The organism is Maribellus sp. CM-23, assembly GCF_021354595.1.
Classification (GTDB): Bacteria; Bacteroidota; Bacteroidia; order Bacteroidales; family Prolixibacteraceae; genus Draconibacterium.
This window is the reverse complement of the sequence record NZ_JADWYJ010000001.1, coordinates 1,211,098-1,441,783: the sequence shown is the minus strand read 5'-3', so window position 1 is coordinate 1,441,783 and position 230,686 is coordinate 1,211,098. Positions and strand designations below refer to the sequence as shown.

Below are 230,686 nucleotides of genomic sequence, written 5' to 3'. Positions count from 1 at the left end.
ACCAAGTCGGCTTTGGCATTAAAGAAATCGCTTGTATATGTTGACGATAAAAAATTTGAAGGTGACTTATCGGAGATTGATAGCGAGAAAGTTGAATCGGTGGAGGTGTTGAAAGGAGAAGCTGCCACCAATTTGTTTGGCGAAAAAGGGAAAGACGGGGCCATTTTGATAACGACCAAAGAGAATTTGAAAACTGGTAATCCTTTGTATATTATAGATGGCAAGCTGACACAGGATGTCAAATCAATCGATGAAAATAATATTGAAAGAATAGATATTTTGAAAGGGGCATCAGCTACAGCTCTTTATGGACCGGAAGGAGGAAAGAACGGGCTGATAATTATTACCACCAAGTCGGCGGCGAAAAGCGCCGCTAAGCAGAATGCCAAAGACAGTGAACCGGCAGTATCCATTGTACCGGTAAAAGCACAGGAATCTTTTAATGGAAAGTCTCCCCTCATAATTCTTGACGGGAAAGAATACAAAGGAGAAATGAATGATATTTCGCCCGGCGATATTTTTGCCATTTCTGTCCTGAAAGATGAGTCAGCAACAGAGCTTTATGGCGACGCAGCGAAAGATGGCGTAATAATTATTCAGACAAAGTCGTATAAAATCAAATCGATGTTGGAAATGCGGAGATTTATTGCCCAAAAAATCAAATATCCGGCTGCTCCCCGGGAGTGCAATCATACCGGAGATGTGAATGTATTTGTTCATGTGGATGCAAAGGGGAGTATTGCATTTCTGGATGAAAAGCCCGAGGATGCTGTTATGCTCGACGAGGTGGTTGTTACGGGCTATGGACCCCAATCGCCAAAAGAGGGGGAATCCGATGTCTTAAACAAAGCCCTGAAAAAGGAAGCAAAGCGGGTGGTTTCGTTAATGCCTGCGATTGATATTCCGGAATTGATTGGGAGAAATGTAATAATGAATGTAAAATTTAGGTTACAGTAATACGACGAGATCTTAGTAATCTCCGGTTGTATGGATTTCACCGGGTGGCTGCAGGCTTGAAAATGCAGCTACCCGGTGATTTGTTTGAAATGCCTAAGGTGTTGATACATAGTGTTCGCCGCAGTTGAGAGTAGTCAAATCCGGCGGCCCGGAAAACGTCTCGCAGTTTGGAGAAGTAATATCCGGCGGCCCGGAAATCATTTTTCTGTAGTGAAACGTATTGTCCGGCGGCTCTGAAATGATGCCGCAGCTGAGAGAAATGAAATCCGGCAGCTCTGAAAATGTGTCGCAGTTTGGAGAAGTAATATCCGGCGGCCCGGAAATCATTTTTCTATGGTGAAACATATTATCCGGCGACTCTGAAATGATGTCGCAGTTGAGAGAAATGAAATCCGGCGGCTCTGAAAACGTCTCGCAGTTGGGAGAAGTAATATCCGGCGGCTCTGAAATCGTTTTTCTGTAGTGAAACGTATTATCCGGCGGCTCAGCAGCTATGTCGCAGCTGAGAAACTCTTGGTCAGAGCGCTCTGAAAATATGCCGCAGAAAGGAGGTGAGGGCTTAGGGAATAATATTCAATGTAGAATTCCCGGTTTTCAATTTTCTGCATTTTGTTGAATATTTTACATTCAAAGTTGAGAATAGGATATTTTTTAAAACTTACTTTCACCGAAAAAAGACACCCCTACTACAGAGTGCTGTTCTGTTTTTTTGATGAATTATGTTTCGGTGCGCTGCACCTTCATTTGCCACAATAATTTCGATCTATACATATTGCGCAGCGCTGCTGCTAAAGAAATCTCATTCATTGAAAGGTGCGCTACTCCTAAAAATATTTGTAGTCTGAATAGCCCATCACAAGAAGTGGTGCAGCGCACCGGGAATATTTGTAGTTAAACAGGAAAACACAAACCAAGGTGCAGCGCACCGCTGGCATTGTCGTTTATAAGAAGTGCCGGCGCTCTTCCTGGCTACAAACGAGGGGGATTATTCTTGTTGAGTTTGCCTTCAAAATATTTGGACATAAAAAGATGGCATCCGTATCTGAGTTGTCGCTCACGGATGCCATCTTCCTTGCTCTTAGCTCCTTGCTCTTCGCTTTTCGCTATTTCTTTTCAATGATAGCTACCCAGCCTCCACCGGGAGCCATATTTACTTTTACTGCTGAACCGGAAGTTACTTCCACGGTTTCCTGTGCGAAATCGGCCGCATGTTTGGTAGCGTTTACGCCGTCTTTCCAAACTTTCATGGTGTAAGTGCCTTCACCCAGGAAATCGAGTTTCAGCTCCAGCGTGCGCGGATCCCAGTCGGTCATGGCGCCAACGTACCAGCTATCGCCCGAACGGCGGGCAACGGCAATGTAATCGCTTACTTTGGCCTCCAGAACTTTGGTATCGTCCCACACCGACGGAACGACCGAAAGAAATTCCATGCATCCGGGCTCGCGGTAGTAGTTCGATGGGTTGTCGGCCAGCATCTGCAGCGGACTTTCATACACTACGTACATGCCCAGCTGGTGGCAACGGGTGCCCTGGCTCATGGGTTCGGTAAAAACAAAGTGGAAGTTTTGCTTTGTTTTGTTGATCATCGCACCCGGCGTGTAATCCATAGGGCCTGCTACCATGCGGATAAAGGGCAGCGTAACATCGTGTTCCGGATCGGGAAGGTTCGACCACTTGGCGTTTTCAAGCCCTTTTACGCCTTCGTAAGAAACAACGTTCGGGTAAGCGCGGTCGAGGCCGCTGGGTTTGTAAGCCCCGTGGTAGTCGACCAGCAGCTGCCGTTTGGCGCATTCCATGGCAATTTTCTCGTAGAAATTAACCATCCACTGGTCGTCGCGCTGCATAAAATCTATTTTGATTCCTTTTACACCCCATTTCTGAAACTGATCGAGGGCTTCAACAAGTTTTTCATCCAGTGTTTTCCATACCACCCACAGGATTATCTCCACATTTTTTGCCTTGCCGTAATCCACTAGTTCCTGAATGTCGATCTCATCTACGACATCCAGCACGTCACCTAAATGATACCATCCTTCATCCAGAATAATGTATTCGAGGCCGTTTGCCGAGGCAAAGTCGATGAAATACTTGTAGGTTTCGTTGTTTACTCCCGATTCAAAATCGACACCGTAAATGTTGTTGGCGTTCCACCAGTCCCAGGCTACTTTCCCGGGTTTGATCCAGTCGGTGTTTTCAATTTTCTGCTCCGGGGCCAGTTGGTAAATAAGGGGCGATTCCACCAGCGCGGCATCGTTTTCGGTAATCAGCATCACGCGCCACGGAAAAACACGCGGGCCGCTGCATTGGGCAATGTAGTCGGCATATTTCACCGGGCGTACATCGCGGTCGTTTTCCTTTTTCTCTTCCAGCACCACACCGGCAAATTTGCCTTTCAGTGCATTTTTATTCTCGTCGCAACCGCGCAGCCACATGCCCGGGTAATCCATCAGTCCCGATTCCGAAATATAGGTTTTAACACCGTTGCCGCAATCTACCAGCATCCCGGTAGAGCCAAAACGTTCGCTTCCGATATTCGAAAGTTTTTCTTTCAGGTATGCGCGTTCCTGGTGCGACATCAGGCTTTCTTCTTCCGGAAACCAGATGTTGTGGTCGGCCGGGAAAGCAAAGGTTACCTGCTCCGACATTACCTGGTAGTCGCCCTTTGTGGCCGAAACCCAACGGTAAGCCGCGCCTTCGTCGTAAGCCCTGAATTCGAGCGAATAACCACTAAAAGTAAGCGTCAGCAGGTTGTATTCATCTTTAATAACGGTGCGTTTAACTTTTACCGCAGGCCTCAACTCCTGCGAAACAGAGGTGGTTTTTGCCTTTTTTACTTTTGCTTGGGCGCCCCAAACAGTTCCGTCCGAAATTTCCATCGATATGGGCGAGGGAGCAACAATTTCCTTTCCGTTTAAAAGAACAGTGTATGAAACCTGTTCATTTACGGTCACTTTTACGGCCAGTTTCCCCGACGGCGAAGAAACCGCATAATCTTTGGCTGAAACTCCTGACACGATAAGCATCAGAAGTAGAATCATGGTTAGTTTATGCATATTACAGGATTTTGATTGTAAGCTGGTGCAAGCCCTTAATGACCCCATTAAAGCCGCTTGCCAACATTGAATATTAGATATTTTGTTAAAAGTTAAAGAGTAGGCAAGGTAGCCAAATTATAGCTAAATTAGTAGGTACTAAAGCTTAGGGTTATGAAAAAAATAATATTGATTATGACAATTATTGCTTCGGCAAGCATACCGTTAAAAGCCGCCGAATTTGAGAAGGACGTTTTTAAAACATCAGAAGGAGAGCTGGCCATTACCTTTATCGGACACGGTACGTTAATGCTGGAGTTTAACGGGAAAGTGATTCATGTGGATCCGGTGTCGCAATATGCAGATTATGAATCGATGCCCAAAGCCGACCTTGTACTTATTACGCACGAGCATGGCGATCATCTTGATCCGAAAGCAATTGATGCTGTTAAAAAGGAGTCAACCCGTATTGTGCTGACCGAAAGTTGCTCGCCGAAGTATACTGGTACCGATGTCATGAAAAACGGCGACACCAAAGTATTTGGAACGATTACCGTAGAAGCTGTGCCGGCGTACAACATCCGGAATACGAGGGCGGATGGTACACCGTTTCATCCCAAAGGACGGGGAAACGGTTATGTGATCCGTTTTGCCGATAAGAAAGTGTACATAGCCGGAGATACCGAAAATATTCCTGAGATGGCTGAGCTGGTCGATATCGACGTAGCCTTTCTACCCGTGAACCTTCCTTATACAATGACCCCGGAAATGTGCACAAATGCGGCGCGTTTGTTTCATCCCAAAGTGTTGTATCCCTATCATTTCGGCGAAACCGACACCGGCGAACTTGTTAAGTTGCTGGAAAACGACAAGGACATAGAGGTAAGGCTAAGAAAGCTGAATTGATGTTTTGCTGTACCGGGAGTTAGGTGTTTGTGAGGCTTGGTTCGTTTGTAAAGACACAATTTTCCCGCTGTACGAATGAAAGCGTATGCTCACGCTGGCGCTTCGTACCGTGTTAACCAATTGCCGCAGAGTTCGTATACTCTTGTTTTGGCGGGAACTATCTGGTTGTTTTCTTGCACCCTCTCGAAACGCAGAAAATGGTTGTAGCAAGGCCGCTTAGCGCAAAAACGATCAAAAAACTGTAAAATAATTTTTCGGATAAATTGGTGCAACATGCCAAGAAGCCTAACAGTAGAGTGGCAAAGAAACCCAGGATTCCCCAAAGGCCCAGGTTGTAGCAAATTAATACAAGAACTTTTTTCATGACTCTCTTATTTTAATGTTCGTTTGTACAACAAAGAAAAACACTATAGATAACATATGTTCGTAAATAAATATGATATATTTGTTTTATGCCCGTGATATTGAGGCGTACAATTTGTGATGGATTGCACAAAAAGATGTGATGTTGATAACATTTTACTGAGAAAACAGGATGACGATAAAAACAGATGCTTGCCTGAATTGCCAGATTAAATCGAATGTTGTTTCGATTTTAAACGATGAAGAACTTTGCGAATTGGGGAAGGGCTGTTTGCAAACCGAATTCAGAAAAGGCGAATTGATTTTTAAGGAGGGGACGCCTGCCCATCATGTGGTATACATACGCGAGGGTTTTGTTAAACTCAGCAAAAAGGGGATCGGTGAAAAGGATTACATTTTGAGTATTCATAAAAAGGGAGCTTACCTGGCCCTGAACAACCTGAATACACGAAGCCGCCAAAATAGCGTTTCTGCCACTGCGGTAACACCGGTAAAGGTCTGTTTTATTGATACCGAAGTATTTGGTTTGTTGCTGAAGAAAAACGGGCAGTTTGCTTCCGAAGTAATCCAGTACATGGTAAGCGACGAAATGAATTACTTCGATCGGCTGGTAAATAACGTGCAGCAACAGGTTCCCGGACGGCTGGCCAACTCGTTGTTTTATTTCCGGGACCAGGTGTACAACGAGAATCCCTTCAAGCTGGATATTACCAAACAGGAACTGGCCGCATTGATCGGTACTTCGCGGGAAAGTGTGGCGCGTTTGCTAAAAGAATTCCAGGAAGCCGGAATCATCCGCGTTCAGAAAAATACATTTACCATTGTTGAAGAGAAGAAACTGGAAGAAATCCAGCGAAAAGGATAGCATCGCTTGTTGCTCCCGGTAAGGTTGGAGCAAAAAAAAAGCCATCCGGAATTTCCGAATGGCCTTTATTATCGAGTAGAATGCTTATTTCAGTATTTTGTTGTTGAGATCCAGTGCTCCAAGGTCTTTCATTTGAATGTTGGAAGCATTGATCACTGAATTAATGTCACTGATATCGACGCTTTTCTGCGAAGCGAATAACGCCGGGATAATAGCTACTTTGAAAACTTGGTTGTCTGTTTCAGCCGGGCGCAACTCATTCTCAGGAATGGTAAATTCGAGGAACACCCGTACATTTTCCAGGGTATAGTCGAAATTATACTGGATTTCGCCTTTTAAATTTTCGTCATCAATAAATACAGTTTGAGGCATCAGGCGCCATACGTCCAGTCCATTGTCCTGTTCCCACAGAATGTAAACCAGTACCACGTCGTCTTCGTAGATCTCTACATTGCTGGGAAAGTTTTTGATTACACTGTACCCGTTTGATGAGGTAAAATTGATGTTTTCCATTTCAAAAACAGTTCCCAAAAAAGAATCACCGTCTTCCCCGGGAATTCCGGGAGGGCCAATCGGTCCTACGGGGCCTTCGCATGCTGCGATTAACAAGGCTGCTGCGAGTAAGAAAATGTTTGCTAGCTTTTTCATGTCTTTATGATTTTCTGATGAATAATTTGTTTTCAGGATCGTCCTAAACAAGGATGGTGCCAAAAAAAACCTCCGGAGTTGATCCGAAGGTTTTATATGTTTTTGTAAAATGAAAACTAGTCGGCAGATCCGGGGACCGGAACGCTGGCATTTTTAATGAAACCGATATCGCCCATGATGTAGGTGTCAGGTCCCAGTTTCATATCCGAGTTCATCATTTCGTCCCAGGTAACCTGTTTTCCGGTGTAAGCAGAAACACGGCCCATAATGGCTGTCATTACAGAGTTTGCTGTTTCTTCTGCTTCGTTAAACGGAGTGTTTTGACGGATACAGGTGATCAGGTTTTTGTGCTCCTGAACGTATGGACTGGTGTCGTGATCTTCAAACGCAAACAGTTCGTTGCCCTGCAGGTCGGTAATTTTTGCCGTACCACCTTGTGATGTGAACGAATGCCCTTTTGTTCCGTGGAAAAGCTCATTTACCGCATTGGAACAACCGTTGATCTGGCGACAGGTACTTAAAACGTGTCTGTCGTCGTCAAAAATGAAATCAACGGCAAAGTTATCGTACTGGTCTCCGGTGGGGCGACGTTGGCGCGAACCAAAACCGAGCGCTTTTACCGGGTGTTTGCCAAAGAACCAGTTGGCAACATCGATGTTGTGAACGTGTTGTTCCACAATGTGGTCGCCTGATAACCAGCACCAGTTAACCCAGTCGCGGATCATCCATTCCATTTCGCTCCAGTTCGGATTGTTATCGCGGTACCACAACTGGCCACCGTTCCAGGAAACCTCTCCCGAAACAAGTCTTCCGATAGAGTTATTAGCTAGTTCTTTGTAAATGCTTTGGTATTTGTGCTGGTGGCGGCGTTGTGTTCCGGTAACCACTTTCAGCCCCATGTTGTCGGCCATTTTGGCGGCTGCCAATACCTGGCGAACACCGGCTGTGTCAACAGCAATGGGTTTTTCCATGAACACATGCTTGCGTGCTTTTACAGCGGCTGCAAAATGCTCCGGACGGAATTTCGGAGGAGTAGCCAGAATTACAATGTCTACACCCGAGTCAATTACTTTTTCGAAAGCATCGAAGCCAACAAAACAGTTTTCTGCGGGAACTTCCAGGCCTTTTTCATTCTTGATTTTATCGCGGCAGCTGTCCAGTCTGTCTTTGAGAACATCTCCAAGAGCAGTGACGGTTACCGTAGATCCACCGGCTTCGAGGAAATTAATAGCGGCTCCGGTTCCCCGGCCACCACAACCAATAATACCGGCTTTAAGTTCTGTTCCTGCCGGAACTTCGTCCAGCATAGGCGGGAAATTATATTCCCTTGGTTCCCAGTCGTAAGACACACCGGCTGCCGAAGTATCTCCACCTCCTGAAGCACAGGATGAAAAAGTTCCTACTCCCATGGCACCTGCTGCTCCAACCACGGCTGCACCGGTCAAAAACCTTCTTCTTGAAAAATTATTGTCACTCATGATGTTAAAATTTTAGTTGTAATTTAGGAATATAGTATGTTTAATTCTTGCCTGTTTTGTCGTCGAATTCACACACCACTCTAAAGCTGATGTAATTACAGTCAGAAAGCCACCAGATACTCTTTGGAATCTGTGGGTCGGTTTTTAACCAGGCCTCGCTTTGTGTATGGTCGCGGGCAGCACTGCGCACTTCGCCAACCGGGCTTTTGAACGTTCCGCCCCTAATTACCCGCTCCTTGCCGCTAGCAGGGCCTTTCGGGTCGGTGGCTCCGTCCTGAAGTTTGGCATAACTGTCTTCAGCATACCAGTCGAGGCAATATTCAGCCGCATTTCCCAACATATTCTTTAGCCCAAACGGGTTGGCTTCCACCTGGTCGGGTTTGCCGGTTTTTAGCCCGCTGTTGTCTTCGTAAATCACGTATTCGTTGATGGTTTCACTGCTTTTCCCAAACAGTTTTCCGATAAATCCTTTGTCGCCAAAGTCTTTTGGGTTTCCTTCGAAGAAATAAGGAGTTTCTGTTCCTCCACGGGCTGCGTATTCCCATTCTGCTTCGGTGGGCAGGCGATAGGTTTTACCGGTTACCTGCGACAGCCATCGGCAATAGGTTTCAGCCGAATGATAACTCATGGTAATCGCTGGCCGGTCTCCCAGCCCCCAGTTTTGGTCGGGTTGCCCGTAAGGCGGTGTTGGTCCCGAAATCGCATCCACATCGGCGTTGGCACGTGTACCTTCTGTATCCGAAGTTCTTCCTTCGGTTGCCGTAGCGGTGTAGAAAGCGAGGTATTCGCTCCAGGTAACCTCCACTTCGGCCATAAAGAACGGGCTTACTTTTACCGTTTTCTGCGGACCTTCATCGGCTTTCCGAAGTTGTTCGTCTTCGGGGCTTCCTATTTTGAAGCTTCCTCCCGGAATAGCTTTCATATTAAATGAAATGGTAGTTCCCGGAATCGTTTCTGTATAATTTTCCAAAGCGGTAACCTGTGCCGGTTCGGTAAACTTCTCCAGGTTTTCGGCACCGGTGCTTCCAAATTCCACGTTTTTGGCGTGCAAAGCTTTCGGGTCGTAATGCCCTACGTTGAGGTGACAGTTGATACACCTCAGCTGTTCTTCGTTTTGAGAATAATACAAATGCGCATCCTGTCCCTTTTGCGAAAGTGTAAGCGGGAAAAGATTGGAATGGCATTTCACACAGGAAGCTTTGAAAACATGATGTTGTGCCTGCTCCAGGCTTGATTTTGCTTCCCAGTTAAAATCGGCAGAGTCTTTAAATACATAACCGTAAAGATCGCGTGCCGAAGCTTTTATTTTTTCTTTCAGATAGCCTTCTCCTTTAGGGGGTAAATGACAGTCGACACAACCAATTTGTATTCCTACGCGGGTGTCGTAATGTACCGAGAGTTTCCACGATTCAGTAACATGCGGATGGACGTGACACATTTCGCACGACTCGTTTGTTGAAGTGACTTCGATAGCTTTGTTTGCATAGACTGTGATCAAAATTCCGACCACAAAACCAAGGAAAAGAACCAGCAAAAGTTTCTTTCTGAGATAATTGCCAAATTTTCTGAACATCTGGTAATAGTTTATCAGGTAATATGTTTGATTTAAGTGGGCCTAATTTAAGGATTTTATCTTATGCAACTGTACTGGTTTCAATTATTTATAACACACCAGTTGGATTTGTTCGGCTGGTATTTAAAGAGGAAGCGGAAAAAAGAAAAGGTTGCCGGAGAGCGACAACCCGTGGATAATTCTTGATAGGAATACAAGAGAGATAAAGGGAAATAATTGTACCTGCAAGGTAGGGAATATGTTTTGGTCTGTCTGTATCAGAGTGATTACAAAAGCATTAAATGTTGATTAAGGTCTGGTAAACAACTGCCGGGAAGCTATAAAAAGGCGTAAGAATATTTCGTAACTTATGGCTATGAACAGGCTCAAACATGGCATTTCTGATCTGGTTGAATTGTTTTTTCCCTCACTGTGCGTTACCTGCGGGGAAAGACTTATTTCGCAGGAAAGGTTCCTTTGTTTAAAATGCTGGTACGATTTACCGGTAACCAATTTCCATTTGCAACCCGAAAATAAGGTAGAACAGCTTTTCTGGGGAAGGGTGAGGATTGAAAATGCCACTGCTTTTTACTCGTACCGAAAAGGGAGCAACTACCAGCAGTTGATTCACTATATTAAATACAAAGGAATGAAAGAGCTGGGCGTTGAAACCGGACGCAAGTTTGGCTACAGGTTGGCGGAATCCGAAGCATTTTTGGCAATCGATGTGTTGATTCCGGTTCCGCTGCATCCGAAAAAAGAGAAAAAACGGGGCTACAATCAGTGCCTCTACATTGCCAGAGGAATGGCTGAGGCTTTGGGAAAGCCAGTGGTGTCAGATAATCTTTACCGAAAAGTATTTACTGCAACGCAAACGCGCAAAAACCGCTTTGAACGCTGGCAAAACGTGGAAGGCATCTTTGATATTTACCGGGCCGAAGAGTTGAAAGGGAAGCACATTTTATTGGTGGACGATGTGGTAACCACCGGTTCCACACTTGAAGCCTGTGCATTTCAACTGCTGAAAATTGACGGAGTGAAAGTAAGCATTGCCACGCTGGCTTTTGCCGATTTCTGAGGTGGTAGTTCTTTACATTTTCAGACCTTAAAAAGATCGCTCAAAGATTCAAACCACAAAAAAGATAAAATGTACTTTGTTGGTAATATGTTAAACCATAAATTAGCACCAAAAACCGGAAAACAAGTTACTCGCAATGCCGGCATGGGCAGTTCGTTTCTTTTCAGTGTAAAGGATGAAGGTGTGCAGGCCGCGAAATGTAGTTAACAACAAACATTTAAACAGATGAAAACACTATTGACAGGGATCTTCCTAATCGTATTGTTTGCCGCATCGGCACAAGACAAAATCATTAAGAAAAACAGCGAAGTTATTAATTGTAAGGTAACCGAAGTAGGTACCGACGAGGTAAAGTACTATTACCAGGAGAGCCCCAAGCTAGTGTTTGGAATCGATAAGGCGCTGGTTGACCGGATCGAATTTGGAACCGGCGAAGTGATTACCATTGAAAGTAATTCCTTTAATGATCCGGAATATTACGCGAACCAGGGAAAACAGGCGCTGAAAATTAATTTCCTTTCGCCACTGTTTGGTACCACTGAATTGGTTTATGAGAAGAGTGTAAAACCCGGTAAATCGTGGGAGGTAGCTTTGGGTATTGTTGGACTTGGAAACGACATTCAGGAGATTGATCCGGCGGGGGTGTATGGTAAGTTTGCCTGGAAATTTATGCGGAACCCCGATTACTATCAATACCGCATGCATTATTCACACATTCTGAAAGGCGCCTATTTTGCTCCCGAAATTGCTTTGCGATACATGAAATACGATGAAGAGCATTACGATTACTATTACGATGGGGAAGGTAATTATCACTCCAATCATATTGACAAGAGAGAACAGAAAACCACGGTGGCACTTATGTTGAAGTTTGGAAAACAATGGGTTTTCGATAATTCATTTCTTGTAGATACTTATGTGGGTGTCGGTTATGGTTTTGGTGCCGATGATTACAGTGGATTGCCTTATGGCTTTATCGTGGCTCCCGACGAATTTCCCATTGCGTTGACTTCCGGAATCAGGATTGGATGGGTTTTTGGAAAATAAGGCCGTCGGTTCAACATCTTTAGCAAATTTTTGTTTTCAGAACAAAGAATAGAGATGGAATTCATAATCAGCAAATATTTCCCGGGCGTACGGCCCAATGTTCCCATGCCCATGCACGATATGTTTACCCTGTTGCAGGAAGAGGGGATGCGGAAAATGGTGAGCGATCACTACGATTTAGTGGTGCAAAGCCCGATCAAACATTTGTTTCCCAAAAATCCGATTGCCCTGGAAAAAGCCAAGGAGCATTCGGCCGATTTTTTTATCCAGATTTGCGGAGGCCCTGATTATTTCAATCAACACCGCGGAATGCCGCAGATGAACCGACGCCATCGTCCGTTTCAGATCACGGCCGAAGCCCGCATCGAATGGTTGAATTGTTACCGCGAAGTATTGAAAAAACTGGATTTGCCGGAGAATGTGCTGATGTCGTTCTGGAACTACCTCGATGTATTTTCGAAGTGGATGGTCAACAGCTGATTTCCCGTTTTTTCAATTAAAGCTTGTAGTACAGCGCCAGTGAAATGACGTTGTTGAACTGGTTGTTGAGCCAGTACGAAGTGGTTCCCTCGGGTTTGTTGCGCGTAGGCACCACCGATAAGGCAAAGCGCAGATCGACAGCAGCTCGTTCCAGGAAATCGAACTGAAAGCCAACAAAAGGTTGCAGGTCAAAGGTATTGAAAGGGTGTTGGTCTTCTTTGGGGAACTCGCCGTACGAGCCTATTTCTTTTGAATGGATCAGAACTCCCGGCGATATCCCGCCGACAATCACGCTTCGGTCGTTGGTGCGAAAAGACAGGAACAGCGGGATATCGATGTAGCCAAGCCGCATGATGTATTTTTCCACTTCCGGTTTTTTGGGATCGTATCTTTTGCGCGATCCTTTTTGCGAGTATTTAATTTCCATCCCGGCGGAAATGGCTGGTGCTATGTCGGTTTGTACAAAAATGCCCGCCAGCACGCCCATTTTGTTGTAGCCTTTAAACGCGTCGCCTTCCACCTGGGTGCCGTTGAACCCGACGATGAGGCCTGCATCAAAACGCTGCGCAAAAGCAATGTTGGCAAACAGCAGAAAGAATAGGATGAGTAACGTTCTGTTCATTAGTGCCAATTTACATTAATTTTTTGAGTTCTTCCAGTAGCAGCTCCACTCCCTTGCCCGCTTTTTCCTGAATGTAAAAAACATTGGGTTGGTGAACGGCTGGTTTTCCCGGGTCGACCACAAAAATGGGGGTGCCTTTTTGCACATAATTCACCAGTCCTGCCGCCGGGTAAACCGCCAGCGAGGTGCCAATAACCACCAGGATATCTGCTTGCTCAACAATGCGGACGGCCTTGGGTATTTCAGTCACCGCTTCGCCAAACCACACAATGTGCGGGCGGAGCTGACTGCCTTTTTCACACAAGTCGCCCAAATCGAGGGCCCAGTGGTCGAGCTCATAAACCAGGAAGGGATCGACGGTGCTTCGGGCTTTGATCAGTTCGCCGTGTAAATGTAAAACGTGGGAACTTCCGGCGCGTTCATGCAGGTTGTCCACATTCTGGGTTACCACGTCCACGTCAAACCGCTGTTCTAGTTCGGCAATTCCGAGGTGGCCGGCGTTGGGCTCCACTTCAAAAAGTTGCTTCCGGCGCTGGTTGTAAAAACGAAGTACAAGCGAGGGGTCGCGTTCCCAGGCTTCGGGCGAGGCCACTTCGGTAACATCGTATTGTTCCCACAATCCACCCATGTCGCGAAAGGTTTTTAACCCGCTCTCCTGGCTCATGCCCGCCCCTGAAAGTACTGTCAGTTTCTTTTTCATTTAGAGGATCGTCTTTTTCTTTTATTCAAAAATACAATTTCGCTGAAGAAAAAAATCGTGAATCATCGGTTTACTCCTGGCAAATATGTTTTTATGCCGTCGGCGATGGTTGTCCCGTGTTTTTTTGCTTTGCACTCCAGGGGGATTGAAAAATACGAAAACAGGGACATTTTTAGTCCAATGGGGTACTTCGGAAGTGGGGAGGGGTACTTCCGAAGTACCCCTCCCCACTTCAAAACATACTCGTCGGGCTTCAGAGGGTACTGTAGTCGGCAAAAAGGCGACTCGTGTTGCTTCAGAGGCGACTGCAGTCGGCTTTTTACTGACCGGAGTCGCTTCGGAGGTGACTGCAGTCGGCAAATTACCGACTCGTGTCGCCTTTTTACCCCGCGCAGTAGGTTCGGAGGCGACTCGGGCAGGCTCTGAAGTGGTAAGGGCAGATTTTTGCTTCCCGTCCTTCCCTGTGTTCATAAAATTAACCGGAATCTTAATTTGAAATCTCTACATTTGCATTCGTGATCGATCATGCTACCATAGAACGAATACTGGATGCAGCCGAGATTTCGGATGTGGTATCCGAGTTTGTAACACTTCGGAAACGGGGTGTTAACATGCTGGGATTGTGTCCGTTTCATAACGAAAAAACACCTTCGTTTACGGTTTCTCCGGCCAAGGGCATTTTTAAGTGTTTTGGCTGCGGAAAGGGCGGTAACTCCGTGAACTTCATCATGGAACACGAGAGTCTGAGTTACCCGGAAGCACTCAAATGGCTGGCCAAAAAGTACAGCATTGAGGTTGCAGAGGAGGAGGAAACCGAAGAGCAAAAACAGTTAAAAGACGAACGTGAAAGTTTGATGATCGTCTCGGGTTTTGCACAGAAGTTTTTTAGCCGTTTTTTGTGGGAAGAAAACGAAGGACGTACCATTGGGTTGAGTTATTTCAGGGAGCGCAGTTTTCGCGACGAAACAATGAAAAAGTTTGAGGTGGGTTATGCTCCCGACGGGAAGACACCGTTTACCGATGCGGCACTCAAACAAGGGTACAAGATCGATTTCCTGGAGAAGACAGGACTTACCATCAAACGCGAAGACTGGTTGCGCGACCGTTTTGCGGGAAGGGTGATCTTTCCGATTCACAACCTCGCAGGCCGGGTAATTGCTTTTGGAGGCCGTATTCTGAAAGATGATAAGAAAACGGCCAAGTACCTCAATTCGCCCGAGTCGGAAATCTACCACAAAAGCAAGGTGGTGTACGGCATTTATCAGGCGAAGCGTGAAATGACACGAACCGACAAAGCTTACCTGGTAGAAGGATACACCGATGTTTTGTCGATGCACCAGGCGGGTATTGAAAACGTGGTGGCTTCCTCTGGTACCGCACTTACTGCCGAACAAATCCGGCTCGTAAGGAGGTTTACGCCCAACATCACCATTATTTATGATGGCGATGCAGCCGGTATCAAAGCTTCGCTGCGTGGGATCGACCTGGTGCTGGAGGAGGGGATGAACGTAAAAGTGTTGCTTTTGCCCGATGGAGAAGATCCCGATTCGTTTGCCAAGAAAATGGGAGCCAGTGCTTTTCTGGAGTACATCAAGGAGCACGAAACCGATTTCATCCGCTTCAAAACGCAGCTTTTGATGAAGGACACCGAAAATGACCCGATCGCTCGTGCAAGGCTGATCAGCGATGTGATCCGTTCGGTGGCTGTTATTCCCGATTCCATTACGCGGTCGGTGTACATCAAGGATTGCAGCAACCTGCTGGGAGTGGACGAGGAGGTGTTGTACAACGAGGTACGCAAACAGAAGCAGAAGCAAAACGACGATTTTCAAAAACGGGAGACAAGGGAGCAACAGTCGCGTCCGGCTCCCAAGGTTGCCATTACGGCGACACCGGTACCTTCCGGTTTTGAAACGGAGGAACTGGAATTTTTGCGCTTTCTGTTAAAACACGCCAATGCCCTCATTTATTTCAAGGAAAAAGACAGCGACGAAAAAGTAGCGGTTTCCGTGAAAGATTTTATGGTGGCTGAAATCGAAGAAGATGAACTGGTTTCAGAAAACCCTTTGTTTCAGAAGATCTTTTACGAAATGGCCGACAATATTGAAAATGAAGCCTTCGATTCGTGGAAATACTTTATTTATCACCCCAACGGGGAGGTAAGCAAGCTGGCCACCGATTTGCTTTCAGACAAATACATTGAAAGTAAGCGCTGGACAAAGGCTGGTGCTTTCACCGAAAAAGAGGAGGATATTCTGGATTTGCTGATTCCGCGCATTGTAAATGAATACAAACTGAGCAAGGTAAAAGCCATGTTGTCGGGAATTGAAAAGGCAATTGATGAGGCAAACGCCGCCGGGGATTTTGAACGGGTAATTGAAGAGCAATCCTTGTATATGAACCTGAAGCGGGTTGAAAAGTCTCTCTCGAGCCAGTTGGGAAACCGAATAATAAACTGACCGGATAATGCGAACATATAATATTGAGAAAAAAGACGAGATTGAAGAGGTGATTCGTGCCTGCAAGACCTGCTACCTGGCCACGTCGGTGGACGATAAGCCGTATGTGTTACCCATGAATTTTGCCTTGGACGGGGAGGTGGTCATTTTGCATTCGGCGCAGGAAGGCCGCATGTGGGAAAGCATTCAGAAAAATCCGAACGTTTGCATTAATTGGACGCTGGGAGAAGAGCTGGCGTGGCAGGATGTTCAGGTGGGGTGTAGTTACCGGGTGAAATCGAAATCGGTGGTACTGGAAGGAACGGTGGAGTTTATTGACGATTTTGACGAGAAGTACCGGTGCCTCGAACTGCTGATGAAGCAATACAGCGACCGCGAATTTAAATTTGGAACACCGGCTGTAAAAAACGTTGGGATTTTCAAGGTGCACATCAGTGCTCTCGGAGCAAAGGAATTTGGAGCAAAAGCCATTACTCCGTGGAATAGCTAAAGTATTTTTCTATGATATTTGTAACAGGAGGAACCGGACTGGTAGGAGCACACCTGCTTTTGGAGCTTACCAGGCAGGGGAAAAAGGTGCGCGCACTAAAGAGGGAAACAAGCAACCTGCAACAGGTAATAAAAACATTCTCCTGTTATGTTGAAAATCCACAGCAGTTGTTTGACCGGATTGAATGGGTAAACGCGGATATTCTGGATTATTATTCGCTGGAGCCGCTTCTGGCAGGTGTTACTGAGGTTTACCATTGTGCTGCCATCGTTTCCTTTCGGAAAAAGGAGCGGCAGGAAATGATCCACTCCAATGTGGAAGGAACCGCCAATTTGGTAAATGCAGCTTTGGCAAACGGTGTAAAAAAGATTTGCCATGTGAGTTCGATTGCGGCTCTCGGAAAGGCGGAAAACGGTGAGCCGGTTACCGAGGAGACCAATTGGGTCCCTTCGAAGAAAATGTCGGCTTACTCGGATAGTAAATTTCATTCTGAAACCGAAATCTGGCGCGGAATAGAAGAAGGTATGGATGCGGTGATCGTTAACCCGTCGATTATTTTTGGCCCCGGAAACTGGGAAAGTGGCAGTGCAAAGTTTTTTAAAACCATTTGGGACGGAATGAAATTCTATACGAAAGGCACTACCGGTTTTGTGGATGTAAGAGACGTGGTGCGGGCAATGGTTTCATCGATGGCTCCCGAAAATTTTGAGAAATGTAAAAACCAGCGTTATTTGTTAAATGCAGAGAATCTGAGTTACCAAAACGTCTTTTTCCAGATTGCGGATGCACTCGATAAACCAAGGCCTTCGGTTTTTGCATCCGATTTTATGACCGGCATTGCCTGGCGTGCTGCTACCGTTGGGAGTCTTTTTACAGGAAAACCGGCTGCCATTACACGCGAAGTGGCTACCGGAAGAAACGAGCTTCATAACTACGACGGATCAAAAATAACCCGGACCTTGGATTTTGATTATACGCCGCTTTCCGACACGATCCGGTTTACTGCTTCCTGTCTTTTAAACGACTATAAATAAAAAGAGCAGGATAAACCTGCTCTTCATACATTCATTAATTTTTTATTTTCCCGATAAAAAATGCCCTCTCAGGCGGCTGAATCAGTGTTTATGCAACGCTGCTCAGATCTTTATGGTTCTCTCAATAAGTAGTCGCTTTGTAATTTCTTTTATGCAAACTCTTTCGCATATATACAAAAAGGGGGCAACTCTTGTCCAAAAAGCTGCCCATAATAAAAAACAAAAAGATAAAAAATAAGGGTTTGTGCTGGTAAAATAAAGACTCTGCGGCGAGATTTCCAAATTTTTAATCAGGGAAATTATGTAAATGAGTTGATTTTAACTTATTTATAAGCAGACTGGAAAAAGAAACGGGTGTTTTTCTGAGCGAAAATTGTTTAAAAGTCTGAGAGTATTGTTAAAAAATACCTTTGTATGCCTATCTTCGTTTGTCTATAAATTTGACAAAAAATGAAGACAGACCTCTCGAATATCCAAAACATAATCTTTGACTTGGGAAAAGTATTGCTGAACCTTGATTTTGATGCTTCGATCCGGGCATTCCACGAACTGGGTTTAAGCCGGAATGTGCTTAACCGGCAGCAGGCTTATGCCGATCCGGCGTTTTATCAATTGGAAACAGGGGAGATATCTCCCGCGGGATTTAGGGAAAAGGTCCGGGAGATTCTGAACACCCCGGATGCATCGGATCAGCAGATTGACATGGCCTGGTGTGCCATGATTGGCGATGTTCCCCGGAAGCGAGTTGAGGCGCTAAAGGAACTTCGGAAGAAATACAGGGTTTTTCTTTTCAGTAACACCAATGCCATTCATATTTCGCATATGCATGCCGATTTCGAAAAGAAATTCGGATTTGCGTTTCCCTCGTTGTTTGAAAAGGATTTTTACTCGCACGAGATTGGAAAGCGTAAGCCGGATCCGGCTTCTTTTGGAAAAGTGATAGAGTTGGCGCAAGTCAATCCGGCAGAGACATTGTTTGTTGATGACCTGGAAAAGAACATAGCTGCTGCAAAAGAGACCGGGTTAAAAGTCCTCTGGCTGGAAGACGGGATGGAAATGGCCGATTTATTTTAGTATTCGTACCTGTTTGATCCGGATGTCTTTTACCGGTCGCCAGCGCTGATCGGTCTCCACTTTGGCAATCTTGTCCACTACATCCATTCCGGAGGTGACTTTCCCGAAAACGGTGTACGAACCGTCGAGATGCGGTGCGCCTCCCACGGTTTTATACACCTGGCGCTGCTCTGCCGAGAATTGGTAATTGTTTTGCTTTTCGAGCTCGTCCAATTCATTGTCGAAATATTTTCTTCCGGAAACGATGTAAAACTGCGATCCGTCGGAACGGCGGCGTTGGTTTTGTGTATCCGGCTTTCGCGGTGACCCGATCATGCCCCGTTTGTGGTACAATCCGGGAACGATGTGCGCCGGAATCGTATAGCCCGGGCCTTTCCAGCCCACACTTTCGCCGGGTTGAGCATAGCGTGTGTCAGCGGCGCCACTTTGTATCCCGAAGTTGGAAATGACCCGGTGAATGAGTAAACTGTCGAAATAGTGTTCTTTGGCAAGACGGATAAAATTGTCGCGGTATTCAGGTGTTTCGTTAAACAGTTGAATGGTAATGTTCCCGGCATCGGTTTCAAGCACAAGCCCCTTTATTTTGGCATTTTCTGCGGCTGTTTCGGCATTGGTACTTACGCTTAGTGCCGCCAGCGACTCGGGTTGTGTTTTTTGCTTTTTCAGCATGTCGGAAATAAACATGGCAGGAATGGCGAAGCTCTGCTGTTCAAAATCAACCGTTGCAGAATAGGCCACACCAATGGCTTTTTTGCTTTCGATAAAAATAGGGGTGCCAAACTGTGATTTTCGGATCACATTGGAGAGGCGGTAAAGTTTGCTTCCTTTTACGTTGGCCAGATTCAGCACTTTTCCGGAGAAAAGCTGAATGGTTTTGCCCGTTTTGGGTGCCACATACATCGATTTTGTAAAGTTGGGAAGGCTTCCTTCAAAAAGCTGGACCGGAGTGCGTTTGATGCCTTCCACCTGCAGGATGATCAGATCATTGATGCGGTCGAAAGCCACAAATTTATCTGCCGTGTATGTTTTGTCTTCGTCGAAAGGTTTCACTTTTACGTTGCTTGCCTGGCTTACCAGCGAATACTTGGTTGCCAGCAGATTTTCGCCCACAAAAAAGCCCTGCCCGGTTTCCAGTATCCGTGTTCCGTCAAACGATTCAATGGAGGCTATCGAAGCGTGGATTGTCTCCCATTCACTGTTATCCTGCTGAGCTTCCGTTTGCGGGGTTGCTTTCTCTTGTTCAACTTCCTGCGTTTTCTTTTCTTTTCCCCCGCAGGCAGCCAGGAAAATGGCTAACACAAATATGGCAACTGTTCTATTCATCCAGAATATTTACTTTAATAACAACATCGGTGTACGGCCGGTTATTGCTGTCAGTTTTCAATGCGGCAATCTTATCGATCACATCAAATCCTGCGATGCACTCACCAAAAATCGTGTATTTCCCATCCAGTTCGGGGTAGCCGCCAACGGTAGTGTAAGCCTTACGTTGAGCATCTGAAAAAGTCAAAACATCCGGGTCGAGGGCATATTCCGTTTCAATCTGGGCCTTAAGCTGATCGGCCAGTGCCCGAAACTCGCTTACTTTCTTTTCCTCTTTTAGCTGTTTGAGTTCTTCCCGCACCTCGGGTGTCATGTATTTTTGGATGATTTTGTTTCGGATGGGACGGTTTACAGCCAGTTCCATGGTGTCGAGTGCTCCTTCGGTGATCACACTTCCTTTTACAATAAAAAATTGAGAGATGTCGGATTGTTTAAAGGGGTTTACTTCGTCGGGTTGGCGCGGGGCACAAAGCGACCCTTTTTTGTGAAAGTATTTTGACAGAATTTCGTCGTCGACAGTTTTGTCGGGATCACCGTATCCGATTCTTTTCCCGGGAGGAGCATTTCTCGAGCTTTTGGAACCTCCCTGGATCAGAAAATTCTGGATAACGCGGTAAAAGAGAGTTCCGTCGTAATAACCTTCTTGGGCCAACTCAATAAAAGCATTCTTGTGTTTGGGCGTGTCGTCGTACAACCTGAATTTCATGGAACCCACATTGGTGGAAATCTCCACTACGGTTGACTGCGCCTGCGAAAACGAACTTAAAAGACAAACGAATAAAAGAATTAAACTAAATCTGATCATACCTTATTTTACTACCTCTACCTCCATTTTTATATCTGATTTGGGCCGGTTATTCGGGTCGGTTTCTACAGCGGCAATTTTATCCAGCACGTCCAGCCCTTCCACAACTTCGCCAAATACCGTGTATTCCGCGTCGAGCGAAGGATAGCCGCCAATGGTGGTATAGGCTTCGCGTTGCTCGGGTGTAAACGATTGCTTATTGTGGGTAGTCCATAAACTATCGGCCTTTGCGCGAATTTCGGCAACACAGACATTAAAACCTGCCTGGTCGTTGTTTTTCCGGAATTCATCAAGCTGTTCGCTGGATGCCTTGAACTGGTCCTGGAAAAATTGGTTTTTAGTCCGGCTGTTCATCATCATTTCCATTGTGTCCAGTTTTCCGGGAGTAAAAACCTCTCCCTGAACAATGTAAAACTGCGATCCGCTGGAGCGTTTCTCCGGGTTGGAAGGACCTCCGGTACGGGCTGCAGCCAAAGCACCTTTTTTGTGAAAGTATGTGGGTACAAATTCGGCCGGAATGGTATAACCCGGGTTGCCGGCACCAAGACGGGCACCCGGAGCAGCATTTTTCGAATCCGGGTCACCGCCCTGGATCATAAAGTTTTGCATTACCCGGTGAAAGAGAAGGCCATTGTAATATCCCTCTTCGGCTAGTTTCAAAAAGTTTTTTTTGTGTTCCGGCGTTTCGTCGAAAAGCTTAACCGTGATATTGCCAAAATCAGTTTTAATCAATACACGCGTTTCTTTCGATGCCTTATTGGCATGGCTGCACGAGATGCCCAGACCGGCAAGCAAAATGAACACTAAAACGGCAAACTTCTTCATCTGAATGATAATTTGTTTAACTTGACCCACTTCTTAAAATTCCTGTAAAGATATAAAGATGACCAGAATACTCTTGCATTTGTCGATCTTGTTCCTGTTTTTTTCCGATAGGGGGTTTGCGCAGGGAAACGAGGGGACGAAGGCTGACGTTTCGTTTGTTACGGCTATTGCAAAGGTTCAGCCGTTTATTCCTGAACTGCCCGAGTCCCTTATGGAAATGTCCGGGTTGTTGGTGTACCGCGACCTGTTTTGGGGATTTAACGACAGTGGCGGCAAAAACGTTTTGTACGCCTGTGATAAAGGCGGCGGTCTGGTAATGGAAGTTGAAATAGAAAATTCCGGAAACGAAGACTGGGAATCGATTACGCAGGATGAAGAACACATTTATATCGGAGATTTTGGAAACAACCGGGGCGACAGGCAAAACCTGCGTGTTTATAAAATCAGAAAAGAAGACATTCACAACGAAAGACATCAGAAAGTTAAAGCAGAGCAAATTGCCTTTGAATACGAAAGCCAGCAATCGTTTGCTTCGCCGGTAAACGGAACCCCTTTTGATTGCGAAGCCATGGCTTTTTACGACGGAAAGTTGCAGCTTTTCAGTAAAAACTGGAAAGACCGTATTACGGAACATTACCAGCTGCCGGTTAAGAGTGGGAAATACAAACTGCAGTCCGATGAGTCGTTTAATACGCGTGGCCTGGTAACGGGTGCCGATTTTAGCCCCGACGGAAAAACACTGGCGTTGTTGCAGTACGAGAACTGGAAAACTTATTTGTGGCTGTTTACTGATTTTGAAGGCACCGCTTTTCTACAGGGAAACAGCCAATGCATTTACCTGGAGAACCTCGACAGAGCCCAGGCCGAAGGAGTTAGCTTTTTGAACAAGGATACGGTGCTGATTTCCTGCGAGGAAACAAAGTCGTTCAAACAGCAGATTTTTTTACTTGATTTACGCGAATTAGCCCATGGAACACATTCGAATTAACGACAAAATCAGGCTTGAAAAGGTAAAAACGTCCATGGCTCCGGTTATTTTTCAAACCATCGAGCGCGACCGTGAATACCTGAAAGAATGGCTGCCTTTTGTGAATTTCACAAAAAAGGTGAGGGACACTGAGTTATTTATCGAAAGTATCAGTTCGCCGGAAAATGTGAAGGACGAGATTTTTAGTATCTGGTACAACGAGGCGTTTGCCGGTCTGGTGGGTTTTAAAGATACCGATTGGATTAACAAAAAAACTGAAATCGGTTACTGGTTGGCGCAGCCCATGCAAGGGAAGGGAATTATTGGGGCCTGTGTGCAAAAACTGCTCTCGTATGCATTTCAGAAACTAAAACTAAACAGGGTCCAAATTAAGGTGGCAGAGGGCAACCTGAAAAGCGAGGCCATTCCACGCAAACTCAACTTTACATTGGAGGGGACCGAGCGTGCCGGGGAACTGCATGGTAAGAGTTATTTGAACTTGAAGATATACAGTCGTTTGGCTTCTGATCCCTTGTGATGGAGAAAATTTTTCCTCGTGTGTTTCTCGTTCCGAAGTAAAAATGAATTTATTTCGTAAAAAGTATAGAGAACTGATGGATTATTTATAATTTTGACCCGAAAATTCATTTGTTCGAATTTTAAAAAAGCAATATGAAGACAGATGTTCCGGCAGAGAAATCGATAAGAAGAAACCTCTACAGGGTTTTGCGGAAAACAGGTGTTACAAAAGAAAACATCTGCCTGACCGCTACATTTATCGACGATCTGAAGTTTGACAAAGTTGACTGGACCATTTTTACTTATTATCTGGAACGTGTATTTAATATCTCGGTGAAGGATGAGGAAATAAGCAAATTTGGAAGCGTAAACGACACTCTCCATTATTTACGGGGAGAGTTAATTTATCTGAGTAACTAGTTTAAATTTATGTGAATAGAAGGGATCTCAAGAAATTGGATCCCTTTTTTTATGAACTTTCTCTAAAAGAATTTGTAGTTTGAGTTAGTAAAAAACAGTAAAATACATTTTATGGAAAATATGGAGAACCTGGAAAACATTTCGAAACAGATTTATGATCTGATAGTGGTGTACGGCCCGAAATTGATTGGTGCCATCATAACCCTGATTGTGGGTATGTGGGTGATCTCGATCATTCGCAGTGCTTTGAGAAAGCGGTTTGAAAAAAGAAACGTCGATCCGTCGTTGCGCGGATTCCTCAACAGCATGATCGGAATTGGTTTAAAGATTATGTTGTGGGTAAGCGTAATTGGAATGATGGGAGTGCAGATGACTTCTTTTATAGCCATTTTAGGTGCAGCCGGTTTGGCGGTTGGCATGGCGCTTTCGGGCACGCTGCAAAACTTCGCCGGTGGTGTGATGATTCTGGCTTTTAAACCATTTAAAGTGGGCGACTACATTGATGCGCAGGGACATGCAGGAAGTGTGAGCGAGATTCAGATCTTCAACACCATTCTTAAAACACCGGATAATAAGACGATCATTATACCAAATGGCGGTCTTTCAACCGGATCAATGGTCAACTATTCGGCCGAAGCGAAAAGACGTGTTGATTTTGTTTTTGGGATAGCCTATGGCGACAATGTTGATAAAGCCAAAGAAGTATTGCTGAAATTGATAAAAGACGACAGCCGTATTATCAATGATCCGGCGGAGCCGTTTATTGCCGTAAGCGAATTGGCTGACAGTTCGGTAAACCTGGTGGTGCGTGTTTGGGCCGACGCTGCTAATTACTGGGGAATTTTCTTTGACATTAACGAAAAAGTTTACAAAGCCTTTGCTGAAGAAGGAATCAACATTCCTTTCCCGCAAATGGATGTACATATTCAGAAATAATCTTTATCCAGGTTAGGAGTGAAAGGCTGTCGGTTAGTATCCGGCGGCCTTTTTCTTTTGCCGCTTGAGGCCGAATGACTTAGCGCTTGTAAATAAAACAAGAACATTATCAGGGAAATAACTTTTCGCAGTAGTTGTCGGTGAAAAATCGATTACATTTGTGGGCTCAAAAATCAAAGACTTTAATCAAATCTGTTTTTGAATTGTTGTTCAAGTACAAAATTTGAAGGATTGTCATGAAAATTATACTCGGAATTCTACTGGCACTGGGGGTTTTGGTTGCCCTTGTTACCTGGCTCAGCAATAAGTTTTCAGGAAAAAACAAAGAAGAGGCTCCGGAGGAAGAAAGCGTAAACATCCCGACCGATTGTTGCGGGGCCCACGAGGTTTGCGAAGTGGAAGAGATGCTGCAAAATCCGGAAAAGATTGTGTATTTCGAAGATGAGGAGCTGGACCGTTTTCAGGGCATTGCCGCCAATGCATACAACGATGCACAGATCGATGAATTCCGCGATGTTTTGTATACCCTTAAAAACGATGAAATTAAAATGTGGCTGATAAGCATCGAACGCCGCCAGTTGGAGTTGCCCGGCATTTTACGCCAGGAAGCCCTGATGCTGGTTGCCGAGGCTTCCTGAAAAGAGTTCAGGTCACTTTAATAGTTTCTCCTGCCACCTCAATAATATCTCCTTTTACCAGTTTCGCGCGTTTCCGGTATTCGGGTTCTCCGTTACGGATTACCTCGCCTTCTTCAACGATTATTTTGGCGTGGCCACCGGTTTGAGCAATCCTGAGCAACTTCAATAGCTTCACCAGCTCAATGTAGTCTTCTGTGAGTTTAAATTCACGCATAATCAGAGTCCTAGTTTGTTTTTGATAGTCGCCGGAATGGCATCTTTGTGAAGCAGAATGGCAACGGTTTTTAAACGTACGTAATCTTCTGTCATGTGTAAATATCCGCCGTATTCATTGCTGTCGGGGCCCCACGAGTTTTTGGTGTAATAACATTTTCTGTTGTTGGAGTCTTTTGAAATACCCACCAGGTGCATTAAATGATCATCGGTGGTTGAGCGGTCGTAAAAGGTTTCCTGGCGAAGTTGCTGGTCCACTTTTCCGATTTGTTTTTCCGGAAGATCGGCTTTTCCCTTTTTGTGCTGAAAGTTTTTTTCACTGGTATCGCCGTCCCAGCAGACGCTGTAACCGTTGTTCAGGGCATGATCCATCACTTCCATCAGTTCGTCGATGGGTAAATTGTAGTACAGGTCGTGCGACCAGTTGTCGGGCACTTCCAGGGCAAACGACTGGTAAAACGGGTGATGGGTGTACGATGTCAGTTCAACGTAATCTTCCGGATTCAGTTTAAAATGATCACGTAGATCCGCTGCTGTGAGTTTTCCATCATCGGTTTTAATTTTCTCCGGCAGTTTTCCCAGTCCTTTTTTGAGAATGGGCTCCAGTGTTTTTAGGTTCGAAGCGTCAAACTCGTCGCTTTTCTTTTTGTTGAGTGCCTTTACTTCCGATTCGAGCTGAGCTGCCAGGTCGCGGTGTTTGTAGCGGCCATCCTGCATTTCGCCGGGGAAAGCATCAAATGTTAACATGCCGTATTCCCGCAGTACATTCATCACGTCGTGTGCTTGTCCGCCCTGGCTGAAATTGTTATTTCCGTGAAAAAACAGGTAATTTTTTGCTTTGTTTTCGTAGGTGTGGTACACAAAAAACATCTCCGAAAGATCGGTTTCGGGGAATCCTTTCCGCATAATTTCCGACTCCAGCAAGCTGGTGGTGGCAAAACTCCAGCATGTTCCGGTACTGCCCTGGTTTATTACGGGGGTGTGTTTTATTTCTTTTACAATCGTGAAACTTTCTTGCTCGTCCTGGGCTTTTAAAACGACGGGACTGATGAATAATAATGCAATAAGAAGGGATAGTATTTTCGACATGCTTATGAGTTTTTATATTCTTCCTGTAATTTTTTGGGTAAGCTCTTTAGTATGATTTCGTAGGATTCATCGATCAGTTCGCACAATAATTTTGTTGGTACGGTTCCGTTCAGTTCGATGGTGTTCCAAAGTTGTTTGTTTAGATGATAGCCCGGAATGATGGCCGGATAATGTGCGCGGAGTTCGATGTTTTTTTCGGCATCGTTCCGAAGACTGATCCGAATGTCGTCAAGGCTGAGCAGGCAAAAGATTTTGTTCATGACTTTGAAAACCAGCGTGGTTTCGTTGAACGGAAAACTTTCGGTTACCGCCTTTTTGGCAATGCAATATTCCCTGACTTCTTCGATGTTCATACCAAATATTTTGAAAGCCTAAATTTAGCAGAATAAGTATAACTTAAAAATGATGGAAGAAGGGCGAAGCGGCAGATTGTTAATTTGTTTACATGGTAGGATAAAAAGCATCTTTGAAATGTTCCAGCTCAAATTTTTGGTCAACAAAAATTACGGTGATAACATCAAAACGGGTATCCAACTCAATGTCATTTTGAATGATGTAGGCATCAGCGGCTTCAACAATCCGTTTTATTTTCGTATTTGTAACGGCTTCCGAAGGGTGTTCGTAGCGCAAGCCCGAGCGGGCTTTTACTTCCACAATTACGAGCTCATCGGCATCGCGGGCAATAATGTCGAGTTCGAGGTGCCCGTGGTACCAGTTGCGATCCAGTACTTGACAGCCCAGTTTTTCGAGGTGCTGTACTGCCAGGCCTTCAGCAATTTCTCCTAATTCGCGGGTGCTAACCATGTGTTGATTTTAGAGTTTAAAGTTCAGTGTTCAAAGTTGTAAAAAGGGATATGCGATTTGTAATCGCATTATATTTAATGATTTAGTGTTGTAGTTTCATGTCCTACATTCAGCTCCCATTCTTTCCCAAACATCAGTGCCAGGTTGCGTTTGTCGTGACCTGCCGGAAATCCAAAGCAAACAGGATAGGAAAAATCTTCCACCGCCTCGCAGATAATTTCCTGTACTGTTTTTCCAAAAGGCGATTCATTGTCTTTCATGTCGGTAAAATCGCCCAAAATAAGTCCGGCCAGTTTATCCAGTTTTCCGCTTAATTTTAACTGGTGAATCATCCGGTCGGTATGGTACAGAAATTCATCAATGTCTTCCAGAAAAAGTATTTTACCGTCGGTGTCCAGATCGTAACTGGTTCCCTGCAAGCTGCTGATGATCGACAGGTTGCCACCCACCAATTCGGCTTTTATTTTGCCTTTCCGGTTGGCTTCCGGTGACGGGATCGAATAGTGAGCGCCGTTTCCGGTGATCAGCTGCATCAGGCTTTGCAGGTTTTCGCCGGGCTGCCCCGATTCATCCATAAAATACCGCGGCATTACCCCGTGAATGGTGGGAACTCCGTAATTGTTAAGGCAGGAGTGAAGAATCGTAATATCACTAAAGCCAACCAGCCATTTAGGCGATTCCAGAAAACCGGTAAAATCAAGTCTATCAATAATTCGAACCGTTCCGTAACCTCCGCGCGAGCAAAGAATCACATCGCAATCAGGGGCGTTCAGGGCTTCCTGTAAGTCGTGGTAGCGCTGTGCGTCGGTACCGGCAAACTGATAGTAGCTGGAAAAAACATGCCGGCCCAGTTCCACCCGGTAGCCCTGGTCCTGCAACCATTCTGCCGCCGGCAAAACATACTGGTCACTGATCTTTCCGGCAGGAGAAACAATGCGGATCTTTGATCCCGGTTGGATGGGTGATGGCTGAATCATAGAAAGAAGTTTACTTCAAATGTACCTCAATTTGTGCAGAAAATACCTGTTCCGGATCGTTCCTTTCGGAGAGCGATTTCCAGATGGTTGCCACATTGCGGACAGGAACTGCGTCATACAAAAGCTGGCCGTTATAAAACACCTTTACTTTTTGATCGAGGTTTATCTTCGTGTCGTTTAAACGGATCAATAAAGTGTCCACCAATTCTGCTTTTTCAATGGTAATGGTTTGGTCGTTTACTGTTGTTATTACTTCGGCATCTTTTTGCGCACTTCCGGCCGGAACGGCCAGCCAGTAAAAACGATCGTGCGTTACACTGCTTTGTCTCCAGACCACTTTTTGCGGGAACGGATTGCGGGTAAACTGTGCCATCCAGTTGATGGCAACCGTATCTTTTCGATCCATCCAGTGGCCTTTACCTTCGTGAATCTGCACATCGTGAATATAGCCTTCCGGATCCTGTTTCTGCAGAGAGTCGAGTTTGATCTTCCAATCTGCGGCGATCTTGTTCCGGTTGTAGGCACCGTCTTCAGCTCCCATGTGAAGGGCAAAAGGAAGATTGCGCAGGCCAAGCGGTGAAGCATCGTTTGGATGTCCGGCCATCATGGCGGCAGCCGCCAGCTGATCGGCCATTCGGGGCGCCAGTTGGTAAGTTCCGTCTCCTCCGGCAGAATATCCGGTCAGGTAAACCCGGTTGGTATTGATGTCTTCAAAAGCATCGGCCAATTCGATGAGCTGCGAAAAAAGTACGTCGATGTGAGACTCGTGCCAAAGGTTCCAGGTGTTGGTGGGCGCCCGTGGTGCCAAATAAATTCCTTCTTTTGGGCGATACAGGTTGATCTGGTTTTCCCATTGCTGGTCGTTCATTTCAGGAGCGGTATTTCCCCCGCCATGCATCGAAATATACAAACTCCAGCCCTGTGGCGGTTTTTCACCAAACTTCCGGTATTTAAATCGTAGTTCTTTGTCGTTGTAAACCAGTTTCATGCTGTCCCATTCGGCCCGGTAAACTGTTTTTAGCTTGTTCTCAATAAACGAGTGAATTTCCTGTTCTGCTTGTTTGGCAGCTTGCGCAGAAATTTCGCTTTGCAGTTCCAAAATCTTATCCGGAGAAGCATGAAGGTATTCATTCAATGTTTTCAGGGTGTGGTCGTCTTTCTTTGCCTGATTCTCACACGAGGAAAAAAAGGCAATAATCAGTGAGAAAAGAATCAGTTTTTTCAACATTTCAAATGCTTTTTAGGATTGTTGAATCGTATTCGATACAGTTTTTATTAACGAATCAGTAAGTCATAAAGTTCTTCCACATCTTCGGCATAAAAATCGGGTTGTGCCGCTTTTAGCTCGTGCTCTTTGCCAAAACCGTAGGCAACTGCAATGGTTGACAAACCGTTTTGTTTTCCGCCTTCAATATCGAACAAAGTGTCACCCACCATAACAATCTCTTCAGACGGAGCCAGTTGCTGCATCTGTAAAAGATCTGTAATAATCTGTGTCTTGCTGGCTTTCTCTCCCTTGTAGTCGGCACCTTTTACCTGAAGTATGTATTTATCCATTTCAAAATGCTCCATAATCCGAACCGCGTATTTTTCGAATTTTGAAGTGGCAATGTACATGCGTTTTCCCTGGTTGTCGAGTTCGGCCATCATTTCCTGTATCCCGTTGTAAGGCATGTTCTGGTGCCAGCCATTTTCGCTGTAATATTCCCTGAAATATTCCACGGCCAGCCGGGTATTGCGTTCGTTTAGCCCAAACAGCTGACTGAAACCCCATTGCAGGGGTGGCCCTATAAAATCATTCAGTCTGTCTTCCGGGTAATCGTCGATTTGCAAGCGATTGAAGGCATATTTCAACGAATTAATAATCCCCTGGGTATTGTCGGTTAGGGTACCGTCGAGATCGAAAATGATGTGAGTGAATTGTATCATTGTTAAAAAAACGCGAAGGTAAGCGATCGCTGAAGAAATACCAATTGCGGAACAGTTTTTGAATTTATGTTAAGACCGTTTGACAAAAAAACGACTAGCCATGAAAAACAATTACTTACGCATTGCAGGGTTGTTGATGCTGTTGGCATTGATAGCAACTGAACGGTCAGAAGCCGGAATATTTGCAAAAAAGATCGATTCCATTCAAATTATTTTTGATAAAAATCAACTGGTACTTCCCGGAGAAACGTTTTCGGTTGGAGTGGTTGCCTATGGAAAAAAAGGCGATAAAATAAAAGCCTGGGATAGCGGCGGAGGTTTGCTTTTTGGCTGGAAATACGAAGTGGAAGTAGTAGGGGGCGAGAGCCGTTCGTTTGGAAAAGTTAAAGTGAATGCTGAGCTGGCTCCTTCCAAAGGTAAATACGTTCGATTAAAAGTATGGCCGCATAAAAAACCTCAACTGGCAAAAGAGCTCTTGGTGCCCTTGAATTATGAGGTAGCGGTTGATTTCTCACCGGTATCAGCGTTTGATAGGGCGCCCGGATGTTCTTTTTCAGGCGAAATAATCTCAACTTACAATAACGGAGTCGTTAGGAAAACAAAGGTTACGCGTTCTAATTTTGAGCGTTTCTCGTCGTACCTGGATTTCGATGGAATCTCCTTTTCTAGAGGGAAATTTAAAATTGAACCGGATTTTGAAAAGGTGATTGATCACCGGGTAGGCTTACTGGTTTGGGCAGAACAAAACCCCGAATTATACCAGGAATTTTCACTGGCATTGGATTACCGGCACGCGTATCGTCTTGGTCTCCGTGGCATGTCAGGATCAAGCGGTTTTAGTGGTTTTAGCGGAACCAGCGGAAGCTCGGGATACAACGGAGAACACGGCGGGCACGGACAGGATGGTGAACCCGGTCAGGATGGGCCGGACATTGGAGTTTGGACGGATATGTATTTTGATTCCACTTTGTTGTGCAATATGTTGTATGTATATGCGCAGAATTTTAACAGCGGAGAAGAGTACAAATACTTAATCAACCCCGATGGAGGAAGCTTTTATGTTGAATCGGCGGGCGGTAACGGCGGTGGCGGAGGAAATGGCGGTAACGGCGGCAGCGGAGGAAATGGAGCCGATGGCCGTGTGTGGTATGAAACAGTAACGAAGAAAAGAATGGTTCGTAAGCCGTTTAAGGAAACCGTGGCAAAAACCGTGGAGAAAAAGATTATCAACAGCGAAGGAAAAGAGGAAACGGTAAGAGAACAGGTTTCAGAGGAAGTAACGGTTTACCGCGATGTGGAAGAAGAATACCAGGTGCAGGAACGGCGTCAGGGGCCCGGAGAGGACGGCGGTGACGGTGGTTTCGGAGGAAGCGGCGGCTTTGGGGCGCCGGGAGGTTTTGGCGGAAATATTCACCTCTATTTTACCGATGACGCTCGTATTTACCGCGATCATATTAAAGCGGAAACAGTCGGTGGTTACGGAGGATCGGGAGGTTTAGCGGGTTCCGGAGGGCAGGGAGGCCGCGGTGGTAACGGTAATCCCAACGGATTTTCCGGAAGAAGGGGACTCGACGGTGCGCGGGGCTACAACGGACCGGACGGAGACAGTGGCTATATTTTTGAGGAAGCAACCGAAGAATTTTTCTTTTACGGGGATGAATTAACCCGGCAAAGTGAAACAAATCTGCACGATCGATTCTGAAAAAATGTCTTTGTTGACGTTCTGAAAAACAACTATCTTTGCCCCCCTGAAAAAGAAATCAAAGAATCTTCAAAATAATTCAGAATGAGTAAGTTCAAACGTACGCTGATAACCACTGCGCTACCTTATGCCAATGGCCCGATTCACATCGGTCACCTGGCCGGAGTTTATGTTCCGGCTGATATTTATGCCCGTTACCTTCGCCTAAAAAAGGAAGACGTGATTATGATTGGCGGTTCCGACGAACACGGAGTGCCGATTACGATCAAGGCTAAAAATGAAGGTGTTACGCCGCAGGATATTGTAGATAGGTACCACGAAATTATCAAGGAATCTTTTCAGAAACTGGGTATTTCGTTTGATGTGTATTCGCGTACGAGTTCGGAGATTCATCACGAAACGGCTTCTGAATTTTTCAGAAAGCTTTACGAAACGGGTAAGTTAATTGAAAAAACATCGGAACAATATTTCGACGAGGAGAACAAACAGTTTTTGGCTGACCGCTACATTATTGGCACCTGTCCGAAATGTGGTTTTGAAAAAGCTTATGGCGACCAGTGCGAAAGCTGCGGAACATCGCTTAGCCCGACTGAATTGATCAATCCAACATCGACCCTTAGCGGAAACCAGCCGGTTTTAAAGGAAACCAAACACTGGTATTTGCCGCTCGACCAATACGAGCCGTGGTTGCGCGAGTGGATACTGGAAGGCCACAAAGAGTGGAAACCGAATGTTTATGGCCAGGTGAAATCGTGGATTGACGGAGGTTTGCAGCCGCGTGCGGTTACCCGCGACCTCGAATGGGGTGTGCCGGTGCCGGTGGAAGGTATCGAAGGCAAAGTGTTGTACGTATGGTTTGATGCACCGATCGGTTATATTTCTGCTACTAAAGAACTGACACCCGAGTGGGAAACTTACTGGAAGGACCCGGAAACACGGATGTTGCATTTTATCGGGAAAGACAACATTGTTTTTCACTGTATCATTTTCCCGGCTATGCTGAAAGCAGAAGGAACCTACAACTTGCCTGAAAATGTGCCGGCGAATGAATTCCTGAACCTGGAGAACGATAAAATCTCCACTTCACGAAACTGGGCAGTTTGGTTGCATGAATACCTGGAAGAATTCCCGGGAAAAGAAGATGTGCTGAAATATGTGTTGACAGCCAATGCGCCGGAAACCAAAGACAACGATTTTACCTGGAAAGATTTTCAGGCACGTAACAATAACGAACTCGTAGCGGTGCTGGGTAACTTTGTAAACCGCGCACTGGTGCTTACGCAAAAATATTACGAGGGTGTAATTCCGGCAGCCGGGGAACTTTCGGATTTTGACAAAGAAACACTGGCTTCCATCTCCACCATAAAAGCCGATGTGGAGAAGAGCCTGGATAATTTCCGGATTCGCGAAGCGCTGAAAAATGCCATGGACCTGGCGCGTTTGGGCAATAAATACCTGGCCGACGAGGAACCTTGGAAGGTGATTAAAACTGATCCTGAGCGGGTAAAAACCATCCTGAATGTTTGTTTGCAGGTTACTGCCAATTTGACGATTTGCCTGGAGCCTTTCCTTCCGTTTAGCATGGATAAACTGCGCGGCTTCCTGAACCTGGAGAAAATGGATTGGGAAAAACTGGGCGATACCGCCTTGTTGCCGGTTGGTCATAAGGTGAACAAACCCGAGCTTCTTTTTGAAAAAATTGAAGACAGTGTGATCGAAACCCAGCTTCAGAAACTGGAAGATACCAAGAAAGCCAACGAAATGGCAACGGCTAAAGCTGCTCCGGCCAAAGAAAACATCGAGTTTGATGATTTTGCCAAAATGGATGTTCGCGCTGGAACCGTTATCGAGTGCGAAAAGGTGGCCAAAACGAAGAAGCTGCTGAAACTTACAATCGATACAGGTATTGACAAACGTACAGTGGTTTCCGGCATTGCGGAATATTACCAGCCCGAAGAACTGATTGGCAAACAGGTTTCTATTTTGGTGAACCTGGCGCCTAAAAGCCTGAAAGGAATTGAATCACAGGGAATGATTCTTTGTGCGGAGAATGCTGACGGGACTCTGTCGATTGTTTCGCCTGATAAAAAGGTGAAAAACGGCTCTGAGATTCGCTAAAAATACAAGTGCCAACTCTTGTTGGTGCTTTTCCGTAAGGGTTCTTGCCGAGTTAAATCGGGTAGGAAACTTACACTATTATATTAAACCGTTTCTGTACGCAGAGACGGTTTTTGCTTAAACGATTATCACAACTACGATCAGCAGAATCAGCAACATAAAGAGGATAAACTGGTTGCGCACAAACAGCCCCAGCAGAATGAGGATTTCCACCTCGTCGTTAATGGGGGTGGCTAGTTCGATGGTGCCTTTGTCTTTGGTAACAAATTCGTGAGAAGTGTAACTGATAATGTCGTTGCCGTTAAATTTCCACGACCACCGCGATTGCCAGAAGTTTTTTATTTCCAGTTCAAAACGTTTCCCGTTGATCAGCACATCGCTGCGGGTATTAAAGAAGTTGATCATGATGGTTCCGAGCAGCGACTGGCTGTTGGAGTCGTAAATCTCAAGTTTCGAGAGAAAAAATTCGCGGTTAAGCGTAAAAAGTTTGCCGTTAATCATGGCCTGTGCCTGCGAACTGAGCATGTTGTCCCAGTTAATGCTTCCGATTTTACTCGCCCCCTGCCTGATTTCAAGCTTCGACCCAAAAATATCCTTTGTCCAACTTAGCTTTTCCATCTTTTCGTTTCAGTTACAGGGATGCAATTTATGAAAAATAGGATGAAATTTTAGGGTAAAAAAACCGCATTATGTCCTTTTTACATTAATTAACAAAAGGGATGATATCGGAATGCTTGCTTTCCGGTGCGACACAATTCTGCACGGTCAGCCCAGGTATTTTTTGAATTCGTGGTGGTCTTTTACCGTTTTGAAGTTACGTGGCAGCGCCGGGTTGTTTTGCCGAACCTGGTGCCCGGTAATAAATACTTTTTGTTTCGGAAAACACTCTCTGAGTCGGACCAGGTAATCTTCCAGTTCATCTGGAGGAATGGAGTTGACAAAAGCAGTAAAAACGTAATCAACTTCTTTGGCGGTACTTATTTTTTCAAGGTCTTCAAACGGAACCGACTGACCCAAATAGAAAACGTTGTAGCCACTTTTTCGTGCCAGGTATGAGTAGAAAAGCAAACTCATTTCGTGTAACTCGTTTTCGGGCAGGTAAAACAAAATGGTTCGCTTTCCGGCTTCCGAACTACCAAGTTTGTCAATTTCAGCAATTAACTTTTGGCGAAACAGATGGGTGACGTAGTGCTCCTGGGCCGGAAAAATAGAACCAACCTGCCAGTAAGTTCCAACACGCTCAAACAGCTTAAAAAGAATATTGAAATGTGCATCTTCAAACGAGAATTCCGAAAGTACTTCATTTAACAGTTTCTCGAAGCCGACCGTGTCTAATTCTACCATCAGAAACATAAACCGGTCGATGTAGTCGGAGTAAGAAGTTTTTGAGGATGCCAGCTTAATAACAGTGTCTTTTATTTCGTTGTCATTCCATTGGGAGACTTTCGAAATTTTGTAGCCGTTTTTTGTCAGGAGCGAAATATTCAGCAGTCGCTTCAGATCTTCATCGTCGTAAAGGCGAATGTTGGTATCTGTGCGGTTCGGGCTTAAAAGCTCATACCTTTTCTCCCAGATCCGAATGGTGTGCATCTTAATTCCGGAGAGCACTTCGAGGTCTTTTATGGAATAACCCGCTGTTTTCATTTTTCCTGATCTTCTGATATTTTGTAAAGGTAATTGTTGCACTTTGTTTAATCAAGTTGAATTAAGATTAAACGAAAATGAGCTTGTCATAATAAGGAAGTTTCTCCTGTTTTGTTCAGTGAAAGGTGAAAAATAAAAGGATTCCGGGTGGAATCCTTTTGCAAATGTCATGGCTGTCATAATTTACTCTGGAATCAGCACTTTGTCGATCACATGTATCACCCCGTTTTTCCCTGAAATATCAGGGGTAACAACTTTACTGTCGTTGATCATTACTCCGTTCGTCAGATCGATCTTAATTTTCTTTCCGTTCAAAGTAGCAACAGAAGTATTGGAAAGATCGCCCGACATTACTTTCCCTGCTACAACATGGTAAGTAAGAATAGGTGTGAGCTGCTCAGCTGTTAAATCTTTAATTCCGTCGACGCCCAATTGCTTAAACAAGGTGGTAAAAGCTTCGTTGGTTGGAGCAAAAACGGTAAATGGTCCTTCGGCGCTAAGTGCACCTGCAAGATCTGCTTTTTTTACTGCATCCACCAAAATGGAGAAATCAGGATTTCCGGCAGCTATTTCAACGACGGTTGAGGAAGATGCTTCGCCGTCGGTTTTAGCTTTAGCACTCAGGCTAAGGGAAACAGTTAATACTGTGACCAATACAATTGATAGAAGTTGTTTTGTTGTTTTCATCGTGTTAATTTTTAATATGATTTATAAATAGCTTTTTTCTGACATTCTGTTTTTTACTCGGGGATCAATACTTTATCGATTACATGAACCACTCCGTTGCTTGCCTGTATGTCGGCGGCAATTACATTCGAATCGTTAATTTTAACTCCAGCAGTGAGATCAATAGTAAGATTGTTCTCTGTATTGAGCGTCGTTACTGTGCCATTGCTCAGGTCGGTTGAAAGTACATTGCCCGAAACAACGTGGTAGGTTAAGATTGGTGTAAGCTGTTCTGCTGTTAAATCATCTATACCAGATATTCCAAGTGTGTTGAACAGTTCAGCAAATGCATCATTGGTTGGAGCAAACACAGTAAATGGTCCTGTCCCGCTAAGAGCGTCCACTAATCCTGCCTTAACAACTGCATCAACCAGTGTGCTGAAATTGCTGTTGTCGATCGCGATGTTTACAACCGAAGGCGGAAGTATTACCTTGTTAACTACGTGAATAACCCCATTGTCTGCTTCAATATCAGGGGTGGTAACCATCGTATTTTTGTTGATGTAAACACCGTCGTCAACCTTGATGTACATCGAAATATTGTTTCCGCTATAAGTTGAAAGTGTGGGGTAATAGCCACTACTTAAATCTGTTGACATGGCTTTACTGCCAATGACATGGTACAGTAAAATGTTGGTCAGTGTTTCTACAGGAACATCATCCAATGAACTGGCTCCCAAGTCTGAAAGAAGCGCCACAAAGGCATCGTTGGTTGGAGCAAAAACGGTCAAATCTGCCCCCTTATCCGACACCGCTCCTACCAGGTCAGCTTTCATGAGCGCCTCAACCAGAATTGAAAACTCCGAATTGGCCACGGCTATATCAGCTATGGTATTCGACTTTTGAGTTGGAGGAACCAAAACAGCGTCAATAACGTGAATTACGCCATTTGTCCCCTGAATATCTGTTGCTGTAACTTTAATGTTTCCATTTAGGATAACACCGCCGTCAGTGGTTACGTCGAATGATTCACCGGACAATGCTTCAACCATTCCTGCTGATAGTTCTGTTGACAATACATTATCTCCAACAACATGGTAGGTTAAAATTGAGGTAAGATCGTTCATTGCTACTTCATCAAGACCGGTAATTCCCAAGACAGCAAAAAGCTCGGCGAAAGCATCGTTGGTGGGTGCGAAAACAGTGAACGGTCCGTCTCCGCTCAAAGCTTCAACTAAATCGGCTTTCACAACAGCACTTACCAATGATGAAAAATTACCGGAGTACGTGGCAAGGTCGACAACCGAAGGAGGAAGTAAAACCTTGTCGATTACATGAATGATTCCGTTTGATGCCATTACATCGGCAGCTGCAACTTTTGCGTTGTTAATCATCACATCGTTTCCAATGTTAACCATTAACGAGAGTGGCTTTTGATCGGGAGAATTGTTGTTTAAGCTTGGCAGAACGCCCGTTGAGAGCGTGTTGGCATAAGCCATGCCGCTGACAACATGGTAAGTTAAAATAGAAGCAAGGGTTGCATTGTCGATATCGTCAAGGCTACTTAAGCCCAGATCTCCGAGCAAAGTCGAAAAAGCAGCATCGGTTGGCGCAAAAACGGTAAGGTTTTTCTCCGTACTTAGGAAGTTGGCCAAACCTGCTTTTTGGGCAGCTTGTAACAATATTTGGAATGACCCAGCTTCTGCTGCAACATCCACAATCGTTTTTTCCATTTCGGCTTCTGGCATTGGTTCGTCATCGTCTTCGCAAGATGTTAGTGATACCACTCCAATAGCGAAGAAGAGCATCAGTAGCAAGTTGAAACCTGCTTTTGCATTCTTAAATAGATTTTTTGTTTTCATGATTCTGATTTAAAGTGATTAAAAAGTTTTCTGCTCTGCTCGTTTAAATTGTTTTGTTTAGCATTAGCTAATACAACTTTAAACAAAAAATGTTTAATTTAATTCTTAAATAAATAAACAAAAAATACTTAATGTGTATGAAAGTGTAATTTTTAAAGGGCTTACATCAAAAAGTTAATAAAAGTTAAAAATTAATATATTGTAATTTTGCTTTTAGTATTTCTTCTTGTGAAGCTCTTTCTCGCTTACTGAATTAAATCTTCTTTGGCGTTGATATTTGTCAAGTGGAGCATGTTAGTCTGAGGTAATAAAATGCTTACATTTAGATAGATACATCTTTTTAGGTGTTGAAGGTGTGCCAACATGAGTAAAATCCGGTTCTTCGGAACATGTTGGTATTACCGAAAACGAAATGGTCGTAAAACAAACCCAAAAAAGTTTTGAGTTTGTTGTTTTTGACGTTCTGGGATGTTGCGCTTATGAACGGCGCTTTTATCGGGTAAAGCTTTCTGGCGAAATTCCAAAGGAAAGAAATCAATCACAGACCAGTGGTCATGCAGGGAGAAACATCAAATTCCCCCGGATTTGAAGGTCTCAAGAAAGAACTGGATGCTTTAAACGAGCGTTTGACCAACATTGAGCGATCGCTCGAAAAGGCCGGTGTTCGGGAGTTTATCACCAGAAAAAAGGAACATCCTCCGCAAGACGATGGGATAGACATCAAGCTGCCATTTGAGAACAAAGGCTCCATTGAATTTCGTGTTGGCGAATACGGGATGGCCTGGTTGGGAAATATCGTCCTGTTTCTGGGATTAATATTTCTCGTCAATTATTTACAGAATTCGGGAAACCGGGTTGTTTCCATGTTGGTGGGTTTTGCCGCAGTAGCTTCGATTTATATTTGCGCCTATTACATCCGGGAATCGCTTTCGGTAATCTCGAAGTTACTGGTGTATAACGGGCATTTTCTGTTGTACTTTTTTACGCTTCGGCTATATTTCTTCCAGGAAAATCCGTTGGTACAAAATAAAATCCCCGCTTTTGTATTGTTGATTTTAGTGTCGTTGGTGTTTCTGTACATTGCTTTTCGTAAAAAGTCGCAGATTACGGCAGGCTTGTCTTTGATTATGCTGATGGGGGCCGGAGTGTTTTTCGATTCAGCAGCGGTAATCGCAATATTGGCAACAATTGTTGCTGTTCTTACGCTGGAACTGTATCGCCGTTTTGCCTGGTTAAAACTTACTTTGTTCTTCATTTTTCTTGTTTACCTGCTTCATTTGGTGTGGTTGCTCAATAATCCTTTTATGGGAAATAATCCGGAGTTTGTTGCTTCGGTAAGCGGCTTGTATATTTTCCCGATACTCACGGGAATTGTCTTTTCAATCGTTGCCATCCTTCCGCGAAAAGAAACGATCTCCAGCGAATTGGTCATTGTTACCATCATTTGGAACGGGCTGGGTTTTACCGTCATTCTTGCAACCATTCTTCTTACCTATTTCGAGAACAATTATGTGCCGATATCCGCGATCGTAACGGTGTTGTGTATTTTGTATGCAGCATTGCTCCGTTTAAAATCCGACATCCGGTTAATCGCTTCCATCTATGTTCTTTACGGATTTTTGACCTTAAGTGTGGTCATTTACGGAATCTTCGGATTGCCCGATTCTTACGGTCTTTTTGCACTTCAAAGTTTGTTGGTGGTGTCGTTTGCCTTGTGGTTCAGGTCGCGGTTTATGATTGTTATGAATACCATTTTATTTATGGTTTTTCTGGTATTTGCAGTGCAATCGCATGAAAATAACCACTTAACGAATTTCTCGTTCATGCTGGTTGCCTTCGTTTCTGCCCGAATCATAAACTGGCAAAAAGAACGACTGAATATTAAAACCGAACTGGTTCGAAACCTCTACTTGCTGCTGGGATTTGTAATGACACTGGTTGCTTTTTACCATGTTTCTCCTCCTTCCTACATCACTGCAACCTGGATATTCGCAGGCTTGCTTTTCTTTTTAGTCGGTTATCTATTAAAAAATATCAAATACCGTTGGCTGGCTATTTCAGCCGTGGTTGTATCTGCAGTACGCCTGATTTTTGTCGATATGTCGAGTGTAAATATTGAGTATCGGATTCTGGCTTTTCTGGGACTGGCAATTATTTCGATCACCGTTTCGATCTGGTATACAAAATACCAGGTCAGGAAAAAGGAGTAAAATTAACATGAAATTTAAGTCTATACGAATGAGGCAATTAAAAAGAAACAGGCACTTCGGCCGGTGGATTCCGGCGCTGTTTATGTTGGTCGTTTTGGGAGCTTGTTCAGCTTCCGGTTCACAGGCGGAGCAGGAAGAAGCTGATTCCAATTTGAAAGCGGGAAACGTCGTGCAATATACCAACGAGTCAACTGAGATCGCGGTAGAGCCGCCTCCGCTTACCGACGGAATTTTTCCGTGCAACGATTGTCATTCCGATATTGTCCCCAATCCGCAGCGAAGAGAGTTGGTTGATTTTCACGATGACATCAGCGCTATTTTTAATCACGACAGCGAAAACCGGTGGTGCCTCGACTGCCACGACATGAATAACCGGGATTCACTGAGACTGGCCAGCGGCAAATTGCTTTCGTTTGAAGAATCATATAAACTCTGCGGACAATGTCACGGAGAGAAACTTCGAGACTGGAAAGTGGGCGTTCATGGAAAACGAATCGGGGAGTGGAATGGCAAAAAAGAGTATTTGCTTTGCGTTCATTGCCACAATCCTCATTCCCCGAAGTTTGAATCGATGACGCCTGAGCCCCCTCCTGTAAGGCAAGAGGACATAAAAATTTACGAACCGAAAAACCAGGAGAACGATGAAGAAAAGTAATTCAAGGAGGTCCTTCCTCAAAAATATTTCACTGGCTTCAGCTTCTGCCCTTGCACTTTCGGGGTGTTCGTTAAAGGAGTTGGAGAAGTTTTTTCAAAAGAATTTCAGGACCTTGTCTGAAAAGGAGAAAAAACAGCTTATTGAAGAGTTGGAGGCCGAATACAAGGAAAAGTATCACAAGGAGTTTCATTTGTCGGATAAGCCGGCCATGGACGGAACTTTGTTTGGGTATGCCCTCGATATTTCAAGATGCATTGGTTGCAGAAAGTGTGTTTATGCCTGTGTGGAGGAAAACAACCAGTCGCGTGAGCCACAGATTCACTGGATTCAGGTGCTGCAAATGGAAAAGGAAAAAGGTATTGACTTTGTGCATTCCGATGTTCATTACAATCCGGAAACCGTTCCCGAAGAAGGGCATTTTTATTTGCCGGTTCAGTGTCAGCAATGCCGAACGCCGCAGTGCACAACGGTTTGTCCGGTAAAAGCAACCTGGCAGGAACCTGATGGAATTGTGGTGGTAGATTACAACTGGTGCATTGGCTGTCGGTATTGTATGGCTGCCTGTCCTTACGGGGCGCGGCATTTCAACTGGGGGAAACCCGAAATTCCGGAAGAGGAAATAAACACCGAAATGCATTACCTCGGAAACCGGCCAAGAATGAAAGGCGTGGTGGAGAAATGTACTTTTTGTATTCAGCGGGTGAGAGAGGGAAGGTATCCTGCCTGTGTGGAAATTTGCCCGGTGGGCGCCCGGAAATTTGGCAACCTGCTCGATCCCAATAGCGAAATCAGGTACATCCTGGAGAACAAAAGAGTTCTCGTATTAAAAGAGGAATTAAACACGCAGCCCAAGTTCTATTACTTTTTTGGTGTGTGATTTATTCAGTGGAAGCTTTAAAAATAAAATGCGTTAGATATGAATTTCATCCGTTTTGTAAAAGGTAGTGTGCAGCTGTTTTTCCGGGGAACAAAAACCTATTATGCATGGTTGCTGTTTCTTTTTGTGTTGATCGTGTGGGGAGCCGGCGGATACGCAGGGCAGCTTCGCGACGGTCTGATAACCACCAATATGCGAGATTCGGTATCGTGGGCATTTTACATCGGTAATTTTACGTTTTTGGTGGGAGTTGCCGCGGCTGCTGTGATGCTGGTAATTCCGGCTTACATTTACAACTGGAAACCCATAAAGGAGATCACAATTTTTGGCGAGTTGCTGGCCGTTTGTGCGGTAATCATGAGCATCGCATTTATTGTGGTCGACATTGGAAATCCCATGCGGTTCTGGCACATGCTGCCTATTTTGGGGACCATGAATTTCCCGTATTCCATGCTTTCGTGGGACTTCTTCTTTTTGCTGGCTTACCTGATTATCAACTTCGTGGTGGTGTCGCATCTGTTGTATTCCATCTTCTATCAAAAGGAGTATCGTAAAAAGATGGTGCTTACCATCGTTTTTCTCAGTATCCCGATGGCAGTGGGAATTCATACCGTAACAGCCTTTTTGTACAACGCACTGCCTGCCCGTCCGTTTTGGAACAGCGCTTTGCTGGCGCCACGCTTTCTTGCATCGGCCTTTTGTTCGGGACCAGCTATTTTGCTGATTCTTTTTCAGATACTCCGGAAAGTTACCAGTTTCGAAATTAAAGACGAAGCCATTTGGAGAATTGCCGAATTAATGGTTTACGCCATGTTTATCTACCTGTTTTTTACGATCGCCGAACTTTTCAAGGAGTTTTATTCCGGAACGCAGCACCTGTTGTACTGGAAATATTTGCTCTTTGGAATTGGAGACAACAAGGAACTTGTGCCGTACAGTTGGTTGTCGATCGGGATGGGTTTTGCCGCTTTTATCCTCTTCCTTATTCCCAAAACACGAAAAAACTTTGTGACATTGAACATTGGAACAGTGCTGATTTATTCCAGCGTTTACGTTGAGAAAGGTATTGCGCTGATCATCCCGGGTTTCACTCCCGACGTTTTGGGGCAAATTTATGTGTACACACCTTCGATGACCGAGATCAGAACTGCCGTTATGATCTTTTCGCTGGGATCTTTGCTTTTTACTTTTTTGGTGAAGGTGGCCATAGCGATTATTTTCGAGAATTATAACATTGGTTCTATTCGCCGCGAAGAAGAAAGTGTGAGAATTCAAGCGTAAGTCAATTTTAGTTGGCATATTAATGTTTTTTGAAGGCGTTTGTTGACAGATAGTTTATTTAGAATAGTTCTTATTAATGTGTTGATATGTAGTTTTTTGTAGTTGACTTTTATGCTTGTTTTCTTTTGGGAGGAACAAAAATTGAGGGTAAAAAATTTTCATTTTTAATTTAACCTTAAGTTTAAGTCATCGGAAATATGATTTTTGTTAACATTCCTCAAAAACAAAGTGCTTTGATTCTCTCAATCAGCTAAAACACTTAAGTTTGCCGGACGATTTTCAAAAACAACTTTCAACATGGCAGAAAAAGATAAAAAGCTTTTCACTGAATTCAATTCTGTTACCACAGAAGAGTGGGAAGCCAAAATTATTGCCGATTTAAAAGGCAAAGACTACGATCGTGCGTTGGTCTGGAAGACTTTCGAGGGCTTCAACGTTCGTCCGTATTACCGTCAGGAAAACCTTGCAGGAAAGGATTACCTGGAGTCACTTCCCGGTGAATTTCCATTTGTGCGGGGAAACAATAAAACCAATAACACCTGGTTTATCCGTCAAAACATTTTTGTAACTGATTTCGAAGAAGCCAATGCTAAAGCACTTCGGGTTTTAGGTAAAGGAGTTACTTCCTTAGGCTTTCTGTTCAGCGACTGCTGTTCGGTAACCAAAGAAAACCTGGCAATTTTGCTGAAAGACATTTGTCTGGAAGCGGCCGAGGTAAACATGGTTTGCCCCAGCGACGATTGCAACCTGGCTGAACTTTTTGTAGACTACGTTTCGGCCGGAAAATGGAACAGGGAAAATGTTGTGGCTTCAACTGCTACCGACCCAATCGGAACCTTTGTATTAAAAGGAGTTCTGGAAGAAGGAGCTGTGGCTAAGCTGAAACCGGCGATCGAAAAAGCCAAAGCGTTGCCAAAATTCAGAATGGTGGCCGTTCATGGTAAATTCTTCGCCAACAGCGGCTCATCCATTGTTCAGGAACTGGCGTTTTCATTGGCACAGGGAGCTGAGTATTTAACTCAACTTACCGAAGCCGGCGTTTCAATCGACGATGCTGCAAAAGCCATCAAATTCAATTTTGGTATCGGCAACAACTATTTCATGGAAATTGCAAAGTTGCGTGCCGGACGTCTTTTGTGGGCCAAAATTGTGGAAGCTTACGCACCTGAGTGCAAGTGTTCGGCAAAAATGATCGTTCACAGCGAAACCAACCGTTACAACAAAACGATTTACGATCCGTATGTAAACATGCTTCGTACACAAACCGAAGCCATGTCGGCTATTTTGGGTGGTGCACATTCGGTAACCGTACTTCCGTTTAACGCTATTTACGAAGATCCGACCGAATTCTCGGAAAGAATTGCCCGTAACCAGCAGATCCTGTTGCAGGAAGAATCGCATTTGAGTAAGATTGCTGACCCGTCGGCAGGTTCTTACTACATCGAAAGCCTTACCGAATCAATCGCTGATCAGGCATGGAACCTGTTCCTGACTATTCAGGAAAAAGGCGGATTCATTGCTGCTTTTAAAGAAGGATTTGTCCAGGCTGAAATTAAAAAGATGGCAGCCGAGCGCGACAAACGTTTTGCTCAACGTCGCGAAAACCTGTTGGGAACCAACCAATTCCCGAACTTCAACGAAAAACTGAAACCCGGTTTTGACGGTTCAGTATTCGAACCGGTTGATCTGACCGTTGAAGGCGCTGAAGTAGAGACGTTGAAACCATACCGCGGGGCACAGGCTTTTGAAGCATTGCGTTACTCTACCGACATGTACTCGCAGGATAATAAACGTCCGCTGGCATTTATGTTGACCATTGGTAACCTGACATTCCGTAAGGCACGTGCACAGTTTAGCTGTAACTTCTTTGCTGTAGCTGGTTTCGATGTACAGGACAATAACGGATTTGCAACCGTTGAAGAAGGTGTTGCCGCCGCCAAAGCTGCGGGTGCCGAGATTGTTGTGGTTTGTAGTTCTGATGAGGAATATGCTGAAATTGCACCAAAAGTAGCTGAATTGTTGGAGGAGGAAATTTTGGTAGTTGCAGGAGCTCCGGCTTGTATGGCTGAACTTCAGGAAAAAGGAATTACCAATTTCATCCACGTGAAAAGCAACATTCTGGAGGATCTGAAAGCGTATCAAACAAAATTGGGAATCTAAAAAGCGGAAACAATGAAACCGAATTTCAAAGACATAAACATAAAAGCAGCCGCTGCTCAAAAAGATGTGGGCGACTGGACTGCAAAAAACAATATCAAAAAAGACTGGATCACTCCTGAGCAGATTCCGGTAAAACCGGTTTATACGAAGGAAGACCTGGAAGGCATGGAACATCTGAACTATGCTGCCGGTGTTGCTCCGTATCTGCGCGGGCCTTATTCAACCATGTACGTTATGCGTCCGTGGACGATCCGCCAGTATGCAGGTTTCTCGACTGCTGAAGAATCCAATGCATTTTATCGTCGTAACCTGGCAGCCGGACAAAAAGGTTTGTCGGTTGCATTCGACTTGGCTACTCACCGTGGATACGACTCTGACCACCCGCGTGTAATTGGCGACGTTGGTAAAGCCGGTGTGGCCATCGACTCGATTCTGGATATGAAAATCCTGTTCGATCAGATTCCGCTCGATAAAATGTCAGTTTCCATGACCATGAACGGTGCCGTACTTCCGATTATGGCATTCTACATTGTAACCGGTCTGGAGCAAGGAGCGACGCTTGAGCAACTATCCGGAACCATTCAGAACGATATTCTGAAAGAATTCATGGTGCGTAACACTTACATTTACCCGCCGGAATTCTCAATGAAAATTATTGCTGATATTTTCGAGTTTACTTCGCAACACATGCCGAAGTTCAACTCTATTTCCATCTCGGGTTACCACATGCAGGAAGCTGGTGCAACTGCCGATATTGAAATGGCTTATACACTGGCCGACGGTTTGGATTACCTCCGCACGGGTGTTAAAGCCGGTTTGGATATCGATGCTTTCGCTCCGCGTTTGTCGTTCTTCTGGGCCATTGGTATGAACCACTTTATGGAGATCGCAAAAATGCGTGCGGCTCGTATGATCTGGGCAAAACTGGTAAGCCAGTTCAACCCGAAAAACCCAAAATCGATGGCTTTGCGTACACACTCGCAAACATCGGGATGGTCGCTTACTGAGCAGGATCCGTTTAACAACGTGGGTCGTACGGCTATTGAAGCGATGGCAGCAGCACTGGGTCACACCCAGAGTTTGCACACCAACGCGCTGGATGAAGCGATCGCATTGCCAACCGATTTCTCGGCTCGTATTGCACGTAACACCCAGTTGTATATTCAGCAGGAGACCGAAGTTTGTCGTTCGCTTGATCCATGGGCAGGTTCTTACTATGTTGAAAGCCTGACGCACGAACTGGCTCAGAAAGCTTGGGCGCTGATCGAAGAAGTGGAAAAACTGGGGGGTATGGCAAAAGCCATCGAAACCGGTGTTCCGAAAATGAGAATCGAAGAAGCAGCTGCACGCGCACAGGGTAAGATCGACAGCGGTACACAAACCATTGTTGGTTTGAACAAATACCGTCTTGAAAAAGAAGATCCGATCGATATTCTGGAAGTGGACAATACGGCTGTTCGTTTGTCACAGATCGAGCGTTTGAATAAGCTGCGTGCCGAGCGTAACGAAGCTGAAGTTCAGGAAGCGTTGGCAGCCATTACCAAAGCGGTGGAAACCGGAAAAGGTAACTTGCTGGCACTTTCGATTGAAGCAGCGAAAAAACGCGCATCTTTGGGTGAAATTTCAGACGCCTGCGAAAAAATTGCAGGTCGTTATAAAGCAGTAATCAGAACGATTGAAGGCGTGTACAAAGCAGAAGCAAAAGATAAGTCAGAATTCCAGGAAGCACAGGAACTGGCTAAGAAGTTCGCAGAAATGGAAGGACGTCAGCCAAGGATTATGATTGCCAAAATGGGGCAGGACGGACACGACCGCGGTGCAAAAGTAGTAGCGACCGGTTATGCCGATATCGGTTTCGACGTGGATATGGGACCGTTGTTTCAGACTCCGGAAGAAGCTGCCAAGCAAGCCGTTGAAAACGACGTGCACGTGGTAGGTGTTTCTTCACTGGCTGCAGGACACAAAACGTTGGTTCCGGCCATTATCGAGGAGCTGAAAAAACTGGGTCGCGACGACATCATGGTGATTTGTGGTGGTGTTATTCCTGCTCAGGATTACCAATACCTGTACGATGCAGGTGCAGTGGCTATTTTTGGTCCGGGTAGCAGCGTTGCAGCTGCCGGTAAAAAGATCCTTGAGATTTTGATCGAAGCTTTCAAAGAAAACTAAGCTAAATACAAGACTCAATATTTGAAGTCGCTATATACCGAAAGCCGGTTCCTAAAGGGATCGGCTTTTATTTTTTTAAATGACAATGAACAGATTATAGCAATGAATTTTTTCGATAAAAGCGTTTGTTTATAAGTTCCCCAAAGCCTCCACAACCTCTTCTACATCGGCCCTTCCTCCATGACTTGAGCTCACTTTGGCAAAAACCACTTTGCCATTTTTATCGATTACAAACGTAGAAGGGTAAGCAGTTTCTTTTGGAGCATCCCATCGAAGACCGTATTGGTTTACCATTTCGTAATCAGGGTCGATTGCAAAATAGAATCCCTCAGGAAAAGTAAAGTCGCTGGTAAATTCTTTCGCTTTTTCCTGCAATACTTCCGACGGTCCGGGATAGATCATCAAAACCTTGGCCCCGTATTTTTTTAGTTGATCTGCTTCGGCAACAAATTCGCCTACCTGGCGGGTACAGACCGGGCACTGGTACTCGGGCCAGCCCCGGAGGACAATCAATACAAGCGGCGATTGATCGTATAGTTGGTTTAGCGGTAGTTCTGTCCCATCAATTAAATGAGCTTTAAAATCGATGATTTTGTCACCGGTTTTAACTTTTGAATGAGGTTGCGAAAATGCTGTAACTGAAAAAAATGCCAGCACCAGGAGTATAATCGTTTTCATGTTAAAGTGTTTTTTATAAGAGAAGAACAGAGTGCTCATGGAAATGTTCTTGATGATCAGCTGTTTGGTATGCAGTAGAATAGCGCTCCATAAAGTAGGGCTGTTGAAATAGAGGGATAAAAAATTTCAAAAATATTTATTGGCTGTGTAACGAATCGTCTAAATTGAGGTATTGTTATTAGTTGCTTGAAATTTCAGGCATTTTCGATTGAAAATTAATGATAGAAACACTGAACGATGAAAGGTTGATGGAGCAGCTTGCCAGCGGGAAAAAGATGGCTGCCGGCATACTGTACGACAGAAACTACAAAAAAGTGTTTGGGTATTTTGTGCGGATGACAAAAGATTCGGATGTAAGCCGCGACCTCACCCAAAATGTTTTTTTGAAGATTTTGAAATACAGTCACAGCTGGAAGCCGGACAAAGTATTTGCTTACTGGCTGTTCCGGATTGCCCGAAACGAACTGGTGGACTATTACCGCGGCTCTAAAAAGTTCTTTGCAGTGGAAGAAGACCGCGAGTTGGTAATTAAAGATAGTAACGATTCGGGGAAGGAAATGGAAATCAAAGAATCGTACGATATTTTGATTGAAGCGATGGGGCAGTTGCAGCCCGGCGATCGCGAACTGATCGAATTAAACCGTTTCCAGGGATTCTCCTACAAAGAAATTGCGGGCACCATTTCATCCAACGAAAATGCCGTGAAGGTGAAAACTTTCAGGGCAATACAAAAATTGAAAGAGATTTATTCAAAAATTTTAATTGAGTAATCATGAAGTGCGAAGAAGTAAAATTAAATATTCCGGAGTTGATCGATGGAAAACTGGATGCAGTTACCGTTGCAAAGATGGAACTGCACCTGAAAAGTTGTGCCTCCTGCAGGGAAGTATTCAATGATCTGAATTCGTTCCTGAAATTCACCGACTCTTTGCCGGAGATTGAACCGCCGTCAGGAATGAAGGAAGAATTTATGATGATGTTCAATGAGCAGACTTCTTCTCAAAAAGGGAGAATGATCATCCTTCCATCATGGATAAAAGTGGCTGCTGTTGTGGTACTTGCATTGGGAACATTTGCTGCGGGTTATTTTTCAGGTTCGGGAAACGGGCAGAACGTACAGCTGGCAGCCGAAGTTCAGAGCCTCAAACAGCAGGTGGTGCTGGCCGGGTTGAAAGATTATTCGGGGCCGCAAAAAATTGAGGCAGTATATTCGGCTGCCGAGTACAGCAACAAAAACGCTGATTTGGTCGATGCCCTGATGTACACGCTTAACAGCGATAAAAATATAAATGTACGACTGGCGGCTTTGAACGTTTTGTCGGGAATGGTCAGCGACAATCAAGAGGTAAAATCGGGGCTTGTACAATCCTTGCTGGTTCAGGATAATCCACTTGTTCAGATTTCTCTGATCCAGGTGTTGACAGAATCGGGGGTAAACGAAGCCAAAGACAATATTGAGTTCATAAAGAATCAGGCAGGTACTGATCCGAACGTAAAAGATTTTGCACAGGATATGATGAAAACAATCATATAAGGAAGCAGTGTGTAATGCCGGCTCACGCGGTTTCCTTCATAAAAAGTAAAGAACATTAAATTTCAACAAAATGAAACGATTCACAATTTTATTGACCGTACTTGCATTTCCTCTCGCACTATTGAGCCAGGAAAGCAAATACGAATACACGCCCAAGGTTAAAAGCCGGATTCTGATTGCCGACTTGTTGGGAGAGATCAACGTAAAGAATAATACCGGAAATGCGATCGTGATAACTTCAGACATCGCTTTTGAAAAACCGGAAAGAGCCGAAGGGCTGCAACTGCTCGGAGCCATGGAGGACAATACTGGCTTGGGATTGAATGTTAGCGAAGCAGATGGTGTGGTAAAGATTGTCGGTACCACTAAAAAGGTGAAAGAATACGCTTATACCATTTCTGTTCCGCAGGGAATTAAACTGAGCATCGATTATCACAGTCCGTTTGCCAAAAATAACCTGAAAGTGGATTCTTATAGCGGAAGCCTGGAGATAAAAACATTGTCGTCGAACGTAACGCTAACTAATTGCACCGGTCCACTTACGGTAAGCTCAGTAAGCGGAAGCATTGAAGCTGAGTTTAATGGTCTGAACCAGGAGCAACCAACTTCTCTGGCTACCGTCAGTGGTTTGGTGGATATAACTTTGCCCGCAGCTACCAAGGCAAATATCCAGGTTTCAAATATTACCGGAGATGTGTACAACAATCTTGACCTGGTGAATGCATCTGAAAACGAAAAAGACAATCGTTCGGTAGGATTGGATGAAATCAAACACAGGAACAATACCGAGTACACCCTGAATGGCGGCGGCCAGAAGTTATTACTCAAATCAATTTCCGGAAATATTTACCTGAGGAAAAAGTAGGAGAGCCATGAAAACACTTATTCTATCAGCGTTATTTATTCTGAGTTCCGTATCGGGTGTTCTTGCGCAGAAAGTGATCAATGAGAAGATCGAAGTGGACAACAAAGAGACTTTTATGGAATTCAGTTTTGCCCGGGACATTGTTCTTGAGGCATGGGACAAGGACTATATTGAGCTTCATGTGGAGGTTAATATCGATGATAATCAGTACAACGATTTTTACAATCTTGATATTGAAAAAGGTGGTCAGAAGTTGAAACTAAAGGAGAACATTGATTTTGAGGGGATCAAGAAAGAAAGAGGAGAACGCAAGCTGAACAATTTTAATTCAGATGTGCATTATTCCCTCAAGGTGCCGGAGCAATTAAAATTTAGCCTGAAAACGATTTCGGGCGAAGTGGAACTGATTGGTTGCAAAGGAGCGATGAAAGTTCATTCCATCTCCGGGTTTATCGACTATACAATTCCGGAAACGCACCGGATGAAAATCGATTTGTCAACGGTAACCGGTGAAGTGTATTCCAATGTAGAGTTCGATGGAAAAACTCCGGAGCGAACACAGTGGGTTGGAACAAAACACCAGCTTTCATTAAATGGAGGATCAACAGAAGTCGATCTCGAGACCGTAAGCGGAGATATCTTTCTTCGAAAAAGGTAAGAGATACCTGGGTAAAATTCATACAGCCGTTTCATAAGTGGAACGGCTTTTTTATTGGCTAAACTTAGGTAAGGGACAGCGTGAAATTGTTCACTTTTTTGAATGACAGTTTTAACCGTTTATTCACTGAAAGGCTACGTTTATCAGGCGTTTCATACCGTTGATTCATATGTGCCCGGTTTTCTGTGATTAATTCTATATTTGTTGGGAAATGACATCATACAACGCCATAATAATCGACGACGAAATTAATGTTCAGCAAGCTCTTCAACTACTGGTTGGACGTTATTGCCCTGAAATTACTATTTGCGGAGCCGCAGGATCGGGGTCTGTCGGTCGCGAATTACTGAAGAAACATGATGTTCACCTGATTTTTCTGGATATCTCGATGCCCGGAGAAAATGGCTTTGAGTTTCTTTCAACCATCCCGAAAGAGAATTATGCCATCATTTTCACCACTGCCTATGAGGAATATGCCTTGCGGGCGATCAAGGCAAACGCCATCGATTACTTGCTAAAGCCCATCGATCCGATGGAGCTAAAAGAGGCCGTGGCAAAAGCTACTTCGCATCTTGATTTGCGCCGCCAGAATATGCAGGTGCAGCAAACCTATGGAGAGTCGCTCGAAAATCTGGCAGAACAAACCAGCGGAGGAGTGGAGTTTCCGAAGAAAATTACAGTGGTAGAAAAATTTGGTTTTCAGATTATTGAAGCCGAAAAAATAAAATACCTCGAAGCAGACGCCAATTATTGTATTATTCATATTTCCGGGTTGGAGAAAATCGTTTCAAGCAAGTCGTTGGGTGAGTTTGAGAAGATACTGGATCCCGATGTTTTTTTCCGGATCCACAAATCCACGATCATCAACATGAATTACCTGAAGGGATTTTCAAGTTACCAGGGGGCTTATGCCATTTTGGATGATAATACAAAGCTGGCCATATCGAGGAGAAGAGCCATTGAGTTCAAAGAAGCGGTTGGTCATTTCTCAAAATCAGTTGATTAGTGCGGAGCTACCTGGTCATACTACTTCTTTTCTTCCTCCAAATCAACGAATCCTTTTGCGAAAATCCTTTTGTAACCAACTACTCGGTAACCGACGGACTTCCTACCAGTAAGGTTTACTGTGTGGAAAAGGACAGCCGCGGATTTATGTGGTTTGGTACCGACAAGGGAGTTATTCGTTACGACGGGCATAATTTTTTGGTATTTACCGAAGATGACGGCCTAAGTTACAACATGGTGATCCGCATCAAGGAAGACATCGAAGGGCGCTTGTGGTTTCTGAACCTTGACGGCTCAGTCAATTTTTATGACCAAAATAAGATTCACAACGGAGAAACCGACCCTTTTTTGAAAGATGTCCGAACCAATTTTATGTACCATGATTTTCTTCAGACCGCCGATTCAACCCTCTATTTTTACAATGTAAATCTGGAGGTAAGTGTTGTTAAGGATCTGAAATACATTGACTTTTTTGATTTAAGCCGGATGGAAAATAGTCCGGTTAACAATCTGTACATGAATGAAACTTCTGACGGACACTTTTACATCTGGTCGTCTTCCGGTAATTACGAAATGGAAAATCTCAACGAGGTTTCAGAGTATATTGAACTGCCCATGTCGCAGGCTCGGGCATTCTCAAAAAATGATCACGAGGTTTTGTCGGTTGATCAGGGGGGTAACATTAGCTTGTTCCGAAATAATAAATTGGTCGAAAGAAGTTTTCTGAATGTTGAGAGCAGGATTGTGAATGATATTCTGGTGGACAATGAGGGCCTGATCTGGGTTTCGGTATTTGACAAAGGCGTATACTGTTACCGGGGAAAAGAGCAGGTATTGTATCTTAACATTGAGACACCACAGAATCTTGTGCTGGACAACGAAAACAACATCTGGACCGGTTCGAACAAAGGGTTGTACAAAATCAACCGGGATATTGTAAGGTATTCGTTTTTAGGGACTGCAAGTTTTGATGGTGAGGGGATCACGGCTTTCTCCAGTTCTACTCCCGAAGGGGTTTGGGCAACCAACGGAGAGAGGATCTTTTTTTTGAAAGGGAGCGATATATACAAAAGCGACAAATTGTTTCCTGATTTAAACCTGAACAAGTTACATCATCTGTCTAACGACGTACTGTTGGCACATGGACGAATGACCCATTTGTATACGCTGAAGGAGCCGACTTTTAATGAACAGGAGAAGAAAATTTATTTTAAAGATGTTCTAACGTCCAATTTTTTGGCGAGGAATTCGGTTGTCGATAAAAATAAACATGTCATCTACTCTTTTGATAATGATTATGTTATTGCCTTGGATATTGACAATGATTCGTCGGCACACTGGAGCTTAAAAGAAGGAAGGATCAGCAATGTGTTGGTAAACAACAACCAACAGCTGGTAGTTAGTGCGGCATCTAATTTTCTAATCGACGAAAACGGTTTTATCCATAAACAAAATATATACAACCGCTTTGATGGCAGGTTTATCGCAGCGCACTTAATTCTTGATCCGGAGAATGAAATCTTCAACCTGATTGGGAATGATATGTACCTGCAACACGGAAAGGAATTCTACAATGTATTAGCTGATTTGCAAGACCAGGTTGACTTCAGGATTCGGGACATGGCTTATTACGACAGTACCTTGTTCTTCTTCACCGAAAAAACCATTTATTTCATCAATAACCCGCTTAAAGTGATTGATGGGGAGAAAGTGGAGCTAAACCGTTTGGGAAACGAATTTCACAACATCAACGATATATTTTGTAAAGACGACAAATTGTTTGTGGGCTCGGACGACGGAATGACCGTTATTCCGGTAAAAGAGTGTGTAAACACAAGATACCAGCCTACCAAACCTTATTTTGTGCGGGTTTTACTCGATGATAAAGAAATTGATATCACCCGGGGAGTTGTATCCTACAAAAATAAGAATCGGCTGAATATCGAGTTTTCAAGCCTTAATTTTTCGTCGATACCTTCCAACTTTGCCTACATGCTGGAAGGGGTAAACGACGATTGGATTACAGGCACCGAGACACAGGTGGTGTACCTAAACCTGGACCCCGGAAATTATACTTTCAAGCTCAGGTCGAGGAAAAACATGGAAGACTACAGCGAGGCAATTGAGCTTCCGATAAAAGTGGTACCAACGCTGTGGCAGAGGTCAATTACAAAGATTATTGTATTCCTGTTTTTATTTCTTCTGGGATTTTTGGTAGTGCGCAGGTATTATCTGCAACAGATCAAGGCCCGCGAAAAAGATTACCAGTTGGCTACCATTGAGCACCGGGCGCTTCAGTCGATGATGAACCCGCATTTTATTTTCAACTCGCTGGGATCAATCCAGAAATTCCTTTTGGAGAATAAACCGGAGGAGGCGGGAAGTTATCTTTCTCAGTTTGCAAGACTAATCAGGCAAACCATGAATTCAATTAAATCGAATTCGGTTTTGCTGGATGATGAGGTGGAAAGGCTGCGAAACTATATTGAATTGGAGCAGTTCAGAATGGATCACAGGTTCGGGTATTCCATCGAAATAGATGAAAAACTTGAGAGTGACGATTACAACATTCCCTCCATGATTGTACAGCCGTTTGTGGAAAATGCCATATGGCACGGAATTTCCACCCTGCCGACGAAGGGTTTTATAAAGGTCGTTTTTGAGTACCTGAGTGAAAAAAGCATCCGGATACTGGTGGAAGACAACGGCATCGGCTTTGCCAAATCAAGGGCTTATTCGCAGTCGAAAAACAGTTTAAACATCTCATCGTCTTTAACTCAGAAAAGGGTGAAGCTCCTGGGGGATAAATACAAAGTTCAGGCGGGAATACAATCTGAGGAACTGTATCCCGGGGAAGAAAACCCGGGAGCACGTATTACGTTGATACTCCCAATCATTGAATAAGGGGAGACCGGGAAATACCATTTAAAAATTGGAGTCTACCGCTTATCCATTAAATCCTACCGGATATTCATCAGCGAAAAAACTAAAAATCCTTTTTTCTAATATTGTTTCGTTTTTAATAGAGTTCTTTATTTTCTGACAGATTAATAACAAAGATATTACCCTCCCACATTATTTAGCCTTGTTCGGAAGCTTTAGGATCGTCTGTCTGATCCCAATCAACTATTTGAATACACTTTAGAAACTGTCCTTCACTGTCCCTTAAAACATCGAGAATAGTTAAACAAAAAATAAAGCAGAACAAGGTGCTGAGATTAGCCGATCCGACGGGATCGGCTTTTTTTGTTTATACCCCTGCTATTTAGCTTGTCCGGTTTTGTCGTTGCTGTATTTCCCGAAAAGTCTGCTTTATTATGCGCTGACCTCCATTGGATACTTTGGAGTGGTGCCCTGAGTGGATCTTATTTTCTTTCGAAATAAGCTTTTATTGGGGGGTAAGTGTTTTTTTCCTAGAATTGAGTATTTTAGCCAAACTCAAAAAGGGAAATTTTAAGGGCATTATTTTAATATACTTACTTTATTCCCGGTTAATTGTGGATAAAAATGAAAAATCAGAACCTGGCACAGCTTTATAATGAAGCTTTTTCAAAAAACTGGGACAGCCCGGTTTTTTCTGACTACGACGGAGCAACCTATACGTTTAAACAAGTTGGTACTACTATTAAATCGTTGCATTTGTTTTACCAACTGGCCGGATTGCAGCCCGGAGATAAAATCGCGCTGTTGGGGCGAAATTCATCCAATTGGGGAGCTGTTTTTCTTTCCGCTTTATCTTCGGGGCTGGTTATTGTTCCGATACTCCCCGATTTTAACGAGAACGATACCAATCACATCATAAATCACTCGGAGTCGAAACTGGTTTTTAGCTCACGCTTGCAACTGGACAAGATCGATCTGGCGTATTCTGCTCATTTAAAAGGAGTGGTGGTGTTGGACGATTTCAGCCTGCATGTTGGCAGGGACGAGAACCTGGCCTATAAACTGGCCGATGGTTTTCAGTATTACAAGGAGAATACTGTCAGCAAATCGTCTTTTCATTTTTCTGACTGGAAAGGCGAGGACTTGTGTATGATTTCCTATACCTCGGGTACTTCAGGGTTTACGAAAGGTGTAATGATTCCTGCACGGAGTTTACATTCAAATCTGATTTATGCGCGTGAAAACATGCCGCTTCAGCCGGGAGACCGGATTGTATCATTTTTACCGATGGCGCATGTGTACGGTTTGTTGTTTGAATTTCTTTTCCCGGTAACACTGGGCTGCCATATCTCATTTTTAAGTAAGATGCCTACCCCGGCGGTTATTACAAAGGCTTTTGGCGACGTTCAGCCACACCTGATCCTTTCGGTTCCGCTGATTATTGAGAAAATATACAAGAAGAAAATTCAGCCGGCACTGGATAAACCGGTCATGAAGATTCTTTTAAATATTCCGGGCATCTCAGCGCTGATTTTGAAAAAGATCCGGAAAAAAATGCTTGAGACATTCGGAGGACGATTTTTTGAGATCGTTATTGGCGGAGCACCTTTGAATGCCGAAGTGGAGAAATTCTTCAAACGAATAAAATTTCCGTTTACGGTTGGTTACGGTATGACCGAGTGCGGACCGCTAATCAGTTATGCTGCCTGGAATAAAACGAAATCGGGATCTGCCGGAGCACTGGTAGATCGCATGGAGGTGAGAATCGATTCGGAAGACCCTTACAACGTAGTGGGAGAGATCCAGGTGAAAGGCGAGAACGTAATGCTGGGCTATTTTAAAAACGAAGAAGAAACAAAGGCTTCTTTTACTGATGATGGCTGGCTGAGAACGGGAGATTTGGGGATCATCGACCAGAACAATTTTATTTTTATTCGGGGGCGCTCGAAAAACATGATTTTGGGAGCTTCGGGGCAGAATATTTACCCGGAAGAAATTGAAGCAAAACTTGGGAATCAGAGTTATGTTGCCGAGTGCGTGGTGGTTGACAGAAAAGGAAAACTGGTGGCACTGGTTTACCCCGATTTTGAAACCATGCAGGCCGACCAGGTAAACAAGGAAGCGTTACCCGAAATTATGGAAGGGAACCGTAAAAGAACCAATGCCGAATTGCCCCGTTATGAGCAAATAAGTGCGATTGAACTGGTGGACGTAGAGTTTGAGAAGACTCCCAAAAAGAATATAAAACGCTACAAATATGTATAAGTAAGGAGAGAGTTTTTCTCTCCTTTTTTATTGCAGGGTGTTCCGCATCCTGAAAAACAGGCTTTTCAGATGTGTTTGAACGAAAATTCTGAAAGCTTGCAGTCCTGTGTTTTTGTTGCTTCTTATTTACTATTTTTACTTCCTTACCAACGAAAACCTGAAAATGGGAACTAAGACCGTTTCATCTTTCCAGACCGAACGTTTATTGTCGCTTGATTTATTTCGCGGATTGACAATGTTTCTGCTGGTTGCCGAAGGTACTGGCTTGTGGTCGGTACTGGTACGCGAACCTGTGGCCGGTACATTTTTAGAGCCGTTCTTCCGGCAGTTTCATCACCATTCGTGGAACGGCTTGCATTTCTGGGATTTGGTCCAGCCGTTTTTCATGTTTATTGTAGGAGTGGCCATGCCTTTTTCGTATGAAAAGCGATTGAAACACGGCGCTTCAAAAAGTCAAATAACCAAACACATCGTACAGCGGTCGGTAATTTTACTGGCTTTGGGAGTTGGCTTGCATTGTGTTTACAGCCGCAAACTGGTTTGGGAGTTGTGGAATGTACTTTCACAGTTGTCGGTTACTATTTTGATCGCTTATTTTTTGATGCGTTATAAATGGACCACTCAAGTGGCGGTTTCAATTGCTTTGTTGCTGCTAACCGAACTTCTGTACCGCACTTTTCCGCTTGAAGGATACAATCAGCCCTTTGTCAAGGATCATAATTTTGGAAGCTGGATGGACATGGTTTTGATGGGAAAGATCAACAACGGAGGCGGCTGGGTGACAATCAACTGTATTCCTACAGCGGCGCATACCATCTGGGGAGTGGTGGCCGGGCAAATGTTGCGATCGGATAGAACAAGTAAGGCAAAACTGAAACTACTTACTTTGATGGGAGGAGTCTTTTTGTTATCCGGATATTTGCTCGATTGGACAGCGATAACACCCATTATCAAACGCATCAGTACCTCGTCGTTTGTGTTGGCTTCGGGCGGATGGGCCTTATTGTTCCTTGCCTTTAGTTACTGGCTGGTGGATATCCGAAAACACAATGGCTGGATATTCCCGTTTGTAGTTGTAGGGATGAATCCAATCTTTATCTACATGTTTTTTAATACGGTTGGTCACCAGTGGTTTAACGGATTTGTGGCCATTTTCACACAGGGTGTTTTGAACTGGTTTAGCACACCCGAATTTGTTGTAAACTTGCTTACTTCCTTGTCAATTCTTACATTGGAGTGGGGCTTGTGCTATTATTTGTATAAAAAGAAAATCTTTTTCAGAATATAAAAGATTTCCATTTTCGGATATCTTCGTAAAACATGAATTATTAATTTAATCAAAGAGTTATGCATATTAATCGTAGAAATTTTATTCGCACCTCTGCTGCTTTTGTAGGTGCTACAGTACTTGCTACTCCTGCTATGGCAAGTGTGCTGGGGGCAAAATCACGTTACCGGATATCTTTGGCTGAGTGGTCATTTCACAAGGCTATTTTTGCCGGCGAAATGAGTAATCTTGACTTCCCAAGGGTAACCCGGGAGTTAGGAATGGAAGGCGTAGAGTATGTCAATCAGTTTTTCAAAGACAAAGCAAAAGACGAGAAATACCTGGCAGAGTTAAAGAAGATCACTAAAAATGAAGGTGTAAGCAATGTGCTTATCATGTGTGATGGTGAAGGAATGGTTGGCCATCCGGAGAAAAGCGAGCGGGAGAAAACCGTTGAGAACCACAAGAAATGGATCGATGCCGCAGCGTTTTTAGGATGCCATGCCATACGGGTGAATGCCGGTAGCCGGGGAACATTCGAAGAACAGCAAAAACTGGCTGCTGACGGGTTGCACATGCTTTGCGAGTACGGCGATACGAAAAAAATAAATGTGATTGTTGAAAACCACGGCGGATTATCCAGTAACGGAGACTGGTTGTCGGGTGTAATGAAAATGGTGGATCACAAAAGGGTAGGGACCTTACCCGATTTTGGGAATTTTACCCTCGATTGGAACACCGGCGAAAGCTACGACCGTTACAAGGGAATGGAGCAGTTGATGCCGTATGCCAAAGGTGTGAGTGCCAAGTCGAATGTGTTTAATGCCGAAGGAGACGAGGCCAACATGGATTACTACCGCCTGATGAAAATAGTTGATGATGCAGGTTACAAAGGTTTTGTAGGCGTTGAGTTCGAAGGTTCTGAACTTTCGGAAAGAGACGGTGTAATTGCTACTAAAAAACTGCTGGAAAAAGTTTTTGCAACACTTTAATCCAATAATTTGACGGGGCTTTTTATCTATACTTTTTTAAAATTCAGGGGAGATGTCATCTGCCAACTGACGGATGATTAGGAGGGGAGATAAATCTTCTCGCCGCCCGGGTGAGGAAAGAGCGCTTAAAATGTGTTAAAATAGAATCAGCCCGTAACAAACAATCAGCTTTGTTCGTAAGCCCAACTACAACTTTGCAGTAGGAATACGAACTTAAGTGGTTGATTGAAAACATTTAAGACAAAGTTTGAGAGGTCATTAGTTGTTTGTCTTTCAGGGAGAAGCGGTGAGAGCATCACCGCTTCTTTATTGTGTACTATTTGTTAAGCATCTTGCCAACTTCCAAAAGTATTTTTACCGACTCTTCAGGAACATTTCCATTTCCATCGGGGCCAATATTCAGCAAAAGGTTGCCTCCTTTTGAGTTGATATCTTTTAGCTTGTTGTAAACCGTTTCGGCATCTTTCCAGTCGGTGTCACTGGCTTTGTAACCCCACGAGTGGTTCATGGTATAGCAGGCTTCCCATTCGTGTCCGAGTGCCTGTCCGGGATGTTCCTGTTCCGGTGTTCCAAAATCTTTTTTGAAGAGGCTGCGTTTAGCCACGCGGTTGTTGATCAGGATCTCCGGTTTTAATTCACGGATATACTGGTACAGGTCTTCTCCGGATGTCATGTCCCACCAGTAAACCCAGTCGCCGTCAAACCAAAGCATGTCGGTGTCGTAATTTTCAATGAGCTCTTTCACCTGGTTTTTCATGTAGGCGATGTATTCCGGCTTTTTCCCCGACTTCATCCGAATGTTCCCCCAGCGCGAACCATCCTTGCCGTCAATGTTTCGTTCCTGCGAAGTATGATGCCAGTCGATAATGCTGTAATAGGTCCCGAATTTCAGCCCGTATTTTTTACAGGCTGCACTTAATTCAGCCAAAATATCACGCCCTGCAAAAGGAGTGCTGGCCACATCGAAGTTGGTATACTGGCTGTCCCACAGGCAAAATCCTTCGTGGTGCTTTGTCGTGATCACAATGTATTTCATCCCCGCTTTTTGGGCGGTTTCAGCAATAAAATCGGCATTGAAATCTTTTGGGTTGAAGGTGGAGATCAGTACTGCGTATTCCTGCGCAGGAATGTCGGCCTTCGACTGGATCCATTCGGCGTAACCGTCCACCTCTTTTCCATCCCAAACACCACCTAACTGGCTGTACAGCCCAAAGTGGATAAACATGCCGTATTTGGCATCCGTAAACCACTTCATTCTAGCCTGGTAGTCTGCGGTGGATTCATTTAAATAGTCGGTTTGTGCCACCAAAGTCAGCTGACTGATAAACACACACACGATGAATGAGAAAAAACTTTTTTTGATCATTTGTTTTTGTTTATTGGTTCAAGTTATATTTCCGTTCACAAGCTACAAAAATTGAATTATTTTCCCCAATTCTTATTGGGGTGTGGTCCCATTTCCAGTTCAAGTTTTCCGCCCTTTAACAATTCGCTGGCCGGAAACTTAAAATCGTTCAATTCCTTACCGTTCAACTTAGCCGATTGGACATATCTATTCCGGCGGGAAGCATTCTTGGCTTCAATCGTAAATTTCTCCCCACGTCCAAAGCGTTCTCCCAAATCAATTTCTACTTTTTCAAACAAGGGGCTTCCAATTTCATAAACCGGATCAACCCGGCAACCACCATCCATTTGGAACAGACCAATGGATACCATGATAAACCATGCACTCATTTGCCCTTGATCCTCATCACCCAAATACGCATTGGAAATGCCATAACCATAGTAGCGGTCCAAAATGGAGCGGCTCCACTTTTGGGTTAACCAAGGCTGCTGCACCCAGTTAAAAAGAAAGGCAAAGTGCATCGACTGCTGATTTCCCTGCATAACCGGGTAGTTCCAGTATTGGTCGTTTAAGCCATTGAAACGTGTTTTATAGCTTTCAGTAAATCCCCAATCCAGCCGTTCTATAAAACGGTCTTTCCCAATGGCTTCTGTTAATGCCGGCACATCCTGCGGTACGAAATAGGTTAACTGCCAGGCATTTCCTTCCACATAGTGGTGATTCGCCCCAGACTTGTACGGATCAAAATCGGGAAACCACTCCCCTTTAGCATCTTTCATCCGGGCAAAGCCGGTTTCTGTATCGATCACATTTTGCCAGTAAGCTCCGCGTTTTGAGAATGTTTGATAATCGTCTTGCTTGCCTAAAGCTTTTGCAAACTGCCCAACTGTCCAATCGTCAAAAGCATACTCCAGCGAATTGGAAAAACGCCCTTGGTCATAGGGTACATAACCATGCTCCAAATAAGTAACCAAGTCGCGATTACCTGCAAAACCTCCTCCGACTTCCTGCGCAGGGGTTGTTTGCATCTTTTTCACGGCCTCGAAAGCCTTTTCCACATCGTAATCGCGAATCCCCATTTGGTAAGCACCAACAATCAGCGGAATCTCATGCTCGGCCACCATCACCGGAATATATTCCATTCCGGCCGGTCCCTTGGCCAGCCAACCGTTGGCATCATACATGGCCAACTGCGATTTTACCCAGCGGTTGCTCCATTCCGGCGTTACCAGATTCCAAAACTGATTCAGGTTCCAGAAGGTATTCCAAAAAGCATCGCAGCCCAAAGCCGGAGACGACGGATCTTCCATTTTTCGGATTTCTTCCCCGGCATCCCGCCACTCGCCATTCACATCGCTAAAAGTATTGCGGCTGCACAAAGCACGATACATGTTGGTGTAAAAACGTGTTTTTTCATGCTTGTCGTTGCTGCCCACTTTCACACGACTAAAAAGGTCATTCCAGGTATCAACATTATTTTTTCGAACCGCCTCAAAGTCCCAGCCGAAAGGATCAATGACTTCAGTTTGAAGATTCTCTCTTGCATTTTCAAGGCTCACATAAGAAATTCCTGTACGAAGCTGAATTACATTCCTTTTTTGAGTATCGAAATCAACAATAACTCCGGCATCTTTTGCTACCTGAACATTTAAGCTTGCAGCTCCTTCTTCCACGCCATTTTCGGTCCAGGTGCTAAATCCGGCTATCGGCTGGTCAAACTCCACAACAAAGTAAATGGTGTACTCCTGCGAGATTCCACCACTCCAGGTATTTGGCGAAAGCTGATGACTAAAGCCTTCAATTGTATTCTCGCCAGTTTGTTTTACCGAAGCTTCAAGCAGGTCATACCGGTATTCCGAAGGAATCACCAAATCCATCAAAACGCGCGATCCATCGCGACCTTTCGGAAAAGTATAGCGCTGAAAACCACAACGGGTAGTTGCAGTCAATTCTGCTTGAATGTCATAATCGGTTAAATGCACTTTGTAGTAGCCCAAAGGTGCCTGTTCTGTTGATTTATCGATTCGCGAACGGTAACCACCATCCACATCTTTTTCATCGCCAACTTCTGTTTGAAGTGCGCCATTGGTGGGCATGGTTCCCAATCCGGCCATGGTCCACTCGTGAATGTGCGAGAAGCAAGCCACCGACTCAAAGGTTGGTTCATAACCAGACTGCCAACCATCGTTCTGGTTGTCGGGGCTTAATTTCACCATGCTGAATGGCATCCAGGGGCCCGGAGCAATCATCCACCGAGAATGGCCAGTGCCAATTTTGGTATCCACATAGCCTGCTGGTGAAGTTAACTCCTGCGGCTGCCTTATTACTTTCCCCGCCTGAAGCTTTTCACCATCAAGCCAAATTTCGTAGCTGCTCTTTTGCGCTTGCTGAACCGCCGGCATTGGCACTTCAAATACATACCGTCCTTCTTCCAAAGTTGATGCAAAAACTTCTTCGTTATCCAGAATCACGGTCATATCCGGTGTTCCGGACAGATGCTCAACATCAATCAATAGTGGTTGCATCTTGTTCCCGTAATGCTCTATTTCATAATCGGCAGGTTCCACTTTTCGCAAAAAGGCCTGCTTGTTTTGTGTCAGTTCCACTCCCTTAGGTCCTTCAAGTTTGATTTGATCAAAACGAAGCCAGGATCCTTCAAGGACAGTTAGAGCAATTTCATTTCCCCCGCTTGCAATTAAGCCTTTGAGAAGGGGAATTTCGATCAGATATTCCAAAGACTTGTCTGGGGCGCTTTCGATTGAACTCGCCGGGTTGATTGCCGGAATTCGGTACTTCCATGATTTTCCGTTAACCGTCACTTTGAACAGTGGCAAATCATCCGGATTGCAATCCAAAAGATCAACCACCAATTTCCAATCATTGGAGCGAGGCAATTGATCCAGCCCAAACAGAATGGTCAGGGTACTTGAGCGCCACCCGGATGTTCCCCAGGTTCCTCCCCAGGTATCACTTGTTCCGGGAATGATGTATGGCCAGTCTTTTTGATCGTTTGATGTCCCGATCAGGAAATATTTGTCTTCCCAGCCAAAGTCATTCGCAATGTAATCAGGATAGCCCTTGGGGGCCAATGCAAATTTCGCACAACTATTGTTGTTTTCACCGATTTGCCAAATCACGTTTTGATCTTTGGCATAAGCTTTCGTTCCTGCCAAACAGCACAGTAAAAGCAGGTAGTTTAAGCTTTGTTTTATTTGTTTTCTTTTGCCCATTGGTTAAATAGTTCAATTGATTTTCCAAGTACTCCGGCAGATCCTTTGAAATCGCCAGAACCTGCCGGAGTTCCATCGATTTTATACCACTCGTAAAACCCTTTGTTTTTAATGACACGGTTCATCATGGGTTGTACCAATTGGTACGCTTCGTCGACCATGTCATTCACAATAAGCTGTTGGATCATTCGTCCGCCAAACCAAGTCCAATCACCACCATTCTGATATTCATAGGGAGCAGATACATTCTTGCCCAAAACATCGCTTGGATAAGTCGGGTAAAGCGTTAAGCCGATCGACGGAGCCCCTGATTGCTCTACATTTTTCTCCATATGCTTAAGGACTGCAGCAATTTCATCTTTGGTTAAAACGCCTGCTTCAATGGCAACTGCTGTTCCCCCATGATAATGAATTTCATTTTCGTTGAAGTCGTTCGGGAAAGGAGAACCATCCAGGTAAATATGTGGAATGAATTTGCTGTTTTCAGTATCCCACAAGTACTTGCGAATATTCACCAGCAAATCTTCCTGCATCGTTTTCCAGCGCTGTTTGTCCGAGTTATCATCCGTTAATTCAGCCAGATTACCCAAAGCAATGGACAACATCGCATTATCGTACACATCAATGCTCCAATGAGTCAGGCTATCCACGTCCACCACAGCACCTCCCTCAACCTGCACATCTCCCCAATCAAAGGTTGTAGCACCGGTAATCAGGCCATATTTTGCAGCGTACCTCTCATTCAACAAGTAATTGATCGACCATTTCAACCGCTCGTAAACAGGCCTACCGGCCACTTCTTCAGCAAGGATCGACTTGTCGCCCGTCTTCGCCACATATTTATAAATAGCCTGAATCAGCGAAGTTTCCTGATCCGTTTCTACCGTATTCTTAAAACCGATGTGCCCGGGAGCTGTTTCCGATTCGTAAGTATTTGGATCTCCCCAGGTAAAAGCTTCGCGGGGAACATAACCATCCAGCAATTCCCCGTTTGCCTGCTGAAAATGAAAAAACATCAGCAGGTTTTCACGAATGACTTCTTGATCGTATTCCTCGCAGGATAGTTCAATGAAGGTGTTTAAGTCGCGCGACCAGACCATTTGGTAGCCCGATCCGGCATAAAACCCATTCTTCATCAGCTGGCGAGCCATGCTGTCTACTTCCTGCATTGTTTGATCAGCAAGTATTTGATCAGCAAGTTCTTTACGCTTCGAACTACAGGAGCTCAATAACAGCCCTGCGAGTAAAAGAATTATTGAAATCTTGTAAAGTCTCATATGTTTAGAATTATATCCAGACAAAAGAATCAAGACACAAGATTTTAGATTTTCGGATACGCAGATTTTCAGACCGGTGTCCGGCCTCCGTTTTCCTTCCTTCTTTATTGTGTCAAGAAACCTTTGTCTTGGATGTTTCACATTAATTGGGTTAGGTATTCTTTCCTGGAGATTACTTCACAAATGCCTTTACGACCAAGGCTTCGCCTTCTCCCTCGTTAGTTATTTTATAGGATCGTGCAGCAGCAGGAATCACAAATGTTTCGGCATAGTTAAAGCGCTTTTTCAGGCCATTCTCCGTCTCTACCAAAATGCTGCTTCCTTCAACTAAACTCAGCACATGACAACGGTTTTCGGTTTTCACCTCAACTTCTCCGGTCAAATGGAAGCGATGCACATCATACAAATGCTTTTCATGGGTTGGTAAATGATACAACTTCCATCCGGCACCTTCCTCCAACAAGGTCGGTTTTGCCACCAATTTCTCGGTCACATAATCGCCTTTTCGGTCGAAACAAACATTTTCCATTCCCCGCTCAATATTGATCGGACGCGGTTTTCCATCCATATCCAAACGCAGCCAGTCATACATTTTGAAGGTAAAAATGTAGGGGGTTGAGCTAATTTCCAGCACCAGGTTATTAATTCCTGAACCATGAATAGTACCCGGAGGAATCAAAAATAAATCGTGTTTGTGCGAGTCCAACACTTGTACGTGGTGGGTAATATCAATGGGTTTATTGTTCTCAAAACTGTACTTCAAATCAGCTTCAAAGGCCTTGGGATCAATATCCTCCTGAAAACCAAGATAACATTTCGCATCGGGTGCTGCATCCAGGATGTAGTAGGTTTCCTCCTGGGTCATGTTTTCACCAAAATGTTCTTTAATGTAGTCTAAATGAGGGTGACATTGAATGGACAAATTTCCTCCGTCGAAGGTATCCAAAAAGTCGAAACGAATGGGGAATTCGGCCCCAAACTGAGAATGTGCTTGCCCCAAGACATTCTCACCCTCCTGAAACATAACCGTATCGAACGACACTTCTGTAACATGACCTGAGCTTTCGAAAACCAAGCCATTTTCAGGAACAATCAACTCAAACGACCAGGCATAATTTGGCACATCTTTGTTCAAGCCTTTCACCTTTTCGCCAAGCCATTGTCCGCCCCACGCACCAGGCTCAAACCATGGGCGCACCCGGAATACATTCTGACTAATCTCTTTTAAGCCACGTCGTAAATCAGCTCCTTTCAACCAGGTAATCTCATCCAAACGCTGTTCGTCAACAAGCAAGTCAATCTTCGAAAGTAATTCCTGCTTGCGCTTGTTCAGCACCACCCAATCTACAAAGTAGAAGCGCTTGTACATGGGCTTAATCTCGTCCGGCTTCGATGCGCCGATATTGGTAATGGCCTTTGCGCGAGCCCGGAATTGCAATTCGTTTTTAGGCAGATCAACGTAAACCAACAAACCCTCGACTCCAAAAAGACTGGCTCCTACGCCATAAATTATATTCTTTCCTAAAGCAATTTTACCTTGAATTTCGCTCCATCGTGTTGTGTCAAAAAGATCAATCAGTTCAATGGTTGCCCGCTTTCCAAAAATCGGATCGTCGCCACCAAGAAATGGTTTTATTAGTGCATTGATTTCGGCCTCTGGCTTTAAGTATTCAGCAACATCAATCCAGTTTACATTAATCCCTTTTTGCTTGAACAGCGCATCCAGTTTTTCTTTCAGTTTTCCGAAAAACACGCCTTGGTAACCATCAATTATAATCGTTTCATGCTTTTCAAGCTCTTCAACCAAGCTCTCTACACCCAGATGTATTTTTCCTTCGCCCAACGAATGGGCCGGGTACAAGCCATAATCGCCTGCACTTTCCTCTTCCTTTTGAGCCGGCATCAAATACTGGCTCGTCTTTCTCCAATTCTGTGTACTCATATTTTGTTTTTATCTTTTCAATTTAGATTCAAGAAACAAGAACCTAGACACAAGACTAAATCTCACGATCTAACTTGTTCCCGTTTCCATTTTCCTCTTGGCTCTTTGCCCCATGCCCTTTGCCTATTATTTCTCTTTGGCGTATTCCTCAAACATTTGAATGGCTTTGTACAATACACCGGCTGAACCGCGGAAAGTTCCTGAACCTTCAGGTTGATTATCGACTGTGTACCATTCAAAGAAGCCATCGTTATCCTTTACCCTTTTAACCATGGGCTGCATTTGCTCATACGCTTCTTCTACAAAACCATAGTTTATCAATTGCTGAATCATACGACCACCAAACCAGGTCCAGTCTCCGCCATTTTGGTAACCATACGGATACATGCCTTTATTTTCAAAAGAACCTTCCGGATACGGAGGATACATGGTTAAGCCAATTGAACCAGCTCCGGATGCTTTGACGTTTTCAATCATTTTATTGAGCGAAACCTTAATTTGCTCTTTCGACAGCAGTCCGGCTTCAATAGCGGTAGCGGTACCTCCGTGGTAGTAGATTTGGTTTTCATCGAAGTCGGCAGGGAAAGGAGAACCATCCAAATACACGTGCGGAATGAACTTTTGATTCTGTTCGTCCCACAAGTATTTCATCGTATTCTTTGCAATTCCATCGCAAATGGGTTCCCACTTCGCCTTCGTTTCAGGAACAAGCTCCATTAGGTTGTTCAACGCAATCACCAACATCGCATTGTCATAAATGTCAAGACAAAATTTCGTGTCATCTGTAATATAAACACCCCAAGGATGGCTGTGCTGCACATCTCCCCAATCGGCAGTAGTCGCTCCGTAGATCAGGCCATACTGATCACTCCAGCGTTCATTCAACAGAAAATCCATCGACCACTCCAGACGTTGGGCTACCGTTTTATCGCCAATTTTCTCCTCCAGGAACGCGGTGTCTCCGGTTTTCTTCACATACTTGTAAACGGCTTGTACCAATGAAGTTTCATGATCGGTTTCAACCGTATTTTTATGCCCGGCATAGCTCGGCTCCAGGTCGGTAAAAATATAGTCGTAACCACCTTCCGATGCCTGTGCTTTCTCTTTCGGAATAAACCCGTCAATAATGTTTCCATCATCTCCCTGCAAACGGAAAAAAACACGCAGGTTTTCTTTCAAGGTTTCCTGAGGATAAACTTCCGCAGAAAGCTCAATAAAGGTGTTGTAATCGCGAATCCACACTTCGCCATAGCCATCGCCGGCATTAAAACCCGTTTTGACAATGTCGAGTGCTTTTGCTTTTGTAAAGGCAAAATATTCATTGTTTCGAATCTGATCTTTGAGATCCGGCTGAGTTGATTTCGACGTACAACACGTTATTCCTAGTACTAAGAAAATAGCAATAATTGCTTTCATATCTATTAAAGTTGTTGATTAATAAAGTTTTGTTTGCCACACAAGATAACGCCCAACGGGGCCGTTGCGATTATTCATTAAAAGTTTTGATGATCTGTTTTCCATTCCACGGAGCCAATTCCAGCTGAAGTTTATTGAGATCGATCTCTTTAGGCAGGTGCGATAAATCAATCGCAATTTGCTTTTGCTCACCGGGGAAAAGCGTCAGGTAGTTATCTTCAAAAAAAGCAGGCAGCATCAATTCGCCAGACTCCTTATCCGTAATTTTCAATCGAATAAAAAAGGCAGGTGACTGATCCTTATTGGAAATATCAGCCAGGTAATGCTTTCCTTCCGTTCTTTTCAAATTCACCTGAGGATTTACTGGAGCAAGATTATCAAGTTGTTGCCAATCGGAAGGTTCGCTCACCAACCAATAAAGATTTTCACCAATTAGTTCATCCTGCTTGTTTTTCAGGCTTAAACGAGCAAAATAAAATCCCTCCGGCTTTTCACGATCAAACAACCGTCCGGCATTTTTATAGGCGTTGGCTTCAACATCAAGCTTGAAGGTTCGTTCATGCAAAAGCTTTCCGTCCAGCCCGATCAACTGCACATCAACGGTAAGATCGGTCACGTCTGAAAGCGTCTGATTCATCACACAAATGGTCGAATCATTCAAATTGAGTTGAGCATGAATGGGACTTGCGCCATGTTGATAACCGTAGAAACCACCTGTCTGATCCAGGCACACATCGTAAAACTGTCCGCGCAAAGCAGTCCACGGATTTTGGTTTTTCCACACCAGCATCCCGGTATATTGATTCCACATGCCAGCATTAAAGCCTTCCTGCAACGCCCGGTATTGCTCGTAATTGACCAGTTGAGCCTTTTTACAGAAATCCTCAATTCCCTTGATTTCGCCCATTTGCTCAATGGTATTTCCGTAGCCGATGTATTTATGGTAGCGCCACACCTCGTTCGGCCGGTCATTGCGCGGAGGAACCAAATCCTTTGCATCCATCATCTTGCGCATGGCCTCAACATTAGGAACGCCCACCGAACCCAACTCCGGATTAAAGGGATACGACTCCACCACAAAAAAGCGAAGTGGATCCTGTATGCCGTAAGGGCCGTCGCCGTTTCCGCCAATCGTATTTCGAAGAATACTGTCTGAGGTTGACTCATTCACGTTGTAACGGGTACCATCAAATTCCGGGAAAATCCGTTCTTCCAATTGCTTGTTAATATCGGGTGGAGGTGGAAATTCATTGCCTCCGCACCACAGGTACAAACTCGGATGATTCCGAAGCATCTTAATCTGATCGATAGCCGAAGTCAGAAACAACGAATGATCATCAGGATACGCCTGTCTTCTGGCTTGCGACTCTTTTTTCTTTGGATCGGGCCAGCGCCCATTACAGTCGCCCGACACCCACAAATCCTGCCATACCAGGAGTCCATATTTATCGCAGGCCTCATAAAATTCAGGCCGTTCGGGCATCGCGCCTCCCCAAACCCGGATCATGTTCATGTTCATCTCCGCATGCATCCGAACCTCGGCTTCATACCTTTCAGGCGAAAGTCGCAACAGTGCATCCGAAGCGATCCAGTTTCCACCTTTTATAAATACTTTTTGACCATTCACCAGAAACACACGTCCTCCGACTTCCTGATCAAAATAAGTTCCGGTTTCGCGTATCCCAAAGCCGACTGCTTCTTTATCCGATTGCGTATTATTCTGCTGAAAGCTCAATTCCAATTGATACAAGTTTGCTTCACCCCATCCATTCGGCCACCACAGTTTCGGATTCTCCATCTTAATCTCAGGAAAGCTTAGCGTAACCGTTTCCCGAGCCTTAAGCGTAGCAGGCAAAGTCCACTTCTGATCACCTATTTTGGCAACTAAAACCCCTTTCTGATCTTCTGCTGTTGCATTAACCAATTCTGCAGAAATAGTTAAAAAGGCCGGTTGTTGCGTCTTCCCTGGAGTTCGCTTTCCGGGCACTCTTGAACGAACAAATGGATTTTGAATATCCACAGGTCCGGTAATTTCAATGGCAACCTGATCCCAAATTCCGGTATTTCGGTCGCGAATCGGGCAAATCCAGTCCCAGCCAGCGGTAAATTGCTGCGTAACCGACCGGGCAATTGTTCCATCACCTCCTTGTCCGCCATTGGCATGCCCAACCGGATTGGGCGGATGTACAATTACTGCCAGATTATTGGCAGCACCATCCTCTTGACTTAAAAAGGGAGTGATCAAGTACTTTTCCCGCAGAAACATACCATGATGAGTATCGGTATTCACACGCTGTCCGTTCAGAAAGACGTTAGCCGAATAATTAATTCCACGGAATTTCAGCCAAGCCTGCTGTCCCTCCTGCAATTCCATGTTCTGCAAACGCTTGTGAAACCAAAACGTATAGTAATCTGCTCCTGTATCGTAAATATCAGGAATCAGCTCGTTGTTCAAGCCATAAAAAGGATCTGGCACTTTGTTATTTTTCAGCATGGTGGTCAACACCGTTCCCGGCACCTGAGCATCCATCCAGTCATAAAATTCAAAGTCAGCCGAAGAAATAACAGTTCCATCCACCGGAAGCTCACTCGCCCGTTTCGCTTTCCATCCTGTGTTCAACAAAATTTCCTCTCCCTGGGCAAGCCCCACAAACACAAATGCGAACAAAAAGAACACCGTTAAAACAGAATTTTTACTCATCACTTTTGGTTTTAGCTTGACTGATTCTACAATTTTTCCATAGACGGAGGAGGCATTCCTACTCCCCAGTTTTTATTGGGGCTGCTACCCATTTCAAAAAGCAGGGTTCCCCCTTTCATCAGTTCATTTCGCGAGATCCAGCAATTTTCTACAGGCTGGCCATTCCACGTAACCGACTGTACGTATTTGTTTTCTTTGGAGTTGTTGCGGGTTTCGAGTACCAAAGTCTTTCCTTCATAATAGTTCTCATCCAGCTGAATCGTCACTTTGTCAAACAGCGGACTTCCGAACTGAAATGATGGGTTCATTGCCGCATGTCCCTGAACATCGAATAGCCCAAGTGCACCCATCACGTACCAGGCACCAAGCTGTCCCTGGTCTTCATCTTGCCCAAAACCATAGCCATGCAGTGGTTCTGTTCCATAAAATTCATCGCAAATGGTTCGTGTCCAATGCTGGGTTTGCCAAGGTTTACCCGAGTAATTGAACAACCAGGCTTGGTGCAGGCAAGGCTGATTTCCCTGATTGTACAGCTTCTCTACGCCTGAAAAACTGTGCACCTCGCGACCTCCTCCAAACAATGATTTTTGACTTTCAGCAAATGTTTTTTCCAAGCGCACGTTGAACGTATCAATTCCAATTTTCTCGATGAGGCCAGCCGGATCATGCGGTACATACCAGGTATATTGATAGGCATTCCCTTCCTGAAAACCACGCCATCCTTCCAACGGATTGAAGTTTTCAATAAAGCGGCCATCCTCGTAGCGAGGCCGGATAAAACGGGTTTCCGGGTCTAAAATATTTGCCCAGTTTCCGGCCTGAGTCATCAGTTTTTGGTAATCTGTTTCATGTCCCAATGCTTTGGCAAATTGCCCTACAGCATACGAACTAAAAGCATACTCGAGCGTATGAGACGCACCAAAGTTGAACACCCAACCATTGGCAATCACCGTATCTTTTGATGGGACATACCCATTGTTTACGAAATAATGTAAATCATATTTCCCATTTCCCAGGTCTCGACCGTGGTATTCAAGCTCATTTCTCAAGGCTGCCTCATAGCCTGTTTCTACTTCAAAATCGCGAATACCTGCATTGTAAGCCGAGGCCATTAACAAGCCCTGAAAGTTGGTTTGTACTCCGTTTGTGTAGGTTCCGGCAGCCATGCCATCGTGTAGCCATCCACTTACTTTCGAGAAGTCGATATTGGACTGGACATATTCGCTCAGATAGCGGGGATAAGCCAGCGCCCAAAGCTGCCCAAGATTCCAGAAACCGCCCCAAATACCGTCTGTGTTATACTGATGATAACGAGGTGTTCCGGATTCATCCAACGGAATCTGCCCAATTGTTTTATCGTACTGAATGTATTGGCCATTCACATCGCTCGCTATTCCGCGTCCCAAGAGGGCATGGTACAAGCCTGTATAAAATTTGATACGGTCAGCCTCAGTAGCCCCTTCCACCTGGAAACGGGAAAGTTTTTCATTCCATTTCAATGCAGCGGTTTCTTTTACCGAGTCAAACGTCTGTCCCTCAGCCTCCACATTCAAGTTATTGCGAGCATTGGCGATGCTTGTATAAGACAAGCCGACCTGCATTTCAACCAATTCATTTTCATCGGTTTGAAATGTAAGATAAAAACCATTGCCAACTCCCTTGCTTTCTGTTGCTCCGGCTTCCTGTTGCTCATTGACAAACGAGCCAAAAGCTTCCGGTTCTTTGTCCAACTGAATAACAAAGTACATTTTCACCCGGTTATCCGGATCACAAAAAGTAAGGTACACCGGATACGTTTCGATATAACCTTCAAGCTGCTTTTTCCCGTTCATTCGGATAAAAGCATCGGTTACCGTGCTACTTTCACCTTGTTTATGCCCAATGTCAATAATCAGGTTCGACTGCTCCGACTTTGGAAATGTATAACGATGAAAACCTACGCGCTCTGTCGCTGTTAGCTCAGCCCGAACGTCGTAATCCTTCAATAACACCGAATAATAACCAGGCGTTGACTCTTCGCTAGCCTTGTCGAACCGCGAGCGATAGCCCGCATCCGGATCTTCCAAGGTTCCGGGAACCGTTTTCAATGCTCCCGTTGTTGGCATGACAACCAGCCCGCCAATCTGAAATTCATGAAAATGCCCAAATCCTTCGATGGAGCGATGTCGGTCGTCATATCCTTGCGGAGACCAACTTCCTTCGCCCTCGTAAGCATTGGTGTGCGGAGCCAACTTGGCCATCCCAAAAGGCAAGGCTGCCGGCGTGTAAAAAAACCACCGTCCGTGCACCGAACCAATTTGTGGATCGACATACTGCAAGGCATCATAAGCTGTTGGATTGCTTTTGGGACTGCATGCCATTAGCAGGGCAAATACGCCTGCTGCCAACCAATGCAAGCCTTTCATTTTATTTTTTCTGGAAGCCATAAATTGATACGATTAAGATGAAAACAATTGCTGCGAGTAAGACCACAAAACTTGCGGTAATATTAAAGGCATCGGCCACCCATCCCATTACAGGAGGAAGAATAGCCCCTCCAACAATGGCCATAATCATTAAGCCTGAAATTTCATTGGCACGGGTAGGATAACGCTCTACTGTAAGTGAAAAAATGAGTGGGAAGATATTCGCAATTCCTAAGCCTACGATGAAAATAACAACCAAAGCCAGTGTCTCGGTAGGTGCAAAAATTAAAGCCAGCAGAGAAAGAACGCCGGCTATAGATGAACCGACAAAGAACTTTCGTGACGACCATTTTGCCAGCAAAATAGCTCCTCCCAAGGTACCAAGTAGTTTTCCAAAGAAATAGAAACTGCGGCCTGACTCAGCCAGGGTTTGTGCCGACGAAAATTTGTGCAATAAAAACTGTCCGGAAACCGCATTCACACCAACATCAATCCCCACAACCAAGAAAATACAGAGCACCATCAGGGCAATAAATCCATTTCCCAACAACTTAAAAGAAGAAGCAAAGGTTGCCCGGTTTTCCGTATTTCGGCTTTCCTCAACGGGTGTTAGTCCTAACCACAAAATAGCCAAAATGGAAACCACGCCGAATACCGCAAATAAAAGCTTCCAATCGCCGTACACCAGCGCCAGCCATCCAGCTAACGGAGCGGCCAACATGGATCCAATGGACTTTACAAATTGAGAGAAACTCAAGAAACTGGAGCGTTTTTGATCGGGCACCACATCTACCAGCAATGGGTTAGCTGAAACCTGCACAATGGTGTTTCCAATCCCCAGCAGGGCAAAGCCAAACAAAACCATTCCGAAGGAATAAAAGAAGAAAGGGACCAGCAGCCCTATGGCAGTCACTGCCATTCCCAGGTTTAGCACATTTCGTTTTCCAATCCGATCCTGCAAAATTCCAACGGGAACAGACAGGACGAAAAACCAGAAGAAAACGGCTAACGGAATTAATTGAGCCATGGTGTTGGACAAGCCAAACTCCAGTTTTACACGGTCAACACCGATCCCAACAAGATCGCAAAAGCTCATGACGAAAAAGCTCATCAGGACAGGGGCAACCAGTTTTAAGGAAATTTTTGATTTTGTCATATTTAGTTGGTTTAGATTCGTATTACATTTCAGCCAATAAAGGTTCTACTCTCTGAAAAAAAGAATGGTCAGCCAAAACAGCGCTACCGATAATGGCGGCCGTTTCCTTCAGGCTTGATATCTCGACACGCACGTTACTGTTCTTATCTTTTAAGGCTGCTGTTAAGGCTGGCTGAAACCAATCATAAGCATTGGCTATATTTCCTCCAATAACCAAAATTTCCACCTGAAAACGCTCCAACCAGGGCTGCAACAAATTCACCAGTTGTGATCCAAAATCATTAAAAAGCTCACGGGCGACTTCTTCAGTTGGTGCGCTCATGGCAATCTCTTTAACTCCCTTGACCGACTTCCCTGTTTTTTGCTGATAGCGGTCCACCAATCCCCGGGTTGAGAAGTAATCATCGGCTATTCCTTCTTTAAAAGGAAGGTGCCAAGTACAGCCTTGCTCGGGAACATCATCGCCCGAAGTAACCGGAAGATTGTCTTTCAGAAAAGCTGAGCCAAAGCCGGTTCCAAGTGTAATCGACAACGACCGCTTGCTGCCTTGAGCTTTCCCTGCCCAATCTTCGCCAATGGCAAATGCTGTTGCATCGTTGATGAAGCGGATTGGGAAGTCGGCCGGAAGATTCAGCGACTTTCGCAGTGCCGCCGGAACATCAATCCCGTAAATGTTTTCGTACTTATTATTTTCTCCGGTAAATAGCGGAATTCCTTTTTCATAATTGAAAGGGCCAGGCATGGCAAATCCAATTCCGGACAGATTTTCCAAACCAACTGCTTCGATGGAACAAGCAATCGTTTTGCTCCACACAGCAATAATCTCATCCGCCGGACCATGATTATCCAGGTCACTTTCTGCAAAGGTTTCCGGCAGGTATTTCTTTTCATCCAAATTGAAGGCAGCACAGCTAACGTGGCTTCCTCCTACGTCAATTCCGATAGCTAAATTCTTTTTACTCATGTTGTTATTGGTTTTATATTATTTTCAGAAAGAGTGGTTGATTTACCGTTCTCGTTTTATGTTGATGGAGTAGGTAAATTTCTCGGCGATGTAAAAACCGATGTTGTATTCCACCGGCCGGTCTCCCGGGTCGCTCACAAAGCGCTCGCGGATCAGTACGGGTTCGCCTTGTTTAATCCGAAGGCGGTCGGCAGTTATTTTGGAGGCAATCCGCGCTTTGATTTTTTCCTGTGAATTACTTACGGGAGTTTTGTACTTGGTTTCCAGCAATTCGTACAAGGGTTGAGTGAAATCTTCGGTTTCTGAAACACCAATGCGAGGATGGAGGTAACTTTCGAAATACACAAAAGGGGCTGCTTCATCGCCACGTAAACGGGTGACCAATAGTACCTTCGATTTGGGTGGGATGTTGAAAAAGGTAGCAATCTTCTCGTTGATTTCCACAAATTGGGCTTTTACGAGGTAGTTTTTAAACGAGATGCCTTTTTCGGTCATTTCCTGGGTAAACGAGTGCCAGCTGTCAAGCTGTGTTGTTACTGATTTACCAGTAACCTTTGTCCCGAACCCTTTTTTTCTGACGATCAATCCTTCGTATTCCAGTTTATTGGTGGCTTGACGGATAGTGTTTCGGCTGACGCCCAGCTGGTTGGCCAGCTCTACTTCCGGGGGGAGGAATTTTCCGTTTTGGTAGTCGGGCTGCTCAATCAATTGTCTTAACAGTTCCTCTACCTGATAATGCAGAGGCAATTTAGCTGAATGGTCTATCTTAAAATTCATTTGTTCAAATGTTCATACATTTGCAAATGTAGGCAAATTAATGAAATGACCATGGGAAAATTTTGGCGGAAGTGAATACGCTTACTGGTTAGTTTTGAGTAGGGAGTGCATGTGATTACCAATAACCGGATCACTGCAGTGTGAGGTAAATTAGAAGGGAAGACAGGTGAGTATGGAGTAAGGGGAATTGGAAGATCAATAAAATTCCCGGAGGAAAAGATTATTATCCGATCATTCTCTGATTAAACCTTATGCGAAATATTAGAACCGATTGATTCCCGCGAGGTTTAAGGAGTTTAGTATTTGCTGAATAAATGTTTGAGTTATTAGTCAAAGGAGCTTTGTGCTCCTTTGACTAATTAGTACTTCAGAACTAAATCTCTTAACAGAACATTTTGCTGAATAGCGGATGGCTCTTTTGTTTCAAGATTCAGTTTTTATGATTCAACCACTATTTTATATTGGTTTGGTAAGCTACTGCTGATCAAAACGTATGTTGTGCTCCCAACCTACTACCACGCCTTCGTCGGCAGTTCCGTCGTGACCGTTACCTGTTATGTCCACAAATGAGTTTCCGTCTCCTTCGTCCATGGGCCAGTAACCCAGCAAATCAGCATTGTTCGGATTTACAGAGAAGAACATGTTGTTCTCAATTTGCGACTGAGAGATCGCTGTTTTCCATAAACGCACCTGGCTCATCGCACACTGATCGACAAAATACGATCCGCTGGAGATCATTTTCATGTAATCAAAACGAACAGCGCCTCCTTTAGGAGCGGGTGGATTAAATTTAATGTCCTGCTGTCCATCTCTGTAGATGGTAAGACTTGTTCCGTCGTACACAAAAGTCCAGTGGTACCATTGATTTGCCTTGAGATCCGAATCTGTTTGAACCTGGCCTCCCAGCGTTTTAATCTGTAAATAATTATAAGGTCTGTTGGCATCGCCAAAGCGAATATAAATCTCATGATCTTTACTTCCGGTGCTAAAGACTGCCTGGTTATTTCTGTTGTAACCTGACATACGTGCCCAAAACTCAAGCGACCATTCTTTCGTAGTGATTCCCCAATCGGTTTCCGGTGCCATCGTAATCTTTCCACTCCTTCCGTTAAGAACAGGAACCGAAACTTTCAGGGGTTTAGACAACAGATAAATAAACCTGGATTGCGATACTGATTTAGTTACACCTCCGGCCAGTACATCCCCCAGTTCAACTCCCAGGGCATATTGCTTTCCTCCGGTATTGAAGTCTTTAACGCTAAAAGAATAAACAGAGCTTATTTCTCCTGCCGGGATAATCACTTTTGCGTTTTCAGGCAGCTGAAAATCAGGTACAGGATAATATTCCGTAGCATTCTCTTCGTTATAAGAATCGATTAATTCGGGGATTAATTTGATGGTAACCTCCACGTCGTTGGTCACTTGCTTGGCAAGGCGCACATTAACATTAATGACCACTTCTTCTTCCATGGTCAAGGTGGCAGATTTGGAAGTAACTGCATCACCTAAATAAATGCTGTTGTCGATAACTCCATATTCGGCATCGTCGCAGCCTGAGAAAAGAATGCCCAGGCATGTGATGATAAAACTTAATGCATATATCTTTTTCATTCCTTTGAATTTTTAATTTTTAGCGATCCGTCAACCGACGGATGAAACCTGCATGCCGGTCAACTGAGGGATAATTATGTTCCTGGTTGAAATATTGACATGCTTGTTTCATTTCTTTTGTTCGTGTTACAAATCAATGCTATTTCGCTGCTTCAGAACTTTGTTCCGCAACATTTTGTCTTTCGTTGAATATCCTGAATATGTTGGTAATCCCCTTGCGCAGGAAGTAGTATTCAGGCGATCCATTGTAGTCACCTTTTCCTTTTGGTGCGTAGTCAAAACCAGACCGGTACAGTCCGCATCCGCCAATTTGCTGATTTAGCTCTTCAGGCTTAAAAATAAACTCTGACATTCCAAGAAATCCGCCTCCTGAATTGGCATACGACTCAAAGTTCTCCGTAAGGATCGTTCTGCGTACCACTTCTTTTTCGGTAATTGCTCCGGACTCAATGTGTTTGGCCATATCCCTTAAAACACCACTAACGCGGTAAGTACGGTTGGCATCAGAAGTTGAACCGTAAGCCTGTAAAACAAAGTAGTCGATATATTGCGATTCCCAGTCTAGGCCCATCCCTTTTCCTACACCAACTTCTCCGTCAACAAGGAACAGCAAGCCGGGAATGGCTGGTTTTCGTCCATCACGCTCTGTTCGTTGAGAGCCCGGACCAAACCAATAGCCGAGTTCTTCGATAAAGATCCGGCTTTGTACATCGTTCAACCAAAGGTAGGCATCAAACATACCACCGTAATAGGGCTCATAGTCCCAGTCAAAACCGTCGTAACCTGCTGCAACAACTGCATCGTAAATTGCCTCGGCGTATTTACGGATCGCCGGTCTCACAACCGCTTCGTCTGAACTGTTCCCAATATTATAGATTTCATCTTCGGGCATATCGTCTCCTACCTTTGCCGAGAAAAGTGTAACAACCACCTTAGTACCCTTTACTTGCTGCACGTATTCCATGTCAGCTTTACGCTCGGGGCTAAGATCGAATTTGGGGTGTCCTCCCCAGTTGGAAGCAATGGTTACAGAGTCGGGTAATCCCCTCAGGCTGTTTTCTCCTGTGGGAGAAATGCCATTCCAGTTGTCGAACCATACAAATACCTGCGGAAGCCCCGGTGTGCTCTTCCATTCACGAAGGGCCGCATAGTATTCTTGGCTTTTAATTGTGGTATTTAAATCCGTATCATTTACAGATTCTGTTTCCAGCCAATCGTTGCATCCTGTAAACAGGGCAGCCATGAAGAAGGCCAGTAATGATATTTTTATATTTCTTGTTTTCATTTCGTATTTACTTTTTTTAGATATGAAATTCATACAGGTAAAGTTTTTTGTTTTGTAAACGTCTCACCTTGTAATTCATCGCCTTAGGGTTTTTGAGCCCACCAAATATCTGTGTTGGCAACATCATCGCCTCCCAGCATTTGCACTGCCTCCTGTACATTCGTATTATTTCCCTGGTACTGCGATTGTGGAAACGGTAAGCGTCTTACCATACGAGATGAACTGTTTGTGACATCGCCGATAAAACCACTTGAGCTAAGATTATCCTGTGCCGGGAAAAACTGGGGAAATCCGGTTCTCCGGTGATCACACCACGACTCGAAACCAAGCGGGTAATTCGCCAGCCACTTTTGAGTGATAATCTTTTCCAGTTTGGTATTTTCACTTGCCCCGGCATCATCCCATGATACGGTAACCGGAGTATTGACTGAAATCGAAATGTTGGTTGCAATGTCTTTATAAACTTCCGGAGGTGTTGTTGACTGAATGAAATCCCCGGCAGTAACACCGTGTTGCTCCATCGACAAAGTGATGCCTTCCTCGTAAAACGACCGAGCTTGTTCGTCGCCTCCGGGTATCCATCCTCTCAGCGCCGCTTCGGCTTTTAGAAAAGCAGTTTCGGCTGCACAATAAACCAGCAACGGAGAATCAGAAGCAAACGCAGGTTTTGAAAAGTATGCTGTGGCAGAATACCACGGTTTGTATATGTTTTCAATTCCCATGCGAACACCCCGGTACTTTTCACCGTAAGTGGCCAAAGTCATGTAAACCTCTCTGCGGGGATCTTCGAAACCGTTCATGTAGGCAGATAACACAGCGCTAACGGCCAGGTCGCCCCACGAATGCGAAGATTTGTAATAGGGATTATCCTGGGTTGGGATAAAAGCGTTGTCTGTGTTCACTTCAATGGGGCCGGCATCGATGGCTTGCTGCATAACGGTTTTGGCATATTCAGTGTCAACCTGGGCAATGCGAACCGCCATGCGCAGCTTTAACGAATTGGCAAACCTGATCCATTTTCCAAAATCGCCATTAAATACTACGTCGTATTCAGCCAAAGGACTTTGGGTTGGTTTTTCAGCCAAATAACTGGTTAATGAAGTGATGCTGTTGTCCAGGTCAGCAATCAAATTGTGGTATACGTCCTGAACATTGTCGTACCCGGTTGTCAAACCGCCTTCGCTTATTTTTGAATAAGGAATTGGTCCGTACATGTCGGTTACGCGGAGCATGGTTGCCACCCGAAGAATATTAGCCCAGGCATAGATGTACCCGGTGCTTTGGGTTACTTCTTTTACAAACAGGTAATTCGAGTTAAAATCCACCATGATCGTGTTAAACGGATAGTCAACCCAGTCTTTTGCAGGGTTAAAAGTGCCGAAATTGGTTCCCTGCCAGCTATTGGTAGTTACCATGTAGCCTCCGTACTGGTTTCCAACCATTTGTTCAACCATCTGGTTTCGGTTTTCCTGGGCGTAATGCATGGTCGAAATCAGCGTTGGGAACAAGGAGCCTATCCTTTCCGAATTTGTCAGGTCATTTTCTGACGGGTTGGATGGATGAAGATTCAAATCCTCAAAATTGTCGGTACAGGAAGTGATAAGCAATGCTGTAAAAAACAGCATAATTGCCTTACGTATTGTTCTTTGATTATATAGTTTCATGATTTCGTTCTTTTAGAATTGTAACTTAATGCTAAAACCAATGTTCCTCAGGCTTGGCTGCATAAAATAGTCGACTCCTGTATAGAAAGTACTTGATGCAGAAGGTACCAGTTCCGGATCGAAAGGTGCTTTGCAGTAAAGCATGGCCAGGTTGCTGCCAACCAGGGCAAGGGTAACATCTGCCACATTGTTTAGTTTCTTTTTGGGTATCATGTATTCGAGGCTAACTTCCTGTAAACGAATGTTGGTAGCATCGTACACATAGTAGTCTGCCTTACCTGTTCCTTCACCTACAATATTTAGGAAGTCTTGAGCTGATATCTCGTTTCCGTTAATGGTAACGCCACCTGCCTCGCGCAAACGGGCACTATGTTCGGAAACACCGTAGCGGTCGAGTATGGCTTGTGTGTTCGAAACTGCCAAACCACCAAAGCGTCCGCTAAGCAAAACGTTTAACCGAAGTCCTTTGTACGAGAAAGAATTTCGCCATCCCATATTGTATTTGGGAAGCAGCGAACCTAATTTTTTGTAGTCATCAGGATTCAGGCTAACCATCGACGGAAGCAGTGTAGAATGATCAAGATAGATGTAGCCATTGTTGTCGCGTTTGAAATCGGAAGTCATGTAAATGTCTCCCATGGTACCTCCTTCGGTAAGTTTTAACTGGGGAGAACCCGAACTACCTAAGGTGGCTTTGTTGATTTCAGATATTTCAATTTCCTGTCCGTCAATCTGGAAATTACTAACCAGTCGTTCAACCTTGTTTTTATTGTAGGTAAAAGTCCAGTTCGACGCCCAGCTGAAGTCTCCCCATTGCTGATCATAGCCTAAAGCCAGCTCTATACCCGAGTTTAATACATTTCCGGCCTGGATGTAAACATTGTCGTTTCTTCCGTCGGCCAATTTTGCCAGGTGGGTCTGATTACGCGTATTTGAATAGTAATACGTGGCATCCAGCGAAAGGCTGGCATCAAAGAACTTCATATTTAGCCCGGCCTCAAATGAGTTGGTAATCTCAGGTTTGAGGTTGTAGTTTGGTTTGGTACGCGACAGTTGGTACGAGTCAGTCTGGTCATCGTAAATATAAAACCTCCGTGTCAGGTAAGGATCATACGAGTTTCCTACCGATGTGAAAGCAACACGTCCTTTCAGGTAGTTGAACCAATCAGGCAGTTGGATCACTTCGCTTGCAAGGCTCGATAAACCTACCGACGGATAGAAGAATGAACGCTCTTTGGATTCGGACCAGGCCAGTGCTGAATCCCAGTCGTTACGGCCGGTAAGTGTCAGGAACAGGAAGTTGTTATAGCCAAATTCCGCGTTGGCAAATACCGATTGGGTCTGACGTTTAAGCCCGTCATCATCAAGTTTAAAAATACCCACCGATCGTCCCATGTTTTCAATGGTAAACCAGTTGGTTATTTTCTCCAGATCGCCCTCAATGGTCCGGCTGCTAACCCGGCGGTCTTTAATGGATGCACCCAGGTTTACGTTGACTGAAAAAGAGCCAACCTTTTTATTTAAACTAGCTATCACATCGGCATATGTTTGTCTTTCATCGCGGTCTTCTACCCGGAAGCGACCTTTTGCTCCAGCAAAAACTGCCAGGGTTCCGGCGTAGCGGCTATCTGTATTTTCAAGATTGGAGTTGTCAACATTTACGCGGCCGGCTACATTAAGCCAGTCTGTAATATTGTATTTCAGGCTTGTCGAAAATATATACCTTCTCCGGTTCACTTCCCGGTTCATCCGGTTCATAATCCAGTAAGGGTTTTGTAGCGATAGACCCTGGTCTCCGTACGGCCAAAACTGGACATTTACTTCCCGGGCAACATCATAACGTTCAAATAATTGTACTTCGCGAAAATCTTCACCTCTTGGGAAAAGATAAAGTGCCGGAAGCGGGTTGAAATACTGACCCTGAGAAACCATGTTCTTACTTTCCTGTACAATGTAGTTGATGCTCGCATCCATCAGAAACTTGTCGTTTAAGAAGGAACTGGTATTCCGGTAAGTGAAGTTGTAACGGTCGTACTCGTTGTTGGGAAGAATACCGTTGGCATTGTTGGCCGAAAACGAAAGGTAGCTCTGGCTCTTGTCATTCCCGGTTGAAATAGAAGCCGAATTTACCAGGTTCACCCCGGTGTTAAAAAAGTTGGCCGGATCGTACCTGTATTCGGTAGGAGCACCCCAACTAGAGGCTAAGCCATTGGTATTTCCATATTTGTTTTGGAATTCCGGCATCATCAGAGGAGATGAAAATGTAGTGCTGTTGCTGTAAGAAACAGTCGTTTTTCCAGCCCGTCCTTTTTTTGTGGTTATCAAAATTACACCGTTTGAACCTTCGTATCCGTAAAGGGCCGCTGCCGAAGGACCTGTTAACACAGACATGCTTTCAATGTCGTCGGGGTTGATGTCAGCAGCGCTTTCAGTGCCGGGTTGTGAAGAATATGCTCCTACATCGGTTTTTCCATACATGTAGTTGTTCATCGGTACACCGTCAATAACATACAAGGCATTGTTGCTAAGCGTAATCGATTTAGTTCCCCGCATTACTACTTTTACTGCAGAACCTGGGCCAGCGGCGCTGGAGTTGATTTGCACACCTGCCACTTTACCTGCAAGCGAATTCATGAAGTTGGCATTTTTTACGGTTGTCAATTCTCCACTACCCACTTTCTGCACATTATAGCTTAGCGCTTTTTCTTCGCGTTTAATACCTAGTGCAGTCACAACCACATCATCCAATCCAATTGATTCGGTAACCAGAGTAATGTCTACATGTGTCTTGTCTCCAACAACAAATTCCTGTGTTTTGTAGCCGATAAATGAAACAACGATTGTATGTGAAGGCTCAACCGTTAACTCAAAGAGCCCGTCAATGTTTGTTGTTATTCCATTGGTGGTACCTTTAACAACAATTGTAGCCCCTGCAACAGGTTCATTCGCTTCATCTGCAACTTTACCTGTTAGCTTAACTTTCTGTGTTTGATTTACGGGCTTGTCTTGTTTTTCTTCTTTTTTTACTACAGAGATAATGTTGTCTTTTACATAGATAGAACACCCCTGTCCCTCGAAAATTTGATTCAAAACCTCTGTTAATTCAACATTATCCGCCTGGAAACTGACGCGTTTATCCATTTCTATATCTTTGGTATTTATAGAAAATGAATATTGGTGTTTGGATTGTAACTCCTTGATGGCTTGCTTAATGGTAACGTTCTTGAAGTTAACGGATATAGATTGGGAGTATATAGGAGTAATACCTCCGAGTAATATAATTGCAAAGACAATTATTAATTTCCTCAGTCTGCTTCGACACAGATTGAGATTGTTTGATTTTAAATACATATATTGTTAATGTTTTTTGGTTTAATACGAGTAAACTAAAATTCTCTTAAGGGCGGGGAATGTAAGAGCCTCTCCGCCTTTTGTTTATTAACTTGAATTCATTGGCAAGGCATTGTTTTGGTTAAACTTTGTTTTGTATTTTTTATGTTTAGTATATATAAATGGAGTTTGCATTGGTGCGGATTTTCATTTTCCCGCTGGCATTCAGGGCAGATAGTATGTCATCTAAACTTTCATTGTTCACAAATACAGAATAATAGTGCTCCTTTTTTAACGACTCATTTTCGATGTTTATCCTTACGTTGAAATAGCGTTCAAGAGAAAGTGCAATTTCGTCAAGGGGTTCGTTGATAAAGAAAAAGCCATTGCCGCTGTGCCAGAGACTTTCTTCGCTCACTAAAAACTCACTTAAGGCCAGTTTACCAGTATTTTTTGAGAATTTAACGCTCTCTCCGGGCTTTAGTACCGTTGCTTCGGTTTCATTGTTGAAAGTGGTATTCATTCTAACCGCTCCTTCCAGCAACGACACGGCAATGTACGAGTCTTCGCTGTACGATTTAAGGTTGAACCGGGTCCCTAAAACTTCGACTGATACTTCGCCGGCCGACATTACAAATGGCCGGCTTTTATCTTTGGTGATCTCGGCATATGCTTCGCCGTCAACATATACCTGGCGATAGGAATTATTGAATTCTTTGGGATATATCAGTTTGGTGCCGGCATTGAGCCATATTTTTGAGCTATCCGGCAACGAAACCATTTTGCTTTGCCCATACGGAACGTATGCTTCGACCCATTCTGTTGGCTGATTTTTCTGCAGGTAGAAGAAGATGGCTGCCGTTAATATCGGTATAAAGAGCACGGCCGCCGCTGCACGATACAACCAACCCATTTTGCGAACAAAAGACCTGCTCTGAGACTTTTGTTTCTCAGTAGGTTGAACTTTGCTCAAAAACTTGTCAAAAGCCTGATTCACCAGGTGGTCGTTCTTTTCTACCTTGATCCCGGCCAATAACTCACGAAGTAACACGTCATTGGAATCGCCATCTTCGATGCTGGCCAGCCATTGTTCCACTTCTTTTGCTTGCTGCGGTGAGCAACGGTTGTAAAAATAATCTTGTAACTGCGTTTTTGTCATAACGTTCTAACTGCGTACTCTGAATAGCGAGTACACTAATAGAACGAATCAGAAAGGATGACTACGCAACCTAAAATTCACTTTTTTTAAGATTTCAAAAGAATTAAGAGCAACAGCAAATTATAACTGGCAGGTAAGCGGCGCTTTATTTCTTTCATTGCCAGAAAAATATGGCGTTCAACAGTTCGCACCGACAGGTTTAATTTATGGGCAATTTCCTTGTTCGACAGCATTTCTTTCCGGCTTAAAACAAATACTTTTTGACGCTGCTCCGGCATTTGCAATACTATTTTATCAATTTGATCACTTATTGTTTGCGCATCCATTTGCCCGGCAAAATCTTCCGAATAAACCTGGTGATTTTCCTGCACTGATTGGTGCGACATATTTGATTTAAGCCTGAAATGATCCCGAACCTCGTTTCTTGCGAGTACATACAGATAACTGTGTATTGATTGTTCTGGGTTTAGCTTTGCCCGGTTCACCCAAACCTTTAAAAAAATATTCTGCGTAATGTCTTCTGCCCACACCGAATCTTTTACCAACCCCTCTATGAAAACATAAAACAGAGAATACTTTTCATCAAAAAGTTTCCGAAATGAATCGATGTCACCTTTTCTTATTCCCTGGATTAAATTTCGGTCTGAAGAATTAGTCATTTACTGTCAGGTTTATCTGTAGTCGAATTACATGAGTCTTAAATAAAGACAATTAGGCACTGAATTCAATGTTTTTTTCAATTATAAAAATATGAGTTGACTTTGAAGGCAAATCTAACACTCTTTGCTCAGATAACTCAATTGCCACGCAGGAACTCTTTGGAAACACGGTGCAAAAATACAATACTTGTAATAACCGGAAAAAGATTGACTGCACTGCATTTGGAAAATGATGTGGTATTACCTGCCTTAAATTTTATTCAGCATAGGCAAACCGGGGTAAAAGATTGACCAGCCGTTTTAAACAGGTATAAGAAAAGAGTTTTGCTTAGTGTTTTTTCCGGTAGAAGGGGAAGTTGGGATCTATCCGGCCACCTGGGCCTTTTCCTCCAGTATTTACTTCGAATGTATAGGCGATTCCCGCGCTCACCTGGGCCGTTAGCGAAATGTGGCGGTTGTAACGCAGAATGTCTTCACCTTTTTCGCGGACATAAGTAAAGTTGGGAACCCCGTTTATAATTCCGGAATTCAGGGCCGTTACTGTTCCGTCGATTTGAAAAGCCAGGCGATCGGAGAGGTCGTAGCTAAAGCCGATTCCGCCACCAAAATGAAAAGTGGGCCACTTTTTTAAATTGCTGTTGGAAGTACCACGGGCATATAAAATATCTGATTCCAGGTTGGCCTCAGGTAACTCTTTGTAAGAAAAATCGGTTCCAACCAAGGCGACAACTCCTGTGAGTTTAACAAAAGGATGAAATACCTTTTCCCTGAAAAAGAAGTATTTATAATTCACCGCCAGGTTCAATAAAGTAGTATTGTACTTTATGGGGGCATGCACGTAGTCTACCGACTGGTATTCCTTAAAATACGAAGTGAGGTAGTAATTATACCAGGGAGGATTGTCGTTGTAACCTTTTAAGTGTGTGTAATCCAGTTCAATCCCAAAAAAAGTGCTTTCCGATATCTGAAACAAAATTTCGACTTCGGCACCCATCGCAGGCTGAGGTGTAAATGTTTCTTTGGCAGTGGCCGGTGTAAGAGCAATTGCATTTGGGTGCGGAACATCTGATTTACCAAACTCGGAGACCAAAAGCCCCGAGTTAAGTGCAAACCTGAAACCCATTAACTGGGCCGATGCATTTCCTCCGGCAAGTAACGAGAGTAAGAGAACAATAATGATTTGGATTCGGGCCATAATGCGCATAATAACAACCGTTAAATTAAGTTGTTTTTATTAAAAAGAAAAGAATAGGAGCGAATTACTACCGGCGTTCTCTTACTTCTTTAGCATCAACCACTTTAAAGAGTTTATCCGCCCTTCTCAGAATGGTATCCACCGGAACGGAGATACGCTGTCCTTTTAGGCCTTCCTGAACCGATTCCAGCTCGAAGCGTATTTCGCTGATCTCGCCCTGGTAAACTCCCGTAGTTGGCCCTGTAACAATTATTTCTTCGCCCACTTTCAGGCTGTTGGTTTCGAGTTTAAACTCGGCCACGCCAATTTTTTTGAAATAGTTGGTTACTTTCCCAATGTAAAGCTTTCGTTTGGTGGCTCGCGACCCGTAGTTGTGGCTCCATTCGCCCAAACGTTGTCCGAGGTAATAGCCATCCCAAAAACCGCGGTTAAAGACAGAAGCCAGGCGTTCGTTCCAGTTCTCTACTTTCTCGTCGGTAAACGATTCATCGAAATAGGCATCCACAGCTTCGCGGTAGCATTGCACCACCGTTTTTACATATTCGGCAGAACGGGCCCGGCCTTCAATTTTCAGTACCGAAACACCCGCATCAAGTATTTTATTCAGAAAATGGATGGTTTTCAGGTCTTTGGGCGACATGATGTACTCGTTGTCGATCTCCAGTTCAGCGCCGGTTTCCTTGTCGGTAACCGTGTAGGCACGCCGGCAGGTTTGCAGGCAGGCACCGCGGTTGGCCGAGGAGTTCATTTCGTGCAAACTCAGGTAGCACTTGCCGCTGGTAGCCATGCACAGTGCACCGTGCACAAACATTTCAATTTTTACGAGCTCGCCGTTGGGCCCTTTTATCTCTTGCTCTTTAATCTGGTTGCTTATTTCCCAAACCCGGCCCAGGTTCATTTCGCGCGCCAGTACCATCACATCGGCAAAATTGGAGTAGAATTTCACTGCCTCAACGTTGGTGATGTTTACCTGTGTGGAAACATGTACTTCAAGGTTGATAGAACGTGCATATTGAATAACGGAAATATCGGCAGCGATAACCGCCGAAACACCGGCTTCTTTGGCTGCATCCAGCACTCCGTGCATTTGTTGCATTTCGCCGTCAAAGATTTCCACATTTAATGTGAGGTAAGTTTTCACCTTGTAAACGGAGGCAATCTCCACGATTTTCCGCAGATCGTCGAGCGTAAAATTATTGGCCGACCGCGAGCGCATATTCAGGTGTTCCACTCCAAAATACACCGATCCGGCACCACCCTGTATGGCGGCCATCAGCGATTCGTACGAACCCACCGGCGCCATTATTTCCACATCTCTTCTTTCCATCGTATTCAATTTTGCGGTGCAAAGGTAAGATAATTTATTGGTGACGATGTTTGTTGTTAAGCGATCGAATTTACTGACAATTAAAATTGACTATTTTTACGTATTCAAATGAAACCTGCTTCTTAGAACTGGGGCTCTTTTCTTTAACCTAAATCTGTTTGTAAAGTCAAATTATCAAAATCATTGTAATGAATTCTACATTCAAATTAAACCTGCTGGCAATTGTTATTGCCTTTTTTACTGTCGGCTTTATCCCACAAAAAGGATATAGCAAAGAGGATAAAAAACCGGTTGACCATGTAAATCCCTACATGGGAAATATTAGTCATTTGCTGGTTCCTACCTTTCCGACCATTCATTTACCCAACAGTTTGCTGCGGGTGTACCCCGAGCGCGGCGATTATACCGGTGTTGAAATACACGCATTGCCGCTGGTGGTTACCAGTCACCGTGGGAGTTCAGCCTTTCGTTTAAGTCCGTTTCAGGGAGAAGAAAGTGATTTAAGGCCGGTAATCAATTTTCGCTACGACCAGGAGAGATTAACTCCCTATTCCTATTCTGTTTACCTGGATGAGCAGCAAATTCAGGTTGATTTTGGCCTGTCGCATCAGTCGGCTGCTTACGATATTGAGTTTGAGAACAATGCTCCGGCATACCTGGTACTGAGTTCGGGCAATGGAAGTTTAAGCTGGGATGGCAAGGCTTTAAGCGGTTATCAGACAATCGGGAGCAACACCAAAGTGTATGTTTATCTGGTTCCGGATGCAGCTCCGCAAAAGGTTTCAAAATTATTTGATCGTAAACTGGAGGAAAGCACCAGGGCCGAAGGCCGGAATGCCTGTTTGGTGCTGAATTATCCGGCGGGGACAAAAAAACTGGGAGTAAGGTACGGTATTTCATTTATTGACGAGGCACAGGCAAAAGCCAACCTGGAGCGCGAGGTGAATGGGAAATCAGTTGCAGAACTTCAGGAAATTGGCCGGGAGATATGGAACCGGGAATTGGGGAAAATTAAAATAGAAGGCGGAACCGATGACGAGAAAGCCGTGTTTTACACTTCGTTGTATCGCTGTTTCGAGCGTCCGGTTTGTATTTCGGAAGGAGACCGCTATTACAGTGCTTTTGATGGGAAAGTACACGATGATAATGGACGTCCGTTTTATACCGACGACTGGATTTGGGATTCTTATCGCGCCCATCATCCACTTCGGATTTTGATTGATCCCGCGAAGGAAGAAGACATTCTGAACTCATTTGTATTGATGTCGGAACAGATGGAACATTTCTGGTGGCCTACTTTCCCTGAGATTACGGGCGACAGCCGGCGTATGAATTCCAATCACGGAGTGGCGTCGGTAATAGACGCTCACCGAAAAGGCTTGAAAAACTTCGACCTTGAAAAAGCTTATCTGGCTTGTAAAGGTGCGATTACAGAAAAAACACTGGCACCCTGGTCGGGAAAACCCGCCGGAGAACTGGATCAGTTTTACAAGGACCACGGTTATATTCCGGCTTTGTACGATGGCGAGAAAGAAACGATACCCGAAGTGCATTCTTTTGAAAGCCGTCAGCCGGTGGCCGTAACACTTGGTACATCGTACGACGAGTGGTGCTTGTCGCAAATAGCAGAAGAGCTGGGACAAAAAGAGGATGCTGCTTATTTTAAGAAAGCTTCTTACAACTACCGGAACCTGTTCAACGAGAAAACAAAATTCTTTCACCCAAAAGACAAGGAAGGGAAATTTATCGAACCCTTCGATTATAAGTTCTCGGGTGGAATGGGAGCCCGTAATTACTACGGAGAGAACAATGCATGGATTTACCGCTGGGATGTTCAGCACAATATTCCTGACCTGATTAGTTTAATGGGAGGTAACGATGCATTTGTGAAAGACCTTGACGGCATGTTCCTGGAATCGCTGGGCAGAAGCAAGTACGCATTTTATGCGCAGTTGCCCGACCATACCGGAAACGTGGGGCAGTTTTCGATGGCCAACGAGCCTTCGTTGCATATTCCTTATTTGTATAACTATGCCGGACAGCCCTGGCGAACTCAAAAAGTAATCAGAAAGCTGCTGAAAGAATGGTTTAGAAACGATTTGATGGGTGTGCCGGGTGATGAAGACGGTGGAGGTATGTCGTCGTTTGTGGTATTTTCTGCCATGGGTTTTTATCCGGTTACCCCGGGAATGCCGGAGTACAGTATTGGAAGCCCCATGTTTACCAATGTTTCGCTTGATTTAGGCAACGGAAAAACTTTTACGATAGAGGCCCACCATGCGTCGGATGAGAACAAATACATTCAGTCGGCTACTTTGAATGGAGAAACACTGGATGCTCCGTGGATTTCGCATGAGGCCATTGAAAAAGGTGGTAAGCTGGTGTTTGAAATGGGGCCAAAAGCCAACCGTAACTGGGGGATAAAATAATTCTGAAAGAGAAATAACTGACGTTTTACTATTCGCTGGAAAATAATAGCAAGAGGGCAGACTCCGGTTGTGGGAGTCTGCCCTCTTGTTTATTGAATGGAAAAGTGTAAAAGTATGGGTTCCAAACTATACAAACCTCTCCCTCTTTTGCAGATTAAACAACCCGTAAAGGATAAATACCAGCATTCCGATCCCTAAGAAGATGCGGTTTTTGCGGATAATACCTTCCCAGATCACTTCGTTTCTGTTATTCGGAATTTCAAAAGGATTCAGAAACGGGTTCCATTGCGTGTTTTGGATGGTGTCCTGCAATATAAGTAAGGCCACACCGATAAGAACCATGGTGACAGCTGTACCGTTTCCGTTTTTGATCAGTGTGGAAAACATAAAAGCCATGGAACCCAGGAATACAATGGGATACATGAGCTGGTACGACATTTCCAGGATATTGACTTGGTACAGCAGAATCGAAGCGATTTCCGAGAACAAAACAATAATGATAAACACCAGTACATAGATCATAACCAGCCGGACCAGCCAAACTTTGTACCGGTAGTTGGGTATTCCAAACAGTATTTCGAGCATGCGTGAGTCGTCGTCGTTTTGGATGCCAAAAACCGATGGATAGAAGATCAGCAATATTCCAGGAAAGATGAGCAATTCGTAAACCGTTCCGTCGGTAATGGTATTGTTGTTGAGCACAACCTGTACCGCCACAAAAAGGAAAAAGGCCAGTGCTGCCACCAGAAACCAGATAAAACGATTGGCAAAAATGATCTTCAGGTTGTAGCGGATCATTTTGATCAGGATAAAAAGCCTGTTTTTTATGTCGAGTTTTGCAGCCATTTTAAACAAAATCTTTAAGTAAGCACAAATAAGCATCTTCGAGGTGGGGCAGAACATTTACGGCATCGGGTGTTGGTTTTTCCTTGGCCAAACAGCGGACTTTGATGTTCTCACCGTCACGCATGTGGTGCACAATGAGTTGTTTGTTGGCCATGTTGTCGAATTCCTTCGCCGGAATCGAGAACTGCCACACAAAGTTGTTCCCCATGTTTACCATGTCGGTAGGTGTCCCAAAATATTTGAGGTTACCGCGGTTAATAACGGCTACCTGGTTACACGAGCTCGAAATGTCTTCGATAATGTGGGTGGAAAAAATCACGATCCGTTCGCGGCTGAGTTCCACCAGCAGGTTTCGGAAACGGATGCGTTCGCGCGGGTCGAGACCGGCAGTAGGTTCATCCACAACCAGTATCCGCGGTAGGTTCAGTAATATTTGGGCAATCCCGATTCGTTGTTTCATACCCCCCGAGAAAGATCCGATCTTATCGTTTCGGCGTTCGTACATATGCACGTTTTTCAGTACGTATTCTAAGCGCTCGTTTCGCGTTTTGGTATCTTTAATGCCTTTCAGAATCGCCTGGTAATCGAGGAATTCCCAGGCCGACATGTTTTCGTACGTTCCGAAAGCCTGTGGCAGATAACCGATCAGGCCCTGCAGTTCTTCGCGGTATTTTTGTGTGTCGAGCCCGTTGATCCAGATCTTCCCGTAACTCTGTTCCAGAATACCGGTGATAATCCGCATCATGGTGGATTTACCGGCGCCGTTGGGCCCCAGCAAACCAAACATACCGGTTTTTATTTCAAGAGAAACTCCGTTCAATGCCCGGAAAGGCTTCTTGCGTTTACCAACAACCGGTATTTGACGAATCAAGGTGAAATAACCACGGCGCAGAACACTTAAACGGCCTTCGATACGGGCAATGTTCAGGTTCTTTTTTTGAATGTACTCGGCCGAACTGTAAATGATCAGCAGGATGTACCAAATGATGGCTACGAAAATCACCATGCCGAGGTTGTCCCAGTTCCGGTAAAAGATAAACAGGAAAACAGCCGGAACAGCCCAGTAGATCAGGTTGTAGATCCATTTATTTAATTTCAGGTAGAAGTTTTTCCCCGTTGCTTCGTGTCTGTTTATGAGTACCTGTTGAACCGGTATTCGCAGCGACAACAGGAAGAAAAATACGGCGTGGGAAAGGATCCACATCCAAAGATTACTTGCGAGGTAAAAGAACGTGAAATAGACGAGGAACCCGAACAGCGGTAACTGCCAAACCATGTCGTAGAAATCGCGCAACCTTTTGTAGTCGCGTGTTAATCCGGCACGTTCCCTGATTTTGATGCCCGATTTCCATTCGCGCACAAAACGTGAATCGCGGTCGTAGATTTTTACCAGCTTTTGGACTTTGATGCGGATTGGTTCGTTTTCGTCGATCACTTTTTCGTTGGCCTGGCGGAGGCTGGTCATTACAAAAGCAACGATGCCGGGTACCAGAATGATAAGCAACATAAAATCGAGCAACTGCCAGATAAAGCTGTCTACCTTCAGGTAGATCAATACCGAGCCAATTATGAAAATCGTGAGCATTCCGGCTTTAAGGCCCCAGTGCAGCGACTTTATCCAGTTCAGCGAGTTCTCCAGCCCGGCATAAAGCGTTGGGATGAAAACAAGCGTAAGCAATGTGCTAAGCGATAAGCCGCCGATTACGGTAATGGCAAACGGAGCGCCGATGGCACCTACGTATTCCGCCTGGCCCATTGCCAGCGGGAACAAAGCTACAATGGTAGTAATGGCAGTGATCAGGATCGGGCGAACGCGCGAAAGCCCGGCGGCCATTAACGCGCGCGACTTCCGGAAGCCCCGTTTTCGAAGAATATTGGTGTAATCGATGAGGATAATACCGTTGTTGACCACCACCCCAATCAGGATAATAAATCCCATTAAAGTATTTGCGTTAAACAAACTATTCCCGGTAAAAATCAGTGCCAGGAAGGAGCCGATTGCTGCCAGCGGAATCGAAAACATCAGCACAAACGGTGTGGAAAGCGATTCGAAAACCGAGGCCAGAATCATCAGGATCAATATAAATGCCGCCGCAATCAGGAATTTGAACTCGGCATACTGGTCTTCTTCGTGAATTACCTGTACCGCAACGCCCGAGGGCAATTTGTAGGAACTGATGATATCGTCAACCTCCAAACGGTAAGCTTCCAGCAGGTCTTTTGAATCTTCTGCCTCGTTGATAAAGCGGTAATTCAGTTCAATTTGTTTTTCCTGGTTAACACGCGTTATCCGTGCCATCCCTTGGGCGTACACCAAGTCGGCCAAATCCTGCAATTCGTAGGTTGCTCCTTGGTTATTACTGATGGAAAGACGACGCAGATCTTCCATGCCTTTTTCGGAGTTATCTTCTTCCTCTCCCTCCGGGAGTTTTTCCTTTATCACAATTTCGTATTCCTCGGTGCCTTGTTTGAAATTCACGCCCGACGTAAATTCGCGGGTAAATGTGCGCAAGTCAGAGGCAATGTTGTTCAAAGTAACACCGTACTCGGTGAGCAAAAGCTGGTTGAAATAAAGGTGTACCTCCGGCCGGTTACGCGATACACTGATACTGGCCCTGCGGATCGATTCGAGGTCTTCGATGTAATACAGCAGGTCTTCGGCCACGCCTTTCATTACCTCGAAGTTTTCACCTTTAATAACGATGCGTTCCTGGTTGCTGCCGATCCCCATAAACTGGGCAAACCCCTGCGAACCTGAACGTCCGCCGCCACCTCCGCCACCGCGGAAACTGGAGCTGGAAGCAGGTGCTTCGAGGCTGATTTCTGCCTGCGAAATATTTTTTACACGGTCTTCCACATCTTTCTTGATCTCGGCAATGGTCCGGTCGTCAATGTCTTTATAGTCGTCTGTCAAAATAAAAGTCAGAATGGCTTCCTCTTCTTCAATTTTGGAAATCAGGTCTTTCTTTTCCTTGATGTCGGTCAGACGGCTTTCCACTTCGGCCACCACTTTGTCGGTAGCTTCCAGTGTCGACCCGGTTGGCATGGTGACATACACCGAGAACTGGGTTTCTTCCACTTCACTCAGGTTGTTTACACTTATGGCCAACACAATAAACACGGTTAGGAAGAACAGAACGATCGCACCGATAATGGTTCTTGCCGGAACACGCATACTCGCTTTCAGCAGTAAAATATAGATCTGAATGATGCGGTTGTTAGTGGTTACTTTTTCGTAAAAGATGTTGTGTTTTTTCTTCCCTTTCAACAGTAAATGAGCGCCCATCGGGATGAGCAGCAAGGCGACAAACAACGAAACAATCAAGGTGGAAATAATGGAAACGCCCACGTGATTTCCGAGTAGTTTCACCATGTAGTCAGTTGAGAATACAAAGGGTAGGAACACGGTAATGGTGGTAAGCGTGGCCGCGAGAATGGAGCGCCATACTTCCTTTGTTCCCTGTGTAACCGATTGTTCGGGGCTCATTTTATTCCCCGATAAGCGGTAAATATTCTCCAGTACCACAATGCTGTTGTCGAGAAGCATCCCAATGGCCAGTACCAAACCCACCAGTGTTAAACTGTTCAGCGAAATATTAAAGGCATAGAACAGGTTGAAGGCGGTGAACACCGAAATGGGCATTGCCAGGGCGATAAACGAAACAATGCGCATGTTTTTCAGGAACATCCAGAGCACAAAAATAGCCAGCAACCCACCCACCAGCGCCAGGTTTATGATCTGGTCGATGTTGTTTTCCATGGTTTCGGCCAGGTTGGTCTGTACCACTATTTCCACATCTTTTGATGCCAGCTTCTGATTCAAAGCGGCAATTTGATCCTGCACCTTGTGCGATAAATCGATGAGGTTGGCCTGCGAATCGCTGACAAGCAGCATCGAAACAGCATCGAGCCCGTTAATGCGGCTGATGGACGTTTCCTCTTTTACGCCAAAGAACACATCGGCCACGTCCTTCAAAAAGATAGGTCCGTCGGCCACCACAATGTTCTCGATGTCCGTAACATTGTCGTATTCAGCGGTAACATGTACAAAGTATTTTTTGTCCGATTCGTGCAGATAGCCGGCAAATGTGCGGTTTTGCGAATTCCCCGAAATGGCACTGCTGATTTGCGCCGGTGTAATTCCGTAGGCTTCGCAGGCAGCGGCATCGTAGGTTACCTCAATCGAGCGTTCTTTACCACCGTAAACCGTAACCGAAGCAACGCCGTCCACGTTTTCCATTTCTGCGGTTACTTCCTGGTCAACTATGTTGCGCACCCGGTCAACGCCGCCACTTCCTCTCACTTGCAGTTCCATAAACTGGTTGGTGAGCTGTTCAATGTCGACCTTGTTCACCACCACCACAAAGTTGTCGTCGAGGCTGGCGCTTACCAGGTCAATCTTTTCCTGTAGTTTCAGGAAGGTGTATTTAAAGTTGACGTTCTGCTTAAAGTTAACCTGAATGGAAGCCGACTGGTTGTTGATGTACGACTCCATGCTTTCAATGCCTTCCATGGTACCAATGGCACCTTCGATCGGGATCACAGCCTGGTTCTCCATGTATTTGGGATCTACCTGCGTGCGCGACTGGATCTGCACAAAAAGCATGGGCAGCTCGGCATTGGGCATTAATTCCACCGGCAGCCTTTTGTAGGAGATGTACCCAAGCATGGTCAGCCCCAAAAAAAGCATGCTGATGAATATTTTTCTATGTATGATGAATTTCATTTTTCTTCTTTTTGCGGAAGTTTTTATGGAAAGACATTTTTGACGTTCCTTTCTTCCATTCATCTACCTATTCAGCAATTTCAGCTGCTGGTGTATCTTCCGATTTTACAAACAATCCCCGCACCCTGTCCAGCACATCGTAAACACAGGGGATCACCACCAGCGTGAGCAAGGTAGATGTTACCAAGCCTCCCACAACTGCCAGGGCCATCGGAGAGCGCAGCGAAGCACTTTCGCCAAAGCCTACCGTAAGCGGAAGCAAGGCCAGGATAGTGGTCAAACTGGTCATGATGATCGGGCGGATACGTTGCTGCCCCGCCTGAAGGATCGCCTGTGTGCGGTCCAGTCCGTCTTTTCGCAGCTGGTTGATCCGGTCCACCAGAATAATGGAGTCATTCACCGCAATACCCACCAGCATGATCACCCCGATAATGGCCATGATGTTGATGGTTTTTCCGAGTATGAAAAAGATGAGGATCGTTCCTACAACAGCCAGTGGTATGGTGAGCAGGATGGTAAACGGATGGATCAGCGATTCGAACTGGGAAGCCAGAACCATGTATACCAAGACGATGGAAAGCAGCAGCGCAAAGGCCAGGTTGTCGAGCGATTCCTGTCTTTTTTCCTCTTCGCCGGTTACCAGAATGCGGTAGTCGGGCTGAAGATCGATACCGGCAGTGGCTTCGCGAATTTCTTTGGAAACATGGTCGAGCGCCATGCCTTTGTCCATTTGTGCAGTTACTTTTCCAAGCCGGTTCTGGTTTCTGCGGATGATTTCTTTGGGCGAAACACCGTAAGAAATATCGGCGATTTCATTCAATCGGAATACCTGGTCGCCCGAAGTAATCAGGAAGGAACTTATTTCGTCGATGCCTTTTTCGGGCACTTTGATGGTAATGTCCTGCATTTCGCCGTTTCGTTCCAGCTCGCCCGCTTCTTTTCCTTCCAGCTGTTCCTGTATCTGGCTGATAACGGTAGCGATGTTGATGCCGTACATTCCGGCGCGCATCCTGTCAACTTTGATTTCCACTTCGGGGGCACCGTCTTCAATCGAAGTTTTGATGTTGAACAAACCGTTGATCCCCAACATTTTTTCTTTTACCTGGTTAACAACGTTCTCGATTTCATCCATTTCTGTCCCCCGAACTTCCACTACTACCGGAGCATCTTCGGTTCCCAGGATGGATTGCAGCGCGCTTTCTTCCTGCGTAAAACTAAGTTCGAGTCCTTCGATGTTGGCAGTGAGTTTATCCAGTGTTTTTACAATGCTTTCGGTGTTGATCGTAGCATCTTCTTTCAGAATGATCTTCATTTCTGCCGTGTTTTCTCCCTGGAAAACAGCGTTGGCATCGCCGGTCATTCCGCTTGACGGGCCGGCCTGCGAATAAATGGTTGCCAGGTTATCACCCAGGTAATCCATCAAAATGCTTTCGATGCTTTTTACAGTGGCTTCGGTACGTTCCAGTTTGGTGCCTTCCTGTAACTTCAGTTCAACCGTTAGTTCCCGGGTTTCGGTTTTGGGCATAAACTCTGTTCCGATAAAAGGAATCAGCAGGGCAGAGGCAGCGATCGAAACCGTTGTGAAGATGATTACCAGCCATTTGGCTTTCAGTATTTTTTGAAGAAAGCGGCCGTAGCCTCCCACTTTAATGGATTTCGCTTTTAACGGTGCTTTTTTGTTCCGGTAAAAACGATGGTACATCATCGGGATCAGGAAAATGGCCACCACCAGCGACGAAAGCAAAGAGAAAGCCACGGTCCATGCCTGGTCTTTGAACAACTCTCCGGAAGCTCCGTGCAGGTATACGATCGGCAGGAAAACAATGATGGTGGTTAGCGTTGATGCGGTAATCGCACCACCCACCTGTGCAGTTCCCAAAATGGCGGCTTCGCGCACACTCATCCCGTTTTCATGGTTTCGGAATATGTTCTCCATTACCACAATGGCATTGTCAACAAGCATACCTGCCCCCAGGGCAAGCCCTCCCAAAGTCATGATATTGATGGTGAGGTGGTTGAAGTACATCAGGTTGAAGGTGGCGATGATCGAAATGGGGATGGCCACACTCACAATCACAGTAGTTCCGATTCTTCTAAGGAAAAGGAACAGAATGAATACAGCCAGCAGAATACCGATAAGGGCTGTTTCCTGCACCTCGCCAATGGCGCTGCTGATAAAGCGGCCCTGGTTGGATACAACGGTAAGTTTGTAGCCGGGCAGCGCTTTTTCGATGGAAACCAGCGCTTCGTTGATCTGTTCCACCGATTTTACGGTATTGTATTTTGTTTCCTTGTAGATCGATAATCCAACACAACGTTCGCCGTTGATGTGCACAATGTTGGTGGGTTTTTTATTGCCGATGTGAATACTTGCCACGTCTTTCAGATAGATCGGCGCCATTTCGTTGCTGGAGCGTGTTTGCCCGGCAGTTTGGCTGTGCACGGTTTTGTAGCCTACAATCAGGTTCTGGAAATCTTCGATCGATTGCAGCATGGAAACACCTTTAACAATGTACTGTGTTCCCATGTCGGTAATGCGGCCACCCGATACGTTTCGGTTGAAATTTTGGATGCGGTTGGCTACTTCATCCATCGACAGGTTTTGTGCTTCGAGCCGGTAAACATCGGTTTCGATAATCACTTCGCTTTCTTCCTGCCCGGAAAGTTCAACTTCGGCCACACCTTCGAGACGTACCAGTTCGTTGCGGATGTAATTCTCCGCTACTTTCCGGATCTCGTTCATGTCGGTGATTTCGTTGTGTGTCAGCCCGATGGTCATAACCGGGGTGGTATTGGGATCGTGCTGAGTAATTTTCAGCTCGTCAATTTCCGAATTCTGGGTGAGTGTATTCAGTGCTTTTTGCAGGTCGAGGAAAGCCTCGTCCATGTCTTTGTTCCAGGCATATTCCACGGTAATCTGGGCCGATCCAACGCGAGAAACGGAAGTTACCTGAATAACATCGGACTGGCGGATGGCCAGCGCTTCGATGTTTTCCACAAACTGTTTCTCCATTTCTTCGGGTGGTCTTTCTCCCGAAGTCACTTCCACAAAAATGCGGGGAGAATTCAGGTCGGGAAAAAGGTCAACGCCCAGCTTGTCGTACGAAATGTAGCCCAGGAGAATTACCCCCAGCACTACCATCAGCACGGTAACCGGATAGTTGACAGAAAATTGCGTTAATTTCTTCATAATATAAAGTTAGAAGTTGGAAGCATGAAGTTGGAAGTGCTGCTGCCTCCTGTTCCCGGCTTCCGGCTTTATTATAAAATCACCTTTACTTTTGAATTGTCGCGAAGCGTTTCAAATCCTTTGATGATCAAACGATCGTTGGGTGCAAGGCCTTCCACAATCTCAATTTCATCCTGGTTCGAGATGCCGGTGGTAATGCGTCGGTCGTCGGCCGAGCTGTTACGCCCCACAACAAACACGTATTTTCCACGCGACCCCGACAGGATAATATCTTTTGGAATAACGACCACGCTGTCTTTTTGGGCGGTAATGATGTTGGCTTTGATAAACATTCCCGGGCGAAGTTTCAGCTCTGGGTTGTCGATCTGAAGTTTTCCTGCAAAAGTGCGGGTTTCGTCGCTGATCACCGGCGACAGTTCGGTCACGCGGCCCGGCAAAGTGTCCTGGGTAAGCGTGTAATTGGTAATCAGCACATTTTGCCCTACCTGTATTTCCGAAATGTTTTTTTCCGGAAGATTTATCTCCACATACATCTGGTCGTAGCTCATCAGTTTAACCATGGTTTGACCCGATGAAACACGCACTCCTTCGGTGTAGTACGGAAGCTCCACAACTACACCTGCAAAGGGTGCCACCACCTGCATTTTTGCCAGCTGAATCTGGGCCCGTTCGAATTCGTACTGGGCATTGATCGATGAAACTTCCGAATTTCTTAGTTCACGCAGGGTAACACCGCCTTTTTCGTACAGCGATTTTTGCTTTTCGTATTCCTGCTGCGAAATCTCAAGGTTCAGTTTTTTGGAGTCGATGGTCAGTCCGTTCAGGTATTCTTCGTTTTCGAATTTGATGATGGCCTGGCCTTTTTCAACACGGTCGCCCAATTTAAACTTACGGCCTGTTTTCGGGTTTACCTGAAGCTGATAATCGCCTTCAATTTCCGAGGTGAGTTCGGTCTCCGACTTTGCTTTCGCTGTTCCAGTGGTGGTTATAAATTGCTGAATGCTTTTTAACTTGACGGTTTCAACCGAAACGGGTACGGCCAGATCGCTGCTTTCTGACGACGGCTGGTTGTTACACGAAATAGCGCTTGCAACAATAATAGCTAGGTAAAGGAATTTTATATTCTTCATTTTTCTAAGTTTTTCAGTGGTTATTTTTTGTCTTGTGTAAGGTAAAGTTCATTGGGAAGGATTTTTTCTCCTCTTTCAAAATCAAACAGGGATTGAATTTTGAGGTTGAGTAATTCAATCTTGTAATTGATAAGCGCCTGGCTGTAAGAGATCTTTTTTTCCGAGAGCTGTGTCTGGTACAAGTTCAGATCCATACCGGTAAGGTCGCCGTTCTCGTAACGTTCGAGGTTAATTTCGTAGGTAAGCTGTGCATTGCGCTCGTTCTGTTTGGCAATGTCGATCTGCGTCAGTTGGTTTTGCAGGTTCCGGTACACCTGGCGAATATCCACGATGATCTGTTTTTTCTCTTCCGACAGGTTTAATTCCTGCGAGCGGATGGATGCTTCGGCGGCGGCAATCCGTGCTTTCTTTTCGCCCCAGTCGAAGATCGGGATGTTAAAGCTCACGCCTACCGACGGGCTTTTGGTCGGGTTTTCGTAAATGTTTCCAAAATCCTTGTTGTCGCCGGTAATCCCAAAACGCAGGTTCATTTCACCTTTAAATTCATTTAAGGCTTTGGTTTCAATCAGATTAAACTGGCTGTTTTCCACGTCAATTTCACGCTGGCGAAGCTCCATTCTAGAATCGAGTCCGTTTTGAATAGCGAGATCAAGGTCCACTTTCACCGGGTTGGCGCTGATGTCGGCCAGGATCATAATGTCCTGGTACAAATCCATTCCGAGGTAAAGTTTGAGCTGATCTTTGGTATTCTCGAAATTTACTTCATTGTTCTGAACTGTTGATTTGGCCGTGGAAAGGTTCAGTTCAGCCTGGTATTGTTCTTCCTTGGCGGCTAAACCTGCAGTTACCTTATTAACAATAATGTCGTAGCTTTTCTGGGTGTTGGCCAGCTCTTCCTTGGCAATACTCAGGTTCATCTGGGCCATGTAAACATTGTAGAAATACTGGGTCACATTTTTTTCCAGGTTGAGGCGCTGAATGGCATAGCTGATGTTGGCATTTTCCAGGTTCAGTTCCAGCTGCTTCAGTTCCAGTTTCAAGCGGTTGTAAGTGAAAAGTGGCTGATTTAAATTCAGGTATAAGTTGTTAAAGAAGACCTCGCTTGTGTTTTCGTCGGTTGAGAGGGTTGATTTACTGCTCGACCACCCGAATTCGTTGGTAAGAGAGATGGTTCCGTCGGTGGGTAGAATGGGTTGCGAAATGGTGAATAAAGTATTTGATTCAAAATTCTCGTTGGTATACCATTCTGAAAAACGGTTGTCGAAACGGCGTTGTTTGCTGTAATTTGCCGGGTTCACTTCCAGCGAAAACCTTGATTTCAGAGCAGCGCGCTGTGCTTCCAGGCTCTTTTGATAACGCTCCAGGTTTAGCAGTGATTGTTGCAGATCGGGGCTGCCGGTTTCGGCAATACTCAAGGCTTTTGCCAGTGTAAGTGCTTCCTGAGCCTGAGCCGTAAAAATGCCCGTTGTCAGGAAGGCTACCAGAAGAATGGTTTTCTGAAATTGTTTGAACTTGCTCTTCTTCATCTTATTAAGTTTGTTTTGTTTTCTATCTTTTAAACTGCCGCATTTTAGCGAAAGCGCCGGTAATTTTATGATCGTCAACCGGCTGATCGTCAACCGGCGGGTGTCATGGTCGCCTGATTTACAACTCAACTATTTTAACCGCATCAGCAAACACCATTCTGAGTTGCGTTTTGTTGCTTAGTTCTATTTTCGCTGTGTCGGGCGAAAAGTAGAACGATCCCAGGTGGTTCCACCCCGTTTCAGCATTTGGAATATCAAGGGCTACTTCTTCGGGGCCATCGTCTCCGTGAATGATAAAATTGTAGTTTCCTTTGTCTTCTCCACGGTCGCGGCCACGCTGGCGCATTTTATACAGGTGAAAATAAACGTCGTAGTAGCCGGCTTTTTGCACCGGAACATTCCACGTAGCTACCTGGTCGCCTTCGCCGCCTTTGATGTAATAGCCCGAACGAACGTATTCGCCGTAAAACTCATCGTTGGTAGTGGCGGTCCAGCTGGTTGGCGGCCTCCACCAGTTCACTCCCTGGTAACGGCGGGTTTGTTCTTTTTCTTTGACAATCATTTTTTCCAGTAAACTCACGTGGTGATTGCTGGTGATTTTGAATTCAGGATCTTCGTTGTCCACCACCGTTTCGTTGGGTTGTTTTAGCTGAACAGGAACATCGGTAACGATTTCTTTTTCCTCGGGTTTTCCTTTGGGATCTTCTTCAATTTCGCGGAAGCCCTCCATCATGGTTTGCGGAACGTTTTTCGAAGTCATGGTATTCAGAATAACCATTCTTGGTTCGCCATCAAAAAGATAACTTAGTTCTTTTGTCTGGTGTGCCTCCAGGAATACGAGTTTGTTGATGACATCGTCGTTTCCACCGCCGCCGCGCGGACCAAAGCCTCCTCTGCCGCCACCGCCGCCCATGCGGAACGACAGTTTTACCAGGCCTTCAACATCCGAGAAGTTGGTTATTTTGGTACTGATCATTGTTTGCATGGCATCGCCGCTTTTTACTTTCACGGCTTTTACCGGCGCAATTAGGTACCCCGGAAGTGCCCGTGCCTTGAACCAGTCGTCCATGATCGGCACCAGCTGAATGCCAAAGGCTTCATTGATCCGGCGGTCAAAGTCTTCAAAACTGATGTTTTTGAATTTATTCTCAGCAAGTACTTTACGCAGGAAATCCTCGAATTCCTGTTGTCCGGCTTTCCACTGAATCATCGAGAAGAGCACGTCGCCTTTTAGTTTGATCACATTGTCAACAATGTCTTTCTGATCGGGATCGGCCAGGATTTGCTCAAATGTTTCGTCCTGAAGTGCAATGTTGGCGAGTACGTCTTCGCTTTCGCCGTTCATGTTACTCATAAAAATCGAGCGCATGTCCAGGGTCTGGTTTTTCAGGTAAGCTTCAAATACCCGGTTGGTAATCGGCCATCTGTCAGACTGAATGTTGTTTTGGAAATTGTACAGCATCGGGAAAATAAAATACGGATTTCCAAACTGATTCATGGTCATTTGCCCGCGTCTGAAATTGCGGTTTTCTTCCGTTTCGGTAGTGAATTTCCGGAGGAATCCTTGTAGCACCCGTATTTCTTTGTCCTGGTCGGTCATGTCGCCATCACGGCCTCCCCAGCGCCCCATGTATTCTTTTTGCTTCTTAAAATCGGCTTCGCGTATCATAAAACCCTTTTCGGGTAGGAAAACCTGCCCCGGTTGAACCGCCTCCTGGATGGAGGTCCACATGCGTTCGTAGGTTTTAAACTGCGCGGGAACTTCTACAATCGACAAGCTTTTGGCGCCGAACTCCAGGTTGTAAGTGCGGATAAAATCTTCAAAACGTTCATTGATAATGGCCGGAATGGTATCTTTTGATTCGGGGAATGCCTGCGAGAAATAATCGTGCCCGTCGAAATACCAGATGCCAAATTCCACGTCTTTCCCTTCTATCTTTTTTTGCTTGTAATTTCCGATGGTGAGCGATACCTGTGTTAAAGGATTTTCGTTTTCGAAACGGAACTCTCCGGCCGATATTTCCTGGATGGTTCCCTGCGAAATAGCCTGCAAGCCGGGGATTGTTTTTACTCGCAGATCAAAGTTGGTAAACTGCGGTTGGTGCCAGCTAACGTCCTTTGAACTATAGGTAACACCGGCTTTGGGATACCAGTTGGCCTCTTTGGTGAGTAACACAAAATTGGGATCGATAAAAGCATAGCGTTTGTCGACGTTCAATACAAATTTGCCGTATTTTTCCAGCCTGGTTTCTTCGTCAATGTCAAGGTAGCAGTATGTTTCGTCAATCGATCCTGAGTAGGAAAAGCTAATGTTGGCGGTGTCTCCGGCCTGCAGGTTCACCCTGTCTGAAACGATCACGAGTTGTTTGTCGCGTAAAAAAGGTGTGGATGTTCCGTTTATTTTCAGGTCATTTATTTTCAACCCGCCGTTGAGGCTGAAAATCAGTTTCTCCATGGGTTTCCGGGTGTCGTTGGCAACCACCAGCTCAGAAGAAACATCAATCGTTTTTCCCTGGTGGGTTACATTCAGGGTGTTGGCCACAATCGAAACCATGGGTTCACTCACGTACTTATCGTTGAGCTCTACTATCTCGGCCCGTATTTTTTCGGCATTTTTGAAGTAGTTGATATGATTAAATGCCAGGTAGCCGGCTCCGCCAATAAAGACTATGCTGAAGATCAGCGAGAACCAGGTCATTCCTTCAGACTGTGGCAATCGTTTCAGTAAGAATATGGTCAGAAAAATAAACCCGGCTCCCAGTCCGAAGTAGATTCCGCGGTGTGCGAGAATTACGGGCAGGTTGCCAAAGCCCACCACATCGGAACTTAGCATCGGAATGTTGAAGGCCATGTAGTCGAATATGTAGTAAAATTTGGCCTGGATCAGGAACAGGGTTATCCCGATGTAACCGAGCACCAGAACAAAAGTGATGGCCTGGTTACGGATAACGCTCATCAGCAGGAACGAAAGACCCATAATAAAAACCAGGGTGGGGATACTGATCAGCAGCAGGTAGATCCCGTAAGAGGCCCAGTTCACAACGGTTCCTTCGCTTAGCATGTTGAAAATAAGTGCCATGATCACCACCGCAATATTGAGGGTCAGGAAAACCTGCATATTGCCCAGCGTTTTTCCGATCACGTACTCGCCGTTGGTCATCGAACGCATGTAGATAACCTCGGTGGTATCGAGTTTTTTATCGCGTTTTAGGAAATCGGAGGCCAGGAAAACCGCAATAATGGCTTGTGCCACGTTCAGGATCAACAGGTTAAAATAGGGGATCGCGCTTGGAATGGCGCGGATGGCCCAGCCATCGCTTCCGCCGCCCTCTATCACCATTCCGAAATTCATTCCAAATAAAACCAGCAAGGACAAAACGCTGAATATGCGGAAAAACCAGCTGCGGAACAGTGTTTTTCGTTCGTACTTGGCAATGGAAAATATGTTGTGTAATGAAATCATTGTTGCAGTTTTAGGCGTTTGACCATTGATCTAGTTTGTTTTCCATAAAATGAACGTAAGCGTGTTCGAGGTTGGGCGCGATTTGTTTTCCCTGGTAGCCGTTTATGTCGTTGGCCACCACCTGCACTTCCCATCCTCCGTCGATGGGGATGGTGGAAATGACCGGGTATTTTTCGTTGATCTCAAGGTACTCATGTTCGGTGGCTTCAATTTGCCAAACATTGCCTTCGGCTTGTTTGATCAGCTGCTCGGGCGAACCGGTAAAGGCCAGTTTCCCTTTGTTCAGCAGGGCCATGTTGTCGCAGGTGCTCGAAATATCGCCCACAATGTGGGTGGAAAGGATGATGATCACATCGCGCGTACTGATGGTCGAAAGCAGGTTCCGGAAACGGATGCGCTCTTCGGGGTCGAGCCCGGTGGTGGGCTCATCCACAATAATCACCTTTGGGTCGTTGATCAGAGCCTGCGCAATTCCCAGGCGTCGTTTCATACCTCCCGAAAGTTTGTTGGCATTCCGGTCGCGCGCTTCAAAAAGCCCAACTTCTTCGAGCATCTGGTCTACCGCAGCGCGGCGAACTGCCCCGTTTTTCATTCCTGAAAGCCGGGCTGTATAGTCGAGGAATTCGTAGGTTTTTAATTTTGAAAAGAAACTGAAATCCTGCGGGAGGTACCCCAGCATCGAACGTATTTGTCTTCTGTTTTTCGACAGTTCAAAATCGTTAAAATAGACTTTACCACTGGTTGGTTTCATAAGGGTAACCAGTATTCGCATAAGGGTGGATTTTCCGGCTCCGTTGGGGCCCAGTAAGCCAAACATTCCGTTGGGGATCTCCAGGTTCAGATTTTTAACCGCGTAGCTGCCTCCCTTGTAGACCTTGTTCAGATTTTCGATTCGTATATGCACAGCACAATCATATGGTTAGTGAAACAATAACTTGGACTTTGACTGTTGTCGCCCACAATCGTTTAATCTTGTTAGTCAGGAAAGCAGTCTATAATTACAATCCTGTTGCTTTTGTTTCCCATTGATATGCAGGTTTTCATTTTTATCCATAAAAAAAGGGGAGCACCCCGACAATTTGGTCCATCCCCTGTTTCCTGTAACAAAAGCTATTATAGTTTTGCGATAAACGTATGTTCTTTGTGTTTTTCACTTAAAACGATCATGTATTCTCCTTTTTTCAGGTTGCTCATATCAAGGCGTTTCTGAATGGCCAGATCACGCCCGAGCTTGACACCTTCGACAAATTTGCCGTTGCGGTATATATTCAGGTATACTTGTTTCATTCCGGAGTTCAAAAAGGAAATATCCAGTGTTTTGTCTTCGAGATGAAAGCGTGGGACATAGCAATTTTGCGACGGACCAACGGTAATGTCTTCACCGTTGATATGAATGCTACGAGTTACGCTTTGGTTCCCAAAATTTACGCTCAGGCAAAAATCTCCGTCTCCTATGCCCGACAGGTCAAATACCTTTTTGTATTCGCTGAGCTTCTCGTCGGTGCGGTTACTATACAGGATGTCGCCGTTGTGATTGGTCAGCGTAATTTCGAGTGAAGAGGCTTTTGGAGCACTATAGGCCAGCAAGGCTTTATCGGCTTCCACCTGAACAACATTCATTTTGGGTAATTCGGCAGCACTTCCTATTGCTACAATAAAAAGTGCCAGGATAGCAAGTATCCCGCTTCTTGTTTTCATGACTTGTTTTCTTTAATTGTTTATAATATGGCTAACCAAATGTATTGTATAATGTGTTGTGACACAATTATATTCGACGTACGGCACCAGAACGGCGTTGAATGGCAACCATCAGGCAGTAAACGTTATTGATCGTATTTTTTTGAAGGGATGTTTGATTTTGGGAAGTTCTTGGGGTAGATTCAGATTAGTGGCGGGTGGATTTTAAGATTGTTTTGAATAGATCTCATTGTAATTGCTTGTTCCAGGACAGAGTAACTATAGATCGCAACATATACTTTTTCAAAGTAACGATACTAAAAATGTTTTCGACAGATGTGTTGGATATGGTTGTTTTTGAGATTTGTTTCTCCTGCCGGAGGCCTTCATCTTTGTCATGAAACAAAGACGAAGCAACCCCGAGCACTCGGGGCTAGGCTGATTTTTATTTTCACCCATCATCTTCACCCCGGCTAAGTTCGGACGGGTGATCTCCTCGATTCCTCGGAGCTTCCCGCTCTCACTAACCCGGAGTTTCGATTCCGGGATCGATAAAAATAGGCCATTCCGTTTTGTGGCTGTGATCGTGTACAGTAGCCTCGGGCGGTGAGCCGAAAAACAAGTGAAGACGGCGTTAAAAGAGTCCGGCTGTTTGACCCCGAGTACTCGGGGGAGTTCCGAACTCTTAGCCGGCAGCACGTAGCTTTTTCGTGCGAAGCGGACGCAGCCTAGACTTTTGTGTTTACTATTTGTGTCATGACAAATAGTAAAATCCGGCTGATAAGCCAATGAATAATAGAGGCAGGAAATCCTAGCTGTTTGAATATTTTCTATGCCTGAGCTATTTGAATCGATGTATCTGGGGAAATACAACAAACCGGTTCCAATTTCCTTCTCGACTAAGCTATTTTAGAGGGTGAAACACTATTCACCAGGCTTAAAAATAAGTCCGGTTTAGCGCTGAAAAATAAAGAGGAATCAACAGTTTTGTGAGACGATCGGTACTACCTTTTCATAATTCCGTAGCAGATGATCTTTAGGATAATGTCAACACTTCTTTCCAGGTTCACATCACCGTAATAGCCTGCAGTTAGCGGCATCTCCAATCCTTTTATGGCGGTTGTGATACCGATGGCTGCCAGGTTAAAATCGTAAATCTCAAACTCGTTTTTACGAACGCCTTCGATCAGAATTCGTTTGATCATCCGGATTTCATCCTGCTCGTACTTTACCTTCACATCGTCAATAAAACCCACCGCGGTGATGTCGTTTTCGATGGCGTGATAAAAATTAGCCAGGTTTCGGAACGTGGCTAGTTTCGTGAGGATATAATCCCGCAATTTGTCCACCGGGTCGGTGTTGCGGTTGATAACGATTTCAAGCTCATGTGCCAGAATCTCCACTTCCTTCATGATCACTGCCTGGAATAGATCTTCCTTACTGTTGAAATAGTAGTACAGCGAACTCTTGCCTTTTCGTACGGCATTTGCAATGTCGTCGAGGGTAGTTTTTTTAAAGCCGTATTTACTGAAGATTTCGCGAGCAATTTTCAGGATGTTTTCGCGGTTTGCATCCCTTTTGTTCCCGTTTTTACCAAGATCGTGCATTGCCTGTTATTTAACGAAAAATATCAGCAAATATAGTTATTTATTTTGCCGGAGAAACTTTTTAGAATTTTAAAATCGAAAAGACGATTACCAAAGAAAACTTTCCAATGCCCTTATTTCCTTCATTTTTATGGTGTTGGTATTTCGAAAGTTTCGGGTTTTTCGGTCCGCGCTAAACGGAAATCGAGTTGTTTCCGCTCCAGGTTGGTCCGCCACACTTTAACATTAATCGACTCTCCCAGCTGGTACGTTTTGCGCGAATGCCGCCCAACAAGCATGTAATTCCGCTCGTCAAAAATATAGAAGTCATCGTCGAGTTCCGAGATTGGAATCATGCCTTCAATTTTGTTTTCCAGTTCCACATAAATTCCCCAGTCGGTAACTCCTGAAATTACGCCTGCATATACTTTTCCCAGGTGATCCTGCATAAATTCCACCTGCTTGTATTTAATGGATGAACGTTCGGCATTGGCTGCCCGCGCTTCCATATCGGATGAATGTTTGCAGAGGTCTTCGTATTTCTGTTCGTTGGCCGAACGTCCGCCAGCCAGGTATTTTTCCAGCAAGCGGTGAACCATCATATCCGGGTAACGGCGGATTGGTGACGTGAAATGGGTATAATATTCAAAAGAAAGCCCGTAGTGACCAATGTTCCGGGTTGAATAGGCCGCTTTTGCCATGGAGCGGATGGCAAGCGTTTCCACAACGTTTTGCTCGTTTTTCCCTTTTACGGTGTTCAGTAAATTATTGAGCGAAGTAGCAATGGCTTTTGGCGTTGTCAACTGGATGCCATAGCCAAATCGTTTTATAAAAGTGTTGAAGGAAACCAGTTTGTCGGGGTCGGGTTTATCGTGGATACGATACACAAAGGTTTTGGCTTTGTTTTTATCCGAAACATCCCCGATAAATTCAGCCACCCTTTTGTTGGCGAGCAGCATAAACTCCTCGATCAGTTTGTTGGCTTCTTTGGCTTCTTTAAAGTAAACCGACTGCGGTTTCCCTTTTTCATCGATGTTGAATTTGATTTCAACACGGTCGAATGCAATCGATCCGGAGTTAAAACGGTTGTCCCGAAGTTTGACTGCCAGTTCGTTTAGTTTGAGCAGTTCTTCCGAGAAATCTCCTGTTCCGGTTTCAATCACTTCCTGTGCTTCTTCGTAGGCAAAACGCCGGTCGGAGTGGATCACCGTTTTTCCGAACCATTCTTTTTTTATCTCCGCATTTTCGTTGAGTTCAAAAACGGCCGAGAAGCAAAGTTTGTCTTCATTGGGGCGAAGTGAACAAACGCCGTTCGAAAGCCTTTCGGGGAGCATGGGGACCACTCGGTCGACCAGGTACACCGAAGTGGCGCGGTTCCGGGCTTCGTCTTCAATAATGGTATTGGGGCGTACGTAGTGCGTTACATCGGCAATGTGAACACCCACTTCCCAGTTGCCGTTGCTTAATTTCTTTAACGAAAGCGCATCGTCAAAATCTTTGGCATCAAGCGGGTCGATGGTAAAAGTGGTGGTTTTGCGGAAATCGCGCCGGTTTTTGATGTCTTCTTCCGGGATTTCCAGCGAAATTTTTTCGGCTGCTCTGTCAACATTTTCCGGGAATCTGTGCGGAAGTTCAAATTCCGCGAGTATGGCGTGCATTTCAGCATCGTTGTCGCCGGTGTCGCCCAAAACTTCTTTTATTTCGCCAAAAGGATTCCGGGCATTTGCCGGCCAGTCGTTGATCTCAGCAATGGCTTTTTGTCCGTCTTTAGCGCCGTTGAGTTTTTCTTTCGGAATAAAAATGTCAAAACCCACTTTCCCTGCCGGAGTAAGGAATGCATAGTTTTTTGACACCTGGATTGTTCCGACAAATACCGATTTGGCGCGTTCCAGTATTTCTTTTACCTCGCCTTCGTAATCGTGCTTTTTACGGCGGGCAAACACATGCACCTGCACTTTATCGCCCTCCATGGCGTGGTTCAGGTTGCGGGAAGTAACAACTACGGGGCGGTCCAGTTCTTCGCTAACAACATACGCAAAACCCTGGGGTTGCATCTCCACAATTCCGCAAACTGTTCCGGTGCGGGCTTTCAGTTTGTACTTACCACGTGCCACCAGGTCGAGGTAGCCGTCGTCGGCCAGTTCCTGCAAAACAACATCAACCAGTTTGCGTGTTTCCGGGTCTTTGATTCCCAATGAGCCCGAAACCTGTCTGTAATTTACTGTTTTTCCGGGGTCTTCGTACAATCCGGAGAGAATAACACTTTTGAGTTTTTTCTTATTGAAGGTTCCTGTTTTCCGCGGTTTGGAACGTAGTTTCTTTTTTTTCTTAGCCATTGTTTTGTACAAATTTCACCAATCCAAGGTAATATAATTCTTAGATAAGCGCTATTTTCCCCCGCTTAAGTTGCCAAAAAGTTTTCACCCGTTCGGAGGGTGGTTTTTCACCTGTTGGCAGGGACATTTTGTTAAAATACTCAGGTTTAAATTAATAAAGCTTAACACGAAGAGTGAGCAGGAATTTGTATGTTTGTAGCCAATTTCAACGCATGAAGCTGAAGGGGAAAATACCACTGATTATGATAGCCGGCCTTGCATGGGTCGTAATTATTTCGTCGTGTGCCAACATCGGGATGCCGGAAGGTGGCCCCAGGGATACCATTCCCCCGGTATTGCTGGAGACCAATCCCGGATTTAAGGCGCTGGACTACAAGGGAAAGGATGTGAGGTTCACTTTTAATGAATACATCATGCCTGACCAGATTTCGGAATCGCTTGTAATTTCTCCTCCGCTGAAAAAGCGGCCGATTATCCGTACCAAATCCAAAACGCTGATCGTTCAGTTTAACGAAGCCCTGAAAGACAGTGCAACGTATTCGCTCGATTTTAAAGACGCGATTGTGGATAACAACGAGAAGAATCCGATGGAAAACCTGCGTTTTTCTTTTAGTACGGGGCCGGTATACGATTCTTTGCGCGTTGCGGGACGAGTGGTGAACGCGTTTAACATGGAACCCATTGAAAAAGGGCTGGTATTGTTGCAGAGCAACCTACATGATTCGGCGGTTTTTAAAGTGATCCCCGACTACATTGCCAAAACGGATGAGGACGGGCTGTTTATGATCGACAACATTGCACCGGGCTCTTACCATCTTTTTTCCATTAATGATCAGAACAACAACATGTTGTATGACGAAGGGGGCGAGGAAATTGCCTTTCACAGCGAAGTGGTGGTTCCGCGGGCTGAGTTTCATGAGAGTAAAGACACCGTTGCGGATGCCATTGATTCCCTGTTGATTCTTGGTCATACGCATTTTTACCCCGATCCCATCTATCTGAATTATTTTATTGAAGACATATTTGAGCAGTACATCGATAAGTCGGAGAGAAGCAGTGAATACAAGTGCTCTTTTCTTTTTAATGAATCGGTGGAAGACACTTTTAATGTGCGCTTGCTGGATCACGATGTGAGCAACTGGTACCAGATGGAATACAACCAGGATATGGATTCCATTGTGCTGTGGATAACCGATACAACGTTGGCAAAGAAAGATTCTCTTTATATGGAGCTTTCTTATTTTATGCTCGATTCCATGGCTCAGCCCTATGTTTTTCATGATACGCTTCTGATGCACTACTCGAAGCCGGTGGTTGAGTCCAAAAAGAAAAAGAAAAAGGGGGATGAAGTAGATGAACCAGTGCTGATTCCGCAGTTTAGCTGGTCTGCCAACGTTAGCTCCACTATGGAGCTTAACGGGCAAATAAGGATTGAAGCACCCGCCCCGGTTGCATCGTTCGACAGTACCAAAGTGGTGTTGTACCTGAGCGAGGATACGCTTAAAACTCCGTTGAAAATTCAATTCAGGAAAGATCCAAAGGCCTGGAGAACTTACAATATTTTATACGATTGGGAGCCTGAGACAAAATATACTCTGAGTATCGACTCGGCCGCCTGCTGGGACGTGTACGGCATTTCGAGCATGAAGCTGTCAAAAAGCTTTGAGACAAGGGAAGAGGATTATTACGGTTCCTTCATCTTTGATTTCAGCAATGTTCCGGGCCCCATGATCGTACAGCTTTTGAAAAACAACAAGGAAGAAAGCGTATTGCGACAGGCATTTTTTGACAAGGACGGCGAAGTGACTTTTGACTTGTTGCCTCCCGAGAAGTACAAGGTCAAAATTATATACGACTCCAACGGAAACGGCAAGTGGGACGGCGGAAGCTACCAGGATAAAATTCAGCCCGAGCTGGTCTCTTATTTGAACGAACTCATTAAATTGCGTTCGAACTGGAGTGAAAAACGGATTTGGGATCTTACGCCGGATCCGGAATATGTGAAGAAAATTATTGATCAGGAAGCTGAAGAGCAAAAGCGAAAAGCCGAAGAAGAAAAGGCCCGGAAAGAGCAGGAGAAAGACCGGAACAATAGTAACTTCCGTCCGGGTAATACCGGAGGAGTGGGTGGCGGAAGAAATCCGATCCGGGGCGCAGGTTTTTAAGTCGAAATGTTCGGCAGTCTCTTATAAATTAGTATGTTTAATCAACTTTATTAACGAAGTATCATGGCAAGTGTTAGAAATCTGAAGAAAGACATCGATTTAATTATGTCGCTGGCATTGAGTGATTGTTTTTACGTGTTGGAATACAACAGTAAAATAGACGAGGAAGAAGTATATAAAATTGCCGGAGAGATTGTTCAAAAGCACCGTGAGTTAAGGCTTAGAGCCGTACACCCGGATGGAAAGGACAATGGAAAGTTGGTAAAAGAACATTACAAAAAACTGGTTCAGGATATGCTTCAGGCGGCAGACGTTGCCTTGGAGAAATTATCAAAAGAGGTCAAAAAAGTTTCGAAGTAGGCGTTGCCTACTTCAGGTTAAAAATTTTGTTGGCCACAATTTTTCCCTGGTACCAGGTGGTTAATTCCCATTTACCCTTTTTATCTTCCAGCGGTTCCCATATGCAATCGCCCAGGTAAAATTCAAAATCATTGGTACGAACAAATTGTTCGCCGGTAAACGGGGGAGTCACCTGTTCTTTTTCATCCAAAAAAGGAGGGTGGTCTATCCGGAACTGAACACTTTCCCCCTTTCCGTTTTTTATGTGCAACACATAACCAAACTCGGTGCCTATCGATGCTTCAATTTCGGTAGTAAAATCAAGAACTTTTGGAATCTCCCGGCTCTCGCGGTCCCACTTCGAGTACTCTCCGTAGCTGTATATTTTAAAGGTTGGTCTTCGTTTTGCCATTGTTAATTTTATACGAAAGTAATGAATCTTGCTAATTTAGATTAAATTAAAATTCTAATTTTACTGGCTCTATCATTCGCATTTGTGGAGTTTATAAGAAAACATAATAAGTTGTGGTTTGCGCTGATGTTGCCGGTATACCTGTATATCGTCAACAGCTCGATACAAAACAAGCATACCCACTTTTATGCCAACGGAATGGTGGTGACCCACTCGCACCCGCTACATGCAGAGAAGGGCGAAACGGCAAATCACCACGGGCACTCCAAAACTGAAATCTGCTTTTTTAGTACCCTTCATTTTGATGTTGCCGAAGTTCCGCTGTTTGAAAGCTCCAACACAAACCTCCCTGCAATTCATTTTGAATATTTTGTTGAGAATGAGCTTTTACGGACTTCGGAGGAAGAACTGAAATCAAATCCGCGTGCACCCCCGATCGGATAATGTCCATTTCATAACTTTTTTACGACATTATTTTATTAACCTGATCATTATTATCATGAAACGAGCATGAAACGGGATTTTTGTTGATGAACAAATCCTGTGTGTCGTGTGAGTTGTATGCAATAGTGAATCTACGATTCTAATGGTAAAAGACGAGCATGAAAATGAGGATTTCTGCACGGAAGCACGATTATTCGTCAGCTGACGGACATGCGAGTTCCCTGTCTGACCGCTTGCCGGGCAGGCATCCGTTAGAGAAAACAAATTAAACAGATGAAATATATATGGGCACTTTGTGTGCTTTTGTTCAGCTTTCAGGGGGTGAAAGCTGTGTCAGAAAATGACGACGATAAAAAGACAAAAACCGATGCCATGTTGTTTGGCGATGTAAAATCGGGCGAAGACCACATTCCTTTTGCTTCGGTAAGCATAAAAGGAACAACGCTGGGTACTGCGGCCGATGCCACCGGGCATTTTAAAATGACGAATATACCGGTAGGAAAGCAAACCATTCTGGTTTCGGCCATGGGGTATAAACCTTTTGAAAAAGAACTGGTTTTTGAGTCGAAAAAAAGCAACACGCTTTTTGTGCAACTCGAAACCGATAACATTGGGCTGGAGCAAGTGGTGGTTTCGGCCGACCGAAATGCGAAAAGCAGGAAGGAAACAGCTACGATCGTTAGCAGTATCAATCCGAAATTATTTGAACGCGTTCAGAGTGTGACACTGAGTGAGGGGCTTAACTTTTCGCCCGGGCTCAGGATGGAAAACAACTGCCAGAACTGTGGCTTTACGCAAGTGCGGATGAACGGACTGGAAGGGCCTTATTCGCAGATCCTGATCAACTCGAGACCGGTGTTTAGCGGTTTGGCGGGCGTTTACGGGCTGGAGCTAATCCCGGCCAACATGATTGAACGGGTGGAAGTGATTCGCGGAGGCGGTTCTTCGATGTACGGAAGTAATGCCATTGCAGGAACGATTAACCTGATTACAAAAGACCCGGTGGCCAACAATTTTGAAGGTGCTTTCTCGAACAGCGCCATCGGAATTGGGTTGGACGGGGAAGCGGCCAACGATTACAATGTGAACCTGAACGGCTCCTATGTGACCGACGATTACCGGACCGGAATGAGCATTTTCGGTTTTCACCGCAAACGAGACGGATTTGACGCCAATGGCGACGGATTTACCGAGCTCGCAAAAATTAAGAACCTTACCGTGGGCGGGCGGCTGTATCAGCGCATCGCCGATCGCGCAAAACTTACGGTTGATTACTTTAATATTTACGAATTTCGCAGAGGTGGAAACCGGTTTGATTTACCTATGCACGAGGCTGATGTTACCGAAAGTGTTACGCACCGGATTAATTCGGGGGCGTTGAATTTTGACCAGCTGTTGCGTGAAAGCGATAAGTTTTCTGCCTTCCTTTCGCTGCAAGGGGTAAACCGCGATTCGTATTACGGTGCCAACCAGGATTTGTCGGCTTACGGTGAAACAAGCGATTTAACTTATTCTGCGGGTGTTCAGTACATTCGTCAGCTGGCTTACCTGTTGTTGGCCCCGGCTACCTTAACTGCCGGGCTTGAGTCGACCGGTAGTGCCATGAAAGATGAGAAACTGGGGTACTACGATCCGGAAAAGGACAAGCACTTTGATAATACGCTGGTTGCAGATCAAAAGATAAGTACCAACGCCGGGTTTGTGCAGGCAGAGTGGAAAACGAAAAAGGTGGTGTTTAGCACCGGATTGAGGTACGATCATTATCAGATAAGCGAGAAAACGGGTGAAGGTGATGAAATTTCGGGCAATGTATTTAGTCCCCGGGTGAGCTTGTTGTATAACCTTTCGCATCATTTGCAGTTCCGTACCGGATTTGCACGGGGATTCCGTGCCCCGCAGATCTTCGACGAAGATTTACACATCGAGACCTCCGGCTCCCGAAAAGTTATTCATAAAAATGCACCCGGTCTGAAACAGGAGTCCTCTAACAGTATCACAGCCTCGCTTGATTTTAGCAGGGAAATCAGCAAATGGCAGTTCCAGTTGCTGGCAGAAGGTTTTTATACGCACCTGGATAATCCCTTTGCCAATGAGTACGGCGTACCCGATGAAGAGGGTACCGTCATATACACCCGGGTAAATGCTGAAGACGGAGCTACCGTGAAAGGTGTAAATATTGAATTGAATGCATCACCGTCCGGGAAATTCCAGTTTCAATCAGGGTTTACCTTTCAGAAAAGTGAGTTTGAAACGCCGCAGGAATTTAATGAAAAGCGTTTTTTACGCACGCCCGATTCCTATGGCTATCTGAGTATGAATTACAGCCCGGTTCCGGTATTTAATATTGCCGCAACCGGAAACTTCTCGGGGCCCATGCTGGTACCTTATTTTGGGCCTGCCATTGAGAATCCCGATGACGGTGAGTTGCGCAAAAGCAAATCCTTTTTCGACGCAGGAATCAAGTTTAGTTACGATATAAAAGTGGCGGATAATGCGCGGGTGCAGTTAAATGCCGGGGTGAAAAATATTTTCAACAGTTATCAAAAAGACTTTGATTCGGGAATGGATCGCGATCCGGGTTATATGTACGGCCCACTTACGCCACGGAGCATTTATTTTGGGGTAAAAATTGGAAATCTGTATTAGGTATTTCTTTTATCTGAACATTGAATATAGAAGGGACCAGTTGTTTGATCAACTGGTCCCTTCATTTTTAGTTAAATAACTTAATTCCGAAGTAAAAAGTACGTGGTTTCGACGGGCCGTAAACAAATCCGCTGTCCCGGTTTTTGCCGCTGTCAAAATCATCCTGGTAGTTGTCAAAAAGATTGCTGAATCCGCTAAACAACTGAATGGATGAATCGATGCGCTTGAGCTCGAAGGTGTAACCCACTTTCAGGTTTGTTTCCAGGAACGAATCCGACTTAAACAGTACGTCCTCTTCGGGCGTGCCGGCATCTCCAGCCAGTCCGTAGTGAGGAACCAGCATGCTTCCGGTGTAAACACCCGACAAGGAAGCGCTGAATCTTTGGCCGGGAGTCCAGCTGAGGGTGTAGTAGCCATAGCTTTCCGGTGTGCGCAGGTAATCTTTTATTCCGGGCAGTTCTTCCGACCAGGCAACCGGCTCATCGTAAGTGCTTTTTTGCAGAGTTAACCCGGCTTCCATTTGCAGTTTACGGTCGAAGTTGGCGCGGGCCTCAAGCGTTGCTCCATAAACCTGGCTGTTACCGCCGTTTCTTTTTTCGAGGATCGAGTTTCCTTCTTCATCACTGCCGGTTTCTTCCAAAACAAAGGCATTTTTTAGTTGTGTATAAAATCCTTCCAAGGTAAATCCAATGATGTGTTTTTGAGTAGGGCGATCCCAGTTAAGTGAGGCGCTCCAGCTTTGCGATGTCTCTTCTTTTAGTTCATCGCCCAATTCTACTTTCTGAATTCCTCCGCCTGCAAAGGCAATGTGCATATCGGCGTCAAATGCCTGTGGTGCCCTGAATCCGGTGGACCACGACAAACGCAACTGAGTGTTCAGGTCGGGTTTCACCAGCAAGGATACACGTGGATTGACAATTAGCTTGTCCACAAAATTGTGCTTGTCGGCTCTTACTCCGGCAAGCAGTGTGGTTTTGCGGGTCAGCGACCAGTCGCTTTGTACAAATGCCCCAAAATTACGGGTGTTCTGATCAATGAGATAATTGTAGGCCTCAATCTGGTCGTAAACATCGTCGACAACATATTCGGCTCCGAAGGTAAAAATATTGGTTCCTGTATTCAGAAAGTCATTTACGGCATGGTTTAACTGTGAACCAAACTGAAAGGTGTGGTTCTTTGAATGTCCGTAAGGTGGATTGTTGTTATAATCGCTTAATGCCTGTTCGTCGTCGGGAGCTATTCCTGTAAAATGCTTTCGTTTGGTGTACTGACCGGCGGTGTACAACACAAAGTTGGTTCGCATGCTCAGGTTGTTCTCGTAATCAAGGCCACCCATAATAATATCGTGGGTGCGCTCTTCCGATTGCCGGGCTTTAAATGCGGGGCCGTCAATCATTTCACCTCCGTAACGGTATTCGTGGGTGCTTGAAAAATTGGCCTCCAGTTTTTCGTCTTCGTTTATTTTGAAGAAGGAATTAATGCCAAAGGAGTTGTTGCTGATTTCCGGCAATTCAGAAAAATTATCGTTGTTGTGGTCGTAGGCATCCCTGTTTCGGTGAAAAGCATACATGGCCATCCCGGCGTTTCTTTTTTGCGAGAGGGCAGTAAGCGTAGCATTTACGTTGTAATCCAAGGCATCGCCCGAAATAATCTGATTGTTCGAAGTTACTTCGTAAGAGTTTCGCTGCGGGAGTTTGGTAATGATGTTAACCGTTCCGCCAATTGCACTGGAACCATACAGCGCTGAAGCGCCGCCTCGTACTACTTCAATACGTTCCACCAGCGCGGTGGGAAGTTGTTCCAGCCCGTAAAGTCCGGTAAGAGGGCTAAAAACTGCCCGGCTGTTGATCAGTATCTGGCTGTAAGCACCGCCCAGTCCGTTCATTCGCAACTGGGTGTAGTTACAGGTTTGGCAGTCGGTTTCCATGCGTAAGCCGGGTTGAAAACTCAATGATTCAGAAATGGTTTGCGCCGCCACTTTATCAATGGTTTTTCCATCCAGCACATTCACAATTACCGCACTTTCGGTTTGGCGTTTGAATGTTTTGGTGCCGGTAATCACCACCTCGTCCATGTGGATAACATCTTCTTCCAGGTCGAATTTTACTTCCAGCGTTTCACCTGCTTTTAAGCTTACTTTTTCCCTTTTTTCTTTGTAGCCTACCATTTTGGCCACCAGAGTGTATTCTCCGGTTGGCAGGTCAACCATCATATAATGCCCGGTAACATCGGTAGTAGTTCCGTAACGGGTACCTTCGAGGTAAATGTTTACAAACGGAATATGTTCGCCTTTTGAGACGACGTGTCCGGTGATTACCACATCTTTATGGTCTTGTGCTATAGCTGTAATGACAGATAGCAATAGTATGATGAATGCAAAGACTAATTTGTTCATAATATGATTTATTTGAAAAAGGCAAATGTACGGTCTGGACGCAATATTGCAAATTATTTAGAATAGTTCTAAATAAATTAATAATTTCTTCATAATTTAATTGCATTCTGATCGTTTTTGTTTTGTTTGCCTTAGCTTAAAAGATTACTAAATTTGCCTCTCAATTTATACTTCGAAATATGAGTAATGAAATGAATACCGGTCAGCAAAAGAAAAACCTAAGAAATAATATCATCGTTATTGCGCTTGCTGTGGTTTTGGTGATAGTGATTGGCTTGTTTTTTATGCAACGGCGCGAACACAGTGCTGTTGTAACAGAGATAAAAGCCGAAAAAGATTCCATTCAGTTTGAGTTAACACAGATCGCGGCCAGCTACGATTCGATGAGAACGGAGAACGACACACTGAATGAACAGCTTTTTGTGGCGCAGGCCAAGGTGAAGGATCTGCTGATTGAAGTGGAACAAACCAAAAAAGTGAGCTATTCAAAAATTGCCGATTACCAAAAACAGGTGACCACGCTGCGGGGCATCATGCGAAATTTTGTGGTGCAGATTGATTCGCTGAACAGAAGAAACGAACAATTGATGGCGGAAAACCTGGAAGTAAAACAACAATACATACAGGTGGAGCAAAAAAATCAGCAGCTAAACCAGGAAAAGCAGCGTCTTCAACAAGACCTGAAAATAGCGGCAAAACTGGAAGCCAGAGATCTGGTGGCTGAACCGTTGAACTCGAGAAGCAAGGTGACAAAATTTACCAACCGTGCCGAAAAAATACGGATCTATTTTGTGCTGGGGCAAAACCAGGCCACGCCACGAGGCGCCAAAAATGTATATGCACGTATTATGCGCCCCGATCAGTTGTTGATGACCAAGTCGGAAAAAGACCTGTTTCAGTTTGAAGACCTGAAAATTCAGTATTCGGCCATGCGTGAAGTGGTGTACGAAGGTAAAGATTTACCCGTAGCCATTTTTTGGGACAACACCAGCGAGCCTGAATTGATGAAAGGTACCTACACTGTCAACCTGTTTGCCGACGGAAACGAAATTGGCGCAACAACTTTTACTCTTCAATAAATCCACTTTCCGGCATAGAAAACCGGTGATCGTTTATGGCAACTTTTTTATTTGATAAAATAATATTCGGCCCTGTGAAAAGCCGCCGGTTGGGGGTTTCTTTGGGTATAAATCTTCTGCCTACGCAGGCAAAGGTTTGTTCGTTCGACTGTATTTACTGTGAGTGTGGTTTTACGCCCAAAGAATACGAAGAGAAAGTATCGCTTCCTGCGCGGGAGGAGGTAAAAACCCGGTTGGAAACAAAGCTTAAGGAAATGGGTGCCGAAGGACAGTTGCCCGATGTAATTACTTTTGCCGGTAACGGGGAGCCAACGCTTCATCCCGAATTTGCCGGGATAATCGACGATACCATTGAGCTGCGTAATTCGCTGGCGCCCGAAGCCCGGATCGCGGTGCTTTCGAATGCTACCATGATCCACCGGAAACCGGTTTTTGATGCCTTGCTGAAAATCAAAGACAACATCCAAAAGCTGGACTCGGCGTTTGAAGAAACCGTAAAAATCATCGATTGCCCCAAAGGTTCTTTCAATTTTCAGCAAACCATTGAGCAGTTGGTTGCTTTCAACGGGAAAGTGATCATCCAAACCATGTTTATCCGAGGAAGCTTTAAAGGACAGGCTTTGGACAACACCACCGAAGCGGAGATTTCGGCATGGCTTGAATTACTCAAAAAAATCAAACCACGCCAGGTAATGATCTACACCATTGCCCGCGACACTCCGGTTGACACGCTTCAGAAAGTTTCGTTAAAAGAACTGAATGCCATTGCAGAACGTGTCCGGAATGCCGGATTCGATGTGCAGGTATCAGGGTAGGTGAGTTTAGAGTTTAAAGTTCAGAGTTCAAAGAATTTCGGAACAACTCTGAACACTGAACTCAAAACTTTAAACTAAAGCGTAGTCCGATACCATTCCGAGCTTTTGCCCATCCAGCGAATGCCGGCGACAAAGCCTTTTAGTTTGAGCAGGTTGTCGTTTTCAAACCAGGCATAGCAATCATAGGTTTTTCCTGACTTCGGATCGTAAATGCGTCCTTCTTTCCACTCTTTGTTATCGGAACTGTACACGAAGCCATCCAGGATCTGAACTCCAACAAGCGGGCGCTCGCGAAGGCTTTCTTCCGGGTTTTTATCGTCTTTGGGTGCTTCTCCGTTTTTGTATTTCTCGGGAATCATGTACACGATGGTGCCAATAAACTTACCGTCTTTCTTTTCGATCTGAATTTTCGAAGTTTTTTCTTCGTTCCACCAGATCCCGAGGATCTTGTCGGCTTCCTGTGCATAGCCTGCAAGGGCGTAAGTTGCCAGGAAAAAAAGGATAATTAATTTCTTCATTCGTTTTGATCTAATTTTAAGGTTGAACGAACTTAGGATTTTTTCATTAGAAATCTGAATTGTCAAATGAAAAAAATGGGTGAGCAAGTGAGTCAAAGGGCGAACGGCTCCCGATGCAAAACTGATTTTTGTAGGTTTTTATTCAAAAATTAGTTTCCTTACAGTGGAAATATAAAAATTATTCAGGATTCACTTATCGGTCAATAAACTAACTCACTGTTTATGGAAAACATTAAGCGTGTTTTGCTCTCTCTGCTTATTCTGATTGTACTTGCACTTATCGCAGGTGTTTTTTTTGTTCAATACCTAAAAAAGGCAGCTGTTCCCGACTACAACAAAAGTTTTGTTTTGTATGGTTTGCAGTCGGAAGTTGAAATATTGCGCGACACACACGGGATCCCTCATATTTATGCGAAATCAGATTCTGATTTGTACCGTGCCATTGGGTTTGCCATGGCGCAGGACCGCCTGTGGCAAATGGACTTGTTGCGGCGGGTAACACAAGGGCGTTTGTCCGAAATACTGGGGAAAGACCAGGCAGAAACCGATTTGTTGATGCGTGCCTTGCGGATTCAGGAAAAGTCGCAGAAAATTCTGAAACATTCCGATCCCGAAATTGTATCGGCACTTCAATCTTTTGCTGACGGGGTGAACCAGTACATGGCTCAGTTTCCGCTTCCGCCCGAGTTCAAGGTGCTGGGCTACCAGCCCGAGTGGTGGGAGCCGGTGCATTCCATCAACCTGATCGGTTACATGTCGTGGGACCTGTCGATGGGATGGGGCACTGAATATTTTTTGCACCAGCTCCGGGCCGAGGTGCCTGATTCGATGATCGCAACGATGATCCCCGATCTGGCTGAACATAAAACAAGTGTTTTTGAGGCATTCGGAAACAACCGGATTGACGCAGGCTCCACTTTGCTTTCGGCCACTCAAAAGTTAAAAGATTTGGGCATTGAAATTTTTAACGGCAGCAACAATTGGGCGGTGGCCGGTAAAAAAAGTAAAACCGGAATGCCTTTGCTGGCCAACGATATGCACCTTGGGCTGTTTGCTCCGGGAATTTGGTATCAAATGCACCAGGTGGTTGACGGGAAGCTGGATGTAACCGGGGTGGTAGTTCCGGGGCAGCCCTTTGTAATTGCGGGGCACAACGACCGGATTGCCTGGGGAATGACCAATGTAATGCTCGATGATCTTGATTTTTACCGGGAGAAATTGAACGAAGACTCCACAAAATACTGGTTCGATGGCGCCTGGAAAGACCTGATGATTCAGCCCGAAACCATAAAAACCAAAGAAGGTGATTCCATTCAGACAGAACTGAAGTTTACACATCGGGGCCCGATTGTGAACCGCATTAAAAAGGAAAAAGAAATGCCCTTGTCGGTTCGTTGGCTGGGTAACGAAATGAGTAACGAGATCCGAACGGTGTACCTAGTGAACAGGGCAAAGAACTGGGATGATTTTCGTGATGCAATGAGCACTTTTATTTCGGTTAGCCAGAATGTGGTGTATGCCGATGTGGATGGAAACATTGGCTTGCAGTGTACCGCCGGAATCCCCGTTCGTGAAGGTTCGGGTATCGAGATTTATCCGGGTGACAGCAGCAAATACGACTGGAAAGGGCTGGTTCCTTTTGACGAACTGCCTTACGAATACAACCCGGAAAGAGGCTATGTTTCTTCGGCCAACAACAAAACGGTACCCGAAGGATTTCCGCATTACATCAGTCACTGGTTTGCCACGCCAAGCCGCATCGATCGTATTCGCGAGATGCTGGAAGAAAAGGAGAAACTGGGTGTGGAAGACTTCAAAGCTATGCAGGCCGATGTAAAATCGAAAACGGCGGAGCGTATGACCCCGGTTTTTCTGACATCCTTGCAAAAGGAAACGGCCTGGCCGGCTACCGAAAAAGCGGCCTTGGATAAATTGCTTTCGTGGAATTTTGAGTTAACACGCGAAAGTCAGGCCACTTCGGTGTTTGAAGTGCTGTACCGGAAAGTGATGGAGAACCTGGTAAAAGATGAGCTTTCTCCGGAGTTATTTGAAAAGATAAAAGGCGAGCGAATGCTGCTGGAAAACCTGTTGATGAATGTGCTTGCTGACGGGAATTCTGAGTGGATCGATAATAAAAATACTGCAGAGAAAGAAACCCTGGATGACTGTATACAACAGTCGTTTGTTGAAACAGTGCAGGAGCTTTCGGCGGAGTTGGGAACCGATGTGGATGAATGGCAGTGGGGAAAACTGCACACTTTCACGATGAGCCATCCGCTGGGAGTGGTAAATGCATTGAACAAGGTGTTGAAACTCAACCGTGGGCCTTTCCCTGTTCCGGGAAGTTTTCACACGGTTTGTCCGTATACCTATTCGTACCAAAACCTGTACAAAGCAAATAACGGAGCTTCGGAGCGCCATATTTTTGACGCCGGCAACTGGGACCGTTCTGAAACCATCATCCCAACCGGTACCAGTGGAATTCCGGCGAGCGGCTTTTACCTCGATCAAACGGAGATGTATTTGCAGAATCAGTATCATGCCGATCCTTTCAGCAAAGCAGAAGTAGAAAAAGCAACAAAATTTAAAATGACGCTCAATCCTGATTAATCTCTTAGAAAAAGTTGGCAAAGAGAGTCATATTTGTAGAACACTGCATTGATTTGCGTGTTTTTAAGAAACAATAGTAAAGCCATGCAACGTGCTTGAGGATGGAATGAGTCATGCTGAATTTCGTTTCACATCAACCAAAACGAATGAAAGCATGTACGGAAATGCTCCGATAAATGAAGAGGAGCTAATTCCAGACGAAGCCGTTGAAATAAAACAATTATAACCGATGAGAAAGAAAAAGAATGCCCCTATTTATGTAGTTTCCGGTGGTCGCGGGATTGCCGGAAATAATCTGCTCCAATCAATTCTGATACAGTATCCTGATAATAAAATCCCGGTTGAGATTATTGGCGGAGTTAACACCGAAGACATGGTCTTTGACGTTGTAATGCGCGCCAAAAGCGAAGGCGGGCTTATTACACACACCATGGTAAATCCTTTTCTCCGGAAGAGGATCAACGAACTGGCCAACGAATTTAATGTGGAAGTGATTGATCTGATGGGCGATTTGGCCCGCTATCTTGACCGGACCCTGAATGTGGAACCTTTGCAGCATCCGGGATTGTACCGCGAATTAAACCAGCAATATTTTGACCGGATTGAATCTATTGAATATACTTTGTCGCACGACGATGGCATGAGCCCCCAAAGACTTCAACAGGCCGAAATTGTGCTGACCGGTGTTTCCCGGGCCGGAAAAACACCCTTGAGCGTTTACCTGGCCATGTATGGCTGGAAAGTAGCCAATGTACCCCTGGTTCCCGGTGTTCAGCCGCCTGATGAGCTGTTTGAAATCGATCCGAACCGGGTTTTTGGATTACACATTGGAGCCGGGCAGCTGATTGCCCACCGCATGAAAAGAATACAGGGCTGGAACAACCACCGCAGTGATTCGTACGTCGATCAAAACGCCGTGCGCGAGGAAATACGGAATGCCATGTTTGTGTTCGACAAGGGCGGCTTTACCGTCATCAACGTTTCCAACAAGCCCATTGAAAGTACGGCCAACGAAATTTTGAAACTCATGTCGGAGCGTTTTATATTCCAGGGAAGAAAGCTCGAATCGCCTTACCACGATCAAAAATCAGATCCTTCGAAATAAGAGCGCAAGTTTTTTGAAGAGTCGGTGTCTTACGGTTGATATGAACTTAATTTCAATTGTAAGATGAAAAAATTTAGCTGGCGTGCGTTTATAAGTTTTGGGCTTAGTTACGCAATGATTGTACTCCTTGTTTCGGGAATCATTTTGTATGTTTCGCCTCCGGGCCGGTATGCGCATTGGGTAAACTGGGCTTTGTGGGGATTTACAAAAGAAGAATGGCAAGCCATTCATACCGTTTTCTCGTTAGGGTTTATCGTCTTGTCTGTTTTTCATCTTTTCTCGGCCAATTGGAAAGTATTTCTATCGTATTTCCGGTCGAAGTCAACAGGTACTTTTCGCCGAAAACGCGAGTTGTTGCTATCCTCCGCTTTTATGCTTGTGTTCTTTTTCGGAACAGTGTTTTCGCTGCCTCCGTTTCAGAATGTGATGGCACTGGGCGAAGATCTTACCAACTCGTGGGAGAAAACTGAAGAACGTGCGCCGGTGGCACATGCCGAGTTGCTTACCCTGGCTGAACTGTCGGAGCAACTAAAACTGGATTCGGTGGAAGTGATCACCCAAAAACTGAACAACCACAAAATCAGCTTTGAAAATGTTCATTCGCAATCGTTGCAGGAAATAGCCAATGCCAACAATACCACTCCAATGGATATTTACGGAGTGATTTCGAAACCGGCAGGCAACGCCATGCAGGGAAGCGGAGTGGGCCGCAAAACACTGGAAGAATTTGCTTCGGAACTGGGGAAAAGCACCGATGAAATTCTGGCAGTCCTGAAGGAAAACAACATTGAAGCCGAAAAAGGACAAACGCTTCGGACGATTGGAGAAAACAATAATATTCCTCCGCGCGATGTGTATAATTTGATTTCAAAATAACTCCAAGCAACGTTCATTTGTTGTAATTTTCACGTCTTAATGTCGGATCAGGAAATCATAGAACAACTAAAGCAGGGCAGCGAAACAGCTTTCCGGAAACTGGTTGAGAGCCATCAGCGCTTGGTGGTGAACACCTGCTTCGGGCTGGTTCACAATCGCGAAGATGCCGAAGACATTGCACAGGATGTTTTTATTGAAGTGTACCGTTCCATTCAGCAATTCAGGGCCGACTCCAAACTTTCTACCTGGTTGTACCGGATTGCCGTTAACCGTTCGCTGAATCACATCCGCGACAACAAAAAACACAAATGGTTCCAGTCGTTTGAGAAAGATGTGGAAGCCAGAAACCGGCAGATCCTTCAGGTTGAATCTTCTCCGGCAGATCATCCCGGCTATGAGATGGAGAACAAACAACGTGCAGTAATATTGCAGGAGGCCATCAACAGTTTGCCCGAAAACCAGAAGGTAGCCTTTACGTTGAACAAGTACGAAGAGCTTTCTTACCAGGAAATTTCAGAAGTGATGGAGATGTCGGTATCATCGGTAGAGTCGCTTTTGTTTCGGGCAAAGAAGAACCTTCAGAAAAAATTATACAAATGCTACAAAAAGAAGTGTATGTAGCGCAAGTTTTTGGTAATGAATGTGTCATATAAACAAATACTGATAAAATGAAGTGTAAGGCAGTACATAGCAAACTAATTTTCTTTCTCGAAAGAGAGCTTCCGGAACCGGAGATGAAAGCGGTTCGGGAACACCTGGCTGCTTGTCCGGAGTGTGCTCTTTTTGCGGAAGAAATGAGAAAGACGCTCAGTATTTTGGAAACAGAAAAAGTTTCGGAAGTCAATCCTTATTTCTATACACGCGTAAAAGCAAAACTCGACCGCCAATCAGAAATTCAGCCAAGCGGAATCCGCAGCTTGGTATTGGTTCGGGTGCTTCAGCCCGTGGCTTTTTCCATTATTTTGATTTTGGGAGTTTACGGAGGAGTAAAAATGGGAGCTACCGGAGCAAAAACAGGGTCGGCGTTTACTGCTGAGCAGGAAATGGTGCCTTATCTGAATGAAATGGATGTGGAACCTTTGGAAACCTTTTTAATGGAATAGCTATGAGAACCAGGAATACATACCGCATTCTTATCTGGATCATCGTGATTCTGGTGGCAACGAATCTTTCCATGGGCATTTCGTTCTGGTATCACCGGCATCAGGAAACAAAGGCTGCTGAAGAAGTAAGCATACAGCAGGAGGAAATTCCGTCGGAACAGCGAACACGTTTTTTCAGGGAGCAGCTGAACCTGAGCCCGGACCAGTTGGATGTTTTTCGGGAACTGAACCGTGAATTTAACCGGAGTGCACGCCGGGAGTCGGACGAACTGGAGGAGTTGCGCGTTCAAATGGTAGAGGAGATGGGGAAAGACTCGCCTTCTCAGGAACGGCTCGACTCCATTGCTCAGGAAGTTGGAGGGCATCATTCAGAGCTGAAAGAGATTACAATGAACTATTATCTGCGAATGAAAGCCGTGTGCGACAGTGCTCAGCAGGAGAAGCTGAAAGAGATTTTTATGACGGTTTCCAAGTCGAAAGAGGAAATTGCATTGCCGCAGCGCGGACATAGACATCGGGGAGGAAAAGGTCAATAAAATAATTCATATAAAGTATCAATAGCCGTTTCGAAACGACGTAACGGAATCAACAAAAATCATAATTTTTTAAATCGTAAAACAATGAAAACGAGCAACTTTAAAAAGATTGCCTGGGTGTTCTTTGCCCTGGCGCTAAGTGCCTCAACTGCATTCGCTCAAGGAGGTAGACAAGGAAACAGGAATGTAAACCAGCAAAAAGGAACCTGTTTGAATTACATTTCGGATTTAACCGAAGATCAACAGTCCCAAATCAACGCTTTGAATGAGAAGCACATGGGAACAATGGATGAGTTGCGGACCAAACGCCGTTCCACTGCCAATGCTGTTGAGAAAAGCGAGATCAGAACCGAGATGCTTAAAACCGTGGAAGCACATCGCAACGCAGTAAGAGGGCTTCTTACCGAAGATCAGCAAAAAAGATATGATCAGTTGCAGGCGAATGCCGGAACGGGAAGAAACCAAAATGTTGGCCGGAGAAACGGCAATGGAGGCAAACGCGGCCGCGGACAGGGAAACGCCTGCGTTAATGCGCAGTCGAACCGGGGCTGGAACCAGGCCGGGCGCGGAACATGCCGCTTCAATAACTAAAAACTTACTACCGGATTGATAAATAAATCATTAATCATTTAAAACGAATTTATTATGAAAGCAAAAAATGCATTTCTGATGGTGGCAGGTTTGGCTTTGATTGCCGGTGCCTGTTCCAAGTCGGATGATCCGGTTGAAGAGTTATTGACGCTGGAAAACGAGGTGAAAAGTACGGAAATGGCAGAAGTACTTGGCGACAGCTGTGTATTCACTGCTGATCTGAGGGCAGAAGAAGAAGCCGGCTTACTTTTAATGCGTGAAGAAGAAAAGCTGGCGCACGATGTGTATGTGACTTTCTACGGTAAGTTTGGACACATCGTCTTTAAAAACATCTCCAATAGTGAAAGCGCCCACGCAAATGCTGTTGCCTATTTGTTGGATGGGTTTAATGTGGAGGATCCGGCGCTTGACGGCGTAGGAGAGTTTACAAATGAAGCATTTCAGACCATGTTCTCCGATCTGGTAGAGAAGGGAAGTGTAAGTCTGACAGAAGCGTTGAAGGCAGGTGCTTTGATCGAAGAAACAGATATTGCTGATTTGCAGAAACTGATTGAGGCGACAGACAACGAGACGATTAAAAGAGTGTATGGGAATCTTTTGAGGGGATCAACTTTCCATCTCAAAGCTTTTACCGGAATTCTCAGTCGTTACGGAGTAAGCGATGTTCCAACAGTGCTTAGCCAGGAAGATTTTGATGCGATTTTGGCTGGTAGTTCAACGGATGATGAGGAAGATCCGGATACTTCAACCGGAACATTCACGCCCGGAACCGGTGTTTGCGACGGAACCGGTCCCAATGCAGGATAAAGCAAGTAGAATTTCATAAGATTAACAGTTAGTTGTAAAAGCTTCGGGTGGAAATCCGGAGCTTTTTTTTTGCACAAGTTTTTCAGAATAAGAGTGTCTAACTCAAAACAAAACATCCAAAATATGAAGACAACAATATTCACTTTGGCAAACCTGCTCTTCCTCGCATTGCAGTTAAGCGGGTATTCGCAAAATGTGTCTTTACCGGCTTCTGAGAAAGAAGGGATTTTGCTGATGCGGGAAGAAGAAAAACTGGCACACGATGTTTATACTTTTTTGTACGAGAAATGGCAATTACAACCATTCAGCAATATCTCTGGCAGCGAAAGCAGGCACTTTGAAGCAATGGGCTATTTACTGGAAACTTTTGAGTTGAACGATCCGGCATATCCAGAAGCCGGGAAGTTCAAAAGCCGGGAGTTGGCTGCGCTTTATGACTCGCTTGTGAGCCGGGGAAGTGAATCCTTACTGGCAGCACTTGAAGTGGGAGCGTATATTGAAGAGGTTGATATTCTCGATCTGAAAGAACTACTCGCAATAAGTTCAAACGATGCCATTTCTTCCGTTTATTCCAATTTGCTGCGCGGATCTGAAAATCACCTGCGTGCCTTTACCCGGCAATTGTCGTGGAGAGATTTGGAATATGTTCCAAAGGTGCTCGATCAGGAAACGTATTCGGCTATTGTGGGTGCTGTCAATCAAAGCGGGAATCACGGTAATTGTATAAACGCTGCGCCCAATTCAAATAATTGCAAGCAGCAGGGCGGAAGACAATTCCGGAATCGTGGAAATCAAAGCGGATGTCGGAACAATTGATCCTCCAAAAATGAAAAGATTACGCATACCTGATTTGCTGAAAGGCCTGGCCATATTATTTATGATTCAGGTGCACATTATGGAGCTTTTTATCGATTATGCAGGCCGGGCATCCATCGTTGGGAAGGTTTCGCTTTTTCTTGGCGGCCCCTTCACTGCCATGGTTTTTATGATCGTAATGGGATACTTTGTGGCAAAAAGCCAAAAGACCATCGCGCAGACTTTATTAAGAGGCGTAAAGATCTTTCTTCTCGGATTTTTCCTGAATATCGGACTGAATTTTCATTTGCTGCTGAAGATCAAATATGCCGGCTGGCCTTACAATCCGTTGGAATACATTTTTGGAGTGGATATACTTTACCTCGCCGGATTGAGTATAGTTTTTCTTTCTGTGTTAAAGCGCATCCGAAAAAATCAAGCGATTATTTCTTTGCTGTTGTTGTTGAGTGTTTTGCTATTGAGCGGCCCGGTAAATGAAATGCTGACTTTTCCGGAACGAAATTATATTACGCCTTTTATCGGCGGAAATTATTCCTGGTCTTATTTTCCCCTGTTTCCTTGGCTGGCTTATCCATTGGCAGGCTACTTCTTCTTTTTCGCAGAGGACAGTATCAAGCAATTCATAAGCAGAAAAAAAGAATGGGCCGTTTCCATCTTTGTGCTTTTGGTGGCAGCGGTGATCTATTTTAGCAAAATGGGCTTTACTACTTCTGTCAACTTACCGGCTTACTATCACCACAGTTTTAAATATGGATGGTGGGCACTGGGATTACTAATCATCTGGACCGCCATTTTTTACCTGCTCGTGAAGAAATTTCGGCTAAGTTGGATTGAACAATTTCTGGCCTGGATGGGCAAAAACATCACCCTCATTTATGTGGTGCAGTGGCTGATCATCGGGAATATAGCAACCGCCATTTACCAAACACAGCAGCTTGGTAGATTTCCACTCTGGTTTAGTGGAATTTTATCTGTTTCGCTGATGTTGAGCTGGTTGCTGGCAAAAATAAAAATAAAACTGGCCTGATTTCTATTGAACTACCAGTTTTTGAGCCGAAGACTTTTGTCCTTCCGATTCAATAAAATACATGTAAACTCCGCTCGTCAGGGTGGAGACGTTTAAATCCAGGTGATCGGAATAACGATCAACAGTAAATTGATGGATCGGTCGCCCTGAATGATCAACCAGGTGCAAAGTGGCCGAGAATACATTGGTCGGGAGAGAATAAGCAACTTTTACGGTTTCACTCCCCGGATTTGGATAAGCATTCAGCGACCAGTCTTCGGCTGATTTCAAAACCGACGCATTGAGAACCGGAGCTCCGGGTAAAGAATAAATGTTGGTCCAGATCACTTCAGGGGAAGTGGAGAAATTGTAACAATACGAAAAGAGTTTGTACTCGTCTTCGCCCGTTTTGTTGATGTAGTTGTACAGTGCCCCGTCGATAAACACAATCTGGCTGCCGTCTTCGTTGATGATCTTCGTGTCGTAATCGTAGTAATCCGATCCTGAATAATATTTGTAATACGAGTAAAGAAGCTCAATTTCGGCATCGTTGTCAAAGGTTTTTTCAGAAAGAAATTTAATGTCGAACAGATAGCAGCCCGATGGAACAGCACATGCAATCGTTTTGTACAACGAATGATCCATGTTGTAAATGCGGCATTCCGCGCGCGGAACATCCATCAGGAAGTATTTGTAGCCGAGGGTTTCGAATTTCACAACGGTTGCCGAGTAGTTGTACGTGTGATCCAGAGTCACCTGTGCCTGGCTGCAAAAGTAAGCCAATGCAAAAACGAAAGCGAAGATTGATTCCTTCATTGGTTGATATTTTTATTGGATGAGTTTCAGCCCTTCCTCCGCCGACGCATCTCCCGGATTGTAAAGTTTCACCTTGTTGAACAACACCTTCGCCTGGTTGTAATTTCCAAGGAAGTACGAAGTCCAGCCCAACATCAGAAGACCGTCGTAGCCAAACGGATACAGATCGACTACCTTTTTAAAGAGCGGATAAGCTTTGTTGTAATCTTTCCGGCCGTAATAAACCAAACCCAGCCGGTACATGGCAACAGTATTGTTTGGGTGGATCTCCAGAATTTTATCGTAAATGCCAATCACTTCGTCCCAACGGCCCAGCGCAGCCAATGGTAAAATCAGTCCAAAGCGCGCTTCTTCGGCGTAAGGTTTTAGCTTTTGTGCGTTCGAATAAAAAATGATGGATTCATCGAAAAGTCCTGCATTGTAATTCAGCCACCCCAATCTCAGATTGATTTCGTACGAAGATTCATCGTAAACCTGTTTTAACGGATCCATCGAGGCGGAGAAATCGCCTGTTTTTTCCAGTGTGTAGCTTTTGTCGAACGCAGCTTCAAGAGCTTGCTGGTTGGTTTGAGCAAATATTTGAAGAGCGGCTGTTGAAAGAATCAGCAACGCGAGTAATTTTCTTCCTAAAAGTTCCATGATATTCCTGCTGTAATGGTTTGTTTGATATAACTGTATTCAATAAAATTATCGGGGATGGCGTTGCGGTACACCTGGTATTTCTCTGTCACATCCTGGTTGAGGTAGCGCACCACAAACTGGTATCTTTTGGCAAAAGGGAAATAAACACTGCCCATAAATTTACGTGTGGATTGTCCGGGGAAATTGGCGATTACATAACCGCCTGATTCCACAAAGTTTTCCATTTCTCCATCCAGGTAATTGCCGTAAAAATGAAACTGCCCCAGCTGAAATCCGCCCGATAAACCAAAGGTGTTGTAGCTGAAACTGTTTTCCGAATTGCCTTTAAAGTATACCCGCGGAGTGAAGTACAAACGAGTATTTGATAGCGGGTAAAACGTCAGCCATGCCGAAGCCTGGGTAAAACTTCTGTCGTTGATGTTGGCGAGGTTTATTTCGGCTCCGGGCGACAAGTTTCCCCAGTGTGTCCACGTGGAAGTGGAGAAAATGAAATCAGAATACTTTCTTCTTGCCGTGTAAAATGTGCCGGGATCGTAGTTTCCCAGCACCAGATCGTAGTTTCCCCATACGAAATTTAAGGATGGCGAAAAATACCATTTCCCAAGGGCAAAATGCGGGCTCAGAAAATACTGGTATTGCTGAATGTCCATCGGAAAGTTGTATTCCGATCCCCAAAAGAGCTGTTCCTCGCGGTTTACGCCAATGTAGGTGAAATTGTGGTTCAGGTTCAGGCCCGGAGCAAGGCGGTGACTATAATCCACCGAACCAAAATGATAGTTTTTCAGAAAAAATGCCTCGCCGTAATCGCTGCCTACTAGGGCGTCATTAAGCAACTGACTTGTTTTAAGCTGATCGAAATCGGCATTAAAACTGAAGCCTGCTTCCAATGCCATTCGCAGGGGCTGCATTTTCTGGTAGTTGATTTTTTCCTGAAGTGCAACCGTAAAATCGTTGGCAACTCTTCCGGCTTCGGTCGGTCTTCCCGCATAAACCAAACTGTAATACAGGTATTCCTGCAGCCACTCCATTTGCTGATCGGTTTCCCAGCTTTTCAAAAACCATTTGCTTGATTTCCGGTATTTCCCCAGGTTGTACCAGGCAATCCCGGTTCGGGCCTGCAGGTTGAAATAGTCGATTCCGTTTTGACGTGCCGAGTCGTTAAAGGCGACCAACTGTTTCCAGTCTTTTTGCAGAAACAGTTCGTACGATTTCTTGTCCACCTCGGGATAATTCCATTTTTGCTGCGCATTCAGCACATACATAACAGAAAGAAATATCAGAGTGATTCCAATTCGTTTTGACATATTAGTTTGATCTTGGCTTCGTTAAAAATTACATTTATTTCTATCTGGCTTTCTGTGTTTATCCGTACGCCGATTTCGTACGAACGCACCGATTTTCCCAGAATATTTTTACTGATACTTGCTCCCATTTCCAGGTCGCCAGATGAAAGGATATCTCCGGCATCTTTCATCGTTAATTGATAATCGGTATTCAGGAATAAATAAACAGGAGCAACAAAATCCTGCAGAAATTGTAAAGGACCTGAAAACATCAGATTTACCGGGATAGTATCCTGTATTTTACTGTTAGGAAGAAATCCGGTAGGAACTTTAAACAGCGCGATAAAAAACCAGTACAGCGGAGAGTACCTTGTTCCTGTAAAGTTGGTGAAATAGTGGAGCTCGTCGTTATTGTAGAGGTAGGCAATCCCGTCATCCTTTTCACATTGAAGGAAGGTGTTGTTGTACACATCGGTTTGAACCATCCACGAATATTCTCCGGTCATGTTTTCCCATTTGCTTTTTGCTGAATCCACTTCAACATTCACTTTTATCCGCTGCCCCGGAATAAAATGCAGGGCTTTGGCAAGCGTTTCATTTTTGATGGGATTCACCACGACGACGTCCTTTTCAGGGAAGTCAAAACTTTTGAGCGTAAAACCGTTCTTTTGTTTCAGAAGGTAATTGCCAAACGGATAGTCGAGTGTGAGTGAGCCAATGTAGGGCGTTGCCTGAAACTGGAAGTGCAGGTGTGGATAGGGCGAACGACCTGAATTTCCGCACCTTCCGAGGATCTGGCCCTTTTTCACCTGGTCGCCCACCTTTACCTCCAGTGAGTGATATTTTAAGTGACTTAATTTGGCATACAGTATATCGTTGTGCTGGATGATGACGGTATTACCCCAATTCTCGCGTGTATTCACGTCACCGATTGTGTTGTCCTCCACATGATTCACTGCTTCAACAACGGTTCCGTCAAACGGGGCAACAACTGCTTTCCCAAAACAGAAATAATCTTCATGATAATCGCCTGAACCTTTAAATTGTTGTCCGTTTCGGTCGGTGATCACAAAATCCCAGGCATGTTTCCATTGTCCTTTGTGGGTGTATTCTCCGCTGTGCCCCTGGCTTACGGTCCATTCGCCAAAAAACGGAAGACTGGCAGAAACAGGGAAAGCCGCCGGAAAACGTTTCAGGTTACCCGAATACAGGTAGAGGTTTTTCTCCGGATTTCCGAGTTGAACCGGCGTTTCCATTAGCTTGCGTGGCCGTTTTTCGCGCAGTTTTAACGCATACAGAAACATCAGTACCACAATGTTGAAAGGAAGCGAATAAGCGGAAATTCTAAGCAATAAAAAGATCTGCTGTGTGCTGGTGGTAACCAGTACCACTGCGGGAAGCATCAAAATTATCCAGGCATAACTTACTCGTCCGGGTATCAGGTAATAACCTCCCAAAGCAATGGCGGTCAGGATGTAGTTGAATCCGATAAATGTGTAGCCCAGTGAGTTGAATTCGATGCCCACAATGTGATAGAACAGGTAGGCAACGGTGAAGCCGAGCAACGATAACACAAAAGTAATTCGCGAGTAAATCAGCAATCCAATTGAAATGATAATTCCGGCTAATAAATGGCTTTGAAAAAAGATGGCGCCCAGTGAATGGAAGTAAATCCGAATGAAGGAACTTCGGATGTTATTCTCAAGAAAATCGTAGAAATTGACAAAACTTTGTCCGCCAATAGAGTACAGTTCATTGTAAGTGTAAATGCCTCGTTCGCTGATGTTCAGTGCCGACAAGTCGCTCCCGGATAAGGCCACGATCCAGATTCCAAACAAAAACGGGATACTCAAAAACGGCAGACCGTATTTGTACAACACTCCCTGGAAAACGATGGTGATGAAAAAAGTAACTACTGCCGCAATTCCGATCAGTAAAAACACTTCGGGAGAAGGCTGGTAGAACAGGCCAACTCCCAGCCCTACAAGCAAGGCATTGTAGCCGTACAAACCCGTGCTGATGAAGTAGCGGTTGTACCCAAGTCCCCACGCCAGTGTATTGGCCACCAGCACCGCCAGCAGTCCGCCGATGCCGGCACCGTAATCAAAGAAACTGATAATGATGAGTAGCACAGCCAGAAGTTTTGAGCCCGAGAAAAACACCTGCGAGTAGCTGTTCAATACCGAGTTCAGCATTTCTTTTCTGTTGATGGCTGGTAGCGGCATGCTTTTTATCTTTTAGGATTTTGTTCGAAATTTTGCAACGAGGCCAGTTCTTCTTTTTTGCGGATGATGTGAGGCTGGCCATCAAGATCGATCAATACCACATTCGGGCGGAAGGTGATAAACTGCATCCACTGCGTCATGTTGTAAGCACCCACCCGTTCAATCACCAGTTTTTCTCCGGTTTTTACCTGCGGGAAATTAATGGCATCGCGAATTACATCGATGTTCATACACAGCGGTCCGTATATCGTACTTTCTTCCACATGCGACGACAAGTCCCTTGTAGGATAAATTCCCAGGTTGTACCAGAAGGAGGTAAACAGCAGGTTTACCCCGGCATCAATAACCATGGTACGGCGGCCGTGTGTGGAGCGTTTGTTAGCCAGTACTGTGGTGAGCAGGTAGCCCGCGTCGTCGATCAGGGCGCGGCCGGTTTCAAGGAACAACACCGGTAGATTCTCATGTGGAATTTCGGATGAAATTAAAGCGTTCGAAATGGCTTCTGCATATTCATCAAACGACGGACAGGTTTCGGTTCCCGGCATGTAGGCGCCTTTTAGCGTGTTCTTTGAGGCGAAACCTCCACCCAGGTCAATGTATTTCAACCAGTGATCGAATTTGCGATGAGTCGCCATATATAAGTTAGCCAGTTTGGAAGCTGCAATGGCATACGCATTTGCCGACATAATGTAGGTGCCAATGTGTGTGTGCAGCCCGATCAGATCAAGGTTCTCTGCCAGCATGATCCGGTTGATGGCATTCCACGCTTCGCCATTTTCGTAGTTAAAGCCGAAACGGTCCCAGATCGGATAAATTCCGGCATCTAGATTTATTCGAATGGCCACCCGTGCTTTCTTGTTCAGTTCACGTGTCACTTTTATCAGCAAATACAGCTCGTCGAAATGATCGATGTGAATACAGGCGTTGTTGTTGATGGCTAGTTTCAAATCATCGGCTGATTTTTCGGGACCGTTAAAAATGATGTTTGATCCGTTAACCCCAAGCGAAAGCGCCTTTTCAAACTCAAAAGCTGAAACCACTTCGGCCCACGAACCTTCGTCGTGGAAAATGCTGCAAACGGCATCGAGGTAATTGGTTTTGTACGACCAGGCAAACTGTACCTTTGGGTAGCGTGTTTCAAAAGCCTGTTTGGCATCGGCATATGTTTCACGAATGGTTTTTTCGGAAATGACAAACACCGGAGAACCGTATTCTTGCATGAGTTTTTCAACTGCGATGCCATCAATGGCTGAAATGGTTTTAAGTTTGGTCGGCAATCCGAATTTGTTGGGGACTCCGGCAGTTATTTTGCTGATAACGGGTTTTTCGTATGCTAATTTTTCCATGTTCTTTTCTGTTTTAAATTTCTTTATTCATTGAAATGGCGGCAAACTTTTCGAGGTCCACAATGGCATCGTAGGAATAACGCACAAACATTTTTCCGATTTTGTATTCAGTCATTGGCTCTACTTTTTGGCCAAGTGCCAGTTTTACCAGCGCTTCCGGTATGTTTTGTCCGGCGCCCACGGCGAGGTAAACCCAGGCCGGAATCCGCGGATTTATTTCAATGAGGTAATATTCGCTTTTGTTGGTTTTGATGAGTTCGAGTTCCATGCCGCCCCTCCATTTGGTTTTTTGGATGAGGTTGCGGGTGAGTTCCATCATTTTATCGTCGGCCAGGGTAATGCCGCCCCAGGCTTTTCCTTTGTCGGTGATGTATTGTTTGCGCATCGGAACGGCAGCAACGGTGTTTCCTTTTCCATCGCCCAGCGCGATCACGTTTACTTCGGTTCCGTTTACAAATTCCTGAGCGATGACTGGAAAGCCCCATTTGGCCGATATTTTATGAAAGGCTTGTTTTACCTGTTCTTGGTTTTGCGCTACATACGCATCGTAAAACTGACCTTTGATCATTACCGGGTAGTCGAATTTGTCCTCCAAATCAGAAATTTGCGAAAGACTTCCCATATTTAGGCTTCCCGGGACTTTCACCCCGTATTTTTTGCCGAATTCCTCGAGTTTGTCCTTTTCGCGCTCCTGGAATTGTTTCAGCCCCGGCAGAAAAGTGTGGATACCTTGTTTTGCCAGTCGCTCTTCATTTTTCATAAAAGAAAAGAGCTCGGCATCGAAATTCGGAATCAGCACATCAATCTTTTCCGAACGGTGAATGGCTTCAATCCGCTCAATCAGTTCGTCGGAACCTGACGACGGATAGGGAATCTGGAAAATGCGGTCGCACAATCCTTCCATATAAATACCGGGTTCCAGGTTCTCGTACACCAGCCCGATAATGCGGGTATCAAATACAGTCGATTCCTTGATCCCGCGAATTACAGGAACTCCCGGTCCTGGGTTATCCGTGTTGTTCAGACCCGTTACCGCTATCGTGATTTTTTGTTTGTCCATGGCGTTTATTTGAAATCGAGCGGATCGTCCTGCGAGATAATCTGATGGTGTTTCAGGAGGGCACAGAATTCGTAAAAATCTTTTTCGAAAGTCAGGTCGTCAATGTCGAATCGGTCGAGCACTTCATTTTTTATCTGGTCGAAGTCTTTTCCTGTTTCAATATTCTTCAGCAATTCAAGCCCAAACGGATTGAGATTGAACGAATCTCCGGTCCGTGAATTGAAAACAAAACCATTGTCGCTGATTTTTATTTCTCCCGTAATTTTCATCGCTTTTCGTCTGTTTTATTATGTAATGCTTTGCGTTAATCCCATTTTTGGAACCTACTTTATTTTAAACATGCGTTTGACACATTCGCAGGAAAAAACTTGTGGAGGTCAGTTGTTTTTTACTCAAAAAAGAGGTAATAGGTTCCAGTTTAAACAGGACAAATGTTTAAAAACAGTATGCTGAAAGTTAGGAGAGTTATGCAGTCATATTTAGTCATTATTAAAAGATGCCTGAAAATTTCGTGTGTACTCTGATTATTTCCAATAAAAATTAAATTTGTAGGCTCAAATTTTAACAGGCAGGTACAGTCTGAATTCTTTGAAAAAGAAGAAGAAGGATAACAACAGGAAAGACTGCATCCCTGCTTTTTGAATGTAAAAAGAAACATCATGGCACGTTTGAAAATTAAAGACATTTTAAAAAGTGGAAAAGCAGGCGACGAAGTGGTTGCCAAAGGTTGGGTAAGAACAAAGCGGGGAAGCAAAAATGTAAATTTCATCGCTTTAAATGACGGTTCCACAATCAATAATCTTCAAATTGTGGTGGATGTTGAAAGTTTCGACGAAGCATTGTTGCGCGACATTAACACCGGCGCTTCGCTGGCAGTTACCGGAACTTTGGTTGAATCGGCCGGAAGTGGACAGAACATCGAACTGAATGCCCGGGAAATAGAGGTGCTGGGAAAAGCAGATCCGGAGAAATTTCCGATTCAGTCGAAAAAACACTCACTGGAGTTTTTGCGTGAAAATGCGCACCTGCGTTTCCGTACCAACACTTTTGGCGCGGTTTTCCGTATTCGTCATGCCATGGCATTTGCTATTCATAAGTATTTCAACGAAAAAGGATTTAACTACCTGCACACCCCGATTATTACCGCGAGTGATGCCGAAGGTGCAGGACAAATGTTCCGGGTTTCAACACTCGATGCCAAAAATCCTCCGTTAACAGAAGAAGGAGCCATCGATTATTCTCAGGACTTTTTTGGCCGCGCCACCAACCTTACGGTTTCCGGGCAGCTGGAAGGAGAATTGGGAGCATTGGCACTGGGTGAAATTTATACGTTCGGACCAACTTTCCGTGCCGAGAATTCAAATACAACCCGCCACCTGGCTGAGTTCTGGATGATTGAGCCTGAAATGGCTTTTTACGATCTGAAAGACAACATGGATCTGGCGGAGGAATTCCTGAAATCGTGTATCAAATATGCGTTGGATAACTGCATGGACGATCTGAAGTTTCTGGCACAGCGTCTGGAGCAGGAAGAAAAGAACAAACCGCAGGATCAGCGCTCGATGCCGCTGATCGAAAAACTGCAGTTTGTACTCGACAACGACTTTATCCGCCTCACGTATACCGAGGCCATTGATATTCTGAGAAATTCAAAACCGTTTAAAAAGAACCAGTTCCAGTTCCCGGTTGAATGGGGAATTGACCTGCAAAGCGAACACGAACGTTACCTGGTGGAGAAACATTTCAAATGCCCGGTTATTTTGACGGATTACCCGAAAGACATCAAGGCTTTCTACATGAAACAGAACGACGACAACAAAACCGTTCGGGCTATGGACGTGCTGTTCCCGCAAATTGGCGAGATCATCGGTGGTTCGCAGCGTGAAGAAGACCTGACAAAACTGGAAAACCGCATGAAAGAGATGGATATTCCGGTAGACGAAATGTGGTGGTACCTTGATACCCGCCGTTTTGGTTCGGTTGTTCACAGTGGTTTCGGGCTGGGATTTGAACGTTTCATATTGTTTGTCACGGGAATGGGGAACATTCGCGACGTGATCGCTTTCCCGAGGACGCCAAAAAATGCTGAGTTCTGATACTTGTAGAGGCGCTGCTCCAAAAAAAGTATTAAATTTATCGCACTAATTTTTGGGATATGGAGCAAAGACTTACACTACAGCAAAAGCTTCTCCAAAAGCTATCGCCTCAGCAAATACAGGTGATCAAGCTTTTGGAAATCCCTACTATGCAGCTCGAACAGCGCATCAAAAAAGAGTTGGAGGAAAACCCCGTTTTAGAGCTTGAGTCTGACAACCAGTCGGTTGATGAAGGGCCGGACTTGCAGGATCAGGACGATAACCGGGATGTGGACAACGAGGAATTCACGATCGATGATTATTACGAGGACGATGAGATTCCGACCTACAAGCTGAATACCAACAATTATTCGAAAGACGATAAGTACATTGATGTGCCGTTTTCGGTCGGAACGTCGTTTCACGAATCGCTGACGGAACAGTTGACTCTTTCGGATCTTTCGGAACGGCAGCAACAGCTGGCCGAGTACATCATCGGAAACATTGACGACGATGGTTACCTGCGCCGCGACCTGATGTCGATCAGCGATGACCTGGCTTTCAATATGAACCTGGATGTTCCGGAAGAAGAACTGGAGGAAATTCTGACCGTGATTCACGATTTTGACCCGCCCGGAGTGGGAGCGCGTGATTTGCGTGAGTGCCTGCTGTTGCAGCTCGACCGGAAGGAAGACGGAGATTATGACCTGGCGAAAACCATTGTCAGGGATTTCTTTACCGAATTCACCAAAAAGCATTACGACAAAATAAAAGCCCGTTTGGAGCTGAGCGATGATGAATTAAAGTTTGGCATCGACCATGTTTTAAAGTTGAATCCGAAACCGGGGAGTTCTTACAGCAACCCGTTAAATAAGGCGAACCAGCACATTGTTCCGGATTTTATTCTCGACAATGTGGACGGTGAACTCAGTTTGTCGCTGAATCAGCGAAATGTTCCGGAGCTGACCATCAACGAAACCTACCAAGAGATGCTCAAAACCATGAGCGAAAGCCAGAAGGCAAAGAAAAACGACAAAGAGGCCTTGCTGTTTGTGAAACAAAAGATCGATTCGGCCAAATGGTTTATCGATGCCATTCAACAACGGCAAACAACCTTGCTGCTTACCATGTCGGAAATCATCAGTTTTCAGCGCGAGTTTTTCCATGATGGCGACGAAACGAAGCTCAAACCCATGATTCTGAAAGACATTGCAGAGCGGACAAATCTTGATATTTCAACCATTTCAAGGGTTTCAAACAGCAAGTACATTCAAACGCATTTTGGTATTTATCCGCTGAAATATTTCTTTTCCGAAGGGATGCAGAAAGACGACGGGGAAGAAGTTTCGACCCGTGAAATCAAGAAAATACTGCAAGAGTGTATTGAGAACGAAGACAAGCGCAGGCCTTTGACCGACGAAAAGCTGGCAGCCATCCTGAAGGAAAAATCATACAACATTGCGCGCAGAACAGTAGCAAAATACCGCGAACAGCTGGATATTCCGGTGGCTCGTTTGCGAAAAGAACTCTGATATGCATCCAAAATTAGCCAAAGTAGTTTCCATCCTGTTTCACCCCGTTCTTATTCCTACGCTCGGAATTCTATTGTTGCTGAATTCGAGTTTTTACTTTTCCATGTTGTCGTGGGAAGCCAAACGTTTTATTCTTTTGGTGGTGTTTTTTACCAGTTGCATTTTACCTATGCTTATGGTGTCGCTGCTGGCGTTAAATACAAAATTCGACATCAACATGCCCAAAAGTACCGACCGTGTGCTGCCGCTTTTGGCTGCTGCGGTGTTTTATTACCTGGGCTTTGTTTTGCTGGGGAGAATATCGGTGTTCCCGGTACTGAAAATGTACATGTTGGCCAGTGTACTGGTGATTGTGGCGCTGCTCATCATTTCGCTGAAATGGAAGATAAGCAACCACATGGCGGCTTTGGGCGGGCTTGCCGGAACTTTCTTTGCCTTGTCGTTCCGTTACGGTTTGAACCCGGTTCATTCGCTGCTACTGATTATCCTGGTATCGGGCATTGTGGGAACAGCCCGGCTGGCACTGGAGCGGCACAACATCTGGCAGATTATTGCCGGTTATTCCCTTGGATTCTGCGTACTTTACCTCGTGGTTTATTTTGTTTGATAAGTTTGAAATGCATTGCTTTTAGCCTTTCGTTTTAAGCATCACACATCTCTTTCAAAAAAGCACAGCATCTTTTTAGAAAAAAGAAGCGTCCTTTTTTAAAAAAGACGTTAGGTTTTTGGAAAAATGTAGTGTGTTTTTTGGGTATGGTTGAAAGGCTCCGTTTTCAATACTTTCAGAAGTCGTGTTTTTCAAACGTATTAGCTGTTAAAATCAGGTTCCTGCAAAGAGATGAAAGAAACTCAAAGTCCGTAGATTATTCATTTCGCGTTCTCTTAAAAATTCTTAGTGTGCTTTGCGTGAAAATAAATAAGGCACGACAGTCGACGAGGTATCGATTACCGATCATAAAAAACCCCGTCCGCACAGGACAGGGTATTTATCATTATAAGGTTGAATTTCTTATTCTAAGAGAGGCTCAGTCTACAAACTTATAGCCAATTCCTTTCAGGGTTTTGATGTGGCTGTTACCAATTTTTTCCCTCAGTTTGCGAATGTGGACATCGATGGTACGGTCGCCCACCACAACGTTTTCGCCCCAAACCGAGGAATAGATTTCTTCGCGGGTAAACACTTTCCCGGGTTTTGAAACCAGCAGCGAAAGCAACTCGAATTCTTTTCTTGGCAGGATCATTTCGTTGTCGCCAATGCGAATCAGGTAACGTTCTTTGTCAATCAGTAAGTTCCCAATGGTAATGGTATTCGAATCTACCACTTCAACAGGCGCCTGCGTGGCTTCGCCGGTTCTTTTTAATAGGGCTTTTACGCGGCTCACCAGTACTTTCGGGCGAACAGGTTTGGTAATGTAATCGTCGGCACCGGCTTCAAAACCTGCAATCTGCGAGTAATCTTCACCACGGGCCGTCAGAAAGGCAATAATGGTACTGCTAAGCGCCGGTATTTTACGCAGTTCTTCGCAGGCTGCAATTCCGTCCATCTCGGGCATCATCACGTCCAGAATAATCAGGTTAGGAATTTCTTTTTCAGCTATTTCCAGTGCTTCTACACCGTTTTTAGCGGTATACACAATGTAACCTTCTTTCTCGAGGTTGTAGCTCAGAAATTCAAGGATATCGAGTTCGTCATCGACCAACAGAACTTTAAACTGATTTTCGCTCATAACAAGTAAAATTTGAATTGTAAAGGTAAGCACCCACTGTTAATAAACGATTAACGTTTGTTTACACTATCAATAAGCACAAAGTTAGGTTATTATTTGGCTTTTTCAAGTGTAAAGTTGAAGGTGGTGCCTTTGTCGAGCACGCTTCTTACATTGATCGACTGGTTGTGCGCTTCAATAATGTGTTTAACGATGGAAAGCCCCAGCCCGGTTCCGCCCTGCTCGCGCGAGCGCGATTTGTCGACCCGGTAAAAACGCTCAAAAATACGCGGCAGGTCTTTTTTCTCTATCCCGATGCCATCGTCGGCCACTTCCACAATTATGTTGTCTTCCAGGTCGTAAAACGAAATGTTCACGTTGCCTTTCTTTTTGCCGTATTTTATGCCGTTAACAATCAGGTTGGTAACCACTTCGAGTATTCGCTTTTTATCGGCTTTTACATAAATGGGGCGGTCGGGTTTGTTGACGATTTGTACCGAAATTTTGCTCTCCGTAGCCTGCCAGTGTTCCATTTCAAGCACTTCCTCCACGGTTTTAACAATGTCGAAACGGGTAATATTCAGCTTTAATTCTCCCGATTCGAGCTTGGTGATCGACTCCAGGTCTTCCACAATCGAAACCATGCGGTCGATACTTTTTTCGGTACGTTTCAGGTAAAGCTTGTTGATTTTCGGGTCATCCAGCCCGCCTTCGAGCAGTGTAAGTACATAGCCCTGAATATTGAAAATCGGTGTTTTCAGTTCGTGCGAAACATTGCCCACAAAATCTTTCCGGTATTTTTCGAGTTCTTTCAAACGTTCAATCTCCTTCATCTGTGTTTTGGCCCATTCTTCCACTTCAAACTTTACATTTAGCAAAAGGCTGTTGGGGTCTAGCATTTTTTCGTCCATCTTTTTGCCACTTAGCGGAAGGTCGCGAATGGTATTGTAAATGGGTTTTATACGGTCGGTCACGTATTTCCGAATGATAAACAGGATGGAATAATAGGTAGCCACAAAAAACAGGATCACCGGTATAATAACAACCAGGAGGTGCTTCCCGTAATGGTATACTAACAAGGCAATTGCCAGCGCCAGAACCGTAAGTACCGACGAAACAATGGCCGAAAGGAATTTTGATGAATAGGTCTTCATATGCAGTGTAAAACTATGATTATCGAAATTTGCGCGCTAAGCTATTATTAAAATCAGGATCATAAAGGTAAAAAAAACGCGCTACCAATTGATTAACAGTAATTTTAAGCTTAGTTAATGTTTTATTAATGTAAAGCATTGGTTCGCTTCGTAATAGCCTTTTTATATTTGCCGGCCATTGGTACAGCCGGAAATGCGATTTCTCCGTCACGTTTGGGAAGTTTGAACTTCTTTTCGATCTCTCGGGGCTTCCGGTTTTTTTAGGAAATTGAATAAAAGGAATTTTTTTCCTGGATGACAGGAATAATTCGCTTGGAAATTTTGTATCCGGGTGGAAGTCATTAAATTTAAAACATCGTTATTGCTACACAAAAAATGATATGGCAGTAGAGGACCGATATCAAAACCCCGGCTTGATGTTTAATAACGGCTCGTTCTGTTTTTATGGCGCAGTTGTTTTTGGTGATCTTCAGAGAATTGAAGGGAGGAAAGGCGAAGTTGTTTGTCATCCGGGACCCACTTGCTTTTGGACGGAATGAAGAGAGAATAAGTTTGGGAAGCAGAAACAGATAAAACAGATAGTTAAAAGAAGCCGTGATTAAATAGATTGTAATGGAAAATTTTTACTTAGTACTGGTAGTAGTATTATTTGCTTTGGCAATTTCAGACTTGATTGTCGGGGTGAGTAACGATGCTGTTAACTTCCTGAATTCCGCCATTGGCTCAAAGGCGGCGCCCAAGTGGGTGATTTTTCTAATGGCCAGTTTGGGAGTGCTGGTGGGGGCAACTTTCTCCAACGGAATGATGGAAGTGGCCCGAAAAGGGATCTTTCATCCCGAAATGTTTATGTTCTCCGAGATCATGATCATTTTCCTGGCAGTGATGATTACAGATGTTATCCTGCTTGATTTGTTCAACACCTTTGGAATGCCGACTTCCACCACCGTATCCATCGTTTTTGAATTGCTGGGCTCGGCCGTGGCGGTTTCAGCCGTCAAAATAAAAATGGCCGGAGGCTCCATTGTAATGGAGTTGTCGCAGTATATTAATTCGAGTAAGGCATTGGCCATTATTTCGGGAATACTGGTTTCGGTCTTTATTGCATTTACGGTGGGAGCCATTGTGCAATACGTTTCGCGCCTGGTGTTCTCGTTCAAATACCGGCCTGTGATGAAATACATGGGAGCCATTTTCGGAGGTATGGCCATTACTGCCATCACTTATTTTATGCTGATCAAAGGAATGAAGGGGTCTTCGTTTGCCGATATTCAGCTTGATTCGGGTGTTACCCTTCAGGAGTGGCTGAATAGTAACACGATCCGGATAATGATCTATGGATTCTTTTGCTGGGCTTTGTTGTTGCAGTTACTGCGTTGGATTTTCAAGGTTAAAATACTAAAGCTGGTGGTGCTGGTCGGAACCTTTGCCTTGGCCATGGCGTTTGCCGGAAACGATTTGGTGAATTTTATTGGGGTTCCCCTGGCCGGTTATAATTCCTTTAAAGCCTGGGTAGCGGCGGGGGCTATTTCGCCCGACAGTTTTGGCATGGGTATGCTGGCCGGAAAAGTAGGAACACCCACTTACATGCTGGTTATTGCGGGTTTGGTGATGATCCTTACCTTAATCCTTTCCAAAAAAGCACGTTCGGTGGTAGCAACAACGGTTGATTTGTCGCGGCAAAGCGAAGGCGAATCCGAACGTTTTGACTCTTCCATGGCGGCACGTTTCCTGGTTCGTTCATCTACGCGTTTTAATAAGAATTTGCTTCGGGTTATGCCTGCCGGGCTTACAAATGCTGTTCGTTCAAGGTTTGAACCGCATTCCTATTATAGCACCGAAGACCCTGATGCCCCGGCTTTTGATAAACTACGGGCCGCTGTAAACCTGGTGGTTGCCAGTATTCTGATTGCGATCGGAACTTCGCTAAAGCTCCCGCTTTCTACCACCTATGTTACTTTTATGGTGGCAATGGGTACCTCGCTGGCCGACCGGGCCTGGGACCGCGAAACGGCTGTTTACCGCGTTTCCGGTGTGTTTTCGGTAATCGGAGGCTGGTTTCTTACCGCAATAATCGCTTTTACCATATCGTGCTTTATTGCCTTTTTGATTTCGGTTAGCGGGACCTTTATGATTTTTGTGTTTATCGCAGTAGCTATTTTTATAGTGATACGTACCCAGCTGTTTTTTAGCAAACGTGCCCAAAAACTGGCTGCCGAGGAAGACGAAGACATTGTAGATGAAGATGCAAAAGAGCAGATTATTGAAAAAAGCTCGAAACAGGTGGTGAAAACGATTGTGTCCAGCAACCAGGTGCTCACCATGGGAATTGAAGGCTTTTTACACGAAGATCTTCAGGCGCTAAAAAAGGCCCAGGAAGCTTGCGAGGAATTTTCGAAAAAGGCAAAACGCAACAAAGACAAAGTTTATACAACCATTAATAAAATTGCAGGAGACACGCTCGAAACGGGGCATTTCTATGTGCAAATGGTCGAGCATCAGCGCGAAATGGCTCACGCCGTTCATTTTATGCTGGAGCCCATGGTGAAACATGTTCAAAACAACCACAAACCATTTGTTGCCGATCAGGTTAGTCAGCTCGCCGGTCTGTCGGGGCGGGTGGATACATTCTTTAATTATGTGTTGCATGTGGTGAAAGAAGAAAACTTTGATGACCTGGATAACCTGATCAAAGAACGTGACGCCATTCTGGATGCATTGGGGAAAATTGAGAAATCGCAGATCAAGCGAATCAAGAATAAGATGGTGAATACACGTAACTCCCAGTTATTCTTTAAAATCATCACCGAAACGGAACATTTGTTATTGCATTCCGTGAACCTGGTAAAAGCTCAGCGCGACTTTATTAAATTCACACGACAAACAAAATAAACCATACCCTTATTTTTTGGGATAAAGCCGGATGTTAAATTCCGGCTTTTTTTGTTACATTTAGTTAAGATTCTTTGAAGTATTTATTGTTCTTGATTTCAGTGGGTTAAGTGTTGGTGTGCATGATAAAGTAATATAAATGTAATAAAAGTGTAATCGTTTTGTAATACCAATCCTTCAATTTTGTTTCGTGAAAAAATCATTGACATCAACTAGTTAGTAGGTTGTTTTACAGTGAATTAAATACGTCATTAAATACTGAATAATGGAAAACTTTTACCTGGTTCTGGTAGTCATTTTGTTTGCACTTGCCATTTCCGACCTGATCGTAGGCGTTAGTAACGATGCCGTAAACTTTCTGAATTCTGCCGTGGGCTCCAAAGCGGCTCCCAAATGGGTCATTTTCTTAATGGCCAGCCTGGGAGTGTTGATCGGCGCCGCATTCTCCAACGGAATGATGGAAGTGGCCAGAAAGGGAATCTTTCACCCCGATCAGTTTTATTTTTCTGAGATCATGGTGATCTTTCTTGCGGTAATGATTACCGACGTCATCCTGCTGGATATGTTCAATACCTTCGGGATGCCGACTTCCACTACTGTTTCCATCGTTTTTGAGTTACTGGGGGCGGCTGTTGCCACTGCCATCGTAAAAATCAAAATGACTGGTGGAACCGTTTTACTCGAACTTTCGAACTACATTAACTCGGGGCAGGCACTCGGAATTATATCCGGAATTTTGCTCTCCGTGTTTGTGGCCTTCACGGTGGGGGCCATCGTTATGTATTTCGCCCGTATGTTGTTTTCGTTTGAATACGGAAAATCCATAAAATATTTTGGTTCTGCTTTTGGCGGTCTGGCCATTACAGCCATTACTTATTTTATGCTGATCAAAGGGATCAAAGGTTCGGCTTTTGCCGATATCCCACTGCCATCAGGCGAAAGCCTTAGCAACTGGATCAAGCACCATACTTTTACGGTGTTGCTGCTTAGTTTTGCCGGTTGGACCGTGTTGATTCAACTGTTAAGCTGGATCTTCAAAATTGATATTCTGAAAGTAGTGGTGCTGGCCGGAACTTTTGCCCTGGCAATGGCTTTTGCCGGTAACGACCTTGTTAACTTTATCGGGGTGCCGATTGCGGGTTTTAAATCGTTTGAAGCCTGGCGTGCTGCTGGTGGAATTGCCCCGGATGCCTTCTCGATGGAGATACTGAAAGAGAAGAGTGCCACGCCAATTTATATGTTGCTGATCTCGGGCCTGGTAATGGTGGCTACACTGATTTTGTCGAAAAAGGCACAGGCAGTTACCGAAACAGAGGTAAACCTGGGACGCCAGACAGAAGGAATGGAACGTTTTGGTTCTTCGCTTGTGGCCCGTTTAATGGTGCGTCACTCTATTCGGTTTAACAAATCAATAGGCAGGGTGATCCCGTCAACAGTTACCAGCCAGATTCAGAAGCGGTTTGTCCCGGTTTCACTGGGGCCGGCTGACGATCCGCGAACCCCGGCTTTCGACAAGGTGCGTGCCTCGGTGAACCTGGTAGTAGCCAGTATTCTTATTGCGCTTGCCACTTCCATGAAACTGCCTCTTTCTACTACCTATGTAACGTTTATGGTAGCCATGGGAACTTCGCTTTCCGATAGGGCATGGGATCGCGAAAGTGCCGTTTACAGGGTGTCGGGAGTGTTTGCCGTCATTGGTGGTTGGTTTCTAACCGCACTGATTGCCTTTACTGTTTCGGCCCTTATTGCCACCATTATCTCGGTGGGTGGTAAATTCATGATATTTGTATTCATCGCCATTGCTATTTTTATGGTGGTTCGCACACAGCTTCTTTTCAAAAAACGCAGTGCTAAAAAACTGGCTGAAGAGGTAGAAGCTTTTGAAGAAAAAGACGGTGTGGAAAAAGTAGTTCAGAAATGCCGCAAGCATTGTGTAAATGCGATTGAAACCAGTAATAAGATATTCTCGGTGGGTGTGGGTGGCTTTTTGGCCGAAGACCGTGCCCAGTTGCGGGAAGCTCTTCAGTTGAAAAACGAGTTAAACGTCAAATCGAAAAAAGTAAAGGCAAAGATTTTCTCCACCTTGTCGAAGATCGAAGACCAAGCGGATTACGGACATCATTATGTGCAGGTGGTCGATTACCAGCGCGAAATTGCGAATTCCCTGAATTTCCTGATTCAGCCGCTTTTTGAACACATGGAGAATCAACACAAGCCGTTTACCGACGAACAGGCCGGTGAATTGCGAAAATTGATGACCAACATTGATAAGTACCTGGATCTGGCGCTTCTGGTGGTTACGAAGAATAAGTTTGACGAGATTGATAATCTGACTTCGATGCGTGACCGGATTATCGAACAGCTTCAGAAAACGGAAAAGGCGCAGATCAAACGTATCAAAACCAAGGAAGTGAATACGCGTAATTCGGTATTGTACTTCAACGTGAACAGCGAAACTAAAAATGTGTTGCTGCGAACCATTAGCATGGTAAAAGCATACCGCGATTTTGTCCAGGTCACTCAACCTAAAAAATAAAGTTTCCGTGCAATAACTTTTAAAAAGCCATCCGTCAGCTGACGGATGGCTTTTTTGATGCCGCTTGTGCGGTCTAAGTCTTCTTCTCCAAATACTTTTTATTCCAACTTTAATAATTGTGTAACCGCCTGTTAATAAGAGCTTCGTTTATTTGTAAGATATATTCGGAGTTGTATGAATAAAAGACAGATCGAGATTTCAGTAATATCTGACTTACATCTGGCGACCCACGCTTGCAAACCCAAACAAATCCTGGCTTATCTGAAATCGATCCAACCTGATACGCTTGTTCTGAACGGTGACATCATCGATTCGTGGCGTTTTTCTCGGAATTATTTCCCGTCGAGCCATCTGAAGATCATCCGCCAGTTGATCAAAATGATGGAGAAAGGAACCTTGATTTATTATGTAACAGGGAATCACGATGAGTTTTTGCGCAAATTCAGCGGAACAAAAATCGGAAGGCTTGAGATTGTCAACCAGTTTATTTTTACCCGCAACGGGGTGAAAACGTGGATTTTTCACGGCGATATTTTTGACCACATCATTCATAGCTCAAAAGGACTTGCCAAATTGGGTGCTGCGCTTTACGGGCTTCTTACTTTGGTGAATAAAGCATTGAATTTCTTGTTGCAGAAAATAGGAAAGCAGGAAATGATCATTTACAAGAGCTTAAAAAAGAACCTGATAAGAAAGAAAAAAGCTCCGTCGAAGTTTGAAAACGAACTGGGACAGTCGGCCGCAGCACAAGGGTACGATGTGGTTATTTGCGGCCATACACACAGCCCGAAGGACAAAATGTTGCAGGTGGGGGAGAAACAGGTTCGCTACATCAATTGTGGCGACTGGGTAGAGCATTTCACGGCTGCCGAGTATTACAACAACGCTTGGCAACTTTATACGCAACACGAAACCGTAATGGAGACAGCCGCCGAGGAACCGGAAATTCCGGCCGGACAGCTGTATCAAACCTTGGTGCGAGAGTTGACATTTACAAATTTATCCCTTCAGTAATGAAAGTTCTGTACGCCATTCAAGGAACCGGAAACGGGCACCTGGCCCGCGCCATGGAAGTAGTGCCACAACTGCAAAAGATGGTGGAAACCGATGTGATGATCAGCGGAATACAGGGAGACATCGAATTGCCATTTCCGGTGAAATACAGGTTTTACGGTATCAGCTTTATTTTTGGAACCCGTGGTGGTGTCGATTTGTGGAAAACGTTCACTCGTCTCAGGCCATTTCGGTTTATCCGGGATATAGTCCGTTTACCCGTAAAAGAGTACGACCTGGTTTTATGTGATTTCGAGCCGGTGTCGGCGTGGGCATGTAAACTGAAAGGGAAGAAATGCATTGGGATCAGTCATCAGAATGCGGTGTTACACCCCGATGCACCAAAGCCGGAAAAGGAAGACTGGCTGGGAAAACAGATTCTGAAACATTATGCGCCGGCCAGCGAAAAATATGGTTTTCATTTCAGTGCCATCGGTCGCTCGGTGTTTACTCCGGTTATTCGCCCTGCTATCCGGGAAGCCGCTCCGGAAAACAAAGGGCACTATACAGTGTATTTGCCAGCCTACAGCAACGGCGAAATCGAAAAGGTGCTTCACCGTTTTCCGCAGGTACAGTGGCAAGTGTTCTCCAAGCACAATCAAACGTCCTATCAGTCCGGAAATATATTGTTTCAACCGGTTTCCCTCAACAGCTTTTCTGCGTCGTTTATAAGTTGCAAAGGCATATTGTGCAATGCCGGTTTTGAAACTCCGGCCGAAGCCATTTACATGGGCAAGAAGTTGTGTGTGATCCCGATGAAAGGGCAGTACGAGCAGGCCTGCAATGCTGCATTTTTGGAAAGCATGGGGATTCTCGCGTTGTCGTCGCTGGATGGCAATCGGTTGACACAATGGCTGGAAGAAAAGAATCGTTTGCAGATCCGCTATCCGCACCACATCCACGAAATTTTAAGCATGATCACTCTCCGGCACATTTATGAGAATATGTCAAAGGTTTCCTCCGGCAAAAGGAAAAATATCGCTGAAAAGCGCAAGGCTTTTTTTACGGTTCCCGGCATGGGATGAGGGGACCAGAGGCTTCTTTTTCTAAGTTTCCCGAGGTTTCTGTTTAACCATTTATTAACGGGCATTTAATCATTACACAACCTGCTGTAAGCTCTTTTGGGCTAACTTGCCTGAAGTTAACTGAGAGGATTATGAAAGACAAAGCACGACTGATTTACAAAACAAGCAATACCTGTTTCCCCGAATACCTTCCGGTGTATTTTTATGGGCTGCCCAATCAGAAAATGTTGGTGCTTTTTACCCGTGAGCGGCAAAACGATTTTGTTCGCAAATCGTTGGAATGGGTGGTGGCTGCTCATCTCGAATTTCGCTACGATTACCAATCGAACGTTATACTCGACCACGAGAATCAGTCGTACGACTTCGAGGAATTTAAAGAGTACATCGATCAGATGCAGCAACGAATAAAACCGTTGCAAACTTATGGTACCTTTCATAATTGGGCGGAAGCTGAGCAGTTTTACAACAGCAATGCTTCCCAAATGCTGTACAATCCTGAATTTACGGCAAGAGTGGTCAGCCACTCTTAGTTAGTGTCTGCAAGAAAACTCCGTTAACTGAATTACGCTCTTTCTGAAAACTGTCATTTGCGAAAGTAAACTCCTTGATTTTCAGAAGTTGCAAGCCTTGCTCCCGAAGTTTTCTTACAAAGACTAGCCGGCGTTTAGATAATACCCAACACAGTTTGGAAAGTCCGATTCAAAAAAAATATTCCGAAAACAAAGGGAAGTGAGCCCGTTCTCTGCTATTGCTGAGACAGCAGTGTCCATCCCTCGATCCAGTTGTCTTCGCCAAAAGCACCTTTGAAATCAACCACCTGAAACCAGGGTAGAGGATACTCCAGCAGATCGCCCTTTATTTTTTCTTCCGGAACAAAATCTCCTGAAGCGCTATTGATTTTAGGATCGCCAATCTCGTTTTTGGATGTGTTGAAAGCGGCTGCCCATTCATTGGCCATTTCCGGGGAATAGAGACCCGATAATTTGAAAATACTTTCCGGAGTGGAAGAGGCTACATCGTAAAACAGGTTGGTTTTGATCGACAGTTTGCCGTTTTTCCACTGGTTGTAGCTATCGTGTTGCTGGTCGGTTACCTCAATCGAAATGCCTTTGTCTTTGTTCACAAAAACTGAATTGGCAATGGTTCCGCCCGCATTCTTCTCAAAACTAACGCAGGTGCCGGTACTCGATTTTCCACTTCCGACCAGGGTGAGGTTAAAGAGGTTGGGTAGCGAATTTGGGATTCCGTAAATAGGATCCACGCCGCCGCCGGCCTCAATGAGGTTGTCGCCCGGAAGATCTTCCTGTACTCCCAGCCAAAATTGTCCGTTGCCCGACCAGCCCAGGTCGTAGTCAAACAAATCGTCGCCACAACCCGAAACCACCATGTGTTTCAGGCTAACCGTACCACCAAAAATCTCCACACCGTCGTCTTCGTTCGAAATAACTTCCACGTAATCGATTTGGGTTTGATTGCCCACACCGCCCAGTGTCAGGCCGTTGATTTCGTTTCCGTCACCAATGTTGGTGCCTCCGTGACGGATTGAAACGTATTTCAGAATACCTGAATTGTCGTTCTCGTCGATTCCGCCGTAAAGTCCGCGTGGTTCTGCCAGCGGAATTCCTTCGATGGAAGCTTCGCCGCCGCTTAAGTTAATGGGGGCGTTGCCCAAAATGATCAGCCCGCCCCACTGGCCCCGGATATCACGGGATACGGAGCCTTTCAGATCGTCGTTTTCCGAAGTTAAAATAATGGGTTCGGCTTCCGTTCCTTCGGCAATGATTTTGCCGCCACGGGCCACAATCAATGCGCTAGCATTTTCGGCCTGCCCGCTTTTAAAACGAATGACGGTTCCCTCTTGGATGGTCAGCACCTGTCCGTCGTTTACAAAAATAAAGCCTTCCAGTACGTATTCTTTGTCTTTTGTCCAGGTAACGGTGCCGGTGCCAAGGCCATTGTCGGTGATGGTTTCGCTGTTTCCTTCCAGTATGTAGTCGCTTTTACGGCACGCAATAACTGTTACCGCTACAAGCAGAAATATGATTATCCGGTTTTGCATGGTTTCAGATTTTACAGTTTAACTTCCAGATCGAGAAAAATAAAGGCCTTGGTTTTTCCATTCGCTGCCGAAGGTACCCAGTCGTGGTAGTTGAGCGCCATTTTTATTTTTTTTATGGGCTCGTACTGAATACCGGCTACCAGGGCCGTTCCGTCGTTGGCAAGGTTCCACGGGTTTTCTTCCCCGCTGAGCTTGTTGGAAGCCATTTGGTCGAACCGGGCGAATAACTGGTATTTCCCGGTGATGTTGTACTTGGCAAAAATCGAGTAACCATAACGGTCGCGCCCGTCTTTCCATTTTTCGTTGGTGCGGTAAAGCGCTTCCCCGGCTATGTTTGCTTTTTTCTTAAAATTGTAAGAAAGGAAAATGTGGTAAGTGGATTGCAGAAGATCGTTGTTGGTAAAATCGTAGTACAAACGGGTGGTAAAGTTTTTCACGGGCACAATAGTGGTGGCCAGCGAATACTTAAAAATACCGTCGGTTTGTACGTTGTTGTACCCTTCGCCGTTCATTACGGTAAAGTCTATTTCCCAGGCATCAGAGAAAGTATAATTAATGTTCATCCCAAGGTCGGCTGAAGGGCCTATGGAATATTCATCAGCGAGTGTTTTCATCAGGTAGCGGCGCTCCCAAACATCCTCCATCAGTTTGTATTGCCGTAAGCTGATCAAACCGAACTCCACTTCCAGCTTGTTTTCAGTATAGCGCAAAAAGGCATTTTTGAAGTAGGCATAACGGCGGGCTTTGGCATATTCCGAAAGGTCTTCGGGACTTCCGATATCGAGGTTGACTTTTGCATAAAATTCGGGGCTGAACTGATATTGGTACCCAATGTACCCACGTACCAGTTCAAAAGCTGACTCGTCGGCGGCGCTGCTTGTCAGTCCCTGATGGTAATTGGCAAAAATGGTGGCAAAGGCAGTGCCTGAGGGACTAAAGGTACTCTCCTGAGAAAAAACGGGTAGTACCCCAAAAAGCATAAGTAGCTGTAGCAGTGTCTTCTTCATTTCAATCGTTTGTTTAGCAATTCGCGGCAAAAATAGAAGTTAATCGTTTTGTAATGAATCCTTAACCGGAATGAAATTACTTTTCTCTATAAATGTAATGGATTTGTAACAGAAATGTAATAGAACTGTAACGGATAGATAACCTTTTGCTAACATACGAAATACAATGGCTGACTGCAAGTTGAATCTGATGAATCGTTCTGGCGTAATCTGACTTATTTTAATTAATTTCGTCGTTGTAAATCAAAGTGCTGATTACTTCTTTGATTGATCAGGGAAATATCGAAGCCGAAAATTGCATCTATGGAAGAAGAATACAAGATACTCATTGTTGATGATGAGAAAGACCTGTGTGAAATCTTGCAGTTTAACCTCGAAAGCGAAGGTTTTGTAATCGAGATTGCCCACTCGGGCGAAGAAGCCTTAAAAAAGAATATCCAGGATTTTGATCTTCTCTTGCTGGATGTAATGATGGAAGGCGTTTCGGGCTATAAAGTGGCCAATGTTATCCGGAAAGAGATGCAGTTGTCTGTCCCCATTATTTTCCTGACGGCAAAAGTAGAAGAAAACGATGTGCTGACCGGCTTTAACGTTGGGGGCGATGATTATATCTCAAAACCTTTTTCGATTAAAGAAGTGGTGGCGCGTATCAAGGCCATTCTGAAAAGAGGAAGCCGCGTGGGAAATGATTCCAATGTGATTAGCTTCAAAGAGCTGAAGATCGATTTGAGAAAGAAGATCACCACCATTGAAGGAGAGCCCGTTAATCTGACCCGAAAAGAATACGAAATTCTTTCGCTGCTGGCTAAAAACATGGGACAATACATTAGCCGCGACGAGATTTTAAAACGTATCTGGCAGGACGATGTAATTGTTACCGAGCGAAATGTGGATGTTAACATTGCGCGCTTGCGTAAAAAGATTGGCGAATACGGCGCTTACATAAAAGGCAAATCGGGTTACGGATACTGTTTTCAATAGCTAATTTTCTGAACAGTGAAAAGATCATTCAGGGGCGAAATATTTTTCTACTACATCCTGGTATTTGTCCTGTTCACCATTACGGTTTTGGCATTCCAGTACCAGCGCGAAAAAAGCTACAAGCGGGCGCGGCTCGAAAATACACTGGACAACATTACCGAAATCACCGATAAATTTATTCGGGGAAACCATTTACTAGAAGATAATCATGTCAACGATCTGGCTGATCTGATCAGTATTCTTCCCGAAACCAATCCACGTATTACGGTTATCAGCAAAGAAGGGAAGGTGCTGTACGATAGTTTTGTGAAAGACTATTCGTCGATGGAGAACCACTACAACCGCCCCGAAGTGATGAGGGCGCGTGCCAACGGGAGTGGTGCCAACATTCGTACCTCGGCTACCACCAGCCAGGAGTTCTACTATTATGCACGGCTTTTCCCGCATTATTACATTCGTGCCGCCCTTGTTTTCGATGTTACCGTAAAAGATTTTCTGAAAACCAGTACACAGTTCATCACTTTTATGGTGGTTCTTTTCCTGGTTATCGGATTGATCCTGGTACTTGTAACCATTAAGCTTTCGTATACCATTACCAAACTGAAGGATTTTGCGGTGCGAGCAGGAAGCAACGAACTGGTGGCTTTCGATACAAAATTTCCGGCCAACGAACTGGGCATTATCAGCGGGCAGATCATCCAGATTTACAACAACCTGAAAAAGACAAAAGATGACCTTTCCACGGAAAAGGAAAAGCTTTTTAATCACCTCGATGCGCTGGATGAAGGAATTGCCTTTTTCTCGCCGCAAAAGGTGATGACGCTGTCGAACGGTAAGTTTATTGAAATGGTGAACCTGCTTTCGAAAAAGGAAGTGGTTTCGGCTACCGAAATGCTGGAGAGTTCGTCGTTTAAAAAACTGCATTCATTTTTGTCTGCTTATTTGGAAACCGGTGCAGTTGATCTGGAAAATAAAGTTCCCAAGCTCGATTATACCGTTTCGAAGGAAGAGAAGTATTTCAGGATCTATTCCATCATTTTTGCCGACCGCAGTTTTGAGGTGGTTGTTACCGATGTTACCCGGCTGGAAAAGAGACGCTTGATGAAGCAGCAGCTTACCTCGAACATTGCCCACGAGTTAAAAACACCGCTTTCGTCCATCCGGGGCTACCTGGAAACGATTCTTGAAAACTGGCCCATCCCGGAAGAAAAGCAAAAGTATTTCCTGGAAAAGGCATTTTTTCAATCCGAACGGCTAACGGTACTGATCAACGATATTTCGCTGATCAACAATATTGAAGACGCGGGCGAGCTGTTCGAAATGAAACAGGTGGATATTAAGAAGATCACCAACGATGTTTACGAGTATTTTTCGAGCAAGATCGAGCACAATAAAATTGAGTTCATCGACGAGGTGAAGCTGAATACTGTGATAAGCGGAAACGAATCGTTGCTGTTTTCCGTGTTTCAGAACCTGGTGGAGAATTCGATAAATTATGGCGGGCAGGGAATCCGCATTCATATTAAATGCTATCACCGCGACGAACGGTATTATTATTTTTCTTATTCGGATACGGGCGGCGGGATTCCGAAAGAACATCTGCCACGTATTTTTGAGCGTTTTTACCGGGTAGACAAAGGGCGCTCGCGTGTCACTGGTGGAACCGGCCTGGGACTGGCGATCGTTAAAAATGCCATTCATCTTCACAACGGCCGGGTGTCGGTAAAAAATCGTCCTAAAGGCGGGGTGGAATTCCTTTTTTCGCTTTCCATTAAATAAGTGCAGTTTTAGTTTCCCCTTTCTGTTAATAAATAATTGATTTATCAGCGGGCCAAAGTACAACCTGAAAAAGCTGGTTTTCGTTGGTCTTGTTTGTGTATGTTGCATGTTATCAGTGCTTTGTGAGGGGTGGTGGAGATGTTGCAATTCTGTTAAGCAAATGTAATAATAGTTTAAAGGGGTATTAATCGCCTTGTAATATTATTGGTCTTGCTTTGCTCCCGGAATTAATAATAGACATTAACACTGCACATTTTTAGAGTATGAACAGAATTGTTATTAGCATCTTACTGCTAATTCAAGCGATTTCAGCTATGGCACAAACCGGTTCGGTAAAAGGAACGGTGATCGATGCAAAAACCAAAGAGACATTAATAGGAACTACGGTAATGTTAAAAGAGACCTCGCAGGGTACCATTACCGATTTCGACGGGAATTTTCTGGTTCAGAAAGTTCAAGCCGGAAAATATACCTTACTGATTTCTTTTATCTCGTACGATTCACAAGAATTGAACATTGAGGTAAAACCGAATGAAGAATTAACATTAAATGTAGCGCTTTCGCCGGCCACTCTCGAGTTGGAAGGCGTTCAGGTAGTGGCCAAGGCCAACCGCGAATCGGAAAGTATGTTGCTGGCAGAGCAGAAAAATGCCGTTGTTGCAACACAGGCCATTGGTGCCCAGGAAATATCCCGGAAGGGAGCCAGCGATGCAGAGGCCGCCGTAACCAAAGTTTCGGGTATTGCCAAGCAGGAAGGCGTAAAGAACGTTTTCGTTCGTGGCTTGGGCGACCGCTTTAACGCTACCACTTTAAACGGATTTCCGGTTCCGTCGGAAGATCCTGAGTACAAAAACATTTCACTTGATTTCTTTTCGTCCGACATGATTAAGGCTGTCGGCGTAAACAAAGTATTTAGTGCCCAAATGACAGGTGATGTAGCTGGTGCCGAGATAAACATCAGTTCGAAGGAGCTGCTGGGAGATTCGGAGTTTGGGATTGATCTTTCGGCGGGCGTCAATACACAGACTCTTGGGAAAGAGTTTATGCTTAGCGATGGCGTGAACGCCTTGGGTTTTGCGCAAAACAAAACGGCTCCTTCCAACGAAGCTGTTTACAGTTTTGGCAATTCACTAAATCCCACAAGCCAGAATCTTCAGCTAAACAGGGCGCTTAGTTTTGCAGGTGGAAAACGTTACAAAACAGGCGCAGGCAAAGATATGCTGAGCTTTTATGTGATTGGCAGTTATGACGCAGACTACAGCTATGTGAACGGAATTGTGCGCAACACCACAACTTCGGGTACTGTTTTTCGTGATCAAATGTCGGATGAGTTTGAGCTAAAAACTACCCATTTGTTAATGGGAAATCTGGAATATGGTTTTAAAGACTACGACCTGAGTTACAACGCGATGGTGATACATTCGAACACCCGTTCGATGCTGGATTATAACGGAATGCATTCGAATTTCGAAGATGTGGATGATTACAAAGGATTAATCCGTCGTCAGCAAATTAATGACAATACTCTGATTGTAAATCAGCTGCGTTTGAACCGTCAGTTTAACAGCCGGTTGAGCGCCAACACCGGAGCATCATTTAACTACACGATGGGAAGTGAACCCGACCGTCGTATTAATTATCTCTCCGATCTGGGGAATGGAAAATACCATTTACTCAAGGGAACCGGGCGTCAGCAACGTTTCTTCTCCGATCTAAACGTCGCAGATATCAACGTTCAATTTGAAATAAGTTATAAACTCACCGACGATGAAGAGAATGTATCGCTTGTAAAAGCAGGGTACAAAGGACGTTTTGCTGTGGATGATTTTCAGGGTATTGAGTGGGACAACCAGCGTGTTACCCAACCTGAGATCGACCAAAACAACATCGATCTCGATGGGCTGTTTAATCAGTCCGCACTTGATAACAGAGACTTTATCAACTCTGAATTTGAGAGCTCGTACAGTGTAGATAAATACATCAACTCAGGATATGCCGAACTGATGTATCAACTGAATCCGTCATTGATCCTGAATGCCGGACTGCGTGCCGATCTGGTTTACCTGGATGTTGCCTACGACGTAAACCGGGGATCGAGCGTTGGTAATACTACCAAAGACTATTTCTACCTGTTGCCAAGTCTTAACCTGAAATACAGTCTTAACAAAGATAATGTGGTACGCCTGGGAGCCAGCCGCACTTACACTTTGCCTCAATCGAAAGAAATTTCACCCTACCGCTATGTGGGGCGAAACTGGAGCTCGCAAGGTAATCCCGACCTTATTCCATCCACTAACTACAACCTGGATCTGAAGTGGGATTATTTTTTAAGTCGTGACGAGCTGTTTTCTGTGGCCGTATTTGGAAAATACATTCAGGACCCGATTTCAAGAATAGAAAAAGCCAGTGCCGGCGGTTTTCTTACTTATGAAAACATTGCCGACAACGCCATCATAGGCGGGGTAGAAGTGGAAGCACGCAAGAATTTGTTCTCCACCCAGAAAGACAATAACGATACCTATAGTAAACTGAGTGTGGGGGTGAATGCTTCTTACCTGAAAACGGATGTGGAGGTGAAAGGAGGACTGAATTTCACAAACAAGAAAACCGAACTGGAAGGTGCCGCACCCTTTCTTGTGAATGCAGATCTAAGCTACCAGTTTCATAAAACCGATCTTGATTTTACTGCATCGCTGGTGGAGAACTATTTCAGTGAGCGTATTTATACTGTTGGTGCGGGTGGCTATCAGGACATTGTGGAAAATGGCGTTCCTACACTCGATTTTGTGTCTTCATTAAAGTATAAGAAGCATTGGGGACTGAGCCTCAAGGCTCGCAACCTGCTCGATCCTTCGTTCAGACTTACCCGCAAACCAAACGCCGCCGGAGCCGATCCGATTGTGCTGAGCGATTACAAAAAAGGCATGAGTTTTAATCTTGGAGTATCCTATAATTTCTAGACAGGAAGTAAAGAAAATAACGAAAAATAATCACAACTCTTTAAAAATCTTAAAAATGAAAAAAGTATTATTTGCACTTACAGTTGTAGCAATGTTGTTCTCAGCATGCTCTAGTGACGAGGAGGATGTAAACTTCTTCGATGGAAACGAACTGAAAGGTGATATTGTTGAAGAGGTATCGCTTAGTGCCTCAATTGAGTACAAACTGACCGGAACCCTGAGTATCAAGGATGGTGGAATCCTTCGTATTCCTGCCGGAACGGTGATAAAGGCCAACAAAGGTTTTGCCAACTATGTAATCGTAGAGCAAGGCGGTCAGATATTCGCTGAAGGAACTTCCGGCAAACCGGTAAAATTCACTTCCGGAGCAAGTTCACCTGCCGCTGCTGACTGGGGCGGCCTGATCATTAATGGTTATGCTCCTATCTCAGGTGCCACTTCAGGTACTGAAGGACAGACAGAAGTGAACGAAGACCTGCCTTACGGAGGAAACGTAATTGCTGATAATTCCGGAGTTTTGACTTATGTGATTCTGGAATATACAGGCGCCCGCTCAAACGAAGATGTTGAGCATAATGGACTTACCCTGAATGGCGTAGGTAACGGAACCCGAATTGAAAATATTTACATTCCCAATGGAGCGGACGATGGTGTTGAGTTTTTCGGCGGATCGGTTAACGTGAAAAATCTATTGGTTGTAAATCCGGATGATGACATGTTTGATGTTACGCAGGGCTGGACCGGTACCTTAGACAACTGTTACGGAGTTTGGGAATCGGGTTACACTTCTACCGAATCAGACCCGCGTGGAGTAGAGGCTGATGGTAACCTCGACGGAAAAGGCGAGGACCACGTTGATCAGTCAAACTTCAAGATCAAGAACATGACCATTGTTAACGAGTCAGCTTACGAAATGAATGACGTGATCAAAATTCGTCGTGGAGCTACAGCTACCATTACCAATGCATTGGCCATTGGTGGAACTACCGGAGATATTGTTGACCTGACCGATAGCAGGGGTGGTGCGAATGCTGCTACTTCTATCAGTTTAACTGTTCAGGATGTAACCGGAAATCAGTTGAAAGAAGACGGAAACGGAGATAATGTTTCATTTGCTACAGGTAATACCGGAGCAACAACTTCAGTATTCGACTGGACAAGTTACGGTTTCTAGAAAAGGAGCACGCGAAGACGCATTAGTGAAAAAAACATAAAGCCTACGCAGTGTTTAATGGCAGGAAGGTTGTAGAACCTTCCTTGGAGCCCCGGGTTTGCCCGGGGCTCTTTTTTTTGAGCAAAGTGCCTGTTTCATATGTGTTGCAAAAATGTTACAGAAGTATTAAGCCGTGTATCTTTTTTGTTAACTTTGCGTTAACTAGAATGACGTTAACACAATTATCAAAAAAGGAGGCTATCATGAAAAAGCTAGCATTTTTTGTTGGAATTTTGTTGATAGCGTTTTCAGTAAATGCTCAGAATCTGACTGAAATAGATGGTATTTATTACCAGGATTCTGAACTTTACACCGGTAAGTACACCACTTACTTCGACAACGGCCAGGTGAAAATGGAAACCAATTTCATCAAAGGCATGAAAGACGGCGAATGTAAGTTGTATTTTGACGATGGTCAGGTTAACGAAGTTCGTTCTTACAGGAAAAATGAGATGCATGGAATTTGGTTGACTTTCAACCTGAAAGGTACCAAAGTAGCACAGGCATCTTACAAAGACGGTAAGAAAGACGGAAACTGGTACGTTTGGGATGAAGACGGCCATTTGAAGTATGAACTTTGTTACAAAGACGGTGAAAAAACCGGGACATGGAAAAGCTACAACGAAATGGGTGTGGTAATCAACGAAAGAGACTACACCGGGATTTAAAACTTGATGTCATTAAAACACTGCATAGAACGTCTGCCTTTTAAAGGCAGACGTTTTTTTTGTGCCGGCTTCAAAAACAGATCAGTTTATCATTAGGTTGAAGTCAACGAAAATTGCCAATAACTATTTTACTTATTCTTTCTGTTGCGAGCTTTCATCTTTTACTTAAAAAAACGAGGCAATCCCGATCAGGAACTGTAACGACTCGCATACTATGGCCTCGTCCGGTGAGCCGAAAAACAAGTGAAGACGGCGTTAAAAGAGTTCGGTTGTTTGACCCCGAGCATTCGGGGGAGTTTCGAACTCTTAGCCGGCAACATGTAGTTTTTCGTGTGAAGCGGGCGCAGCCTTGACTTTTGTGTTTACTATTTGTGTTATGACAAATAGTAAAATCCGGCTGATAAGCCAAAAATCAGCAATAACAGAAATACCTTACTTGTTTAAATAGTCTGTCTCTTCAAGCCTTTAGGGTTCTTTTTGTCTAGATAACTTTTGACTCAGTTCCAAAAACAACTGGAGTATATCTTTTTCAAACAGGAGTCGGATCAATTAATATTATTGAGGGATTATTGATGAGATTTAACAGTCACTATTTTTGTTCCTTGTCTTTCCAGACGGGAAATACTTTTTCTCCCGAGCATTCGGGACTGAAAAAGTATTCAAAAAAGCCGCCGCTGACAGGAAAATTGCTAAAGTCAAAATCATTCCGCTAAAAGAAAAGAAACTCATCCCGATTTTAAGATCGGGATTCAAACAGCTTCTCTTTTTTAACGCTGCATGACTTTTCTTTTTTAACGCATTTTCCTGTAGGCGGAGCCTGAAGGAACGTCTGTGCAGTAGCGTTGCCTATTGGTCGACCCATCAACCAGTTTGAAACCCAGTTTGGTGTATCGATCTTGCCGATAAAGATTAAGGTTTATGACATAAGACAGCACTTGGAGTGGCTCCAGCTAAAATTCCATATGAACCAAATTTATGTTTGAAAATTTAAGGGGCCCGAATATTGAACCGATCCCCTAAAATCTTTAATTGTTTTGTAATAAAATCGCAATTCGGATGTAATGAATGAGCTATACTTTTGCTTGAGTTATCGAATCGCATTTCAATGAAAACTCTTTTAAGTATTATTCTGGTTTTTACCTTTTTTCTGGCGGTTTCAGCCGACGAGAAAGAACATAAAGTACTCAACGCCGAAGTTGCCAGCGTTTCCATTTCCGGTACCGTAACCGACGATAAAACCGGGGAAACACTGGTGGGAGTGGAAGTAAAACTGGAGGGGACCGATAAAAAATGTTACACCGGTTTCGACGGGGAATTCTCCTTCGAGGATGTAAAGCCCGGGAATTACGACATTACGGCCAGTTATATTTCGTACGAAAAGTGCGAACTCCAAAAGCAAAATATCGATATTTTCTCAACCCAGTTGGAAGTTAAGCTGAAGCCTGTTCTTTAAAGTTGGCAGGTTTATAATATTCGTATGGGACCGTCTGCCTGCTGGCAGACGGTCCTGTTTATTTCGTGAAAGATGGAATGTCCAAAATTTCTTTTCTCGATTTGATACTGAGTTTAGAGAAGATGCTGTTAATATGCGATTTTACAGTACTTAAACTGATATTCAGTTCTTCCGAAATTTCTTTGTTTGATTTTCCTTTTTGAAGTAGTGCAAAAATATTTCTCTCTTGTATCGTAAGCTCTTGAAGAATATTTTTTGATGGTAGTTTTGCTCTTTTTGATATAAAGACCATCAACAAAATACCAAGAAGGAGTCCCATAACTCCAAATATCACTGCATAATAATTTTGGCTTTTCTTTACGGAAACCTTCTTCCTGAATTCGTTGAAATAAGGCGATCGTTCTTTTTTCCATTTCCTCAGAAAGCGAATATAGTAACCTGGATTGGTTTCAATATGAGATTCAAAATTGCTTTTGTAAAGGGCATAAAGTGCTACCAAAGGGTAAGAACAGGTATCGGCGAATTGTCGAAGCTTCTCATCCATTGCATTTTGAAGTAATTCCCGTTTTAGAGAGCTGCCGTATAAATTTACAGTGTCCTGGTAGGCCAGCATACTGTTGATTTCATTCAAAAGGCGACTCTGAGGTGAATTTTCTATGTTCACATTTCCAAACAGGGTTTCTGAATGCCTGCAGTTAAAGTAAATATCAGACTCACTGTTGGCGATGAAGAAAATGTGATTTTCATCTTTTCCTCCAATAATTAAGGAAGCCGGAGGATCTCCTTTTTTGGAAAGATGCAGTCGGTATAAATGATTTTCCTTGGGGAGATAGTCGGTAGAAAAAGAAAACTGATCTTTGTTAATGTCAGATATATCAATGATCATCTGTTTTGACATCGAATTCATTTGATCCAAATTCCCAATTAGTGAAATATACATGACTGAGTTCCACGTTGTGTCTGCCTGAATACTTCCCCCAATACGATGCGTTGCATTTGAATGGAGAAATAGTAGCAAGTTTGCCAGTAATAACAATGAACTCCCTTTTACGAAGCTTTTGTAATTCATTGAATAATCATTTTTCAGATAGTACTTGTCTGCTGGCGACAACAATGTAACCACTAGCATTCGTTGGGGAAAACTTTACAATCCAATCGCCCAGCATTGGATTTTTGATCGATTTCGATGTTCTTCCTGAGACAAATTCACTTAGCTCATTTTTTTTGTTCGGTGTAACACTGGCTTCTTCGTTGTTGGCTTGTGAATTTTTAGATGTTGTTTTTCCATTAAAAAAATCGTCGATCTTAGTTTTGTCTGTATTCTTCGGTTGTGTATTTATTTGACAACCAACCGAGAAACTTCCTTGTTTCTTTCCTGCAGGATCATAAATCTCAACTTCGAGTTCTCCATTATTTACTGAACTTTTTATCTCGAGATCAAGCATACAATTCTGCATATTCACCTTTATTGTCAGTTCCTGTTTTTCTGAAGTATTGGAAAACTCAATTTTTCGATTTATAAGAAATTGGGTTTTTTCCTTAATCGCAGAATCTGGTAAAGTTTGCGCTTTTGAATGAAAGAAAAAGAGCATGGTGATTACAAGGAATGTTGAGGCTAGAATTAACTTTTTCATGATTATATTTTTTATGATTTGACTGAACAAATCTATTTCAAATAGAAAATTTATGTAAATAAACCGGGTTTGAAATAAGAACGAAGAAAGTTGGGAAAAGTGATGAGGAACCAAGGTATTTTGATTTTATGCGAATATTATGGGGCATTTCCGATCATTCATTTACAAATTGTAAATTAGCAGCATGATCTGCATTCATTTAAAAAACACCAATTCCTTTTATTGCCTGGCGGCTGAAGAGTACCTGTTAAAGAATTTCGACGATGATATTTTTATGCTTTGGCAAAGCAAAGACACTGTAGTGTTGGGGAAACACCAGAACGCAATGGCAGAGATCAATTATCCGTTTGTGCGCGCGAACAATGTCACGGTTGCGCGGCGGATTTCCGGCGGAGGTACCGTTTTTCACGATGCCGGCAACGTAAATTTTGCCTTTATCAAAAATGTGAAAAGCCCGGCCGAAATCAGTTTCAAGCAATTTACGCAACCGGTGGTGGAAGCTTTGGCTTTGCTGGGCATTGAAGCCACTTCATCGGGGCGAAACGATTTGCTGATTGAAGGTCTGAAAATTTCGGGCAATGCAGAGCATGTTTTTAAAAACCGTGTGTTGCACCACGGAACGCTGCTTTTTAATTCCGATCTGGAGAGCCTGGGGCAGTCGATAAAAGTGGTTGCCGGGAAATACGAAAGCAAAGCCGTTCAGTCGAACCGAAGCAAAGTGGCCAACATTTCTTCTTTTTTGAAGGAGACAATGTCCATTCAGGAGTTTATCGGTTTTCTGCTGGATGTTCAGCTTAAAAAAGAAGGGAATACTTTTTATGAAATAACTAGTGGAGATGAGACTGTCGTTCAGGAACTGGCCGATCAGAAATTTGTGACCTGGGACTGGCGCTATGGTTATTCGCCGCGGTATGTTTTTAACAACAAAGTAGAAATCGACGGCAAAGAAGTTGTGATTCGCCTGGAGGTAAAAAAGGGAATCATTGACAGCGCAGAGTTAGGTGGTACTTTTTTCCCGGCGGAGGAAGCAGCTCGTCTTTCCGAAAAGCTGGTAGGTGTTCGTCATTTCTATGAAGACATTGAATCGGCTCTTTCAACACAGAATGAGCAATTGATTTACGCCTTTTTTTGATACAGGCATAAAAGAAAAGCGTGCTGCAAATACAGCACGCCCTTCTGATATTTGAGATTCCAATATTCGAATCTTCCTATTTCGGTAGCGGGTAACCTTCCAGTTTTTTCAGGTTTTCCGCGATTTCCGATTCCGGGTATTCATAATCGTTCAGGGCGCCGGCCATGTATTTGTTGTAACCAACAAGGTCCATCAAACCGTGTCCGCTGAAATTGAACAGAATCACTTTCTCTTTCCCTTCTTCTTTGGCTTTTTTAGCCTCGCGGATGGTGGCTGCAATGGCATGTGTAGTTTCGGGTGCCGGAATAATACCTTCGGTTTTGGAAAACAACAAACCAGCTTCGAAACATTCGCTTTGGTGAATGGCAACCGCGTCCATTAAACCATCGCGCAGGGCAGCACTTACCAGCGGTGCCATACCGTGGTAACGCAAACCACCGGCGTGAATAGGAGCGGGAACAAAATTGTGTCCGAGGCTGTGCATTGCCAACAGCGGAGTCATTTGAGCCACGTCGCCGTTGTCGTAAATAAACGGTGCTTTTGTCAACGTCGGGCAGCTGAATGGTTCAGCTCCAATCACCTGAATATCTGCTCCATTGATTTTGTCGTACATAAACGGGAACGAAATTCCGGCGAAGTTACTTCCTCCACCGCAGCATCCGATTACGATATCGGGTTTGTCGATGCCCACTTTTGCCAGCTGTTTTTTGGCTTCCAATCCAATAACCGTTTGGTGCAGCATTACGTGGTTGAGCACCGAGCCCAGCGAATAACGGGTTTCGCCCTTCGGGTCGCTTACGGCAGCTTCTACTGCTTCCGAAATGGCAATCCCCAAACTTCCGGGAGTATCCGGGAACTGGGCCAGAATATCGCGGCCGGCCTTTGTTTCGGTACTCGGACTGGCAACACAGTTTCCGCCCCAGGTTTCCATCATCATTTTACGAAATGGTTTCTGGTCGAAACTTACACGCACCATAAAAACTTTACACTCGATGCCACCAATCTGGGCACAAGCGTACGACAGGGCAGAGCCCCATTGCCCGGCACCGGTTTCGGTAGTCAGTTTCTTGATCCCGAATTGTTTGTTGTACCAGGCTTGCGCCACGGCTGTATTGGGCTTGTGACTTCCGGCGGGCGAAACACCTTCGTTTTTATAGTAAATCTTGGCAGGAGTTCCCAAAGCAGCTTCCAGTTCGTAGGCCCGGATCAGCGGGCTTGGGCGCCACTGCATCAATATTTGGCGGATTTCTTCCGGAATGTCAATCCAGCGTTGCTGGCTCACTTCCTGCTCTATCAGGTTCATCGGGAAAACGGGAGCCAGCATCTCCGGCGTCAGTGGTTTTCCGTCCGGTCCGAGCGGCGGATTTAACGGTGTTGGCAGATCGGGTGCCAGGTTATACCATTGTTTGGGAAATTCCGATTCATCAAGATAGATCTTCTTTTGTCTGGTCATGATTGTTTATTTTTTTGTTGTTAATTTTTGTATTGACTCTATTCAATTTCCAATAAAAAAAGGGATCTGTTGATAGCACAACAAATCCCTTTTCCCGGTTTTCACCGCAAATTCATATCGTTATCTCGCGCTTCCATTTTAACGTTGCGCCAGCTCCATTCTTTTCCGTATAAAGGCTGTTTGTACATTCTGTCTTTTTGAATGAAGCGTAAAGCTAATTATTATTTTTTTCTGAGAAAATATTTCAGTTTTTAAAATGACGTTCTCTTTTCATGATGCTTTGTTTAAGCAGCACTCAGATGTCCGGAAAAATCGATTAGCAACATTTGTTTGGAATGATTTGCATGGATTGTACCGGATAATTTTCAATTTTACAGCAAAATAAATTCAGCATGAAGAAAACAAACGCCGCGCGTATGCTCGATAGCCACAAGGTGAGCTACAATATGGTGGAATACAAAGTGGATGAAGCCGATTTAAGCGCGGTGCATGTGGCTGCTTCGCTGGGGCAAAACGTTGAACAGGTTTTTAAAACACTGGTGTTGAGAGGAAATGCAAGCGGTGTGTTTGTGTGCATTGTTCCCGGAGATGCCGAGGTGAATTTGAAAAAGGCAGCAAAAGTTTCGGGAAATAAAAATGCTGAAATGGTGCCAATGAAAGAGCTGCTGGGTTTGACCGGGTATATTCGCGGAGCCTGTTCTCCGTTTGGTATGAAAAAAGTGTACCCGATGTATATTCACGAAACGTGTCAGAATTTCGATTTTATTTTTGTGAGTGCCGGGAAAAGGGGAATGCAACTGCAGGTTCATCCCAAGGATATAGTTTCGATTGCAGGGGCCGTTGTATGCGATTTAATTGATCTCTGATTTTTAGGGAGGTTGTTTTTGGTACCCATGGTTATTCCGGTATTAAATTTCGCGAACCCCATTCGTTTTTAGCTTTTTACTTTCGGGCTGAATGCCTATTTTTGCAGCTACTTTTAATCAGAAATTTGGAATGGAGAAACCGACAGTTGTAAGCGGGATAAGACCCACGGGCTATTTACACCTCGGAAATTATTTTGGGGCTGTACAAAATTTTATCAGAATGCAGGATGATTTCAACTGCTATTTTTTTATTGCTGATATTCACTCGTTAACCACGCACCCAACGCCTGAGAATTTGCAGTCGGGTGTGCGCCAGGTTTTGGCAGAATACCTTGCCTGTGGAATCGACCCGGAGAAAGCAACCATTTTTATTCAGAGCGATGTACCCGAAGTTTCGGAATTGTACACGCTGTTGAACATGAATGCTTATTTGGGCGAACTGGAACGTACAACGTCGTTTAAAGATAAAGCACGTCAGAACCCCGACAACGTAAACGCCGGTTTGCTTACTTACCCGGTTTTGATGGCGGCTGACATTATCATTCACAAAGCTCATTTTGTGCCGGTTGGAAAAGACCAGGAACAAAACCTGGAGATGGGGCGGAAATTTGCCAAGCGTTTCAACCGCATGTACAAAGCTGATATTTTCCCGATCCCGCGTCCGTTTACTTTCGACGGGAAAGACATGATCAAAGTGCCGGGGCTTGATGGAAGCGGTAAAATGGGAAAATCGGAAGGCAATGCGATTAACCTTTACGAAGATCCGAAATCGATTCGGAAAAAAGTAATGCGTGCGGTTACCGACACGGGCCCAACAGAAATGAACCAGGAAAAACCTGAGGTTATTCAAAACCTGTTTACGCTGCTTGATATTGTTTCAACACCTGATACAGTGGCTCATTTCGACGAACTGTACAACAAATGCGAGATTCGCTACGGCGATCTGAAAAAACAGTTGGCAGAAGACATTATTAAATACACGGCTCCGATTCGCGAACGGATCATCGACATTCTGGAAGATGATGCTTACCTGGCCAAAGTCGCTAAAATGGGAGCGGAGAAGGCACGTGAGTCGGCTCAGAAAACACTACATGAAGTAAAAAGTGTGATTGGCTTTAAAAAGCTGTTTTAAATCCACGATTTTCAAAAAGATACGAGCCGGGCTGTAAAGTCCGGCTTTTTTATGATCGTACTAGTTGATTTTTCGGATGGAGTCCCTCAGTTTCATGCTTGGTTTGAGTAGTACCTGGCTAGTGTTAATGTCCTTGTTTTGAATTTTTGAAAGCAGAAACTTAACGGCAATTTTGCTGATGTCGCTAACCGGCTGCGCAATGCAGGAGAGTGTCGTGGACAAATAATCGAGGTAAGGATGATCGTCAAAAGTTATCAGAGAAATGTCGTTTGGCACATGAATGTTCTCTTCTTTTAACGCTTTCATACAACCCATCGCAATGGTGTTGCTAAGTGTAAATATGGCAGTTGGTCGTTGTTTTTGCTGAAGCAACAACTTGGTTTCCAGGTAGCCGTTTTGAAAGGTAAAATCGTCGCCAACAATGTTAATGTCTTCGTGTCCTGCCTCTTTCATGGCATCAGTAAATCCCTTTACCCGCAGGCGGTTGGGCGTGGAAGTTTGTACTCCCTGAATACATGTGATCCTGGAGTGCCCGTTTCCGATGAGGTATTGCGTGGCTTTGTAGGCTCCTTCGTAGTTATCGGTAGAAATGTAAGGTATGTCCAGGTCTTCAAAATAGCGGTCGATGCAAACAACCGGAATTCCCTGGTCCTGGATTTCCTTTATGTGTTCCCATTGGTCGCCGCACGGAACAATGATCAGGCCCTCGATGTTGCGGGCCGTCATTTGCAGAAGTTCCATTTTCTCAATTTCAACATTTTCGTCGCTGTCGCTGATGATGGTGATGTAATTAAATTTCCGGAGTTCTGTATTTATCTCGCTGGCAATTCCGGCAAAGAAAGGGTTGTTCAGCGATGGGATTATCAAGGCTAAAGTACTACTTTTTCCGGTTCTCAGGTTGGCTGCAAAATGATTGGGAACATAGTGCAATTTCTTGGCTGCTTCTCTTACTTTTTCCTGCGATTGTTTTCCAATCCGGTATTGTTTAGCCTTTCCGCTTAAAACCCTTGATACGGTGGTAATGGAAAGTCCGGTCATTTCGGCGATATCGGTGATACTTGCTTTCTGCATGAATTTACCTCGATGTACAAACGTTTGTCTTATCTAAAATATTTGATGCAAAGGTAGTAAAATCGAAAGAGTGAAGAAAGTTATATCGTGTGATGATTCTTTATTATACATTATTTGGGAATGCATACTCTGTTTAATAGTCATTTACAGCTGTGTGGAAATTTCATCGATGATCATAATAAAATTTGCACAAACGTTTGTACAAGATTGTTTTTGTTTATATGTTTGTGTGCGTTCGCCAACGTTTCTTGAGGTGCTAAACAAATAATTATGAATAATAAAATCGTTGTGGTCGGCAGTTCTAATACCGACATGGTAGTGAAAACCAGTAATTTCCCCTTGCCTGGGGAGACAATTATCGGAGGAGAGTTTTTGATGAATCCCGGAGGAAAGGGAGCCAACCAGGCGGTTGCTGCCCGGCGTTTGGGAGGAGAGGTTGTATTTGTCGGGAAAACCGGTAACGATATTTTTGGCAAGCAGGCTGTAAAACTTTTGACTGCAGAAGGAATAAATACTGACAAAATGCTGGTGGATGATAAAAGTCCGAGTGGTGTGGCATTGATTACCGTTGATAGCAAAGGTGAAAATTCCATCGTTGTGGCACCCGGTGCGAATAGCACTTTGGTCCCCGAGGATCTTGAAGGTATCGACACAATATTGAAAGAGTCAGCTGCGGTTATTTTGCAGCTGGAAATTCCGTTGGAAACCGTTGCTTATGTGGCCGGCTTAGCAATTGACTTGCATAAAAACGTGATCCTCAATCCAGCGCCCGCACAGGCATTGCCCGATTCCTTGTTGAAAGGGCTTTACCTGATCACTCCTAACGAGACCGAGGCTGGACAGCTGTCCGGAATTGAGGTGAAGGACATTGAGTCGGCTCAGAAGGCGGCAGAATTGCTGGTTGAAAAAGGGGTGCAGAATGTTATTGTTACAATGGGATCGGCTGGTGCTTATGTTTTTAGTCCTGAATATACAGGATTAGTGGAAGCGCCCAAAGTAAAGGCGGTTGATACCACTGCAGCAGGAGATACTTTCAATGGAGCCTTGGCTGTTTTTCTTTCAGAAGGAAAGAGAATGGAAGAAGCTGCGCGTTTGGCTTGCATTGCTGCATCAGTATCGGTTACCCGAAACGGTGCTCAGGCCTCTGTGCCTTTCCGAAGTGAAATAGAAGGATAAAATGCGTAATCAACTAAACCAATTAAAAACAATCCATAAAACTTACAACCATGTATATAGTAACAAGTTATCCGTTTGCGATATTTCTTTGTTTTATCACGATGCTTTGCTGGGGGTCGTGGGGGAATACCCAAAAACTGGCCGGGAAGACCTGGCGTTACGAGCTTTTCTACTGGGACTATGTTCTCGGAGTACTTCTGCTGTCGCTGATTTTTGCATTTACCCTTGGTAGTTCGGGAGACGCCGGTCGCGGTTTCCTGGAAGATCTGAAACAGGCCGATTTGGGTAATATTGGTAGTGCGTTTTTAGGTGGAATTATTTTTAATGCTGCCAACATTCTACTTTCTACCGCTATTGCCATTGCCGGAATGTCGGTGGCTTTCCCGGTTGGAATTGGCCTTGCGCTTGTTTTGGGTGTGATCATCAATTACATGGGCTCACAAAAGGGCGATCCGGTTTTTCTTTTTCTGGGTGTTGGGCTTATCACCATCGCTATTTTATTGAATGCGGTGGCCTTTAAGCGGGCATCTTCCGGAAATCAAAAGGTGACTACAAAGGGAATTCTTGTTTCAATTCTTGCCGGTGTGCTGATGTCTTTCTTTTATCGCTTTGTCGCAGCATCAATGGACCTGGATAATTTTGTTAATCCGGCGCAGGGAATGATGACGCCTTATACGGCGGTAGTTGTATTCTCGCTGGGAGTTTTCTTAAGCAATTTCCTGTTCAATACTATTCTGATGAAGAAACCTTTAAGTGGCGAACCAACCAATTACAAGGCCTATTTTAAAGGCAAACTGCCGATTCATTTGGTGGGAGTATTGGGCGGAATTATCTGGGGTATTGGAAACTCATTAAACCTGATTGCTGCGGGTAAAGCCGGTGCCGCTATTTCTTACGGACTAGGGCAGGGTGCCACTTTAGTAGCTGCACTTTGGGGTGTTTTTATCTGGCGCGAGTTTAAAAATTCACCCAAGGGAACAAACCCCATGTTAACGCTTATGTTTATCTTATTTGCAGCTGGTATTGTTTCCATCATTTATGCCGGAGCATAAAAGCAAAGCCGCATAGAAATTAATTCTGAAATTTATTTCATAACGATAGGGAATGGGTTTAAGCAATGATGCTTAAATCTGTTCCCATCCTTTTCTGTAAGTATGCCTGATCCATTCTTCGGCAGTTGCTTTTGCCGGAAGTTTCATATATTCTTTGCTGAAACGGGGATCGCCATTCACTACTTCAAAATCGTTTTTCGATAAAATACGCAGGTTGTCACTGTCCGAAATATTTTTGAAACGCATATTCGGGCCATCCCACTGTAGTTTTCGTTCCAGGCTTTGAAGTCGCACTGCCAGAACTCCCATCACCACCATTTCGTTTAGCGGGCCGGCATAAGCAAAGTTTGAAGAAGCTTCTACGCGCGTTTCTTTATTCTCTTTACATGCCCGTATCCAGTCTTGTTCGTGACCACCTTCCATGGCATTTGAAATTCTGCGGATCGACATTACGGGTGGTTCAAAATGAGCCATTTCAGATGTGGGTAACAGTGTTGGATTGGCTCCATAGGTTCCGCACATTATTTTGCCACGCGTACCATAAAAGATACAACCGCCACCGTCGTCGCCCATTTTTTCTCCGTCTTTTAATTCATCGGGGCGGGGAGGCATAAATCCGCCGTCGTACCAGCTAACCGTAACTTCGGGCATAGCTACTTTGGGTAAGTTGTCTCTTCGCGGAAACTCATAGCGAATTACCTCGGCATTGGGAGCTGAGTCGTTGTTAAAAGGCGTGGAGCTTGCTTCCACTGAATTCGGGTATTGCAGGTTCAGTGCTTTGAACACGGGGTCGATAATGTGGCACCCCATATCGCCTAAAGCGCCGGTTCCAAAATCCCACCAGCCGCGCCAGTTCCAGGGATGATAAACCGGATTGTATTCACGAAACTGTGCCGGGCCGATGAACAGATCCCAGTCCAGTTCTTTGGGAACGCGCTTGCCTTTTTCAGGCCGGGTAAGTCCCTGCGGCCAGATTGGGCGGTTGGTCCAGGTATCAACATGGGTGACTTCGCCAATGGTTCCGGCCCATATCCATTCGCAAATCTGCCGGATTCCGTCGGCCGAATTTCCCTGGTTGCCCATTTGAGTGGCAACACCGTACCGTTGGGCAGTTTCGGTCATGATCCGCGATTCGTATACCGAATGTGTCAGCGGTTTTTGCAAATACACATGAATTCCCTGGCGCATGGCTATCAGTGCCGGAAGCGCGTGCGAATGATCGGGCGTGGCAATCATAACAGCATCAATGTCTTTCTGTTCTTCCAGCATTACGCGGTAGTCCTTGTATTGTCGGGCGCGGTACCAGCGTCGGAACGAGTTCCTGCCGGCATATTCCGAGTCCACATCGCATAGTGCCACAATGTTTTCGGTTTCCATGTGCAATAGGTTGGTGTAACCCATTCCGCCCACACCGATTCCCGCAATGTTTAGTTTGTCGCTGGGGGCTTTGTGTCCAAGCCCGGCGATAACGTTTGAAGGTACGAGGGTTACCCCTGCAAATCCGGCAGCTGCCGTTCCGATAAATTTTCTGCGTGATACTGTTCCCATGTTTTGCCGTTCAAAAGTGCCGGAAAAATAGGAAAAATATAAGCATCAGCCTATTATTTTATTTTTTTGAAAGGCTTTTAACAAAATTTAGGTTTGAGATGGTATGGGTACGTTTTCCGGCGGAATGTTGGTCATAAAAGAAAAAAGGGCGACCTGCAAAAGATCGCCCCTGTTTTCTGGCTATGTTGTTAAATTGTTTTACAACGAAATGGGCAGAATCACACTGTCAATTACGTGAATAATGCCATTGGAAGCTGATATATTTGCGGTTACGATGGTCGCCTGGTTACCCACTGCCCAAATCATGCCTTCGGAGTCAACCATGAAAGTGGCGCCTTCAAGCAATGTTTCAATGGTTCGCGGGCTGTTCTTCGGAACCACACTGTTGGCCGCACGGCGACCTTCGGTAACGTGGTAGAGCAAAACGTTCAACACCGTTTGCGGATCTACTTCGGTGATGCCTCCAACACCAAGTACATCGTACAGGGCTTCAAATGCTGCATCGGTTGGCGCAAATACTGTGTATTGGTCTGTTCCGTTCAAAAACATATCAACCAGACCGGTCCCCAGTTCGGTGTCGACAAAAACCAGTGCTGAAACGAGTTCGTCAAATTCTCCGTCATCTGCCAAGGCAATTTCGGCAATGCTTAACTCGGCTTTTTTAACTGCTTTTCCTGCTTTCAAGTCGCCTTCTTCATACGAAGCCGGGGCAAGGTCGTCCGTTTCTTTTTCACAACTGATGGTAAAAAATGCCATGGCCAGTATGCCGGCAAATGCTAAAATTCTCAGGTTTAATTTCTTTTTCAGACTAAGTGTTTTCATGTTCTAATTGTTTTAATGATTTAACTTCAGCATTAATAACTTCATTTAAATAAAAATTGTTTAAATACTGGATTAAAAAAATAAACAAATAATGATTATTTCACTTGTTTTACTAGGTTATATTGGGGTTGTAAAAGTATGTTAAAATAAGTTAAACTGTATGTGTAAGTAAAAAATTTCAGAGGGTTTTGGATGGTTGAATCCGTTTTATCTCTGGTTTGTCATGCTTTTTATGCAATTTTCGGATGCAGACCCGAGGTTCAGCCTGAACAGGTTCTTGGGAAAACATTTTACTATTAACAACTTGGTTGAAGATTTTAAGGACAGAATACAAGGCTTAATTATAGCTTCTTCTTTTTGCCACAGAGTTTTGATGTGGTGATGCAAAATCGCTCAAAAACGGGATGTTACGCCTGGAGATTGAATTGGTGCGTTATGCGTGGAAGAATATTGAAACAATGGTAGCGGGCATAAAAAAAGCTCCGAATTTCTTCGAAGCTTTTTGGGTGGAAGATCCCGAGCACTCGGGACGACCTTTGGAATAGAATACAAAATATTTTGATTGTAGCCATTACTGGCGTCATTGTCATGTGAGTTTCATTTTTTACGGAATGAATTTGATTTTAGTCATTTTTCTGTCAGCGGCGGCTTTTTTGTACCCTTTTTCAATCCCGGGTAGTCGGGAGAAAAAGTATTTCCGCCAGGAAAGATTTGAATCAGTTGAATTCAGGAATAAGAATCTTCAATATTATCAATTGATTCCTAATGTTTAGAAATAGAGAAAATTGCGGTTGGGATCTGTAGAAATAAAAAAAGCTCCGAATTTCTTCGAAGCTTTTTGGGGTGGAAGACCGGACTTGAACCGGCGACCTTCGGAACCACAATCCGACGTTCTAACCAACTGAACTACATCCACCATTTTGATTGCGGGTGCAAATATAAATATTTTATTGTTTCTGCAACTGAATTTGAATAAAAATCGAAGTGATTTCTGAAGGAACAGTAATATCCTGAAAAAATAGATACAAATTACTTGTAGTTTCTTGCAACCCCTCCCAAATTATTTTGTCATTAAAAACGGAAAGAAAAGCAATTGGTACCAAAACAGCACATACACAAAAACATAATCGAGGCGTGTAAAGAAGGGAAAGAGAGTGCCCGTTATGAATTGTATCAATTGTATGCAAGAGCAATGTTCAACGTTAGTTACCGGATGATGAACAACCGTGAAGAGGCGGAGGATATGTTGCAGGAATCGTTTACTTTGGCATTTATGAAGATCGATTCGTACCGGTTCGAGTCGAGTTTTGGAGCCTGGCTGAAACGCATCGTAATAAACACCTGCATCAATACCATCAACAAGCGGAAAGTTGAGCTGAGCTATTGCGAAGAGATTTACGAGCATGATCGTGCTGAGGAAAACGAGGAGGCAGAGCCGGAATATACCGTGGAAAACATTACCCGCGCTATGGAACAGCTCCCCGAAGGAGGCCGGATGATTTTTTCGCTGTACCTGCTGGAAGGATACGATCATGTTGAAATTGCGCAAATACTGGGGATTAACGAATCTACATCGAAAAGCCAGTACATGAGGGCTCGGAAAAGGATAGCCGAGGTATTAAGAAGTCAGAAAATGAGTGGATTTTAAAATGAAAAAAATGAAGAGGGATAGTTTAGAGGATTTTGTAAAAGCCAATCGTGAGGACTTTGATTTCAGAGAGCCGTCGCCGGAGGTTTGGAACAGGATTGCCCAAAGCAGCAAGCCTCAAAAAGTGATATTCCTTCGTACGTATTTATTAAGAGTGGCTGCGGTGCTTGCCATCGCCATTGTGAGCTCGGTTTTAGTGTTGAAAACCGAAGTGCTGGTGCCAAACAGGCTGGTGAAAAATGCCGATCCTGAGTTGTTGGAACTAATGGAAACCGAAGCTTTTTACTCGCACCAGGTAGATAAAAAGATGAAAGAAATTCAAAAGTGTTATTTTACCAACCCGGAAGTAAAGGATGATATTGAATCGGATTTAAACGAACTGGAAGGCATGTACAAAGTGCTGAAAAGCGAACTGGACGAAAACATCTCGAATAAAAGTGTGATTGAAGCGATGATCGAAAACAACCGCTTTCGCCTGAAGCTTTGCGACGATGTGCTGGCGCAAATAAAGTGTTAACCGGAGAACAATGAGAATGATGAGATTAGTTGGATATATAATGGTGATCGCTTGCCTGTTGCCTTTTTGGGGACACGCGCAGTATTCTGAAACAAAGGAAATCAGGAGAGCTTTTTCGGTGTTGCCCGCTACGCAGGTGGAGATTGCAAACAAATACGGGAAGATCGACATTAAAACCTGGCAAAAAGATTCAGTGGTTTTTGAGATAAAGATCCGTGTTGAAGAGAAAAAGCAATCGAAACTGGACGAACTATTGCGCGACATCGATTTCGATTTCACCGCAAGCGACCATTACCTGATCGTTTCCACCAAGGTTCAGCAGAATAAAAGTGCGCTTGGAAAGGAAATACTAAAGTTTAAGGAGACCCTGCTGAATTCGGACGGAAATATCCAGATCGATTACACGGTTTGGATGCCCAACACCAACCGGCTGAAAGTGGAGAACAAATTTGGTGATGTTTTTATTGGCGATTACAAAGGAGATGTGTGGCTGAACGTATCGAACGGCAACCTGAAAGCCTATGACTTTTTCGGCGATCTTGACCTGACCCTCAATTTTGCCGATGCCACTATCAATTCCATCCAAAAGGGGCGGCTCGACTGTAATTTTAGTAAGCTGTATTTAAAGAAGGCCGAGTCGGTGCGAATTCAGAGTAAGTCAACCGAATTCGAGCTGGAAGAAGTGAAAGACATCAATGCCCAGTCGAGAAGGGATAAATTCAGGATACAGCTGGCCGACCTGATCGATGCACAGGGAAGTTTCTCGACGTTTCGAGTGCGCGAGCTTTCCGACCGGATCAACATTCGGGCCGATTACGGGGGCGTGGAAGTGGAGAAAATTGCTCCCGATTTTGGCAACATTATTATCCAGTCGAAATCAACCGATATCGACTTGTATTTTGAACGCGAAACAAGTTTCAACTTCGAAATTAGTCACACAAAATCTACCTTGAATCTCAGTTCGGAAATGCAGGTAGACGATGAGAAATGGAGCGACGATGGCAAGACTTCGCAGGTTGTCGGGCACAATGGAGAGAAAACAAAAGGTGCTGCAAAGCTGAGTATTACAGCCGATTCGGGCGAGATTAATATTCGTACCCAATAATTTTTTTGATTTTTTTGTCGGAGTTTGCAACCCTTCCAAAATTACGCTGTCATTAAGAATACAGAAACAGAAAACATACAGGATTAATCTCCGGATTAACAAACAGAAAGCAAACAATTTTTCCATTAACAGAAAGCAAAAAGTCATGAAAACAATTACTTTTTTTACCCTTGGTGTGGTATTTTTACTGGTAAGCGCCGTGAGCTGCATCAACGATTTAGACATAAGCGGGAACGGCATTCAGGCAAGTGAATCCCGCACAGTGTCTGCCTTCTCGAAGGTTAATTCGTACGGATCGTTCTTGGTTCATATTTCCAGCGGGGAAGAATACAGCGTGGTGGTTAGTGCCGATGCAAACCTGTTGCAGCACATCGATACCTGGGTTTCGGACGGAAAACTAAACATTGAAATGGACAAGGTGCACACTGTTCGTACCATTGTTCCCATGGAAGTTTTTATTACCATGCCGCGCCTGAACGGGATATGCCAGGGTGGCTCCGGCCTTATTGAGTTCGATCATTTTCAGGATGATTACGTGGAAATGATTTTATCGGGATCGGGGAGGATCGAAGGCTCTTTTGCTACCCAGAAAGCCAAAATTCTTCTTTCAGGTTCAGGACGGATCGATCTTGCAGGTTTTGCCAATGAGGCGGATATTATCATCAGTGGCTCGGGAAGGATCAGCGGCTCAGACTTTGAAATTACCGAGTGTACCACTCTAACCAGCGGTTCGGGCGATATGTGGCTTACCGTCGGCGAGGATCTCGATAGCCGGATTTCGGGAAGTGGCAATGTTTTTTACTACGGAAATCCTTCGATCCGAACCCATATTTCAGGATCAGGCAATGTTTATCATCAAAACTAAGGTTATGAAGAAAGGACTACTACTATTACTGGCTTTGTTTCCCCTGTTTGCTTTTGCGCAAACTTTTAACCAGGCGGTGGGTATCAGAGCCGGGTTAACATCGGGGTTTGAGTACCGCGTTTATGCCAACGATGCCAATTCGTACAAGTTTTTGTTGGGAACCCGCGACGAAGGAGTTCAGTTGCATGCCATGAAAGAGTTTCACCAGTTCGACTTGTTCCGCCAAACCGATCAGCTGATTTTCTTTTACGGCGCCGGTTTTCATGTGGGGTACGAACAGTGGCAAAAACGTTACACCGGCTACAATGCCGAATGGTACAAGACCCGCACTGCCTTTTTGGCCGGGCTCGACGGCTTGGTGGGACTGGAGTACATTTTTTACGAAGTTCCCATTTCGATGGGGCTCGAAGCAAAGCCTTATTTCGACTTATTCGGTAGCCAGATGTTCAATATTGAATTGTTCGACATTGGCTTTACAGTGAAATATCATTTTTAAACAATTAAACATATTCAGAAAGTAGACGAGTCCGATGCCGGCATTTGAATGCAAGCCGGTTCTATCTGACTCTTTTAAACTCATTCAATTTTAATACCATGAAACAATTAAGCATTATTTTAGTATTGGTGCTTGGGGCGATCTATGCCAAAGCACAGGAAGAATACCGGGACGACCAGGTTCAGACACTTTTCTCCAAACAGCCAAACAATGGCTGGTACGGAGCTTTTTCGATGGGATATTCAGAAATCGACGGGCGTGATGCCCTGATTACGGGAGCACGCGGAATGTTTGTTTTCGACCAGACGCTGGCCATTGGGCTGGGAGGCTACGGTTTTGTGAATAACCTCGATTATCATAACAACATTTACGATAGCCCCGACCGCCGTTTTATGCTGGCAGGTGGCTACGGAGGTTTGATTGTAGAGCCCATCTTGGGTGGACGCAAAGCCGTTCATCTTTCGTTTCCGCTTTTGATTGGGATGGGAGGTGTTGCCTTACTTGAAAACGATCGCTGGGGATGGGATTGGGACATGGATCGCTACCACCCGGGACACGAAGTGGACAACGATGTGTTTTTTGTGCTGGAGCCTTCGGTAGAGTTGGAGTTTAACCTTACCCGCTGGTTCAGGGCGGCGGCCTACGCCAGCTACCGATTTACGTCGGATATAGAGATTTATCAAACAGAAGCAGATGTGCTGGATGGTTTCAATTTTGGGATGACCTTTAAATTCGGTAAGCTGAATTAAAGGGGTAAAAAAAGCCGGAATGAATGGTTCCGGCTTTTCTTTTTTTATTCGTATAAATCGATGTAATCCTGGGCTTTCAGGTATTCGATACTTTTTTTGCAGCTTTCAAGTGGCTCGAAATCGTAGCGTTCCACTTCCACCACTCCGTATTGGCAACCTGCTTTTTCGCGCTGTGCAAAAACAGAGGCGAAATCCATTTTGCCGCTGGCTCCTAATTCTTTTTCATCTTTTATGTGCCACAGTTCAAAACGGCCTGGGTATTTGTCGAAATAATCCAATGCGTTTTTACCTCCTTCAACAATCCAGTACAAATCGAGTTGGAACATTACTTTTGCGGGATCGGTAAGCTCCAGCATCCAGTCGTAAACCGGTTTGCCTTCCAGTTCGGTGCTAAATTCCTTGTCGTGGTTGTGGTAGCCAAAACGAATGCCGGCAGCATTGCATTTTTCACCTACCGCGTTAAAGTACTCGCAGTATTTTTTTAGTCCTTCCAGGCTTTCGTAGCCGGTAGATCCCATCCAGGGCTGAACGATCCATTTTACGCCGGCGGCTTTGTGCGCTGCAATGCAGGTATCCCACCAGGCCATGGTTTCGGCCCATTTTTCTTCAGTCGGAACATCTTGTCCGGTGTGTGCTCCCAGGTATTTCAAACCGTTGCTTTCACACAGGTTTTTGAATGCTTCGGGTTCCATGCCGTACATTTTTCCGTCGCCGTAACCGGCACTTTCCACAAACTTGTAGCCCATTTCGCCAACGGCCTTGAGCGTTGCCGTAGCATCTTTGCCCATGTCGTCGCGAACCGACCACAACTGAAGTCCTATGAACTTTTCAGCTTTGGCTGATTTTTGCTCTTCGGTAGATTTTTTGCCGGTCGATTGACAGGCTGAAAAAGTTAAGGACATTCCTGCCAATACAATCAGCAGCATGTAAAATTTAAAAGTGATTCTTTTCGAATGCATAATTAATTGGTATTAGGTAATCTTACAAGATTTTACTTGTGTATCACAAAGATGTGGCTTTTATTTAAATTGAAAACCATGTTCACAGTTTAATCACTAATTTCGACGCTTCAAATTCAAGGAATGAAGAACAAGGATTTTCTGGCATATGCCTCGGCCTTGGGAGCTGCTTTTTTCTGGAGTTTCTCATTTATCTGGTTCAAAATTGCTTACCAGGGATACGGCCCCATTACTGTGGTTATTTTCAGGTTGGCCATCTCGGCTGTGTTGATTACAGCCATTGCGCTTTTTATGAAACGCCTGCAAAAGCCCGAAAAAAAGGATATCTGGCTGTTTATTTTGATGGCTTTTTTTGAGCCCTTCCTGTATTTTATCGGCGAAAGCTATGGGCTTATTTATATTTCTTCCACTGTGGCGGCGGTAATTGTGGCCACCATCCCGCTGTTTTCACCTGTGGCAGCCTGGTTCTTTTTTCGTGAGAAAATCAGGTGGATGAATGCCCTAGGTTTGCTCTTTTCGTTTTTGGGTGTAGGACTGGTGGTGTTAAACGGTGCTTTTCAGTTCGATGCATCGCCCTTGGGTGTAGGTTTGGAATTTATGGCGGTTTTTGCGGCTATTTCTTATTCCATTGTGCTGCGTAAACTGGTGGGCAAGTACAACACTTTAACCATTTTGGCCTACCAGAATGTGATTGGAGTGGTGTTTTTTCTGCCCGTTTGGCTTTCGCTCGAAGTAAAGGATTTTATGCATCAGCCATTTCACGAAGAGGCATTTCGCGCCATCATCTTTTTAGCGGTTTTTGCATCTACCCTGGCCTTTGTTTTCTTTACGCAAAGCATCCGGCATTTGGGCGTGAACCGTTCCAATACCTTTATCAACCTTATCCCGGTGTTTGTGGCCATCCTTTCGTTTTTTATTCTGAAAGACAGTTTGGGCGTGCAGCAGGTGATCGGAATTGTGATTGTGGTGAGCGGTCTTTTCCTGGCTCAAATTAAAAGAAAGCGAAAACGAAGCACCGAATTGGAACCGATTGAAATTACCACGCAGCGAAAAGGATAGACAGTGGCCGGTTTTCAGTCGCAGTAATCAGAAAACAGATGAAAAGAATAGCGTATAAAACGCCGGAAGAACTAAAGCTCCTCACCGACAAAACGCGGGGAGAAACGGCGGCATTTCTGAAAAAGCTCAAAAAGAAAAAGCCCAAAGACCTGGATGATTTTGTACAGGGGCTGCACATCGATGCTTTTGCACAGTTTAGTTGCCTCGATTGTGCCAACTGCTGCAAAACCATTGGGCCGCGGCTGATCGACAAGGATGTGGAACGTCTGGCAAAGCACCTGAAAATGAAAGCTTCGGATTTTATGGAGCAGTACATCCGGGTGGACGAAGATGGCGACATGGTGTTTCGCGACCACCCCTGCCCGTTTCTTATGCCCGACAATTACTGCATGGTGTACGAGAGCCGTCCGCGTGCCTGCCGCGAATACCCGCACACCGACCGGAAGCGGTTTTACCAGATTCTGCAACTGTCGCACCTGAACTGCGAAACATGCCCGGTGGTGTACGAAATCATAGAGGAGTTAAAGCTGGAACAGCGCTAGATTGTTTTGATCTGTGTGCCTGCTTTCACGTTTTCAATAAGCTCGTTTGCCCGGGAAAATTATTTTCAATCAAACGAATGCGGGATGTGGAATTAAATATTATTTTAAACCCTGTATTAAAGAATAAATCTTGTTTCTCTTCCGTTTGCCAACTCGAACGAATAACCATCAAAATAGATAATCACAAACCGATGAAATTAAATGTCCGAATTTTGACTCTTTTTTTGCTGATGTTTTTTATCGCAGAGTCATGCTCTAAATCAGAAAATGAAGAAGCAGTTCCGAACTATGTTGGAACCTGGGAAAGAACCTGGCATGACGAGGAACTGGATGCCAATTTGAAGCAGGTTCTGATCCTTGAAGCGCTGGCATTCAATTCGGAAATTTCGGTACAGTCGGGCGATGCCTATGTTTTGAGCAAGAAATTCAGCGGAACGCTAGCCGTTGTCGACAACACCCTGGAAGCCCAAATAAAAAAGCTGGCCGTATTTAGTGAGAATGAAATAGTGCTGAACATCCGCGAGAGCGACAGTAGCTTTGGAGCGGATGTTTTCGCCCATTTATCAATTCATCCCGTTTTTGTCGGAGTCTGGTTTTTTGTGCCGGGCGAGTTAACCTTGCGGCTTGATATGGATGGCGATGGTTCAGTACGCGGCGATGAGGGATTGTTTGTTTTTCAGAAATAACAAACCCTTTTTCACCTTAAACTGAAAGCGGGAAACAAGCCTGAAAACCTGCTTTACAGTATATTCAGATGCCGGAGGAGGTAACGAAAAATAGCTAACTTTAAGCATCTTTCAAATACTGCGAATAATGGGATACCACGGAATGGGCATGCAACGTTGGATTACCACAATGAAGCCCAAGAAGTTTTTAGGGAAAAAGAGCAAAACCGACGGCGGTGGTGGTGGAAATATTAATGACCGAAGCGCCACCGAATATTATCACCTCGAAAACCGAAAGCTCGACAACCTTCAGAAAAAGAAATACCCCCGGGAATACAAGGCAAAGCTTCGTTTACAACTCATCAGGGAAAACAGGGGGCGTTACATCATGCTTGTAGTAAGTTTAGTTGTTGCGGTGCTTGCTCTGTGGCTTTTTGTCAATTACCTCAATTATAAATTGCACTGGTTTTAAGTGAATGAGATGATGATTTTGGGAGCAAAATCATTTAGTTAAAGTCCTGCCGGTAAAGTCCGGTGGGAATCCGAACATAAAAGCGGGCCTTTGGGAGCGATTTCCCCATTTTGATGAGGTCAAATAATATCAGATATTTCATTGTGATACCTCGCTGGCTTGCTGTCATTAGATTTATTGGAATTGTACGTAAAAAACCATACATATTTCTCAACTAACTCAACCCGTTAATGAAATGAAAAACAAACTGGTATTTTTTGTGGCAATACTTTTAAGTATTCCGGGCACCTTGTTTGCCCAGTTGAACAACGAGATTCCAATCACGCAAATAGTCCCGTACGATTCGGAGCTTTACGGAGAGAGCAGAAAACTGTACATAAGCCTGCCGATGGACTATCAGGATACAAAAAAGGACTATCCCGTTCTGTATGTATTGTTTCCGGAGTCGAATTATTTTCGGGCAAAGTCAGCCGCCTGGCATGTGGAAGGCAGCAATGGAATTCCCGAGTTTATCGTTGTTGGAATCAGCAACAAAGACAGTTGGAACGAAGTTTTCCCGTTTAAACTTGCCCGAAGATCCACTTCGGGGGAAGCCGACAAGTTTTTGGAATCGATTGGTACGGAAGTGATTCCTTTTATTGAGTCGAATTACAGGGCCGATTCGCTTCGTATCCTCGCCGGTTTTTCCAATAGCGCCATGTTTGCATGCCATGTCCTGGTGAAAAAGCCGGAGTTGTTTAAATCCTACATATTAAGCAGTCCGATGCTCGCTTATGGGGATGGTTATGTGCTGAAAGAAACAGTTGATTTCTTCAACAATACCCAAAGCCTTGATAAAACCTTGTATGTGATATACGGAGGGAATGATTATCAAAATGTATTGAAGGCCATGCCTCATTTTGAGACTTTGTTGAAAGAAAAGTCTCCCGAGAATTTAAAATGGAAGGTTGATCGGTTGGAAAATGAACATCACGTGCCCTATGTGGATGTTTACAACGGTTTGGTCTTTACATTTGAAAAGCTGAATGAAGAAAAGACGGCTTCTGCTGAGGAGCAATAAATGGGTAATTAGAGGATACTCTTATAAAATGAGCCATAAGTGTGAAGGATATCTCCTGACTGAGTCTGTCGATCCTGCACTTGTGGCTCATGATAAATAGCTAAAAGCCCGGAAATACAGCTTCCGGGAAACCTGTTTATTTCCCCATCATCGGAAACAGACGTCTGATTTCATCGTCCGACGGGTGACGTCCGAATTCGCAAATTTCAAACGATTCAGCAATCTTTACCTGTGCTCCTTTTTCCGCGCCGTACCATTTCACCAACGACTGGCGCAGCTCGTCGCCAATGGGGGAGATCCGAAAGCCTGCCAGCCATTTAACGCGTTGTTCATCGGTGGCCGGAACCTGATCCAAGGTACCGTTAAGCCACGGAAGCCACTCAAAAAACTGGGATTCGTGGGCTGCCATGCCGTAAATTTTTTGCTCAACAACATCGGTAATGTCCACTGCTATGTCAGGTTTAAAAGGAGAAGGCTTTTGGAAGCTATCGTGCGAGTACAGGAAAACCGGGTTTTTCTTCAAAGCCGGCACATCAGAAACAACGTTGGGTACCACCACCAAAAAGGCAGCGTCCTGAACCAGAAGTGCGGCATTGCGGTGATCGGGATGGTAGTCGTAGGGGCGGTGGCTGATCACGACATCCGCTTTCCATTCGCGAATGATACGAATAATTTGGTGGCGGTTTTCCAGGGTGGGCATCAGCTCCGCATCGTGGTTGTCGAGAACGGTATAGCTAACTCCCAGGCGTTTACCGGCTTCCTGTGCTTCAGCGCGCCGGATCCGGGCCAGTGCGCCGCCGCCTTTTTCGTGGTGCCCGGCATCGCCGTTGGTCAGGGAAACAAACAGTACCCGGTGTCCCATTTGCGCATACTTCAGCGCCGTTCCTCCTGCGTCGATGTCGCAATCGTCGGGATGAGCACCAATAACAACTACATTAATTTTTTCTTGTGAATAGGCTGCCAGTACAAAGGTGAAAATACTGAGGGAAAGGATAATAATTTTTTTCATAGGGTCTAATTGGGATTGGTTTATTGCCCGGATAAAGCTACTGATCTTTTCCCGGATATCGAATCCAATTTTTTGAATTTTGATTCAGGAGAAAAAAGGATAGCCGGGCTCTCTTTCGGGTAAGCAGAGGTTCTTGTGGCAAGCTGAGAGGTAGAAGCGGCAGGGGAAAGCAATAAGTTGCTGCCAGCTAAAACATTGACCTGAACAGGCATAAATGTCGAATTTGTATTCGGTTTAAGAAGTAATTCAGCGATTTGAAAGTTTCAAATTATACTAATTAATTACCTTTGGCGTTTTACTGAAAATTAAAATCGCGGATGAAGCGAAAAGTTTACCTCATTTTATTCCTCGGATTTTTGGTGTTAACCGGTCGTGCACAGATCGGGGGAGAAAATACGTACCAGTTTCTGGAGCTTACCAACTCGGCACGTATCGCTGCCTTGGGCGGCACCCAGATTGCGGTTCCCGATTCGGGCGACCTGAATCTTCCGTATCACAACCCTTCGCAGTTAACGCCCGACATGAGCAACAAGCTGCTGGTGAACTATGTAAATTACCTGGCCGATGTAAATTACGGTTACGCATCTTTTGCAAAGTCGTACGAAGGCATAGGGAATTTTGCGGTGGGGGTTCATTACATCAACTACGGAAAGTTTGACGAGGCAACCGAAGGGGGCGAACTGACCGGTGCCACCTTTAACGCGGCAGAGTATGCACTGAACCTGATCTATTCGAATCAATACAAGCGGCTGAAATACGGAGTGATTGTGAAACCCATTCTTTCGTCGTTCGAAACTTACCAGTCGCTGGGGATCGCTGCCGATGTGGGGCTTAATTTTACCAGCAAATCGGGTTATACCACTTTTGCGCTGGTGGCGCGGAACATGGGAACCCAGCTTACCACCTATTACGAAAACGGAAAACGGGAAAGCATCCCTTTTAACCTGCAGGCGGGTATCAGTCAGAAGTTGCAGCATGCCCCGGTGGTGCTGATGGCAACGCTTCAGAATTTAAACCACTGGAAACTTTATACGCCCGAAGAAGATCCCGATTTTACCACTGAAAATATTTACGAGCGCGACGAGAGTTTCACCAAGCAGTTTATGCGGCACCTGGTGCTGGGAGTGGAACTTATGCCATCGCCCAATTTTACCCTGAGGGCCGGTTACAATTACCAGCGGAGGCAGGAACTTAAGTTCGACGACAAAGCTTCAACGGTAGGGTTTTCGGCAGGTTTTGGGCTGAAGATTAAACGTTTCAGACTCGACTACGGCATCTCGCGTTTTCACCTGGCAGGCTCCTCCAATCTGTTCTCGGTGGCCATCAATCTGAACGACAATTTCTAAGAAAAGGACAAGAATATCTTAAATAATTCCCATCTTTGCTGATGCGAAATCGTTATGAGTACTAAAAAAATTATCATTGCCGTCGACGGACATTCTTCCTGCGGGAAGAGTACCATGGCAAAGGCCCTGGCAAAAGAGCTGGGCTATGTTTACATCGATTCCGGAGCCATGTATCGCGTGGTAACTTTGGTTGCACTTCGAAACGGCTGGATTGAAAACAAGGTTCCCAATAAGGAGAAAATCATGGAGGGCTTGAAAGACATTCGCATTACGTTTAAGTGGGACGAGGAAAAGGGGATGAACACCACTTTTCTGAACGGAGAGAATGTGGAGGACGAGATTCGCCAGTTGGAAGTGTCGGAAAATGTAAGCCCGATCAGTACCATTGCCGAGGTGCGCGAAGAAATGGTACATCAGCAACGCGAAAACGGCCGGAACAAAGGCATTGTAATGGATGGCCGCGATATTGGAACGGTGGTTTTTCCGGATGCGGAGCTGAAAATTTTTATGACAGCTTCTCCCGAGATCAGGGCACAACGCCGCTACCTCGAGTTAACAGAAAAAGGACAGGAGGTAAATTTTGAGGAGATTCTGGCGAACGTGGAAGGAAGGGATAAAATCGATTCAACGCGCGCAGTAAGTCCGTTAAAAAAGGCCGATGATGCGGTAGTACTCGACAACAGCCATTTGAGCCGCAAGGAGCAGCTGGAGTGGACGATAAACAAAGTAAAGGAGATTATTGAAGCATGATTGTTGAGATTGACAGAGGTTCGGGATTTTGTTTTGGGGTAATTAATGCCATCAAGGCGGCAGAAAAAGAATTACAACACGAAGACAAACTTTATTGTCTGGGCGATATTGTGCACAACGGAAAGGAAGTGGAGCGGCTGGAAAACATGGGGCTGAAATCCATTACCAAAGATGAATATTTTACACTGAGCAACTGCAAGGTGCTGATCCGTGCACACGGCGAACCTCCGGAAACTTACGAATATGCTGAGAAAAATAACATCGAACTGATCGATGCCACTTGTCCTGTGGTGCTGACACTGCAGGAAAAAGTAAAAGGGTCGTACCTGCAAAACAAATTGCAGGAAGGCCAGCTGGTGATTTACGGGAAAAAAGGCCATGCCGAAATTATTGGCCTCGACGGGCAAACCGATAACAACGCCATTGTGGTAGAAAGTGTGGCCGACGTGGACAAGATCGATATGAGCCGCCCGGTTTCGTTGTATTCTCAAACCACCAAGCGCATCGAGGATTTCCACGAGATTGCCGATGCCGTTAAATCAAAAGTGCAGCCCGGAGTTCCGCTTCAGATCAAGGATACGATTTGCCGGCAGGTATCAAACCGGGTTCCCAACCTAAAGAAATTTGCCATTAAATACGACCTGGTTCTTTTTATTGCCGGCGTAAAAAGCTCAAACGGGAAATATCTTTTTACCATTTGCGAGGAAGTTAACCCGAATTCAAAAAAAATTACGGGCATCGAAGAGATCGATCGCGAGTGGTTTCAAGGTGTTAACTCAGTGGGCATTTGTGGTGCAACTTCCACTCCCAACTGGCTGATGGAAGACGTTGCCGGCTGGGTACGCGAGAATTTCGCGTAGTCCTTGGCTTTCCCCCTGAAAACTTTTTTGCGTACTTTTAGGCAAGGTAAATTCTATACATGCCACAGCTTTTTGCTCAAGTTATATTGCCTCTTTCTTTGCACGATGCCTACACGTATCGCATTCCTCCGTCGATGGAGCGGGATGTGGCGCCGGGCAAGCGAGTGATCGTACAATTCGGACAACGGAAATTTTATGCCGCTTTGGTTAGTTCGGTTTCTACTGAAAAACCGGAGGACATTGAGGTCAAGGAAATCCAGCAGGTACTCGACGAGCATCCGGTGGTGTTGCCAAAGAACTTTGAAATGTGGCACTGGATCGCCAAATACTATTGCTGTACTTTGGGCGATGTATTTCGCGCAGCGCTGCCCACGGGGCTGAAGCTGGAAAGCAAATCCAAAATATTTCTTACCGGATCGGAAGAAGAATTTCTGTTGACAGATGTTGAGCAAAGTCTGATGCTGGAAATTGAGAAAGGCACCAATGTACTGGCAGAACTGGAGCGCAAATTAAAGGACCGGTTTTCTTACCCGGCGCTAAAGGCCCTGATGCAGAAAGATCTCGTTTATGTAGAGGAAAAGGTGCACGAAAAGTACCGGCCCAAAACAGAGGCTTTTGTAAAACTGCACCCCGATGTTACCTCGGAAGAGGTGCTGAATAAAAAGGCCGGAGAAATAAAACGCGCCAAAAAACAGGAGGCTTTGTTGTGGCATTTTTGTTCAGCCATCAATGCTTTTGAGAAGGGCGGACTTTCTGAAATTGCGAGAAAAGACCTGTTTGAAGGGACAAATTTCACCACGTCAATTTTAAAAGGCTTGGTCGACAAAGAGGTACTGATTCAGTATCAGAAACAGGTTTCCCGTATTGAAGAGGAAAAGACCGAGCAGGTGAGTCTGAACCTGCTGAACAAGTACCAGGCAAAAGCGCTGGAAGAGATCCGGGAATCGTACGAGTCGAAGCAGGTAACGCTTATTCATGGAATTACTGCCAGCGGAAAAACCGAGATCTACATTCACCTGATTGATGAAGCGATAAAAACCGGAAAGCAAGCTTTGTATTTGGTCCCCGAAATTGCGCTGACCACTCAAATCGTTCAGCGTTTAAAGAATGTTTTTGGTCACAAAGTGGGGATTTACCATTCGCGGCTGAATAGTTCGGAGCGGGTGGAGATATGGGAAAAGACACTTCTGTTTCAGGAAAAACCAGGCGAGGGCTACCAGGTGATACTGGGCGCGCGCTCAGCTGTTTTCCTGCCGTTTTCTGATTTGGGATTGATCGTGGTGGACGAAGAGCACGAGAACTCCTTCAAACAATTTGATCCGGCACCGCGCTACAATGCACGCGACATGGCCGTCGTTCTTGGCTTCCAGCACCACGCAAAGGTGTTACTCGGGTCAGCAACGCCATCTTACGAATCGTATCACAATGCGTTAACCGGAAAATACGGCCTGGTGAATCTTACGCGGCGCCATTCCGAGATGGAGCTCCCGGAGATTTTGGTGGCCGATGTTAAACGAGCCTACAAGCGGAAGGAGATGCATTCGATTCTTTCCCCGCAGCTTTACAATCTGGTTGAAGATGCGCTGGAAAAAAAAGAGCAGGTCATTCTTTTTCAAAACCGGCGGGGTTATTCGCCTTTTGTGGAATGTTTCACCTGCGGGCACATTCCGAAGTGTACCCGGTGCGATGTAAGTCTCACCTATCATAAATACAAAAAACGGCTTAGCTGCCATTATTGCGGCTATTCGTATCTGTTGCCCGACCGTTGCGACGAGTGTGGTTCACCCGAGCTCAAAACGCGTGGTTTCGGAACCGAGAAAATTGAAGACGAAATCAAGCAGTTGTTTCGTAATGCGCGAATCGACCGGATGGACCTGGATTCAACGAAAACAAAAAATGCCTTTGAGAAAATTGTGCGAAACCTGGAGGACGGGAAAACCGATATTTTGATTGGCACCCAAATGGTAACCAAAGGTCTTGATTTTGAACATGTGAGCGTAGTTGGCATCCTGAATGCGGATAACCTGATCAACTTTCCCGATTTCAGGGCACACGAACGGGCGTACCAGCTTATTTCGCAGGTCGCCGGGCGGGCCGGTCGGAAACACCGCCGCGGAACCGTGGTGATCCAGACTTCGCAACCCGATCATCCGCTCATTCAACTCATTCAGGAGCAGGATTACCAAAAAATGCTGAAACAGCAGTTCGAAGAGCGGCAGCTCTTTAAGTATCCGCCGTTTTTCAGGCTGGTAAAAATTGTGGTGAAGCACAAAAACATCGATACGGTGGATAGAGCCGCACAGGAACTTGCCAACGGTCTTCGAAAAAACAAGGAGCTGGTGATTCTTGGGCCCGAGTTTCCGTTGATCAGCCGAATTCAATTGTGGCACCACAAAGAAATATGGATCAAAATTGATCGGAGGCTTCACCTGGACCAGGTAAAGGAGGGAATTATGGCGGCCGTAAAAAAGGTGAGATCAATGCCTTCGCTCAGCAATTGTATTTTTAATATCGATGCCGACCCGATGTAAAACCAGATTGTTGATTCGCGGTTGACTTTTTATGGTACAGGACATTTTTCCTGCTTCGTTTTTTTTATAGATTTGTAGCGCTTAAGACCTTTTTGTGAATAGTAAAGAAGTAAATCAAATCTTTGAGCAGTTTTCCCAAATGCGAGTAATCGTAATTGGGGATGCTATGCTTGATACGTATCTCTGGGGAAAAGTAGAGCGTTTGTCACCGGAAGCACCGGTGCCGATTGTGTCGGTTACCAAGCGTGAGAACCGTTTGGGCGGGGCTGCCAACGTATCGCGAAACCTGCAGGCTTTGGGAGCTACCCCGGTTTTGTTCTCGGTGGTTGGAGAAGACGATAATGGGAAGGAATTCTTAAGCCTGCTGGAAAAACGGGAGCTTGCCCGAAACGGAATCTTTGTTGATCCCAGCCGGAATACAACAGTTAAAAACCGAATCATTAGTGGAGGAAAGCAGATTGTTCGGGTAGATGAAGAATCTACCAGTATTATTTCTGTCGAGATGGAGAAAATTCTGGTAAATGCAATCTTGAAGGAGCTGGATGAAAATCCGGTGGATGTGATTGTTTTTGTGGACTACGACAAGGGAGTTGTAACACCGTCGTTGTTCAATGCAATTAACAAGGTGGCTCTTGAGCGAAAAATTCCGACGGCTGTTGATCCTAAGAAACGAAATTTCAGGAATTACCGGGATGTGACTCTTTTTAAACCCAACTTTAAAGAGTTTGTGGAAGGCACGGGTTTGCAAATTGCCAAAGATGATCTGGAAGCACTGAAAGCTTGCGCCGACAAATTCAAAAAAGAGCAAAACCTAAAGCTGATTTTTATTACACTTTCCGAATTGGGTGTTTTTATCAGCAACGGGGTAAAAGAACAATATTATCCGGTGGTAATTCGCGACATTGCTGATGTTTCAGGAGCCGGAGATACCGTTATAAGTGTAGCGAGCCTGGCCATGGCAGCAGGTCTGCCCCCAAAAATGATGGCGCTGATGTCGAACCTGGCAGGCGGCCTCGTTTGCGAAAAGCTGGGCGTTGTGCCGGTGGATGCAGAGCAGTTGCGAAAAGAAATGAAATCCAAGAAATTTTAATCCACGATTTTAGTCCCCAATCGTTAATAGCCTAGTGATAACACGTTGATAAAAAATGTGAGCAGGTTAGGGGTAAATTGTTACCTTTGAAATCACTCTAAAAAAAGAAAAAGACGCGTAAATGGGAAAAATAATTTCATTGGCAAACCAAAAAGGAGGGGTAGGAAAAACTACCACAACGATCAATCTGGCGGCTAGTTTGGCAGTGTTGGAGCAGAAGGTTTTGGTGATTGATGCCGACCCGCAGGCGAATGCAACCTCGGGTTTGGGTTTGGATGTGAACAATGTGCAATCGAGCATTTACGAATGTATCGTAGATGAAATTGAAGCTTCCAAAGTAGTTTTGAAAACTCAGATTGAAAACCTGGATATTATTCCTTCGCACATTGATTTGGTAGGAGCTGAAATTGAAATGTTGAATTTGCCCAACCGGGAGAAGGTGTTGAAAAATGCCATTGAACAGTTAAAAGAGGTCTATGATTTTATTTTTATCGACTGTTCTCCGTCTTTGGGATTGATTACCGTAAACGCACTTACGGCGTCCGATTCTGTCATTATTCCGGTTCAGTGTGAGTATTTCGCATTGGAAGGTTTGGGAAAACTGCTGAATACCATTAAAATTATTCAGAGCCGTTTAAATCCTGAATTGTCGATTGAAGGCTTTTTGCTGACCATGTACGACGGGCGTCTGAATCTTTCGAACCAGGTGTACGAAGAAGTGAAGCATCACTTCCAGGAAATGGTATTTGAAACCGTTATTCAGCGAAATGTGAAGCTGAGTGAAGCGCCGAGTTACGGAAAACCGGTAGTTTTGTACGATGCCAGTTCGCGCGGAGCAATCAACCATATGAACCTGGCCCGTGAAATACTTCAGAGAAACGAGATGACCCAAATGTCGAAAGAAAAGAATGTAGTTATAAATTAGAATATTGTTATGATGGTTAAAAGGAACGCACTGGGAAGAGGGCTTGGAGCACTGATCGACGACGCTGAAAAAATTCAGAAAGGTGCCGGTATCAGTGAAATTGAATTAAGTAAAATTGAAGCAAATCCTTTTCAGCCGCGTACCAAATTCGATGAGGATGCACTTCAGGAACTGGCTACTTCCATCAAGGAAATTGGCTTGGTGCAGCCGATCACTTTACGGAAAATTGCAGAAGACAAATACCAGATCATTGCCGGAGAGCGCCGTTTCAGGGCCTCGCAACTGGCAGGTATGACTAGTATCCCGGCTTACGTTCGAAAAGCCAAAGACGACGGCATGCTCGAAATGGCCCTGGTTGAAAACATCCAGCGCGAAGACCTGGATGCGATCGAAATCGGTCTTAGCTACCAGCGTTTGATGGAAGAACTGGGATATACGCAGGAAGAGCTTAGCTCGAGAGTGGGTAAAAAACGTTCGACGATTGCCAATTACATGCGTTTGCTGAAACTTCCGGCCATCATTCAAAAAGGACTGATCGACAAGGAAATATCGATGGGACACGCCCGCGCGATTATCAACATTGAAGATGCCGATACACAGATCATGATTTTTGAACAGATCGTGAAGCATGGTTTTTCGGTGCGCAAAGTTGAAGAAATTGTTCGCGACCTGAACAATGGCGGAGAAAAAGACGCGGCGAAAGTGGTAAAAGAGAAGTTTCCCAAAGCGTTCGAATCGGTTAAACATCAGCTTACAAGTATTTTCAATTCCCGTGTCAGTTTTTCGATGGATGAGAAGGGAAAAGGGAAAATTACGATTCCTTTTAAATCGGAAAAAGACCTGGAGAGAATTGTTAAAATAATTGAAAATCAAAAATAAAGCGAAACGAGTCTTCCATAACCTGTCGTATTTTCTATTTTTGCGCAAAATTAATCGAGTGAACGCAGGTAGTCTGATTTCAAAAATAGTAGTTGTTGTAACCCTGGTTTTCCTTAGTTTAGGGGCTGCTGCTCAAAAGCTTGAGGTCGACTCTACCCGTGTTATGCACATCGATGAAGAGAAAACCGAGGTAAAGCACTCGCCAACCAAAGCAACGATTTACTCTGCCATACTTCCAGGTCTGGGGCAGGCTTACAATAAAAAATACTGGAAAGTTCCGCTTGTATATGCGGGCTTGGGTACGATCGGTTATTTTGTTCACTGGAATAACGACAACTACAAGGTAATGAAACTGGCTTACCGCGACTTTACCGACACCGATCCGAATACAAATTCGTACCTCGATTTGAACGGTGCCCAGTATTACGACCTGGAAAACAGTGAAACCGACCGGGCCAACTTTAAAACCAACCTAACGCGGCAGCAGGATTATTACCGGCGAAACCGCGACCTCCTTATCATTAGTTTTGTTGGTTTTTATGGACTGAATATTATTGATGCCAGCGTGGATGCTCACTTTTTTGATTTCGACATAAGTGAAGATCTGACCATAAACTGGCAACCTACCATGAGTTCTTTTAACAATGTGCCTCTCTACGGCGTAAACCTATCATTTACATTCTAGCATGTTCCGATACATTATTACCAGCGCAATCATTATCCTGTATTTTTCTGTTAGTGCATTCGCGCAGGAACCCGACTCGCTGATCGTTGATTTTGACCTGGCGGCTGATACAACGCTGGTTGATTCGATGGCTTCCGACTCGATGCTAAAGGAGGAGATGAAGCTGGAGGACGATTTAAATGAGATTTTCTCCGAGCGTATGGACAGCCTGTTAAATTCGGCTGAGTTCAGAATGCGTTTTCATTTTGATAGTACGGAGGTACACTTTACGGATCAGTTTCCGACCAATATTCCCGATTCAGTATACATTCGCCGCCTGCAGGATGTGGAAATGGCCATTGATCTTTCCTATAACGATGTGGTGAAAAAGTACATCCAGATGTACACGGAACGCAAGCGGGGACTGGTGGAAGTCATGTTGGGCCTTTCTGCCTATTATTTTCCGATGTTTGAAGAGACGCTCGATAAATACGATATGCCGCTGGAGCTAAAATACCTGGCTATTATTGAGTCGGCGCTGAATCCAACTGCGCGGTCGCGTGCAGGCGCTGTTGGTTTGTGGCAGTTTATGTACGGAACCGCCAAAAGTATGAAACTGGAGGTTACGTCGTTTGTGGACGAGCGAAGCGACCCGGTTAAAGCAACAGATGCAGCTGCACGTTACCTGAAACGCCTGTACGACATTTATGGCGACTGGTACCTGGCCATTGCAGCATACAATTGTGGCCCCGGAAATGTGAACAAGGCAATTCGCCGCTCGGGCGGTAAAACAGATTACTGGGAGATTTATTACCGGCTTCCGCGCGAAACGCGTGGTTATGTGCCGGCTTTTATCGCGGCCACTTATTCGTTTGAATATTACAAAGAACATAACCTGATTCCGCAATACCCCAACTTTTCGCTTTCGGTTGATACCGTAATGGTAAATGATTATCTCCATTTTGACCAGGTAGTGGCTTCGCTTGAAATGGATAAAGAAGAGCTGGCGGCTTTGAACCCGATGTACCGCCGCAATGTAATCCCGGCCAAAGAGGATAAACCGTACCCGCTTATTCTCCCCAATAATAAACTGATGACGTTTATCGATAAAGACACAGCCGTTTTTTCGTACAATCGTGAAAAGTATTTTCCGAACAACACCCTGGTAAATCCTACCACCAGCAGTGGTAGTTATTTCACTCCGGTTGATATCAAAGGAAAAGACAAAGTGGTTTATACTGTTAAGTCGGGAGACAACGTGGGCTATATTTCATCGTGGTTTAAGGTGCGATCGTCCGACCTGCGGTATTGGAACAACATTCACCGCGATATGATTCGTGTGGGGCAAAAACTGGCCATTTATGTTCCGCAGGGACAAAAGGCAAATTACGACAAAATAAATATGATGTCGTTTGCCGAAAAACAGCAGTCAGTAGGGAAAAAGGTGCAGGTAGCCGAGAAAAAAACGGAGAGTCCACTTGATCCTGCTTATGTTTACCATACGGTAAGAAACGGGGATACGCTTTGGGAGATTGCCCAGAAATATGCCGGGATCAGTGCCGACGACATCATGCGGTTAAACAAGCTTTCCAACGATCGTGGTTTGTATGTTGGCCAAAAACTGAAGATTAAACTGAAGAGCTGATCTTGTGTCAGGTTTGCTTCGGGGATTATTAATATGTACAATAAACAATTTGGGACGATAGTCTTTTGTCCTTTTCCCATTTTAGATTTGGTTTGACATCAACCCGCTTTTTGTGGTGTCTATTTCAAGCATAATTTCCTTTCGTTAAAATTATTTTCCGGGAAAGAGCTTTCTCTGTCACCTGTTTTCCTCCCGGAAAAGATGACTTCCGGTAAACCTTAGTTTTTTAGGTATGATCTTTTATCTGTATTGAAAATCAGTTGATTGTACTTATGGTTAAATTGTTAGAATTGATGTGATTCTCAATGTCGATAGCTCCTATCTATAAATATCCTCTATTCCGAATAGAAATTATCTCTTTGATTGGTACCAAACGGCTTCCTATGTTTGTGCCCGAATTAAAGAAAAAACAAATAACACTAAAAAGAATAATTATGTCACAGATTGGAAAACAAGTAGTAGATTTTAAAGTGCAGGCTTTCGAAAACGGAAACTTCAAAGAAGTAAAAAAAGAGGATGTTTTGGGTAAATGGTCCGTTTTCTTCTTTTATCCGGCCGACTTTACTTTTGTTTGCCCTACTGAATTGGAAGACCTGGCTAATTTGTACGGAGAATTCAAAGCAAGAAATTGCGAAATCTATTCGGTTTCAACCGATACACACTTTGTTCACAAAGCATGGCACGATACTTCCAACACCATCAAAAAGATCAAATACCCGATGTTGGCCGACCCAACAGGTGTTCTGTCAAGAGGTTTTGATGTGATGATCGAAGAAGCCGGTTTGGCAGAACGCGGAACATTCATCGTAAATCCTGAGGGAGAAATTGCAGCTTACGAAGTAGTAGCCGGAAACATTGGCCGTAATGCAGACGAATTGCTGCGCCGCCTGAAAGCACTGCAGTTTGTTGCCGAAAATCCGTCGGAAGTTTGTCCTGCAAAATGGAACGAAGGAAGCGAAACTCTGAAACCAAGCATCGACCTGGTAGGAGTGATTTAATGACAAGATTTTAATTTATCATAGGGGAGGGCAGCTCAATGTGTTCCTCCCCTTTTTTTAAAACGCCATGTTAGAACAAGCCTTAAAAGACCAGGTAAAAGGGATTTTTTCCGGTCTGAAAAACAATTATACTTTTAATATTGAAGCAGCTCCCGCTCATCCGGCCCGTACCGAAATGGTGGAACTTTTAACGGACGTTGCTTCCTGTTCAGAAAAACTCAATGTTCAGATTTCAGAAAGCGAAGGACTCTCATTTTCCATCCTGCAGAACGGCGAGAAGGTAAATTCGATTGTATTTCGGGCAGTGCCGAACGGACACGAGTTTACAACTTTGCTGCTGGCTGTTTTAAACATGGATGGCATTGGAAAGAACCTTCCGGATGCGATGATGATCAACCGCATTAAAGCCTTGAAAAATCCGGTGACGGTAAAAAGTTACATTTCGCTTACCTGCACCAATTGTCCCGAAGTAGTGCAGGCGCTTAATATTGTTTCGATTTTTAATCCGATCATTTCGCACGAGATCATCGATGGCGGAATCAACAAAGAGGAAGTCGAAAAGCTAGGTATCCAGGCGGTACCAACAGTTATGTCCGAAGGCAAAGCGTTGCACGTAGGTCGTTCGTCGTTGGGAGAACTGCTGGGGAAAATAGAAGCACTGAGCGGAACAGAGCCGTTGGTAGAATCGATTGTTGAAAAAAGCTACGATGTAATTGTGGCGGGTGGTGGTCCTGCCGGTGTTTCGGCCGCTATTTATTCGGCCCGAAAAGGTTTTTCGGTAGCCATTGTGGCGGAAAAAGTAGGAGGACAGGTTACCGAAACGGTTGCCATCGAAAACATGATTTCGGTACCCAAAACAACGGGTGCCCAGTTAACAGCTAACCTGAAACAACATTTGGGAGATTATCCGATTGATGTTTTGGAAAACCGTTTGATCAAAGAAACAAAGGTGGTTGACGGGATAAAAGTGGTGAAAACCTCGTTGGGAGAAACGCTGAGTGCGCCTGCATTGATCATTGCCACAGGGGCTAGCTGGAGGAAACTGAATGTGCCCGGCGAAAGTCAGTACATTGGCTCGGGGGTGGCTTTCTGTACGCATTGTGATGGCCCGTTTTATAAGGGTAAAAAAGTGGCCGTTATCGGCGGTGGTAATTCCGGTCTGGAGGCCGCCATTGACCTTGCTGCGATCGCTACAGAAGTGACAGTTCTTGAGTTTATGAATGAACTGAAGGGCGACAAAGTGCTTCAAGATAAACTGGCCGAACTACCAAATGTGAAAGTGATTACTTCGGCACAGACCACCGAAGTAATTGGTGACGGGACAAAGGTAACGGGGCTTGATTTCAAAAACAGAAAAACAAAAGAAACAGAAACATTAACGGTTGACGGCGTTTTCGTTCAGATCGGATTGATAGCCAACAGCGCTGTTTTTGCCGATGTGGCAGACCGGAACAGGGCAGGTGAAATCGTAATCGATGCACATTGCCGCACTACACAGCCCGGAGTTTACGCTGCGGGTGATGTAACCGAAGTGCCGTTTAAACAGATTATAATTGCGATGGGTGAAGGCTCGAAAGCCGCACTCTCAGCTTTTGAAGACAAAATAAAAGGACAACTTCTTGGAGTGGTCCTCGAGGAGGCAGAGTTGAGTTCCTGATTCTCTCTGCAGAGAGCGAAGGGTGAAGGTGTTTTGCGTACAGCAAGCACCTTTTTTTGTGTTGTGCTGCCCGTTCTTTATCTGTTCCGTTTTGCCCGGAAATGAATGTTGGGTTGAAAATTACTGGATATTCAGCTTTTTATGCAAAGCCGAAACTTCTGCTTCGAGCCGGGTACGTGCTTTGATGGCTTTTGAAAGGGCAAGTGCATCGCGAACAGCCTCTTTGTCGTATTTCTCCAGGATAATGTAGTAGTATTCGTTCCCCAGGAAAACGGCTTTCAGGTTGCGGTCAACATGTTGTGCGATAAATTCAATCACACCGTTGTCCTTCCCGTTGCGGTAAGAAACTTTTTCCCACTTGGCTTCCATAAAATCGCTGCGGTGGTTGTCAGGGCTACCCATCGGGATGGTATCTGTTTTGGCGTCTTCTCCACTGTCGTAAACCCTGATTCCGGTATGGTCGAGCCAGTTTTCGCCATGGTAGTTGCTGCTCAGGTATAAATCGCCCCGTTCGTCGAGGTGAACTTGTATGTATGAACGATCCCAGGCACGCTGGAAAGTCTGGCGTTTGTGAATGTATTGTGTGTAACGGTCAAACTCCGTTTTCTCTTTTACAAAATTCTTTTCCAGTTCGGTAATACGCACTTTAATGGTATCCAGTTCCGACTCTTTTCTTTGCAGCACTTCAAAGCGAACTTCGTTTGCCAGGTTTTTGGCGGCATTGACCGAATACATAGCCTTGGGATACAAACCCGGGATGCTATCCATGGTTAGCAAAGCCTTTGCAGTATCCTGCTGAACCAGCAGATTTTTTACCTGCTCCATTTTTACACGGGCAAGATCTTCCTCAGACGGGCCACATGCCGAAACAAAAAACAAGAGTGCAACGATGATGTATTGAAATGCTTGTCTCATACTTACCTTTTTGGCAAATGTAGTATTTTAGCCGCAGTTCGACGAATGATAAAACATTTTTAACCATCCTTGAAGATGAATACCAATGCAGTAGATTTTTTCAAAAATAACCCGGTTGACAACGAACATTCCGATACCAAACTGATCATTGCTGCGTGGCAGTTAAAAAATCCGGATAACATGGGGAAAATAATCCGGCTGGCGCACAATGTGGGGGCTGAGCAGGTACTGTTTATTCAGGGGAACGAGCAGCAGCGTGAATCAAAAATACGCAGGACAGCCGGTTTTTCATACGACCAAATGCCTTGGCAGGTTATTTCCGAAGAAGAATTTACGACAGAATACCTGGAGAATTATTCGCTGACCGTTTTGGAAACCTGTGACGGGGCTTCCAATGTTTTTACACAAACAATTCCGGGAAAAACCATTTTACTGGGTGGAAGCGAGTCGCACGGGCTTCCGGAGCACATCATCAAAAAAAGCGAATGCAAAGTATTTATCCCCATGCACGGCGGCTGTAAATCGATGAATATTTCCAATGCACTGTCGGTAGCGGCCTTTGAATGGCTTCGGCAACAGTACTATAAATAAGCGGATTTAGCATTTACTTTACAATATCCATTTTGGGGCGATGTATTCCCTGATTTTATAGATTTTTTCTAATTTTAGCAAAAATCAACGCGCCATGATCACTTTAACTCAGTTGGAATATGTAGTTGCGGTGGATACCTACCGGCATTTTGGCAAAGCAGCCGAAGCCTGTTTTATTACGCAGCCAACCCTTTCCATGCAAATTAAAAAGCTCGAAGAAGATATGGAGATCATTATCTTCGACCGAAGTAAACAACCGCTGATACCAACCGATATCGGTGTGCGGATCATCGAGCAGGCAAGGGTAGTATTAAAGCAGGCCGACGAAATCAACAACATTGTAAAAGACCATAAAAACCAGGTTTCCGGAATGTTGCGGATTGGTATTATTCCCACACTGGCACCTTATCTTTTGCCTATTTTTATCGGAGCTTACAAAAAGAAGTACCCGAATATTTTCATCAAGGTAGTAGAGGCAACCACCGAAAATATCGTACAGCTCATCAACAAAGATTTAATTGATGTAGGTATTTTGGTTACTCCTTTAAAAGAAGAGAAGATCATTGAAAAACCGGTTTTCTACGAAGAAATGCTGATTTATGCGAATGCCAACCATAAGTTGCATACGCAAAAAGAGATAACCGTGAAGGATATTGCTACTCCCGAGATTTGGCTGCTGAGCGACGGACACTGTTTCCGCGACCAAGTGGTAAATCTTTGCTCGTACCTAGGGACAACCGACAGCCAACTGCCGTTCCATTTCGAAGCAGGATCGCTCGAAACGCTGATGAACATTGTTGACAGAGAAGGAGGCCTTACCTTGATTCCTGAACTGGCGAAAGCAACCATGTCGCAAAAACGGGCTTACAATGTAATGAGCTTTACTAACATGAAGCCGTTGCGGGAAGTTAGCCTTGTGTATTCGCGGCATTTTGCCAAACACAAGTTGATCAATCTGTTGTTAAACGAAATGCGGGAAGTAGTGCCTAAAGAGTTGCAAGACCCGTCGCGCGGAACGATTGTGGAATGGAAGTAAACAGCTTTTGAGTAGACACCGTTGAAAAACAAATGCGGGAGCCTATCTAAAAGCAGCGAAATAAGATTTTTATTAAAAAGCGCAAAAGGTATTGGAAAATAAAATTTTTGTTTACCTTTGCGCCGCTAAATGCGGATGTGGCGGAATTGGTAGACGCGCTAGACTTAGGATCTAGTACCTACGGTGTGGGGGTTCGAGTCCCTTCATCCGCACAAAAATACCGCCGACCTTCCTGTTTAGGTAAGAGTTGGCGGTTTTAGTTTATAGGAAAGCAATAAATTTAAGTAAGAACAAATGAATATTACCAGGGAAAACATCGACAATGTAAATGCAGTGATCAACATTGCCATTGAAAAAGCCGATTACGAAAAACAAGTGGCGGATGTTTTGAAAGACTATCGTCAAAAAGCTTCCATCCCGGGATTCAGACCAGGAAAAGCACCTAAAGGGCTTATCCAGAAAAGATTCGGAACTGCTGTTTTGGTAGAAGAAGTAAACAAATTGCTTTCTCAGAATTTGTCGAAATTCCTGGTGGATGAAAAACTTCCAATTCTGGGAGAACCGCTTCCGAACGAAGAAAAACAGGCTCCGATCAATTGGGAAACGGATGAGAATTTCACGTTTACTTTCGACGTTGCTTTGGCTCCCGAAGTAAATGTTTCGTTGGACAAAGACAACAAACTGAAGTATTATAAAATTGCTGTTTCGGATGAAATGATTCAGCAACAGGAAGAAATGGCTGCCAATCAGTTGGGTGAAAACGTTCCGGCAGAAGAAGCAAACGAAACCAGTTCTGTTCGCGGAAACTTTGTGCAGGTTGATGCTGAAGGAAACGACGTGGAAGGTGGCATTGCTCCGGAAGGCGTGATCCTGGCAGTTGACCGAATCAAAGACGAAGAGATCAAAAAATCGTTTGTTGGTTGCAAGAAAGAAGACATCATTATTTTCGATCCGGTAAAAGCTTTCGACAATCGTCACGAAGTAGGTCACATGCTTAACATCAAGCATGAAGAGGCTGACGAGCTGAACAGCGAATTCAAATTCACGGTAACCGAAGTACTTCAGTTCCAGAAAGCTGAACTGAACGAAGAGCTTTTCAAAAAGCTTTACGGTGAAGAGACCGAAGTAAAAACGATCGAAGATTTCAGAGCAAGAATCAAAGAAGAGATTGCCAGAAGTTTGGTAAGTTCGTCAGAATATAAATTTGCAATGGATACCCGCGACAGTTTGGTAGAACAGGCTAACCTTGAGTTGCCTGAAGCTTTCCTGAAACGTTGGTTGAAAGAAGTAAACAAAGAACTGACAGAAGAGCAGATCGACCAGGATTTCGACGGTTTTATGAAAGACCTGCAATGGCAGCTGATCAAAGATTCGATTGCCAAAGAAGGTGAAGTGAAAATAACACCTGAAGAAGCCGAAGATTTTGCCAAAAATATCGCATTGGCGCAATACCAGCAATACGGTATCTACGATGTTCCGGAAGAACAACTGGAGTCGTTCGCCAAAATGATGCTTGAAAAACCGGAAGAGAACGAGCGTATTTACAAAAAACTTCACGAAGACAAAGTAATCGCGATCGTAAAAGAAAAGGTTACTGTTGAAGAGGAAGAAATCTCACAGGAAGAGTTTACAAAAATGATGCAATAGGCGAATTCAGCCTGTTTCACATCGAGGAAATATAGCTCCTGCGAAAAGGTAAGAGCAAAGAACTTTTTTATAACTTTGTGAATCGTTTAAAATAACTGATTTGCAAAGTTTTTTTATTAAGTGAATTATACAATGGAAAACCACAACGAATTTAAAAAATATGCAACCGGTCATGCAGGAATCAGCAGCATGACTTTGCACCGGTATACTTCGATGTACGGAGCCTATATCTCTCCAACCATTATTGAAGAACGTCAGTTGAACGTAGCTTCGATGGATGTGTTCTCGCGTTTGATGATGGATCGTATTATCTTTTTGGGTGTTCCGATCGACGACACAGTGGCCAACATTATCCAGGCTCAGCTGCTGTTCCTCGAATCAACCGACCCCAGCAAGGATATTCAGATCTACTTTAATTCGCCCGGAGGTTCGGTATATGCCGGTTTGGGTATTTACGATACCATGCAATACATTACAGCCGATGTGGCCACCATTTGTACCGGTATGGCAGCGTCGATGGCCGCGGTGTTGATGACCGCCGGAGCCAAAGGAAAACGTTCGGCGCTGAAGCATTCGCGGATCATGATCCACCAGCCGATGGGAGGTGCCCAGGGACAGGCTTCAGATATTGAGATTACTGCACGCGAAATCAAAAAGATCAAGAATGAACTGTACTCCATTATTGCAGAACATTCGGGACAAACTTTTGAGCAGATTGAAAAAGATTCAGACCGTGATTACTGGATGACTGCCGAAGAGGCCGTTGAATACGGTATGATCGACGAAATTTTGGTACGTAACAGGAAATAATGTCAAATAGTAAAAATATGGACAAGTGCTCGTTTTGCGGACGGGAGAAGAATGAGGTGAATTTACTCATTGCTGGGATCGACGGGCATATTTGTGACCGGTGTGCTGATCAGGCGCACTCTATTATTCTGGAAGAACTCAAAAGCAACGACAGCTTTGACCTGGACGGGATTCAGTTGATGAAGCCAAAGGAAATCAAGGAATTTCTGGATCAGTATGTGATTGGACAGGACCGCGCCAAGAAAATTCTTTCGGTTTCGGTGTACAACCACTACAAACGATTGACACAGCACGTTAGCGACGACGATACAGAGATTGAGAAATCCAACATCATTCTGGTAGGTGAAACCGGTACGGGAAAAACCCTGCTGGCGCGAACCATTGCCCGGATGTTGCATGTTCCGTTCACCATTGTGGATGCCACGGTATTAACCGAAGCAGGTTATGTGGGTGAAGACATCGAAAGTTTGCTGACCCGTTTGTTGCAGGCCTCGGATTATAACGTGGAAGCGGCTGAGCGCGGAATCGTATTTGTGGATGAGATCGACAAGATCGCCCGCAAATCGGATAATCCTTCGATCACGCGCGATGTGTCAGGCGAAGGTGTTCAGCAAGGTCTGCTGAAGCTGTTGGAAGGATCGATCGTAAACGTTCCGCCACAGGGAGGGAGGAAACATCCGGAGCAGAAACTGATTCCGGTAGACACCAAGAATATCCTCTTTATTTGCGGTGGCGCTTTCGACGGGATTGAGCGCAAAATCGCCAATCGTTTAAATACAAAAGTGATTGGATATAGCGCCGCCAAGGAGACCGACCGTATCGAACGGGAAAACCTGTTGCAGTATGTTTCGCCACAGGACCTGAAATCGTTTGGTATGATTCCGGAGATCATTGGCCGTTTGCCCGTGTTGGCTTACCTCGATCCGCTGGATAAAGACACGCTGCGGAACATTCTTACCGAGCCCAAAAACTCGATCATTAAGCAGTACAAAAAGTTGTTTGAGATCGACGGTATTAAAATCGAATTTGAGCCGGATGCCCTGGACTACATTGTAGAAAAGGCCATCGAGTTTAAACTGGGGGCCCGCGGACTTCGTTCCATTTGCGAGAACATCATGAACGATGCGATGTTTGACATGCCTTCGGAAGAAGTGGAACATTTCGTGATCACAAAAGAGTATGCCGCAGATAAGCTGGATAAGTCGAGTTTACAGCGATTAAGAGCTAGTTAATATACACAGCCCTGGCAGTTTTGTCAGGGCTTTTTGTTTTAAAAGGATGCAAATCACAGCCATCATTCTTACCGGGGGAAAAAGCAGCCGCATGGGAACCGACAAAGCACTGCTTGAGTTAGACGGCAAAACACTTTTGTCGCGTGCTGTTGACTTGTGCTCGAAGGTTTGTGATGAAATCCTGATTAGTTCTGATGCTGAAGAACACCGGGTTGGTTCACATCGCCTCGTCGCTGACGAGGTAAAAGATTGTGGCCCCATGGGAGGCATTTATTCCTGCCTGAATGAATCTTCTAACCAGTGGAACTTTGTGTTAAGTGTGGATTCTCCTTTTGTTACTGCTGATTTTATTGAATTTCTAAAAAGCGAAATCAGTGATTTTGATGCCGTTGTCCCTCTCCACGACGGGAAGAAGGAGCCTCTGATCGCCTTTTACCGCAAGAGTATTCTTCCGCAAATCGAAGCCAAAATCGGAGAGGGTAATTACAAATTGCATTTTCTGCTACAGGAAATCAACACCCATTTTGTTGAATCGGACGCATGGGTAAAAAAATATACTGAGTTGTTCCGAAACCTGAACTATCCGGAAGATATAAGTAACACTATGTTATAAAACCAGTGATTTCAGGAAAATAAAAACTACTTTCAAACCATCCAAATAAACAATCTAATTCAATAAATTTATGAAACTCAAATCACTCATTTTATTCGCTGTAATTTTTACGCTTTTCAGCTTTAAAAGCGATAAAACAAAACTGAATGGAACATGGAAACTTATCAGCATGGAATTAGTTCGAAACGGGCAAAGTCGAATCGCCATTCAGGATCAAGCCAATGGAGGACAACTCAAAACCTGGTCGGATAAGTATTTTATGTTTGTTGGCAAAAGCACGAATGGTCCGCAAACTATAAATAATTATGGAGGAGGGACTTACGATTTGTCTGGACATGTTTATACAGAAGAAGTCCTCTATCACAATGTCCCTAACTTTCTGGGTAGAAAAGTGCAACAGTATCTTGAAATTAAGGGAGACACGCTTTACCAGGTTTACCTGTTTTCTCCACTTGATAAAGATGGTAATTATGATAAAAATAACTGCAACATCGAAAAATACGTTCGAGTTGATTAAAGGGACGTTTCTTGTTTTTGCCTGAAACACCTTGTCCATTATAAACTGATCGACCTTGGAGAATCAAAAATCTTCAAGGTTTTTTATGGAATACGTTGAATGTAAAACTCACTTCAATTGATATTATTTCCATTCAGGAAGGATGCACTGCTGACTCCGGGTTTTGAGAAGTTCATCAAAATGATTCAGGCTTCGTTGCATTACTGCTGAGTTTTCGTCGTGGCAGGTAAGGCAGGCTCCCACCGTAAGAATGCGCTGCTGTTGTTGCTCGTCGAAGGGGAAAAGATCGGAGCGGGTGGCCACCTTTTCTGTGCGGGTTTTCAGGAAGTCTATCCAGGCATCGGCCGGTAGTCCGTCGTGCAGATCGGCTGCATATTGTGAGCTGAATTCCCAGGTTCCTTTTCCGTTTTTAACGACATAGTTAAGCTCGCCTTCTCCGTAACCCAGTGCCACCGGGTTGTTGTGGCAACTTACACAATTCCTTCCCTTGGCGGAGGTGGTGTGCGGCGAAGTGGGGGCATACAATCGATGAAAAATCTCGGGATCGTTTTCGTTGCCCGTGTACGATTTCATGTCAATGGTCATAATCATTCCCGGAATAACCGGAACGACTTCTGTTTTATCTTTTGATTTCCGAATTCCCAGTGTTGGCAGTTTAGCCTCGTACTGCCCGATGTATTCCACCCACGTACCTTTCTGCTCGCGGTTTTCAATCATGTTGTATCCGCGCTCATTGGTTTCATAGGCATTGTGGCAGCCGATACAGGTTGGCGCCCACGAGGTGTGGCAGCTGGAGCAGGTGAGGCTGGAATGTGCCTCGTTTCGGGAGCAAACAGCTGCCGGTGCCCGCATGGTCATTTTGTTGCCACTGTTTTTGGTAATGAAATACACCGAGTCGTTTTCGACATACGTATTAATCAAAGCCCGCTTGTGTTTTTCGGTCAGCAGTAATTTTTTGCCTGCAATATTGCCAAAACGAAGCGCCGCAATAATGGCCGATTCATTGTCAAGGTCTTCCGCTGCAATGGTTCGGGGTTCGCCGTCGATGTGGCAATCCGAGCACTGAACATCCTGCTGGTTTTCCTGGTGCGCGTAATGATTCCCATCGCCCATCAGCTCGTACGAATGATGGCAGTCGATGCATTCCAGTCCGAGTTTGTGGTGCACATCTTCCTGCTTTTTCACAAACACCCGTTCACCTTCAATAAGCCGGTAATGGGCCGAGTCGGGCATTTCTTTTTTGGTAAGTGTTGTTTCGTGCCAGCCTTCGTAGTTGGTGGAAATACGGCCCGAACGGCTGTGGCAGCCAAAGCAGTGGTTGTTTGTAACTTTCAGGCTTACTTCGGGATGTGCCCGCATGATTTCTCCCTTGTTTTCTGCCAGTTCTTTTTCTGCCTCCGGACTGTAATTTAAATGACAGGCCAGGCATCCTCCTCCGCGGCTGAACTCGTTTACAGGGCCCGGTTCGGTTTTCGGGTTTCCCAGGTGGCAGCGTACGCACAGATTCCGAAGATGCTCGTCGGCAGCTGAATTCCCCAACTGGCTGACATGTGCGGGTTCATCAGGAGTATCCTGTTCATTAAAAACAAAACGGTTTACACTGATCATCCCGCTTAAAGTAGCCATTAGTCCGGTAGGAACCCGCTCCGTGATTTGCGGATGACACTGCGTGGTGCCACACGATTGTTGGGCGGTTGCCAGGTTCCCCGGAATAAGGATCATGTTTCGGTGCGACTGTTCTTTTCCGGTGGCAAAAGGATTTCCCGCATGACAGGAAATACAGCCGATTGCTTCGGCCCGGTGTGAATCTGTAAAACCGTGTGTCCCGGTGTGGCAGGCCAGGCAGCTTTCTTTTCTTCCCTGAATAATCGGAGATGCAAGCGCTTCATTCAGTTCAAATTCGGGCGAAAAATTAACGGCGGGTGTCCGGAAGTTATGAAGTACTTCAAATTTGTATTCCTGGCTCCACGGGGTAGTCCATTTCCAGTTTTGCCCCCTGAAAAACAGCCCGACAATAGTGAGCGCAGAATACAAACCCACAAAAATGAGCAGCGAGCGTTTGCTGAGGAACATGGTTTTGCCTTTTGCGGAATTGGCCAGGTAAACCAGTATAAGAACTGCCAAAAACATAAACAGCGACCACTCAGGATGCTTGAGCCAATGCAGTATTTCCTGGAATCCGACAAAATACCACGGTCCTTTTACCGCAGGATTCAGGTTGTCGTGCAGGGGGGCACTCAGAAAGTAGCTGAAAATAAGAAGCCCTGCTGAAGAGGCCACAAAATCGAGCACCGGGGGCCAGAATTTCCGGCCGTGTTCTACCATCGCAATGGCAATGAAAACTGTGAAGGTGGCGATGTGGTGCACATAAATCAGCTGGTAGCTTTCGGGGGCACCTAAAAGTGAAAACGCCAGCGATTGCCCGATCAGGGGAAGACGTTCGGTGAGCGTTTGCAATATTTGCCGGGCCTGCTGGCTGTCGGCATCGCCTTTCAGAAGAAATCCGGTGATCATGGCCAGAAAAATGATCAGGACTGCAAGGCTCAAACGAAAGGAGAGTCCTTTTTTAAGTCCGATCTTTTCCTTGTAGTGATAGTGTTCGTAAAGGTGTATAAAACTGAAAATAAGGAAAAACTGGGAGCTCCAGTAATGGTAGTTCCGGATAAACGAAGCCCACGGGTTTACCACCATCATATTGCTGATGCTCAGGTACGGATCTTTTACGTCAAAAGGAATGGCCAAAGCAACACCCGAAAGAACCACCAGCCAAAACATGGCCAGCGACAAAGTGCCAAAAGTTGTTTTATTTTTCTTTTTGCTCATTTCAGGCTCCGATTATTATGTTTTGCCCGTCTTCGGATAGCTGCGAAGGAAGCACTTCCAGATTTTTGTAGGCGGGCCCCTTTAGCACTTTCCCTTGCAGGTCGTATTCCGAACCGTGACAGGGACACACCAAACGGTCGCCTTCGGTTTTGTCGATCTTGCATCCGAGGTGGGTGCAATGAGCCGAAAAAACAGTGGTGGCATTGTTTTTCGTAACAATAATGTACTGGTCGGCAAAAAAGACTTCCTTGTTTTTCGTAAACGGAACCGTGCTTTTTTGTTGTTTGATGGTTTTCAGATGGTAGAGGGTTAGCTTGTTCCAGATGAACACAAAAAAAGCAACAATTCCGGCCAATGCGATTTTCAAGAATGTTCTCCTGTCGTTCATCTCTTACGATTTTTTTGTCGGTTATTTCCTGCTTTTCTTTCAGGTGGATTATGCCATCGGTTTGGCAAATATGAGATAATTTGGAATAATTTGAAACCGACATTTCTTTTTTATGTTATCTAATATTCTTTCCGGAAGGCTACTGTCTCTTTGCTGTTGGGTGTTTGAATGCATTTTCCAATGAACTTATGTCGGTTGCAGTTTTTATTTAGACTCTGTATTCAATGTATCATTTGTTCTTAATTAATACTAAAAAGTATTTTATTGAAATAAGTCAGAGTTATTTGATGATTCTTTTATTGATTTGCTAATCAGTTTATTGTCATTTATGTTGGTGATCATATGTGTTTAATAGCATTCTTTCTTGTAGCTGTTCTAATTTGCTTATTTTTAATGTTTTCAAATTGACAATTGACAGCTTTCTAATACAAAAACCTTTTTATATTTGCCATCATATCTAAAAATACAACTATTTAGATATGGATATTAACTAATTGATGAAATAGATGAACGGCAAGCATGTTTGCCTTCTTACCATAAAAATATTTCACGCATGAAGACAAGACGGGATTTTCTCAAAATTTCAGCAGTTGGAACCGGAGCTGCGGCTCTCAGCATAAAGGCTTTTGGTTCGAACGGATTTGGTCTGTTCAAATCAGAAACCGAAGGGCCGGTGAGCGACGAAGATCTGACACCGTATCCGACCTACTGCGAAGTGTGTTTCTGGAAATGTGCAGCCTGGGCATATGTTGACAAAAGTGGCCGTATCCGGAAAGTGATCGGGAACAAAAATGATCCGCACTGCAACGGTCGTTTGTGTCCGCGTGGTACCGGCGGGGTTGGAATGGTTTACGATGAAGACCGTTTGAAGACGCCGCTGATCCGGGAAACAAAAAAAGACGGCAGTCAGTATTTCCGGGAAGCAAGCTGGGAAGAAGCGCTGGATTTGGTAGCCGTGAAAATGAAGGAAGTTAAGGAAAAGTACGGACCGGAAGCGTTTGGCTTGTTTAACCACGGAACTCCGGGGGGACATTTTCACCATCTTCTGCGTGCCTATGGTTCTGAAACCAATGCAGAGCCGGCTTTTGCCAATTGCCGCGGACCGCGTTCATCAGCTTATTTTTCCACTTTCGGCGCCTACATTGGTTCGCCTGAATCGACCGATATTCGCGATACACGCTGCCTGGTGTTGATCGGGTCGCACCTGGGTGAGAACATGCATAACTCGCAGGTGCAGGAGATGTCGGATGCGATTGATAACGGTGCGGCTATCATTACAGTCGATCCCCGCTTTTCAACCGCTGCAGCTCATTCCAGTTACTGGCTTCCGATTAAGCCGGCTACGGATATTGCCCTGCTGATGGCATGGATTCATGTGTTGATTTATGAAGGACTTTACAACAAGGAATTTGTTGAGAAATATACGTTTGGCTTTGAATACCTGAAAGAGCATGTTAAAAACATGACTCCCGAATGGGCTTACGGAATTACCACCATTGAGCCGGAGCAAATTCGCAAAACGGCCCGTGAAATGGCGGGTGCAGCACCGGCGGTCGTGATCCATCCCGGAAGACATGTGGTTTGGTACGGCGACGATACTCAACGCGAAAGAGCGATGGCCATACTTACTGCATTGTTGGGAGCATGGGGGAAACGCGGTGGTTTGTATTTGCCGGAGGGGATTTCGGTTCCGCATTTTCCGCAGCCAAAATACCCGGAGCCGGAATGGACCTGGAAAGATCTGAACTACGGGAAGTATCCTCTGGCAACCATGGGGATTACCACCGAATTACTGAAAGCATCGATTCCGCGATACAACTACGAACACCAGGTAAAAGCCTGGCTGGTGGCCGGAACAAACCTGCCGCTATCGATGCCGGATAAGCCCTTGTTTAAAGAAGCAGCCGCTTCGGTGGAATTTATCGCGGTAATGGACACCATGCCAATGGACATCACGGGTTATGCCGATGTGGTGCTTCCGGAAGCTACTTACCTGGAGCGTTACGATGTTATTCGTTCGGCGCCCAACAGGGAACCCAACATTGCGTTGCGTATGCCGGCCATTGAGCCAAAATACGATACCAAACCGGGATGGTGGATTGCCAAACATATCGGTGAACGCCTCGGTTTGCACGATTACTTTAACTACGATGATTATGCAGAAGTGATCGACTGGCAGCTGAAAAAGCTGGGAACATCGCTCGAAGAGATGAAAAAAGTCGGTCTGAAGAAATTCCCGAGAAAGAGCGGTCCGTTATACTTGGGCGACGGAGAGGACTTCACTTTCAATACAAATACAGGAAAAGTGGAATTGTACTCTACCGATTTTGCCGACCATGGGTTCGACGCGCTTCCAAAATATACGAAACATCCGGAGCCACCACAGAATTTCTATCGACTGATTTACGGCCGTGCGCCGATGCACACCTTTAGCCGTACGTCGAATAACCCGAACCTCTCGGATTTAATGAGTGAAAACAGTGTTTGGGTTAATCCAAAAGTGGCTGATTTGTGGGGACTGAAAAAGGACCAGGAGGTTTGGTTGAAGAACCAGGACGGACACATTACCTCGTTCCCTGTTAAAGTGCGCGTCACCGAACGAATTCGCTGGGATTCGGTTTACATGGTCCACGGTTTTGGGCACAAAAACAAAAAACTGTCACGTGCATTCGGGCGTGGAGCAAGCGATACCGAAATGATTACCAACGTGGCCGTTGACCCGGTAATGGGCGGAACCGGAATGAGAGGAAACTTTATAACATTTTTAACAGAAGATCCTGCACTGGAAGGAAAGGAGGTTAAAGCATGAGATATGCAATGGCAATTGACACAAAAAAATGTGTCGGGTGTGGCGACTGTGTAGTGGCCTGTCAAACAGAAAATAATGTGCCTCACGGCTACTGTCGCGACTGGATTGTTGAAAGCGTTGACGGAACTTATCCGAGCCTTAGCCTGGAATTCCGTTCCGAGCGGTGTAACCATTGCGATAATGCTCCCTGTGTGCGTTGTTGTCCAACGGGGGCGAGCCACATTGAGGAAGGTGGAATTGTAGCGGTAACGCACCATAAATGTATTGGTTGCGGAGCCTGTATTCAATCGTGCCCGTACGATGCACGTTATTCGCACCCGGATGGATATGTGGATAAGTGTACCTTCTGTCTGCACCGTGTTCAGAAGGGGCAGAGCCCTGCCTGTGTGGATGTATGTCCTACCAGGTGTCTGCACTTTGGTGACCTGGATGATCCAAACAGCGGTGTTTCACTGGCTATCAAAGACCGCAAATGGAAAGTGCTGGCGCCCGAGGCCGGTACAAAACCTCAATTGTATTTTCTTACCTAACCGATAAAATTGACAAAACATGAAGGAAGAATTATTTGTAAGTGGACGTAATATTCCGAATATTGATCCATACCTCAATATCTGGCATTGGCAAATTCCTCTTTATTTGTTTTTAGGAGGTTTGGCAGCCGGTATTCTTTTCTTTGCCGGATTTTATGTGGTTCGCGGAAAAGAAAAACAGATGCAGGCAACCGTAAAATGGGCGCCCATTATTGCACCCATCGCACTGGTGCTGGGATTATTTGCCTTGTTTCTCGACTTAAAACACAAACTGTTTTTCTGGCAGTTGTATACAACCGTAAGGCTGGAATCTCCGATGAGCTGGGGAGCCTGGACCCTCATGATTATTTCACCTCTTTCTTTTATCTGGGTGGCCAGTTACATGAAAGAATTGGTTCCCGGTTGGAACTGGAAGTTCAATTTTCTGGAACAGTTTGAAGCCTGGGTGATCAAAAACCGGGAGTATTTTGCCTGGGCAATGATGATCTACGCCATTATTCTTGGGGTGTATACCGGTATTTTGTTGTCGGCCTTTAACGCCCGCCCGCTCTGGAATACTTCTATTTTGGGACCTTTGTTCCTGGTGTCCGGATTTTCAACGGGTTTGGCAACCATCATCTGGATAAGCAAAGACGAAAAAGAACGCAAGAAACTGAGCCGTATCGATTTGATCCTTATTGTGATCGAGCTTTTTTTGATCGTCCATCTTTTTATGGGCTTTAAAGCCGGCTCGCAAACTGCCATCGAAGCGGCCAACCTGTTTTTGGGCGGACCATTTACCGTAAGTTTCTGGGTGTTTGTGGTGATCCTGGGTTTAATTTTCCCTGCCGTTTTGGAAGTGCTTGAACTCCGCGGATTTCATGTGCCCAAATGGTTGCCACCGGTAATGATCCTGGTGGGCGGATTGATGTTCCGTTTTATCATGGTGGAAGCCGGTCAGATCACTCGTTATTTGTACTAAATCAAAAAATATCATAGGCATGAACGTAAATAATACCATCGATAATCAACCCAAATACATCAATCCATACCTGGGTGGTGTTTTGCTGGGCTTGTTGATTCTTTTAACGGTTTACATAACAGGCCGAGGGCTCGGAGCCAGCGGCGCGGTAAAGAGTGCAGTAGTAACTACCTCAAACACGATTGCACCATCGGCCACAAAAGCCAATAATTACATGAGCCAGTTTGTGAGCGACGACCGTTCTCCGATGTACACCTGGCTGGTGTTTGAAACGCTTGGAGTGTTGGTGGGCGGATTGCTGTCGGGGCTGCTTTTCGGACGTGTTAAAAAGTTCAGAACGGATCACGGGCCGAACATTACCAGCAGAAAACGTTTGATATGGGCCGTAATTGGCGGTGCCTTGTTTGGGCTGGGCAGCCAGTTTGGAAGAGGATGTACCAGCGGGGCAGCTTTAAGCGGAACAGCAACTTTTGCCCTGGGAGGGGTGATTGTGATGTTCTCGATTTTTGGAACCGGGTACATCATCGCTTACTTCTTTAGAAAATTGTGGATTTAGAAAGTGGACAGTTTGTAGTCGCAGTTGACAGGATGTAGTTCACAATAAGAATTTACTGGAAACTGAGACTGAGAACTGAGACTGAATTAATAACAGAATATTCAAAAAATTAAAATATGGGACCATTAATTCCTAACGGTATAATAGGCGGAGGCTGGGATTTCGTAATCGCTCTTTTGATCGGGATCGCTTTCGGGTTCATTCTTGAAGCGTCAGGGTTTTCGTCGTCACGAAACCTCGCCGGTGTGTTTTATGGCTATAACTTCTTAGTGTTGCGCGTATTTTTTACGGCACTGATTGTTGCCATGGTTGGCATTATGTATTTCGATTACCTCGGATGGCTCGACCTGTCCAAAATATTTATACTTCCCACCTACCTGGGCCCCATGATTGTTGGGGGAGTTATCATGGGTTTTGGCTTTATCCTGGGCGGCTATTGTCCCGGAACCAGCTTTACCGGTTTGGCAATCGGCAAACTCGATGCCTTGTTTTTTACCATTGGCCTGTACCTTGGCATTCTGGTTTTCTCGCTGGCTTTCCCGCTTTTTGAGGACTTTTACAGCAGCGGCTCGCTCGGAAACATCACGCTTACCGAGTTGACCGGAATTCCGGCATCGTACTTTGCCCTGGCATTTACGGTGGTGGCACTGGCCGCTTTCTGGGGAACCATGTTGATTGAAAAACGTGTTCGTAAGAATATGAAACAATATAAATTCTAGGAAAATGAACAGAAATTATATTTTTCTTACCCTGCTGATGCTTGTACTTGCTGTCGGAACTGTGTTTCTGACAATGGACGACGAGCCCAACCAGGTTGATCCCGAAATCCTGTTACAGGAAATTATTCAGCCAACCCGGTATGTTAGCACCGACCAGGTGGCAAAAATGATCATCCAGGGAGACCCTTCCCTGATGCTGATCGATGTACGGAGCGAAGATGATTTTCAGGGTTATTCCTTGCCGCACTCCATTAATATCCCGTTGGATAGCTTGCTGACAGCCGACAATCTTTCGTATTTCGGAATTCCGGGAACCAAAGTGGTGTTTGTTTCCGACGACGATATCAGGGCCGACCAAATGTGGGTACTAACCAAACGGCTGGGCTACAAGGGAACCTACGTTATGCGCGGCGGGCTGAACTGCTGGATGCAGACCATTATTGAGCCGAAGCAGCCTTCTGACGATGCATCGTATGCCGACATGGAAACCTACTCGTTCAGAAAAGGAGCCCAGATCTACTTTACAGGTGCCGAAGAAGAAACTTCGGACGACTCGAAAGTGGAAGTACAGGTGCAAAAAAGAGAGAAGACCAATGTAGCCTTAGGGGGTTGTTAATTAAAACCGTAAAAAACTATTACCATGCATATACATGAATTAAATCCGTGGAGAACGCTTATCGCTCTTTCTGCTTTTGTGGTTCTTCTGATCATTGGTTTCCTAACCATGCAGAAGCCCTTAATGGCTTACCAGTTAACGATGGACGAAAGCATCAGGGAACTCACCGAGTCTGAGCTGTATTTCTATCCCTGGGACCTGGAGGCTGTGATCGCCAAGGAAGCCGATACGATCATTCTTTTTGATATTCGCGACCGGTTTGTTTTTGGACAGGGACATATTCCGGGAGCCGAAAACCTGTCGGCCAACGATCTGACCAAAGAGGAAAACATAGAGCGTTTGGAAGAGCTGAAGGAAAAGGGTTTTACGGTGGTGCTGTACGGCCAGGATGAACTGCAGGGCAACGGCCCGCTCATGCTGTTCCGCCAGGTAGGATTCAGCAACGTTAAGTTACTGCTGGGTGGATACAATTATTACTTTCAGCACAAAGATGATCTGTATTCTACGGTTGATGACGATGGGTATTTGAAAGGATTTGCACGTTTTGATTATGCTGAAATGGCTGCCCCTAAAGAAGGCGCTCTTAACAGTGGTGCAGAAAAGAAAGAAGTTCAGGTGCAGCGCCGCGAAAAAACAAACGTGGCTGCCGGAGGTTGCTAAAAAACCATACAAGTATATATTTTCGGAAAGTCCCGGTGAGTTTTTTACCGGGATTTTTTTGATTAAGCTGAAAAGAAATTGCGCGCTGATTACGCAGATTAGCGCTGAATGATTCCAAATTTTAAACTTTGGAAAAGATGAAACTCATCAGTGAGTGGAGTTTGCTACTTCTTTATCAGACCTTTAAGGTTTTCGAAACCTTGAAGGTCTTGTAACAATTAACACTGAAACCACTGTCTTAACTTTTTTCAGCCTTGCCGGTTGAGGCACAATTTACAAAATCGCGCCAGCGGTGAGGTGAACTTTATAAATACATGTCTGCATCAGACGAACAGTGCCCGGGTTATTCTATGAGACAATATTTCAGAAAATTATCGGCTATACTCCTATGTTCCTTTTCTTCTTCTTCAAGGAAATTAACCGCCTTACTGAATAACCCGCTACATCCTGCATTCCTGAAAATCAATTGCAGTTCCTCGTTTTCTTCCATATCGGTTTTTTGAAACGTGCTTAGCCGGTCGATATTCCAGTATTTCATATCTATTTTCGATAGTCCGGTTAAATCTTTTAGTTTTTCACCCTCGGGAGTTGCCTGATTGGTAAGAAGCAAGAATGTTTTTATCAACAAAACATTGTCTGCTATTTCGACCAATAAATAGCCCAATTTGGTTTGGGCATATACATAATCAACAAGTATTTTTCCCCGAAAGAATGTAATAACCGGGTTTTGAAAAGAAAGATATACATACAGCTCCACACAATCGCGACTGAGTGTATCTATCCGTTCTCTTAGCCTGTTTATGGCGTGCGTTTGAATGTAAACAGGAATATCGATATTATTAAATGCCGTTGGCTTTTCGAACAATGAACGCTTAACAGACACCCATTCAGGATGAATCATGTAATAAGCATAAGAACCAACCCGGAATGCAGGCCGGGTATGTCCATCAATCCGAAATTTCTTTTGCTCACAGGGATATGCGTTAAGTTCAAACTCCAGTCCTTTTATACGTCCCGAGTTGTCGCTGATAATTTGCGGTTTTACATGTGACTGAAACTTATTCAGCTCCGATGCCATCATCGAAAAAGTACTGCAAAAAGCAAATAAGTGCGATCTGAAATCAGTTTCTGCCTGTACAATATCCAACCGCTCTTTCATAAGGGTATAAGCCTCCTGCATTTCCGGTTCTTCCTGCTCGGCAAGCCAAGTCTGCAAAACATGCAAACTCAGTCCGTAAGTATAAAACTCTTTTATCGACATAGTATAGTCGCCCTTTTTTATGGTTACTTTGGTTTGTTGCGCTTCCTTATCAATCGTCTGTTTTAGTAGTTTTATGTCGCTGTTGCTTAAACACGAGCAATTACCCTGGCGTATTTTTAACGAGCTGTCTTTAATAGAATATAATGCTTGCATAACCGTTGGTGTGAGCACGCGGTAAACCTGCCCGCAACCACTTTCAATAAAAATATGTTGTATATGCCTGAGAAAATGATTTCGTTTTTCAGCCTCCAGTTGTTTCCTGTTGCAGTTTGTTTTTTTCTTTTTTCGTATTCGGCTCATGGGTTCGGGTTTGAGTTTTATTACTATTTGGGTGACTCGGGAGTTGTGCGATATTTTAATTATGAACGGAACGCGATACAATCGTGCACCAGCGAGCGTTGTAAAGAAGTTGCCCGCTGATTAGGCTGATTAATGCAGAACGATTTTCGGGTTCAGCGCTTGGTCACCATTCCAATAATCCCGGAGGGATTGTATGTTTATAGCACCCGGGTCCCATCAGTAACGGTGCGACTCCCGTCGGAGTCGAATTGCCCTTTGAACATGTTTGCTGCTATAAACATTCGAATCCGCTGGATTCCGGGCACCAGGCTTTTCCAAAGTTTTAAACTTTGCGAAAGATGATAGATGCCCCTTCCCGTGCAATTTTATCGCGTGTTTTTTTATGAACGGAACGCAATGAAATCGCGCACCAGCGAGGTTAGCTGTAGGCTTAATTTATCCAAGGTTTATAGTTACTCTATTGTAGGGAATACCATTTTGTTTAATTTCCACATCAAATTTGATGTTGTCCCACCCTTTACCCGTATCTGTTGTGAAACTGATACTTGAAGCTTCAACTGCAATAGGGTTCTGTTTTATTCTGTAATTACAGTTACTTAACTTTATCCAATCACATTTAACGGCAGTTCCATTTTCATTCACTATCGAAACAGTGACAGCCCAATTTGAATATTTGATTGCTCCTCTTAAGTCTCTAGTCTCTCGCCACTTTCTATGATTCCCTGTTGTTTTTATAGTTAAACTCTGCAGTTTAATTGCTTCTGGTTTGAATATTTCAAACTCCATCTCTTCGGGAGCGAATTGATTTTCATCTAATAATTGCTCTAATTTTTCAATTCTTAATTCTAAATCTTGAAGTTGTTTTTCCATTGTTTTTGATTTTACGTTTTTAAGCTTATCGCTAATTAATTTGTATATAAAGAAAGACCTTCTTATAAATACCATATTGAGATGTACTGAAAGGTCTTACCTCTTTTATTATTCTTATTAATTTCCTCAAGAAAAGGCCCGGAAAACCGGGCCCATTCATTTATTAACCTTTAAAACTATCGGGAATTATCGGTCCACGATAACCCGCGCAGCGAGATACCCGTTGTAAAACCCCGGGTCGCGCCGTTTAAAAATGCTCATTACTTTGTCGAGTTGGTTGTTCAATATTTGGTCGGCCTCTTCAAAAAGTAATTCCAGGCCTTTGGTAGCTTCTACCGACGCCACCTGGTAGGCCCGTGGCTGGCCGTTAATTGCCAGAAATTCATCTAAATCGGTTTTTAAACTTTCCACTTGTTCGGCAGTAACACCGTATTCGGCCGTTAAAACTTCCATGTTTTCTTCGGCGGCCGCTATTATGGCTTGCACTGCCGGACCAAAGTCAGCGTTGCGCATCTTGTACAAATCAGAGTAGGTGGCGCTCATTTTAACCCTGAGTTTTTCGTCGCCGGTAACCAGTGCAAAGGCTTCAAGGCTATCGTTCAGGATATCGGCTTTTTGTGCCACCACACTTTTAATTTGTGTTTTGCTTTTACCCAAAAATACCTGTGCCTGCTGTTGGGCATACTGCACCGTTTCGATTTGGGCAATTACTGCCGAAAACTGATTTTTAAACTCGCCAACTTTTGGGATGGATGCCCAAAGAGCCGACTTACTGTCGAGGCACGACGATACTGTATCGTACATCTCTTTTTTGTTAATTTGGATTTTGTTCATGGTTTGAGAATTTTGGAATGATACTACTAGTTAGCACTTTATGAGATAAAAAGCAAATTTGTGCCAAAAATAATTTCTTGATCTCAGGCACCTGTTTCTTAACTCAAGGCGGTTATTTCCGAACCAAAAGCAGTCATTTCCTGAGTTGCAGTGGTCATTTCCCGAGGTAGATAGGTTATTTCTCGACATGAAGTGCTTATTTCCTGACCTGCAGGAGGTATTTCTCAAGTCAGAGCGCTTATTTCCCGACTCGCAGCAGGTATTTCTCGAGTTAGAGCGGTTATTTCTCAAGTTGAAATGGTCATTTCCTGAGTTGAGGTGGTTCTTTCTCAGGTTGAAGCGATTAGGTTTGAGGGTAATGGAGAGTGTTCAACAAGCAGTGTCAATTGTATTTTGCCCGAAGCTTGTAGTTCAGAGTTTAGTGTTCAGAGTTGCGCTCTTTGCCCTTTGCTCCATGCTCTTCGCTCCAAGCTTCCTGAAAGAGTTGGCTTCGCAGGCTCGCCATGACGTCAACGAGGGGGTGTTCCGGCAGCGGACAGCAGCTGACAATTTCCAGTCACGACACAAGATGTCCGCTGCCAAACGAAAAACAAAAACGGACGTCATTGCGATTCGTCCGTCAGCCGACGGACGGAGAAGCAATCTGAAGGGGATTTGTTGCCGTATTGCCGTGTTTTGCTCGCGGCCCTTGGCTCTCCACCCCGCGCTTTTATAAACGAAACACGATGCACCGGCCAAGGGGAAAGAGCATAAAAAAAGCGCCAGGTCTCACCTGGCGCCACTAAGACATGTGAAAGGCTATTCTACCGTATTGGATGCGGTAGCCTGCCACTCTAAATACGCTCCGTCGTAAACTTTTACTTTTGGGTATTCCAGTGTTTTTAGGGCCGTGTAAAGCACACAGGCGCGTACACTGGTTTCGCAGTAAACGATGGCTGTTTTGTCGCTAGTAATACCTTTGGCTTTGAAAATTGATTGTAATTCTTCTTTTGATTTGAGCATTCCCTTGCTGTCGAGAAGCGTTTCGTAATTGATGTTCGATGCTCCCGGGATGTGCCCTTTGCGAAGCTCGGTTTCAGCCGTGCCGGCAAATTCTTCTGCGGTGCGGGCGTCGATCACAGCATAAGCCGGGTTGCCGATTGCCTTTTTCACTTCATCCATATTGGACAGCAGGGCCGCGTTGGGTTTGGCATTAAACGTAGTGGCCGTAACTTTCGACGGTGAACCGGTAACCGGTTTTCTTCCGGCTTTCCAGGCTTTAAAGTTACCGTCGAGTACTTTTACGTTGGGTGCTCCCAGGTATTTGAGCATCCAGTACATCCGGTTGGCGTATTTGCCCGAGCCTTCGTCGTAAACCACGATGGTTTTATCGGTGGAAACACCTTTTTCTCCCAGTATTTTGGCCATTTCAGCTGTAGGTTTGATCAGGTTACGGACCGGGTCGTTGTTGCAAAGCGAGGTGTGCGGAATGCTAACAGCACCTGTGATGTGTACTTTGTAGCCATCTTCATCACCTGCCCACACTACCACCACATCGGTGTTTTTAGAGATTTTGGCCAGTTCGTTCACCGAAATAAGGTCCTGTGCCTGTGCCGAAATCAATGATGTCAGGAAAAACGCTATTCCCAACAGAAGGTATCTACTTTGTTTCATTCGTTTAAAATTTTGTAATTATTCGTATTTCATCTGTTTCGTAATGTTCATACCAATGGATGGTACACCCGTTGGCTAATTTTACACATTAAAATTTAAGCCTCTGCTTTTTTGCCGGCAGTAGCACTAAAATTTAACCTGAAGTTGAACCATTATGCGGTCGTTCTTAATTTCTTTGGCCTGTTCAGCAGCGTATTCATAGTTAACCTGTAAACGGGTCCAGTCGTTGAAGAAATAATTAACACCCACCGTTGTTACCTGCTCAAGGTTGTGTGTGGCGTCTAGGTCGTCGTTGTAATTTTCGTATTTAATTACCGGTTGCAAATTCCAGGGAGTATTGTAAAGAGCCATGATAAACATACCCGAACGTTTCACATCTCCCTGTACAATTGCAGGTTCGCCGCCACAACCGCCACCAACAGTGTACGAGCCTTTGTCTTTCCCGTAAATGTATTCTCCCTGAACCAGGAAATTGGCAACGTTTACTTCAAACTCGGCACCCAGTCTTAGGCGGGTATCGTCTCCGAGTGTCGGGTCTTCGTTTTTCGATTTTCCTGTTTTAAAGCTACCGCCAACGTGCATCCACTTTGCAGGCTGAACAATAACGCGGCCCACAAGGTCCTTGTAATTATCCTGATCGGCTACCAGCAGCCCGGGACCGTTTGTCAGCGCTATGGCATACTTAATCAGCGTAGTGTCCGAACCGCCCAGTAACATAATTCCCATATCGCGGTCGGGAGCCGTTAGTTCGTTCACCACTTTCGAGCGGTTGATGGTATGTAAGCCGCTGCACGGGGTGCTCAGTTCGAGCCCGAAAGGCGACTTGAACGAACCCATGCTCAGTTTTGCATACGAAAACCGGTTGTAAGTAATAAATGCATCCAGCAAATAGGCTTTGGGGCCGTCTTTTTTGAACGGACTGGTTTCCAGCAACACGTAGTAACTGAAATCGTAGGGAATGTTTCCCATCACGCCAATCCTGGCACGGTTAAAGCCAAAGGTAGATTCAGCTTCATCGTAAAGGAAGTAGTCGTATTGGGTTTGCAGGTATCCAAATACATTTACTCCGTCAGCAGATTTTGGCTCGGCACAGCCCTGCGCAAAAGCGTTGATCTGGAGAAACAACGCAATGGCAAGCATGAAAAATATTTTGTTTTGCATAGTCGAATATTTATTAGATGATTTTGACACCGGAAGTACATTCTGTTTGTACATATCGCTGGTTTAGTTGGAAACTGTTGGTAGGTCTTTTGATTTTGAATCGTGGCCCCAGTGGTTGGAAACGTTGCCTGATGTCCAGAACGGGTTGGAGGTAGTGACTCCGTTTAAGCCAAAGGTCATGCTGTAGGCCTCGAACCCAAGTACATTCAGGTAAGCCGTAACAACTGCCGACGTTTGCCCGGTGTAGCAGTAAGTAACCACTTTTGCATTTGGGTCAAGTTTGGCGCATTCGTCGATGCTCAGCGGGTTTACCCTGACGGCATTTTTCACATGTCCGAAACCGGTGTAGTGGGCTTCCGAAAGAAAATTATTGACGTAATAGCTGTCAGGACTTGCCAACACATCGGCTCCCGCAGCCGTTTTGAAACCAGCTGCTACAGCCGCTTCCACTCTTTCTTTTAAAAGTGAGGCGCCGTCAATCGTTGGGCTGGTCCACGAGGGCATATCAAATGAGCCTGCTTCGGTAGCAGTACTTGTCCAGTTGCTTTCGGTTGTAAGGTCTTTGCAGTTCGCCGTCCATTTGTCAAACTGGCTGTTCCATCCGCTCATTCCCCATTTCAATGCCTGGGCATCCGAGAAACCGTACAGGCGCAAGAGCGATGTGGCATAACATGCGGTTTGTCCGGTATAGCAAACTACCAGGATAGGTTTATCGGCGGTTGCTGCTGTGGTAAGAATATCGGCAAAAGGCACATTGTGGGCTCCTGCGATGTGTGCTGTTGCGAAATCGGCAGCACTGCGGATATCCATGATCCACTTGGCACTTAAATTACCGTCAGCAGGGGCAGGCATTACAAAGCCACTGGTAACTGTGCTGATATCAAGGTTGTTGGATTTTAGATAGGTGGTCAAAACTTCATAGTTTCCCAATTCCGAATCTGTTATGTCCTCTTTACAGCCGGTAAAGGTTAGTGTTGCAAACAAGGCAACGAGTAGTGTAAGAAATAGGTCTTTTTTCATTTGTACATAGTTTTAGATTATATAATGTGTAGTGCTGTCACTGTACTTGCTTGTTGATTTTTTGGGATGTGTTTGAATGAACAGGAGTTGGACTTCCTGGTCAGAAGCCAGGAAATAGGGGAGATATACCTCCATATAAAAAGTAGTGCATTCGCTGCCTTTCCCATGTCTTTTAGAATTTTGATATTGAATAAATTCAACTTGTCAAAGCTAAATCTCGGTTTGTTCAAAAAAGAAAAAGGTCGGTAGAAGCTGCTCAAAAGGAGATTTTGAGTTGCTCAGAAAATATTTTGATTAAAATCAAATATATGATTGATCTAAGAAGAAAAAGAAAATGAAATTCTTATATTCACGCAGGTAGTTATATAAATATGTTAAAAGGTAAAATTTTAAAGAAGTGTGTTGATTGTGAATGTAAATCATTGCCGTTTAAAGAATTATCGGTAGATGAGCTTATTCAGATCAACAAGAACAGAGTAGAGCTGACGTTTAAAAAAGGGGAAACCATCATTAAACAGGGAGCCCTGGCGGCGCATATCGTTTATATCAAGTCGGGGCTGGTAAAGGTGTACCGGGAGCACGGTACAGAAGAACTGGTTTTATCGCTCGAAAGCAAAGGGAAAATGATCGGGTTGCAGGCGCTTTTCTCACAAGGGATTTATCCCTACTCAGTAACTGCCTACGACGATGTAAGCGTTTGTTTGCTCGATCTGAATGCTGTTAAATCGTTGCTGTCGGAGAACGCCATGTTTGCCTCCCAACTTTTAAACCTGCTGAACGAAGAAACACTTTTCTCCTATAACCGGATGGCGTGTTTAACCTTGAAACAGCTACACGGAAGGTTTGCCGATTTATTGTTGTGCCTGAGCCTGAGAATATACAAACGAAAGGAATTCAGTGTTCCGCTGTCGAAAAAAGACATGGCCGCGATTATGAATATGTCGCAGGAAAGTTTATCGCGCGTGATCAAGGATTTTACGGTCGAAAAGATTGTGGACTTAAAGGGGAACCGGATTTCAATTTTGAATTTTGAAAAAATCAGGCATTTAAGTTTGGTCGGTTAAAACCAATAAAAATGCTGCCCGTGAAGAGATCGGTTGTGAATACTTTAAAAGCATTTGCGGGCAGTGTATCCCAATTTAATTCAGTAATTTTCGGGACCTGGTATTGTTTGGAATCATTTTTGATTACGGGCAACTAGAATTATTTTTACATTCTCAAAAAATTAAAGCGAAATGTCAAAGATCCTCGTAATTGATGATGAAAGAAGCATCCGGAACACCCTGAAAGATATCCTGGAATATGAAAAGTATGAAGTTGATCTGGCGGAAGATGGAAACAAGGGCCTGGAAATGATTCGTGCTGCGGAATACGATATTGTTTTGTGTGACATTAAAATGCCCGGACTCGACGGAATAGAAGTTCTGGAACGTATGGTAGTGCTGGCTCCCGATACACCCGTGGTGATGATCTCGGGTCATGGTAACATTGATACAGCTGTTGATTCAATAAAAAAGGGAGCTTACGATTACATCGAAAAACCACTTGACCTGAACCGTCTGCTGATTACCATCCGCAATGCGATGGATAAATCGACGCTGGTAACAGAAACGAAAATTCTAAAAAAGAAGGTCAGTAAAAAATACGAGATTGTTGGCGAATCAAAAGCCATTGCCGATATTCTGGATATGGCCGACAGGGTAGCGCCTACCGATGCCCGTGTGTTGATTACCGGGGCAAATGGTTCGGGGAAAGAGCTGGTGGCTCGTCGTATTCACGAGCAGAGCAACCGCGCTTCCGGCCCGTTTGTGGAAGTGAATTGTGCTGCGATTCCTTCTGAGTTGATCGAGAGCGAATTGTTTGGCCACGAGAAAGGCGCTTTTACATCGGCGGTAAAACAACGTAAAGGAAAATTTGAGCAAGCCCACGGCGGTACTTTGTTCCTGGATGAAATTGGAGATATGAGTCTTTCGGCACAGGCAAAAGTTTTGCGTGCCCTGCAGGAAAACGAGATCAGCAGGGTAGGAGGTGATAAGGCAATTAAAGTAGATGTGCGTGTTGTGGCGGCTACCAACAAAAACCTTTCAGCTGAAATCGACAACAACCATTTTCGCGAAGACCTTTATCATCGCCTAAGTGTAATTCTGATCAAGGTCCCGACGCTGAACGAACGACTGGAAGATATCCCGCTGCTGGCGAACCATTTTATTCAGCAAATTTGCAGCGAGTACGGAATGCCTGAAAAGTTAATCAGTGAAAATGCAATTGCGGAGTTGCAAAGAATTAACTGGACCGGTAATATCCGCGAGTTCAGGAATGTGATTGAGCGACTGATCATTCTTTGCAACAATGAAATTACGGAAGCGGATGTATTAAAATTTGCCGCTCCATTGAAATAGAAAAATTCAATTTATTTTCTGATTTAAAAACAACTTTCCCCCTTTGTTGTTAACTATGTTACAAGTGTAAAAAATGACACTTGCTAAAGCGTGTTATATAAGATATTAGCCTCTGGTTTCGGAAGTCAATTTGTCATGGCGTATTATTAATCTTTCCCTCGGGAAAATATTTCTTCCGTTTTCAGAGGCTTTTCTTTTCTTAAAATCAGCCAATTATACCGATTAGCAATTGAATTGAGCCTTAAATTCGCTGCGCTCTTAAAGCCTCTTCAATTGTCTATCGGCATTAACCATTGTAATTCCAGAGTTTCGCATAAGGCTCACTCTGAAAAACAATTGGTATTATATACGAAGCTGAAATCTGCCCGAAAAATCAGACGGGAAAAAAATCAGCAAAACAGTCTCCTGTGGACAAGTATTTTACCCACGCAAAACAGGATTGATAAGTAAGAAAGATTAGAGCTTAACTTTTGCCAGGTAAAAAATCACATTAAGTATAATGTAAAGCAGAATGGTTAAGGCCAGTCCGTAAACATTTAACGTGGCAAGCAGAACGACGGCCAGTAAAACAAAAACATAGCGGTACCAGTTATCGCTCCATTTCAGGTTTTTCATTTTGAGTGAAAACATGGGCAGGTTGATCACCATCATTCCGGCCATAAACACGCCGAGAATCACCAGGTTTTTGGTGGAATAAATCATTTCGAAGTAATCGTGGTATTTGGGGAACTCCAGCATCAGCGCCAGAGAAGCCCAGAAAATTCCGTTGGAGGGAATGGGCAGGCCGCGGAAGAAAGGTTCGTCGCCAGCGAGTACGTTAAAGCGGGCCAAACGAATGGCACCAAAAATAGGTAGCAGCAGTGCCGAAAAAAGAATTATCCACTGGTACCAGTTGGCACTTATTTCGTAAATGGGTTGGTTTTTCCCGAAAAGTGAGAATTCAAGCAAGGTGAACAAAATAGCTCCGGGCGCCACACCAAAGGAAACGACATCGGATAACGAATCGAGTTCTTTTCCTGTTTCGGAATAAGCCTTTAAAAGGCGAGCCGCGAAACCATCCATAAAATCGAAAACCGATGCCAGGCAGATAAAAATTCCGGCCCAGATCAGGTGTCCGTCGATGGCAAAAATGGTGGCAAGTACTCCCGACGAAAGGTTCATCAGGGTGATGAAATTGGGTATTTGACGAATAATTGATCGCATGTCTTAAAATTTTCCTGAAAGCATTAACCAGATAAATACGACGGGAATGGCAAACAGCAGACTGTCGAGACGGTCGAGAAAACCGCCGTGTCCCGGCAGGATATTTCCCGAATCTTTGGTGCCAATCTCCCGCTTTATTTTGGATTCAAAAAGATCGCCCAGCGTACCGAAACCAACGGTCAAAACTGCAATAACGATCCAGCTAAGCATATCCACTGCCTGGAAAAGAACCGCATTCACGATTCCCATGACAATGGCAAACACAGCACCTCCGATCAATCCTTCCCACGATTTAGCCGGCGAAATGCGCGTACACATTTTGTGTTTTCCAAAACGGGTTCCGATCAGGTAGGCAAACGAATCGTTTGTCCACAAGATGAGGAAAAC

General features: G+C 44.7%; 189 protein-coding genes and 2 tRNA genes (2 of these 191 running past the window's edge). 108 read left to right on the top strand and 83 right to left on the bottom strand.

Features of this window, described 5'->3' with window-relative positions; genetic code table 11:
- On the top strand, positions 1-957 hold the 3' portion of the coding sequence (locus INQ51_RS05725) for a carboxypeptidase-like regulatory domain-containing protein (RefSeq protein ID WP_233376920.1). Its footprint begins 1,719 nt before the window's first position; only the last 957 of its 2,676 coding nucleotides appear in the window; its start codon lies beyond the left edge, outside the window; its stop codon occupies positions 955-957.
- Positions 958-2,060: 1,103 nt separating this feature from the next.
- Here INQ51_RS05725 and INQ51_RS05720 read toward each other — a convergent pair.
- Positions 2,061-4,010 carry a glycoside hydrolase family 97 protein gene (locus INQ51_RS05720; RefSeq protein ID WP_233376919.1) on the bottom strand — a complete coding sequence of 650 codons (1,950 nt, stop codon included), beginning with the start codon at positions 4,008-4,010 and terminating at the stop codon, positions 2,061-2,063.
- A gap of 153 nt (positions 4,011-4,163) precedes the next feature.
- Here INQ51_RS05720 and INQ51_RS05715 point away from each other — a divergent pair, with 153 nt between their 5' ends.
- On the top strand, positions 4,164-4,895 hold the full coding sequence (locus INQ51_RS05715) for an MBL fold metallo-hydrolase (protein ID WP_233376918.1): 732 nt from the start codon (positions 4,164-4,166) through the stop codon (positions 4,893-4,895).
- A gap of 535 nt (positions 4,896-5,430) precedes the next feature.
- Positions 5,431-6,123, top strand: coding sequence for a Crp/Fnr family transcriptional regulator (locus INQ51_RS05710; protein ID WP_233376917.1), 693 nt, complete (start codon positions 5,431-5,433; stop codon positions 6,121-6,123).
- Positions 6,124-6,207: 84 nt separating this feature from the next.
- Here the strand turns inward: INQ51_RS05710 and INQ51_RS05705 are convergent, their stop codons facing one another.
- The 3 genes from INQ51_RS05705 to INQ51_RS05695 all read right to left on the bottom strand — a co-directional run bounded on the left by INQ51_RS05705 (position 6,208) and on the right by INQ51_RS05695 (position 9,822).
- Positions 6,208-6,771 (bottom strand): hypothetical protein, encoded by a 564-nt coding sequence (locus INQ51_RS05705; RefSeq protein WP_233376916.1) that lies wholly within the window; start codon positions 6,769-6,771, stop codon positions 6,208-6,210.
- A 116-nt stretch (positions 6,772-6,887) separates the two neighbouring features.
- Entirely contained in the window at positions 6,888-8,249 is a 1,362-nt protein-coding gene (locus INQ51_RS05700; protein WP_233376915.1) for a Gfo/Idh/MocA family protein, read from the bottom strand.
- A 40-nt stretch (positions 8,250-8,289) separates the two neighbouring features.
- A complete protein-coding gene (locus INQ51_RS05695; RefSeq protein WP_233376914.1) occupies positions 8,290-9,822 on the bottom strand; it encodes an SUMF1/EgtB/PvdO family nonheme iron enzyme in 1,533 nt (510 codons plus the stop codon).
- Positions 9,823-10,177: 355 nt separating this feature from the next.
- Here INQ51_RS05695 and INQ51_RS05690 point away from each other — a divergent pair, with 355 nt between their 5' ends.
- The 3 genes from INQ51_RS05690 to INQ51_RS05680 all read left to right on the top strand — a co-directional run bounded on the left by INQ51_RS05690 (position 10,178) and on the right by INQ51_RS05680 (position 12,406).
- A complete protein-coding gene (locus INQ51_RS05690; RefSeq protein ID WP_233376913.1) occupies positions 10,178-10,879 on the top strand; it encodes a ComF family protein in 702 nt (233 codons plus the stop codon).
- Positions 10,880-11,104: 225 nt separating this feature from the next.
- Entirely contained in the window at positions 11,105-11,926 is an 822-nt protein-coding gene (locus INQ51_RS05685; RefSeq protein ID WP_233376912.1) for a hypothetical protein, read from the top strand.
- Positions 11,927-11,980: 54 nt separating this feature from the next.
- A complete protein-coding gene (locus INQ51_RS05680) occupies positions 11,981-12,406 on the top strand; it encodes a hypothetical protein (protein WP_233376911.1) in 426 nt (141 codons plus the stop codon).
- Positions 12,407-12,422: 16 nt separating this feature from the next.
- Here the strand turns inward: INQ51_RS05680 and INQ51_RS05675 are convergent, their stop codons facing one another.
- Both INQ51_RS05675 and INQ51_RS05670 read right to left on the bottom strand, forming a co-directional pair.
- Positions 12,423-13,028: a porin family protein gene (locus INQ51_RS05675; RefSeq protein WP_233376910.1), complete on the bottom strand. Its 606-nt coding sequence runs from the start codon at positions 13,026-13,028 to the stop codon at positions 12,423-12,425.
- 10 nt (positions 13,029-13,038) lie between these two features.
- Positions 13,039-13,728 (bottom strand): SIR2 family NAD-dependent protein deacylase, encoded by a 690-nt coding sequence (locus tag INQ51_RS05670; RefSeq protein ID WP_233376909.1) that lies wholly within the window; start codon positions 13,726-13,728, stop codon positions 13,039-13,041.
- Positions 13,729-14,243: 515 nt separating this feature from the next.
- Here INQ51_RS05670 and dnaG point away from each other — a divergent pair.
- From dnaG to INQ51_RS05650, 4 genes are all read left to right on the top strand, one after another.
- Positions 14,244-16,187 (top strand): DNA primase, encoded by a 1,944-nt coding sequence (dnaG, locus tag INQ51_RS05665; RefSeq protein ID WP_233376908.1) that lies wholly within the window; start codon positions 14,244-14,246, stop codon positions 16,185-16,187.
- 7 nt (positions 16,188-16,194) lie between these two features.
- On the top strand, positions 16,195-16,677 hold the full coding sequence (locus INQ51_RS05660; RefSeq protein WP_233376907.1) for a pyridoxamine 5'-phosphate oxidase family protein: 483 nt from the start codon (positions 16,195-16,197) through the stop codon (positions 16,675-16,677).
- Between the two features lie 11 nt (positions 16,678-16,688).
- Positions 16,689-17,711 (top strand): NAD-dependent epimerase/dehydratase family protein, encoded by a 1,023-nt coding sequence (locus INQ51_RS05655; protein ID WP_233376906.1) that lies wholly within the window; start codon positions 16,689-16,691, stop codon positions 17,709-17,711.
- Positions 17,712-18,161: 450 nt separating this feature from the next.
- Positions 18,162-18,785 (top strand): HAD family hydrolase, encoded by a 624-nt coding sequence (locus INQ51_RS05650; protein ID WP_233376905.1) that lies wholly within the window; start codon positions 18,162-18,164, stop codon positions 18,783-18,785.
- On the opposite strand, the gene INQ51_RS05645 is transcribed toward INQ51_RS05650, so the two are convergent.
- From INQ51_RS05645 to INQ51_RS05635, 3 genes are read right to left on the bottom strand one after another with little or no spacing between them, the layout of a single operon-like run.
- Positions 18,777-20,108 carry a peptidylprolyl isomerase gene (locus INQ51_RS05645; protein ID WP_233376904.1) on the bottom strand — a complete coding sequence of 444 codons (1,332 nt, stop codon included), beginning with the start codon at positions 20,106-20,108 and terminating at the stop codon, positions 18,777-18,779. The genes INQ51_RS05650 and INQ51_RS05645 overlap by 9 nt on opposite strands.
- Complete coding sequence (locus INQ51_RS05640; RefSeq protein ID WP_233376903.1) at positions 20,101-20,913, bottom strand: peptidylprolyl isomerase; 813 nt, start codon at positions 20,911-20,913, stop codon at positions 20,101-20,103. The genes INQ51_RS05645 and INQ51_RS05640 overlap by 8 nt, the downstream gene beginning before the upstream one ends.
- Positions 20,914-20,916: 3 nt before the next feature.
- A complete protein-coding gene (locus tag INQ51_RS05635; protein WP_233376902.1) occupies positions 20,917-21,738 on the bottom strand; it encodes a peptidylprolyl isomerase in 822 nt (273 codons plus the stop codon).
- Between the two features lie 58 nt (positions 21,739-21,796).
- Between INQ51_RS05635 and INQ51_RS05630 the strand changes: the two genes are divergently transcribed.
- From INQ51_RS05630 to INQ51_RS05610, 5 genes are all read left to right on the top strand, one after another.
- Positions 21,797-22,726: a hypothetical protein gene (locus INQ51_RS05630; protein ID WP_233376901.1), complete on the top strand. Its 930-nt coding sequence runs from the start codon at positions 21,797-21,799 to the stop codon at positions 22,724-22,726.
- Complete coding sequence (locus INQ51_RS05625; RefSeq protein ID WP_233376900.1) at positions 22,707-23,243, top strand: GNAT family N-acetyltransferase; 537 nt, start codon at positions 22,707-22,709, stop codon at positions 23,241-23,243. The genes INQ51_RS05630 and INQ51_RS05625 overlap by 20 nt, the downstream gene beginning before the upstream one ends.
- A gap of 134 nt (positions 23,244-23,377) precedes the next feature.
- Positions 23,378-23,644 carry an acyl carrier protein gene (locus tag INQ51_RS05620; RefSeq protein ID WP_233376899.1) on the top strand — a complete coding sequence of 89 codons (267 nt, stop codon included), beginning with the start codon at positions 23,378-23,380 and terminating at the stop codon, positions 23,642-23,644.
- A gap of 111 nt (positions 23,645-23,755) precedes the next feature.
- Positions 23,756-24,580, top strand: coding sequence for a mechanosensitive ion channel family protein (locus INQ51_RS05615; RefSeq protein ID WP_233376898.1), 825 nt, complete (start codon positions 23,756-23,758; stop codon positions 24,578-24,580).
- A gap of 236 nt (positions 24,581-24,816) precedes the next feature.
- On the top strand, positions 24,817-25,218 hold the full coding sequence (locus INQ51_RS05610) for a hypothetical protein (protein ID WP_233376897.1): 402 nt from the start codon (positions 24,817-24,819) through the stop codon (positions 25,216-25,218).
- 7 nt (positions 25,219-25,225) lie between these two features.
- Here INQ51_RS05610 and INQ51_RS05605 read toward each other — a convergent pair whose 3' ends face one another.
- From INQ51_RS05605 to INQ51_RS05575, 7 genes are all read right to left on the bottom strand, one after another.
- Positions 25,226-25,432 (bottom strand): RNA-binding S4 domain-containing protein, encoded by a 207-nt coding sequence (locus tag INQ51_RS05605; RefSeq protein WP_233376896.1) that lies wholly within the window; start codon positions 25,430-25,432, stop codon positions 25,226-25,228.
- Between the two features lie 2 nt (positions 25,433-25,434).
- Positions 25,435-26,520: a C1 family peptidase gene (locus INQ51_RS05600; protein ID WP_233376895.1), complete on the bottom strand. Its 1,086-nt coding sequence runs from the start codon at positions 26,518-26,520 to the stop codon at positions 25,435-25,437.
- A gap of 2 nt (positions 26,521-26,522) precedes the next feature.
- A complete protein-coding gene (locus tag INQ51_RS05595; protein WP_233376894.1) occupies positions 26,523-26,873 on the bottom strand; it encodes an MmcQ/YjbR family DNA-binding protein in 351 nt (116 codons plus the stop codon).
- An 88-nt stretch (positions 26,874-26,961) separates the two neighbouring features.
- Positions 26,962-27,324: a YraN family protein gene (locus INQ51_RS05590; protein ID WP_233376893.1), complete on the bottom strand. Its 363-nt coding sequence runs from the start codon at positions 27,322-27,324 to the stop codon at positions 26,962-26,964.
- Positions 27,325-27,398: 74 nt separating this feature from the next.
- Positions 27,399-28,301, bottom strand: a complete 903-nt coding sequence (locus INQ51_RS05585) for an LD-carboxypeptidase (protein ID WP_233376892.1) — start codon at positions 28,299-28,301, stop codon at positions 27,399-27,401.
- Between the two features lie 10 nt (positions 28,302-28,311).
- On the bottom strand, positions 28,312-29,529 hold the full coding sequence (locus INQ51_RS05580; RefSeq protein WP_233376891.1) for a hypothetical protein: 1,218 nt from the start codon (positions 29,527-29,529) through the stop codon (positions 28,312-28,314).
- Between the two features lie 47 nt (positions 29,530-29,576).
- Positions 29,577-30,230, bottom strand: coding sequence for an HAD-IA family hydrolase (locus tag INQ51_RS05575; RefSeq protein WP_233376890.1), 654 nt, complete (start codon positions 30,228-30,230; stop codon positions 29,577-29,579).
- Positions 30,231-30,330: 100 nt separating this feature from the next.
- Between INQ51_RS05575 and INQ51_RS22490 the strand changes: the two genes are divergently transcribed.
- The gene (locus INQ51_RS22490; RefSeq protein WP_262909854.1) at positions 30,331-31,932 is read left to right on the top strand and encodes a hypothetical protein; all 1,602 of its coding nucleotides are present in this window, start codon (positions 30,331-30,333) and stop codon (positions 31,930-31,932) included.
- 84 nt (positions 31,933-32,016) lie between these two features.
- Entirely contained in the window at positions 32,017-34,050 is a 2,034-nt protein-coding gene (gene metG / locus INQ51_RS05565) for a methionine--tRNA ligase (RefSeq protein ID WP_233376889.1), read from the top strand.
- A 117-nt stretch (positions 34,051-34,167) separates the two neighbouring features.
- On the opposite strand, the gene INQ51_RS05560 is transcribed toward metG, so the two are convergent.
- From INQ51_RS05560 to INQ51_RS05545, 4 genes are all read right to left on the bottom strand, one after another.
- Positions 34,168-34,668, bottom strand: coding sequence for a hypothetical protein (locus INQ51_RS05560; protein ID WP_233376888.1), 501 nt, complete (start codon positions 34,666-34,668; stop codon positions 34,168-34,170).
- Positions 34,669-34,815: 147 nt separating this feature from the next.
- Positions 34,816-35,694 carry a MerR family transcriptional regulator gene (locus INQ51_RS05555; RefSeq protein ID WP_233376887.1) on the bottom strand — a complete coding sequence of 293 codons (879 nt, stop codon included), beginning with the start codon at positions 35,692-35,694 and terminating at the stop codon, positions 34,816-34,818.
- Positions 35,695-35,877: 183 nt separating this feature from the next.
- The gene (locus tag INQ51_RS05550) at positions 35,878-36,381 is read right to left on the bottom strand and encodes a fasciclin domain-containing protein (RefSeq protein ID WP_233376886.1); all 504 of its coding nucleotides are present in this window, start codon (positions 36,379-36,381) and stop codon (positions 35,878-35,880) included.
- A 53-nt stretch (positions 36,382-36,434) separates the two neighbouring features.
- A complete protein-coding gene (locus tag INQ51_RS05545) occupies positions 36,435-38,222 on the bottom strand; it encodes a fasciclin domain-containing protein (protein WP_233376885.1) in 1,788 nt (595 codons plus the stop codon).
- Between the two features lie 554 nt (positions 38,223-38,776).
- Here INQ51_RS05545 and INQ51_RS05540 point away from each other — a divergent pair.
- The 6 genes from INQ51_RS05540 (at position 38,777) to scpA (ending at position 47,574) form a co-directional block, all read left to right on the top strand.
- Positions 38,777-40,432, top strand: coding sequence for a DUF2339 domain-containing protein (locus INQ51_RS05540; protein ID WP_233376884.1), 1,656 nt, complete (start codon positions 38,777-38,779; stop codon positions 40,430-40,432).
- 28 nt (positions 40,433-40,460) lie between these two features.
- Positions 40,461-41,087: a cytochrome c3 family protein gene (locus INQ51_RS05535; protein WP_233376883.1), complete on the top strand. Its 627-nt coding sequence runs from the start codon at positions 40,461-40,463 to the stop codon at positions 41,085-41,087.
- On the top strand, positions 41,074-41,964 hold the full coding sequence (locus INQ51_RS05530; protein WP_233376882.1) for a 4Fe-4S dicluster domain-containing protein: 891 nt from the start codon (positions 41,074-41,076) through the stop codon (positions 41,962-41,964). Before INQ51_RS05535 ends, INQ51_RS05530 begins: the two co-directional genes overlap by 14 nt.
- A gap of 39 nt (positions 41,965-42,003) precedes the next feature.
- Complete coding sequence (gene dsrP, locus INQ51_RS05525) at positions 42,004-43,245, top strand: sulfate reduction electron transfer complex DsrMKJOP subunit DsrP (protein WP_233376881.1); 1,242 nt, start codon at positions 42,004-42,006, stop codon at positions 43,243-43,245.
- Between the two features lie 297 nt (positions 43,246-43,542).
- Positions 43,543-45,405, top strand: a complete 1,863-nt coding sequence (locus INQ51_RS05520) for a methylmalonyl-CoA mutase family protein (RefSeq protein ID WP_233376880.1) — start codon at positions 43,543-43,545, stop codon at positions 45,403-45,405.
- A 12-nt stretch (positions 45,406-45,417) separates the two neighbouring features.
- Entirely contained in the window at positions 45,418-47,574 is a 2,157-nt protein-coding gene (gene scpA / locus INQ51_RS05515) for a methylmalonyl-CoA mutase (protein ID WP_233376879.1), read from the top strand.
- A 129-nt stretch (positions 47,575-47,703) separates the two neighbouring features.
- On the opposite strand, the gene INQ51_RS05510 is transcribed toward scpA, so the two are convergent.
- Entirely contained in the window at positions 47,704-48,252 is a 549-nt protein-coding gene (locus tag INQ51_RS05510) for a peroxiredoxin family protein (protein ID WP_233376878.1), read from the bottom strand.
- Between the two features lie 218 nt (positions 48,253-48,470).
- Here INQ51_RS05510 and INQ51_RS05505 point away from each other — a divergent pair, with 218 nt between their 5' ends.
- The 9 genes from INQ51_RS05505 to INQ51_RS05465 all read left to right on the top strand — a co-directional run bounded on the left by INQ51_RS05505 (position 48,471) and on the right by INQ51_RS05465 (position 59,721).
- On the top strand, positions 48,471-49,022 hold the full coding sequence (locus tag INQ51_RS05505; protein WP_233376877.1) for an RNA polymerase sigma factor: 552 nt from the start codon (positions 48,471-48,473) through the stop codon (positions 49,020-49,022).
- Between the two features lie 2 nt (positions 49,023-49,024).
- On the top strand, positions 49,025-49,786 hold the full coding sequence (locus tag INQ51_RS05500; RefSeq protein ID WP_233376876.1) for a zf-HC2 domain-containing protein: 762 nt from the start codon (positions 49,025-49,027) through the stop codon (positions 49,784-49,786).
- A 70-nt stretch (positions 49,787-49,856) separates the two neighbouring features.
- Positions 49,857-50,651, top strand: a complete 795-nt coding sequence (locus INQ51_RS05495; protein ID WP_233376875.1) for a DUF4097 family beta strand repeat-containing protein — start codon at positions 49,857-49,859, stop codon at positions 50,649-50,651.
- A gap of 7 nt (positions 50,652-50,658) precedes the next feature.
- Positions 50,659-51,309: a DUF4097 family beta strand repeat-containing protein gene (locus tag INQ51_RS05490; protein ID WP_233376874.1), complete on the top strand. Its 651-nt coding sequence runs from the start codon at positions 50,659-50,661 to the stop codon at positions 51,307-51,309.
- A gap of 211 nt (positions 51,310-51,520) precedes the next feature.
- Positions 51,521-52,315, top strand: coding sequence for a LytR/AlgR family response regulator transcription factor (locus tag INQ51_RS05485; RefSeq protein WP_233376873.1), 795 nt, complete (start codon positions 51,521-51,523; stop codon positions 52,313-52,315).
- A complete protein-coding gene (locus INQ51_RS22615) occupies positions 52,315-55,218 on the top strand; it encodes a histidine kinase (protein ID WP_233376872.1) in 2,904 nt (967 codons plus the stop codon). The genes INQ51_RS05485 and INQ51_RS22615 overlap by 1 nt, the downstream gene beginning before the upstream one ends.
- Before the next feature lie 603 nt (positions 55,219-55,821).
- A complete protein-coding gene (locus INQ51_RS05475; protein WP_233376871.1) occupies positions 55,822-57,462 on the top strand; it encodes an AMP-binding protein in 1,641 nt (546 codons plus the stop codon).
- A 163-nt stretch (positions 57,463-57,625) separates the two neighbouring features.
- On the top strand, positions 57,626-58,750 hold the full coding sequence (locus INQ51_RS05470; RefSeq protein WP_233376870.1) for an acyltransferase family protein: 1,125 nt from the start codon (positions 57,626-57,628) through the stop codon (positions 58,748-58,750).
- Between the two features lie 59 nt (positions 58,751-58,809).
- The gene (locus tag INQ51_RS05465; RefSeq protein ID WP_233376869.1) at positions 58,810-59,721 is read left to right on the top strand and encodes a sugar phosphate isomerase/epimerase family protein; all 912 of its coding nucleotides are present in this window, start codon (positions 58,810-58,812) and stop codon (positions 59,719-59,721) included.
- Positions 59,722-60,037: 316 nt separating this feature from the next.
- Here the strand turns inward: INQ51_RS05465 and INQ51_RS05460 are convergent, their stop codons facing one another.
- The 18 genes from INQ51_RS05460 to INQ51_RS05375 form a co-directional block, all read right to left on the bottom strand.
- A complete protein-coding gene (locus INQ51_RS05460; protein WP_233376868.1) occupies positions 60,038-61,087 on the bottom strand; it encodes an alpha-L-fucosidase in 1,050 nt (349 codons plus the stop codon).
- A gap of 56 nt (positions 61,088-61,143) precedes the next feature.
- Positions 61,144-64,296, bottom strand: a complete 3,153-nt coding sequence (locus INQ51_RS05455; protein WP_233376867.1) for a GH92 family glycosyl hydrolase — start codon at positions 64,294-64,296, stop codon at positions 61,144-61,146.
- Entirely contained in the window at positions 64,275-65,465 is a 1,191-nt protein-coding gene (locus tag INQ51_RS05450) for a GH36-type glycosyl hydrolase domain-containing protein (protein WP_233376866.1), read from the bottom strand. The genes INQ51_RS05455 and INQ51_RS05450 overlap by 22 nt, the downstream gene beginning before the upstream one ends.
- A 280-nt stretch (positions 65,466-65,745) precedes the next feature.
- On the bottom strand, positions 65,746-67,515 hold the full coding sequence (locus INQ51_RS05445; RefSeq protein ID WP_233376865.1) for a class I mannose-6-phosphate isomerase: 1,770 nt from the start codon (positions 67,513-67,515) through the stop codon (positions 65,746-65,748).
- Positions 67,516-67,641: 126 nt separating this feature from the next.
- Positions 67,642-68,931 (bottom strand): GH36-type glycosyl hydrolase domain-containing protein, encoded by a 1,290-nt coding sequence (locus INQ51_RS05440; RefSeq protein WP_233376864.1) that lies wholly within the window; start codon positions 68,929-68,931, stop codon positions 67,642-67,644.
- A gap of 70 nt (positions 68,932-69,001) precedes the next feature.
- The gene (locus INQ51_RS05435) at positions 69,002-71,632 is read right to left on the bottom strand and encodes a glycosyl hydrolase 2 galactose-binding domain-containing protein (RefSeq protein ID WP_233376863.1); all 2,631 of its coding nucleotides are present in this window, start codon (positions 71,630-71,632) and stop codon (positions 69,002-69,004) included.
- A gap of 26 nt (positions 71,633-71,658) precedes the next feature.
- Positions 71,659-74,058 carry a GH92 family glycosyl hydrolase gene (locus tag INQ51_RS05430; protein WP_233376862.1) on the bottom strand — a complete coding sequence of 800 codons (2,400 nt, stop codon included), beginning with the start codon at positions 74,056-74,058 and terminating at the stop codon, positions 71,659-71,661.
- Positions 74,039-75,193: an MFS transporter gene (locus tag INQ51_RS05425; protein ID WP_233376861.1), complete on the bottom strand. Its 1,155-nt coding sequence runs from the start codon at positions 75,191-75,193 to the stop codon at positions 74,039-74,041. The genes INQ51_RS05430 and INQ51_RS05425 overlap by 20 nt, the downstream gene beginning before the upstream one ends.
- A 22-nt stretch (positions 75,194-75,215) precedes the next feature.
- Complete coding sequence (locus INQ51_RS05420; RefSeq protein ID WP_233376860.1) at positions 75,216-76,157, bottom strand: ROK family protein; 942 nt, start codon at positions 76,155-76,157, stop codon at positions 75,216-75,218.
- Positions 76,158-76,199: 42 nt separating this feature from the next.
- Entirely contained in the window at positions 76,200-76,934 is a 735-nt protein-coding gene (locus tag INQ51_RS05415) for a GntR family transcriptional regulator (RefSeq protein ID WP_233376859.1), read from the bottom strand.
- 474 nt (positions 76,935-77,408) lie between these two features.
- Positions 77,409-78,545 carry a DUF1735 and LamG domain-containing protein gene (locus INQ51_RS05410; protein WP_233376858.1) on the bottom strand — a complete coding sequence of 379 codons (1,137 nt, stop codon included), beginning with the start codon at positions 78,543-78,545 and terminating at the stop codon, positions 77,409-77,411.
- Between the two features lie 139 nt (positions 78,546-78,684).
- Positions 78,685-79,830, bottom strand: a complete 1,146-nt coding sequence (locus INQ51_RS05405; RefSeq protein ID WP_233376857.1) for a glycoside hydrolase family 18 — start codon at positions 79,828-79,830, stop codon at positions 78,685-78,687.
- 83 nt (positions 79,831-79,913) lie between these two features.
- The gene (locus INQ51_RS05400) at positions 79,914-81,494 is read right to left on the bottom strand and encodes a SusD/RagB family nutrient-binding outer membrane lipoprotein (protein ID WP_233376856.1); all 1,581 of its coding nucleotides are present in this window, start codon (positions 81,492-81,494) and stop codon (positions 79,914-79,916) included.
- Between the two features lie 12 nt (positions 81,495-81,506).
- Positions 81,507-84,635, bottom strand: a complete 3,129-nt coding sequence (locus INQ51_RS05395; protein ID WP_233376855.1) for a SusC/RagA family TonB-linked outer membrane protein — start codon at positions 84,633-84,635, stop codon at positions 81,507-81,509.
- Positions 84,636-84,993: 358 nt separating this feature from the next.
- Entirely contained in the window at positions 84,994-85,983 is a 990-nt protein-coding gene (locus INQ51_RS05390; RefSeq protein ID WP_233376854.1) for a FecR family protein, read from the bottom strand.
- Between the two features lie 86 nt (positions 85,984-86,069).
- On the bottom strand, positions 86,070-86,642 hold the full coding sequence (locus tag INQ51_RS05385) for an RNA polymerase sigma-70 factor (RefSeq protein WP_233376853.1): 573 nt from the start codon (positions 86,640-86,642) through the stop codon (positions 86,070-86,072).
- 328 nt (positions 86,643-86,970) lie between these two features.
- Positions 86,971-87,837: a hypothetical protein gene (locus INQ51_RS05380; RefSeq protein ID WP_233376852.1), complete on the bottom strand. Its 867-nt coding sequence runs from the start codon at positions 87,835-87,837 to the stop codon at positions 86,971-86,973.
- A 67-nt stretch (positions 87,838-87,904) separates the two neighbouring features.
- The gene (locus tag INQ51_RS05375) at positions 87,905-89,164 is read right to left on the bottom strand and encodes a peptidase U32 family protein (RefSeq protein ID WP_233376851.1); all 1,260 of its coding nucleotides are present in this window, start codon (positions 89,162-89,164) and stop codon (positions 87,905-87,907) included.
- A 188-nt stretch (positions 89,165-89,352) separates the two neighbouring features.
- On the opposite strand from INQ51_RS05375, the gene INQ51_RS05370 reads away from it, so the two are divergent.
- Positions 89,353-91,593, top strand: coding sequence for a GH92 family glycosyl hydrolase (locus tag INQ51_RS05370; RefSeq protein WP_233376850.1), 2,241 nt, complete (start codon positions 89,353-89,355; stop codon positions 91,591-91,593).
- A gap of 126 nt (positions 91,594-91,719) precedes the next feature.
- Here the strand turns inward: INQ51_RS05370 and INQ51_RS05365 are convergent, their stop codons facing one another.
- From INQ51_RS05365 to rnr, 10 genes are all read right to left on the bottom strand, one after another.
- Positions 91,720-92,439, bottom strand: a complete 720-nt coding sequence (locus INQ51_RS05365) for a hypothetical protein (protein WP_233376849.1) — start codon at positions 92,437-92,439, stop codon at positions 91,720-91,722.
- Position 92,440: 1 nt separating this feature from the next.
- The gene (locus tag INQ51_RS05360) at positions 92,441-97,165 is read right to left on the bottom strand and encodes an efflux RND transporter permease subunit (protein ID WP_233376848.1); all 4,725 of its coding nucleotides are present in this window, start codon (positions 97,163-97,165) and stop codon (positions 92,441-92,443) included.
- Positions 97,166-97,232: 67 nt separating this feature from the next.
- A complete protein-coding gene (locus INQ51_RS05355) occupies positions 97,233-100,355 on the bottom strand; it encodes an efflux RND transporter permease subunit (protein WP_233376847.1) in 3,123 nt (1,040 codons plus the stop codon).
- Between the two features lie 71 nt (positions 100,356-100,426).
- Positions 100,427-101,485 (bottom strand): efflux RND transporter periplasmic adaptor subunit, encoded by a 1,059-nt coding sequence (locus INQ51_RS05350; protein WP_233376846.1) that lies wholly within the window; start codon positions 101,483-101,485, stop codon positions 100,427-100,429.
- A gap of 20 nt (positions 101,486-101,505) precedes the next feature.
- Positions 101,506-103,011 carry a TolC family protein gene (locus INQ51_RS05345; RefSeq protein WP_233376845.1) on the bottom strand — a complete coding sequence of 502 codons (1,506 nt, stop codon included), beginning with the start codon at positions 103,009-103,011 and terminating at the stop codon, positions 101,506-101,508.
- Between the two features lie 118 nt (positions 103,012-103,129).
- Positions 103,130-106,474, bottom strand: a complete 3,345-nt coding sequence (locus INQ51_RS05340) for a M1 family aminopeptidase (RefSeq protein ID WP_233376844.1) — start codon at positions 106,472-106,474, stop codon at positions 103,130-103,132.
- Between the two features lie 10 nt (positions 106,475-106,484).
- Entirely contained in the window at positions 106,485-107,378 is an 894-nt protein-coding gene (locus INQ51_RS05335; protein WP_233376843.1) for an ABC transporter ATP-binding protein, read from the bottom strand.
- A gap of 209 nt (positions 107,379-107,587) precedes the next feature.
- Positions 107,588-108,172, bottom strand: a complete 585-nt coding sequence (locus INQ51_RS05330; protein WP_233376842.1) for a hypothetical protein — start codon at positions 108,170-108,172, stop codon at positions 107,588-107,590.
- A 983-nt stretch (positions 108,173-109,155) separates the two neighbouring features.
- Entirely contained in the window at positions 109,156-109,758 is a 603-nt protein-coding gene (locus INQ51_RS05325; protein WP_233376841.1) for a TetR/AcrR family transcriptional regulator, read from the bottom strand.
- A gap of 128 nt (positions 109,759-109,886) precedes the next feature.
- Positions 109,887-112,073, bottom strand: coding sequence for a ribonuclease R (gene rnr, locus INQ51_RS05320; RefSeq protein ID WP_233376840.1), 2,187 nt, complete (start codon positions 112,071-112,073; stop codon positions 109,887-109,889).
- Positions 112,074-112,315: 242 nt separating this feature from the next.
- Here rnr and INQ51_RS05315 point away from each other — a divergent pair, with 242 nt between their 5' ends.
- Together INQ51_RS05315 and INQ51_RS05310 are read left to right on the top strand one after the other, a co-directional pair.
- Positions 112,316-114,238: an Ig-like domain-containing domain gene (locus INQ51_RS05315; protein ID WP_233376839.1), complete on the top strand. Its 1,923-nt coding sequence runs from the start codon at positions 112,316-112,318 to the stop codon at positions 114,236-114,238.
- A 63-nt stretch (positions 114,239-114,301) separates the two neighbouring features.
- Entirely contained in the window at positions 114,302-114,598 is a 297-nt protein-coding gene (locus tag INQ51_RS05310) for a hypothetical protein (RefSeq protein ID WP_233376838.1), read from the top strand.
- 7 nt (positions 114,599-114,605) lie between these two features.
- Here the strand turns inward: INQ51_RS05310 and INQ51_RS05305 are convergent, their stop codons facing one another.
- Positions 114,606-114,989, bottom strand: coding sequence for a DUF3859 domain-containing protein (locus tag INQ51_RS05305; RefSeq protein ID WP_233376837.1), 384 nt, complete (start codon positions 114,987-114,989; stop codon positions 114,606-114,608).
- 84 nt (positions 114,990-115,073) lie between these two features.
- On the opposite strand from INQ51_RS05305, the gene INQ51_RS05300 reads away from it, so the two are divergent.
- Together INQ51_RS05300 and INQ51_RS05295 are read left to right on the top strand one after the other, a co-directional pair.
- Positions 115,074-115,433, top strand: coding sequence for a hypothetical protein (locus INQ51_RS05300; RefSeq protein WP_233376836.1), 360 nt, complete (start codon positions 115,074-115,076; stop codon positions 115,431-115,433).
- Positions 115,434-115,706: 273 nt separating this feature from the next.
- Positions 115,707-118,079, top strand: coding sequence for a TonB-dependent receptor (locus tag INQ51_RS05295; RefSeq protein WP_233376835.1), 2,373 nt, complete (start codon positions 115,707-115,709; stop codon positions 118,077-118,079).
- A 67-nt stretch (positions 118,080-118,146) separates the two neighbouring features.
- Here the strand turns inward: INQ51_RS05295 and INQ51_RS05290 are convergent, their stop codons facing one another.
- The gene (locus INQ51_RS05290; protein ID WP_233376834.1) at positions 118,147-120,474 is read right to left on the bottom strand and encodes a TonB-dependent receptor; all 2,328 of its coding nucleotides are present in this window, start codon (positions 120,472-120,474) and stop codon (positions 118,147-118,149) included.
- 179 nt (positions 120,475-120,653) lie between these two features.
- Here INQ51_RS05290 and INQ51_RS05285 point away from each other — a divergent pair, with 179 nt between their 5' ends.
- Positions 120,654-121,553, top strand: coding sequence for a hypothetical protein (locus INQ51_RS05285; RefSeq protein ID WP_233376833.1), 900 nt, complete (start codon positions 120,654-120,656; stop codon positions 121,551-121,553).
- Positions 121,554-121,588: 35 nt separating this feature from the next.
- Complete coding sequence (locus INQ51_RS05280) at positions 121,589-122,368, top strand: radical SAM protein (protein WP_233376832.1); 780 nt, start codon at positions 121,589-121,591, stop codon at positions 122,366-122,368.
- 74 nt (positions 122,369-122,442) lie between these two features.
- On the opposite strand, the gene INQ51_RS05275 is transcribed toward INQ51_RS05280, so the two are convergent.
- Positions 122,443-122,886, bottom strand: a complete 444-nt coding sequence (locus INQ51_RS05275) for a DUF2147 domain-containing protein (RefSeq protein ID WP_233376831.1) — start codon at positions 122,884-122,886, stop codon at positions 122,443-122,445.
- A gap of 222 nt (positions 122,887-123,108) precedes the next feature.
- On the opposite strand from INQ51_RS05275, the gene INQ51_RS05270 reads away from it, so the two are divergent.
- From INQ51_RS05270 to INQ51_RS05225, 10 genes are all read left to right on the top strand, one after another.
- Positions 123,109-125,496, top strand: a complete 2,388-nt coding sequence (locus INQ51_RS05270; RefSeq protein ID WP_233376830.1) for a penicillin acylase family protein — start codon at positions 123,109-123,111, stop codon at positions 125,494-125,496.
- Between the two features lie 229 nt (positions 125,497-125,725).
- On the top strand, positions 125,726-126,601 hold the full coding sequence (locus INQ51_RS05265) for a pyruvate, water dikinase regulatory protein (protein WP_233376829.1): 876 nt from the start codon (positions 125,726-125,728) through the stop codon (positions 126,599-126,601).
- Between the two features lie 63 nt (positions 126,602-126,664).
- Positions 126,665-127,477, top strand: a complete 813-nt coding sequence (locus INQ51_RS05260) for a DUF4405 domain-containing protein (RefSeq protein ID WP_233376828.1) — start codon at positions 126,665-126,667, stop codon at positions 127,475-127,477.
- 39 nt (positions 127,478-127,516) lie between these two features.
- Positions 127,517-128,098 (top strand): RNA polymerase sigma factor, encoded by a 582-nt coding sequence (locus INQ51_RS05255; protein ID WP_233376827.1) that lies wholly within the window; start codon positions 127,517-127,519, stop codon positions 128,096-128,098.
- 47 nt (positions 128,099-128,145) lie between these two features.
- A complete protein-coding gene (locus INQ51_RS05250) occupies positions 128,146-128,580 on the top strand; it encodes an anti-sigma factor family protein (protein WP_233376826.1) in 435 nt (144 codons plus the stop codon).
- 2 nt (positions 128,581-128,582) lie between these two features.
- Entirely contained in the window at positions 128,583-129,116 is a 534-nt protein-coding gene (locus INQ51_RS05245; protein WP_233376825.1) for a Spy/CpxP family protein refolding chaperone, read from the top strand.
- Between the two features lie 84 nt (positions 129,117-129,200).
- Entirely contained in the window at positions 129,201-129,707 is a 507-nt protein-coding gene (locus INQ51_RS05240) for a Spy/CpxP family protein refolding chaperone (protein WP_233376824.1), read from the top strand.
- A 54-nt stretch (positions 129,708-129,761) separates the two neighbouring features.
- Entirely contained in the window at positions 129,762-130,514 is a 753-nt protein-coding gene (locus tag INQ51_RS05235) for a DUF2202 domain-containing protein (RefSeq protein WP_233376823.1), read from the top strand.
- Positions 130,515-130,637: 123 nt separating this feature from the next.
- Positions 130,638-131,330, top strand: a complete 693-nt coding sequence (locus INQ51_RS05230) for a DUF2202 domain-containing protein (protein WP_233376822.1) — start codon at positions 130,638-130,640, stop codon at positions 131,328-131,330.
- A gap of 10 nt (positions 131,331-131,340) precedes the next feature.
- Complete coding sequence (locus INQ51_RS05225; RefSeq protein WP_233376821.1) at positions 131,341-132,357, top strand: acyltransferase family protein; 1,017 nt, start codon at positions 131,341-131,343, stop codon at positions 132,355-132,357.
- Positions 132,358-132,360: 3 nt separating this feature from the next.
- Here INQ51_RS05225 and INQ51_RS05220 read toward each other — a convergent pair whose 3' ends face one another.
- Genes INQ51_RS05220 through INQ51_RS05185 form a run of 7 tightly spaced genes read right to left on the bottom strand, consistent with a single transcriptional unit; the run spans position 132,361 to position 139,977 of the window.
- Positions 132,361-133,152, bottom strand: a complete 792-nt coding sequence (locus INQ51_RS05220) for a T9SS type A sorting domain-containing protein (protein WP_233376820.1) — start codon at positions 133,150-133,152, stop codon at positions 132,361-132,363.
- Between the two features lie 12 nt (positions 133,153-133,164).
- Positions 133,165-133,791 carry a tetratricopeptide repeat protein gene (locus INQ51_RS05215; RefSeq protein WP_233376819.1) on the bottom strand — a complete coding sequence of 209 codons (627 nt, stop codon included), beginning with the start codon at positions 133,789-133,791 and terminating at the stop codon, positions 133,165-133,167.
- Positions 133,779-135,098: a hypothetical protein gene (locus INQ51_RS05210; RefSeq protein ID WP_233376818.1), complete on the bottom strand. Its 1,320-nt coding sequence runs from the start codon at positions 135,096-135,098 to the stop codon at positions 133,779-133,781. The genes INQ51_RS05215 and INQ51_RS05210 overlap by 13 nt, the downstream gene beginning before the upstream one ends.
- Positions 135,071-137,302 (bottom strand): urea transporter, encoded by a 2,232-nt coding sequence (locus INQ51_RS22610; RefSeq protein WP_317207954.1) that lies wholly within the window; start codon positions 137,300-137,302, stop codon positions 135,071-135,073. The genes INQ51_RS05210 and INQ51_RS22610 overlap by 28 nt, the downstream gene beginning before the upstream one ends.
- Before the next feature lie 5 nt (positions 137,303-137,307).
- A complete protein-coding gene (locus INQ51_RS05195) occupies positions 137,308-138,648 on the bottom strand; it encodes an alanine racemase (protein ID WP_233376817.1) in 1,341 nt (446 codons plus the stop codon).
- Between the two features lie 13 nt (positions 138,649-138,661).
- A complete protein-coding gene (locus INQ51_RS05190; protein WP_233376816.1) occupies positions 138,662-139,708 on the bottom strand; it encodes an ATP-grasp domain-containing protein in 1,047 nt (348 codons plus the stop codon).
- A gap of 5 nt (positions 139,709-139,713) precedes the next feature.
- A complete protein-coding gene (locus tag INQ51_RS05185; protein ID WP_233376815.1) occupies positions 139,714-139,977 on the bottom strand; it encodes a PqqD family protein in 264 nt (87 codons plus the stop codon).
- Positions 139,978-140,367: 390 nt separating this feature from the next.
- Here INQ51_RS05185 and asnS point away from each other — a divergent pair, with 390 nt between their 5' ends.
- The 3 genes from asnS to INQ51_RS05170 are packed head-to-tail and all read left to right on the top strand — an operon-like array spanning position 140,368 to position 143,922.
- Entirely contained in the window at positions 140,368-141,804 is a 1,437-nt protein-coding gene (gene asnS / locus INQ51_RS05180; protein WP_233376814.1) for an asparagine--tRNA ligase, read from the top strand.
- A gap of 59 nt (positions 141,805-141,863) precedes the next feature.
- Entirely contained in the window at positions 141,864-143,315 is a 1,452-nt protein-coding gene (rpoN, locus tag INQ51_RS05175; protein ID WP_233376813.1) for an RNA polymerase factor sigma-54, read from the top strand.
- 1 nt (position 143,316) lies between these two features.
- Positions 143,317-143,922: a PAP2 family protein gene (locus INQ51_RS05170; RefSeq protein ID WP_233376812.1), complete on the top strand. Its 606-nt coding sequence runs from the start codon at positions 143,317-143,319 to the stop codon at positions 143,920-143,922.
- A 418-nt stretch (positions 143,923-144,340) separates the two neighbouring features.
- On the opposite strand, the gene INQ51_RS05165 is transcribed toward INQ51_RS05170, so the two are convergent.
- Positions 144,341-145,042 (bottom strand): response regulator transcription factor, encoded by a 702-nt coding sequence (locus INQ51_RS05165; RefSeq protein ID WP_233376811.1) that lies wholly within the window; start codon positions 145,040-145,042, stop codon positions 144,341-144,343.
- 92 nt (positions 145,043-145,134) lie between these two features.
- Complete coding sequence (locus INQ51_RS05160) at positions 145,135-146,175, bottom strand: sensor histidine kinase (RefSeq protein WP_233376810.1); 1,041 nt, start codon at positions 146,173-146,175, stop codon at positions 145,135-145,137.
- A gap of 612 nt (positions 146,176-146,787) precedes the next feature.
- On the opposite strand from INQ51_RS05160, the gene INQ51_RS05155 reads away from it, so the two are divergent.
- From INQ51_RS05155 to INQ51_RS05135, 5 genes are all read left to right on the top strand, one after another.
- The gene (locus INQ51_RS05155; protein ID WP_233376809.1) at positions 146,788-149,064 is read left to right on the top strand and encodes an inorganic phosphate transporter; all 2,277 of its coding nucleotides are present in this window, start codon (positions 146,788-146,790) and stop codon (positions 149,062-149,064) included.
- A 265-nt stretch (positions 149,065-149,329) separates the two neighbouring features.
- Positions 149,330-151,600 (top strand): inorganic phosphate transporter, encoded by a 2,271-nt coding sequence (locus tag INQ51_RS05150; protein WP_233376808.1) that lies wholly within the window; start codon positions 149,330-149,332, stop codon positions 151,598-151,600.
- A gap of 174 nt (positions 151,601-151,774) precedes the next feature.
- Complete coding sequence (locus INQ51_RS05145; RefSeq protein WP_233376807.1) at positions 151,775-152,614, top strand: UDP-2,3-diacylglucosamine diphosphatase; 840 nt, start codon at positions 151,775-151,777, stop codon at positions 152,612-152,614.
- The gene (locus INQ51_RS05140; protein ID WP_233376806.1) at positions 152,614-153,678 is read left to right on the top strand and encodes a glycosyltransferase family protein; all 1,065 of its coding nucleotides are present in this window, start codon (positions 152,614-152,616) and stop codon (positions 153,676-153,678) included. The genes INQ51_RS05145 and INQ51_RS05140 overlap by 1 nt, the downstream gene beginning before the upstream one ends.
- 131 nt (positions 153,679-153,809) lie before the next feature.
- Complete coding sequence (locus INQ51_RS05135; RefSeq protein WP_233376805.1) at positions 153,810-154,208, top strand: hypothetical protein; 399 nt, start codon at positions 153,810-153,812, stop codon at positions 154,206-154,208.
- A 215-nt stretch (positions 154,209-154,423) separates the two neighbouring features.
- On the opposite strand, the gene INQ51_RS05130 is transcribed toward INQ51_RS05135, so the two are convergent.
- Both INQ51_RS05130 and INQ51_RS05125 read right to left on the bottom strand, forming a co-directional pair.
- A complete protein-coding gene (locus INQ51_RS05130; protein ID WP_233376804.1) occupies positions 154,424-155,737 on the bottom strand; it encodes a hypothetical protein in 1,314 nt (437 codons plus the stop codon).
- 11 nt (positions 155,738-155,748) lie between these two features.
- Positions 155,749-156,744 (bottom strand): porin, encoded by a 996-nt coding sequence (locus INQ51_RS05125; RefSeq protein WP_233376803.1) that lies wholly within the window; start codon positions 156,742-156,744, stop codon positions 155,749-155,751.
- 303 nt (positions 156,745-157,047) lie between these two features.
- On the opposite strand from INQ51_RS05125, the gene INQ51_RS05120 reads away from it, so the two are divergent.
- The 6 genes from INQ51_RS05120 to INQ51_RS05095 all read left to right on the top strand — a co-directional run bounded on the left by INQ51_RS05120 (position 157,048) and on the right by INQ51_RS05095 (position 165,798).
- Positions 157,048-157,725, top strand: coding sequence for a response regulator transcription factor (locus INQ51_RS05120; RefSeq protein WP_233376802.1), 678 nt, complete (start codon positions 157,048-157,050; stop codon positions 157,723-157,725).
- A 15-nt stretch (positions 157,726-157,740) separates the two neighbouring features.
- The gene (locus INQ51_RS22605; RefSeq protein WP_233376801.1) at positions 157,741-159,504 is read left to right on the top strand and encodes a sensor histidine kinase; all 1,764 of its coding nucleotides are present in this window, start codon (positions 157,741-157,743) and stop codon (positions 159,502-159,504) included.
- A gap of 314 nt (positions 159,505-159,818) precedes the next feature.
- Positions 159,819-162,464, top strand: a complete 2,646-nt coding sequence (locus INQ51_RS05110; protein ID WP_233376800.1) for a TonB-dependent receptor — start codon at positions 159,819-159,821, stop codon at positions 162,462-162,464.
- A gap of 55 nt (positions 162,465-162,519) precedes the next feature.
- Complete coding sequence (locus tag INQ51_RS05105) at positions 162,520-163,638, top strand: hypothetical protein (RefSeq protein ID WP_233376799.1); 1,119 nt, start codon at positions 162,520-162,522, stop codon at positions 163,636-163,638.
- A gap of 242 nt (positions 163,639-163,880) precedes the next feature.
- The gene (locus INQ51_RS05100) at positions 163,881-164,345 is read left to right on the top strand and encodes a toxin-antitoxin system YwqK family antitoxin (RefSeq protein WP_233376798.1); all 465 of its coding nucleotides are present in this window, start codon (positions 163,881-163,883) and stop codon (positions 164,343-164,345) included.
- A 1,105-nt stretch (positions 164,346-165,450) separates the two neighbouring features.
- Positions 165,451-165,798, top strand: a complete 348-nt coding sequence (locus INQ51_RS05095; protein WP_233376797.1) for a carboxypeptidase-like regulatory domain-containing protein — start codon at positions 165,451-165,453, stop codon at positions 165,796-165,798.
- A gap of 58 nt (positions 165,799-165,856) precedes the next feature.
- On the opposite strand, the gene INQ51_RS05090 is transcribed toward INQ51_RS05095, so the two are convergent.
- Positions 165,857-166,867, bottom strand: a complete 1,011-nt coding sequence (locus tag INQ51_RS05090; protein WP_233376796.1) for a helix-turn-helix domain-containing protein — start codon at positions 166,865-166,867, stop codon at positions 165,857-165,859.
- Between the two features lie 7 nt (positions 166,868-166,874).
- Positions 166,875-167,432, bottom strand: a complete 558-nt coding sequence (locus INQ51_RS05085) for a hypothetical protein (RefSeq protein WP_233376795.1) — start codon at positions 167,430-167,432, stop codon at positions 166,875-166,877.
- 184 nt (positions 167,433-167,616) lie between these two features.
- Here INQ51_RS05085 and INQ51_RS05080 point away from each other — a divergent pair, with 184 nt between their 5' ends.
- Positions 167,617-168,564, top strand: coding sequence for a lipoate--protein ligase (locus INQ51_RS05080; protein WP_233376794.1), 948 nt, complete (start codon positions 167,617-167,619; stop codon positions 168,562-168,564).
- Positions 168,565-168,640: 76 nt separating this feature from the next.
- On the opposite strand, the gene INQ51_RS05075 is transcribed toward INQ51_RS05080, so the two are convergent.
- A complete protein-coding gene (locus INQ51_RS05075) occupies positions 168,641-170,017 on the bottom strand; it encodes a TrpB-like pyridoxal phosphate-dependent enzyme (protein WP_119437280.1) in 1,377 nt (458 codons plus the stop codon).
- 392 nt (positions 170,018-170,409) lie between these two features.
- Here INQ51_RS05075 and ybaK point away from each other — a divergent pair, with 392 nt between their 5' ends.
- Both ybaK and trpS read left to right on the top strand, forming a co-directional pair.
- Positions 170,410-170,883, top strand: a complete 474-nt coding sequence (gene ybaK, locus INQ51_RS05070; RefSeq protein WP_233376793.1) for a Cys-tRNA(Pro) deacylase — start codon at positions 170,410-170,412, stop codon at positions 170,881-170,883.
- A gap of 130 nt (positions 170,884-171,013) precedes the next feature.
- Positions 171,014-172,015: a tryptophan--tRNA ligase gene (gene trpS / locus INQ51_RS05065; RefSeq protein ID WP_119437441.1), complete on the top strand. Its 1,002-nt coding sequence runs from the start codon at positions 171,014-171,016 to the stop codon at positions 172,013-172,015.
- 60 nt (positions 172,016-172,075) lie between these two features.
- Here trpS and INQ51_RS05060 read toward each other — a convergent pair whose 3' ends face one another.
- Positions 172,076-173,086 carry a LacI family DNA-binding transcriptional regulator gene (locus INQ51_RS05060; RefSeq protein ID WP_233376792.1) on the bottom strand — a complete coding sequence of 337 codons (1,011 nt, stop codon included), beginning with the start codon at positions 173,084-173,086 and terminating at the stop codon, positions 172,076-172,078.
- Positions 173,087-173,356: 270 nt separating this feature from the next.
- Here INQ51_RS05060 and rbsK point away from each other — a divergent pair, with 270 nt between their 5' ends.
- Complete coding sequence (rbsK, locus tag INQ51_RS05055; RefSeq protein ID WP_233376791.1) at positions 173,357-174,262, top strand: ribokinase; 906 nt, start codon at positions 173,357-173,359, stop codon at positions 174,260-174,262.
- Between the two features lie 50 nt (positions 174,263-174,312).
- Complete coding sequence (locus INQ51_RS05050) at positions 174,313-175,314, top strand: GRP family sugar transporter (protein WP_233376790.1); 1,002 nt, start codon at positions 174,313-174,315, stop codon at positions 175,312-175,314.
- 72 nt (positions 175,315-175,386) lie between these two features.
- Here INQ51_RS05050 and INQ51_RS05045 read toward each other — a convergent pair whose 3' ends face one another.
- Positions 175,387-176,862: a Gfo/Idh/MocA family protein gene (locus INQ51_RS05045; RefSeq protein ID WP_233376789.1), complete on the bottom strand. Its 1,476-nt coding sequence runs from the start codon at positions 176,860-176,862 to the stop codon at positions 175,387-175,389.
- 198 nt (positions 176,863-177,060) lie between these two features.
- On the bottom strand, positions 177,061-177,684 hold the full coding sequence (locus INQ51_RS05040) for a fasciclin domain-containing protein (protein ID WP_233376788.1): 624 nt from the start codon (positions 177,682-177,684) through the stop codon (positions 177,061-177,063).
- 404 nt (positions 177,685-178,088) lie between these two features.
- On the opposite strand from INQ51_RS05040, the gene INQ51_RS05035 reads away from it, so the two are divergent.
- On the top strand, positions 178,089-178,229 hold the full coding sequence (locus tag INQ51_RS05035; RefSeq protein ID WP_233376787.1) for a hypothetical protein: 141 nt from the start codon (positions 178,089-178,091) through the stop codon (positions 178,227-178,229).
- A 294-nt stretch (positions 178,230-178,523) separates the two neighbouring features.
- Here INQ51_RS05035 and INQ51_RS05030 read toward each other — a convergent pair.
- A tRNA-His gene (locus INQ51_RS05030) sits at positions 178,524-178,600 on the bottom strand.
- 177 nt (positions 178,601-178,777) lie between these two features.
- Between INQ51_RS05030 and INQ51_RS05025 the strand changes: the two genes are divergently transcribed.
- From INQ51_RS05025 to INQ51_RS05000, 6 genes are all read left to right on the top strand, one after another.
- On the top strand, positions 178,778-179,332 hold the full coding sequence (locus INQ51_RS05025; protein WP_233376786.1) for an RNA polymerase sigma factor: 555 nt from the start codon (positions 178,778-178,780) through the stop codon (positions 179,330-179,332).
- A gap of 10 nt (positions 179,333-179,342) precedes the next feature.
- The gene (locus INQ51_RS05020) at positions 179,343-179,849 is read left to right on the top strand and encodes a hypothetical protein (protein WP_233376785.1); all 507 of its coding nucleotides are present in this window, start codon (positions 179,343-179,345) and stop codon (positions 179,847-179,849) included.
- Positions 179,850-179,865: 16 nt separating this feature from the next.
- Positions 179,866-180,954 carry a DUF4097 family beta strand repeat-containing protein gene (locus INQ51_RS05015; RefSeq protein WP_233376784.1) on the top strand — a complete coding sequence of 363 codons (1,089 nt, stop codon included), beginning with the start codon at positions 179,866-179,868 and terminating at the stop codon, positions 180,952-180,954.
- A gap of 145 nt (positions 180,955-181,099) precedes the next feature.
- Positions 181,100-181,819 carry a head GIN domain-containing protein gene (locus INQ51_RS05010; RefSeq protein WP_233376783.1) on the top strand — a complete coding sequence of 240 codons (720 nt, stop codon included), beginning with the start codon at positions 181,100-181,102 and terminating at the stop codon, positions 181,817-181,819.
- Between the two features lie 4 nt (positions 181,820-181,823).
- The gene (locus tag INQ51_RS05005; RefSeq protein WP_233376782.1) at positions 181,824-182,315 is read left to right on the top strand and encodes a hypothetical protein; all 492 of its coding nucleotides are present in this window, start codon (positions 181,824-181,826) and stop codon (positions 182,313-182,315) included.
- 98 nt (positions 182,316-182,413) lie between these two features.
- Complete coding sequence (locus tag INQ51_RS05000; protein ID WP_233376781.1) at positions 182,414-183,064, top strand: hypothetical protein; 651 nt, start codon at positions 182,414-182,416, stop codon at positions 183,062-183,064.
- Between the two features lie 44 nt (positions 183,065-183,108).
- Here the strand turns inward: INQ51_RS05000 and INQ51_RS04995 are convergent, their stop codons facing one another.
- Positions 183,109-184,023, bottom strand: coding sequence for a sugar phosphate isomerase/epimerase family protein (locus tag INQ51_RS04995; protein ID WP_233376780.1), 915 nt, complete (start codon positions 184,021-184,023; stop codon positions 183,109-183,111).
- 123 nt (positions 184,024-184,146) lie between these two features.
- Here INQ51_RS04995 and INQ51_RS04990 point away from each other — a divergent pair, with 123 nt between their 5' ends.
- The 5 genes from INQ51_RS04990 to INQ51_RS04970 all read left to right on the top strand — a co-directional run bounded on the left by INQ51_RS04990 (position 184,147) and on the right by INQ51_RS04970 (position 187,821).
- Positions 184,147-185,082 (top strand): DMT family transporter, encoded by a 936-nt coding sequence (locus INQ51_RS04990; RefSeq protein WP_233376779.1) that lies wholly within the window; start codon positions 184,147-184,149, stop codon positions 185,080-185,082.
- 38 nt (positions 185,083-185,120) lie between these two features.
- Positions 185,121-185,624: a YkgJ family cysteine cluster protein gene (locus tag INQ51_RS04985; protein WP_233376778.1), complete on the top strand. Its 504-nt coding sequence runs from the start codon at positions 185,121-185,123 to the stop codon at positions 185,622-185,624.
- Between the two features lie 191 nt (positions 185,625-185,815).
- Positions 185,816-186,310: a hypothetical protein gene (locus INQ51_RS04980; protein WP_233376777.1), complete on the top strand. Its 495-nt coding sequence runs from the start codon at positions 185,816-185,818 to the stop codon at positions 186,308-186,310.
- A 127-nt stretch (positions 186,311-186,437) separates the two neighbouring features.
- Entirely contained in the window at positions 186,438-186,761 is a 324-nt protein-coding gene (locus tag INQ51_RS04975; RefSeq protein ID WP_233376776.1) for a hypothetical protein, read from the top strand.
- A gap of 235 nt (positions 186,762-186,996) precedes the next feature.
- Entirely contained in the window at positions 186,997-187,821 is an 825-nt protein-coding gene (locus tag INQ51_RS04970; protein ID WP_233376775.1) for an alpha/beta hydrolase, read from the top strand.
- Positions 187,822-187,957: 136 nt separating this feature from the next.
- Here the strand turns inward: INQ51_RS04970 and INQ51_RS04965 are convergent, their stop codons facing one another.
- Positions 187,958-188,830 carry a PIG-L deacetylase family protein gene (locus INQ51_RS04965; RefSeq protein ID WP_233376774.1) on the bottom strand — a complete coding sequence of 291 codons (873 nt, stop codon included), beginning with the start codon at positions 188,828-188,830 and terminating at the stop codon, positions 187,958-187,960.
- A gap of 317 nt (positions 188,831-189,147) precedes the next feature.
- Here INQ51_RS04965 and porQ point away from each other — a divergent pair, with 317 nt between their 5' ends.
- From porQ to ahpF, 11 genes are all read left to right on the top strand, one after another.
- Positions 189,148-190,176: a type IX secretion system protein PorQ gene (gene porQ, locus INQ51_RS04960; RefSeq protein WP_233376773.1), complete on the top strand. Its 1,029-nt coding sequence runs from the start codon at positions 189,148-189,150 to the stop codon at positions 190,174-190,176.
- A 54-nt stretch (positions 190,177-190,230) separates the two neighbouring features.
- Positions 190,231-190,926, top strand: a complete 696-nt coding sequence (gene cmk, locus INQ51_RS04955; protein WP_233376772.1) for a (d)CMP kinase — start codon at positions 190,231-190,233, stop codon at positions 190,924-190,926.
- Complete coding sequence (locus INQ51_RS04950; RefSeq protein WP_233376771.1) at positions 190,923-191,786, top strand: 4-hydroxy-3-methylbut-2-enyl diphosphate reductase; 864 nt, start codon at positions 190,923-190,925, stop codon at positions 191,784-191,786. Before cmk ends, INQ51_RS04950 begins: the two co-directional genes overlap by 4 nt.
- A 59-nt stretch (positions 191,787-191,845) precedes the next feature.
- Positions 191,846-194,317: a primosomal protein N' gene (gene priA / locus INQ51_RS04945; protein WP_233376770.1), complete on the top strand. Its 2,472-nt coding sequence runs from the start codon at positions 191,846-191,848 to the stop codon at positions 194,315-194,317.
- Positions 194,318-194,456: 139 nt separating this feature from the next.
- The gene (locus INQ51_RS04940; protein WP_233376769.1) at positions 194,457-195,407 is read left to right on the top strand and encodes a bifunctional heptose 7-phosphate kinase/heptose 1-phosphate adenyltransferase; all 951 of its coding nucleotides are present in this window, start codon (positions 194,457-194,459) and stop codon (positions 195,405-195,407) included.
- A gap of 121 nt (positions 195,408-195,528) precedes the next feature.
- On the top strand, positions 195,529-196,332 hold the full coding sequence (locus INQ51_RS04935) for a ParA family protein (RefSeq protein ID WP_233376768.1): 804 nt from the start codon (positions 195,529-195,531) through the stop codon (positions 196,330-196,332).
- A gap of 9 nt (positions 196,333-196,341) precedes the next feature.
- The gene (locus INQ51_RS04930) at positions 196,342-197,211 is read left to right on the top strand and encodes a ParB/RepB/Spo0J family partition protein (RefSeq protein WP_233376767.1); all 870 of its coding nucleotides are present in this window, start codon (positions 196,342-196,344) and stop codon (positions 197,209-197,211) included.
- 58 nt (positions 197,212-197,269) lie between these two features.
- Positions 197,270-197,896 (top strand): DUF5683 domain-containing protein, encoded by a 627-nt coding sequence (locus INQ51_RS04925; protein WP_233376766.1) that lies wholly within the window; start codon positions 197,270-197,272, stop codon positions 197,894-197,896.
- A 1-nt stretch (position 197,897) separates the two neighbouring features.
- Positions 197,898-199,520: a lytic transglycosylase domain-containing protein gene (locus INQ51_RS04920; RefSeq protein ID WP_233376765.1), complete on the top strand. Its 1,623-nt coding sequence runs from the start codon at positions 197,898-197,900 to the stop codon at positions 199,518-199,520.
- A 434-nt stretch (positions 199,521-199,954) separates the two neighbouring features.
- The gene (gene ahpC / locus INQ51_RS04915) at positions 199,955-200,518 is read left to right on the top strand and encodes an alkyl hydroperoxide reductase subunit C (RefSeq protein ID WP_233376764.1); all 564 of its coding nucleotides are present in this window, start codon (positions 199,955-199,957) and stop codon (positions 200,516-200,518) included.
- A gap of 67 nt (positions 200,519-200,585) precedes the next feature.
- Positions 200,586-202,175 (top strand): alkyl hydroperoxide reductase subunit F, encoded by a 1,590-nt coding sequence (ahpF, locus tag INQ51_RS04910; RefSeq protein WP_233376763.1) that lies wholly within the window; start codon positions 200,586-200,588, stop codon positions 202,173-202,175.
- A 120-nt stretch (positions 202,176-202,295) separates the two neighbouring features.
- Here ahpF and INQ51_RS04905 read toward each other — a convergent pair whose 3' ends face one another.
- Complete coding sequence (locus INQ51_RS04905; RefSeq protein WP_233376762.1) at positions 202,296-203,090, bottom strand: hypothetical protein; 795 nt, start codon at positions 203,088-203,090, stop codon at positions 202,296-202,298.
- A gap of 75 nt (positions 203,091-203,165) precedes the next feature.
- Between INQ51_RS04905 and INQ51_RS04900 the strand changes: the two genes are divergently transcribed.
- From INQ51_RS04900 to INQ51_RS04865, 8 genes are all read left to right on the top strand, one after another.
- On the top strand, positions 203,166-203,681 hold the full coding sequence (locus INQ51_RS04900) for a TrmH family RNA methyltransferase (RefSeq protein WP_233376761.1): 516 nt from the start codon (positions 203,166-203,168) through the stop codon (positions 203,679-203,681).
- Between the two features lie 94 nt (positions 203,682-203,775).
- A complete protein-coding gene (locus tag INQ51_RS04895) occupies positions 203,776-204,717 on the top strand; it encodes a LysR substrate-binding domain-containing protein (protein ID WP_233376760.1) in 942 nt (313 codons plus the stop codon).
- A gap of 131 nt (positions 204,718-204,848) precedes the next feature.
- Positions 204,849-204,929 (top strand) — tRNA-Leu (locus INQ51_RS04890).
- 82 nt (positions 204,930-205,011) lie between these two features.
- Positions 205,012-206,364 carry a trigger factor gene (gene tig, locus INQ51_RS04885; RefSeq protein ID WP_233376759.1) on the top strand — a complete coding sequence of 451 codons (1,353 nt, stop codon included), beginning with the start codon at positions 205,012-205,014 and terminating at the stop codon, positions 206,362-206,364.
- A gap of 132 nt (positions 206,365-206,496) precedes the next feature.
- Positions 206,497-207,174, top strand: a complete 678-nt coding sequence (clpP, locus tag INQ51_RS04880; protein ID WP_262909852.1) for an ATP-dependent Clp endopeptidase proteolytic subunit ClpP — start codon at positions 206,497-206,499, stop codon at positions 207,172-207,174.
- Positions 207,175-207,191: 17 nt separating this feature from the next.
- Entirely contained in the window at positions 207,192-208,406 is a 1,215-nt protein-coding gene (gene clpX, locus INQ51_RS04875; protein ID WP_410796191.1) for an ATP-dependent Clp protease ATP-binding subunit ClpX, read from the top strand.
- Between the two features lie 46 nt (positions 208,407-208,452).
- Positions 208,453-209,019: a molybdenum cofactor guanylyltransferase gene (locus tag INQ51_RS04870; RefSeq protein ID WP_233376757.1), complete on the top strand. Its 567-nt coding sequence runs from the start codon at positions 208,453-208,455 to the stop codon at positions 209,017-209,019.
- A gap of 70 nt (positions 209,020-209,089) precedes the next feature.
- The gene (locus tag INQ51_RS04865) at positions 209,090-209,536 is read left to right on the top strand and encodes a hypothetical protein (protein WP_233376756.1); all 447 of its coding nucleotides are present in this window, start codon (positions 209,090-209,092) and stop codon (positions 209,534-209,536) included.
- A 123-nt stretch (positions 209,537-209,659) separates the two neighbouring features.
- On the opposite strand, the gene INQ51_RS04860 is transcribed toward INQ51_RS04865, so the two are convergent.
- A complete protein-coding gene (locus INQ51_RS04860) occupies positions 209,660-212,359 on the bottom strand; it encodes a hypothetical protein (RefSeq protein ID WP_233376755.1) in 2,700 nt (899 codons plus the stop codon).
- Between the two features lies 1 nt (position 212,360).
- A complete protein-coding gene (locus INQ51_RS04855) occupies positions 212,361-212,747 on the bottom strand; it encodes a ubiquinol-cytochrome c reductase iron-sulfur subunit (RefSeq protein WP_233376754.1) in 387 nt (128 codons plus the stop codon).
- A gap of 553 nt (positions 212,748-213,300) precedes the next feature.
- Here INQ51_RS04855 and INQ51_RS04850 point away from each other — a divergent pair.
- The 7 genes from INQ51_RS04850 (at position 213,301) to INQ51_RS04820 (ending at position 219,598) form a co-directional block, all read left to right on the top strand.
- Entirely contained in the window at positions 213,301-215,556 is a 2,256-nt protein-coding gene (locus tag INQ51_RS04850; protein ID WP_233376753.1) for a molybdopterin-dependent oxidoreductase, read from the top strand.
- The gene (locus INQ51_RS04845; protein WP_410796124.1) at positions 215,553-216,086 is read left to right on the top strand and encodes a 4Fe-4S dicluster domain-containing protein; all 534 of its coding nucleotides are present in this window, start codon (positions 215,553-215,555) and stop codon (positions 216,084-216,086) included. The genes INQ51_RS04850 and INQ51_RS04845 overlap by 4 nt, the downstream gene beginning before the upstream one ends.
- Before the next feature lie 19 nt (positions 216,087-216,105).
- Positions 216,106-217,047 (top strand): NrfD/PsrC family molybdoenzyme membrane anchor subunit, encoded by a 942-nt coding sequence (gene nrfD / locus INQ51_RS04840; RefSeq protein WP_233376751.1) that lies wholly within the window; start codon positions 216,106-216,108, stop codon positions 217,045-217,047.
- A 19-nt stretch (positions 217,048-217,066) separates the two neighbouring features.
- Positions 217,067-217,603: a YeeE/YedE thiosulfate transporter family protein gene (locus INQ51_RS04835; RefSeq protein ID WP_233376750.1), complete on the top strand. Its 537-nt coding sequence runs from the start codon at positions 217,067-217,069 to the stop codon at positions 217,601-217,603.
- A gap of 116 nt (positions 217,604-217,719) precedes the next feature.
- Positions 217,720-218,322 carry a YeeE/YedE thiosulfate transporter family protein gene (locus INQ51_RS04830; RefSeq protein ID WP_233376749.1) on the top strand — a complete coding sequence of 201 codons (603 nt, stop codon included), beginning with the start codon at positions 217,720-217,722 and terminating at the stop codon, positions 218,320-218,322.
- Positions 218,323-218,326: 4 nt separating this feature from the next.
- Positions 218,327-218,938, top strand: coding sequence for a rhodanese-like domain-containing protein (locus INQ51_RS04825; protein WP_233376748.1), 612 nt, complete (start codon positions 218,327-218,329; stop codon positions 218,936-218,938).
- Positions 218,939-218,962: 24 nt separating this feature from the next.
- Positions 218,963-219,598: a rhodanese-like domain-containing protein gene (locus tag INQ51_RS04820; RefSeq protein ID WP_233376747.1), complete on the top strand. Its 636-nt coding sequence runs from the start codon at positions 218,963-218,965 to the stop codon at positions 219,596-219,598.
- Positions 219,599-219,941: 343 nt separating this feature from the next.
- Here the strand turns inward: INQ51_RS04820 and INQ51_RS04815 are convergent, their stop codons facing one another.
- The 6 genes from INQ51_RS04815 to INQ51_RS04790 form a co-directional block, all read right to left on the bottom strand.
- A complete protein-coding gene (locus INQ51_RS04815) occupies positions 219,942-221,159 on the bottom strand; it encodes a hypothetical protein (protein WP_233376746.1) in 1,218 nt (405 codons plus the stop codon).
- Between the two features lie 435 nt (positions 221,160-221,594).
- Positions 221,595-222,029: a hypothetical protein gene (locus INQ51_RS04810; RefSeq protein ID WP_233376745.1), complete on the bottom strand. Its 435-nt coding sequence runs from the start codon at positions 222,027-222,029 to the stop codon at positions 221,595-221,597.
- A gap of 186 nt (positions 222,030-222,215) precedes the next feature.
- Positions 222,216-222,863, bottom strand: a complete 648-nt coding sequence (locus INQ51_RS04805) for a hypothetical protein (RefSeq protein WP_233376744.1) — start codon at positions 222,861-222,863, stop codon at positions 222,216-222,218.
- A gap of 798 nt (positions 222,864-223,661) precedes the next feature.
- Positions 223,662-224,516 (bottom strand): sulfurtransferase, encoded by an 855-nt coding sequence (locus tag INQ51_RS04800; protein WP_233376743.1) that lies wholly within the window; start codon positions 224,514-224,516, stop codon positions 223,662-223,664.
- A gap of 126 nt (positions 224,517-224,642) precedes the next feature.
- Positions 224,643-225,677: a porin gene (locus INQ51_RS04795; protein ID WP_233376742.1), complete on the bottom strand. Its 1,035-nt coding sequence runs from the start codon at positions 225,675-225,677 to the stop codon at positions 224,643-224,645.
- Between the two features lie 63 nt (positions 225,678-225,740).
- On the bottom strand, positions 225,741-226,697 hold the full coding sequence (locus INQ51_RS04790) for a rhodanese-like domain-containing protein (RefSeq protein WP_233376741.1): 957 nt from the start codon (positions 226,695-226,697) through the stop codon (positions 225,741-225,743).
- A gap of 422 nt (positions 226,698-227,119) precedes the next feature.
- Here INQ51_RS04790 and INQ51_RS04785 point away from each other — a divergent pair, with 422 nt between their 5' ends.
- Both INQ51_RS04785 and INQ51_RS04780 read left to right on the top strand, forming a co-directional pair.
- Positions 227,120-227,761: a Crp/Fnr family transcriptional regulator gene (locus tag INQ51_RS04785; RefSeq protein WP_233376740.1), complete on the top strand. Its 642-nt coding sequence runs from the start codon at positions 227,120-227,122 to the stop codon at positions 227,759-227,761.
- Positions 227,762-227,932: 171 nt separating this feature from the next.
- Positions 227,933-229,096 (top strand): sigma-54-dependent transcriptional regulator, encoded by a 1,164-nt coding sequence (locus INQ51_RS04780; protein ID WP_233376739.1) that lies wholly within the window; start codon positions 227,933-227,935, stop codon positions 229,094-229,096.
- A 456-nt stretch (positions 229,097-229,552) separates the two neighbouring features.
- On the opposite strand, the gene INQ51_RS04775 is transcribed toward INQ51_RS04780, so the two are convergent.
- A complete protein-coding gene (locus tag INQ51_RS04775; protein WP_233376738.1) occupies positions 229,553-230,299 on the bottom strand; it encodes a CDP-alcohol phosphatidyltransferase family protein in 747 nt (248 codons plus the stop codon).
- A 3-nt stretch (positions 230,300-230,302) separates the two neighbouring features.
- Positions 230,303-230,686: the 3' end of a phosphatidate cytidylyltransferase gene (locus INQ51_RS04770; RefSeq protein WP_233376737.1), read on the bottom strand. It continues 447 nt past the right edge of the window; only the last 384 of its 831 coding nucleotides appear in the window; its start codon lies beyond the right edge, outside the window; its stop codon occupies positions 230,303-230,305.

Bases quoted from the DNA above. Each gene is read 5' to 3' on its own strand.
- INQ51_RS05135 (WP_233376805.1), top strand. From the start codon at position 153,810: ATGAAAGACAAAGCACGACTGATTTACAAAACAAGCAATACCTGTTTC.
- INQ51_RS05685 (WP_233376912.1), top strand. From the start codon at position 11,105: ATGAAAACACTATTGACAGGGATCTTCCTAATCGTATTGTTTGCCGCA.
- asnS (WP_233376814.1), top strand. From the start codon at position 140,368: ATGGCACGTTTGAAAATTAAAGACATTTTAAAAAGTGGAAAAGCAGGC.
- INQ51_RS05280 (WP_233376832.1), top strand. From the start codon at position 121,589: ATGGCAACTTTTTTATTTGATAAAATAATATTCGGCCCTGTGAAAAGC.
- INQ51_RS05235 (WP_233376823.1), top strand. From the start codon at position 129,762: ATGAAAGCAAAAAATGCATTTCTGATGGTGGCAGGTTTGGCTTTGATT.
- INQ51_RS05385 (WP_233376853.1), bottom strand. From the start codon at position 86,642: ATGACTAATTCTTCAGACCGAAATTTAATCCAGGGAATAAGAAAAGGT.
- INQ51_RS05225 (WP_233376821.1), top strand. From the start codon at position 131,341: ATGAAAAGATTACGCATACCTGATTTGCTGAAAGGCCTGGCCATATTA.
- tig (WP_233376759.1), top strand. From the start codon at position 205,012: ATGAATATTACCAGGGAAAACATCGACAATGTAAATGCAGTGATCAAC.
- INQ51_RS05090 (WP_233376796.1), bottom strand. From the start codon at position 166,867: ATGAATTACAAAAGCTTCGTAAAAGGGAGTTCATTGTTATTACTGGCA.
- rbsK (WP_233376791.1), top strand. From the start codon at position 173,357: ATGAATAATAAAATCGTTGTGGTCGGCAGTTCTAATACCGACATGGTA.
- INQ51_RS05195 (WP_233376817.1), bottom strand. From the start codon at position 138,648: ATGGAAAAATTAGCATACGAAAAACCCGTTATCAGCAAAATAACTGCC.
- INQ51_RS05550 (WP_233376886.1), bottom strand. From the start codon at position 36,381: ATGAAAACAACAAAACAACTTCTATCAATTGTATTGGTCACAGTATTA.
- INQ51_RS05340 (WP_233376844.1), bottom strand. From the start codon at position 106,474: ATGATTTCATTACACAACATATTTTCCATTGCCAAGTACGAACGAAAA.
- INQ51_RS04950 (WP_233376771.1), top strand. From the start codon at position 190,923: ATGATTGTTGAGATTGACAGAGGTTCGGGATTTTGTTTTGGGGTAATT.
- INQ51_RS04970 (WP_233376775.1), top strand. From the start codon at position 186,997: ATGAAAAACAAACTGGTATTTTTTGTGGCAATACTTTTAAGTATTCCG.
- INQ51_RS05015 (WP_233376784.1), top strand. From the start codon at position 179,866: ATGATGAGATTAGTTGGATATATAATGGTGATCGCTTGCCTGTTGCCT.
- INQ51_RS05155 (WP_233376809.1), top strand. From the start codon at position 146,788: ATGGAAAATTTTTACTTAGTACTGGTAGTAGTATTATTTGCTTTGGCA.
- priA (WP_233376770.1), top strand. From the start codon at position 191,846: ATGCCACAGCTTTTTGCTCAAGTTATATTGCCTCTTTCTTTGCACGAT.
- INQ51_RS05375 (WP_233376851.1), bottom strand. From the start codon at position 89,164: ATGGAAAGAAGAGATGTGGAAATAATGGCGCCGGTGGGTTCGTACGAA.
- INQ51_RS04975 (WP_233376776.1), top strand. From the start codon at position 186,438: ATGGGATACCACGGAATGGGCATGCAACGTTGGATTACCACAATGAAG.
- clpP (WP_262909852.1), top strand. From the start codon at position 206,497: ATGGAAAACCACAACGAATTTAAAAAATATGCAACCGGTCATGCAGGA.
- INQ51_RS04815 (WP_233376746.1), bottom strand. From the start codon at position 221,159: ATGAGCCGAATACGAAAAAAGAAAAAAACAAACTGCAACAGGAAACAA.
- INQ51_RS05655 (WP_233376906.1), top strand. From the start codon at position 16,689: ATGATATTTGTAACAGGAGGAACCGGACTGGTAGGAGCACACCTGCTT.
- INQ51_RS05460 (WP_233376868.1), bottom strand. From the start codon at position 61,087: ATGATCAAAAAAAGTTTTTTCTCATTCATCGTGTGTGTGTTTATCAGT.
- INQ51_RS05475 (WP_233376871.1), top strand. From the start codon at position 55,822: ATGAAAAATCAGAACCTGGCACAGCTTTATAATGAAGCTTTTTCAAAA.
- INQ51_RS05285 (WP_233376833.1), top strand. From the start codon at position 120,654: ATGAGTAATGAAATGAATACCGGTCAGCAAAAGAAAAACCTAAGAAAT.
- INQ51_RS05250 (WP_233376826.1), top strand. From the start codon at position 128,146: ATGAAGTGTAAGGCAGTACATAGCAAACTAATTTTCTTTCTCGAAAGA.
- INQ51_RS05580 (WP_233376891.1), bottom strand. From the start codon at position 29,529: ATGTTGAAAAAACTGATTCTTTTCTCACTGATTATTGCCTTTTTTTCC.
- INQ51_RS04805 (WP_233376744.1), bottom strand. From the start codon at position 222,863: ATGAACAAAATCCAAATTAACAAAAAAGAGATGTACGATACAGTATCG.
- INQ51_RS05405 (WP_233376857.1), bottom strand. From the start codon at position 79,830: ATGAAAACAAGAAATATAAAAATATCATTACTGGCCTTCTTCATGGCT.
- INQ51_RS04820 (WP_233376747.1), top strand. From the start codon at position 218,963: ATGCATATACATGAATTAAATCCGTGGAGAACGCTTATCGCTCTTTCT.
- INQ51_RS04980 (WP_233376777.1), top strand. From the start codon at position 185,816: ATGAAATTAAATGTCCGAATTTTGACTCTTTTTTTGCTGATGTTTTTT.
- INQ51_RS05620 (WP_233376899.1), top strand. From the start codon at position 23,378: ATGAAGACAGATGTTCCGGCAGAGAAATCGATAAGAAGAAACCTCTAC.
- INQ51_RS05345 (WP_233376845.1), bottom strand. From the start codon at position 103,011: ATGAAGAAGAGCAAGTTCAAACAATTTCAGAAAACCATTCTTCTGGTA.
- INQ51_RS04830 (WP_233376749.1), top strand. From the start codon at position 217,720: ATGGGACCATTAATTCCTAACGGTATAATAGGCGGAGGCTGGGATTTC.
- INQ51_RS05310 (WP_233376838.1), top strand. From the start codon at position 114,302: ATGGCAAGTGTTAGAAATCTGAAGAAAGACATCGATTTAATTATGTCG.
- INQ51_RS04860 (WP_233376755.1), bottom strand. From the start codon at position 212,359: ATGAGCAAAAAGAAAAATAAAACAACTTTTGGCACTTTGTCGCTGGCC.
- INQ51_RS05505 (WP_233376877.1), top strand. From the start codon at position 48,471: ATGATAGAAACACTGAACGATGAAAGGTTGATGGAGCAGCTTGCCAGC.
- dsrP (WP_233376881.1), top strand. From the start codon at position 42,004: ATGAATTTCATCCGTTTTGTAAAAGGTAGTGTGCAGCTGTTTTTCCGG.
- INQ51_RS05430 (WP_233376862.1), bottom strand. From the start codon at position 74,058: ATGGCTTCCAGAAAAAATAAAATGAAAGGCTTGCATTGGTTGGCAGCA.
- clpX (WP_410796191.1), top strand. From the start codon at position 207,192: ATGGACAAGTGCTCGTTTTGCGGACGGGAGAAGAATGAGGTGAATTTA.
- trpS (WP_119437441.1), top strand. From the start codon at position 171,014: ATGGAGAAACCGACAGTTGTAAGCGGGATAAGACCCACGGGCTATTTA.
- INQ51_RS05625 (WP_233376900.1), top strand. From the start codon at position 22,707: ATGGAACACATTCGAATTAACGACAAAATCAGGCTTGAAAAGGTAAAA.
- INQ51_RS05085 (WP_233376795.1), bottom strand. From the start codon at position 167,432: ATGAAAAAGTTAATTCTAGCCTCAACATTCCTTGTAATCACCATGCTC.
- INQ51_RS05700 (WP_233376915.1), bottom strand. From the start codon at position 8,249: ATGAGTGACAATAATTTTTCAAGAAGAAGGTTTTTGACCGGTGCAGCC.
- INQ51_RS05075 (WP_119437280.1), bottom strand. From the start codon at position 170,017: ATGACCAGACAAAAGAAGATCTATCTTGATGAATCGGAATTTCCCAAA.
- INQ51_RS04850 (WP_233376753.1), top strand. From the start codon at position 213,301: ATGAAGACAAGACGGGATTTTCTCAAAATTTCAGCAGTTGGAACCGGA.
- INQ51_RS05245 (WP_233376825.1), top strand. From the start codon at position 128,583: ATGAGAACCAGGAATACATACCGCATTCTTATCTGGATCATCGTGATT.
- INQ51_RS05485 (WP_233376873.1), top strand. From the start codon at position 51,521: ATGACATCATACAACGCCATAATAATCGACGACGAAATTAATGTTCAG.
- INQ51_RS05490 (WP_233376874.1), top strand. From the start codon at position 50,659: ATGAAAACACTTATTCTATCAGCGTTATTTATTCTGAGTTCCGTATCG.
- INQ51_RS05080 (WP_233376794.1), top strand. From the start codon at position 167,617: ATGATCTGCATTCATTTAAAAAACACCAATTCCTTTTATTGCCTGGCG.
- INQ51_RS05150 (WP_233376808.1), top strand. From the start codon at position 149,330: ATGGAAAACTTTTACCTGGTTCTGGTAGTCATTTTGTTTGCACTTGCC.
- INQ51_RS05060 (WP_233376792.1), bottom strand. From the start codon at position 173,086: ATGCAGAAAGCAAGTATCACCGATATCGCCGAAATGACCGGACTTTCC.
- INQ51_RS05605 (WP_233376896.1), bottom strand. From the start codon at position 25,432: ATGCGTGAATTTAAACTCACAGAAGACTACATTGAGCTGGTGAAGCTA.
- INQ51_RS05495 (WP_233376875.1), top strand. From the start codon at position 49,857: ATGAAACGATTCACAATTTTATTGACCGTACTTGCATTTCCTCTCGCA.
- INQ51_RS05535 (WP_233376883.1), top strand. From the start codon at position 40,461: ATGAGGCAATTAAAAAGAAACAGGCACTTCGGCCGGTGGATTCCGGCG.
- INQ51_RS05260 (WP_233376828.1), top strand. From the start codon at position 126,665: ATGAAAAAATTTAGCTGGCGTGCGTTTATAAGTTTTGGGCTTAGTTAC.
- INQ51_RS04920 (WP_233376765.1), top strand. From the start codon at position 197,898: ATGTTCCGATACATTATTACCAGCGCAATCATTATCCTGTATTTTTCT.
- INQ51_RS04775 (WP_233376738.1), bottom strand. From the start codon at position 230,299: ATGCGATCAATTATTCGTCAAATACCCAATTTCATCACCCTGATGAAC.
- INQ51_RS05635 (WP_233376902.1), bottom strand. From the start codon at position 21,738: ATGAAGAAGTTTGCCGTTTTAGTGTTCATTTTGCTTGCCGGTCTGGGC.
- INQ51_RS04795 (WP_233376742.1), bottom strand. From the start codon at position 225,677: ATGCAAAACAAAATATTTTTCATGCTTGCCATTGCGTTGTTTCTCCAG.
- INQ51_RS05165 (WP_233376811.1), bottom strand. From the start codon at position 145,042: ATGAGCGAAAATCAGTTTAAAGTTCTGTTGGTCGATGACGAACTCGAT.
- INQ51_RS05560 (WP_233376888.1), bottom strand. From the start codon at position 34,668: ATGGAAAAGCTAAGTTGGACAAAGGATATTTTTGGGTCGAAGCTTGAA.
- INQ51_RS05380 (WP_233376852.1), bottom strand. From the start codon at position 87,837: ATGGCCCGAATCCAAATCATTATTGTTCTCTTACTCTCGTTACTTGCC.
- INQ51_RS05390 (WP_233376854.1), bottom strand. From the start codon at position 85,983: ATGACAAAAACGCAGTTACAAGATTATTTTTACAACCGTTGCTCACCG.
- rnr (WP_233376840.1), bottom strand. From the start codon at position 112,073: ATGGCTAAGAAAAAAAAGAAACTACGTTCCAAACCGCGGAAAACAGGA.
- INQ51_RS04800 (WP_233376743.1), bottom strand. From the start codon at position 224,516: ATGAAACAAAGTAGATACCTTCTGTTGGGAATAGCGTTTTTCCTGACA.
- INQ51_RS05230 (WP_233376822.1), top strand. From the start codon at position 130,638: ATGAAGACAACAATATTCACTTTGGCAAACCTGCTCTTCCTCGCATTG.
- INQ51_RS04845 (WP_410796124.1), top strand. From the start codon at position 215,553: ATGAGATATGCAATGGCAATTGACACAAAAAAATGTGTCGGGTGTGGC.
- INQ51_RS05645 (WP_233376904.1), bottom strand. From the start codon at position 20,108: ATGAATAGAACAGTTGCCATATTTGTGTTAGCCATTTTCCTGGCTGCC.
- INQ51_RS04810 (WP_233376745.1), bottom strand. From the start codon at position 222,029: ATGGAAAAACAACTTCAAGATTTAGAATTAAGAATTGAAAAATTAGAG.
- INQ51_RS05095 (WP_233376797.1), top strand. From the start codon at position 165,451: ATGAAAACTCTTTTAAGTATTATTCTGGTTTTTACCTTTTTTCTGGCG.
- INQ51_RS05035 (WP_233376787.1), top strand. From the start codon at position 178,089: ATGTTACGCCTGGAGATTGAATTGGTGCGTTATGCGTGGAAGAATATT.
- INQ51_RS05650 (WP_233376905.1), top strand. From the start codon at position 18,162: ATGAAGACAGACCTCTCGAATATCCAAAACATAATCTTTGACTTGGGA.
- INQ51_RS04900 (WP_233376761.1), top strand. From the start codon at position 203,166: ATGAATACCAATGCAGTAGATTTTTTCAAAAATAACCCGGTTGACAAC.
- INQ51_RS04905 (WP_233376762.1), bottom strand. From the start codon at position 203,090: ATGAGACAAGCATTTCAATACATCATCGTTGCACTCTTGTTTTTTGTT.
- INQ51_RS05610 (WP_233376897.1), top strand. From the start codon at position 24,817: ATGAAAATTATACTCGGAATTCTACTGGCACTGGGGGTTTTGGTTGCC.
- INQ51_RS05445 (WP_233376865.1), bottom strand. From the start codon at position 67,515: ATGAGTACACAGAATTGGAGAAAGACGAGCCAGTATTTGATGCCGGCT.
- INQ51_RS05315 (WP_233376839.1), top strand. From the start codon at position 112,316: ATGATAGCCGGCCTTGCATGGGTCGTAATTATTTCGTCGTGTGCCAAC.
- INQ51_RS05660 (WP_233376907.1), top strand. From the start codon at position 16,195: ATGCGAACATATAATATTGAGAAAAAAGACGAGATTGAAGAGGTGATT.
- INQ51_RS04835 (WP_233376750.1), top strand. From the start codon at position 217,067: ATGAACGTAAATAATACCATCGATAATCAACCCAAATACATCAATCCA.
- INQ51_RS05120 (WP_233376802.1), top strand. From the start codon at position 157,048: ATGGAAGAAGAATACAAGATACTCATTGTTGATGATGAGAAAGACCTG.
- INQ51_RS05215 (WP_233376819.1), bottom strand. From the start codon at position 133,791: ATGGAACTTTTAGGAAGAAAATTACTCGCGTTGCTGATTCTTTCAACA.
- INQ51_RS04870 (WP_233376757.1), top strand. From the start codon at position 208,453: ATGCAAATCACAGCCATCATTCTTACCGGGGGAAAAAGCAGCCGCATG.
- INQ51_RS05410 (WP_233376858.1), bottom strand. From the start codon at position 78,545: ATGAAAAAGATATATGCATTAAGTTTTATCATCACATGCCTGGGCATT.
- INQ51_RS04935 (WP_233376768.1), top strand. From the start codon at position 195,529: ATGGGAAAAATAATTTCATTGGCAAACCAAAAAGGAGGGGTAGGAAAA.
- INQ51_RS05675 (WP_233376910.1), bottom strand. From the start codon at position 13,028: ATGAACAGAACGTTACTCATCCTATTCTTTCTGCTGTTTGCCAACATT.
- INQ51_RS05400 (WP_233376856.1), bottom strand. From the start codon at position 81,494: ATGAAACTATATAATCAAAGAACAATACGTAAGGCAATTATGCTGTTT.
- INQ51_RS05010 (WP_233376783.1), top strand. From the start codon at position 181,100: ATGAAAACAATTACTTTTTTTACCCTTGGTGTGGTATTTTTACTGGTA.
- INQ51_RS05510 (WP_233376878.1), bottom strand. From the start codon at position 48,252: ATGAAAACGATTATACTCCTGGTGCTGGCATTTTTTTCAGTTACAGCA.
- INQ51_RS05720 (WP_233376919.1), bottom strand. From the start codon at position 4,010: ATGCATAAACTAACCATGATTCTACTTCTGATGCTTATCGTGTCAGGA.
- INQ51_RS04855 (WP_233376754.1), bottom strand. From the start codon at position 212,747: ATGAACGACAGGAGAACATTCTTGAAAATCGCATTGGCCGGAATTGTT.
- INQ51_RS05350 (WP_233376846.1), bottom strand. From the start codon at position 101,485: ATGAAGAATATAAAATTCCTTTACCTAGCTATTATTGTTGCAAGCGCT.
- INQ51_RS05265 (WP_233376829.1), top strand. From the start codon at position 125,726: ATGAGAAAGAAAAAGAATGCCCCTATTTATGTAGTTTCCGGTGGTCGC.
- INQ51_RS05465 (WP_233376869.1), top strand. From the start codon at position 58,810: ATGCATATTAATCGTAGAAATTTTATTCGCACCTCTGCTGCTTTTGTA.
- INQ51_RS05500 (WP_233376876.1), top strand. From the start codon at position 49,025: ATGAAGTGCGAAGAAGTAAAATTAAATATTCCGGAGTTGATCGATGGA.
- metG (WP_233376889.1), top strand. From the start codon at position 32,017: ATGAGTAAGTTCAAACGTACGCTGATAACCACTGCGCTACCTTATGCC.
- INQ51_RS05630 (WP_233376901.1), top strand. From the start codon at position 21,797: ATGACCAGAATACTCTTGCATTTGTCGATCTTGTTCCTGTTTTTTTCC.
- rpoN (WP_233376813.1), top strand. From the start codon at position 141,864: ATGGAGCAAAGACTTACACTACAGCAAAAGCTTCTCCAAAAGCTATCG.
- INQ51_RS05100 (WP_233376798.1), top strand. From the start codon at position 163,881: ATGAAAAAGCTAGCATTTTTTGTTGGAATTTTGTTGATAGCGTTTTCA.
- INQ51_RS05715 (WP_233376918.1), top strand. From the start codon at position 4,164: ATGAAAAAAATAATATTGATTATGACAATTATTGCTTCGGCAAGCATA.
- INQ51_RS05595 (WP_233376894.1), bottom strand. From the start codon at position 26,873: ATGAACATCGAAGAAGTCAGGGAATATTGCATTGCCAAAAAGGCGGTA.
- INQ51_RS05105 (WP_233376799.1), top strand. From the start codon at position 162,520: ATGAAAAAAGTATTATTTGCACTTACAGTTGTAGCAATGTTGTTCTCA.
- INQ51_RS05000 (WP_233376781.1), top strand. From the start codon at position 182,414: ATGAAACAATTAAGCATTATTTTAGTATTGGTGCTTGGGGCGATCTAT.
- INQ51_RS05555 (WP_233376887.1), bottom strand. From the start codon at position 35,694: ATGAAAACAGCGGGTTATTCCATAAAAGACCTCGAAGTGCTCTCCGGA.
- INQ51_RS05045 (WP_233376789.1), bottom strand. From the start codon at position 176,862: ATGGGAACAGTATCACGCAGAAAATTTATCGGAACGGCAGCTGCCGGA.
- INQ51_RS05240 (WP_233376824.1), top strand. From the start codon at position 129,201: ATGAAAACGAGCAACTTTAAAAAGATTGCCTGGGTGTTCTTTGCCCTG.
- INQ51_RS05185 (WP_233376815.1), bottom strand. From the start codon at position 139,977: ATGAAAATTACGGGAGAAATAAAAATCAGCGACAATGGTTTTGTTTTC.
- INQ51_RS05255 (WP_233376827.1), top strand. From the start codon at position 127,517: ATGTCGGATCAGGAAATCATAGAACAACTAAAGCAGGGCAGCGAAACA.
- ybaK (WP_233376793.1), top strand. From the start codon at position 170,410: ATGAAGAAAACAAACGCCGCGCGTATGCTCGATAGCCACAAGGTGAGC.
- INQ51_RS05005 (WP_233376782.1), top strand. From the start codon at position 181,824: ATGAAGAAAGGACTACTACTATTACTGGCTTTGTTTCCCCTGTTTGCT.
- INQ51_RS05530 (WP_233376882.1), top strand. From the start codon at position 41,074: ATGAAGAAAAGTAATTCAAGGAGGTCCTTCCTCAAAAATATTTCACTG.
- INQ51_RS05050 (WP_233376790.1), top strand. From the start codon at position 174,313: ATGTATATAGTAACAAGTTATCCGTTTGCGATATTTCTTTGTTTTATC.
- INQ51_RS05540 (WP_233376884.1), top strand. From the start codon at position 38,777: ATGCAGGGAGAAACATCAAATTCCCCCGGATTTGAAGGTCTCAAGAAA.
- nrfD (WP_233376751.1), top strand. From the start codon at position 216,106: ATGAAGGAAGAATTATTTGTAAGTGGACGTAATATTCCGAATATTGAT.
- INQ51_RS05520 (WP_233376880.1), top strand. From the start codon at position 43,543: ATGGCAGAAAAAGATAAAAAGCTTTTCACTGAATTCAATTCTGTTACC.
- INQ51_RS05415 (WP_233376859.1), bottom strand. From the start codon at position 76,934: ATGAATTTTAAGATAGACCATTCAGCTAAATTGCCTCTGCATTATCAG.
- INQ51_RS04990 (WP_233376779.1), top strand. From the start codon at position 184,147: ATGAAGAACAAGGATTTTCTGGCATATGCCTCGGCCTTGGGAGCTGCT.
- INQ51_RS05440 (WP_233376864.1), bottom strand. From the start codon at position 68,931: ATGAAAGCAATTATTGCTATTTTCTTAGTACTAGGAATAACGTGTTGT.
- scpA (WP_233376879.1), top strand. From the start codon at position 45,418: ATGAAACCGAATTTCAAAGACATAAACATAAAAGCAGCCGCTGCTCAA.
- INQ51_RS05420 (WP_233376860.1), bottom strand. From the start codon at position 76,157: ATGAGTAAAAAGAATTTAGCTATCGGAATTGACGTAGGAGGAAGCCAC.
- INQ51_RS05695 (WP_233376914.1), bottom strand. From the start codon at position 9,822: ATGTTCAGAAAATTTGGCAATTATCTCAGAAAGAAACTTTTGCTGGTT.
- INQ51_RS05305 (WP_233376837.1), bottom strand. From the start codon at position 114,989: ATGGCAAAACGAAGACCAACCTTTAAAATATACAGCTACGGAGAGTAC.
- INQ51_RS05680 (WP_233376911.1), top strand. From the start codon at position 11,981: ATGGAATTCATAATCAGCAAATATTTCCCGGGCGTACGGCCCAATGTT.
- ahpF (WP_233376763.1), top strand. From the start codon at position 200,586: ATGTTAGAACAAGCCTTAAAAGACCAGGTAAAAGGGATTTTTTCCGGT.
- ahpC (WP_233376764.1), top strand. From the start codon at position 199,955: ATGTCACAGATTGGAAAACAAGTAGTAGATTTTAAAGTGCAGGCTTTC.
- INQ51_RS05425 (WP_233376861.1), bottom strand. From the start codon at position 75,193: ATGACAAAATCAAAAATTTCCTTAAAACTGGTTGCCCCTGTCCTGATG.
- INQ51_RS04985 (WP_233376778.1), top strand. From the start codon at position 185,121: ATGAAAAGAATAGCGTATAAAACGCCGGAAGAACTAAAGCTCCTCACC.
- INQ51_RS05365 (WP_233376849.1), bottom strand. From the start codon at position 92,439: ATGGCTGCAAAACTCGACATAAAAAACAGGCTTTTTATCCTGATCAAA.
- INQ51_RS05170 (WP_233376812.1), top strand. From the start codon at position 143,317: ATGCATCCAAAATTAGCCAAAGTAGTTTCCATCCTGTTTCACCCCGTT.
- INQ51_RS04825 (WP_233376748.1), top strand. From the start codon at position 218,327: ATGAACAGAAATTATATTTTTCTTACCCTGCTGATGCTTGTACTTGCT.
- INQ51_RS05290 (WP_233376834.1), bottom strand. From the start codon at position 120,474: ATGAACAAATTAGTCTTTGCATTCATCATACTATTGCTATCTGTCATT.
- INQ51_RS04930 (WP_233376767.1), top strand. From the start codon at position 196,342: ATGATGGTTAAAAGGAACGCACTGGGAAGAGGGCTTGGAGCACTGATC.
- INQ51_RS04865 (WP_233376756.1), top strand. From the start codon at position 209,090: ATGAAACTCAAATCACTCATTTTATTCGCTGTAATTTTTACGCTTTTC.
- INQ51_RS05270 (WP_233376830.1), top strand. From the start codon at position 123,109: ATGGAAAACATTAAGCGTGTTTTGCTCTCTCTGCTTATTCTGATTGTA.
- INQ51_RS05710 (WP_233376917.1), top strand. From the start codon at position 5,431: ATGACGATAAAAACAGATGCTTGCCTGAATTGCCAGATTAAATCGAAT.
- INQ51_RS05470 (WP_233376870.1), top strand. From the start codon at position 57,626: ATGGGAACTAAGACCGTTTCATCTTTCCAGACCGAACGTTTATTGTCG.
- INQ51_RS05210 (WP_233376818.1), bottom strand. From the start codon at position 135,098: ATGTCAAAACGAATTGGAATCACTCTGATATTTCTTTCTGTTATGTAT.
- INQ51_RS04965 (WP_233376774.1), bottom strand. From the start codon at position 188,830: ATGAAAAAAATTATTATCCTTTCCCTCAGTATTTTCACCTTTGTACTG.
- INQ51_RS05295 (WP_233376835.1), top strand. From the start codon at position 115,707: ATGAAATATATATGGGCACTTTGTGTGCTTTTGTTCAGCTTTCAGGGG.
- INQ51_RS05585 (WP_233376892.1), bottom strand. From the start codon at position 28,301: ATGATTCAGCCATCACCCATCCAACCGGGATCAAAGATCCGCATTGTT.
- INQ51_RS05020 (WP_233376785.1), top strand. From the start codon at position 179,343: ATGAAGAGGGATAGTTTAGAGGATTTTGTAAAAGCCAATCGTGAGGAC.
- INQ51_RS05455 (WP_233376867.1), bottom strand. From the start codon at position 64,296: ATGGGCAAAAGAAAACAAATAAAACAAAGCTTAAACTACCTGCTTTTA.
- INQ51_RS22490 (WP_262909854.1), top strand. From the start codon at position 30,331: ATGAAAAACAATTACTTACGCATTGCAGGGTTGTTGATGCTGTTGGCA.
- INQ51_RS04895 (WP_233376760.1), top strand. From the start codon at position 203,776: ATGATCACTTTAACTCAGTTGGAATATGTAGTTGCGGTGGATACCTAC.
- INQ51_RS05275 (WP_233376831.1), bottom strand. From the start codon at position 122,886: ATGAAGAAATTAATTATCCTTTTTTTCCTGGCAACTTACGCCCTTGCA.
- INQ51_RS05140 (WP_233376806.1), top strand. From the start codon at position 152,614: ATGAAAGTTCTGTACGCCATTCAAGGAACCGGAAACGGGCACCTGGCC.
- INQ51_RS05130 (WP_233376804.1), bottom strand. From the start codon at position 155,737: ATGCAAAACCGGATAATCATATTTCTGCTTGTAGCGGTAACAGTTATT.
- INQ51_RS22610 (WP_317207954.1), bottom strand. From the start codon at position 137,302: ATGCCGCTACCAGCCATCAACAGAAAAGAAATGCTGAACTCGGTATTG.
- INQ51_RS05575 (WP_233376890.1), bottom strand. From the start codon at position 30,230: ATGATACAATTCACTCACATCATTTTCGATCTCGACGGTACCCTAACC.
- INQ51_RS04940 (WP_233376769.1), top strand. From the start codon at position 194,457: ATGCGAGTAATCGTAATTGGGGATGCTATGCTTGATACGTATCTCTGG.
- INQ51_RS04790 (WP_233376741.1), bottom strand. From the start codon at position 226,697: ATGAAAAAAGACCTATTTCTTACACTACTCGTTGCCTTGTTTGCAACA.
- INQ51_RS05355 (WP_233376847.1), bottom strand. From the start codon at position 100,355: ATGAAGAAATTAACGCAATTTTCTGTCAACTATCCGGTTACCGTGCTG.
- INQ51_RS05395 (WP_233376855.1), bottom strand. From the start codon at position 84,635: ATGGATAAACGCGTCAGTTTCCAGGCGGATAATGTTGAATTAACAGAG.
- INQ51_RS05545 (WP_233376885.1), bottom strand. From the start codon at position 38,222: ATGAAAACAAAAAATCTATTTAAGAATGCAAAAGCAGGTTTCAACTTG.
- INQ51_RS05670 (WP_233376909.1), bottom strand. From the start codon at position 13,728: ATGAAAAAGAAACTGACAGTACTTTCAGGGGCGGGCATGAGCCAGGAG.
- INQ51_RS05615 (WP_233376898.1), top strand. From the start codon at position 23,756: ATGGAAAATATGGAGAACCTGGAAAACATTTCGAAACAGATTTATGAT.
- INQ51_RS05370 (WP_233376850.1), top strand. From the start codon at position 89,353: ATGAATTCTACATTCAAATTAAACCTGCTGGCAATTGTTATTGCCTTT.
- INQ51_RS05590 (WP_233376893.1), bottom strand. From the start codon at position 27,324: ATGGTTAGCACCCGCGAATTAGGAGAAATTGCTGAAGGCCTGGCAGTA.
- INQ51_RS05360 (WP_233376848.1), bottom strand. From the start codon at position 97,165: ATGAAATTCATCATACATAGAAAAATATTCATCAGCATGCTTTTTTTG.
- porQ (WP_233376773.1), top strand. From the start codon at position 189,148: ATGAAGCGAAAAGTTTACCTCATTTTATTCCTCGGATTTTTGGTGTTA.
- INQ51_RS05145 (WP_233376807.1), top strand. From the start codon at position 151,775: ATGAATAAAAGACAGATCGAGATTTCAGTAATATCTGACTTACATCTG.
- INQ51_RS05325 (WP_233376841.1), bottom strand. From the start codon at position 109,758: ATGCACGATCTTGGTAAAAACGGGAACAAAAGGGATGCAAACCGCGAA.
- INQ51_RS04995 (WP_233376780.1), bottom strand. From the start codon at position 184,023: ATGCATTCGAAAAGAATCACTTTTAAATTTTACATGCTGCTGATTGTA.
- INQ51_RS05160 (WP_233376810.1), bottom strand. From the start codon at position 146,175: ATGAAGACCTATTCATCAAAATTCCTTTCGGCCATTGTTTCGTCGGTA.
- INQ51_RS05705 (WP_233376916.1), bottom strand. From the start codon at position 6,771: ATGAAAAAGCTAGCAAACATTTTCTTACTCGCAGCAGCCTTGTTAATC.
- INQ51_RS05040 (WP_233376788.1), bottom strand. From the start codon at position 177,684: ATGAAAACACTTAGTCTGAAAAAGAAATTAAACCTGAGAATTTTAGCA.
- INQ51_RS05450 (WP_233376866.1), bottom strand. From the start codon at position 65,465: ATGCAGGAAGTAGACAGCATGGCTCGCCAGCTGATGAAGAATGGGTTT.
- INQ51_RS05690 (WP_233376913.1), top strand. From the start codon at position 10,178: ATGAACAGGCTCAAACATGGCATTTCTGATCTGGTTGAATTGTTTTTT.
- cmk (WP_233376772.1), top strand. From the start codon at position 190,231: ATGAGTACTAAAAAAATTATCATTGCCGTCGACGGACATTCTTCCTGC.
- INQ51_RS05220 (WP_233376820.1), bottom strand. From the start codon at position 133,152: ATGAAGGAATCAATCTTCGCTTTCGTTTTTGCATTGGCTTACTTTTGC.
- INQ51_RS05190 (WP_233376816.1), bottom strand. From the start codon at position 139,708: ATGGACAAACAAAAAATCACGATAGCGGTAACGGGTCTGAACAACACG.
- INQ51_RS05110 (WP_233376800.1), top strand. From the start codon at position 159,819: ATGGCACAAACCGGTTCGGTAAAAGGAACGGTGATCGATGCAAAAACC.
- INQ51_RS05600 (WP_233376895.1), bottom strand. From the start codon at position 26,520: ATGTCGAAAATACTATCCCTTCTTATTGCATTATTATTCATCAGTCCC.
- INQ51_RS05435 (WP_233376863.1), bottom strand. From the start codon at position 71,632: ATGAGTAAAAATTCTGTTTTAACGGTGTTCTTTTTGTTCGCATTTGTG.
- INQ51_RS04780 (WP_233376739.1), top strand. From the start codon at position 227,933: ATGTCAAAGATCCTCGTAATTGATGATGAAAGAAGCATCCGGAACACC.
- INQ51_RS05125 (WP_233376803.1), bottom strand. From the start codon at position 156,744: ATGAAGAAGACACTGCTACAGCTACTTATGCTTTTTGGGGTACTACCC.
- INQ51_RS05330 (WP_233376842.1), bottom strand. From the start codon at position 108,172: ATGAAAACAAGAAGCGGGATACTTGCTATCCTGGCACTTTTTATTGTA.
- INQ51_RS05640 (WP_233376903.1), bottom strand. From the start codon at position 20,913: ATGATCAGATTTAGTTTAATTCTTTTATTCGTTTGTCTTTTAAGTTCG.